This window comes from Pseudomonas sp. LBUM920 (assembly GCF_003852315.1).
In the GTDB taxonomy this organism is placed as follows: domain Bacteria; phylum Pseudomonadota; class Gammaproteobacteria; order Pseudomonadales; family Pseudomonadaceae; genus Aquipseudomonas.
The window spans coordinates 3,520,800-3,751,485 of the sequence record NZ_CP027762.1 but is presented as its reverse complement, the minus strand read 5'-3'; the positions used below and the strand labels follow the sequence as shown (position 1 = coordinate 3,751,485).

Below are 230,686 nucleotides of genomic sequence, written 5' to 3'. Positions count from 1 at the left end.
CGGCAGAACGGCGGCGGTTTTCTCACCGATCATTTCCCCAGCGCGCAAAAAGCCATCTGGGATTTCAAAGGCATGTTCACCCGTTCGCGGCACATTCCGGGGGTTAACTTTGCCGGCCTGATCCACCCCGGCCTGATCGGCTGCCTGCCCGACCCGGTGATGCTCGCCGACTGGAACCGCCGCGAGCAGGAACTGATCGACACCAACCCGACCCGCGTGCCGCCGCTGGCCAATGCGCCACTGGCCGCCACTGCACACATGGGCAAGCTCAAGGGCCAGGCCCGTGACGACGCGGCTGCGACCGGCGCACGCACGGTGCCGCCGCGTGAGCATGGCGGCAACTGCGATATCAAGGACCTGTCGCGCGGTTCGAAGATTTTCTTCCCGGTCTATGTCAACGGCGCAGGGCTGTCGGTGGGCGACCTGCACTTCAGCCAGGGCGACGGCGAAATCACCTTTTGCGGCGCCATCGAAATGGCCGGCTGGGTGCACATGAAAGTCGAGCTGATCAAGGGCGGCATGGCCAAGTACGGGATCAAGAACCCGGTGTTCAAGCCCAGCCCGATCACGCCCAACTACAAGAACTACCTGATCTTCGAAGGCATTTCGGTGGACGAACAAGGCCAGCAGCACTACCTGGACGTCAACGTCGCCTACCGCCAGGCCTGCCTGAATGCGATCAACTACCTGACCAAATTCGGCTACTCGCCGGCCCAGGGTTATGCCTTGCTCGGCTCGGCGCCGGTGCAGGGGCATATCAGCGGCGTGGTGGACATTCCGAATGCCTGCGCGACCTTGTGGCTGCCGACCGAAATCTTCGAGTTCGACATCAACCCCAACGCCAACGGCCCCACCAAGTTCCTCGACGGCAGCATCGACCTGCCCATTGCCCCGGACCTGTAGCCATGCCGACCTACGAATATGCCTGTGCCACCTGCGGCACGTTCACGATGTTGCGGCCCATCGCCCAACGCAATGAGCCCAGCCAATGCCCGTACTGCGAAGGGCCGGGCGGGCAGCTCAGGGTCTCGGCCCCGGCCTTGCAAACGCTGTCGGCCAACCAGCGCAAGGCGATCGCCGGTAACGAGCGCAGCGCCCATGCGCCGCAAACCGTCGGCGAATACCAGGAAGGCCGCAAACATCCGGCCGGTTGCAGTTGCTGCGGCACCCGCAAGAAAGTCGAGCCGAGCAAGGCCAACCCCTTGGGCCTCAAGACCAGGACCGGGCCTCGGCCGTGGATGATCAGTCACTAGACCAGGAGCGTTGTTATGCGTCATGGCGACATTTCCAGCAGCCCGGACACCGTCGGTGTCGCGGTGGTGAACTACAAGATGCCGCGCCTGCATTCCAAGGCCGAAGTCATCGACAACGCGAAGAAGATTGCCGAGATTATTCTCGGCATGAAGCAGGGCCTGCCCGGCATGGACCTGGTGGTGTTCCCCGAATACAGCACCATGGGCATCATGTACGAACACGACGAGATGATGGCCACGGCCGCGAGCATTCCCGGCGAAGAGACGGCGATCTTCTCGGCCGCGTGCCGTCAAGCCAACACCTGGGGCGTATTCTCCCTGACCGGCGAGCGCCACGAGGAGCACCCGCACAAGGCGCCGTACAACACGCTGGTGTTGATCAATAACCTTGGCGAAATCGTGCAGCGCTACCGCAAGTGCATTCCCTGGTGCCCGATCGAAGGCTGGTATCCGGGCGATCGCACCTATGTGTGCGACGGGCCCAAGGGCATGCAGATCAGCCTGATCATCTGCGATGACGGTAACTATCCGGAAATCTGGCGCGACTGCGCCATGAAGGGCGCCGAGTTGATCGTGCGCTGCCAGGGTTATATGTACCCGGCCAAGGAGCAGCAGGTGCAGATGTCCAAGAGCATGGCCTGGGCGAATAACTGCTATGTGGCGGTGGCGAATGCGGCGGGGTTCGACGGGGTGTATTCGTACTTCGGTCACTCGGCGATCATCGGCTTTGACGGACGCACCTTGGGCGAGTGCGGCGAGGAAGAGATGGGTATTCAGTACGCGCAACTGTCGGTGTCGCAGATTCGCGATGCGCGGGCCAACGACCAGTCGCAGAACCACCTGTTCAAGTTGCTGCACCGTGGCTATACCGGCATGCATGCCTCGGGCGATGGCGACAAGGGCGTGGCGGACTGCCCGTTCGAGTTCTACCGCACCTGGGTGCTGGACGCGCAAAAGGCTCAGGAAAATGTCGAGAAAATCACCCGCAGCACCGTGGGTGTCGCCGAATGCCCGGTGGGGCAACTGCCCCATGGCGGTAAAGAAAGAACAGCGGAGTAGGGCATGCGGTTTACCTTTGACCCGGCGCAGGTGATGGCGCTGTTGCGCAGCCGCATCGTTGGCCAGGACGCGGCGTTGGCGCAGGTGGAGCGGCTGCTCAAGGTGGTCAAGGCCGATATCGGCGAGCGCGATCGGCCATTGAGCGTCAACCTGTTCATGGGCCCGACGGGCGTGGGCAAAACCGAAATCGTGCGCCTGCTGGCCCAGGCGCTGCATGGCCGGGCCGACGGGTTTTGCCGCATCGACATGCACACCCTGGCCCAGGAGCATTACGCCGCCGCACTGACCGGCGCGCCGCCGGGGTACGTGGGCAGCAAGGAAGGCATCAGCCTGTTCAACAGCGAATTGATCCAGGGCAGCTACAGCCGCCCTGGCATCGTGTTGTTCGATGAGCTGGAAAAAGCCAGCCAGGAGGTGGTGCGCAGCCTGCTGGGCATTCTTGAAAACGGCCAACTGACCCTGGCGGGTGGCACGCGCACCTTGGATTTTCGTAACAGCCTGATTTTCATGACCAGCAACATCGGCGCGCACCAGGCGCGTCGTCATCGCCAACGCTTCACTCAGGGCTGGCGGCGGCTGCTACGGGTGTTTGTAAGAAGCGAAGCGGCGGTGTTGGAGGAGGCGTTGCATGGGCATTTCGAGCCGGAGTTTCTCAACCGCATCGATCGTATCCTGATGTTCGAACCTCTCGACAGGCGCTGGCTTGATGCGCTACTGGACGTGGAGCTGGAGAAGCTCAATCAGCGTCTGGCGGCGCACCAGCGCTCATTAAGCGTGGATGCGTCGGCGCGGGCATGGTTGTGTCGTCAGCACGACGCTCGGTTTGGCGCGCGTGCGCTGGGCCGCCGCGTGCGGGTGGAGCTGGAACCGGCGATTGCGGAGTGCTTGCTGCGCGATCCTGCTGTGCAAGGGATGCGGGTAACGGTGCGGGGTGAACAATTGGATGTTTCGAGACATTAGCCTTGCATGTCGACCCATTACGGCTAATATGATCCGGGTAAAACAAATAACATCCGGGTAATAAGCCATGCCAAAGCAACACACGCCTCTGTGCACTGCCTTCTTGCGTCACCAACGGGTGGCGGCCGGCGCCTATTCGGCGGTCGCCGAAACCCTGGCAGGGCTGGACCTGACCGCCGGCACCTTTCTGGTCTTTGATGACGCCACCGGCGCCCAAGTCGATTACCCATGGCCAGGCGGTTATGCGCCCGAGCAACCCGCAGACACGTCACTCGACGAAGAGCTTCGGGCAGCCCCTACGGTGGGCCGCCCGAAGCTGGGTGTGGTCGCGCGGGAAGTCACGCTGCTGCCGCGCCACTGGGAATGGCTGGGCCAACAACCCGGCGGCGCCTCGGCGGCCTTGCGCCGGTTGGTGGATGAAGCGCGAAATGCCAGTGCTGGCCGTGATCAGGCGCGCCAGGCCAAGGAAGCCAGCTATCGTTTCATGAGCGCCATCGGCGGCGACCTGCCTGGGTTTGAAGACGCCTCGCGGGCATTGTTCGCTGAAGATGCGGCGGCCTTCGCCAGCAAGATCGGGCACTGGCCAAAGGATGTGCAGACGTACCTGGCCTGGCTGTCGCGCAATGCTTTCCCCGTCTAACAATAATTCCGGGACTCGAACGACCATGGAAGTCACTCAGCAACGGCCGTTGTGGCAGATCTACCTGATTTTTTTGGCACCGATGGTGCTGTCCAATTTTCTGCAAAGCTTTTCCGGCACCCTCAATGGCATCTATGTCGGGCAAATGCTCGGCACCCAGGCACTGGCGGCGGTGTCGGGGATGTTTCCCATCGTGTTTTTCTTTATTGCCCTGGTGATCGGCCTGGGGGCGGGCGCTTCGGTGCTGATCGGCCAGGCCTGGGGCGCGCAGGAAACCGGGATGGTGAAGGTGATCACCGGTGCGACGCTGACCCTTGGCGCGCTGGTGGGCCTGATCGCGGCGGTGCTCGGCAGCCTGTTCGCGCGCCCGGCCTTGCAGGGGTTGGGCACCCCGGTGGATGTGCTCGACGATGCCGTGGGTTATGCCCAGGCGATGATGCTGATCATGCCGTTACTGTTGGTCTTCATCCTCTACACCCAGTTGCTGCGCGGCGTGAGTGACACGGTCTCGCCGCTGCTGGCGCTGATGGTCTCGACCCTGGTCGGCCTGTTGCTGACGCCGGCGCTGATTCGCGGCTGGATCGGCCTGCCGCCCATGGGCATCCAGAGCGCGGTGTACGCGGGCCTGGTCGGTAACGCCTTGGCGATGCTGTTCTTGATCTTGCGCCTGCGCCACAAAAACCATGTGATGGCGCCGGACCGTGAGTTGCTGGCTGCGTTGCGCCTGGACCGGGCGATCCTCGGCAAAGTGCTGCGCATCGGCTTGCCGACGGGCTTGCAGATGGTGGTGCTGTCGCTGTCCGAATTGGTCATCCTGGCGCTGGTCAACAGCCACGGCTCCCAGGCCACAGCGGCGTACGGCGCGGTGACGCAGATCGTCAATTACGTGCAGTTCCCGGCGCTGTCGATTGCAATTACGGCCTCGATCCTCGGTGCCCAGGCGATTGGTGCCGGGCGCCTGGAGCGAATCGGGCCGATCCTGCGCACCGGCCTGCTGATCAACACCTGCCTGACGGGTGGATTGATTGTGCTCGGTTACCTGTTGTCGCACTGGCTGTTGGGGTTGTTCATCACCGACGACGCGGCGCGGCTCAATGCCGAGCACCTGCTGCACATTATGCTCTGGAGCGTTTTGGTCTTTGGCTTCCAGGCGGTAGTGGGCGGGATCATGCGCGCCAGCGGCGTGGTGCTGATGCCGGTCGCCATCTCGATTTTCTGCGTACTGTGTGTTGAGCTGCCGATGGCGTATTTGCTCAATGCGCATTTCGGCCTGGAAGGTGTGTGGATGGCGTTTCCGGTGACCTACCTGGCGATGCTGGCGCTGCAGACTGCGTATTACCGGCTGGTGTGGCGGCACAAGCAGATCAAGCGGCTGGTGTAGCGCGGGCTTGTTGCTTCAACCCGCGCAGCAGTAATTCCAGACCTTGCAAACCTTGCTCCAAGCGATCGCCCGGGTGTTCATCGCGGGCGATCCACAGCGCGGTGTTGACCAGGCTGCCATTGATCAACTGCGCCAGTGCGACGCTGGGGCCTTGTTCGATGGCTCCGGCCTGCATCAAGTCCTCAAGCAACTGGCACAGCGACGCGACGCAGTGATGCTGCGACCCGGTATCGCCAAGCACGGCCGGCGCATCCTGCAATACGATGCGTTGGATTTCGTCGTCCTGGGCCATGCGCAAATACGTTCGGCAGCGTTCGCGAAACCCTTCCCACGGGTCCTGGGCCTGATCGGTGATGTGCTGCAGTCGCGCGTCCATTTCGCTGTCGAGTTGGGCGACCACGGCGGCCAACAGGCCTTTCTTGTCACCAAAGTGATGGTACAACGCACCACGGGTCAGGCCGGCGCGTGCAGTGAAGTCGTCCATCGACGTGTTGGCATAGCCCTGTGTGGCGAAGGCTTGGCGGGCGCTGGCGATCAGGCGGGCGCGGGTTTCTTCGATCATTTCGGCACGGGCTCGGCTCATGGGTAGGGCTCGCGAAAGTGTTTGAGTGATTGACATACGCTGCGTATGTTACGCATGATTTGCCACATACGCACCGTATGTATTTTGCCTTGATGACTGCCGATAGCAAGCTTCAAGGTCTTGAGGATGAGGACAAGCAGGATGGCAAATCCCTACGCCGAGTTGTTCCACGCTCCTGGCAGCAAGGCATTTGTGCTGGCCGGCATGCTTGCGCGCATGCCGATATCGATGACCGGTATCGGCCTGATCACCATGCTGTCGCAAGTGCACGGCGGCTTTGGTCTGGCGGGCGCGGTGGCGGCGGTGTTCGCCCTGGCCACGGCGTTTTGTGCGCCGCAGGTTTCGCGGTTAGTGGACCGCTACAGCCAGGGCAGGGTGCTGCCGATCGCGGCGCTGATTGGCGGTGGGGCGTTGTTGCTGTTGCTGCTGTGCACTGGGTTGCAGGCGCCAAGCTGGACGTTGTTTGTGTTCGCCGCCCTGGCCGGTTGCATGCCCAATATGTCGGCCATGGTGCGGGCGCGCTGGACCGAGTTGTACCGCGGCCAGCCCAGGTTGCAGACCGCATTTGCCCTTGAGTCGGTGCTCGACGAGGTGTGTTTCATCATCGGCCCGCCGATCTCGGTTGGCCTGAGTGTGGTGCTGTTTCCGCAAGCCGGGCCCTTGGTGGCAGCGCTGCTGCTGGCGGTGGGGGTGACCACCTTCGTGCTGCAACGCGCAACTGAGCCACCGGTACATGAACACGAGGACCATCACGGCGGTTGGCTGATCGCCTCACCGTCGGTACTGATCCTGATGATCCTGTTGCTGGCCATGGGCGTGATCGTCGGCGTGGTGGATGTAGTCAGCGTCGCATTCGCCCAGCATCAGGGCCAACCGGCGGCGGCGAGCATCGTGCTCTCGGTGTATGCCATCGGCTCCTGCCTGGCGGGGTTGGCGTTTGGCACGCTCAAGCTCAAGGCGCCGTTGCCCCGGCAGTTTCTGTTCTGCGGCGTGGCGACGGCGTTGACCACCTTGCCGTTGTTGCTGGTGACAAATATCCCCGGGCTGGCGGTGGCCATCTTCATCTCAGGCTTGTTCTTTGCCCCGACGCTGATCGTGTCCATGGCCCTGGTGGAGCAGATCGTCCCGCCGAGCCGCCTGACCGAAGGCATGACCTGGCTGATCACCGGCCTGAGCATCGGCGTGGCCATCGGCGCCGCCAGCTCCGGTTGGATGATCGACCACTTTGGCGCCCCCAGCGGGTTCTGGGTGGCGCTGGTGGCGGGGGCGGTGGTGCTGGGGGCAGCGCTGCTGGGCTATCGACGATTGGGCTGATCAGCCGACTGCCGGAAAAGGTTCTGCGCAATGATGTTGCAAAAACTCATTCAGCGCCTGGCGCGTCAGGTCATTGAGCGTCACTTTCTTACGGGCCGCTGCCAGGGCTGCAGCCAGATGCAGGTCATGGCCGACCCGCACGTTGAATGAACCCTTGCACGGCTTTTCCGGCGTTTGCCCCAGGCGCAGGCACGTAGCGAGATAGTCATCCACGGCTTCCCGAAAAGCGCTGTCCAGCTCCGCGACGGTTTTGCCTTCATAGCTGACCAGCGCCTTGATAAACAGCACTTTGCCGAACAGGCAGTTGTCTTCGAGGCTGGCTTCGATAGAGCCGATGTAGCCGTTGTGTTTCAGTTGGTTGTTCACTGAATCAGGTCTCCTGATTTCAATTGTTCGATGATCTGGCGCCGAATGTAGTGTTTCAGTTCGTTTCCGGGGTGAGGCCTGTGCAAGGTGATCATTGCACTGGGGTCGTCGATGTCGAATTTGACGCGGCTTCCAGCCCCTTCAATCTGTGTGTAGCCAAGACGCTTGAGCAGCGTTTCGAGCTCTTGCCAGGTAAAGGCCACGCGCTCGTTGAGCAGTTTGGCGAGCAGCTTTTCATTTTTGGACACGGCGTTCCCTGCGTGTAACTAAATGTAGTTGCAAAAAGTGGTGTTCGTCAATGCTAGCCCGGCTTTGTGTGTCTTGGCTGAGATTGATGTAACCCTTGATGACACCTCGCTCCAAGCCTCTCATCCCCCCGCTAATTTTTCCCCGCCCGGTTCGTTTTATAGGGACGACGTGCCTTTGTGCTTCCTGCCTATTGCTCCGGACTCCAAGAAATGAATGCTGAAGACTCCTTGAAACTTGCTCGCCGGTTTATCGGGTTGCCCCTGGAAAAACGCCAAGTATTCCTGCAGGCCTTGCAGAAAGAGGGCGTGGATTTTTCCCGGTTTCCGATCCCGGCAAGCGTGGAAGCAGAGGATCGCCAGGCGCTCTCGTACGCGCAGCAGCGTATGTGGTTTCTGTGGCAATTGGACCCGGCCAGTGGCGCCTACAATCTGCCCGGCGCCGTGCGACTCAAGGGTGCGCTCAGCCTGCGTGCGCTGGAGCAAGCCTTCGCCAGCCTGGTAGCGCGGCATGAAACCTTGCGCACAGTCTTCCAACGCCAGGCCGATGAACGTCTGACCCAGGTTTCGATAGAGCCCTCGCTTGTCGTCGAGCACCTGGACTTCAGCGCCATGGCCGCCGTTGAGCAGGAGCAGGCCGTCAACGACGCGGCGACGCGTCAATCGCTGCTGCCGTTCGATCTGGAACACGGCCCGTTGCTGCGCGTGCAATTGCTCAAGCTCGATACGCAGGAGCATGTGTTGCTGCTGACCCTGCACCACATCGTCTCCGACGGCTGGTCGATGAACGTGCTGATCGACGAGTTCATCCGCTGCTACGACGCCCACGAGCGCAATGAGGCGCCGCAATTGCCGGCATTGCCGATCCAGTACAGCGACTACGCCCTGTGGCAGCGCCGCTGGTTGGAAGCGGGAGAGCAGGCACGTCAGCTCGAGTACTGGCAGGCGCGCCTGGGCGACGAGCATCCAGTGCTGGAGCTGCCAACCGACCACCCGCGCCCGGCGATGCCGAGCTACCAGGGCACTCGCCATAATTTCGCGATCGACCCAGGCCTGGCTGCGCAACTGCGCGCCTGCGCGCAAAAACACAACGTCACGCTGTTCATGCTGTTGCTGGGTGCTTTCAATGTGCTGCTGCACCGTTACACCGGGCAGGCAGACATTCGCGTCGGCGTGCCGATCGCCAATCGCAACCGTACCGAAGTCGAAGGGCTGATCGGCTTTTTCGTCAACACTCAAGTCCTGCGCACCGAACTGACCGGGCAAACCCGCGTTGGCGAACTGCTGCAAGGCATCAAGGAGCACGCGCTGGGCGCCCAGGCTCATCAGGAATTGCCCTTTGAGCGCCTGGTGGAGGCCCTCAAGGTCGAGCGCAGCTTGAGCCATACGCCGCTGTTTCAGGTGATGTACAACCACCAGCCGGTGGTGGCCGACATTGCCAGCTTCAACACCGCTTCAGGCCTTGAGCTTTCGCTGGTGGAATGGCAAGGGCGCACCACCCAATTCGACCTGACCCTCGATACCTATGAGAAGTCCGGCACCCTGCATGCTGCGCTGACTTACGCCAATGACTTGTTCGAGGCACCTTCCATTGCGCGCATGGCCCAACACTGGATCAGCCTGCTACAGGCAATGGTGGCCGACGGCGAACAGCGCGTGGGTGAATTGCCGATGCTGGCTGACGATGAGCAGCACGTACTGGTCCATGCGTGGAACCAGACCGGCGAGGCGTATCCGACCGAGCGCGGCATCCACCCACTGATCGAAGACCAGGTGCAGCGCACACCGGACGCGCCAGCCTTAGTGTTTGGCGCAACCACCTTGACCTACGCCCAACTCAATGCCCGCGCCAACCAACTGGCCCATGCTTTGCGCGAGCAGGGCGTGGGCCCGGACGTGCTGGTGGGGCTGTGCGTCGAGCGCTCCGTCGAAATGGTGGTGGGCCTGCTGGCCATCCTCAAGGCCGGTGGCGCTTACGTGCCGCTGGACCCGGAATACCCGCAGGAACGTCTGACCTACATGATCGAAGACAGTGGCATCACGCTGCTGCTCAGCCAGCAAAGCCTGCTCGCCGCCTTGCCGGTCGAGCGTATTCAGGTGATTGCCCTCGACCAGTCGGCCAGTTGGCTGGAAGGCTACAGCAATGCATCGCCCGACAGCGGCGTCCACGCACTCAACCTGGCCTACGTGATTTACACCTCCGGTTCGACCGGCAAGCCCAAGGGCGCAGGCAACAGCCATCGCGCCTTGGTCAACCGCTTGTGCTGGATGCAGCAAGCCTACGAATTGACGGCCAGTGATGCGGTGCTGCAGAAAACCCCGTTCAGTTTTGACGTGTCGGTGTGGGAATTTTTCTGGCCGCTGATGACCGGCGCGCGCCTGGTGGTCGCAGCCCCTGGCGAACACCGCGAGCCGGCCCGGTTGATCGAAACCATTGACCGCCACGCCATCACCACTTTGCACTTCGTGCCGTCGATGTTGCAGGCGTTTATCCATGAGCCGGGCGTGCAAGGCTGTGCCAGCCTCAAGCGCATCGTCTGCAGCGGTGAAGCCTTGCCGCTGGATGCGCAACGTCAGGTCTTTGCCAAGCTGCCAGCAGCCGGGTTGTTCAACCTCTACGGCCCGACTGAAGCGGCCATCGACGTGACCCACTGGACCTGCATCGATGAAGGCGCCGACAGCGTGCCCATCGGCCGGCCCATCGCTAACCTCGCCACCTACGTGCTCGACGCTCAGCTCAACCCGGTGCCGGCCGGTGTGTCCGGCGAGCTGTACCTGGGCGGTATCGGCCTGGCGCGCAGTTATCACCGGCGCCCGGCGCTGACTGCCGAGCGTTTTGTGCCGAGCCCGTTCGTCAACGGCGAGCGCCTTTATCGCACCGGCGACCGCGTGCGCCAGCGCACTGACGGCGTGATCGAATACCTCGGCCGTCTTGACCATCAGGTAAAGTTGCGCGGCTTGCGCATTGAGCTGGGCGAAATCGAAACGCGCCTGCTCCAACACCCTTCGGTACGTGAGGCAGTGGTGCTGGTGCAGGGTGGCAAGCAGTTGGTCGCCTACCTGGTGCTCGACAGCGAGGAGCCAGCGGACCTCAAGGCCTGGCTGCTCAGCAGTTTGCCGGAATACATGGTGCCGACCCATTTCGTCGTGCTGACCCAGTTGCCGGTCACCGCCAACGGCAAGCTCGATCGCAAAGCCTTGCCACTGCCGGAGGCTGCGTCGCAACAGGCATTCATCGCGCCTTCGAGCGACCTGCAAAAAGCCCTCGCGGCGATCTGGAGTGATGTACTCGGCGTTCCACACGTGGGTGTGGACGACAACTTTTTCGAGCTGGGCGGCGATTCGATCATCTCCATCCAGGTGGTCAGCCGTGCCCGTCAGGCAGGCATTCGCCTGAGCCCGCGCGACGTGTTCCAGTACCAGAGCGTGCGCAGCCTGGCGCTGGTGGCGAGCTTCGAGCACGCAGTGGTTATCGATCAGGGGCCGGTCGCCGGTGAGGTGATTCTGACCCCGGTGCAGCAGGCCTTTTTCAGCCAGGCAATTGCTGCGCGCCACCACTGGAACCAGTCACTGTTGCTGACCCCGCGCGAAACGCTGGAACCGGCGTTGCTGGACGCCGCCCTCACACAGTTGATCAACCACCATGACGCCCTGCGCCTGAGATTCACCCGGCAGGCCGAAGGCTGGCAGCAAGCCCACGCCGCACCGGCCGCTGAATCTGTGCTGTGGCAATCGAGCGTCGACACCGAGGCTGAATTGGCCGCGTTGTGCGATGAGGCTCAGCGCAGCCTGAACCTGGAAGAAGGCCCGATGCTGCGCGCGGCGTTGGTCACCCTGGCTGATGGCGCCCAGCGACTGCTGTTGGTGGTCCATCACCTGGTGGTCGATGGTGTGTCGTGGCGCGTGCTGCTGGAGGATCTGCAGCAGGCTTACCGCCAAGCCGCATTGCCCGCCAAAACCAGCAGCTATCAACAGTGGGCGCAGCAGCTGCAGGCGCACGCGCATACGCTGGATGAGCAACTGCCTTTCTGGCTGGCGCAGTCCGGCGATGCCGAGCTGCCATGCGATAACCCGCAGGGCGGCCTGCACAATCGGCTGGGCGCCACGCTTGAAACCCGTCTTGACGCCGAACACACCCGGCAACTGCTGCAAGACGCGCCAGCGGCTTATCGCACCCAGGTCAACGACCTGCTGCTGACGGCGCTGGCGCGCGTGATCAGCCGCTGGAGCGGCCAGGCCGCCGCGCTGATCCAGCTGGAGGGCCATGGTCGCGAAGACCTGTTCGACAGCCTCGATCTGAGCCGTACGGTCGGCTGGTTCACCAGCTTGTTTCCGGTGCGTTTGCAGGCCGCAGGCACGCTGTCGGATGCAATCAAGTCGATCAAGGAGCAACTGCGCGCGGTTCCGCAAAAGGGCGTGGGCTACGGCCTGCTGCGCTATCTGGGCAAACCGCAATCGCGTGAAGCTCTGGCCGATTTGGCTGCGCCGCGTATCACCTTCAACTACCTGGGGCAGTTCGACCGCCAGTTCAATGAGTCAGCGCTTTTTGTCCCGGCCAGCGAAGGCAGCGGCCAGGCGCAGGACCCCGAAGCACCGTTGGCCAACTGGCTGACGGTGGAAGGGCAGGTGTATGGCGGTGAGCTGTCGCTGCAATGGGGTTTCAGTCGCGAGATGTTCAACGCTGCGACCATTCAGCGCCTGGCGGATGACTACGCCACGGAACTCAAGGCGTTGATCGAGCATTGCTGTGCGACGCCTGCCGGGCAGGTCACGCCGTCGGACTTCCCGCTGGCGCGTATTACGCAGCAGCAGCTGGATGCGCTGCCCGTGGCCGGGCCGGACATCGCCGAACTTTACCCGCTGTCGCCGATGCAGCAGGGCATGCTGTTCCACACCCTGTACGCGCCCGAGGGCCAGGCTTATATCAACCAATTGCGCCTGGACATTGAAGGCCTTGACCTGCTGACTTTCGGCCGCGCCTGGCAAGCGGCACTGGACCGGCACGACATCTTGCGCAGCAGCTTCCACTGGCTGGGCCTGGACATTGCCCATCAAGTAATCAGGCGTCAGGTCGACGTGCAGTTGCAGGTGGTCGAAGACGTGAATGCCGACCTCGATGCGCTGGCCGATGCCGAGCGCTCAAGCGGCTTTGAACTCAATGCCGCACCGCTGTTTCGCCTGATGCTGGTGCGCAGTACAGGGTCGGCCTGGCACTTGATCTTCACCAGTCACCACATCCTGATGGACGGCTGGAGTAACGCGCAGTTGCTCGGCGAAGTGCTAGCCCATTACGCAGGCCAGGCGGTGTCGGCGCCGCTGGGGCAGTTCCGCGATTACCTGGGCTGGCTGCAACAGCAGCCGTCGGGCGAGGCGTTCTGGAAAAATGCCCTGGCGCCTTTGCACGCGCCAACCTTGCTGGCTCAGGCACTGCGTGCGCCGGTTGGTGGCGTGGGCATGGCTGACCATCAAGTGCTGCTGGACGACGACTTTACCCAGGCCCTCAGCGAATTTGCCCGCCAACAAAAAGTCACGCTCAATACCGTGCTGCAAGGCGCCTGGAGCCTGTTGCTGCAACGCTACAGCGGCCAGGCTTGCGTGGTATTCGGCGCGACCGTCGCCGGACGTTCAGCGCCGCTGCCTGGGATTGAGCAGCAGTTGGGCTTGTTCATCAACACCTTGCCGCTGATCAGTGCCGCGTCGCCCGCCCAATCGGCCGGCGCCTGGCTCAATGAGCTGCAAGCCTTGAACCTCAGCTTGCGTGACCATGAACACGTGCCGCTTTACGACATCCAGGCGTGGGCCGGCCAGCAAGGTGCGGCGTTGTTCGACACCCTGCTGGTGTTCGAAAACTTTCCGGTGGCTGAAGCATTGAAGCAAGGCGCGCCGGCAGGCCTGACCCTCGGCCGGATGCATAACCACGAGCGCACCAACTACCCGCTGACCCTGGGCGTCGAGCTCGGTGCCGGCCTGCGCCTGGACTTCAGCTACGACCGCGCGCATTTCAGCGAGCAACAGGTCAAGCAGCTGGGCGCCAACTTGCATCACCTGCTGGCGCAACTGGTGACGGACGCCAGTGTGCCGCTGGGTAACCTGCAGTTGCTGGACGCCACGGCACAGCGCGACGTACTCACCCTCAGCCAATCTGCCGGTGCCGCCCAGCGTCCTCAGCGCGTACATGAGCGCATCGCTGCCCAGGCCCACGCCACTCCTGATGCGCTGGCAGTTCAGGCGGGCGATGAGCGCCTGTGCTACGCCCAGCTCAACGCGCGGGCCAACCGCTTGGCGCATCGCCTGTTGGCGCTCGGCGTGGGGCCGGGCCAGCGTGTTGGCCTGGCCAGTCGGCGTGGTCCGCAGCTGATCGTCAGCCTGCTGGCGGTGCTCAAAAGCGGCGCTGCCTATGTGCCCCTGGACCCGAAATACCCGGCCGAACGCTTGGCCTATATGCTGGCCGACAGCCGTTTGGACCTGCTGCTCAGCGAAACCGGGTTGCTTGCCGATTTGCCGTTGCCACAAGGCTTGACTCGTGTGGACTTCAGCGCATCCGGTGAAGAACTGCACACCTTCGCGGCGACCAATCCACCCAACCAAGCGGCGGCGGCCGACCTGGCCTATGTGATCTACACCTCCGGTTCCACCGGCTTGCCCAAAGGCGTGGCGATCGATCATGCCGCCCTCGGCCAGTTCTGCGACAGCGCGCAGGCCTACAGCCGGCTGAGTGCGCGAGACCGTGTACTGCAATTCGCGACCTTCAGCTTCGACGGTTTTGTCGAGCAGTGCTACCCACCGCTGTGCGTGGGCGCGGTCTTGATCATGCGCGGCGATGAGCTGTGGGACGCCGGCCAACTGGCCCGCGAGATCGTCGAGCAGGGCGTGACCCTGGCCGACTTGCCGGCCGCTTACTGGTATTTGCTGGCCAAGGAGTGTGCCGTCGACCAACGCACCTTGGGCAACCTGCGCCAAGTGCACGTGGGCGGCGAGGCCATGTCGGTAGAAGGCGTACGCGCCTGGCACGCCGCAGGACTGGGCGGCGTACGCCTGGTCAACACCTACGGGCCGACTGAGGCGACGGTGGTATCCAGCGTGCACGATTGCCAACTGGCGGATGCCAGTGAAGCGTTTGGCGTGCCGATCGGGCGGGCCATTGCCGGCCGGTCGCTGTATGTGCTCGACAGTGGTTTCGAACTGCTGGCCACTGACGGCGTCGGCGAGCTGTGCATTGGCGCCGAAGCAGGCCTGGCCCAGCGTTATTTCGACCGCCCGGCCTTGACCGCCGAACGCTTCCTGCCTGACCCGTTTTCCGCGGTGCCCGGTGCACGCCTCTACCGCAGTGGCGACCTGGCGCGTTACAACGAAGCCGGTGCGTTGGAGTACGTCGGGCGTATCGACCATCAGGTGAAAATTCGCGGCTACCGCATTGAAATGGGCGAAATCGAGGCTTGCCTGCAAGCCTTGCCGCAGGTGCGTGAAGCCGCGGTGATCGCCCAGCCGAGTGCGGTCGGCATGCAACTGGTCGCCTATGTGGTGCCTGCCCACGGTCAAACCCTGAACGGGCAAGCCCTGGCGGCCACCTTGCGCGAGTCTCTGCCGGATTACATGGTGCCGGGGCATTGGCTGGTACTTGACGCTTTGCCACTGAACAACAACGGCAAGCTTGACCGCCGTGCGCTGCCGGCGCCTGACCTGAACCTGCGTCAACAGGCGTATGTGGCGCCACAAAGCACGCTGCAAGTACAGCTGGCGGCGATCTGGCAAGCGGTGTTGCAGGTTGAACAGGTCGGCCTCACGGATCACTTCTTCGAGCTGGGCGGCCATTCATTGTTGGCCACCCAAGTGATTTCCCGCGTGCGCCATGACTTGAAACTGGAAGTGCCGCTGCGCGCACTGTTTGAGCAGCCGACGTTGCAAGCATTTGCTACGGCCTGCCTGGGGTTGCGTCAGCACAGCGCGCCACCGTTGCTGGCCCTGGGCCGTGGGCAGCCGATAGCGCTGTCTTTCGCCCAGGAACGCCAGTGGTTTTTGTGGCACCTGGACCCCGCCAGCGCCGCGTACCACGTTCCCACGGCGCTGCATCTGCGCGGTGAACTCGACATCGGCGCACTGGAGCGTGCTTTCCAGGCACTGGTGCTGCGCCATGAACCATTGCGCACTACGTTTGTTGAAGACGCTGAGCAGACCTGGCAGGTGATCCATCCCACCCTGGCGATACCGGTACAGCAGGCGAGGGCGCAGGCTGCGCAAATCCAGCAGTGTGTGGAGCAGGAAATCCAACGCCCGTTCGACCTGCGCAACGGCCCGTTGATGCGCGTCAAGCTGCTGGTGATTGCGCCCGAGCACCATGTGCTGGTGATCACCCAACACCACATCATCTCTGACGGCTGGTCGATGCACGTGATGGTGGATGAGTTGGTGGCGCTGTATCAGGGCCAAGCTCAGTTGTCGGCGTTGCCGATCCAATATGCCGACTACGCCGCGTGGCAGCGCAGCTGGATGGCGGCCGGTGAAAAACAGCGCCAGCTCGATTACTGGCAAAGGTGCCTGGGCGATGAACATCCAGTACTGGAGCTGCCTCTGGACCACCCGCGCCCTGCGGTGCAGAGCTTGCGTGGCGCGCGTCAACGGGTCCAGCTCGAGCCTGCGCTGTTGGCCGACCTGAAAACCTTGGCCCAGCGCCAGGACGTGACCCTGTTCATGCTCTTGCTGGCCTCGTTCCAGACCTTGCTGCATCGCTACTGCGGGCAAAACAGGCTGCGTGTCGGGGTGCCGATCGCCAACCGCAACCGCCTCGAAACCGAGCGGCTGATCGGTTTCTTCGTCAACACCCAAGTCATCCAGGTCGACCTTGACGGGCAGATGGCCTTCGAGCAATTGCTCGGTCAGGTCAAGCAGCGCGCCCTGGAGGCCCAGGCCCATCAGGACCTGCCGTTCGAACAGTTGGTAGAAGCGCTGCAGCCAGCGCGCAGCCTGAGCCACAACCCACTGTTCCAGGTGCTGTTCAATCACCAGGACAACCTGCGCTCCGCCCCGGTGCAACTGCCGGGCCTGGCGTTAGAGCCGCTGGATTGGGACGGCCACACCACGCAATTCGATTTGAGCCTGGAAACCGAAGAGTCTGCCGACGGCCTGTGGGCCTCGCTGACCTACGCCACCGACCTGTTCGAACCCGAGACGCTTGCGCGCCTGGCGCAACATTGGCAAAACCTGCTGCGCGCTGTGGTGAATGACGCGTCGCAGGCGCTGGATGAACTGCCGATGCTCAGCGAGCAGCAATGGCAACAGACGGTGCACAGCTGGAACGACAGCCACGCCGAGTACCCGCACACGCGGTGCGTGCATCAGTTGTTCGAAGCGCAAGTACTGGCAACACCGGACGCAAGCGCACTGCAATTCAATGGCGACACCCTGAGTTACTGCGAACTCAACCGCCGCGCCAACCGCTTGGCCCATCGCCTGATTGCGGCGGGCGTCGGCCCTGACGTGCTGGTGGCGGTGCATGTCGAGCGCTCGCTGGACATGGTCGTCGGCCTATTGGCGACCCTCAAGGCCGGCGGCGCCTATGTGCCGCTCGACCCGCAGTTCCCGGCGGATCGGCTGGCCTTCATGCTCCAAGACAGCCAAGCGCAGGTGTTGCTGACCCAGCCACACCTCAATGGTCGCCTGGCGCAGCCGCAGGGCCTGCACGTGTTGCTGGTCGATGAGGCGGGCGTGGACGAACACAACCCGCAGGTCCGTGTCACGCCGGAGCACCTGGCCTACGTGATTTACACCTCTGGTTCCACCGGCAAGCCCAAGGGCGTGATGGTGCGGCATCAGGCACTGTGCAGCTTTACCTGCGGGATGGCCGACACCCTGCAGATCGGCAGTGATGCGCGGGTTTTGTCGCTGACCACTTTCTCATTCGACATCTTCGCCCTCGAGCTATACGTGCCACTGACCGTGGGCGCCACGGTGCTGCTGAGCGGCCAGGAACTGGCGCTCGACCCGGAGGCGATTCTCGATCTGGTGCACAACCAGAGCGCCAATGTGCTGCAAGCTACGCCTTCGACCTGGCGGATGCTCCTGGAAAGCCCGCGCGCGTCGCTGCTGCAGGGCATCAAATGCCTGTGTGGCGGCGAAGCGCTGCCGGTCGACCTGGCCCAACGGCTGCTCGACCTGCAGGGTCCGGTGTGGAACCTTTATGGCCCGACGGAAACCACCATCTGGTCGGCTGCTCACCGCCTGGAGCAGGCGCAGCCTTTTGTTGGTCGCCCGATTGCCAACACGTCGCTGTTCATTCTCAACGCCGGGCTGATGCCATGCCCACAAGGGGCGGCCGGTGAATTGCTGATCGGCGGCGCTGGTCTGGCGCGCGGTTATCACGCGCGCCCGGCGCTGACCGCCGAACGTTTCGTGCCCAACCCATATGGCGCACCCGGTGAACGCCTGTACCGCACCGGCGATTTGGCGCGCTATCGCCCGGAGGGCGTAGTGGAGTACATCGGTCGCGTGGACCATCAAGTCAAGGTGCGCGGTTTCCGTATCGAGCTGGGTGAGATCGAAGCCTGCCTGCGTGAGAACGCGGCGGTGCGTGAAGCCGTGGTACTGGCCGACAACGACCGTTTGATCGCCTACCTGGTGACCTGTGCTCCCGAGCAACAGGCAAGCCTGCGTGAGCAGTACAAGGCTGATCTGCGCGCGCGTTTGCCGGATTACATGGTGCCTGCGCACCTGATATTCCTTGAAACCCTGCCGGTGACTCCCAACGGCAAGCTCGACCGCAAGGCGCTGCCCAAGGCGGATGCCGAGCTGTTGCTCAAAGCCCATGTGGCGCCCGTCAGCCCGCGCGAACAGCAGGTTGCGGCGATCTGGGCCGACGTGCTGGAGGTTCCGCAGGTGGGCCTCGATGACCACTTTTTCGAACTGGGCGGGCATTCGCTGCTGGCCACGCGCGTGGTGTCGCGAGTACGTCAGGTATTGGCGTTGGAAGTCGCGCTCAAGACCCTGTTCGAACAGCCTGTGCTCGGTGACTTTGTGCGTGCATTGGGTGAGGAGGGCGTCACCGCGCCTGCACTGCTTAAGGCCGACCGCGCGCAGCCGTTGCCACTGTCTTACGCCCAGGAGCGCCAGTGGTTCCTTTGGCAGCTCGACCCCAACAGCTCGGCGTACCACATCCCCAGCGCCTTGCGCTTGAAAGGCGCGTTGGACGTGGCCGCGCTGCAACGCAGTTTCGACACCATGCTGGCGCGCCATGAAAGCCTGCGCACGCATCTGCGCCAAGATGCGAGCGGCGCGGTGCAAGTGATTGAAGAGCTGGGCCTGATTGAAATCGAACGTTGCGATACCGATGAAGACGGGCTCAGGACGCAGGTGGCCGAGGCGGTCGCGCAGCCGTTTGACCTGCTGCGCGGGCCGTTGCTGCGCGTGAAATTGTTGCGCCTGGCCGCGGACGATCATGTGGTGGTGCTGGTGCAGCACCATATCGTCTCCGATGGCTGGTCGATGCAGCTGATGGTCGAGGAGTTGGTGAAACTCTACGCCGCCTTCAGCGACGGCCACACGCCGAATCTGCCGGCGTTGCCGATTCAATACGCCGACTACGCCCTGTGGCAACGCAACTGGATGGAGGCCGGCGAGAAAGCGCGCCAGTTGACGTATTGGCGTGAACAGTTGGGCGGTGAGCAGCCGGTACTGGAGTTGCCGTTTGACTACCAGCGCCCGGCGTTGCCGACCCATCGCGGTGCGCGCCTGGGCATTGAATTGACACCGCAGCTGTTGGCTGGCTTGCGGCGTGTGGCGAAACAGGCCGGGGTCACGTTGCCGATGGTGTTGCTGGCGGCCTATCAGGCCTTGCTGCACCGCTACAGCGGTCAGGAAGATGTGCGCGTTGGCGTGCCGATCGCCAACCGCAACCGCCTTGAAACGGAGGGCCTGATCGGCTTCTTCGTCAACACCCAAGTGCTCAAGGCTGACGTCAACGGCCAGATGAGCGTGGCGCAACTGTTGCATCAGGTGCGCCAACGCTCCCTCGAAGCCCAGGCCCATCAGGACCTGCCTTTCGAGCAACTGGTGGAGGCGCTGCAGCCCGAGCGCAGCATGAGCCTGAGCCCGTTGTTCCAAGTGCTGTTCAACCACCGCGTGACCTCGGCGGGCAGCCATTTGCAGCGTTTGCCGAGCCTGCAGGTCGAGGTGTTGAGTTGGGATGAGGGCGTGGCACAGTTCGACCTGGCGTTGGATGTGGAAGAGTCGCGCGAAGCACTGCATGCATCCCTGAGTTACGCCACTGATCTGTTTGCCCCCGCGACCATCGAACGCATGGCCGGGCATTGGCAGAACCTGTTGCAGGCCATGGTCGATGATCAGCAGCAGGCCATCGGGCAGTTGAACCTGCTGAACGCGGATGAGCAGCAGCACATTCTGCACCTGTGGGATTGCACCGGCTCGGGCTTCTCAATCGCACGCTTGGTGCACGAACTGATCGCCGACCGCGCGCGGGAAACCCCGGATGCCGTGGCGGTGAAATTCGACTCGCACACCCTGACTTACGGCGAGCTTGATGCACAGGCCAACCGCCTGGCGCATGCGCTGATCGCTCGTGGTGTGGGGCCGGAAGTGCGTGTGGCGATCGCCATGCCGCGCAGCGCCGAAATCATGGTGGCGTTCCTCGCCGTGCTCAAAGCCGGTGGTGTGTATGTGCCGCTGGACATTGAGTACCCGCGTGATCGTCTGCTCTACATGATGGACGACAGCCGCGCACGGTTGCTGTTGACGCACACCAGCGCCTTGCAGCAATTGCCGGTCCCGCAGGGGGTGAACACGCTGGCAATCGATCGCACCGAAGACTGGGCCCACTATAGCGATGCCGCACCGCAGGTCGCACTGGATGGCGACAACCTCGCCTATGTGATCTACACCTCCGGCTCCACCGGCATGCCCAAGGGCGTGGCGGTGTCCCACGGCCCGTTGGTGGCGCACATCATCGCCACCGGCGAGCGCTATGAAACCGGCCCGGCCGACTGCGAGCTGCACTTCATGTCGTTCGCTTTCGACGGCTCCCACGAAGGCTGGATGCACCCGCTGATCAACGGCGCCAGCGTGCTGATCCGCGACGACAGCCTGTGGCTGCCGGAGTACACCTATGCCCAAATGCACCGCCACAATGTGACGATGGCGGTGTTCCCACCGGTTTACCTCCAACAACTGGCCGAGCACGCCGAACGCGATGGCAACCCACCGGCAGTGCGCGTCTACTGCTTCGGTGGTGACGCGGTAGCCCAGGCGAGTTACGACCTGGCATGGCGCGCACTGAAACCCACCTACTTGTTCAATGGTTACGGCCCGACCGAAACCGTGGTAACGCCGCTGCTGTGGAAAGCCCGTAAGGGCGACCCGTGCGGCGCGGTGTATGCGCCCATCGGCACGTTGCTGGGCAACCGCAGCGGATACGTATTGGACGCGCAGTTGAACCTGCAACCCATCGGCGTCGCGGGTGAGTTGTACCTGGGCGGCGAGGGCGTCGCCCGAGGTTACCTGGAGCGCCCGGCACTGACCGCCGAGCGTTTCGTACCGGACCCGTTCGGCAAACCCGGCAGCCGTGTGTACCGCAGCGGCGACTTGACCCGTGGTCGCCCGGACGGCGTGGTGGATTACCTGGGCCGTGTCGACCATCAGGTGAAAATCCGGGGTTTCCGTATCGAATTGGGTGAAATCGAAGCGCGTCTGCGCGAGCAGGACAGTGTCGGTGAAACCGTGGTGGTGGCTCAAGAGGGCCCATCCGGCAAGCAACTGGTGGCGTATGTCGTACCCGCCGATCCGGCCCTGATCGACCAGGCCGAGTTCCGCGATGCCTTGCGCCGTGCGCTCAAGACCCGCCTGCCGGATTACATGGTGCCCACGCATTTCATGTGCCTGGCGCAGATGCCGCTGACCCCCAACGGCAAGCTCGATCGCAAAGGCTTGCCCGCGCCAGATGTGAGCCTGATGCAGCAACGCTACGTGGCCCCGCAAACCGAACTGGAACAGCAGATTGCGGCGATCTGGGCCGAGGTGTTGCGCCTGCCGCAAGTGGGTATGGACGACAACTTCTTCGAAGTCGGCGGCCATTCTTTGCTGGCGATCCAGATCACATCGCGGGTCCAGTCCGAGCTGGGCCTGGAAGTGCCCCTGGTTGAAGTGTTCCAGACCGAAACGCTGCGCGCCTATGTGCAGGCCGCCGCCACCTTCCGCGCCGGCAGCGCGGAAGATTTTGATGATCTTCGTGACTTTTTGAGCGAACTAGAGGCGATTTGAACCATGCTTTCCAACCCTAATATCGATCTGGTCTCGCGCTTTCTTCGCCTGCCGCTTGAACAACGTCAGCAGTTTTATCAGCGCCTGCAAGCGCGTGGCATGAGCTTCGCGCAACTGCCGATTGCCCCGACCCGCCACGAGGTCCAGGCACTGCCCTTGTCTTACGCTCAGGAACGCCAGTGGTTCCTCTGGCAGTTGGACCCTGACAGCGCCACCTATCACATCCCTGGCGCGCTGCGCCTGCAAGGCCAGTTGGACCTGCTGGCGCTGCAACACAGTTTCGACCGTTTGGTGGCGCGCCACGAAAGCCTGCGTACCCGCTTGGTGCAGGACGGTGAGCAGTTGTTGCAGGCCGTGATGCCTGAGGCTCGCGTTGAAATCGTGCAGGTGCGTACAGACGAACAGCACGTGATGGCGCAGGTGGAAGCTGAGGTCGCGCGTCCTTTCGATCTGCTCCAGGCACCGTTGTTGCGCGTGACGCTGCTGCAACTGGCCGACGATGAGCATGTGCTGGTGATGGTGCAGCACCACATCATTTCCGATGGCTGGTCGATGCAGGTCATGGTCGATGAGCTCGTGCAACTCTATGCCGCCTGCAGCCAGGGCCTAACCCTGAAATTGCCGGACCTGCCGATCCAGTATGCTGACTACGCCCTGTGGCAGCGCGGCTGGATGGAAGCGGGGGAGAAAGCCCGTCAATTGGCTTACTGGCAGGCACTGCTGGGCGGCGAGCAACCCGTGCTGGAATTGCCCCTCGACCACCCGCGACCGGCGCAACAAAGCCATCGCGGCGCCAGCTTGCAGGTAGATTTGCCACCGGCATTGGTCAGCGGTATCAAGCGCCTTGCGCAGCAAGAGGGCGCGACCCCGTTCATGTTGTTGCTGGCTGCGTTCCAGACCTTGCTCTACCGCTACAGCGGGCAGTCGGATATCCGCGTCGGCGTGCCGATTGCCAACCGCAATCGTGTCGAGACGGAGCGGTTGATCGGCTTTTTCGTCAACACCCAGGTGCTCAAAGCCGACCTTGACGGGCAGATGAGTTTCGTCGAACTGCTGCAGCAGACCAAGCGTCGCTCGCTGGAAGCCCAGGCACATCAGGACCTGCCTTTTGAACAACTGGTGGTGGCGTTGCAGCCCGAGCGCAGCCTGAGCCACAACCCATTGTTCCAGGTGATGTTCAACCACCAGACCGACGCCCAGGGCGGGCGCGAGGGGCAGCAATTGCCGGGCCTGCGCGTCTCGGAATTGGACTGGGACAGCCAGACCACGCACTTCGACCTGAGCCTGGACACCCATGAATCCGCTGAAGGCATTTGGGCGGCACTGACCTACGCCACCGACCTGTTCAACGCTGCAACGATAGAGCGTCTGGCTCAGCACTGGCAGAACCTGCTGAGCGCGGTGGTGAGTGCACCTCACAGCCGCCTCAGTGATATCGTGATGCTCGGCGCGGCCGAACACGCGGTGGTCCTTGAGGATTGGAACGCGCCGGCTACCGGTATCGAACTGCACGCGGTGCACCAGTTGTTTGAGGCGCAGGCCCAGCAGAACCCTGAGCGTCAGGCGTTGGCGCTGGATGAGCAGGCCATCACCTATGGCCAATTGAACCGTCAGGCCAACCGCCTGGCCCACTACTTGATCGCCCAGGGCGTCGGGCCGGACGTGCTGGTGGGCATTGCTGTGGAGCGCTCGTTTGCCATGGTGGTGAGCCTGCTGGCCGTGCTCAAGGCAGGCGGCGCCTACGTGCCTCTCGACCCTCAATACCCGCGTGAGCGCCTGGCACACATGCTCGAAGACAGCGGCGTACGCCTGGTGTTGACCCAGTCGTCACTGCGTGAACGCCTGCCAATGGCTGAGCAGCTGTTGGCCCTGGACATCGATTTGGCTGATGCGCAGCTGGCGCAGTGCGCCGAGTACAACCCGGGGCTCGACTTCGAGCCGCGCAGCCTGGCGTACGTTATTTACACCTCGGGCTCTACCGGTAAACCCAAGGGCGTGGCCATCGACCATGGCGCCTTGAGTGAGTTCGCGCGCATGGCCGCCGACTACTCGTGCCTGACCCCGGATGACCGGGTGTTGCAGTTCGCGACCCTGAACTTCGACGGTTTCGTCGAGCAGTTGTACCCGGCGCTGACCCTCGGAGCCACCGTGGTTTTGCGTGGCCCGCAGCTGTGGGACGGCGCCGAGCTGTACCGGCAGATTATCGCTCAGGGCATCACCCTGGCCGACTTGCCCACGGCCTACTGGAAACTGTTCTTGCAGGATTGCCTGGTGGCCGGCTCGCGCGCTTACGGCGCGTTGCGCCAGGTGCATATCGGCGGCGAAGCCATGCCGTTGGATGGCCCGGCGCTGTGGCGTCACGCGGGGCTTGGGCATGTACGCCTGCTCAATACCTACGGGCCTACCGAGGCGACCGTAGTGTCCAGCGTGTTGGACTGCAGCGACGCCACCACCGTGATCGGTGCCAGCGCCAGCCCTATCGGCCACGCGCTGGCGGGGCGTGGTCTGTATGTGCTCGATCGCGATTTGAACCTGCTGCCGGCCGGTGCCGTGGGTGAGCTGTATATCGCCAGTGAAAGCGGCCTGGCGCGTGCTTATCTGCAGCAGCCTGCGCTGACCGCAGAACGTTTTGTGGCCGACCCATTCGGTCGCTCGGGCCAGCGTCTGTACCGCACCGGTGACCTGGCACGCTGTCGCGCCGATGGGGTGATTGAGTACGTGGGGCGGGTTGACCATCAAGTAAAAATCCGTGGTTTCCGTATCGAGCTGGGTGAGATCGAGGCGTTGCTGCTGGCCCAGGCCGGCGTGCGCGAAACGCTGTTGCTGGCGGCTGACAATCAGCTGTTGGCCTATGTGGTGCCGACGCAACCGCTGGCCGAGCAAGAACAGTTGGCTGCCGGTGAGCAACTCAAGGCCAGCCTGCGCGAGCAATTGCCGGATTACATGGTGCCGGCGCACCTGATCTTCCTCGTGCGCATGCCGTTGAACCCCAATGGCAAGCTGGACCGCCAGGCCTTGCCCAAACCGGATGCCACGTCGGCGCAAGCCGATTGGCAAGCGCCGGTTACCGCCCTGCAACGGCAGGTTGCGGCGATCTGGGCAGACATCCTCGGCACCGAGCGGGTCGGGCTGACTCAGCACTTCTTCGAGCTGGGCGGGCATTCGTTACTGGCGATGCAGGTGGTCTCGCGCCTTCGGCAGGCGCTGAACCTGGAAGTGCCGCTCAAGGCTCTGTTCGAGCAGCCGCGCCTGGACGGTTTTGTCGCCGCTATTGAAGCCCATTCCCCGAACGCGCCAAAGGCGCCGGCGCTGGTGCCGGTGGGGCGTGATCAGCCGCTGCCTTTATCGTATGCCCAGGAGCGTCAGTGGTTCCTCTGGCAGCTGGAGCCGCAAAGCGCTGCGTATCACGTGCCCAGCGCTTTGCGCTTGAAAGGGCAGTTGGACACGGCGGCGCTGCAGCGCAGTTTCGACACGTTGCTGGCACGGCATGAAAGCCTGCGCACGCATGTGCGCCAGACCCACGACGGCGCAGTGCAGGTGATTGACCCGCTGGCGTCGGTGCAGATCGTATGCGGCGACGTCGAGGAAGCTCAACTCAAGGCGCGCGTAGAAGCTGAAATCGCCCAGCCGTTCGACCTGCAACAGGGGCCGTTGCTGCGCGTGACGCTGCTGCGTCTGGCTGCTGACGAACATGTGCTGGTGCTGGTTCTGCATCACATCGTGTCCGATGGTTGGTCGATGCAGCGGGTGGTGGAGGAACTGGTACAACTTTACGCCGCATACAGCCAAGGGCAGGGCGTGCAATTGCCGGCGTTGCCGATTCAGTACGCTGACTACGCCGTCTGGCAACGCAACTGGATGGACGCGGGGGAGAAAGCGCGCCAACTGGCGTACTGGCGCGAGGTACTGGGCGGTGAGCAGAGTGTGCTGGAGTTGCCCTTCGACCACCCACGCCCGGCCGTGCAGAGCCATCGTGGCGCACGCCTGCCTATCGAGCTGGCGCCGACACTGGCCCATGACCTCAAGGCATTGGCCCAGCAGCAAGGTGTGACGCTGTTCATGCTGTTGCTGGCGTCGTTCCAGACCTTGCTGCACCGCTACAGTGGCCAGGAAGAAATCCGCGTCGGCGTGCCGATTGCCAACCGCAATCGCAGCGAGACCGAGCGCCTGATTGGCTTCTTCGTTAACACGCAAGTGCTCAAGGCCGACCTGCATGGCCAGATGAGCGTCGAGCAGTTATTGCAGCACACGCGCCAGCGCGCGCTGGATGCCCAGGCACATCAGGACCTGCCGTTCGAGCAACTGGTCGAAGCCTTGCAACCGGAGCGCAGCCTGAGCCACAACCCGTTGTTCCAGGTGATGTTCAACCACCAGACCGATGTCGGCCAGGCCCAGGTCCAGCACCAACTGCCGCAGTTGCGGGTAGAAGGACTGGACTGGGAGAGCAAGACTGCGCACTTCGATCTGGACCTGGATATTCAGGAATCCAACGAGGGTATCTGGGCCACACTGGGGTATGCCCAGGATTTGTTTGAGGCCGGCACCGTGCAACGTATGGCTCGCCATTGGCAGAACCTGTTGCAGGGCATGGTCGCCAACCCGCAGCAAAGCCTCAGCCAATTGCCGCTGTTGGACAGTGCCGAGCAGCAACAGATTCTGCACCTGTGGAACTGCGCCGATTCGGACTTCTCGGCCAAACGCCTGGTACACGAATTGGTCGCCGACCGTGCGCGGGAAAACCCGAGTGCCGTGGCCGTGAAATTCGATTTGCAGACCCTGACGTATGGTGAACTCGATGGCCAGGCCAACCGCCTGGCGCATGCGTTGATCGCCCGAGGTGTGGGGCCGGAAGTGCGCGTGGCCATCGCCATGCCGCGCAGTGCCGAGATCATGGTGGCGTTTCTGGCGGTGATGAAATCCGGTGGCGTCTACGTACCGTTGGACGTGGAATACCCGCGCGATCGCCTGTTGTACATGATGCAAGACAGCCGCGCCAAACTGTTGCTGACGCATTCGGCGGTGCAGCTGCGATTGCCGATTCCCGAAGGCCTGGAAGCACTTGCCGTTGATCAGACCGAAGCCTGGGCCGACGCTGACGACAGCGCTCCACAGGTTGTACTGGACGGCGACAACCTGGCCTACGTGATTTATACCTCCGGTTCCACCGGCATGCCGAAGGGCGTGGCGGTGTCCCACGGCCCGTTGGTGGCGCATATCATTGCGACCGGCGAGCGCTACGAAACCAGCCCGGCGGATTGCGAACTGCACTTCATGTCGTTTGCCTTCGATGGCTCCCATGAAGGCTGGATGCACCCGCTGATCAACGGCGCCAGCGTACTGATTCGCGACGACAGCCTGTGGCTGCCGGAATACACCTACGCCCAAATGCATCGCCACAACGTGACGATGGCCGTGTTCCCGCCCGTTTATCTGCAGCAACTGGCCGAGCACGCCGAGCGCGACGGCAACCCACCCGCAGTGCGCGTCTATTGCTTTGGCGGTGACGCGGTGGCGCAGGCCAGCTATGACCTGGCCTGGCGTGCGCTGAAACCAACCTACTTGTTCAATGGCTACGGCCCGACCGAAACCGTGGTGACGCCGCTGCTGTGGAAGGCCCGCAGGGGTGACCCTTGCGGCGCCGTCTACGCACCGATTGGTACGTTGTTGGGCAACCGCAGCGGTTACGTATTGGATGCGCAGCTCAACCTGCAACCCATCGGCGTCGCGGGTGAGCTGTACCTCGGCGGCGAAGGCGTCGCCCGAGGTTACCTGGAGCGCCCGGCACTGACCGCCGAGCGTTTCGTACCGGACCCGTTCGGCAAACCCGGCAGCCGTGTGTACCGCAGCGGCGACTTGACCCGTGGTCGCCCGGATGGCGTGGTGGACTACCTGGGCCGTGTCGACCATCAGGTGAAGATCCGTGGTTTCCGTATCGAATTGGGTGAAATCGAAGCCCGTCTGCGCGAGCAGGACAGTGTCGGTGAAACCGTGGTGGTGGCTCAAGAGGGCCCATCCGGCAAGCAATTGGTCGCCTATGTGGTGCCGTTGGACCCGGCGCTGATCGACGACGCCGTGGCGCAATCGAACGGCCGCGAAGCGCTGCGCCGCGCCTTGAAAACCCGCCTGCCGGACTACATGGTGCCCACGCACCTGATGTTCCTGCCACGCATGCCGCTGACCCCCAACGGCAAGCTGGACCGCAAAGGCTTGCCGTTGCCGGACGTGAGCCAGATGCAGCAAGTGTATGTCGCGCCACAGAGTGACCTGGAGCAGAAAATCGCTGCGATCTGGTCCGACGTGCTGCGCCTGCCGCGCGTGGGCTTGCATGACAACTTCTTCGAACTGGGCGGCGACTCGATCATTTCGATCCAGGTGGTCAGCCGCGCCCGCCAAGCGGGTGTGCGCTTCACGCCCAAGGACCTGTTCCAGCACCAGACGGTGCAGAGCCTGGCGGCCGTCGCCCGGGAAGGTGAGGGCGCAGTGGTGCTGGATCAGTCGGCGCTGACCGGCGAGTTATTGTTGCTGCCGATCCAGCACGCGTTTTTTGCCGACGACATCCCGCAGCGCGAGCACTGGAACCAGTCGGTGGTGCTGCAGCCGCACCAACGGTTGGAGGTGCCTTTGCTGTTGGCAGCACTTGAGGCGTTGATCGTGCATCACGACGCCCTGCGCACCAGGTTTGTCCAAGGTGCAGACGGCTGGCATGCGGTGTATCGAACTGCACAGCAGCATCAGGCCGAACAGGTGCTGTGGCAGACCACGCTGAACACCGTCGAAGAGCTTGAGGCCCTGGGCGAAGAAGCCCAGCGCAGTCTCGACCTGAGCCAAGGCCCGTTGCTGCGCGCAGTGCTGGTGGGCATGGCCGACGGCTCGCAACGCTTATTGTTGGTGATCCATCACTTGGTGGTGGACGGTGTGTCCTGGCGCATCCTGTTGGAAGACCTGCAAACCGCTTACCGCCAACTGATCGAAGGCGTCAGCGTGGTGCTGCCGGCCAAGACCAGTTCCACCCGCGCCTGGGCCGAGCGTTTGCAAGCGTACGCCGGCACTGCGGCACTGGCCGAGGAGTTGGCGTGGTGGCAGACGCAGTTGCGGGGCAGCCGCACTGGTTTGCCGGGCGCTGACCCACAGGCCAGTGTCAGTAACCGGCATGCCCTGAGCGTGACGACGCACCTGGATCAAGGGTTTACCCGGCGCTTGTTGCAAGACGCTCCAAGTGCCTACCGGACCCAGATCAATGACGTGCTGCTGACCGCTTTGGCGCGCGTTATTGTGCGCTGGACCGGTGATGCGTCGATGCTGATCCGCCTGGAAGGCCACGGCCGTGAGGACCTGTTCGACGAGATCGACCTGACTCGCACCGTTGGGTGGTTTACCAGCCTTTATCCATTGCAATTGGCACCGACCGACTCCCTGGCGGGTTCGCTCAAACAGATCAAGGAACAGCTGCGCGCGGTACCGGACAAAGGCCTGGGCTTTGGCGCCTTGCGTTACCTGGGCAGTGCCGAGGCGCAACAGGCATTGGCGGGCTTGCCGCGCCCGCGTATCACGTTCAATTACCTGGGACAGTTCGACGCCAGCTTCGAGAGCGGCGAACAGGAGGGCTTGTTCGCGCCTTCCGGTGACGCCAGTGGCGCCGAACAAAGCCTTGATGCGCCGCTGGGCAACTGGTTGGAAATCAATGGCCAGGTGTACGGCGGCGAGCTGAAGTTGAACTGGAGTTTCAGCCAGGCCATGTTCGCCCAAGCAACCGTGCAACAGCTGGCTGATGAGTACGCGTTGGAACTCAAAGCCTTGATCGAACACTGCTGTGCTGCGGCCAATCAGGGCGTGACGCCGTCGGACTTCCCGCTGGCGCGCCTGTCGCAAGTTCAACTGGATGCGTTGCCGCTTGCCGTTTCTGAGGTTGAAGACCTATACCCGTTGTCGCCGATGCAGCAAGGTATGTTGTTCCAGTCGTTGTATGGCGAAGGGTCGGGCGATTACATCAACCAGATGCGCATCGATGTGGACGGTTTGGATGTACCGCGCTTCCGCCAGGCCTGGCAGGCGGCGGTTGACCGGCATGAAATCCTGCGCAGCGGCTTCCTCTGGCAGACGGATGTGGAGCAACCGTTGCAGGTGGTCTACAAGCAGCGACGAATGCCGCTTGAGGTGCTTGATTGGCAGGACCGCGCCGATTGCCCTACGGCCCTCGACAGCCTGGCCGAATCGGCACGCGCCCAGGGATTTGTAGTGGAGCAGGCGCCGCTGTTGAGCCTGTCGGTGATACGCACGGGTGCGTCGAGTTACCACTTGATCTACACCAATCACCACATCCTGATGGATGGCTGGAGTGGTTCGCAGCTGTTTGGTGAGGTGTTGCAACACTATGCTGGCGAGCCGCTGTCTGCACCGACAGGGCGTTACCGCGACTACATTGCCTGGTTGCAGGCGCAGGACAAGGCCGTCAGTGAAGCCTTCTGGAAAGCTCAACTGGTCAACCTGCAGGCGCCTACGCGTCTGGCACCTGGCCTGTGGAGCGATGAGCCTGCTGCAGTGGCGGCCAATGGCGAACATCGCCTGAGCTTTGGCGCCGCTCACACCGAACGGCTCAAAGCGTTCGCGCAAAGCAACAAGGTTACCCTCAATACCTTGGTGCAAGCTGCCTGGTTATTGCTGCTGCAACATCACACCGGGCAGGCCACCGTGGCCTTCGGCGCCACCGTGGCGGGTCGCCCGGCCGAACTGCGCGGTATCGAGCAGCAAGTCGGTTTGTTCATCAACACGCTGCCTGTGGTGGCCACACCTGAAGCGCAGCTGTCGGTCAGCCAGTGGCTGCAACAGATCCAGGCGCAGAACGTGCGCTTGCGCGAGCAGGAACACACGCCGCTGTTCGAGATCCAGCGCTGGGCCGGGTTGGGTGGCGAGGCGCTGTTCGACAGCATCCTGGTGTTCGAGAACTACCCGGTTTCCGAGGCGTTGGAGCAAGGCGCGCCGTCGGGCCTGCGCTTTGGTGCGGTGCACAGCCTGGAGCAGACGCACTATCCGTTGACCGTGCTGCTGGGCATGGGCGATAGCCTCGGGCTTGAGTTCAACTATGATCGGCAAGCTTTCAGCGCCGCACATATCCAGCGCTTGGCCGAGCACTTCCAGCAGTTATTGAATGCCTTGATCGTCGATGCCGACCAACGCCTGGCCGCACTGCCGTCCGTGACCCAGGCCGAGCGTGAGACGTTGCTGGCCTGGAACGCCACGGCTCAGACTTACCCGCTGCATCAGGGCGTGCATCAGTTGATTGAGGCCCAGGTGTGGCGTACGCCGGAGGCTCCGGCCTTGGCGTTTGCCGGGCAGCAGCTGAGTTACGCCGAGCTGAACCGTCGGGCCAACCGCCTGGCGCATCGCTTGATGGCGGCAGGTGTCGGGCCGGACGTGCTGGTCGGGCTGGCGGTGGAGCGGTCCATCGAGATGGTCGTCGGCCTGTTGGCCGTGCTCAAGGCCGGTGGCGCCTATGTGCCGCTGGACCCGGAATACCCGCGTGACCGACTCAGCTACATGCTGCAAGACAGCGGCGTGAATCTGCTGCTGACCCAGGCACATTTGTTGGCGCAACTGCCGCTCCCGACAGGCGTGCAAAGCCTGGTGCTGGAGACCGGCGAAGCATGGCTTGAAGGTTACAGCGAGCACAATCCTGATGTCGCAGTGGATGGCGAGAACCTGGCGTATGTGATCTACACCTCGGGCTCGACCGGGCAGCCCAAGGGCGCTGGCAATCGGCATTCGGCACTGACCAATCGACTCTGCTGGATGCAGCAGGCATACAGCCTGGATGGCGGCGATACGGTGCTGCAGAAAACCCCGTTCAGTTTTGACGTGTCGGTGTGGGAGTTCTTCTGGCCACTGATGACCGGCGCGCGCCTGGTGGTGGCGGCGCCGGGGGATCATCGCGATCCGGCCCGGTTGGTCAGCTTGATCAACGCCGAGCAGGTCACCACGCTGCACTTTGTGCCGTCCATGCTGCAAGCCTTCTTGCAGGACACGGCGGTCGGCTCTTGCCAGAGCCTGCAACGCATTGTGTGCAGCGGCGAAGCATTGCCGGTCGACGCGCAACAACAGGTTTTTGCCAAGCTGCCCGCTGCCCGGTTGTACAACCTGTACGGGCCGACGGAAGCCGCGATTGATGTGACCCACTGGACCTGTGTCGAGGAAGGCAGTGATGCCGTGCCGATTGGCCGGCCCATCGCCAACCTGGGCTGCTACGTGCTGGACGGCAACCTGGAGCCGGCGCCGGTGGGCGTGTTGGGCGAGTTGTACCTGGGCGGTATTGGCCTGGCGCGGGGTTATCACCGTCGGCCGGCGTTGACCGCTGAACGTTTTGTGACTGACCCCTTCGGCAGTGGAGAGCGGCTGTACCGCACTGGCGACCTGGCGCGCTATCGCGACGACGGTGTGATCGAGTACGCGGGCCGCATCGACCATCAGGTCAAACTGCGTGGGCTGCGCATCGAGTTGGGTGAAATCGAGGCGCGTCTGCTGGAGCATGAGTGCGTGCGTGAAGCGGCCGTGCTGGCCGTGGACGGCACGCATTTGGTGGGTTACGTGGTATTGCAGGCGCCGAGTGAGGGTTGGAAAACCGTGGTCGGCACGCACTTGTCTGCGCACTTGCCGGACTACATGGTACCCGCGCAGTGGGTCGTGCTTGAGCAGATGCCGCTGAGCCCGAATGGCAAACTGGATCGCAAGGCGCTGCCCAAGCCTGAAGCCAACGGCGCAGAGCAATACCAGGCGCCGCACAGCGAGATTGAGCAACAGGTAGCAGCGATCTGGAGCGAGGTGCTGGGTGTTGAGCGGGTGGGGTTGAATGACAACTTCTTCGAGTTGGGCGGCCACTCCTTGCGCGTGCTGTTGCTCAAGGAACGCATCCGGCAGGTCAGCGGGGTCAACCTGTCTGTCAGCCAATTGATGCTCAACCCAACCGTGCGCGGGCAGGTTAATTGCCTGCAGGGCGATGCGCGCAGCGAGTTGATCGTCAAGCTCAACAGCCAGACCCAGGGTACGCCGCTGTTCATGTTCCACCCAAGCTTTGGTTCGGTGCATTGCTACACCGCGATCGCCCTGGCGCTGCGCGAGCAACGCCCGGTGTACGGGGTGATCTGCCGTGCGCTGGTGGAAGAGGGCGCTTCGGTGCCTGAGTGGCAGGCGATGGTTGACGATTACGCCGCGCAATTATTGGCAGCACAGCCACAGGGTGCCTATCGCCTGGCCGGTTGGTCGCTGGGTGGCAACCTGGCGATGGAAGTCGCCTACGCGCTGGAGCAAGCAGGGCGTGAGGTAGAGTTTGTCGGCTGGATCGATTCGGCGCCGCCGCAGTGGCTCAAGCCGTATTGGGACGCGGTGTTCATCGAGGAGGGGCGCGAGGCATCCGCCAATGAACGCCGTGCGGCGTTGCTTGGAGTCATGTTCCCGGCGTTTGCCGAGCAGATTGAGGGTGCGTGGCAGGAGTGCCAGCGTCAGGCAGCGGATGAAGACGGGCAATGGCATGCGTTCGTGACTTGGGCAGAGCAACATTTGGGTGAAGGTTTTACCAGCATCAAGGAAGAGTTGCTGCGTGGCAACGAGGCGCAGATTTCCTGGGAGGTTGACCGTGCGTTGAGCGAACGCCTGGAAGCGGCGGACTTCAAGCCGATCCAGGCGCCGGTCAGTTGCTGGTGGGCCTCGTTGAGCCGCGCGGGGCGGTTCAAAAACCTGATCGAACAGAACATGGCGAAGGTGATTGGGCAGGGGCGCATCGAGCGTTCGGTGATGATCGACACCGATCATGACGGCATTATCGACAGCGCCGCGTTCATCAACAGCCTGGTGGCCGCCATGGAGTAAGGAGGGCAACGTACGAATCAGCCCGGATCATTGATCCGGGTTTTTTTGTGCTGGATTTCAGGTCGGGCAGGCATGCCTTTCTGTGGGAGCTGGCTTGCCTGCGATGCATGCACCTCGGAGTATCAGGCACCCAGTCGATGCCATCGCAGGCAAGCCAGCTCCCACAGTTGACCGGGCATGGCCTTAATACACAGGCATAAAAAAGCCCGATGAGAGCGGCGCTTTCATCGGGCGTTGGGTTGATCGCCTGGGGCGATCAGTGCATTTAATCAGAAGTCCCAGCGAGTGCTGAACATCACGTTACGCGGCTCGCCATAGGCTGCCGAGTTATAAAAGCCCACGTTAGTGTAGTAGGTGGTGTCGAAGATATTGTTGAGGTTGACGGTCGCCGAGAGGTTCTTGGTGACCTGGTAGCGGGTCATCAGGTCGACCACTGTATAGGACGACTGGGTGATGTCCTGGTTTTTATTGAGCGGCTGGTTCCAGATCTCATTCCAGGCCTTGGTTTGCCAGCGTACACCGCCACCGACGGTGAACTTGTCCAGAGCGCCCTTGAGTTTGTAGGTGGTGTTCAGGTTGACCTGATGCTCTGGCTCGAAGGTGGAGATTTTCTTGCCGTCTTCGTCGCGTACGATTTTGTGGGTGTAACCGCCCTGCAGTTGCCAGCCTGGGCTCAACTCACCGGAGATCTCTGCTTCGTAGCCTTTGGTGACGGCCTTGGAGCCCTTGAACGCATAGTTTTCCGGGGAAGGCGATTGGTTGTTGTAGGCATCGTCCGGAATAGCGCGATTGGTCTCATGCACCTCGAAATACGCAAGGCTGGTGTTCATGCGGCCTTCGAAGAACTCGCCTTTTAACCCTATCTCGTAGTTCTGCCCTTCGTCCGGCTCCAGCAGCGTTTTGTTGCGATCTTTATAGGTGCTTTCCTGAGGCTGGAAAATATCGGTATAGCTGGTGTACACCGAGAAATTGTCGTTCAGGTCATAGATCACACCCGCGTACGGGATGAACCGTCCGGTTTCCTTGTAGGACGGGTTGTTGCCGGTGACGTGGTAGTTGGCAACGCGGCCACCGAGGATCACGTTCAGGTCATCCATCACGTTCAAGCGGGTGGTCACGTAGTAGCCGGTTTGACGAATGGTGTCGTCGGTGTACTGTTGGACCGGGCCGTAGATTGGCTTGGCGATCTTGCCATTCCAGTTGTAGAAATCCACTTTGTTGCCGCCTGGCCAGTCCGGCGACCAATAGCCTTTGCCCTGCCAGCGCGAGGTGCCGATCGAGCCACCTACGACCAGTTCATGGTCACGACCGAACAGACTGAATGGCCCGGTGGCATACAGATCGGCCGAGGTGCTTTTGGTTTCTCCGGTGTATTTCTGCCCGTTGATCGACGCTGTGCCATCGGCTTGTGGTTCAACGAACTGGATCGAACCGAGGTCGGCATGGTAGCTGTTGATCTTATGATCGAGTTGGAACTTGGTGACCCAGCCGTCGCCCAGGTCATGCTCGAGCATGGCAAAGGCGGTGCGGGTGTTTTGCTCCCATGAGCTCCAGGTGGTGCCGTTGTTGTAGGAGCGCGGCATCTTGTTGATGCTGCCGTCGTATTTCACCAACGGGAAGGAACCCGACCAACTGGTGCCTTGTGGAATGCTGTCCTGATAGTCGAAGCCCACGGTCAGCATGGTGTCGGGGGACAGGTCGAATTCGGTGATGCCGTAGTAGGTTTCGGTCTTGCGTGAGTAGTGGTCCATGAAGGAATTCTTGTCCTGGTATGCCGCCACTGCGCGACCACGGACATTCCCGCTGTCGGTCAACGGACCGCTGACGTCCACTTCGCTGCGGTAGTTGTCCCAGGAACCTGCGCCCAGTTGCACGTGGCCTTTGAATTCCGAGGTCGGCTTCTTGCGAATCAGGTTGATGGTCGCGCCCAGGGAGCCGGCACCGTTGAGCAGGCCGGTGGCGCCCTTGAGAATTTCGACGCGGTCGTAGATCGCCATGTCGCTCAGGGTGTTACCTGCCGAATAGCCAACGTTGCGCACGGTGGACGGAATGCCGTCGTACTGGAAGCTGTTGACCGAAAAACCACGGGAATAGTAGTTGGTGCGGTCGCTGTCGTAGGCTGACACGGTGATGCCCGGCGTGTGACGCATCACGTCGTCGACGTTATTGAGGCCGAAGTCTTCGATGTGCTGGCGGGTGATCACCGTGATTGACTGCGGGGTTTGCCGTGGCGTCAGGGTCAAGCGGGTTGCCGTGGCAATGGTGCCCGGCGTGTAGGAACCGGAATCCTCGGTGATGTTGCCCAAGGTATTGCCGGTTACTTCGGTCGGGCTCAGTTCCAGCGTTGCGGATGTACCGGCAGCGGTCACGGTCAGCGAGTTGCCGTTGAAGCTGTGAGTGGTCTGAGTTCCGCCCAGCAACGTATCAATGGCCCGCTGCGGCTCCATCTTGCCCTTGACCGCACGGCTGCTTTTGCCCTGCACATCGCTTGGGCTGTACAGCACTTGCACATTGGTCTGGCGGCCAAATTCCTGCAAGGCGCTCCCCAGCGACTGTGCGGGAATATCCAGCTCGATCTCCTGTGCCTGCGCATAACCTGCAACCGGCAGCGATATCGCCAGGGCCAAGGCGCTCGGAAGAAGATTGATGTTCAGGGCCCGGCGCATGGATAGCGCTTTGCTCAGGGGGCTGAGACCGAGTCTTGCTGGCATGGATGCTTTCTCTTCTATGTTTAAGTGGGCAAGTTATAGGTATCTATTGAGTATTATTCTCATTACCACTAGTGAGACGTTCCTACTTGGAAAAACCGGAAAATAAATTTCAGGCCGGTTCCATTTCGTGCAGCACCTGGCCGGCGCGCAGGCGCACCAATTGGTCGGCGATGTCGAAATAGCGGTCGTCGTGGCTGATCACAATGATGGTTTTGCCCAGGCGCTTGAGGTCCGGCAGCAGCTCGGTGTAGAAAATCCGGCGGAAAGCCGGGTCCTGGTCGGCGGCCCATTCGTCGAACACCAGCACCGGGCGTTCTTCGAGCCAGGCGTTGACCAGTGCCAGACGCTTGCGCTGGCCGGTGGACAGATCGGTGGTGCTGAATACGCCGTCTTTCACGCTGACCTTGTGCGCGATTTCCAGGCGTTCCAGGTATTTGGCGGCGCTGTCCAGTGACTGGGTGGCGCTGCCCTGCACCAGGTCGTCGAACAGGTAGTAGTCGGAGAAGATCGTCGTGAAGAGTTGGCGATAGTCATCGCGCTCGGGGTCGGTGACGGCCTCGCCGTTTAGGCGAATCTCGCCGGCCTGGGGCGGATACAAGCCCAGCAGCAATTTGATCAGGGTGGTCTTGCCGCTGCCGTTCTCGCCGACGATAAACACGATATCGCCTTGCTTGATGCTCAGGTTGATCGGCCCCAGGTGGAACGGTTCGCTGCCTTCAATCGCCGGTGGGCTGTAGCTCACGCCGCGCAGTTCCAGGCTGTTGACTATCGGTTTTGGCGCTTCGCTGTCATCCATCAGCAGGTGCGGTTCGGGGGAGGAGAAGCGCTCCGACAGCTCGCTGATCCGGCCAAAGGCGATCTTGGCCTTGCCCACCACCGGCAAGTAGCCCAGCAGGTGTTCCAGCGGGCCCTTCATGTAGAGCAGCACCAGCACGAAGCCGGTGATCACGGTCGGGTCAGGGTTCGGATTGTAGGCCTGCATCGCCAGGGCCAGGCCGATTACCACGAAGAACAGCATCGAGCCGAACGTCTTGGCGAGGATATAAATGTTGACCGACCGCACTTGGATATCGCTGATGCGGTCGGCGGTTTCCTGGATGCGATGGGTATTCATGCGATAGCGCCGTGGGCGGTGCATGCGCAGTTCCTTGGCGCCGGAAGCGATCGCGTTGTAGTAGCGCTGCAATTCATCTTCATGGCTGCGCGCCAGGTCAAAGCCCTGGATGCCTTTGCCACCGGCAATGAATTGCACGGCGCTGCCGATGATGATCGCCACCACCATCATCAGGAACATCGGCACCGACAGGTAGGCTAGGTAGCCCAGGCAACCGAGGGTCACCGTGGCGGCGATGGCCAGTGGCGTGAAGGCGAAAGAAAAATCGCTGATGGTGTCGACGTCATGGGTCAGCACCGGGATCAGCCGGTGCGAGCGGTAGCGCTCGATCTGGCCGATGGGTGCCGACAGCACTTTCTCGCCCAGATCCTTGCGCAAGGCGGCGATGATGCGTTGCCCGACATAGTTGGTGCCGATGTCGGAAATGATCGAGCTGATCAGCGCCAGTACGCACAGCGCCGCAAAGGTCAGGACCACGCCTTGGGTCATGCCGTTGACCGAATGCAGCGCGTTATTGATGGTGGCCAGCAGCAAGGTAATGGCCAGGCCGCCCACCATGCCGAGTGCGACGGAGACCGTCACGATGGTACGAAAGGGCCTGAGCAAGGCGAGCAGACCCTTGAAGGCGCTGCGTTTGGGGTCGGTCATAAGTACTTCCCGGAGAGTGAAAAGAGGGGCTGGGCACACAGACCCTTACCCATGACAAACGAAGCGCCGGCGCGAGTATTTAGCTCGGCGTGCCCTTTGCGGGTGGCGCGGCATAAATTGCCGCGCAGCTGGTTCGTTCTTGTGCTGTAGGCGCACGTGCATCGACGCCGCGCGCAGTTATTCAGCGAGAGCGAAACAATGACGAAAAAGAACCTGGTGTATGTGTGGTCCCTGCGAAATGCCGCCGCCGACAAGGCCGGGCAGCCGGTGGCCTACAAGGATCACGAGCGCTATATGAAGTCGGTGCTGGAGTTTCTGGTGGGGTCGCTGAACGACACGCCGTTGGGCGAGGCTTATAACCTGGTTGGCGTGGTGTATGACGATGACGAGCAGAGCCCGCGCGACCAGCAATTGGTCAGCGATTACGGCTTTGCCTATAAACCAGGCCGCCAGTGGCTGTACCCGGCGGATCTGCAGGTGCAGGGACGGCTGGTCAACGACTTGTTATTGAGCGTGCCGTCCACCTACCGCCGTCTGCCACGCGGCAGTGCCGAGCACATTGCCGGCAAGCAGGATTTCGAGCGTCGCCTGCACGACACGCTGGTGGAATTGAAGGCCGATATCGTCGTGCTGGACGGTCTGCTGGTGATTCTGGATGAGCTGGTGCGCCCAGGTGCGCCGTTTGCACGGCGCATCATGAACATTCACCCAGGCATTACCCGAATCGAATCGCCTTACGAACGCCGCGGCGCATACGCCACCTGGAATGCCTTGTACGGTGCGCGTGGGCAAACCGTGGTGGATTGGGCGACCAAGGCCACCACGCCGTCCGAGCCGCTGTACCTCACCGGCGCTTCGTTCCACTACGTGGATAACGGCATCGATTCGGGTGAAGTGTTTCACGACGTGCTGAAAACCGAGATCTCGCCCGAGGACACCATCCTCGAACTGCGCTGGAACAACTTCAACAACAGCCTGTTCCCGGCGTTGCACGAAGGCTTGGAGTTGTTGGCCAAGCAGGCCTGAACACAGCCCTATTGGTACATACAGCACCAAAATGTGAGCAGGCTTGCCCGCGAAGGCGGTGGCCCTGTTGATACAGGGGTGACTGACACACCGCTATCGCAGGCAAGCCAGCTCCCACATTTGAGCGGTGGCGGTCTTGGTGTTTACGCACCACCCTAAGCCCAGCCGCGCCAATCATTGCCGCGAATTTTTACCTGATGGACGCAAGGCAAAATGTGGGAGCGGGCTTGCCCGCGAAGGCGGCGGCCCTGTTGATACAGGGGTGACTGACACACCGCTATCGCAGGCAAGCCAGCTCCCACATTTGAATGGTGGCGGTCTTGGTGTTTACGCACCACCCTAAGCCCAGCCGCCGCAACCATTGCCGCGAATTTTTACCTGATGGACGCAAGGCAAAATGTGGGAGCGGGCTTGCCCGCGAAGGCGGCGGCCCTGTTGATACAGGGGTGACTGACACACCGCTATCGCAGGCAAGCCAGCTCCCACATTTGAATGGTGGCGGTCTTGGTGTTTACGCACCACCCTAAGCCCAGCCGCCGCAACCATTGCCGCGAATTTTTACCTGATGGGCGCAAGGCAAAATGTGGGAGCGGGCTTGCCCGCGAAGGTGGCGGCCCTGTCGATACAGGGGTGACTGACACACCGCTATCGCAGGCAAGCCAGCTCCCACATTTGAACGGTGGCAGTCTTGGTGTTTACGCACCACCCTAAGCCCAGCCGACTCAACCATTGCCGCGAATTTTTACCTGATGTACACAAGGCAAAATGTGGGAGCGGGCTTGCCCGCGAAGGCGGCGGCCCTGTTGATACAGGGGTGACTGACAGACCGCTATCGCAGGCAAGACAGCTCCCACATTTGAATGGTGGCGGTCTTGGTGTTTACGCACCACCCTAAGCCCATCCGCTCTCAGCCATTCCGCGAACCGTTACCTGACATACACAGGCCAAAATGTGGGAGCGGGCTTGCCCGCGAAGGCGGCGGCCCTGTCGATACAGGGGGGACTGACACACCGCTATCGCAGGCAAGCCAGCTCCCACATTTGAGCGGTGCGGTCTTGGTGTTTACGCACCACCCTAAGCCCTGCCGCCGCAACCATTGCCGCGAATTTTTACCTGGTGTACGCGAGGCAAAATGTGGGAGCGGGCTTGCCCGCGAAGGCGGCGGCCCTGTTGATACAGGGGTGACTGACAGACCGCTATCGCAGGCAAGCCAGCTGCCACATCTGAACGGTGTCGCGCCTAAAGCTCGCGCACTACCCGAAAGCCAATCCAGTCGCCGCGCGTTTGCGGGTAGATGTTGTTGCGGTTGCCCGAGCGAGAAAACACGGGCGCTTCGCCCCAGTCGTTGCCGCGAATCTGGTAGCTCTCGCAGTTAGGTTCCACCCAGGCGCTGCCGTCGGTGGGGGCGCCGATGTAGTTGGGGTGCTCGCAGTCGGCGACCCGCTCATAGACATTGCCATGCATGTCGTACATGCCAAACGCATTCGGCGGGTAGCTGCCGACCGGCGAAGAGTAGCTGTAGCCATCCGCCGGGCCGTAGGTGTTGGCATGTTCGGCGATGCTGTAACCCTTGCCCTCATCGAAAGGAAACGGAAACGGTCCGGCGGTGCCGGCACGCGCCGCATATTCGCGCTGCGCTTCGCTGACCATCTGGTACGTCTGCCCGGTCTTTTTCGACAGCCAGGCCACGTAATGTTTGATGTCGTCCATGTCCATGCACACCGCCGGCTGGCGCGGGCCCTGCGGGTAGCGTGGCTTGCTGGCGATGCATTCGCGCCCAGGGCGGGTGTCGCCGTCGGCGATCTTGACGCCGGTCTGGCGGATATAGCTGTCCCATTCACCGGCGGTGATATGGAAACGGCTCATGGCGAAGGGTTTGGCGAAGGTCACCTCATGCATCGGGCCTTCGTCGGGCTCGCGGCCGACTTCGTCTTCCGGGGTGCCCATGGTAAAGGTGCCGGCCGGCAGCACGACCATTTCCGGGCAGTCCTTGCAGTCTTTGAATACTTTGCCCGGTTGCGCGGTGGCGGCCTGGGCCAGGCCTGGCAACAGCGCGCCGCACAGGGCGGTCAGCGCCAGGGCAGTGAGGGGCTTGAGTCGGGATGGAGTCATGTGGGCATCTCGTTCAAAGGAAAAAGGGGTCACAGCCGTTGGCTCAGCAAGCTCATGAAACGCTGGATTTCATCCGAGCTGTTGAGCAGGCCAGGGGAGGTGCGAATCACGGGGCCGACATCACGGTCCACCGCATCGATCACCACGCGGTTTTTCATCATGTGGGCGACCACGGCCTCGCTGTCCTGGCCCTTGACGCGGAAGAAGGTAAAACCGGCTGAGAGGGCAGGGCTGCGCGGCGTCACCAGCTCGATTTGCGGGTGTTCCAGCAAACGGCTCTTCAATTCGCTGTTGAGCGCGTGAATACGCGCCTGCACTTGGGGCTTGCCCAACTGCAAATGCAACTTGAAGGCTTCGTCCACCGCCCAGCGATGCTCAAAAGCGTGGAAACCGCCGGGCGTCATGGTGGTGGCGAAATTGGTGTCTTCGGAGAAGGTCGGCACCATCGGCGTCACGTATTTGTTTTCGGCGTCGCGGGCGCACACCAGGCCGGTACCGCGCGGGCCGAACATCCATTTATGCGTGCCGGCGATAAAGAAGTCGCAGTGCATGTCGGGGAAGTCGAGGTTTTCCACGCCGAAGCCGTGCACGCCGTCCACCACGTAGAGAATGCGGTCGTTTTCATCGCGGTTACGGTTGAGTGCGTCCACCAGCCTGCCGATCTCGCCAATCGGTAGTTTCACGCCGCTGCCCGACTGCACCCAGGTCATGCCCAGCACGCGGGTGTTGGGGCGAATACTGCGCTGGATATTGCTGAGGATTTCATCGGCAGACACGCGACTGGCGTCTTCGAACAGCGTGAACCTGCGCACCTGCGTGCCTTGCTTGAGCACGCGAAAATCCAGAGCGTACTGGGTGGCGTAGTGCTCGTGCACGGTGGTGAGAATTTCCTGGTCGGGCCGCAGCTTTATCCCGCCGTAGATCATCGCCAGCCCTTCGGAGGTGCTGCCGGTGAGGGCAATTTGCGCCGGCTTGGCGTTCAAGTAGCGACCGGCCCATTCCCGTACCTGGCCTTCGCGTTTCCAGGTTTCCTCAAGGCCCCAGTCCATCGCCAGCCCTGGGTTGCGGTCGATCTGCTGGCGGTAGCGGTCGATCGCCTCGCGCACCGGCTTGGGGTGCGAGGCCACCAGGAAATTGGAGAAGTGCAGGTAGTTCGGGTCCTGGTTGAACAGCTGTTTCAATCCCGTCCATGGGGCGTTCGCAGCGGGTGCCGGGCTGTCGGCCAGTGCTTGAGGCATCAGCGCAGCGCCCAGCGGCAGGCTGGCGGCGAAGACACCGGCCTGTTTGAGAAATGTACGGCGATCAGTCATGGACGTGCTTCTAGGCGGTTAGCGGTTGGCCAAGGGCTTGGCGGCTTTTTGTACCTGGTCCCATACGCGCAGGAAGTTGCCTCCCCACAGCTTGGCGATATCGGCTTCGGAGTAGCCACGCTGGATCAGCTCGGCGGTGACGTTGCGCACCTCGCCGACGTTCTCCCAGCCCTGGATGCCGCCACCGTCGTTGAAGTCCGACGAGATGCCGACGTGATCGATGCCGATCTTGCGCACGGTGTAGTCGATGGCGTCGCCCCAATCCTTGAGGGTGGCCTTGGGTTCTTCTTCGAGAATGCCGTACAGGCCTTGGGCGTACTGGCCGAACTTCTGCTCGGGCCAGGCGGCAATGATTGCGTCGCCGGGCATCAGGGCCATGGCCAGGTTGGGCAGCGGCGGCAAATCGAAACGCGCGCGCAGGGTGTTGAGCTTGTCCTGGGTCGGTTGGCTCAGCGGACGCAAATAGGCGGGAAAGCCCACCACTTGAACCACGCCGCCGCTGTTCTTGATCAGTTGCAGTTCTTTGTCGCTGAGGTTGCGCGGGATATCCACCGACGCCCGCGGCGCCGAGTGGGACGCCACCATCGGCGTGCGGCTCAGCTGTGCCACTTGCTCCAGCGCCTTGGTCGACATTTGCGACACATCGATGATCACGCCCAGGTCATTGAGGCGATGCACCGCCTGCTGACCGATGGGCGACAGCCCTTCGAGGGCGTCGGTCGAATCGTTGAAAAACGGCAGTGGGCGCGACGAGTCGGACCAGGCGTTGTTGCCGATATAGCTGAAGCCGAACATGCGCATGCCGCGCGTCGCCCACAGGTCCAGTTGGTTCAGGTCATCGCCCAGCGGGTAGGCGTTGAGCATGCTGATAAACACCGCAAATTTGCCCTCACCGTGCAGGCGGCGGAAATCGTCCGGGGTGTAGGCGATGCCGACCTGGTTGGGAAAGTCGCGCACCATGCCGGAGATGATCTTGTAGCGCACCTCTTGCTCGTGGCGGGCCTCCTCGACAAAACCAGCGGTGGGCTTATGCGGCGCGTTGGGGCCGTTCCAGATTTCCGGCCAGCCGAAAATCGTCAGGGCGGCGCCCGACAAGCGCCCGCGTGCCGCCTTGGCCAGGTCGAACTGGCCGCTGCCATCTTTGTCGGCCTCATTGCCGGCCGTGCCGAAATCCATCGGCACCGTGATGTGGCTGTCGAACGACAGCAAGCGGTCCTGCATTTCATTGGCTTGCTTGATCACCTCCAACGGGTAACCGGCATTGCCGCGAAACCAGTGGTCCCAGACCAGAAAGCCAGCCCCGGCGCCGATGGCCAATGCCAGCGGCAGGCCGATCAACAGCGCCTTTTTCGAACGTGGTTTTGTCATTGCCATCTCAGTCAGTTGAGGCCTTTGCTATCAGGGAAGAACGAGCCATGGCCGGGGAAATTTAGGCCCGCTTCGCGCGGCGGTAAATTTGCGAAGGCTGCAAACGTTCTAGCTCTGATTAAGCCGTTTCCTAAGGTAGACAATGACGATCTCTCGACGTGGGTTCATCGCAGGCCTGGCGCTGACGGGCGCTGCCGTGCCGGCAGCCTTTTATGCCCATCGCGAGCTGACGCGTGAAGAAGAATTCCCCATCACCCCGGGCGAGGCCACAGTGGATTTGGCCGACACCGATGGCCAGCACTTGGCGAACATCTTGCGCGGTGTGTGGAGCCTGCGCCTGGAAGGCCGCGACGCCGGGCTAAAGGGCTTGCCGCTGCAAGGCCTGGAACTGCTGCTGGACATCGCCCCGCGTGGCCGTGGCCTGCGCGGCTACCTGGACACTGCTGAAAACCTGCGCGCCGAAGGTGAACCGCGTTACCGCGTACTCGGTGATGTGCTGACAGGCGAGGGCGCCTTGCTTTACTGGCGCCTGATCGACCGCGAGGCGGCCGACGGCGCACCGGCCTATGAATTCAAGATGACACTCGATGAAGTCTGGGCCGACTTCGCTAACGCCGGCAGCAGCACCCTCAGCGGGCAGATCCTCAACCTCGACCGCCCCTTGGCATTGACCGAGCGTGACAACCGCTTTATCGCCCACAAACAGCTGTTTCCCGAAGCGCGCCAACGCATCGGCCTGAACCCGACGCTGCTGGCCTGGCTGATTTCGCCGGAGCACCGCCTGTTTCACCAACTCTGGCACGCCACCCGCGACCAGTGGCACAAGCTCTCGCAAGAAAAGCGTGACGCCTTGCGCGGCATCGGCTGGCAGCCCGGCCCGCGCGGCCAGGAACGCGACGCACGCGGCAAACGCAAAGATCGCAACGGCTCGGGCATCGACTTCTTTTTCATGCACCGGCATATGCTTGGCAATGCGCGTTCCATGCAAGATTTGCCGTCGTGGCCGCAATTCCCCGAGCCACAGCCGGCGCTGGAACGCGACCGTCTGGGCTTTGTGCGTTACTTCGATAACCACGACGGCTTCGCGCTGCCGCCCTGTTGGTCGGCGCCGGATGACAGCGAATACACCCAATGGGTCAGCGATATCAAGGCGGCCCAGACGTACCACAGCAACTTTCAGGTCTGGGAGTCCCAATACCGCGACCCACGTTACCTGGCCAAGCTGAGCCTTGGGCAATTGGGTTCCGAGATGGAGTTAGGCCTGCACGACTGGCTGCACATGCGCTGGGCCTCGGTGCCGCGTGATCCGTCCAACGGCGCGCCGGTGCCGTTCGCCCGCGACCCGTCGGACTTTGCCGCGCGTTGGTATGCGCCGGAGAACGACTTTCTCGGTGATCCGTTTTCATCCCATGTAAACCCGGTGTTCTGGCATTTCCACGGCTGGATTGATGACCGCATCGAAGATTGGTTTCGCGCCCACGAGCGCTTCAACCCCGGTGAGGTCAGCCGGCTGCAAGTCAATGGCGTGAACTGGTTCGCGCAGGGGCGTTGGGTGGAAGTCGGCGATCCGTGGCTGGGGCCGGACACCCACGGCTGCAGCACCACGCCGGGGTTGCAGATGGGCAGGTCGATGGAGATGGACCCGGAGACCATGAAGCTGGCGCTGCGTATTACCTTTGCCGCTGAGGACGAAGGCTTGCAGGCATTGTTCAAGCGTGTGCCGAGGCGGCCCTGGTACGCACGGCACTTGAAGGTCAAGTAACGCCAGGGACGTTGGGCCAGAGATCGGCCACCAGGAACAGGCGTTCGGCTTCTTCCCAATCCTCGCCATTGCGCACAAGGCGCACCAACAACTGCGCGGGTGCCATCGGGTCCAGCGCTGCCAGCCAGCCTTGCATCTGCTGCTCACTCCAGACCTCAGCCTGCGTGTAGTGCGCCGGTGCCAGCCAGGCATGCCTGGGCAGCGGTTGCCAGCGCCCCGGCGGGCTGGCACTGACCAGCGCCGGCCAATCGCGCTGATGCAGCCAGCGCCCCCGCAGATGCTGCGGATGGGCGCCGTGCGGTGGCTCGGCCTGGCCGGGCCACGGATAGAGCAAATACCCGCCAAGCCACAAATGCGCATCGAACTGCTGGATATCCAGCGCCGCCAGCGCCTCGCGGCTTTCCGCGCGTGCCGAAATCGGCAGTTGGTGCTGGGCCAGATGCGCCAGCTTGCGGTCCAGCCGGTCATGGCATCCCGGCCCCAGCCATTGCGCGGTATCCAGACCGTTGCCGTCCTGCGGCCCGAGATACAGTTTGATCGCCAGTTCCAGGTGGTGCACGCCATCGCGGTCGCGCAGCAGCATGTCCAACTCGCCCAAGGTATGCCCGGCGCGGCGGATCGGCAGGTTGGCGGCGAGCAATTCCACGCCCGGCGCATGCTGCACGGCAAATTGCCACAGGCGCTCGTAGTACAGGCCCAGGCGCCGCGTGCGGGCAAGGCTTAGCCAATGCTGCAAGGCGCTGCTGTCTTGATCAAGCGCGCGTAACCATTGCTCCAGCAGGTGGGGTGCCTGTACCCAGTCACTGCCGGCCAGCGGGTGGCGCTGCTGCCAGGGCGTTTGCGCGAGCATCGGCGGGGCAAGCATCACCCACGCCAGGTCGCGCACCTCGGGGTGCCGCAACTGGCGGGGCAGGTTGTGCAGATCCGGGAACACAGTCATGGTCCGAGCATAGCCGTTTAACGTCTGTTGGGGTGGCTGAGAACCATTGTCATCGAGGGTTCACGGCTACAAAGGATTTTGCCTGACGCGGCCTTTCGCCCATAATCGTTGTTTTTGCCACACCCCACATCCCGCAGGAGCCCCATGGAGCAATTTCGCAATATCGGCATTATCGGTCGCCTGGGCAGTACCCAGGTGCTGGACACCGTCCGCCGACTGAAAAAGTTTCTGCTCGAGCGCCACCTGCACGTGATCCTCGAAGACACCATCGCCGAAATCTTGCCGGGCCATGGCTTGCAAACCTCGTCGCGCAAAATGCTCGGTGAAGTCTGCGACATGGTGATTGTGGTCGGCGGCGACGGCAGCCTGCTCGGCGCAGCCCGGGCGTTGGCGCGGCATAATGTGCCGGTGCTGGGGATTAACCGCGGCAGCCTGGGCTTCCTGACCGATATCCGTCCCGATGACCTTGAAGTTGAAGTGGCCAAGGTGCTCGACGGCCATTACCTGGTCGAAAACCGCTTCCTGCTGCAGGCCGAAGTGCGCCGCCACGGCGAAGCCATCGGCCAGGGCGACGCGCTCAACGACGTGGTGCTGCACCCCGGCAAGTCGACGCGCATGATCGAGTTCGAGCTGTATATCGACGGCCAGTTCGTGTGCAGCCAGAAGGCCGACGGCCTGATTGTGGCCACGCCGACCGGTTCCACGGCGTACGCGCTGTCGGCCGGCGGGCCGATCATGCACCCCAAGCTGGATGCCATTGTGATCGTGCCGATGTACCCCCATATGTTGTCCAGCCGGCCAATTGTGGTCGATGGCAACAGTGAGCTGAAAATCGTGGTGTCCAAAGACATGCAGATCTACCCGCAAGTCTCCTGTGACGGGCAGAACCATTTCACGTGCGCCCCCGGTGACACCATCACCGTGAGCAAAAAGGCGCAGAAGTTGCGGTTGATCCACCCGCTGGACCACAACTACTACGAAGTGTGCCGCACCAAGTTGGGCTGGGGCAGCCGCTTGGGGGGTGGAGGCGACTGATGCTCGATCCCGCGCGTAGCTACGACCTGATTGGTGACGTGCACGGGTGCGCTCATACCCTTGAGCACTTGCTCGACCGGCTGGGCTACCACAAACAGGGCGGCACCTGGCGCCATCCGACGCGAATGGCGGTGTTCCTCGGCGATATCATCGACCGTGGCCCACGCATTCGCGAGGCGCTGCATATTGTCCACGACATGGCCGAGGCCGGTCAGGCGCTGTGCATCATGGGCAATCATGAATTCAACGCGCTGGGCTGGAGCACGCCCGCGCCGCCGGGCAGTGGCAAGCAGTTTGTGCGCGAGCACAACCCACGCCACGCGCGGTTGATCCACGAGACCCTGACCCAGTTCGAGCACCACCCGGCCGACTGGCACGACTTTCTCGGCTGGTTCTATGACATGCCGCTGTTTGTCGATGCCGGGCGTTTCCGTGTGGTGCACGCGTGTTGGGACGAGGGCTTTATCCAGCCGCTGCGCGCGACCTTTCCGGATGGCTGCATCGACCAGCACTTTTTGCAGGCCGCCGCCGTGCCGGGCAGTTTTGCCTGCAACGCCTTCGACCGCTTGCTGCGCGGCACCGACATGCGCCTGCCGGACGGCCTGACGCTGACCGGTGGCGATGGGCTGACGCGCTCGTTCTTTCGCACCAAATTCTGGGAAGACGACCCGAAAACCTACGGCGACATCGTGTTCCAGCCCGATGCGCTGCCGGAACCGGTGGCACGTACGCCGCTGTCGTCGACTGAAAAAAATTCCCTGCTGCGCTATGGCATCGACGAGCCGTTGCTGTTCGTCGGCCACTACTGGCGCAGCGGCAAACCCGCGCCGATCCGCCCGAACCTGGCTTGCCTGGATTACAGCGCCGTGCTGTACGGCAAGCTGGTGGCGTATCGGCTGGACCAGGAAACCCAGCTGGATCCGCGTAAATTTGTATGGGTCGACGTTGAGCGCCCTGAGGTTATTTCATGAGCACCGTAGCTGTTTTGCGCTTGCCGCTGAGTGTCGATCTGGCGGGTTTCGTCAAGTTGCTGCAACGCATGCAAGTTCCCCATCGTGTCAGCGAAGAGGCCGGCGAGCAGGTGTTGTGGGTGCCCGAAACCATCAGCGAAGACGTGCGCGTGTTGTACCAACGCTTTCCCGCCGGTGACCCGGACCAGCAACTGGACATCCCCGAGCGGGCGCCCGTTACGCGCCCCAGTTTTGTTCAGCAGGTGCGCCACAGCCCGGTGACAGCGCTGGTGCTGCTGGCGAGCATCATTGTCGGTGCGGTGACGTTGCTGGGTGAAAACCTGCAAACCATGAGCTGGCTGACGTTTTTGCCGTTCCATGTGACGGGCGAGTACCTTCAGTTCACGCCCTTTGCCGAGACCATGGCGTCGGGGCAATGGTGGCGGTTGGTTACGCCGATGCTGATCCACTTCGGCATCCTGCATTTGGCCATGAACGGCATGTGGTACTGGGAACTCGGCCGGCGCATTGAGGTGCGCCAGGGCAGTATCAACCTGCTGGGCCTGACCCTGTTGTTCAGCCTGGTGTCCAATTACGCGCAATACGCCTATGGCGGCCCGAGCCTGTTTGGCGGCCTGTCCGGCGTGTTGTATGGCTTGCTGGGGCATTGCTGGATTTTCCAGTTGCTGTCGCCCAACCCGGCTTATCGCCTGCCTCGCGGGGTGCTGGCGATGATGCTGATATGGCTGGTGCTCTGCATGTCGGGGCTGATCTCGATGATCGGTTTCGGCGAAATCGCCAACGCGGCTCATCTGAGCGGCTTGGTCATCGGTTGCCTGACGGGTTTGCTGGGTGGGTTGTACAACCGCCGCAAAGCCTCCATTTGATAAGGAAGAGCCTAATGTCCTCTTTTGCTGAAATGATCGAAAACATCACCCCGGACATCTACGAGAGCCTCAAGCTCGCCGTGGAAATCGGCAAGTGGTCCGACGGCCGCAAGCTCACCGCCGAGCAGCGCGAGCTGTCGCTGCAAGCGGTGATCGCCTGGGAAATCCAGAACCTGCCCGAAGAGCAGCGCACCGGCTACATGGGCCCGCAGGAATGCGCGTCGAAATCGGCACCGGTGCCGAACATTCTGTTCAAGTCGGATGCGATCCATTGATTGAAATTGGTCGCGGTGCAGTCAGCAAAATGTCGGCGCAACTCGGTGAGCCGACCGTTCAATACGCGTTTCGCCTTGGCGATACCGAGGTGCCGGTCAACCCGTTGATCGGCACGCACGTGCGCCTGGAATACCTCGGCGCCATTCATTGCAGCCATTGCGGGCGCAAGACCAAAACCAGTTTCAGCCAGGGTTACTGCTACCCATGCATGACCAAACTGGCCCAGTGTGACCTGTGCATCATGAGCCCCGAGCGTTGCCACTACGACGCCGGCACTTGCCGTGATCCGGGCTGGGGTGAGCAATTCTGCATGACCGACCACGTGGTCTACCTGGCCAATTCGTCTGGCATCAAGGTCGGCATCACCCGCGCCACCCAGCTGCCGACACGTTGGCTGGACCAGGGCGCCAGCCAGGCGCTGCCGATCATGCGCGTGGCGACCCGCCAGCAATCCGGCTTCGTCGAAGACCTGTTTCGCAGTCAGGTGGCCGACAAGACCAACTGGCGCGCACTGCTCAAGGGCGATGCGGTGGCGGTGAACCTGACCGAAGTGCGCGATGCGCTGTTTGCCTCGTGCGCCGAAGGCCTGCAGAGTTTGCAGGAACGCTTTGGCCTGCAGGCCATCCAAACGATTGCCGACATTGAACCGATCGAAATCCGCTACCCGGTCGAGCAGTATCCGACCAAGATCGTCAGCTTCAACCTGGACAAGAACCCGATTGCCGAAGGCACGCTGTTGGGGATCAAGGGCCAATACCTGATCTTCGACACCGGCGTTATCAACATTCGTAAGTACACGGCCTACCAGCTCGCCGTGCATCAGTAAAAGGATGCCACCCATGCGCACCGAACAACCGAAGATGATTTACCTGAAGGACTATCAGGCGCCGGACTACCTGATCGAAGAGACGCACCTGACCTTCGAGTTGTTCGAGGACCACAGCCTGGTCCACGCGCAGCTGGTGATGCGCCGCAACCCCGAGCGTGGTGCGGGCCTGCCGCCGCTGGTGCTCGATGGCCAGCAGCTTGAACTGCTGACCGTCAACCTGGGCGACCGTGAGCTGAGCGAAGCCGACTACCAGTTGACCGACAGCCACCTGACCCTGCACCCGACCCGCGAGACCTTCACGGTCGACACCAGCGTGCGCATCCACCCGGAAACCAACACCGCGCTGGAAGGCCTGTACAAATCCAGCGGCATGTTCTGCACCCAGTGCGAGGCCGAAGGTTTTCGCAAGATCACCTATTACCTCGACCGCCCGGACGTGATGAGCACCTTCACCACCACGGTGATCGCCGAGCAACACAGCTACCCGGTGCTGCTGTCCAACGGCAACCCGATTGCCAGCGGCCCGGGTGAAGACGGGCGCCACTGGGCGACCTGGGAAGACCCGTTCAAGAAACCGGCCTACCTGTTCGCGCTGGTGGCCGGCGATTTGTGGTGCGTCGAAGACACCTTCACCACCATGACCAGCCGTGAAGTGGCGCTGCGCATCTACGTCGAGCCGGAAAACATCGACAAATGCCAGCACGCCATGAATAGCCTGAAAAAATCCATGCGCTGGGACGAAGAGACCTACGGCCGCGAGTACGACCTCGACATCTTCATGATCGTGGCGGTCAACGACTTCAACATGGGCGCCATGGAGAACAAGGGCCTCAATATCTTCAACTCCAGCGCCGTGCTGGCGCGCGCAGAAACCGCCACTGACGCTGCGCACCAGCGCGTCGAGGCGATCGTCGCGCACGAATACTTCCACAACTGGTCGGGCAACCGCGTGACCTGCCGCGACTGGTTCCAGCTGTCACTGAAGGAAGGCTTCACGGTGTTCCGTGATTCCGGCTTCTCCGCCGACATGAACTCGGCCACGGTCAAGCGCATCCAGGACGTGGCGTACCTGCGTACTCACCAGTTCGCTGAAGACGCAGGCCCGATGGCGCACGCCGTGCGCCCGGACAGCTTCATCGAAATCTCCAACTTCTACACCCTGACCGTGTACGAAAAGGGCTCGGAAGTGGTCGGCATGATCCACACCTTGCTCGGCGCTGAAGGCTTCCGTAAGGGCAGTGATCTCTATTTCGAGCGCCATGACGGCCAGGCCGTGACGTGCGACGACTTCATCAAGGCCATGGAAGACGCCAACGGCGCGGACCTGACCCAGTTCAAACGCTGGTACAGCCAGGCCGGTACACCGCGTCTGGCGGTAAGCGAGTCCTACGACGCCGCTGCCAAGACCTACATCCTGACCTTCCGTCAAAGCTGCCCGCAAACCCCGGACAAAGTTGAAAAGCTGCCGTTCGTGATCCCGGTGGCGCTGGGCCTGCTGGACGCCAACGGCGCCGGGATTGCCTTGCGCCTGGCCGGTGAGGCCAGCGCTGGCGCCACGTCCCGAGTGATTTCGGTGACCGAAGCCGAGCAGACCTTCACGTTCGTCGATATCGCCGAACAACCGCTGCCGTCGTTGCTGCGCGGGTTCTCGGCGCCGGTGAAACTGAGCTTCCCGTACAACCGCGACCAACTGATGTTCCTGATGCAACACGACAGCGACGGGTTCAATCGCTGGGATGCCGGCCAGCAACTGTCGGTGCAAGTGTTGCAGGAGCTGATCGGACAGCATCAAGCGGGTCAGCCGTTGAAGCTGGATCAACGCCTGATCGACGCGCTGCGCACGGTGTTGAGCGATGAAAGCCTGGATCAGGCGATGGTCGCCGAGATGCTCTCGCTGCCAAGCGAGGCCTACCTGACTGAAATCAGTGAAGTGGCGGACGTCGAGGCCATCCACGCCGCCCGTGAGTATGCGCGCAAGCAGCTGGCCGACAACCTCTATGAATCGCTGTGGCTGCGCTACCAGGCGAACCGCGAGCTGTCCAAGCAGACACCTTACGTGGCGGCGGCCGAGCACTTTGCCCGTCGCGCCCTGCAGAACATTGCGCTGTCGTACCTGATGCTCAGCGGCAAGCAGGAAGTGCTGGCGGCAACGCTGGACCAGTTCGACACCAGCGACAACATGACGGAGCGCCTGACGGCGCTGGCCGTGTTGGTCAACTCGCCGTTCGAGGCGGAAAAGGCGCAGGCGTTGGCGGTGTTTGCCGAGAACTTCAAGGACAACCCGCTGGTCATGGACCAGTGGTTCAGCGTGCAGGCCGGCAGCACCTTGCCTGGCGGCTTGGCGCGCGTCAGGGCGTTGATGGAGCACCCGGCGTTCACCCTCAAGAACCCGAACAAGGTGCGGGCGCTGGTCGGCGCGTTTGCCGGGCAGAACCTGATCAACTTCCACGCCGCCGATGGCTCGGGCTATCGTTTCCTGGCCGACCTGGTGATCCAGTTGAACGGGTTCAACCCGCAGATCGCTTCGCGCCAGTTGGCGCCGTTGACCCGCTGGCGCAAATACGATGGCGCGCGCCAGGCGCTGATGAAGGCGGAGCTGGAGCGCATTCGTGCCTCCGGTGAACTGTCCAGTGATGTATTCGAGGTGGTCAGCAAGAGCCTTGCGTAAAGTCTGCGATTAAAAAAACGGCCTGTTCGGGCCGTTTTTTTTTGCCTTAGATAACCGGTGGGCGAGGGGTGTCCAAGCTGGTGTCGATTGGGAAACGCTCGGCAATGATGGTGTGCGGAACGCCCAGCGGCTGGGCACTGGCGCCATCCAGGCGGGTCACGTGTTCGGCCGACAATTGCACGTTCAGTGCACCCAGGGTTGCATCGAGCTGCGCGCGGGTGCGTGAGCCGAGGATCGGGATCAGCGCGGTGGTCGAGCGTCGGGCTTTTTCGCGCAGCCAGGCAATGGCGACGTGGGTTGGGCTGACGTCGAGTTCGCCGGCGACTGCCAGCAGGGTGTCGAGTACTGCGGTTTCGCGGGCGCTCTTTTCCGAGTGGATCAGCATGCCCAGTTTGTTGGCGCGGTTGTCGTCCTGCGTTTCACGGTATTTGCCGGTGAGGAAACCACCGCCCAACGGCGACCACAGCGTGGCACCCAGGCCCAATGCTTCGGCCATCGGCAGCAACTCGCGGTCGGCGCTGCGCTCGGCCAGGCTGTATTCCACCTGGACGCCGATGATCGGCGCGAAGCTGCGCACTTCCGCCAACAGATCCGCGCGGGCAATGCGCCAGGCGGGAAAGTTGGACAGGCCGGCGTAGTGAATTTTGCCGGCACGCACCAAATCATCGAAGCCGCGCAGGATCTCTTCCATCGGCGTGACGTTGTCGCTCATGTGCGCCCAGAGCAGGTCGATGCGGTCGGTGTTCAAGCGCTTGAGACTCTCTTCGACGGCTCGCACCATGTTTTTGCGGTTGTTACCGAGCTTGAGCGTGCCTTCATCGGAAGGCTGGGTGCGCAGGCTGTATTTGGTGGCGACCACCAGGTTGTCGCGCTCGGCGGCGATAAACTCCCCCAGCAGTTTTTCGGCCTGGCCGAACTGGTAACCGTTGGCGGTATCCAGGAAGTTGCCTCCTGCTTCGAGATAGCCATCGAAGATCTGCCTGGCTTCGTCGCGCTCGGCGCCATGGCCCCAGCCTGTGCCGAAATTACCGGTGCCCAGAGCCAGTTCCGATACCTGCAGGCCGCTGCGGCGACCAAAGACTTTATTGCGCATACAAAGACTCCTGTGGGGTGATTTTTTACATGTCTTGAAACATGTATTTAATATGATCCGCGTAATTTATTCGGTCAAGAGGCTTTTTTACTGCTGACGTTTTCTGACAGGGGGCTCTGTTAAGCTGCGGCACTTTTTTCCTTTCTCGGCGGGTTTGACGTGTCGCGTACCACACGGTTGCTGACGTTGTTGCAGGCCCTGCGGGGCAAGAAACGCCCGGTGACTGCCGCTGTATTGGCAGCGCAACTGGAGGTGTCCGAGCGCACGCTGTATCGCGATATCGCTGAATTGACAGCGCTGGGGGCACCGATTTTTGGCGAGGCCGGGGTAGGGTATGTGCTGCGTAGCGGGCTGTTTCTGCCGCCATTAATGCTGAACGCCGAGGAAACCGAAGCGATCGTGCTGGGCCTGCGTTATGTCGATCAACGTGGCGACGATGTGCTGAGCCGCGCCGCGGCCAATGCGTTGGCGAAAATCGCCGATGTGCTCGATCCCGCCGCCCAGGAAGCGTTGCGCAACCCCACGCTGTTACCCGGCCCTCCGGGATTCGGTTACCCGGAAAATCGCGTGCCGTTGAATGTGTTTCGCGAAGCGATCCGCAATCAGGCCAAGCTGCACATCGATTACGCCGACGCCAGCCAAACCCAGAGCCAGCGCCTGATCTGGCCGCTGGCCCTGGGGTTTCTCAATGAAGTGCGCGTGATTGTGGCGTGGTGCGAGTTGCGCGGCGCTTATCGCACCTTTCGCACCTTTCGCACTGACCGAGTGGCCGCGGCCGACGCTCAGGGTGATCGATACCCTGGCCGACGCAGCGACCTGTTGCGAGCCTGGCGCAAGCTGATGGAGCAGAACGAGTCCGGGCCGTTTACTCCTGACAAAAACTGACACAACCCTGGCTTAGCATGGCGTCATACATCATTAAAAAGGAGCTGCGCCATGTCCCTTCCTGAATTGGCACCCGCGATTGTGGCCTACATCGCCGCGACCAATACTCGCAACACTTCAACCATTGACCAGTGTTTTGCCGCCGATGCCAATGTATTTGATGAGGGTGAGCATCAAGTCGGCACCGCCGCGATTGTGCGCTGGATGGAGGACACCGGGCGTCGCTATCAGCCCCGGGTTGAAGTGCTGAACGTGCAGCATCGCACCGGCAAAGTGTTGGTGAGCAATGTGGTTTCCGGTAATTTCCCCGGCAGCCCGCTGGCGCTGCGCTATACCTTTCGACTGAACGAGCAGGGCAAGATTTCACGGCTGGATATCTCTGTGTAAGTCATACTGGCGCGCATGACGTTCGACTCGCCACTCGCCGCTTATCAACACGCCACCACCCAGCAAGGTTTCGTCCCAGACGAGGCCCAGTGCCGTGCGGTTGAAGCCCTGCAACTCTGTCACGAAGCCCTGCACCAGGGCCGTTCGGCAGTGACCGGTGTTTACCTGTGGGGGCCGGTGGGACGGGGCAAGACCTGGTTGATGGACCAGTTCTATCAAAGCCTGCGGGTGCCAGCACGCCGTCAGCATTTTCATCATTTCATGGGGTGGGTGCATCAGCGTCTGTTTCAACTCACGGGTATCCAGGACCCGCTGCAGGCATTGGCCCGCGAGCTGAGCCAGGAAGTCCGCGTGCTGTGTTTCGACGAATTGTTCGTCAATGACATTGGCGATGCGATCATTCTCGGCCGTTTGTTCCAGGTCATGTTTGATCAGGGCGTGGTGATGGTCAGCACGTCCAATCAACCGCCAGATCAGCTCTACGCCGACGGCTTCAACCGCGAGCGCTTTGTGCCAGGCATCGAGGCGATCAAACAGCATATGCAGGTGGTGGCGGTAGACGGTGGCGAAGATCATCGTTTGCATCCCGGCGTGGGGCTGCAGCGCTACTGGGTGAGCCAGCCAGATGCGCTCGCTACGTTGTTCAAGCAATTGAGCGCAGGGCAGGCGGTGCGCAGCGGGCCAGTCAGTGTCGGCTTGCGCTCGATTGTGGCGGTGCAATGGTGCGACACGGTGCTCTGGTGTCGTTACGCGCAGCTGTGCGAGCAACCGTTGGCCGCCATGGACTTCATGCTGCTGTGCGATCGCTTCACGGCCATCCTGTTGGGAGACGTCCCCTGCTTGAGCGCGCAACAACGTCCGGCAAGGATTGCCCGCGGCACCGAAGACGCGGCCCAACGCGTGGTGGCCGGTGACCGCGAGCTGCCGCAGCTGTCGGTGCACGATGACAGCGTGCGACGCTTTATCGCGCTGGTGGACGAGTGCTATGACCGCAAGGTGCCCTTATACATCGAGGCCCAGGTGCCGCTTGAAAGCCTCTACACCGAAGGCTACCTGGAGTTTCCGTTCCGCCGCACGCTCAGCCGCTTGCAGGAGATGCAACTGCAGCGCTTCGGCACCTAGGAGTTTTTTTGCGCAGGGCGCGTGTTGTTCCGGCATAGGGGCGCATCTCGTCCAGGAACAAAGCGCTTTGATAAATAAAAGTGCAAAAAAAGGCGCCATCGAATGGCGCCAAGTTGACCTTTGCCAACGGAGCGGGATGGCACAGGGTAATGCGGATTAACTAAGTATTAAATCAGCTGTTGGGTTGCGGTTCTTCACTGGATTGTTCAGCCGTGCGGGTCTTTACATTCTTGCCATCGGCAATCGCTGTTTGGTCAGTGGTGCCATGAGTCTTCTGTTGCATGAAGGTGAAGTTGTTATAGAACTCCTTCGAGCGCTCTGAACCGCCTTCTGCAAAGGCGGCTACGGAAGTCAGGGTCATCAGGCTGGCAAGCATCAAGGTCGAAAGTTTCATGTGAGGTGTCCCCATTAAGTGTGATCGGTATCCGCCTCGTCCGTGATCAGATTCATGGGGCGATTGTGGGGAGATCTTATTAAGTGGGAATTAACGGGTTGGCGCCCCAAAGTTAACGATTTTGTTAACTTCGGGACCGCGATTTAAAGCCTCCAGTCCAGCGCAAGTGTGAGGGAACGCGGGTCGCCCCAATACACGCCATTATAAAAGCCGACACGCTCGTAATACTTTTTATCAAATAGATTGTTGATGTTAAGCGACGCTGAAACATGTTCGTCGAATTGGTAGCGCGACATCACGTTGACCACCGTGTAGGCCTGTTGGGTGATTCTGGTGCTCTGGGTGTTCAGGTCGCCTTCCTCGTTGCGGCCGCCTGTCGGTCGGTTAGCGAAAGCGTAAAAATCGCTCTGCCAATTAACCGCACCGCCCACCGTTAACCCGCGCCACTCACCCGGCAGGCGATAGGCCGTCGAGATTTTCGCAGGTTGAGCGGCAGGTTGGTGTTGTTGCGCTGCTTGTCACCGTTCGCCGAGTGGGTATAGGTATAGCCCGCCGACAGATTCCAGTCCGGCATGACCTCACCCGAGACCTCGACTTCAAAGCCCTGCACCTTGTTGCCTTGGCCGCTGGCGGTGTAGAACTGCTCGCGACTGACCGGGTCCGGCGCGGCGTTGTTGTCCAGTTCGGCCACGTTATCCTGAGTGCTCCAGAAATACGCCGTCGCCAGATTCAGGCGTTCGTTCAACAGGCTGCCTTTGAGGCCTATTTCGTAGTTGCTGCCCACCACCGGTTCCAAGTACTTCTTGCTGGAATCACGCGCGGTTTGCGGGTTGAAAATATCGGTGTAGCTGGCGTACACGGTGTATTCGGGTGTGAGGTCGTAAAGCAGGCCAGCGTAAGGCGTCCACATGTCGTTGTGGGTCTGGCGGGTTTTAGGGGATTGGGTCAGTTGGTTATCGGTGTTGTATTCAGGTGAGACGCTTTCGATTTCCCAACTGCCATAGCGGCTGCCCAATACGGCATGCAGCTGGTCGGTCAGGCTCAGGCGTGTGGCGAGGTAACCCGCCTTCTGTTTTCGGCTGCTGTGTTCACCCTTGAGGCCAGTGGTGCGGTCCGGGAACTTGGCGATGCCACTCATGTGTCGCCAATCTTCGATGTCCGTGTAGCCCTCGGGAATATTGATGCGCTGAAAGGGCGCCGTATCGCGCTGTTCGGATTCGCCATACCCGACCATCAATTCATGCTCGCGCCCCAGCAGCGAATAAGAACCGGCGATATTCAAATCCACCACGTCCATTTTCGATGTGCCGACCATCTGGTTGGTCCAGGCCGTCATGCCGCTGCCATCCGGATTGGGAAAGCCGGCGCCGCCGTAATACACCTTGCCGTCCGTGTCGCTTTGGCGATGGGTGTAGGCAGCTTTAAGGCGCCAGTCTGCGGACAGTCTGTGATCGATGGAGGCAAAGGTGGTTGTGTCTTTGAGTGGCCAGGAGCTCCAGTCGGTGGCCAGGTTGGCGGAGCGGGACAGCCGAGCCTTGCTGCCATCGCTGTTCCAATAGGGCAGGGTGCCCCAGGAGCTGCCCTGCACATGCTTGTTCTGGTAGTCCACGCCCACGGCAACAACGGTGTTGTCCGTCAGATCGGCTTCGAGGATGCCGTAGCCCACTTCCCGCTGCATCGCATAGCTGTCGCGAAAGGATTGGCTGTCACGGTACGCCAGCACTGTGCGGCCACGCAGGCGTCCGTCAAACGCCAATGGGCCGCCTACATCGATGTAGCTGTAGTAATTGTCATGGCTGGCACCGCTGACGCCGGTCTTGGCTTGCCACTCTGTGGTGGGGCGCTTGCGGATCATGTTGACGGTGGCAGAAGGGTCGCCCGCCCCGGTCGTCAGGCCGGTGGCGCCGCGCACAACCTCGATGCGGTCGTAGATGATGGTGTCGGCGTCGGACTTCATGCGGCCAAAGGTATTGAGCATGCCGTCGATCTGGAAGTTACTGATCGAGTAGCCGCGGGAAGAGTAACTCGCCCGGTCCGAATCCAGGTGCTGCACCGTAACGCCGGTGGTCTGGCGTAAGGCATCGGTGAGGGTATTGAGATTGAAGTCATCCATCTGCTGGCGGCTGATCACCGAAATGGATTGCGGGGTTTCCTTGATGGACAGGTTCAGCTTGGTGGCGGTGCTCATCGATCCGGTCGTGTAAGCCCCGGTGTGCTCGGTGGTGGTGCCCAGGCCTTCGGCGGTGATGCTGGTCGCACCCAGTTCATAGGCTCTGATCGGCGGGTGTTCGGGGTCTGTTTCAGCCATCAGGTCCGGGCTGGCAACGGCGCCGAACAGGCCAAAGGTGAGGGTCATGGAACGGGTAAAAGGTGCGAACATCGCAGCGGACTCCTTGTCGTCTTTGATGCCACCCCGGAAGGGAAGGCATGGCTCAAAGACGAAAGGAGCGGGGGAACTTTAGGCTTAAACGAGAATGATTGTTATCTTTGTGTTGCAGCGCCGGTGATTATTTGACCACCACTTCGGCGGCATCGACCTTCTTCGGCTTGATCAAGCTGAAATCAATAAGGCCTTTTTTCTGGCCTATATACGGGTCGCCAATCATCCGTGGGCGCGCCTTGAAGCTGTCATTGACCAGGCTTTTGCTGCGGTCCCATTCATCAAAGCTCAGCCCGGCCATGTCCGCCCAGGTGTGAATCAGTTGCGAGCTGCTGTAAGGGCGTTGCAGGTCACTGGCGAAACTCCAGTCGTGGGTTTCGCGCCACTTGGGCGAGGCGTACGCCATGAACGGAATGGTGTACATCGGTGCCGTCGGCTTGCCTTCGTTGCGCCCCAGCGTGCCATGGCCGGCGGAGTCGAAGACATCTTCGCCGTGGTCCGACAGGTACAGCAGGAACCCGTTGGGGTCGGTCTTGGCGTAGTCCTTGATCAGGCTTGATACCACGAAGTCGTTGTAAAGCACCGCGTTGTCGTAGCTGTTGTAGGTCGGCAGCTGCTGGTCGCTGATGCCTGGCGGTACGCCCTGACGATCGGTGAATTTGTCAAAGGTCGGCGGATAACGGTACTGGTAGCTCATGTGGGTGCCCAGCAAGTGCACCACGATGAACTTGCGCTCGGTGGGGTCGGCCAGGGCCTTGGCGAACGGCGCCAGCACATCGCCGTCGTACTGACGGGCGTTCTGGTTGCGGTTGTTATTGAGGTACACCTGCTCGTCGGCCTGTTCGGAAAAGGTCGTGAGCATGGTGTTGCGCTTGGTCATCGTCTGCTGGTTGGTGATCCAGTAGGTTTTGTAGCCAGCCTGTTTCATCACGCTGACAATCGACGGTGTCTTGAGGTACAGGTCAGGGTTTTCTTCGTCGGCGAAGGTCAGCACCTGCTGCAGCGCTTCAATCGTGTAGGGGCGCGGGGTGATGACGTTATCGAACACCGCCAGTTGGTCGCGCAGCTTGTCCAGTTCCGGTGTGGTATTGCGCGGGTAGCCGTAGAGGCTCATGCGCTGGCGGTTGGTGGACTCACCGATTACCAGTACCAGGGTCGACGGCTGGCCGGCCATGCTGTCCTTAAGGTTCTTCAGGGGCGGGATCTGGCTGGCGCTCGTGAGCATGCCTTGCATGCTGTTCAACTGTTCGGTGTAGCGGCGGTAGGCGACAATCATCTGCCAAGGCACGGCAGGCTCTACCCGCGACTCGAAGCCATCGATGGCCAGTTCCATGGTGGGGTTGGTTGCAATCTGTTTCACCAACGGATAACCGACCACCGCCAGGACAATCGCCGTGGCCGCCAGGATCGACTGACCACGCGGCAGGTAAACCGGACGCAGGCGAGTCCACAGGAAAATCGCCAGGGCGGTGTGGGCAATGAACGCCAGCACGATCCACCAGGCAAAGTATTGAGTGGCGTATTCGCCAGCTTCAGAAATGTTCGACTCGAACATGATGAAGATGACGCTTTGGGAAAATTCCTGCTGGTAAATGAAGAAATAACCCAGGCTGGCCATGGAGCAGGCCCACAGCACAACGCCGATCAAGGCGGCGAGCAGGCGCGTACGGCGCGGGAACAGCAGCATCGGCGCAAGCCAGAACGCACTCAGGAAAAAGGCTTGGCGAAATCCGCTGAAGCCGGAAGTGCCGGTCAGCTGGATCAGTAGTTGGGTAATGCCCGAGAAATACCAGAAAAACAGAAACAACCAGCCGAGGCCGGCCCAATCAAAGCCTTTCGCAGACTTCGTGCTGCGTTTAAACATCGCCATCCAGCGCTCCAACCCGATAATTGCCAGTTGCCGCGCAGGAATACGCGCAGCAGAGGGCTACCGCATGTGGGTGGCCCTATTCGGCGGGAGTATCGGGAGGAGGATGTGAAAACTTCGTGAGTTATTCCTGAACGGTTCGTTCAGCCCACGTTCAGCAAAGTGCGGGCTGGGGCCCGGACGTTTGGTTGATTTGCGCTTGAAGGTGTGAGCGCAGGCGCAGGACTTCCTGCTGCAGCTGATCGCGCTCGTCTTTCAACTGGCGCAGTTCGTCGCGACGGACGGTGACATAGAGGGTCTGTGGCGGGCGGATCGTCTGTGCTGTGCTCATTGCTTACCTCGCAAATAGCCGGTAGATCGCGGTGCCGGAACGCTTAATCGAGGTCCTCGGCAACAGTCGCAGCGATTCTGAATTCTTTTTTGAATCAATGGAACTTTTTTATTTTTGATGGTCGTTGTGACTTTTGCGGCCGTGATGCTGAAACGATGGCCATTTTTTTGTCATGAAACTACAAGGATCCGCTCTGGACTAACCCTCATTAGCCTCATTGCGCTATAAACTATGTCACACATTTATTTGGCAGTTAGGAGCATCAGCACATGCAACTGGGGATTATCGGACTAGGCCGCATGGGCGGTAATATTGCGCGGCGCCTGATGCTCAATGGGCATACCACCGTTGTATACGACCGTAACGAAGCCTTCGTCAAAGGCTTGAGCGAGGAGGGCGCCACAGGCGTTGCCGACTTGAAGGCCTTGGTCGCTGGGCTGCAAAAGCCTCGCGCCATCTGGGTCATGCTGCCTGCAGGCGACCCGACCGAAACCACCATCAATGAACTCAGTGAGCTGCTTGAAGACGGTGACGTGATCATCGACGGCGGCAACACCAACTATAAAGACGACGTACGTCGTGCTAAAGCACTGTCGGAAAAAGGCCTGCACTACGTCGACGTCGGCACCTCCGGCGGCGTCTGGGGCCTGGAGCGTGGCTACTGCATGATGATCGGTGGCGACGCCGAGACCGTGCAGCGCCTCGACCCGATCTTCGCCAGCCTGGCCCCGGGACTGGGTAATATACCTCGCACCAAGGACCGTTCCGCCTCGGCTGACAGCCGCGCCGAGCATGGCTATATCCATGCGGGTCCGGCGGGCTCCGGGCACTTTGTGAAGATGATTCACAACGGCATCGAGTACGGGATGATGCAGGCCTTTGCCGAAGGCTTCGACATCCTCAAGACTAAAAACTCGGAAAACCTGCCGGAAGATCAGCGCTTTGATCTCAACGTTGCTGACATCGCCGAAGTCTGGCGCCGTGGCAGCGTGGTCTCGTCTTGGTTGCTGGACCTGACCGCCGACGCGCTGGCCACCGATCCCAAGCTTGACGGCTACTCAGGTTCCGTGGCCGACAGTGGCGAAGGCCGTTGGACCATCGAAGCGGCCATGGAGCAAGCGGTGCCGGTACCTGTGTTGTCCACCTCGTTGTTCGCTCGCTTCCGTTCCCGTCAGCAGAGCACCTACGGTGACAAAATGCTGTCTGCCATGCGCTTCGGCTTTGGCGGCCATGTGGAGACTTCCAAAAAATGACCGCTAACGGCAAGAAACCCAAGGCCGAACCCGCTCCGCCCACCACGCTGTTTCTGTTTGGCGCCCATGGCGACCTGGTCAAGCGCCTGCTCATGCCGGCGCTGTACAACCTGAGTCGTGACGGGCTGCTGGGCGAAGGCCTGCGCATTGTGGGCGTTGATCACAACGCCATCAGCGATGCCGACTTCGCCAAGAAACTCGAGGACTTCATCCGCACCGAGGCCGCAAGCAAGGTCAAGGGCAATGGCGAAAACGCCCTCGACCCAGAGTTGTGGGCTAAGTTGGCCAAGGGCATCAGCTACGTCGAGGGCGATTTCCTCGACGACAGCACCTACGCTGACATCGGCAAGAAGATCGCCGACAGCGGCACCGGTAATGCAGTGTTCTACCTGGCGACTGCGCCGCGCTTCTTCAGTGAAGTGGTGCAGCGCCTGGGCAGCGCCGGCTTGCTCAATGAAACCGACGATGGCTTCCGTCGTGTGGTGATCGAGAAACCGTTTGGTTCCGACCTCGCCACCGCCGAAGCGCTGAACGCATGCCTGCTCAAGGTGATGAGCGAGAAGCAGATCTACCGCATCGACCATTACCTGGGTAAGGAAACGGTGCAGAACATTCTGATCAGCCGTTTCTCCAACGTGCTCTTTGAAGCGTTCTGGAACAATCATTACATCGACCACGTGCAAATCACCGCGGCCGAGACCGTCGGCGTGGAAACCCGCGGAAACTTCTTTGAAAAAACCGGCACCCTGCGCGACATGGTGCCCAATCACCTGTTCCAGTTGCTCGCAATGGTAGCCATGGAGCCGCCGGCAGCGTTTGGTGCCGATGCGGTGCGTGGTGAAAAGGCGAAGGTCGTCGGCGCCATCCGGCCGTGGTCGTTGGAAGATGCGCGGGCCAACTCGGTACGCGGCCAGTACACCGCAGGCGAGATCGCCGGCAAGGCGCTTCCCGGCTACCGCGAAGAAGCCAACGTCGCGCCCGACAGCAGCACCGAGACGTTCGTCGCCCTCAAGGTGATGATCGACAACTGGCGCTGGGTCGGGGTGCCGTTTTACTTGCGCACCGGCAAGCGCATGAGCATTCGCGACACCGAAATCGTGATCTGCTTCAAGCACGCGCCGTACGCGCAGTTCCGCGATACCGAAGTGGATGAGCTCAAGCCCACCTACCTTAAAATCCAGATCCAGCCCAATGAAGGCATGTGGTTCGACCTGCTGGCCAAAAAGCCTGGGCCCACCCTGGAGATGGCCAATATCGAATTGGGTTTTGACTACAAGGACTTTTTCGAGATGCAACCGTCGACGGGTTACGAAACCCTGATCTACGACTGCATGACCGGTGACCAGACCCTGTTCCAGCGCGCTGACAACATCGAAAACGGCTGGCGTGCGGTGCAGCCGTTCCTTGACGCCTGGAAAGAGGACGGTGGCATCCAGGCCTATAAGGCCGGTGAAGATGGCCCGGCAGCGGCCGATGCCTTGCTGGCCCGCGATGGCCGTACCTGGCATAGCCTGGGATGAATGATGCCGCGATCCATCCCATCCGATTTGTCCTGAGCGATATGGACGGGACGCTGCTGCGTCCCGACCACACGCCCAGTCAGCGCACCATTGATACGGTGCGCGCCATGCGCGACGCCGGCGTGTTCTTCAGCCTGGCCAGCGGGCGGCCGCCCAAGGCCATGATGCAGATGATCGAAACGTTCGGCATCGACGTGCCGGTGGCAGGCTTTAACGGCGGCACGTTGATCAATCCCGATGGCAGCGTGCTGCTGGCCCATCACCTGCCGGCGGAGGCGGCGCTGGTCACATTGGCGCTGTTCTCCGGGCAACCGGGCGTGGAAGTCTGGCTGTTTGCCGACGGCGAATGGCTGCGGCGTGACCCGCCTGGGCCCATGGTGGCGGTTGAAGCTGCTGGCCTGGGGTATGGGCCACTGGTCGTGGAGAGTTTTGAGCCGTACCTGGACCGGGTCGACAAAATTGTCGCGGCCAGTCGCAACGCTGAGTTGCTGGTCGAGCTTGAAGCGCAGTTGCAGCCCAAGGTTCAGGGGCTGGCCCATGTGTCGCGTTCGCAACCGATTTACCTGGACGTGACGGCGATGCAGGCCAACAAGGGTGATGCCTTGAAAGCGCTGGCTGCGCACCTGGGTGTACCGCTGGAGCAGACGGCCGCCATTGGCGACGGCGGCAACGACCCGGCGATGTTTCACGTGGCCGGTTTGTCGATTGCCATGGGCCAGGCAGAAGAGGCCGTCAAACGTCAGGCCAGCGTCGTCACCGGCAGCAATGTCGAGGATGGTGCTGCACAAGCGTTAGAACGGTTTATTCTGGCGGCGCAATAAGCGCCGTCACGCGCAATGCGTATGCACTGAACTTCCGATCATTGTTTTTACACCAGGGTAATGATCGGAAGTTGCTGTGTTGTCTTACTTGGGCATTGCCCAGGACTGCAACTTATAGCCATCTTTGTCGAGTTCGGCGCGGGCCTGCAACAACAGATCTTCCAACTGAGCCGGGTCGGTGTAGGCACTCGAGGACAGTTGTTTGCTGCCAATACGCGTGTTGGTGCGGTCGATGACGCTCAGGCTGAGGGCGCCATTGCCATCGTGCCAGGCCACGCACTGGAAGGGTTGGAAAGCACGGTCTGCGATCAAAAGAGCTTCGTTGATGCGGAGCGGGGCGTTCATGTGGGTCTTCTCTCTAATGCCCATTCAAGTGAGTACCGTCGGTTGGGCGAGCCAGACGGCGAGTTACTTGTACTGATGCTCGATGGCGGGGTACGGGTCACATGCTAGAGCAAGAAATTTCAACTTTCCGTGATCAACGTCATGTAAGCGGCTGTTTTGAAAGCTGAATAACCGTTGCGGTGCACGGCACTCTTTTACCCGCAAACTTTCAGCGCTGGCTTTGTGCCAACACTTATAGCGAAATGGTACAAGGCGCGCGTCAATACCTTGCTAGTGTTAGCGCCAGACCTCACAAACCGTTGTTTCTAAATAACTTTAATAATATTGGCGCCAAGGAATAGTCATGGTTGTTACACCTGTCCAGCGTCGTCTGCTTGTGGTCGATCCGTGTGATGACTGTCACGGACTGCTGCCCGGTTTGCGCACCGCCGGATGGGAAGTCGACAGCTGTGCCCTTGGCACCGTCGGCGATCGGTCCTGCGATGTTGGCCTGCTGCGCTTGCAGCCCTATCACCTTGAGCGCCCGGAAGCGGTCAAGGAGTTGATCAGCCGCAGTGGCACCGAGTGGATCGCGGTGCTCAGCCAGGACGTTTTGCGCCTGCAAAATGTCGGAGATTTCGTCTGCGAGTGGTTTTTCGACTTCCACACCTTGCCGTTTGACGTGGCGCGCGTGCAGGTCACGCTGGGGCGTGCGTTCGGCATGGCCCGTTTGCGTGGCAAAGGCCATACGCTGATCGATGAGCCCGAGCATGAATTGCTGGGTGACAGCCGGCCGATTCGTGAACTGCGCAAGCTTTTGGCCAAGTTGGCACCGACGGAATCGCCCGTGTTGATTCGCGGTGACAGCGGCACCGGTAAAGAGCTGGTGGCCAAGACCCTGCACCGCAAGTCCCAGCGCCACGCCAAGCCATTTGTGGCCATCAACTGCGGTGCAATTCCCGAACACCTGATTCAGTCCGAACTGTTCGGCCATGAAAAAGGTGCGTTTACCGGCGCACACCAGCGCAAGGTCGGACGCATCGAGGCGGCTCACGGAGGCACGCTGTTTCTGGATGAAATCGGTGATTTGCCGATGGAGCTGCAAGCCAACCTCTTGCGCTTTTTGCAAGAGAAGCAAATCGAACGTGTCGGCGGCAGCCAACCCATCCCTGTGGATGTGCGGGTATTGGCGGCAACCCACGTCGACCTGGAAACCGCGGTTGAGAAGGGCACCTTTCGTGAAGACCTGTATTACCGCCTGAATGTGCTGCAGGTGGTCACCGCGCCCTTGCGTGAGCGCCACGGCGATGTAGCGATGCTGGCCAACCACTTTTCACGCTTCTACAGTCAGGAAACCGGGCGCCGCCCGCGCAGCTTCAGCGAGGATGCACTGGTAGCCATGGGGCAGCACCCTTGGCCGGGCAACGTGCGCGAGTTGGCCAATCGCGTCCGCCGCGGCCTGGTGCTGGCCGAAGGGCGGCAGATCGAAGCGGCGGACCTGGGTTTGCTGGGCGAGCAGGCAATTGCGCCACCGATGGCTACACTGGAAGATTACAAGCACCGTGCCGAACGCCAGGCGCTGTGCGATGTGCTCAATCGGCACAGCGACAACCTGAGTGTCGCAGCCCGTGTGCTGGGGGTTTCCCGGCCGACGTTCTACCGATTGCTGCACAAACACCAGATCCGCTAGGGCGGGTAAAACGAAAGCCCCGCAACGACCCTCATCGTTGCGGGGCTTTTCCTTGCGCGGCTTAAAAGTAGTACGGGAATTTCAGGCTGAACGTAAAGTCCGGCGCATCGTCCGTCATGCCGATCGACAGGTTCGGCACGATGGTCAGGTTTTCCGACGCGGCAATGGTCATGCCCACGTTGAAGTAACCGGCGTTGGCATCGCTGGACACCACCGACTGCCAGTCCTGGCCGTTTTGCTTGATCTTGCTTTTGCGCTGCACCAGGTCCGACACGGAAAACGACATGCTCATTTTTTCGTTAAGGGCAAAGGCGACCCCCAGGCCAAGTTGGAAGCTGTCGCCCAGGCTGATTTTGCCGGGGACTTTCTGGTTGACGTTAGGGCTGATATCGCCGAATGACTCCTCGAAGTTATGTGTATACGACAGCGAGCCGAACAGCACCGCCGGATCGAAGGTCTTCACCAGGGAGATGCCTGGCGTCACCGACCACACACCGTTACCCGTCGGCAGGCTTTCCGGCACGGCCAGGTTATTGTTATTGACTTGCTCGATCAGCTTGATGCCGTAGGGCTCCTGGCCGGTCGGGGCCTTGACGCGCACTGACACCACGGCATCTGGCAGGTTGGCGCTTTCATCCAGAAACTTGTAAGCAATGCCGAAGTTGACATCGCCGATGGTTGGGTCTCGGGTCACCGACGCTTCGGACGTGGCGTTGGAGTCGCCGTTGGCGCCGCCCGACTGATAGGTCGACTCGCGGTACACCACCGGCACGTTCAAGTCGAACTGCCAGCGGTTGTCCAGGTTGTAGCGCCCGGTCAGGTCCAGGGTCCAACTGTCGGATTTGATTCGGTCCAGGTTAATGTTGCCGAGGAAGATTGAGTCCAGGGCCAAAAAGCCGTTGAGGGAAAGCTGGCGGGCATCGTAGCGGGCATAGGTAAGGCCGGTTTCGAAGCTGAACTTGCCATTACCGAAGAAGCCGCTGGCTTCGTTGTACAGGTTGCTCACGCTTTGTGCCGGGGCCGAGTCGTCCTTGAGGCTTTGCCCGTAGGAACTGCCACCGCCGGCGCCACCCGAGGCAGCCGCCGCACCTGTCCCAGGCGTATGACCGGCCACGGTGGTGCCGCCTTTCTGGAAGTCGGCGGGGGATTTGGCCAAGCGTTTGGGGGCGGGAGTTGCGGGTTGGTCTTCTACTTGTCGTACGCGTTGTTCCAGTACGGCCAGTGCTTTTTGCTGCACTTCATAGCGTTGTTTGAGTTCCAGCAGTTCCTGTTTCAAGCCCTCAATGTCGGCATCGGGTGCGGCGTATAGCATTGATGCGGGCAAGAGCGTACTCAAGCAAACCACGGCACGTAACGATAGCGATCGATGCATGAAATAAGCCGTCCCTTTCTAATGCGTAAGTGTCGTGGCTCAGCGTAGTTCAATAACCGGAGGGGCGTAGGCCTTTGAGTTGATCAAGATTGAGGTTCTGCGTGAGGTTGTTCAGACCGTTATTGCCCAGCACCACATTCAGTTGGGTCATGTTGTTTACAAAGTTGCTGTTGCCTTGAATGACCGTGCCCTGCAGGACGTTGCCGCCACCAATTTGCTGCACCACATTGCCCTGATTGTTACTGGCCTGAAGCGCCATTTGCAGCCCGCCGTTATTGGCCGTGACCGTCACCTGGCCAGCAGCGGTGCCGCCGGTGATCGGCTGGCCAGCCATCAGCGCTTGCCCTGATTGCACGTAGTTGGCAGGCGCCAAGCCGTTTCGGCTGACGTTGATGTCCACGCCGTTGCTGGCGGTGTTGCCGTCGCCCGCTGCGCGCACGCTTTGCGTCACGCCCTGGCCCGTGCCCAGGCCTGCGCCGCCGATGACCGTGCCGGTGCCTTGGGGTTGCTTGGCGATGCCGGTGCCATCATTGCCGGTCACCTGCACATAAAACTGAGGGGTCACGGTGGCTGAGCTGACCTGCATATTGGCCGTGCCAGTGACGGTTGCACCGGCGGCATTGGTCCAGGTGCTGCTCATGACGATCCCGAAGCTGATAATCCGCCCCGGCATGACATAACGGCCACGCAGCTCGGCCATTTCCGAGTCCTTGAGTTCGATCGGCTTGAACGTCGAGGAAGCATAAGCAGGTACTGAGGCTGCCAGGCACATGACCGTCAGCCAGCGTCGAGTGTTCATCGTGTGCTCCTGGAGCGTCCTGCTCCTTATTGCGCTTCTAGAAGAAGTCGCTCTGGATAAAACCGAAGTCCATCAATTCACTGTCACGTACGGGGCTGAATTCGTTCAGCTGGCTCTTGGCGGTCAGTGGGTTGGGCGGCGTGAGCAGGGCGTTGGCCTTGTCGTAGCCCTCGCCGATAACCGCGAACACAATGCCGTTCCAGCCTTTGACGAAATCGTCTTTGGCATAACGCTTGTTACCCAGCACGGGGTCGCCGATATACACCCAGTCCTTGTCGGCCCGCTGCAACACCACGAAGTGCTTGTAGCCACGAATATCCAGCAACACCACCACCGGCACTTTTACGGTGATCAGTACTTGCGGGGTGATCCGGTAGCCCTTGGCGCGCATGTGGATGCTTTCCAGGTAGCGCTTCATGTCCAGCATCGAGAAGCCCTGGGTGCGTACGAGGTTCTGGTCGGCGTTGACCAGCATGCCCTTGATGACGTGGTCTTCATCCACGTCCATCCAATAGGCTTGGCGCAGGATGGTCGCCAGTGCGGCCGCGCCGCAGCTGAAATCGGTTTTCTGTTCCACCAGGTTGGCGAACTTGCGCTCGCGGATGCTCTCGACCTTCTTGTAGACCACCGCGCCGTTAGGCATGACCACTGCCATTTGCGCCGCCCAGGTCGGGCCGGTGAGTGCCAGCAGCAGAAGGAGGGCTCCGAAGCGCATGATCGTAGGACCTGTTGGACACTGGAAATAAAAAGGGCCTTGTTGCCAAGGCCCTGTCTGCATCAGAAGCGAGTGATTGCGACGTTGTTCTGACCCTGGTTGTTGCTGCCCGACAGAACGTTGGAGTTCGACACCCCGGAGCTGAAGTTCATCGAGTTGTTCACGCTGGCGTTGTTGACCACCGGTTTGCTGCTCCAGCCGTGGCCGCTGCTCAGGTTCTGCGTCAGGTTACCCGACACGTCCTGCACGCCGGCGACGGTTGCGGCGCCGCTGTCGCCATTACCCGAGGCGATTGCCACACTGCTGCTGCCCTGGTTGGAGGCACCCGATGCGGCGTTCAATTGAATCACGCCCGAAGCGTGGTTACCGCTGTCGTTGAGGGACGCGTTGTTTTTGGTGCCGCTGTTGACCACCAGGTTGCCGGTGTTCGACTGTGCGGTGCCGGTGCTGGCGAATACGAAGTCGGCGTCGCCGGATACGATGGCGACATCGTTTTTGCCTTGGTTGTTGTCGCCGCTCAGCACGTTGCCGTTGGCCACGCCGCTGATGTTGTTGTACGAGTCATTCGCCGAAGCGTTGTTCTTGGTTTTGTCATTGAGCACCACGTTGCCGTGGTTGCTTTGACCGTCTTGGGTGGTCGCCGCTGCGGTCGTTGGCGCAGGCTGTGGATGATGGTTGGGTTGACCCGCTTGAGCAGCAACAGCCATGAGCGCAGCGAGAGCGAAAGCCAGTGGTTTGAGGGCCATTGTAGTTTTCATGGTGTATCTCCTTGCTTCTATTAGTTGGTTAAGTGTTGGTACGTTCCAGCTACCGACTCAGCTCCATCAGTTGAGTCGTAAGTTCAGGGTGTTAGCCACTCGGTTCCCCACCCCGGCGCTCTGGTTGACCTGTACCACTCCACGGCTGCCGGTGAAGGCCTGGTCGCTGGTCACGACCTGGCGGCTGCCAGTGGTAGAGGTCAATCCTGAGTCGGTTGCAAGCGCAACGTTCTGTTGCGACATGACGCTGTCGTCGATGCTCTGCGGGCCAGCGCTTACGCTGATTCGCACGGCATTGATCATCTGGTTCTGGGCCCCGGCCGACTGATTGACACTCAGTGCGCCGTTGCCATTGCTGAAAGCGTTGCCCTGGATCATCGTCCTGGCGTTCAGCGCGCGGTCGGCCGCGGCGCCGCTGATTTTTTGCGTGACGGTCACCGTTGCCTGGGCGTTGTGGCCTACAGCGATCGCGACGTTGTTGCTCAACTGTTGCTGATCGCCGGCGGCCTGGTTGATCGAGACCACGCCGTTGTACTGCGTGCCCGAGTTATCAATGCTGGCGTTGTTGTTGCTGTCGGCCATCGCCGCGGTGCAACCGAGCGCCGCCAGTAGCATCCAGATGCGACTCATTTCATCGCCCCCCCGACCATGCCGCCGATGTTGTTCAGCGGTGCGAGGCCGCTGGATATCGCGCCGTTGACCGTGCCCGAAATGCCGCCGCCACTGTGGCCGGCCGCGCTGCTGGCGCCCAGGCCTGGACCGTTGCCGATCGTGTTCAAGCCAGTGATGTCGCCATTGGGCATGATGCTGCGAGTAATGCTTGAGCCGCTGCTGATGCGCCCAATGTCGTTGTCGCTGAGTTCATTGGTGGAGGCGCGCAGGACTTGTGCCGACGGGTTGGCATTGACGGTGTTGGGGTAGGGGTCGACGCCGCGTGAGCGACCGATCACATACGGTTGAACCTGGCGCTCAATCACGATCACGCCATCACCTGCCGCGAGCACTGGAAGGCTTGCGCCGGCACTCAGAACGCAGCTGATCAGCAGGAGGCTCAGTGAGCCTGGATTGTGTGTGTCCACGGCAGTGTTCCTTATTCTTCGCGCTGACCCTAAACAGCGCTGTAAGGAAGAGAGCAGAACGCGTGCCGCTTTTTATTTGTTTTTCAAATTCAGGGGGTTGGGGTTAAAGCCGGGCGAAGTGATGGCCGTGCTGTATCAGCGTTGAGACAGTGGCCCTGTGGCCGTGCATGTACGGCCCCGCCTCAAGGTTGTCTCATGGCTGTAACAGTCGGTGTGACCGAACGGTGAATCCGCTCAGCACGGGCGGTTCAGGGCAGGGAAGTGTTTCAAAAATGGACACTCAGGGCGCAAGCGAGCCCGTTCGTGCAAAGAACATCAGCCTTTGGGGGCTTTACGGGGAATCGAATTGAGCACGGGGTTGCCGTCCTGGTTTTGGGTCAGGTAGACCGGCAAAACCCTGGGCAGGGAGGGGACGAGGTTGTTGACCTCGCTGATGTTGTAAATGCCGCCGATGCGAATGGTCCCGGTGGTGGTGTCTGCCAGCATCACGGGCTTATTCAGGTAGCGGTTGATCAGCGGCAATGCATCGGCCAGCGCCAGGTTGTCGAGCACCAGTTTGCCCTGGCGCCAGGCAAGCGCGGAGTCATTGACGCTGATCGCGGCGATTTGCGGCGTGGCATCGCCTGTGTGGTAGCTCGCCTGCATGCCCGGAGTCAGCGGCACGCTGCCATGCACGGCGTCGCTGGCGATCTGTACCGAGCCTTCAAGCAACGTTACCCGCACCAGGTCTTCGTATTTCCAGACGTTGAATTGCGTGCCCGTGACCCGCACCTGGCCGTCGCCAGCGCGCACGATGAAGGGATGATGGCTGTCGTGAGCGACCTTGAAAAACGCCTCGCCCTTTTTCAAGGTGGCCCGGCGTTCGTCCTTGTAATGGCTGTAGACCAGCTCGGTGCCCAGGTTCAGCTCCACCTGGCTGCCATCGCCGAGGGTGACCTTGCGCAAGCCCTGGGTGGCTTCGAAGTGTTCATACGAGCTGGGCAACCAGCCCGCTTCCCAGCCCGTGAGGGCGGCCAGCGGCAAGGCCGCCAGGCACACGGCGGCCGCAACGGCGTAGGCGCGCAGCCGTCTGCGCGGCTTGAACGCCAGCACCGCTGGCGCAGGCTCGCTGCGTGGCAGGTGATCGGCCACATCCCAGATTTCCAGCATGGCTGCGTATTCGAAGGCGTGCAGGGGATGGGCGTCGTGCCAATCTGCAAAAGCCTGACGCTCGCCTGCCGTGCAGTCATCGGCATGCAAGCGCATGCACCAATGCGCGGCGGCGTCGGTGATGGCGTCATATTCGGCTTCTGAAAGGGACTTTTCGCTCATTAACTCATCCTGATTTCGCACATTCTAACCTCCCGAGGCGGATGGCGAGAACAGCCATCATGGCGATTGCACATCAATTGGAACTTGTTCTCGTTTGGGAACATCAGAAAAACAGAGGACATGAGTCCGTCATTCCCCCCAATGGAGTACGAAAATGCTGAAGAAAACCTTAGTCGCCCTGTGTGCAACCACCGCGCTGCTCAGCGCCGGCGCAGCCCTGGCTGATAAACCGGGTGCGGGCTGGATCACCATCGAGAAAGCCATTGAAACCGCCAAGGCCAAGGCCGGGTATGTCGAAGTCTACAGCGCCGAAGCCGATGACAAAGGCTACTGGGAAGTCAAAGGGCGCAAGTCCGATGGCGTCGTCTATGAAGCGCGCATTGATGGCGCTTCGGGCAATATCCTGCGTGACCAGAAAGACTGACGTCCCGCCGGGAGCCTGCTCAGGCTCCCGCATCCAGCGCTCGGCCCAATTGGCAGATCAAGTAAGTCACCGAGTCGGCATTGGCCAGAATGGTATCGATGCGTTTGTCCGGGTCGCTCATGAAGATCGCCCTGGCATCGTTGAGCGTGCGCGCACCGGTGGTGTTCAACACTTTATTCTTTAAAGCTCGGGTCCAGGGACGGTCACCGAAATCCTCCCATTGCTCGCTGAACACATCCCAGGTCTTGAACAGCATCGTCGCCGGCGTCAAGGTTGACAGTGCTGTGTCGCGCAGGTGAGCAAGGTCCATCAACATCACCGGCGCGCCGCTGATCTGTACATTGATCAGGTCTGTGAACGGTCGCATGGTGTCCAGGTAGGCCAGATCTTCGGTCGCGGAGATCAGGTGCGTTATCTCGTGAATCAACGTCGTCGCGCGTGCGTGCGCCGAAATGTCGAACGGCGCGATCAAGCGGTTTTGATAGATGTCCATGCGCGGGTCGAAGAACCGGTCCAGCAGGTAGATCTTCTTGTCGGCATCGTTGGGCAAGACGAACGCGAAGGTGTCGTGCGCGCTGTACCGGTGGATACCGCTGACAAAGCGCGTCGAATCGGGGGCGGTCAGGGTGGGGTTGACCAGTTCACCGAGCACTTCGTCGACTCGCCGTTCAACCCTGTGCACCTGTTCAGCGGTCAGTGTGATGACGCCGAACAACTCACTTAAAAAACGTCCGACCCGACTGTTCGGGGCTCTTTGCACAGCAAAGTTGACGATGTTGCGCTTGCAGGTGACCGCATAGTAGGTCGCGACGTTGAGTGCTTCATCGATACAGCGCGCCTTCCAGCTGGACAGCGCGGCGATTTCCCGCAACCCCACGGCCTCGATATTGATGGCTTCCCGCTCGGCTGCACGGGTGGAAAGCCTGCCTGCGTAGCGGCTCAAGGTTTTACCAAAGCGTGGGTGATGCCGGTCGAGGTCCAGCACCCACTCGCCCAGCGCGTTGCGCTGCAAATATGGGCCGTGCTGTACACCGTTGCTGATGCGCCAGCGCTCACCGGCTTTTTTCACCGGGTAGACTTTGCCGGCCAGCGGCACCAGGCTGAGAGCGCCGAGGTCATCGTGGTACACGTGGCTGTAGGCGCTTTTTGTCAGGTCGGCCAGGGCCATGTCGTGGTATTCGAAGGTTTGCAGTTGCGTACGCAGCGGCGCTGTCAGGTCTTGCTCCGCCAGGCTGGTCGCGGTGGGGGCAGGGGCCTTGAGCCAATGCTCCAGCGTCGGTTGCTCCGCGGGTGTTGGCTCATCGAGCAAAACCCTGTCCAGGCTTGTGCGCAAGGTGGCCATTTCGGCCACGCCTAATGCAAAGGTTTTCAGGGCGTGCGCCCAGCGCTGTTGCTGCAAGTCTTCGGCCGACAGTTTGAACAGTTTGTAGCTGCGCCACACCACCAGCGGGTACGTGAGTTTGCCCGCCATCAGTTGCAGGGTCTGGGGGATTTCGCTGGTCAGCAGGCTGATGATCGCCTCCCACTGTGTTTTGCCCGAGGGCGTGAACTGGCAGCTCAGCATTCGGTTCAGCATCTCGCTGTTGTCCGCAAACAGACGGTTGAGCAGGTGACCGCGGATGGGCGATGAGCCCAGGCGAATCTCCGCGTTCTGCTGACGCCCTTGCGGCTGCAGCAGATGGCGGTAAGTCGCCTGATGGGCCGTTTCCAGCTGACCCACGATCCACTCCTGCAAGGCGCCGGGCGTACTGAACTCAGTGAGCAGGGCGGCTTCGTTCGCGTATTCCCTCAATACATGGTGGGAGCTGTAGGGCGCGTACAGCACCACAGGGCCGGAAGCTTTGCCGTGCGGGCCGATCAGGTAGCAACCCAAAGCCTTGACCAGGGCTGCACCCTCGGTGGCCATCAGTTCCAGCGGGCGAATGGTTGCCGTCACACCGCGCACGGTGGCGCGAGCCACGGCGTCGGGCATATCCAACACTTGGCGGATAAAGCTCCAGGCCGAGCCGGACAGCCGCCCATCGAGTTTTTGTTCATGGGCGTATTGCAGCAGTTGCCAGGGCAACTGCTGACAGAACAGGTGACGGCGCTGGCGCGTGTCTTCGGTTTGACCGCCCAGGTGAATGGTCAGCAATGGCTGGTAGAGGCTTTTCAAGTCCAGCTGCCGAACCAGTTGCGCCACGGCATGACCATCCAGCGTGGACGGCAGCGGGGTGGCAGTGCGTGAGGTCGGGCGGATCTGCTCAGCGCGCAACGCGGGCAGGTGCCGCAGGGCGAAATCCGTCAGCGTTTGAATGTTGCCTTCGCGTTCGATACGCGCAGGAATCAGGATGTTGTCCGGGTTGACCACCTGCCCGGGAAAGCGCGCATTGAGCAGGGTTGAAAGCGTGCTCATGACCTGTTCGCGCAGTGGCGTGATGCTGTGCAGATAGTCACGCTCGTCCGGCGCACTGAGGCGATATTGTTCCAGCAGTTCGGCGTGCAGGATCTGCTCTGACGGCTGCGCCATGCCCAGCCATACCGGCAGCGCCTGCTGGTTGACCAGGGCGCGGGTAAGCGTGACAGCCCTTTCCAGGTTGGACGGCGGCGCCCGCCGAATCAGCGCGTCCATGCAGTCCTGAAAGCGTTGTACGCCCACTGTCATCGACAGCAGGTGATCAACCTCGCCCGACAGGAACTGGCTGTAGGACTGTTGACGGTTGTTGAGCAAATGATCGTCGATGCGTTGCATCGGGCCCAATTGAAGGCGTTGATGAGGCACACGCCTGGAGGCCGGCAAGTTTTCGACAAGGGGCAGGCGCGCCCGCTCATCCTGCAGGCGTTGCCCCACTGCGTCGCGCAAGGCCTTGATCGAATCAAACGCCTCATAGCCGCGACTCACCGTCCAGAGCAACGCCGCACCGGAATGAAGAACGTCCAGGCCGCCGCGTTCCGACAGCACAAAACAATTGGCCAGGGGCTGCAGCGTGTTCTGCGTGCCGACCTTCAAGGTCAAGCCATAGGCATCCGGTATAAAGCCGTTCAGGCCGTGGCGCGTCAGCCTGTCCATGCTGTCGGCATTGAGCACGCTGCCCAGCAGCCCGAGATGAGCCTGCGGCAAGGTCTTGGACAAGCGCCTCAGCTCAGCTTCGCCACTGAGGCCTTGAAACATCGCCTGGCTAAGATGCGTAGGGTGAGTGTCCAGCAGCAGGTGAGGCAGCGCGCGCAAGCCTTGCGTAAACGTGCTCAACACCCGCTCGATGACCGCGTTGAACGTGGCCACGGTCAAACTGGGCACTTGGTGGGCGACACCTTTGCGCCGCTGGTAAAACCCGCTCCGGCTGGAGCCGGTCAAGGCACTGGCCTGCCGGGCGAGGCGCGCGATGAAGTGTTCAACCATGTTCAACGAGGCCTGCGGTGGCCGCTCTTCGCGCTCCAGTGCCGTGGTGGCGTAGGTGTTGATCTCAATAGCGTCGCCACTCAGCGGCAGGTGCCTGCTGGCCAACTCTGCCTCCAGGGCGTGGGCTGCCAGCGCGCGAAGGGGCCTGTATTGACTGCGCTCAAGCACCAGCGCGGCATCGACCGCCTGCAGCCGCTGCAAGTGCGCCCTGGCCTTTTCCGCGATGACCGTGCTGGGCTGTCCACTGCCCGTGGTGATGGGGTGGACGCTCCAGCGGCCGTCGGTTTCCTGCTCCATCAGCCGGCTGTCGAGCAGGGTGCGTACGTCCAGCGCACTGTCGAGCAGAGCGGCCAGGTCGATACTGCCCGCGCCTTGCCGATAGAGGCCCAGCGCATGCTCCAGGTTGTTGAACTGTTTGGCCGCGATGTCCTCGATCATCTCCTCGAAGACGTTGCCGACCACGCGATGGCCCGTGACGTGCAACGGGTCCAGACCGACAAACAGATTGCGCTCATCCAGGGAGACGACGTTAAGCAGCTCATCTTCATGCCCGGCGGTCCTGAGCATGACCCGCAGCGTGTCGTTAAGGTCATTCAAGTCCTTGAGCACCTGCAGACCGCGCGACTGGGTGTAGAGATAGGCGTGGGTATAGCTGATCAGCAAGGTGCTGGCCAGTTCCACCGTCTGATGATAGGGCGCTTGAATACGCACTTTTTCCACGCTCAGGGTGCTGGCGTAGGCGGTGCGGGCGGCCCTGTCCGAGAGAAACAGGGCGCGCAGCGCCTGGCTTTCTTCAGTGCTCAGGATCGTATTCTGGTGTTTGAACAACAGGTCGGCGCGAAACTTGTCACTCATCACCCGGGCAAAAAACCGCAGGCGTGATTGCCCACCGTCGAAGTCTTCGTTCCAGTAGGTCTGGAGCAGGCTGTGCAACAGCTTTGAAAGGAGGCCGCTGGTTTGTTCGACGAGGCTGTCCCAGCGTTGTTGGTCTTCGGCCAATTGCGCCTCGGAAAACGCGCGGGTGTCATGGCCGATGTTGAAGAACGTGTGTGTCTGCCCCGAGGGCCAGGCTTGCTTGACGTAAAACTGCAGCAGCGCATCGCGCAGTGGCATCGAGGCGACCCAGCGACGGTCCGCTGCCGCCGAGGCCTGGCTGAAAAAATTAACCCGCGTATCGCTCTGCGTGAGGCCGGGAAAGCAGGAGCGGGCCATGATGGCGAGCAATGTGTCGAGCATCCAACCCAAGCTGGGGAGCTTGCGTAACTGGTCGAGCATCGCGGTCACATTTTTTTGTTGGCCGGCCAGGATGGCCTGCTCCTGGTCTTCCATGACCGCGCCCGGGATGACGGCGGTGCTCACCGTCAGGTGCAGATTGACCGGCAGTGCATCACGCTCGCCGATGGATACAAACTGCATCAGCTCTTCGCGCTTGGCCGGATGCGCCAGACGTTCCTGCACCTCAATGAGCAGGTCTGCGCGGCTGTCGAACAGTTCAAGGCCGCCATAGGGGCTGTAGAGCACGGCCTTACGGGCATCGGGTGTGGGGCTCATCATAAACGCCCCGGCCAGCACAACGGCGGGCTTGCCCCCAGCGTTGGCCAGCAGCCTTTCCACCTTCATCGGGTAGCCGTGCACCACCTCATTCTGGCGCGCTGCATCGGTGGCGTAATAGAGCGTGTGCAGCCAATCAAGGTCCTTGACCGAAAACCCCAGCGCGCGCTCTCGCGCTGACGGGGTTTTGCGTTTGACGGTCTGTAGGAACTCATCGAAAAAGTACGGTGGTGTCACTTGCGTCATGGGGCGCTCTCCTTTCACGCGGCGGTCATCAAGCGCCAAAGTAGGAGGTCGCGCAGCACGCTGGGCGGTAGATAACGCAAGCGCCCGTTGACAGCAGGCACAGGAGGCGTTGTTTAATCGGCGGTCTGGATTCTTGTTGTCTCTTCCAATTATAAAATCGGAGCTACAGATGTCTGCCCAGTCCCCGCTCGTTGACAGTCCTGCAGCATTCATCGGTTTCGATGACCTGGTGGGATTGCTGCACGCGATATTCGTCAAGCACGGCACCTCACCGCAGGTTGCCTCGATCCTGGCGCACAATTGCGCCAGCGCCGAGCGCGACGGTGCGCACAGCCACGGCATTTTCCGTATCCCCGGTTACCTCAGCACGCTGGCCAGCGGGTGGGTCGACGGCAAGGCCACGCCCGTGGTCACGGATGTGGCGTCGGGCTTCGTGCGGGTGGATGCCGGCAACGGGTTCGCCCAGCCGGCCCTTGAAGCGGCGCGCGCGTTGTTGGTAGACAAAGCTCGCAGCGCCGGCATCGCACTGCTGGCGATTCACAACTCTCATCACTTTGCCGCGCTGTGGCCGGATGTCGAGCCCTTCGCCGAAGAAGGGCTGGTGGCGTTGAGCGTGGTCAACAGCATGACTTGCGTGGTGCCGCATGGCGCCGACCGGCCATTGTTCGGCACCAACCCCATCGCCTTCGCCGCACCGCGTGCCGACGGCTCGCCCATTGTCTTCGACCTGGCCACCAGCGCCATCGCCCACGGCGACGTGCAGATTGCCGCGCGCAAGGGCGAGCGCTTGCCGCCGGGCATGGGCGTTGACAGCCTCGGCCAGCCGACCCAGGACCCCAAAGCCGTGCTCGAAGGCGGCGCGCTGTTGCCCTTTGGCGGGCACAAGGGCTCGGCCTTGTCGATGATGGTCGAATTGCTGGCGGCGGCGTTGACGGGAGGCAATTTCTCGTTTGAATTCAACTGGGCCGATCATCCGGGCGCGCGTACACCCTGGACCGGGCAATTGCTGATCGTCATCGACCCGAGCAAGACGGCCGGGCAAAACTTCGCCGAACGCAGCCAGGAACTGGTGCGGCAGATGCATGCGGCGGGGTTGCGGCGGTTACCGGGGGATCGACGTCACCGCACACGGGCGAAGTCGCAGCAACAAGGTATTGAGCTGGACGCGCGCGAGCTGGCGCGCTTGCAGGCCTTGCTGGAGACGTAAAAAAGGGGCTGCGCCAACGGCGCAGCCCCCATGCATCAAGTACGGTGGATCAGTTACGGCGACCCAGCAACAACCCCACCACCAGGCCAAAACCTGCAGAGATGGCCACGGTCTGCCATGGATGGCCGCCGATGTAGGTTTCGGTCGCGTCGACCACCGGCTTGCTGCGCTCGCGCACGTTGGACACCGACTCCAGCGCTTGCTTGAGTTTGATGGCAACCTGTTCGCGCAGGGTTTCGCCTTCTTCGCCTACCAGGGAGGCGCTGCTCTTGAGCAGTTTGTCCGACTCTTCGATCAACGCCGTCAGTTCACTGAAAGCTTGATCCTTGATTTGATCTTCGACAGCTTGGGCAGCAGATTTGCGGGCCATTGTGTGACTCCTTGCAGGTGAATGTGACAGTGAACAATGGAGTGTCAGGCGGCGGCAAAAGTTGCAGTTTTTTTGCCGGGGCCTGTTTTTGGGCAAAATCCGAATCAGGATATTTCGACCTACAGTGTAAGATGTCGTCTATTTGTGCAGCAGGTAATTCCACATGAGCTTCAATCTCGCCAACAAAACCCTCGCCGAACGCGCCGAGCTGGAAGATGAAAAGTCACGCCTCTACGACCTGTGGCAGACCAACCTGGGCAAGGCCAAGGGCGAAGCGGCGCGCTTGTTCGGCGAGCGCGCCAAGCGCAAGGGCAAGTGGGCTGAATGGGTGCGCGCAGAACTCGACGGCATGTCGCCGCCGGAGTTTTCCAATATGGTGCGCAGCGAAGTCAACAAGCTGATGGCCGCGGCAAAATAAAGCACGCCACAATCGCCTCGCGCACCTTGAGCAACAGCGGATCAAGCTGCGCCTGGGTGCGCCAGCCGAGTTCTACCGGGTAAACCGGCAGCGCCAACGGGCAGGGCAGTACACGCAAGCCGGTCATGCGCGCGATGGCCTGGGCCGCATGGCCGGGAATCGTCGCCACGGCCGTGCTGCCTTTGAGCAGATACGGCAGCGCGGCAAAGTGGCTGGTGGACGCGCACACCTGGCGGCTCAGCCCTTGCGCCGCCAACCCTTCATCAGTGATCCCGATAAAACCGCCCGACGACACCAGCACGTGCTCGCGCGCGACGAACTCATCCAGGCTGATAGCGTGCTGGCTGGGCGCCAGGCTGTCCGGGTCGACCAGGCAGCGGTAATCCCCTTCGCCCACTACCTGTCGACTCAGCCTGCGTTCGGCAAACCCGCCCGCGGTGATCGCCAGGTCCAGGCTACGGTCAAGCAGGGCCGCGGCGACGATCTGGCTGTGGGTCTGGCGGAAGATCACCCGCAGCTTGGGCGCACAATCGGCGATGGCTTCCATCAACCGACGGGCGTAAGCAATTTCGAAGTCATCGGATAAACCCAGGACCACTGAACGCCCTTGGTAGTCGAGATTGTCCGGATGGACCATGGCCAGGCTTTGTCGGCAGCGGTCCAGCGCTTCGCTGATCACCGGTTTGAGCTGATTGGCGCGCAACGTCGGTGCCAGGCCGCGGCCGGTGCGCACAAATAATGGGTCGCCATACACGTCGCGCAAACGTCGCAGGCCTGCGCTGATCGCCGACTGAGTAACGCCCAGGCGCAACGCGGCGCGGCTGGCACTGGACTCGTCGTGCAGGGCTTCGAAGGTTTTCAGCAGGTTCAGGTCAACCTGGGCGATATTCATTTGGCTCATATCATTCAGCATTGAAGTGGGCTTTATTCATGATCACGGCTGATCGGAGAATGGGCAACCCCCCTTATTTGGAGTGATCGTGATGCCCCTTTCTACCGTGGCTGCCTTGCAAATCGGTGCCTTGCCAGAAGGCAAAGCGCAAACCATGGCGCAAATCCTGAGCTATGAGCACGAGATTCTGCGCAGCGGTGCGCAATTGGTGGTGATGCCTGAAGCCTTGCTGGGCGGCTATCCCAAGGGCGAAAGCTTCGGCACGCAGCTGGGTTATCGCTTGCCGGAGGGGCGCGAAGCCTTTGCCCGTTATTTTGCCAACGCCATCGACGTGCCGGGCGTCGAGACGCAAGCGCTGGCCGGGTTGTCTGCCCGCACCGGTGCCAGCCTGGTAATCGGCGTGATCGAGCGCAGTGCCAGCACGTTGTATTGCACGGTGCTGTATTTCGAGCCGAACGGCGGGCTGGTTGCCAAGCACCGCAAACTGATGCCCACCGGCACCGAACGGCTGATCTGGGGCACGGGCGATGGTTCGACCTTGCCGGTGATCGACACCGCTGTAGGCCGGATCGGTGGGGCGGTGTGCTGGGAAAACATGATGCCGCTGCTGCGCACCGCGATGTACGCCAAGGGCGTGGACGTGTGGTGCGCGCCGACCGTGGACGAACGCGAAATGTGGCAGGTGAGCATGCGCCATGTCGCCCATGAAGGGCGCTGCTTTGTGGTCAGCGCCTGCCAGGTGCAGGCCTCGCCTGCGGCGCTCGGCGTGCAAGTGGCCAATTGGCCGTCAGACCGTGCGTTGATCGCGGGCGGCAGTGTGATTATCGGGCCGATGGGCGATGTTCTGGCCGGGCCGTTGGTGGGAGAGGCCGGGTTATTGACCGCGCAGATCAATACCGAGGACCTCGTCCGGGCACGTTATGACTATGACGTGGTGGGGCATTACGCGCGGCCGGATGTGTTTGAGCTGGTCGTGGATGAGCGCGCCAAACCCGGCGTGCGCACCCTCACCGAGTGAAGCCGGTCAAGCCGCAGGCGCCGGCAAGCCTGGCGCCTACGGCGTGGCAGGTAGCGTGTTGAGCCACTCTTCGCGGGTTATTTCCCAAATGTCGCGCGCGAAGGTGCCTTCCACAAACCGACCTTCCTGCGACCTGATCAAGCGCATGCCGGTGCGCTCGGATATCCGCCGTGAGCCAATATTGGGCGCCGCCTTGGGCACACGCAGCACGGGGCGTTTGAGTACCTCGAACCAGTACTCGGTCACCGCCGCACTGGCTTCGGTCATCAAGCCCTGGCCTTGCCATTGCGGGCCCAGCCAGAAGCCGCGGTTATCGTCCGGTTCGTCCATCAGGCTGATAGTGCCGATCAACTGCTCCGGTGCAGTTTTGAGGCGGATCGACCAATGCCGCTGCTCGCCCCGTGCCATGGCCGGCAAGGCGACCTGTTCCAGGTAGCAACGCGCGCCATCGGCCGGGTAGGGCCAAGGCACTGCGGCGTTGAGGTAGCGCACCACGTCCCAATGCGCAAACTGCCGCTGGATGGCCTCGGCATCCGCAAGCACCAGCGGACGCAGGATCAGTCGTGGGGTCAACAGTACCGGTTGGCGGGCCATCACCAGGTCGCCGTGTTCGGCAGGTCCAGCGTGCCGCGCTCGACAAAACGCTGGGTGCCAAACAGGCCACCCGCCAGTTTGCCGCGCAGCACATAGGGCAGGTTGTTCAAGCTTTGGGTCTGGCTCAGGCCCAGGGTCTGGCGCAATACGGAAAACGCCGAAACGCTCACCGGCACACTCAGCACGGTTTCAGAAAACCGTGGGATCGAGCCGGACTGGTCACTGACCCCGGACGCCAACGGCCGGCCATTGACGTCCAGATCCAGGGCTACGCCGCTGTAGTCGATCGCCGTTTCATTCGGGTTTTGCACCCGCAGTTTCACCGCAAATCGTACTTCCAGGTCCTGGCTTTGCAGCGGCTCGATGCCGACCACGCTGATGTTGACCGGGTCGCGATTGGGGAACAGCGCACAGGCGCTCAAGGTCAGCAGCAGTAACGATAGAACCATGAGCTTGCGCATTTAAAGGTGCTCCTATTTCGTGACGTCCGGGTCCTGCATGACCTTGAGGGTAGAGGACTCCGGATCAAATTCATCTTCTTCCAGCTCTATGAACTCTTCGGGCAGGAAAATGTTCAGCAGGATTGCACAGAACGCGCCCACCGTGATCGGCGACTCGAAGATGTTGTGCAGCGCCTTGGGCAGGTCGCGCAGCACTTCCGGCACGGCGGCCACACCCAGGCCCATGCCCAGGGAAATCGCCACGATCAGCACATTGCGCCGGTGCAGTCCGGCCTCGGCAAGAATCTTGATCCCGGCCACGGCCACGGTGCCGAACATGATCAGGGTGGCGCCGCCGAGCACCGGCTTGGGCATCAATTGCAGCACCGCGCCGATCATCGGGAACAGCCCCAGCAGCACCAGCAGGCCGGCGATGAAATACGCCACGTAGCGGCTGGCCACGCCGGTCAACTGGATCACTCCGTTATTCTGCGCGAAGGTCACCATCGGCAGGCTATTGAAGGTGGCGGCCATGGCCGAGTTGAGGCCGTCCGCCAGCAGGCCCGACTTGATGCGTTTGATATACAGCGGGCCCTTGACCGGTTGTTGCGAAATCATCGAGTTGGCAGTCAAGTCGCCAGCGGCTTCCAAAGGCGAAATCAGGAAGATCACCGCCACCGGGATAAACGCCACCCAATCAAACGAGAAACCGTACTTGAACGGCACCGGCACGCTGATCAGCGGCACTTGAGGCAGGGCTGCCAGATCGACCCGGCCCATCCACCAGGCCACCACAAAACCCAGCGTCAGGCCGATCACGATCGAACCCAGGCGCAGGAACGGGTTGCTGAACCGGTTGAGGACCACAATAGTCAGCAGCACCAGCGCCGCCAGGCCCATGTTGCCGGCCGCGCCCAAATCGCTGGAGCCGTAACCGCCGGCCATGTCGGTGACCGCCACTTTGATCAGCGACAAGCCCATCAACGTAATGATGGTGCCGGTCACCACCGGGGTGATCAGCTTGCGCAACTTGCCGATGAACTGGCTCAGCACCACTTCGATAAAGGCTGCGAAAAAGCAGATACCAAAGAGCGTCGAGAGAATTTCATCGGTGCCGCCGCCTCGGGCCTTGACCATAAAGCCGGCGCTGAGAATCACGCTGATAAACGAAAAGCTGGTGCCCTGCAGGCACAACAGGCCCGAACCGATCGGGCCGAACGTGCGCGCCTGCACAAACGTGCCGAGCCCGGACACGAACAGCGCCATGCTCACCAGGTACGGCACTTCGCTTTCAAGGCCCAGCACGCCGCCGACGATCAAGGTGGGGGTAATGATGCCGACGAAACTGGCGAGCACATGTTGCAGTGCGGCAAAAATCGCCGCAGTAAAGTGCGGGCGATCTTCCAGGCCGTAGATCAGGTCGGATTTATAGCGGGGGCGAGGGGTTTGAGTGTCAGACAAAATACAGGCCCGTTAGGGAAAGGGGCGCGCAGGATGCCAGAAAGTGCCGGCCGTCAGAAGTGTGTAAAAATATTTCGAAACATCCTGCATTAAATCCCGGCACCTGCCGATACCCTGTTCAAGCCCACCCAACTCTTATAACAGTGGTGCCCAAAGATCAGAGCGGTGCGTTGGCGCCGACTGATCGTGTCGCGGCAGGGACGCTCGCCCACTATCTCTCGAGAGCAGCCTATGTCCCTTCGTAATCTGAATATTGCCCCGCGCGCGTTCCTCGGTTTTGCGTTCATTGCGTTGCTGGTCGTGATCCTTGGCGTATTTGCCGTCAACCGCATGACACAGATTCGCCAGTCTTCCCTGGACATGGGGACCAACCAGTTACCCAGCGTGAAATTTCTCGGCAACATGACGGAAAATGTCCTGCGCTTGCGTATCTTGTCGTTCCGGATATTGATCAACCGTGAGCCCGCCGCCCTCGAGGAAGCCAAGACCCGCGTAGCGGTGTTGGTCGACAAGGTCAAGCAGGCCCAGAGTGCTTACGCGGTCATGCCGGCAGGCCCGGAAGAGGCGGCGCTTTACAAAACCTTCGCCGCCACCCTCGACAATTACTTCGCGGCGCAGGCCGAGATGATGTCGCTGTCGCAGCAGAACAAAGTCGACGAAATGCGCAGCCTCATCAATACGCGGATCAAGGACGGTACGGATCTGATGGGCGAGCAGCTGAACAAACTGATCGCGATCAACAGCGCCGATGCCGACCAGGCCGGGCGGGATGCTGAAGGCAGCTACCAACAGGCCGTCAGCGGCATCATCATCGTTTCGGTGGTGGCGGCGTTGATGACGGTGTTACTCGCCTGGCTGCTGACCCGCAGCATCGTTGCGCCGCTGCGCAAAGCGGTGCAAGTGGCCGAAACCATCGCCAGCGGTAACCTGACCACGCTCGTCGAAGATGATGGCAAGGATGAACCGGCCCGTCTGCTTGGCGCTTTGTCTGCGATGCAGACCAACCTGCGCCAGACCATCCAGCACATCGCCGGTTCGGCCACGCAACTGGCCTCTGCTGCCGAAGAATTGAGCGCGGTCACCGAGGAAGCCTCCAGAGGCCTGCAACAACAGAACAACGAAATCGACCAGGCCGCCACCGCCGTCAACGAAATGACCGCCGCCGTGGAAGAGGTGGCGCGCAATGCGGTATCCACCTCCGAAGCGTCCAGCCAGTCCAACCAGGCCGCGCGTGAAGGCCGTGATCGGGTAGTGGAAACGGTCGGTGCGATTCAAACCATGACCCAGGACGTGCAAACCACCTCGGTGATGATCGAAGGCCTGGCCACGCAGGGCCGTGACATCGGCAAGGTGCTGGACGTGATCCGCGCGATTGCCGAACAGACCAACCTGCTGGCGCTCAACGCAGCCATTGAGGCAGCCCGCGCCGGTGAAGCCGGGCGTGGCTTTGCGGTGGTGGCCGATGAAGTGCGGGCGCTGGCGCATCGCACCGCGCAGTCGACCCAGGAAATCGAGAAAATGGTCGCCGGCATTCAGACGGGCACCGGCGAAGCGGTGCAGTCGATGCAACAAAGCAATCAGCGCACCCAGACCACCCTGGAAATGGCCCGTGCCGCCGGTGTGGCGCTGGAGCAGATTACGCAGTCGATCAGTTTGATCAACGAGCGCAACCTGGTCATCGCCAGTGCTTCTGAAGAGCAGGCCCAAGTGTCGCGTGAGGTGGACCGCAACCTGGTCAACATCCGCGACCTGGCGACTCAGTCGGCAGCCGGCGCCAACCAGACCAGCGCCGCCAGCCACGAGCTGTCGCGCCTGGCGGTGGATTTGAACGCGATGGTGGCGCGGTTCGTGATCTGATGATCGAAGAGCGTTGGGTGTGTGTTGCGCCCTGTTTTCGCTCAGATTTCGCAACCACCCAGGCACCGACCTGAGGGGCGCAAGCACAAGCAGAGCGGCTTTACTGTGGGAGCGGGCTTGCTCGCGAAGGCAGTAGTTCAGTCAGCTCATGTGTCACTGACATACCGCTTTCGCGAGCAAGCCCGCTCCCACAAGGTGACCGCGTTCAACTGCCAGTAGCGCAGTGCTTGGCTTTTCTGTGGGAGCTGGCTTGCCTGCGATGCAGGCACCTCGGTGTATCAGGTACACCACGCTGATGCTATCGCAGGCAAGCCAGCTCCCACCTTTGATTGAGTACAACGAGCAGCACCCATCTACGTGATGCACTGCGATCCAACTGTGGGAGCGGGCTTGCTCGCGAATGCGGTGTTTCAGTCAGCTCATGTATCACTGGCACACTGCTTTCGCGAGCAAGCCCGCTCCCACAAGGTGACCGCGTTCAACTGCCAGTAGCGCAGTGCTTGGCTTTTTTGTGGGAGCTGGCTTGCCTGCGATGCAGGCACCTCGGTGTATCAGTGACACACAGTTGATGCCATCGCAGGCAAGCCAGCTCCCACCTTTGACCGAGTACAATCGAGCAGCACCTATCTACCTGATGCACTGCGATCCAACTGTGGGAGCGGGCTTGCTCGCGAAGGCGGTGGTTCAGTCAGCTCATGTGTCACTGACATACCGCTTTCGCGAGCAAGCCCGCTCCCACAAGTTGTCCGAGTTCAACTGCCAGCACCGCAGTGCTTGGTTTTTTTGTGGGAGCTGGCTTGCCTGCGATGCAGGCACCTCGGTGTATCAGGTACACCGGGTTGATGCTATCGCAGGCAAGCCAGCTCTCACCTTTGATTGTGTTCAGCCTTCAAGGTCAGGTCGGCTGTCAGGCCGCCTCGGCTGTGCTTTTGCTTCTACCACTCAGGTCGGCTACTAGGCCGCCGTGCTTTGCTTTTGATTTTGATCTCAGGCGCCCCGTTAAACCACGCTGGCCGAACGCAGGCTTGAATCCGTGGGTAATCCGGCAGGACGCCGGGTTAGCCGTGTTGGGCCATGGATGGCCCGTCACGGCGGCCCACGGATTCAAGCCGGAGTGAGGGCACACCGAGCCTAAGCGAGGTGCCGAGTGGTGGGGCAAGAGCCCTTTGGTTACTTTGGGGCTTTTCCAAAGTGACCCGCCGTGAGGGCGGAACCCAAAGCGGCCATCCCCCAAACAACGGATAATCACCCGGCCAAACCCAGCCCCCGCGCTCACACCTCACCCACCACAACCCAACGCGCTTCACGGGCAGCCACACGAATCGCCGTTGCCAACTGCTCAACCGCCCATGCCCCCTCAAAGTCAGTGCCCCCCGCGCCTTGCCCCGCCAGCGCCATGATCAATTCGTGCACCTCCAGCGTTTTCAACTCGTTGTACCCCAGTTGATGCCCGGCCGCCGGGCTGAACGCGGCATAGCCGGGCAGGGCAGGGCCGGCCAGCAGCCGTTGGAAACCGTCCTGGCCGAGCCGACACACCCGCAGTTCATTCAAGCGCTCCTGATCGAACGCCAGCGTGCCTCGCGTGCCGCTGATTTCAAAACTCAGGTGGTTCTTGTAGCCGTGCTTGAGCCAGCTGCTGCTCACCGTGCCGCGCGCGCCGTTGGCAAAGCGCAAGAGTGCGTGCACCTGGTCATCCACCGCGATGGGTTTACGGTCGCTGCTGCCGTAGACGACCGGGCGTTGGGCGTGGACGGTCTGGGTGTCGGCGCACACGCTGTGCACCTCACCGACCAAGTAGCGCGCCATCGACAGCAAATGACTGCCCAAATCCGCCAAGGCGCCGCCGGCATGTGCCACGTCACAGCGCCACGACCACGGTGAGGCCGGGTCGGCCATGAAGTCTTCGCTGAACTCGCCCTGGAAACTGATGATTTCGCCCAGTTCGCCGTCGGCAATCATCTGCCGCGCCAGGCTGATCATCGGGTTGTGCTGATAGTTGTAGCCCACCCGCGTGACCACGCCGGCCGCACTTGCGGCGCGGCGCATGGCTTCGGCCTGCTGCAGGCTGACCGCCAGCGGTTTTTCGCAATACACCGCCTTGCCCGCTGCAATCGCCGCCATGGCCATGGGGTAATGCAAGTGATTGGGCGTGGTGATGGCCACGACATCAACGGTGGGGTCATCTATCAGCGCCTGCCAGTCGCCGTGGGCCTGGGCAAACCCCCAGGCGGTAGCGCAACGCTGTGCGCGTTCGGTGTCGGCATCGGCCAAGGTGGCCAGGTTGAGGTGTACCGGCAGTTCGAATACCGCGCGGGCATTGTTGAACGCCAAGGCATGGGCGCGCCCCATGAAGCCCGTGCCGATCAGGCCGATTCCGAGTTCACGCATAGCGGTGGTCCTTTGGATTATTGTTTTCAGGACGCGTATTAATGGAATAAATATTCTCTAAATTCAAGAGATGGAATAAATATTCATTAATCAGCCTGGGTAATGCACTCATATTCAGGCCATCGTCATAGCCCGCCAGTTAACAAAAGATAACGTAGCGCCGATTGTCAGACGATTCGAAAGCCCGATAGGATGGCCCCTGCTTCCTTCAGGCGCTCTAGATTGCAGGTTTCAGAGGCCGGCAAGGCAAGATGACCTAACAATAATAAATCGGGAGAAAGGTCTATGAGTGAGCCTGTCATGGGTTGGGTTGTTTGCCGCCCGCGCGCCGCACGCAAGGTTGCGATGCTGGCTACAGCGCTCTCGCTGCTGGGGGTGTTGTCGACACCCGTGCTGGCAGCCGATGAAACCGGCGCACCGCCGGCATTTGCGATTCAATCCCCCAAGGCCGCCAGAGGCCTGATGATCGACGTAGTGCACGCCGGCTCCCGTCTGGTGGCGGTCGGTGATCGCGGGCACATCCTCTATTCCGATGACCAGGGCAGCACCTGGACCCAGGCCAAAGTGCCGACTCGGCAACTGCTGACGGCGGTGTTTTTCGTCGATGAAAAACACGGCTGGGCTGTCGGCCACGACGCACAGATTCTTGCAAGCGCCGATGGCGGCGCCACCTGGACCCAGCAATACCAAGACCTCAAACGCGAAGCCCCCTTGCTCGACATCTGGTTCAAGGATGCCGAGCACGGCCTGGCCGTGGGCGCCTACGGTGCGTTGATCGAAACCACCGACGGCGGCAAAACCTGGGCAGACGTCAGCGACCGCCTCGACAACGAAGACCAGTTCCACCTCAACGCCATCGCCTCTATCAAGGACGCCGGGCTGTTTATCGTCGGTGAGCAGGGCAGCATGTTCCGCTCCAGTGACGACGGCCAGACCTGGGAAAAGCTCGAAGGCCCGTACCAGGGCTCGCTGTTTGGCGTGATCAGTACCGCTCAACCCCACACCCTGTTGGCCTATGGCCTGCGCGGCAATCTCTACCGTTCCACGGACTTTGGCAGCACCTGGGAACAGGTTGAGCTGAACGCGGCGCGAGGTGCCCTGGAATTCGGCTTGTCCGGCGCCACGTTGCTCGACGACGGTTCGCTGGTGGTGGTCGGCAACGGCGGCAGCGTGGTGGTCAGCCATGACGACGGGCAGACCTTCAGCGTGTTCAACCGCCCAGACCGCATTTCACTCTCGGCGGTCACCGCGGCGGGCAACGGCAACTTGATTCTGGTCGGGCAGGGTGGCGTGCGTGTGGCCTCCGCCGCCGGTGCAGAGCTCTCAAAATAATAAGAAGGCGGGGTTTCAATGAGCAGTCATCACAACGATAAAGCGACCTTTCTTGAGCGCCTGATTTTCAACAACCGCCCGGCAGTGATCGTTATCTGCCTGCTGGTGAGCATTTTTCTGTTCTGGCAGGCGACGTTGATTCGCCCGTCCACCAGTTTTGAAAAGATGATCCCGCTCAAGCACCCCTTCATCGAAAAGATGATGGAGCATCGCAATGACCTGGCCAACCTGGGCAACACGGTGCGCATCTCCGTGGAAGCCAAGGACGGTGACATCTTCACCAAGGAATACATGGAGACCCTGCGCCAGATCAACGACGAGGTGTTCTACATCTCCGGCGTCGACCGCTCGGGCCTCAAGTCGCTGTGGAGCCCCAGCGTGCGCTGGACCGAGGTCACCGAGGAAGGCTTTGCCGGCGGCGAAGTGATCCCGCAGAGCTACAACGGCTCGCCGGAAAGCCTCGACCAGTTGCGCAACAACGTGCTCAAGTCCGGCCAGGTGGGGCGCCTGGTGGCCAACGACTTCAAGTCGAGCATTGTCGACATCCCGCTGCTGGAGTCCTACCCGGACCCACAGGACCAGGGCAAGTTGCTGGCCCTGGACTACCGCAAGTTTTCCCACGAACTTGAAGACAAGATCCGCGACAAGTTCGAAGCACAAAACCCCAACGTCAAGATTCACATCGTCGGGTTTGCCAAGAAGGTCGGCGACCTGATCGACGGCCTGGTGATGGTGGTGATGTTCTTCGGCATCGCATTTGTCATCACCCTGATTCTGCTGCTGTGGTTCACCAACTGCCTGCGCAGCACCGTCGCGGTATTGAGCACCACGCTGGTGGCAGTGGTCTGGCAGCTCGGCCTGATGCACTTTTTCGGCTTCGGCCTCGACCCGTATTCGATGCTGGTGCCGTTCCTGATCTTTGCCATCGGTATTTCCCACGGCGTGCAGAAGATCAACGGCATTGCGCTGCAATCCAGTGAGGCGGACAACGCGCTGACCGCCGCCCGACGCACATTCCGGCAATTGTTTTTGCCGGGGATGATCGCGATTCTCGCCGACGCGGTGGGCTTTATCACATTGCTGATCATCGACATCGGCGTGATCCGCGAGCTGGCCATCGGCGCCTCCATCGGCGTGGCGGTGATTGTGTTCACCAACCTGATCCTGCTGCCGGTGGCGATCTCCTACGTAGGCATCAGTAAACGCGCCATCGCCAAAAGCAAGAAAGATGCGCACCGCGAACACCCGTTCTGGCGCCTGCTGTCCAAATTCGCCAGCGCCAAGGTCGCGCCGGTGTCCATCCTGCTGGCACTGATCGCCTTCGGTGGCGGTCTCTGGTACAGCCAGAACCTGAAGATCGGCGACCTCGACCAGGGCGCGCCGGAACTGCGCCCGGACTCGCGCTACAACAAGGACAACAACTTCATCATCAACAACTACTCCACCAGCTCCGACGTGCTGGTGGTAATGGTCAAGACCCGTGCCGAAGGCTGCTCGCGCTACGAAGCCATGGCGCCTATCGACCAGTTGATGTGGAAGATGCAGAACACCGAAGGCGTGCAGTCGGCAATCTCGTTGGTGACCGTGTCCAAGCAGATGATCAAGGGCATGAACGAGGGCAACCTGAAATGGGAAACCCTGTCGCGCAACCCCGACGTGCTGAACAACTCCATTGCCCGCGCCGACGGCCTGTACAACAACAATTGCTCGCTCGCGCCGGTGCTGGTGTTCCTCAACGACCACAAGGCCGAAACCCTCGACCGCGCAGTGCATGCGGTGCAGGATTTTGCCAAGGAAAACAACAGGGACGGCCTGGAATTCATCCTTGCCGCCGGCAACGCCGGGATCGAAGCGGCGACCAATGAGGTGATCAAAGAGTCGGAACTGACCATCCTCATCCTGGTGTACCTGTGCGTGGCGACCATGTGCATGATCACCTTCCGCTCGTGGGCCGCCACCCTGTGCATCGTGCTGCCGCTGGTGCTGACCTCGGTGCTGGGCAACGCGTTGATGGCGTTCATGGGCATCGGCGTCAAGGTCGCGACCCTGCCGGTGGTGGCGCTGGGCGTGGGGATTGGCGTGGACTACGGCATTTACATCTACAGCCGTCTGGAAAGCTTCCTGCGCGCCGGCCTGCCACTGCAAGAGGCCTACTACCAGACGCTCAAGTCGACCGGCAAAGCCGTGCTGTTCACCGGCTTGTGCCTGGCCATCGGCGTGTGCACCTGGATCTTCTCGGCCATCAAGTTCCAGGCCGACATGGGCCTGATGCTGACCTTCATGCTGCTGTGGAACATGTTCGGCGCGCTGTGGCTGCTGCCGGCGCTGGCACGGTTCCTGATCAAGCCTGAAAAACTCGCGGGGCAGAAGGGCAACTCGCTGTTTGCACACTAAGCCCGACACCGTCGCGCAGTGCCGCGTGGCAAGGGCGCAATGCCCTTGCCACACGGCCTGTCAGGTTAGGAAGTGGCCCAGCGCAAAGCACAGGGCCCGGCGTCAGCGCGGTGCCCGTGGCACTGGCGCGATGGCCAGGAACAACTGATCCACGGGCGGCGTAATCAGCACATACAGAATGTGGGTCAACAGTTCGCCGCCGGGTTCCGTGCGGGTATGAAGGTCGGCCTGGACATGCTGCTTGAGCAGGTCCTTCTGCGTGTACTTGCGCTGTTCCGGCAGCTTCAGGTGGGCACGTGTGTAGTGGGCGGGCAGGGCGTCGGCATGGGCGTAATGAAAGTGCGCATACCACAACACCACCGGCGGTTTCTTGGCCTTGTCGTACACCGCGTACTCGGTGAAGAAGTCGCCGCTGAGGGTCGGGCGCTGCGGGTCGGCCAGGCTGGTCAGGTTGATGTCGATCTGTTTTTGTTCCCACAGGTAATTGAGGCTCTCCTGGGTCGGCCATTGTCGTTTGTACGCCGCACTGCACACGCGCTGCGCCAGACGGCTGATGTCCCTGGCGTGTGCCCGGTATTCATCGATCAGGCGTTGCACCGCGGTTTTCTGCGCCAGATGGTCGCGTGCCAACTCATCGGCCAAGGCCGTGAGTTTTCCGGCGTGGGCCATGAGCAATTCATTCCAGTCACCCGGGTCGACGTGTTGACGGGTCAACGGCGAGTCGAGTTTTTGCTGCTCGGCCGTGATCAGTTGTTCAATGCCTTTGCGTTGTTCGATCAGCGCCTGGGCCAGGCCTTTGAGGGTGGCCAGTGAGCGAACCTGGGCTGTGCCGGCCGGGGCCGCCGGGTCCTTCGCGGTCGTGGCCCAACCGTCTGCGTGTTGGCTGAACGAGGCAATGGTTTCACCGGTCAAGGCGTCGGTGAGGGTCAGTTGCTCCTGGCTGTGCTGTGCATCGGCAGGCTTGAGCTCACCGATGAGGTAGGCTTTTTTGCGGGTTTTAAATACCCGTTTGGCCGGGTTTTTGGGACGCAGGGTTTTCGACAAGGGCAGCACGACGTCCAGCTCTTCCTGTTTGCGTACCACCGCTTCAAGTTCGCTTTGCGCAAGCGCCTGGGCAAATTCAAGGCCTGTCAGCAGGCGTTCGGCCTCCGGGCGCAGGCGCCCGGGGTTGAGCGCCTTGAGGGCACGAATCGCATCCTCATGACGGCGGTACCGGTCAAGGACCGTCTCATACACATTACGTTGCTCGGCCAGCGGGTATTCGGCACCGCTGCGCACTTCGACGTGAGACTGCAGGGCTTGGGCCAGGTCGCTTTGTTCAAGCCGGTTGAGGTAAAAGTCCTCCTGGGGTGGCAATCGTCGGTCGGCCGTCGCCACGCTGGCGGCGGCGAGGTAATTGAGCGCATTGAGCCTCAGGTTGTTGGCGAAAAAATTCTGCGGGTATTGGATCTGCGTCAGGCATTCCTGGCGGATCACACGGCCCGCCACCGAGTCCTGTTCCAGTTGTTCGAGCGTATGCTCCATGACCGCCGCGACCTCGGCCATGTGCTCGCGGATATTGGCCGATTCAACCGTGTTGCGGATGTATTCGTCGTAGACGGTGGTGTCTCCCAGCAGGTTGTCGACAAACATCCTGCGTGCCATCTGCGCCATGGGCTCGCCCGCGCTGGAAAAACGCATGGCGTTCAACCGGTCCAACAACAACGTCTGGATGGCCGACTGCTGGTTCCATAGGGTCCCCAGGATTTTTGCCCGGTCATGCACGTGCACGCCGGCGCCGCCGACCCTTTCCAGCTCCTGGCCCACCTTGACCATTTCCAGGCGTGGGGGCAGGGACTGGGCAAATTGGTCTTCGAGGTTCTGCAGCAGAATCTGAAACTCGGTGCGTCGCTGCTGGTGGTTCAGGGTCTCCTGCTGGTGCCGCGCCGTCAGGGCCGGCTGTTGCTCCGGCGTCGCTTTTTGCAGAAGATTCCAGACCAGTTGCACGGTTTTGCGTTGGTTTTTCAAGGCGGTGGCGGCAGATAACATCTGCTCCATGGAGGCCAGAAAGGGCGCCATCAAATGGGTTATTTGCGTATTGAGTGCCTGCCCGCGTGCGAGCAGCGCGTTTTTTCTACGCTGGTTCTCCTCGCGCAAGGCCGCCATCCGCTTGGGGCCACCGCCCACCAGCTTGAGGCCGCGGTCCAATGTCCAATGGCCTTTTCCATCGGTGCGAAGCTTGATGCCGGGGTGGTCGGTTTTTTCGGGGTGCACGATATACACGTCGCCAAAACCCGGAACGATGCTGGCCCTGAACAGCAAACCACCGATCGAGGCATGCCAGACCCCATTGAGGTTATACAAACCCAGGTGACGCCCGGCGCTAACCTGCGCAGGTAGGGGCTGTGGCCAGGCCAGGCTGAATGCCCGCAGTTTTTCCAGCAGCGCTGCCGATGCTGCGTCGCTGGCCAGCGAATGATCGAAATCCACCAGCGTGCGGCCACCGCCGGGCGGTTCGCAAGGCAGGCCGACCGTGCCACGTTCAATGATCGCCGGCTGGCTGGTTGCCGCGCCCAACGCTGCACGCCGCAACGCCGGGAACATGGGCAAGGCTTCGTCCCGTACAGGGTGCACCGGCGCCGCCGTGAGCGAGCCGTGATGCACCAGCAGCAAAGCGATGTTTTGCAGCAGATCGACCCACGCCAGCGCCTGCGTCTGAGGGTCGTCACTTTCCAGCGCCGGCACATCGTGCGTCAGGCCCTGCACCAGTTGCATCAGCCAGCCGATTGCCGCCAGTGGCCCGCGCACGGCCATCAGCAGGGTATTGAAGCCCAGCTGCATACCTTCCAGGATCAACGCCCAGCGGCTCTCGCTATTGGACGTGGACTCGCGCTCAGCCTGCGCCAGCAGTTGCCGAGTCTCGCAGCCGAACAGGTACTCCATGAGGCTGCAATTGTTCAGGGCCTGGAGGATTTCGTCGCTGCTCTGGTCGCCAGCGGCGGCCAACTGCGCAGGTTCAGGCACGCGCGGCAGCGGGTCGAATTCCGAGCCCAGGCCGACCCGCACGTAGTGAGGCTGGGTAAACCCACCGTTGCTGTAGATGGCTCTGGCCGATTCCGGCAACCAGGTCAAAACGCTGTCCTGCAACGCGCCGGGCCGTACGAGGGCGGCCAGCAGGCTGTCGCGACTGGCAAACTCCAGCAGCGAGTCGCGATAGGCCGGCCGATACAGCAGGTGCGGGCCTCGTTGCGTATCGAGGGGCTCGATGATGAACATGTTTTGCACCACGTCCGCCGTGGCGCCGGGCTTGCGCACCAAGGCCAGCACCCGCATGACGATGCTTTCGCCGTCGACCTGGCGCCCCGTGGAGGCCGGGTTCAGCACGGCATTCACCCACAGGATGCCGCGCGGTGTCAGGCCAGCTTCGCCTTTGAGCCTGTGCTCCAGCGCTTGAGTTTTCAGCTGCACCGGCCGTTGCTGTTCGAACAGGCGCTTGCGTTTTTGCGCGGCCTCGGTATCGCCGAGCAGCTCCTGGCGCAGGTAAAGAGGGTAATTTTTGCCGATGTCGACACGCTGGACCAGTTGGCGAATGGCGTCGGCTGTCAGCCAGGCTTCGATTGCCCGACCGGTGCGGTGGCTGAGTGTCATGCGGCCATTGGGCGCGCCCGAGAGGTTTTTAAGGGCCAGATCCACCAGGCTCAGGGTCACCGGTTCGACATAACCGCCGGCCAGGGTGCCCACCGCCACGTGAAAGGTCAGTTGCAGATCGTCGGCGTGGTAGCCACTCGATCGAGCGGCAGCGTCGCAGGCGCGTTGGCCACCCAGGGCGACGCTGCGATCCAGGCACAGTTGGTGGTTCAAATGTTCGGTTGCATAGCTGCGCAAGGTTTCCAGGCTGTCGAAATCCGAATCGCCAAGGGTCAAGCGGCGGATGCCGGCCTGTTCAAGCAGGCACTCACGGTAAGCAAGGCGCTCGGCCGCGCTGGCGTGCTGCAGCCAGGCGGGCAGGGCTGCGCGGATCGAATTCAGGGTTGCCAGCGGTGTGGTGGTCGAGGGGCTGAAGACTTGCGCCGGGTTTGTAGCGGCAGCAAACCGCAGTTCCAAGGTCTGCACGCTGGACCCGGCCGGGAGCTCAATGGCCGCGAGAGCCTCCAGTTGTCCCTCAAGTATGAGCGCGGCTTGCGCCTCGAAAATATTGCCGTCGGGCTCGTACTGCTTCCAGGTGATGCGCTGCGCGCGAAAACGCTGCTGCAGGTGCATTCCCCAGGCCTGGCCGAAGGCCTCGAGGTCGGCGTACGCCTCGATCTGCCCCGATACGCGGCACAGCAACACCTGCGTCGGGGCGACCACCAACACATCGCTGGCTTGCAGGGTGAGTCGGCTGCCTGCCTGCTCCAGAACGGTTTCCAGGGTATAGGCACGCACGGCCTTCTGCGGCCAGGGGCGTTGGGCGCGCGTACTGCGCTCGGGGTAACGGGCCAGTGTGAGGAGCGTATCGAGCTGTCGTGCCAGGCTCCCTGGCTGGCGAATGGCCGAGTCGAGCAGCGCGCCGTGCAGCACGCGGGCCAGCCACTGCCAGCGGCTGCCGCCGGCCTCCGTGTCCTGGCTCCAGTAGGCTGCCAAGGCGTCTTGAAAGGCGATGCTCAGAATCAGCGGCAGTTCTCTGATAACGGTTTCGATGACTGCCAGGTCATAGCCGTGCGGGCCATTGGCCTCAAAGCTCAGTCGGGTTCCCGTGGCGTCGCCCAGGTAGCAGTCCAGGCCGTAGCGCATGGACACATCGGGAAAGCTGCCATCGGCCAGGTGACTGAGCGCCACCTCCAGCAGCGGGAGCAAGCTGCGTCCGCCGCCGTCACGGGGTATGGCCAGGCGCAGGTCAGCGAGCGCAGAGCGCAGCGGCGGGTATTTTTCCTTCAAGTGGTCGGCCAGCAACTGCGCAGTGACTGAGCGCAGCGTCGGGCGAGTGAGAAACCGGGCTTCAACCGCTTGTCGGGCCGGGTGTGCAGCAGGGACGGTGTTCGGGTCTGTCATGGGTATTCCTTTACAGGGGAGCAAAACGCGCCCCAGCAAAGTAATGCGCTGCGTCGCCCGGAGGCGGTAGCCCGTTATGGCCTTAGGTGCAGGCAGCAAACTGGCCTATCATTAGCGCTTTGAACCTGATGAAAGACTGTGATGACTGATAATTTGCCTGCCGTCCTGAAGACTTCCGACATGCTTGAAATCGATGGCCTGCATGCCTTTGATTTCACCTTTGATGAACAGGCCTTGCTGATCACTGCCATGGACGGCCGTGCTGAAAAACGCTGGCGTTTCAGCCTGGAGCAGGTGCAGGCCGCCACCTTCGATGACACCTTGCAAAGCTGGACCCTTACCGGTGATTCGGGCGAGCACCGCCTGATCTGCATGAGCGCTTTCACCGGCAACAATAACGACGAGGATGAAGCGGATGATGATGCGTAAATTCTGGCCCCTGCTGATGGCGGGCAGTGTCGGTGCCATGTCTGTGCAAGCCGCCCAGGCAGACACCTACGAACTGCTGGTGGGCAGCTACACCGCCGGTACCAGCGAGGGTATCTACCGCCTGCAGTTTGACAGCCGTACCGGTCAATTCAGCGGCAAGCCGGTACTGGCCGCGAAGGCGGCCAACCCGTCGTGGCTGACGATCTCCAAAGACCAGAAGTATTTGTTCGTGGTCAACGAGAACGGCCCGGGCCAGAAAGACCCGGTCGGCCGCGTCAGCAGCTACAGCATTGACCCGCAGAACCATCAATTGACCCTGATCAACCAGGTGCAGAGCCTGGGCAATGAACCCACCCATTCCAGCCTTGCCGCTGATGGGCGTTACCTGTTCGTTGCCAACTATTCGGTACTCGAAGATCCGGGTGGCAGCCTCGCAGTCCTGCCGGTTGACGCCGCTGGCAAGCTGTCGGCGCCGGTGCAACTGAGCGGGCATCCGTCCAGCCGGGTAAACCCGGAGCGCCAGGCCTCCAACCATGTGCATTCGGTGGTGTCATCGCCGGACGGCAACTACGTGTTTGTTCAGGACCTGGGCGCCGACAAGGTGTTTGCCTACCACTACGACCCCAAGGCCAACCCTGAACTGCCGCTGACCCCGGCCAACCCTGCCGCCGTGCCAATGCCACCGGGCAGCGGCCCGCGTCACTTGCTGTTCAGCGCGGATGGCAAGCATGCCTGGCTGACCACCGAGATGAGCGCTCAGGTCGCCGTGTTCGATTACAACGACGGCAAGCTCAGCCAGACCCAACTGGTCGATTTTGCTGCCGGGCAGCCGGTGGCCGACAAGGCCGGTGCGGCGCTGCACGCCTCCAGCGACGGCAAATTCCTGTACGTGAGCAACCGCGGCACCGCGAACCAGATGCTGGTGTTCAGCATCGACCCGGCCACCGCGCACCTCAAGGAACTGCAGCGCCGCTCCGTGGAAGGTGACCACCCGCGCGAGTTCAGCCTGGACCCGAGCGGCAAGTTTTTGCTGATCGCCAACCAGAAAAGCAACGAAATCGTGGTAGTCGAACGCGACCCCAAGACCGGCCTGCTGGGTAAAACCGTGCAGAAATTGCCGATCGATGCCCCCAGTGACCTGAAGTTTCTGGTGCGTCAATAAGCCACAGGCCCCGCCATGCGGGGCCTGACTCGGTGTATTAATTCTATTAATAGCGGCTACTGTTTCAAAGCATTACCAAGGTTCAGCCCTCGGGCGTAAGTTGGGTTCCAAGGCCTTCCCCGGCCACCTAAACCAACGAACACAAGGGTTACCGACATGAACTTGAACCTCTTCTCCATCATCGCCGCTTCCGCTGTTTCCGCCACCGTGGCATTGCCTGCCGCCGCCAGCGTGGAAGTGTCCGGCAAAAAATCCAACACCACGGCCTACACCCAGAAATACCTGCAACAGAGCGCCAACTTCTACGCCGCACTGGATCACAAGACCCAGCACTGAGCGTGAGCTGAGCGACGGTCACATGTGGGAGCTGGCTTGCCTGCGATGAAAGCAACTCGGTGTATCCGTTGGAACGAGTTGTCGGCATCGCAGGCAAGCCTGCTCCCACATTTGATTGTGTTGGGCTCAGGCTTTTGCCATTACCGCGACAAACAGCGCTGATTCCAGAAAACGCTGCAGCCAGGCCTGCAAACGAGGATACGGCGCGCTGGCGAACCACTCGCGGTCCACGTGCGCAAACTGACGCACAAACGGCGCCAGTGCCACATCGGCCAGGCTCAAATGCTCGGCCAGCAAAAACGCCCGATCCGCCAACAAAGCCTCCAGTGCACGCAAAAACACCTCGCCCTCGGCCCGATAATGTTCCATCGGTAGCTCCGGGTAGCGCTCGGCATACTTGTATCGATTCAAGTGATGTTTGAAGGCCTGATCGTTCTCGGCGATCAGTTGCAGCACCCGTGGGTCGCCCTTGAGCAACCAGTCATCAGGGTCGTGCTGCGCCAGGGCCCAGAGCATGATCTCCAGGCTTTCCTCAATGACCCGACCGTCCACACTCAATACCGGCACCGTGCCCTTGGGCGACAGCGCAAGCATGTCGGCCGGCTTGGCTTTCAGGCTCACCTCGACGATCTGCACGGGCACGCCCGCGTAGCGCAACGCCATTCGCGCGCGCATCGCATACGGGCAGCGTCGGAACGAATACAGCAGCGCCTCGCTCACTTGACCTCCAGCGTGCTCAAGCCATTGCCCTGACGCTTGACCTGGATCTGCACCGGAATGCGCTCGTGCATCTCCTGTACGTGGGAAATCACCGCCACCTTGCGGCCCTGGGCCTGCAGACCGTCCAGGGCGTCCATCGCCAATTGCAGCGACTCCGGATCAAGGCTGCCGAAACCTTCGTCGATAAACAGTGACTCGATCTTCAACGTGCTGGACGCCATTGACGCCAGTCCCAACGCCAGCGCCAGCGACACCAGGAAGGTTTCGCCCCCGGACAACGAGTGCACCGAGCGCAGCTCATCGCCCATTTCCGTGTCCATCACCAACAGCCCGAGCATGCTGCCGCCGCGTTTGAGGCGGTAGCGGCGCACCAGTTGGCGCAATTGCACGTTGGCGTGGTGCACGAGCAAGTCCAGGTTGTAGGCCTGGGCGATCTTGCGGAACGTGTCGCCGGTGGCCGAACCGATGAGCGCATTCAGGCGCGCCCAGCGTTGCCATTCTTCATAGGCCTGGGTGATCTGTTCGGCCAGCGCGTGGTTGGCGTCCTGTCGGCGCTGGTCTTCGGCCTGGCGCGCGCGCAGCTCGGCGCAGTGTTTTTCGCCCTCGGCCAATTGTTGGTTGAGCGTGGCCAGGCTGTCATCGAGTTGATCGGCGTCCAGGTTGCCGTTGTGCAAGGCCTGATGCTCGGCGAGGCGTTGCTCGCGTTCGTGCAGCAGCACCTTGGCTTGTTCGACGGCTTTTTCGCTGTGTTGCACCTGCTGGCGCAGCGCGCTGATCTGGCTGTCATCAAAGGCGAGCAAGCGCATAAGCCCCTCGTCATCCAGCTCGGGGTGCAGCGCCCGCCATTCGCCCAGGCGTTCGTCGAGGCTGTGCTGCTCAGCAGTCAGTGCCTGTTGGCGTTCCTGCTGCGCCTTGAGGTCGGCAGCCAGTTGAACAAGGGCATTACGCAGGTCTTGCAGCTGTTGATTGGCGTCGGTTTCGCGCTGACGTGCCTGCGCCACCGCCTGGTCCAGTTGCTGCTGCCACTGCTCAGCGCTGGCGTGATCGCCCAGCAGTGCCGTGAGTTGTGCCTGCGCGGCCTGTCGCTGCGCGGACAACTCGGTGACGTGCTGATGCAAGGCATCCAGTTGCTGCTGGCGATGCTGCTGATGGGTCTGTTCTTTCTCGATGGCCTGTTGACGTTCCTGCTGCTCGGCCAATTCATCGCGCTGATGGCCCAGCTGTTCCAGGCGCTGGCTGACCTGCTGGTCGAGCTGCACAAAGGTCGCGGCCGGTTCGCGGCGCAAGCCTTCGAGGGTTTCGGCGGGCAGCAGGCTGGCGAAGGCATGCAGCTCTTCGTCGAGGCGTTCGCGGTCGTTGGACAGCTCGCGTTGCTGGTCCACCAGCAACTGCCGGGCTTGCTGGCTCGCATCCTGAGCGGCTTGCAACTGCTGCTGCAAACGCCCGGCATTTTGTTGCAGGTTGAGCAGGGCGCCCTGGCGCTGTTCGTCCTGGGTGATGCTTTGCGTCAGTTGCGCCAATTGCTGGGCCAGCCAAGTGCTGCGCTTGGCGGCGTCCTGATTGAACAATGAGCCGCTGAGCGCGTGCGCTTGCAAATTCGACGCCGAGGCATTTTGCGACGTCACCAGTACTTCTTGCTGGCTCAGAAATTCCTTTATCTGCGCATTCACCCCGCCTAGTTCACCGCGCAACTCGATCAGTTTTTGATTGAGGGAATCGACGGCCTTTTGTGCGGTTTGCTCTTCACTTTCGTCATGGCGTCCGAGGCTTTGCAGCAACGCTTCAGGTTGGTGAAAGGGGTGTTCCTGGCTGCCACATACCGGGCAGGGCTGGTCGTCTTGGAGTTTCGCGCGCAATTCTTCAACGCTTTCACTGCGTAGCGTGCGTTGACGCTCCAGCAACTGCTTGGTGACGGTCAGCGCATGTTCGGCTGTAGACAGTTCAACCCGTGCTTGCTGGCCAGATTGGATCAGGCTTTCACGTTGCTGGTGGGCGTCTGCGAGCTTTTGCGTAAGGACGGTGACTTGCTGATCAAGCTGCTGCTGGTTGTCCCACAGGCGCGTCAGGTCTTCAAAGGCGCGTTGCTGCTTGCGGTTGTCCTGCAGCAGGCTCGCCAGTAGCTGGATCTGCTCGGCGACCGCGTGCGGCTCGGCGCCGGCTTCCTGATACAACAGGTCCAGCGCGTCACGTTGCTGAGCGAATTTCTCGGCGGCGGTGGTGGCGCGTTGTTCCAGCTGCGGCAGTTCGCTCTGGCCTTTGTTCAAGCGATTGCCGATCAGCATCAACTGTTGCAGACGGTCGCGGTAAGCACCCCAGGCATCGCTCAGCGGCGCCAGGGTGGCGCTGCGCTCCAGCTCGGCAGCCAGGCGTTGCAGGCGTTCGGCAACGTGGGTGTGTTTGTCCTGCAACCCCTTCAACAAGGTCTGGCCTTGGGTGCAGGCGACTTCGTGTTGCTGCTGGTCTTCGGTGCGTTTGGCCAGGTCCTTGGTCAGGTGGGCGAGGGTGCTTTGTGCTTCAACGGCCTGGCGCAACAAGGGCACGGCGTCGGCCTGGTGCTTCAGCGCCTCAGCCAGTGCCGCCTGGGCCGCCACTTGCTGGGCTTGCGCCTGCTCCTGACGCGTGTGCAGCGCGGTTTGCTGCTCGCGGTGCTGATGAATCTGCGCGGCGAGCGGCGTCAGCAACGTGCCGAGTTCAACCTGTCGAGCAAATTGATGGCGCTGTGGCGCCAAGTGCTCCAGGCGGCTCAAATCCTCGCGCTGCTGGCCCTGGCCATCCCAATCGGCCTGGGCGCGTTGCAGTTGCTCAGTCGCGCTTTGTTGGCGCTCCTGCCATTCGCGCAACTCCTTGAGCCAGGTGTGCTGCAACTCCAACTGCTTGAGCTGGGCCTGCCGGGTCTTGAGCTGCTGCTGCGCCGTGGCCAACTGTTGATCCAGTTCGGCACGGGCCTCGGCGGCCAATGGCACCACGCCGGTGGCCTGGTCCTGCAGTTGTTTGTGCGCGTCCTTGGCATCCTTGGCCTTGTCGAAGGCGCGGCGGCCAAGCTGGGTGTAGAGCGCGGTGTCGGTGAGCTTTTCCAGCAGTTCGCTGCGCTCATTGTCGTTGGCCTTGAGGAACGCGCTGAATTCACTTTGCGCCAGCAACACCGCGCGGGTGAACTGCTCGAAATTCAGGCCCAGGGCCAGTTCCAGCTGGGTCTTGTATTCGGTCTTCTGGCTGGCCAGCAGTTGGTCGCTGTCCAGGTCGATCAGGCTTTGCCGGCTGTTCTGCAACTTGCCGCTGGCCTTGTCGCGGGCGCGGTTGGCCTCCCAGCGCGCACGGTAGCGACGGCCGTTGACGCCGACAAAGTCCACCTCGGCATAACCACCGCCGGTGCCGCGGCGCAGCAGGGTGCGTGGGTCGCCGATGGAAATGTCGCTGTCGGCATCCGGCATCTTGGCCTGGCCGGTATCGCCCAGGCGTGGCACCGCGCCAAACAGCGCCAGGCACAAGGCATCGAGCAAGGTACTTTTGCCCGCGCCGGTCGGCCCGGTGATGGCAAACAACCCGGCGCTGGCCAGGGGCTCGGCGGTAAAGTCGATTTCAAACGGGCCGGCCAGTGAGGCAAGGTTTTTCAGGCGGATGGCAAGAATCTTCATGGCTGTTCACCCGCCTGTTGCACTTCCTGGAGCAGCACGGCGAAATCCTTCAAGGTCTGTTCATCCACTTCACTGCCGTAGTTGTCCTGCCAGGCGCGGCTGAACAGCTCCTGGGGCGTGAGCTGGTCGAGTTCGACCAGGCGCTCGTCGTCGGTGGCGTCGCTGCCGCGCTTGCCGGCATATTCAGCGGCGATGCGCACCAGGCGCACGGCCTTGCCTTGCAGGGCGGTTTCGATTTGCTGGCGCAGGTCCGGTTGCGGCTCGTCCAGGCGCACCCGCACTTCCAGCCACGGGTGGCGTTGGGTCTCGGCGAGCAGGTCGATGTCGGGCAGATCCGCCAGTTGCTTGAGGATATCCGCCAGCGGCGCAGCGTCCAGGCGCTGCAGGTTGACCGAACGCGGGATCAGGCGCGGCTCGACGCCCACCAGGCGTTGGCCCTGGAAGGTCACGTCGAGAATCTGGTGCTTGTAGCCGATTTCGGAAAACGACAGGGGAATCGGCGAGCCGCTGTAGCGAATGCGTTCTTCGCCGTTCACCTTTTGCGGCTTGTGCAAATGGCCCAGGGCCACGTAGCTCACGCTGGCATCGAACAGGCTGGCGGGCAGTGCCTCGGCATTGCCGATGATCAGGCTGCGCTCGGAGTCTTCCGACACCGAACCACCGGCCATATGCGCATGGCTGATGGCAATCAGCGCCTGGCCTTTTTTGCGTTTGGCATTGGCGGCGGCGATCAGCCATTCATGCACCTGGCCGATGCCGCGCAGGTAGTCGTCGCCCAAGTGCGCACCGGTGACTTCCGCCGGGCGCAGAAACGGCAGCGCCAAGCACCAGGCGGCGATCTTGCCTTTGGCGTCAGGCAGCGGGATCAGCAGGCGCTCGGCATCCAGTTGGCCGTCATCCAGCCACAGCACGCGGCCCAGGGCATGCGTGCGCAGGCGGCGCATCAACGGCGCGGGCAATTCGATGCGCGAGCCGGAGTCGTGGTTGCCGGCGATCATCACAATCGTGAGTTTCGGGTTGTGTTCGTGGGCGCTGATGATGAAGTCGTACAGCCGCTCCTGGGCCTTGAGCGGCGGGTTGACCGTGTCGAAGATATCGCCGGCGATCAGCAGCACATCGGGCTGCTCGGCTTTTAATTGGCCCAGCAGCCACTCGAGGAAACAGGCGTGTTCGAAGTCGCGTTCCTGGCCATGCAGGTTTTGGCCGAGGTGCCAGTCGGAGGTGTGGAACAGACGCAAGGCGAACTCCGGGGAGAAGATGAAAAGGAGGGGAGTTTACCTGTAAAAGCCTGCACCGTGCCCGCGGACGAGCCAGATCGGCTGTGGGGGTTGGCGTGCCGACAGAGCGAGGTGGCTGTGTTGCAGGCACGCCAGCGTCCACAGGGGTTATGCGGCGTGCAGGCAGTTCAGCGCGCGGTCGGCCAAGGTTTTGGCGTTGTTGATCAGGTGTTCGGTGGTGCTCGCCATGTCGCGTTCATGGCCGAGCAGCGTTTGCGTGGTGCTGGCCGCGGTGGCGGCGGCTCAGCGCAGCAGGTCGCAGATTTGGGCCAGGGCGTCTTCGAAGCTGAGGTCGTGATGCGCGACGAAGGACGGCAGTGAGTCGGGTTGCAAGTAGTGGCGCAGGGCACGTTCAAAAATTTCGCGGGGTGGGTCGGGGACGATTTTGTTCATGAATGAAACTCCTGGAAGATTGGGAGCCATTCTTTTGCAGATCTCACTCGACAAAAGGTGGCAGCTATGTGCGGGGTGAGATAACCGGTAGGAGCACCCGGCCAGACCGAAGTCTGCCCGCACACAGCCGCCATAGAGCATATTGCTCGCGGTTGTGACACTTGGCGCCTACACAGGATCTCACCCCTGATCGCTGATATGCAGCGACGGAGCGAAGGCTAGCCAGTGAGGTGGGCAGGCGCAAGGCCGAAGGATTGTCTAGGAAACTTCCCGCGAATTAAAGGGATGTGGATTGCTGGCCTTTAACAATGCGTGTCGATCAGGTGGCACTGATCTACCGTGGGGGCGGGGGTGGTTGAGTACATATCCGTTGCTGCGGTCACGGCCACTTAGGGTTCCGCTCTTACAGCGGGTCACTTTTGGCAAACGCCCCAAAAGTAACCAAAAGGTCTTTGCCCCACCACTCGGTGCCTCGCTTAGGCTCGGCATGCCCTCACTCCGGCTTGAATCCGTGGGCCGCCGTGACGGGCCATCCATGGCCCAACACGGCTAACCCGGCGTCCTGCCGGGTTACCCACGGATTCAAGCCTGCGTTCGGCCAGCGTGGTTGACGGGGCCTGTCAGATCAAAGTCAAAAGCAAGATCAAAAGCAGAGCACGGCGGCCTGGTAGCCGACCTGAGTGGTTGAAGCAAAAGCAGATCAAGAGCACAGCAACACACTTCTATCTGATGCACAGAGATCCGAATGTGGGAGCGGGCTTGCTCGCGAAGGCGGTGGGTCAGTTAGCTCATGTGTAGCTGACACACCGCCTTCGCGAGCAAGCCCGCTCCCACAAGTTGACCGAGTGCAGCCGCCAGCACTGCACCGCTCTGCTTTGCTTCTCTGTGGGAGCTGGCTTGCCTGCGATGCAGACAACTCGGTGTATCAGTAACACCCAGTCGATGCCATCGCAGGCAAGCCAGCTCCCACCTTTGATTGAGTTGAGCCTTCAAGATCAGGTCGGCTGTCAGGCCGCCTCGCGTTCGCTTTTGATCTAACCACTCAGGTCGGCTACTAGGCCGCCGTGCTCTGCTTTTGATCTTGATCTGCTTTTGACGTTGATCTTAGGCGCCCCGTTAAACCACGCTGGCCGAACGCAGGCTTGAATCCGTGGGTAACCCGGCAGGACGCCGGGTTAGCCGTGTTGGGCCATGGATGGCCCGTCACGGCGGCCCACGGATTCAAGCCGGAGTGAGGGCACACCGAGCCTAGGCGAGGTGCCGAGTGGTGGGGCAAGAGCCCTTTGGTTACTTTGGGGCTTTTCCAAAGTGACCCGCTGTAAGAGCGGAACCGATATCAGCCATCACCCAAATAACGGATATACACCCAGCAACCCCGCGCCAACCACCGTCCAGACAGTATGGGTAAATACACCGCCCACCCAGGGCCTACTTGGGATACAACGGCGGCAAGCTGGTGGTATCCGTCGCCGGGTCTTGCTCTCGCTCGGCAACCGGGATGGCCTTGACCGCACGCCAAAGGTCTTCACCCAACCAGAAATGACCACTTTCGCTGTAGAGCGCACCATTCAACCCGTCCAGCGCATCGGACAACGGCACAAACCGCGCCGCCATGTCGGCCAACGTCTCCGGTTGTTGCCGTGCCCAGGCATCCAGCGCCTGGCGCGTGGCCTGCGGGTCGTTGGCCTGGGTTGCGCGCTTGAGGTCGTCGAGCAGTGAGCGCGGGCTCGGGCCCGTCTGAGCGGCCCGTTGCACGGCCGGTTGCCGACGCGCACGCCACCACAGGCCGAAGCCCAGCAGCGTGGTGCAGGCGAAAATCAATGTGCTGAGCTGCCACAGCCACAGGCGGTCATCGTCTGGCGCGGTGATCACGGTCGGCGTGGCGGGGGTGTCGACCACCAGGCTCGGGTTGGTCGCCACTTGCAGCGTGCGGGCAGGCAGGCTGGTGCGCTCGAGGTGGTCTTCGTGGGTGTTCCACCACACCACCTCGACGGCAGGCAGTTCGATGGCGCCGGCGCGGGTCGGCACCAGGGCTTCGCGGTCTTCGCGGCTGGCGGTCAGGCCGTGGTCGTTGTTCTGGTTGCCCAGCACCGGCTGGTCGGGGTAGCGGCGCAGGCCATTGATGTCGGTGCTGGGCAGGGCCGGCAGTTGCGCGCTGGACAACCCTTCGGCCTTGACCGTGAGGCTGCGGGTCAGCGAGTCGCCGACTTGCACGTGCTCAGGCTCGGGGTTCCAGGCTTGCGTCAGGCTGAGGCTGCGGGCCGGTATCCACGGCGCGTCGGCCGGGTACAGCGCCGGCTTGGGTTTGACCGTCAGCGCAATTTCGGCTGAGCTGACGTGAATCAGCTTGCCCGGCTTGGTGCCCTGCAGCGTGTTTTCCTGCGGCGGGCGCGATTCCACCAGCGTGGCGCTGAAGGTCTGCGCCGGAATCACCAAGGCGCCGCTGTGCTGCGGGTAGATCGCATAGCGGGTTTCGATCACGCCATGGCGAATGCTGTTGATGACTTTTTCATAGGTGCGCGACTCGCCCAATTGCTCGATGCGCGCATCGGGAATCTGCAACGGCGTGAGGCTGCTGTCGTCGTACAGCGACACCGAGTGGTACACGCGCACGGTCAGCAGCGCCTCGGCCTGGACGTACACGCTGCTCTGGTCGAGGTTGGCTTCGATGAACACCGGAGCCAGCTCGGCGCTGGTGTTCTGGCTTGCGGTTTCGACCACTTGCAGGCTGATCGGCTGGGTCTTGAGCTCGCCCACTTGCAGCGGCGGAATCACCACGGTGCCGTTTTCCTTGGGCAGCAGGGTGATGATCCAGCGCGTGGTGGCGTGATTGTCGCCGCCCAGGGTGGTCAGTTGGTTGATCTGGCGAGTGCCGCTGACTTCAAACTGCGCATCCAGCGGCGCCAGGTCCGGCTTGCCGAATTGGGTGACGTCGCTGGACTCGACTGTCAGCTCCACCGTTTCCCCGGAATTGAGGCGGCTGCGGTCGACGCTGGCGACCAGGTTCGCCGCCTGGGCGTGGCCGGCCGTTAACGCGAGCAGAAGCAGAAGGGTGGTGCGGCGGCTCATCGAGTCTTGTCCTGATGTTGTTGCTGTTCGTACCAGAATTTGCGCCGCAGCAGTTCGCCGGGGTTGTCCGGGATCTCCCGCAGCCATTGCTCCAGGGCCTGGCGATGCTCGCCGTCGATGCTGGCATCGGCGGGGCGCAGCGGCGGGGTGGTGGTGTGTTCGTCGCCCAGTTCGCTGCCCGGTACGTCGTTGCCGCCAGCTTTGGGCGTGCCACCGGTCTGGGTATCGCCGGTGCCGGCCTCGCCCTGACCTTGGGGCGACTGTTCTCCACTCGTGGCACTTTGCCCGCTCGTGCCCGGTTGCGCAGTTTGGCCGGGTTGGGTGGTTTCGTCATCTTCCTTTTTTTGCGGCTTGGCGGGCTCGGGCTGGGCCTTTTCCTGGATCAGCGCTTCGACCAGCGCTTTGTTTTTCAGCGCCGGTTGCAGGTCGGGTTGGGCTTCCAGCGCCTGTTCGTAGGCGTCAATCGCGGCTTCCAGTTCGCCGGACTTGGCCAGGGCATTGCCGCGGTTGTAGTGGGAATAGGCGTCATTGCTCAGCGCAAACCGCTTGATCGCCTCGGCATAATTACCCGCCTCGTACAGGGCAACGCCCTGCCATTGCGGGTTTTCGAAGTGTTCGGCGGCTTCGGCCGGGCGTTTTTTCTTCAGCAGGTATTGGCCCTGTTGGTCGGGACGCAGCCACAGGTCCTGAAAATCGAAGGCATAGCTGGGCTGCGGCGCGCCCATTAACAGCAACGGCAGGCAGAACAGCCAGCCGCGGCGCCCGGCGCAGGCGGCGAGCAACAACAGTGGCAGCAGCAGCCAGTAACCCTGATCGGCCCACGTGTCGAGGTGCAATAACTGGCCGTCGTTGCGCAGGGTCTGCGGGCCGTCGAGCAAGTTGAGTTGGCGCAGGTCCTTGTCGTCCAGGCGCGCGGCGCGGTAGCGACCGCCCATTTCGCTGGCAAACGCCTTGAGGGTCGGGCTGTCGAGGCGCGGCACCAGAATCGCGCCCTGGTCGTCCTTGAGGAATTCGCCGCTTTCCTGGGTCACTGGCGTGCCTTCGCGGCTGCCGATGCCAAGGATCGACAACGTCGGCGCCTGCGCCCCTTGCAGCTGCAGCCGAATGCCCTGGCGTTCCTGCTTGGACAGCGATGAGCCCACCAACAACAGGCGCCCTTGGCCGAGGCCGCCCTGCTTGAGCAAACCCAGGGCTTTCTCCACGGCGAGGTCGGCGCGATGGCCGGGCTCGGGCATGATCGAGGGGCGCAGGGCTTCGAGCAGGTTGCGGCTGGTGCCCAAGTCATCCGACAGCGGCACCAGCGTGTGGGCGCTGCCGGCATACACGACGATGGCGGTCGGTGCATCGGCGCGTGCTTGCAGCAAGTCATAGAGCTTGCGCCGGGCTTGTTCGAGGCGATTGGGCGGGCTGTCGGTGGCGAGCATTTCCGGGGTCAATTCCAGCAACACCACCAGCGGGTCGGCGGGTTTCTGGCTGGATTGTTCAACCCGTTGCCAACTGGGGCCAAGCAACGCCAACACGGCCAGCAGCCAGGCGATGCCCAGCACCACCCACGGCGATTTGCTCTCGCGGCCATTGCCGCCACTGAGCAGTACCGCATGAAATGCCGGCGGCAAAATTATCTGCCAGCGCCCGGCGCGCTTTTGCCGATGCCACAGCTGCCACAGCAGCCAGCCGAGCAACGGCAACAGCAACACCCACCAAGGGCGGAACCAGTGCGGCCAGAGGTCGATCATCGACGCCTCCGCAAACGCAGGCGTTTGAGGCGCTGGCGCCATTCAGGGTGCTGTTGCAGGAAATTGCCCTTGGTCGAGAGTTTATGCAAGGCGCGTTGCAGCGCGTTGTTGGGCCAGCGTTCCTGGATCACCAGCAACATGCTCAGAACCAGCGCAAGGGCCAATGGCGCGCTGTACAGCGCCTGGGCAGGACGCGCCTGGGTCGGTTGCTGGGCAACGGGCTCAAGCTGGTCGAGGGTTTGCTTGATCTTGAGCAACTCGTCGCCGTCGCGGGCGCGGAAATAGCGGCCACCGGTGGCGTCGGCGATGGCCTTCAACGCGGGCTCGTCGAGGTCCAGGCTCGGGTTGACGCCCAGAATGCCCAGGGAACCGGTTTGCGCCGGATCGGCGCCAATGCCGATCGGGTAAATCTTCACGCCTTCTTCAGCGGCCAGGCGCGCGGCGGTCAGCGGGTCGATCTGGCCGGCGTTATTGGCGCCGTCGGTGACCAGAATCAGCACGCGGCTTTGCGCCGGGCGCTGGCGCAGGCGTTTCAGGGCCAGGCCGATCGCGTCGCCGATGGCGGTGTTTTTGCCGGCGATACCGATGCGCGCTTCGTCGAGCCAGGTGCGCACGGTGCGCCGGTCAAAGGTTAGCGGTGCCTGCAGGTAGGCCTGGCTGCCAAACAGGATCAGGCCGACGCGGTCGCCTTCACGGCTTTCAAGGAAGTCGCCGAGCAAGTGTTGCACCAGGCTCAAGCGGCTGACGTCCTCGTCCTGCCAGTGCATGTCGGGGAAGTCCATCGAACCGGACACGTCCACCGCCACCAGCAGGTCGCGGCCGCTGGCGGCAATCGGCAGCGGCTCGCCGAGCCATTCCGGGCGCGCGGCGGCGGTCAACAGCAGCAACCACATCACCACAAACGGCGCCTGCTGGCGCCAGCCGGGCAGGTTGACGCGTGCGCGACGGCGGGCCAGGCCTTCGAGGTCGGCGAGGTAGCTGACTTTTAACGCCGGCTCACCGCTGTCGGCCACCGGCAAGACAAGCCGCATCAACCAGGGCAATGGCAACAGGGCGAAGATCCACGGCCAGGCGAACTCAAACATGTTTGCGAATCCAGGTGTCGACGGCTTGGGTCAGGCCGGCGATGGCCTTGTCGTCGAGTTTGCATTCGGGTTTGTAAGCGCCTTCTACCAGGACCATCCAGCGCGTGAGGCCGGCAGCCGGGCAGCGGTTGTCGAGGAACGCCAGCCATTTGCGGCCATTGAGGGTGTGGCTCTGGCTGTAGGGGTAGTCGTTGCGGCACAGGCGCTTGAGCAGGCCGTTGAGTTGCTGCAGCCAGGCACCGGCGGGCGCGCCGTCGTAGGGTTTGGGCATCAACGCCAGCTCGGCGAGGGCGGCGATGCGTAGTGGGTCCAGCGGCTGTTCGGCGCGGGCCACCGGGCGGCGCTTGGGCAGGAAACGGCGCAGCGACCACAGCCCCCAGCCAAGCAGCGGAATCACCAGCAGTAACAGCCACCACCCTGGCGCAGGCGGCCAGAATCCGATTGCCGGCGGGGCGATCAAAGGTTGCAGTTGGTCGAGGCTGCTCATTGCTTTTTAACCGGGCGTTGCGGGTTGAGGTATTCGCGCAGTTGCTCGACCATTTCGCTTTGCGTGCTCAATGGCATCAGCAGGATTCGCAGCTTTTGCGCCAGCAGCTCCCAACGCGCGATGCGGGCTTCGGCCTGGGCTTTGTAGGCCTGGCGCAAGTCGAAGTTCAGCGTGTCGAGTTCCAGTTGTGCGCCTCGCTCGGCAAAACGTAACAGCCCGGCGGCGGGCAGGGCGTGGTCCAGCGGGTCTGAAATCGGCAACAGCAGCAGGTCGCAGTGCCGAGACAGCAGGCTGAGCTGTTGCTCTGCGCCTTCGGTCAGCGCGCGCTCGTCGCAGATCACAATCACCAGGCTGCCTGGGCGCAGCACTTCGCGGCCACGGCGCAGCGCCATGCCCAACGCGTCGGCTTCGGGGCGGCTCTCGGTGTTGAGGCTCTGGTTGACGCGCACCAGGCGGTTGAGCAGTTGCAACAAGCTTTGTTTGCTGCGCCGGGGTTTGATTTCGTAGTGTTCGTTGTCGCCAAACACCAGCCCGCCGACGCGGTCGTTATGGCCCAGCGCTGCCCAGCCAATCAGGCTGGCGGCTTGCGCGGCGAGCACTGACTTGAACATTTGGCCAGAGCCGAAAAACAGCCGGCAACTTTGCTCAACCATGATGAAAATCGGGCGTTCGCGCTCTTCGTGGAACAGTTTGGTGTGCGGCTCCTGGGTGCGCGCCGTGACGCGCCAGTCGATGGTGCGCACGTCGTCGCCGGCCTGGTACACGCGCACCTGGTCGAAGTCGACGCCACGCCCACGCAGCTTGGAATGGTGCAGGCCGATCAGCGGGCTGCGCTGGCTCGGTGTGGAAAACAGCTGCACTTCGCGCACGCGGTGGCGCATCTCAATCAATTCGCTGAGTGTGACGCGGATGCCATCGCCTGCGTTCATGGGGTTCAAGCGACGGCAACGACGTCGAGAATGCGTTGCACCACACGGTCCTGGTCGATGCCGGCCGCTTCCGCTTCGAACGACAGGATAATGCGATGGCGCAGCACGTCGAACAGCACCGCCTGGATGTCTTCCGGGCTCACAAAGTCGCGCCCGGCCAGCCAGGCGTGGGCACGCGCGCAACGGTCGAGGGCGATGGACCCACGTGGGCTGGCGCCGTAGGCGATCCACTCGGCCATCTCCGGGTCGAACTTGGCCGGGGTGCGGGTGGCCATGACCAGTTGCACCAGGTATTCCTCCACCGCGTCGGCCATGTACAGGCCGAGGATTTCCTTGCGCGCCGCGAAGATCGCCTGCTGGCTGACGCGGCGCTCGGGTTTGGTTTCACCGTTGAGGGCTTCGCCGCGGGCTTGTTGCAGGATGCGCCGTTCGACGGCGGCGTCCGGGAAGCCGATCTTGACGTGCATCAGGAAACGGTCGAGCTGGGCTTCGGGCAGTGGGTAGGTGCCTTCCTGCTCGATGGGGTTTTGCGTGGCCATCACCAGAAACAGCGGCGACAGGTCGTACGTGCTGCGGCCCACGCTGACCTGGCGCTCGGCCATGGCCTCGAGCAATGCAGACTGCACCTTGGCCGGTGCGCGGTTGATTTCGTCCGCCAGCACCAGGTTGTGAAAGATCGGCCCCTGCTGGAACACGAAACTGCCGGTTTCCGGGCGATAGATCTCGGTGCCCGTGATGTCGGCGGGCAGCAGGTCGGGGGTGAACTGGATACGATGGAACTGCGCTTCGATGCCTTCAGCCAACTCTTTGATGGCCTTGGTCTTGGCCAGGCCCGGTGCGCCTTCGACGAGCATGTGGCCGTCGGCCAGCAGGGCGATCAGCAAGCGATCAATGAGTTTTTCCTGGCCGAGAATCTGCGTAGAAAGAAAAGTTCGCAGCGCGAGCAGCGCTTCACGATGTTCCATCGATGACGGTTCCTGGAGAGATGAGGCCGGGCGTTGATAAAAACGCCGGGCCTGGGGCGCTTACTTTAATGCATCGAGGGGGGTGGCGACTAACGGCGTGACGGGTATTTTTGGCAAATCTTGTAGGAAATTTGTATGGGAACGGCGCCAATGTAGGAGGGGGCTTGCCCCCGATAGCGGTGCATCAGTTTATACATCTATAACTGATCGACTGCTATCGGGGGCAAGCCCCCTCCCATATTTGATCGTTGGTGCAGCTTAGATTCGCGTGAACGTACCAGTGCCCTTAAGAATGTTCTGCAAGGTTTCCTCAACTTCAGCCAAATCCGACGCGGCGGTGCTGTGGAGAATTTCCAGATGATCCTTGCCCCCCAGCGCATCGGCATCGCCCGCAGCCAACTCCACCCGCAACGTCGTGCTGCTCAGCGTGACTTTCAGGCCATCCAGGGTCGACGGCTCGTAATCCCAGGTCAGTTCTACTTCCTCTTCATCCGGGTAACGGGTGAGCATGAACATCTCGCCGTTTTTGCCGTGGCAGCAGAGCATGGCCATGTTGTCTTCTTCTTCGTCGCACGGGGTGGCCATCAGTGCGTCAGTGTTCAGTTGCAGCATGGGAAATCCTGTCTGGGGGAGGGCGCAGCGCGCCAATTGTGCCATCGCCGCGAATTTTGTGCTGCATCGTGTGTCAAACCCAGTGCATGACCTGATGGGCAATACCAGTCATTTTCGGTACTCGCGGGCTTGAAAACAGGCGGTTTTTCTTCGCAAAAATCCGGGTTGCTCAAGTCGCAACCCCAAGCCTGCGTACCGATGACCGAATATGTCGCAGCGTCGCAAGCAGCTGTCTTCCTACACTCGTTAAGCTGCGCAACGGATGTGCCCTGTGCCGGGAGTCTGACCTGCCCGTCGTACCGTCGCCCTGCACGATGTACATCTTATGGAAGTTGTATGTGACCTCATTGTCTTGTCCAGCTTCACCCACCTGTCACTCTGAATTCGTTACTGTAGACCGCGAACAGAGCTGACGGTCTCCCCGCAAGGGGATAACACGCGACGCTTCCATCAATAACAAGCCCAAGCGGAGTACCACAGATGGCGTTCTTCACCGCAGCCAGCAAGGCCGACTTCCAGCATCAACTGCAAGCGGCACTGGCGCAGCACATCAGTGAACAGGCACTGCCACAAGTGGCGCTGTTTGCTGAACAATTTTTCGGCATCATTTCCCTGGACGAACTGACCCAACGTCGCCTTTCCGACCTGGCCGGTTGCACCTTGTCTGCCTGGCGCCTGCTTGAGCGCTTTGATCACACCCAACCGCAGGTGCGGGTCTACAACCCCGATTACGAACGTCATGGCTGGCAATCGACGCACACCGCGGTCGAAGTGCTGCACCATGACTTGCCCTTCCTGGTCGACTCGGTGCGTACCGAGCTGAACCGTCGTGGCTACAGCATTCACACCCTGCAAACCACCGTGCTCAGCGTGCGCCGTGGCAACAAGGGCGAGTTGCTGGAAATCCTGCCTAAAGGCACCCAGGGCAAAGGCATTCAGCAAGAATCGCTGATGTACCTGGAAATCGACCGCTGCGCCAATGCCGCCGAACTCAACGTGCTGAGCAAAGAGCTTGAGCAGGTGCTGGGCGAAGTGCGCGTGGCCGTGGCTGATTTCGAACCGATGAAAGCCAAGGTCCAGGACCTGCTGGCCGGTATCGACGCCAGCCAGTTCAGCATCGACGGCGAAGAAAAAGCCGAGATCAAGAACTTCCTCGAATGGCTGGTGGGCAACCACTTCACCTTCCTGGGCTATGAAGAGTTCGTGGTACGTGACGAGGCGGACGGCGGTCATATCGAATATGACGCCAATTCCTTCCTCGGTCTGACCAAGCTGCTGCGTGCCGGCCTCACCGCCGAAGACCTGCGCATCGAAGACTACGCCGTGGCCTACCTGCGTGAACCGACCGTGCTGTCGTTCGCCAAGGCCGCGCACCCAAGCCGCGTGCATCGCCCGGCGTACCCGGACTACGTGTCGATCCGCGAGATCGACGCTGATGGCAAGGTCATCAAGGAACACCGCTTCATGGGCCTCTACACCTCCTCGGTGTACGGCGAAAGCGTGCGAGTGATTCCGTACATCCGTCGCAAGGTCGCGGAAATCGAACGCCGTTCGGGTTTCCAACCCAAGGCTCACCTGGGCAAAGAGCTTGCTCAAGTGGTTGAAGTGCTGCCGCGTGACGACCTGTTCCAGACCCCGGTCGACGAACTGTTCAGCACCGTGATGTCGATCGTGCAGATCCAGGAACGCAACAAGATCCGCGTGTTCCTGCGCAAAGACCCGTACGGTCGTTTCTGCTACTGCCTGGCCTACGTGCCGCGCGACATCTATTCCACCGAAGTGCGCCAGAAGATCCAGCAAGTGCTGATGGATCGCCTGAAAGCCTCGGACTGCGAATTCTGGACCTTCTTCTCCGAGTCCGTGCTGGCACGCGTACAGCTGATTCTGCGGGTTGACCCCAAGAACCGCCTGGACATCGACCCGCTGCAACTGGAAAAAGAAGTGGTGCAAGCCTGCCGCAGCTGGCAGGACGACTACTCCAGCCTTGTGGTCGAAAGCTTCGGCGAAGCCCAGGGCACCAACGTGCTGGCGGACTTCCCGAAAGGCTTCCCGGCCGGCTACCGCGAGCGTTTTGCCGCGCATTCGGCCGTGGTCGACATGCAGCACCTGAACAGCCTGACCGAAGCCAACCCGCTGGTGATGAGCTTCTACCAGCCGCTGGGCCAGGTCTCCGGCCAGCGCGAGCTGCATTGCAAGCTCTACCACGCTGACACGCCGCTGGCACTGTCCGACGTGTTGCCGATCCTGGAAAACCTTGGCCTGCGCGTGCTGGGTGAATTCCCGTACCGCCTGCGCCATGCCAATGGCCGCGAGTTCTGGATTCACGATTTCGCCTTTATCGCTGCCGAAGGCGTGAACCTGGATATTCAGCAGCTCAATGACACCCTGCAGGACGCGTTCGTGCACATCGTGCACGGCGATGCCGAAAACGATGCGTTCAACCGATTGGTTCTGACTGCTGGCCTGCCGTGGCGCGACGTGGCACTGCTGCGTGCCTACGCGCGTTACCTCAAGCAGATCCGCCTGGGCTTCGACCTCGGTTACATCGCCAGCACCCTGAATAACCACACCGACATCGCCCGCGAGTTGACCCGGTTGTTCAAGACGCGCTTCTACCTGGCGCGCAAGCTCACCGCCGATGACCTGGAAGACAAGCAGCAACGCCTGGAACAAGCGATTCTGACTGCCCTGGACGACGTTCAGGTGCTCAACGAAGACCGCATCCTGCGTCGCTACCTGGACCTGATCAAGGCCACCCTGCGGACCAACTTCTACCAGACCGACGCCAACGGCCAGAACAAGTCGTACTTCAGCTTCAAGTTCGACCCACGCGCGATTCCTGAGCTGCCCAAGCCGGTGCCGAAGTTTGAAATCTTCGTGTACTCGCCGCGTGTTGAAGGCGTGCACCTGCGCTTTGGCAACGTGGCACGTGGCGGCCTGCGCTGGTCCGACCGTGAAGAAGACTTCCGTACCGAAGTGCTCGGCCTGGTAAAAGCCCAGCAAGTGAAAAACTCGGTGATCGTGCCCGTGGGCGCGAAGGGCGGCTTCCTGCCGCGTCGCCTGCCATTGGGCGGCACCCGCGACGAAATCGCGGCCGAGGGCATCGCCTGCTACCGCATCTTCATCTCGGGCCTGTTGGACATCACCGACAACCTGAAAGACGGCGCCCTGGTGCCGCCGGCCAACGTCGTGCGTCATGACGACGATGACCCGTACCTGGTCGTGGCAGCGGACAAGGGCACTGCGACCTTCTCCGACATCGCCAACGGCATCGCCATCGACTACGGCTTCTGGCTGGGCGACGCGTTTGCTTCCGGTGGTTCGGCCGGTTACGACCACAAGAAAATGGGCATCACCGCCAAGGGCGCGTGGGTGGGTGTGCAGCGTCACTTCCGTGAGCGCGGCATCAACGTGCAGGAAGACAGCATCACGGTGGTCGGCGTCGGCGACATGGCCGGTGACGTGTTCGGTAACGGCTTGCTCATGTCCGACAAGCTGCAACTGGTCGCGGCCTTCAACCACCTGCACATCTTCATCGATCCAAACCCGAACCCGGCGACCAGCTTCGTCGAGCGCAAGCGTTTGTTCGAGCTGCCGCGTTCGGCCTGGATCGACTACGACACCAGCATCATGTCCGAAGGCGGCGGTATCTTCTCGCGCAGCGCGAAAAGCATTGCCATCTCGCCACAGATGAAAGAACGCTTCGACATCCAGGCCGACAAGCTGACCCCGACCGAGCTGCTGAACGCCTTGCTCAAGGCGCCGGTAGACCTGTTGTGGAACGGCGGCATCGGCACTTACGTCAAGGCCAGCACCGAAAGCCATGCCGACGTGGGCGACAAGGCCAACGACGCCTTGCGTGTCAACGGCAACGAGCTGCGCTGCAAAGTAGTGGGCGAGGGCGGTAACCTCGGCATGACCCAACTGGGCCGTGTGGAATTCGGCCTCAATGGCGGCGGTTCCAACACCGACTTCATCGACAACGCCGGTGGCGTGGACTGCTCCGACCACGAAGTGAACATCAAGATCCTGCTCAACGAAGTGGTGCAGGCCGGTGACATGACCGACAAGCAGCGCAACCAGCTGCTGGCGAGCATGACCGACGAAGTCGGCAACCTGGTGTTGGGCAACAACTACAAGCAGACCCAGGCCCTGTCCCTGGCTGCGCGCCGTGCCTACGAGCGTGCTGCCGAGTACAAGCGTCTGATGAGCGACCTGGAAGGCCGTGGCAAGCTGGACCGCGCCATCGAGTACCTGCCGACCGAGGAGCAGCTCACCGAGCGCGCCTCCAACGGCAAGGGCTTGACCCGTCCGGAGCTGTCGGTGTTGATCTCCTACAGCAAGATCGACCTCAAGGAAGCCCTGCTCAAGTCGCTGGTGCCGGATGACGATTACCTGACCCGTGACATGGAGACCGCGTTCCCGCCGAGCCTGGTCGCCAAGTTCGGCGAAGCCATGCGTCGCCACCGCCTCAAGCGCGAGATCGTCAGCACCCAGATCGCCAACGATCTGGTCAACCACATGGGCATCACCTTCGTGCAGCGGCTCAAAGAGTCGACCGGCATGAGCCCGGCGAACGTGGCCGGTGCCTACGTGATCGTGCGTGACATCTTCCACCTCCCGCACTGGTTCCGTCAGATCGAAGCCCTGGACCACCAGGTTTCCGCTGACGTGCAACTGGAGTTGATGGACGAGCTGATGCGTCTGGGCCGCCGTGCCACGCGCTGGTTCCTGCGCAGCCGTCGCAACGAGCAGGATGCTGGCCGTGACACCGCGCACTTTGGTCCGCACCTGGCCGCGTTGGGCCTCAAGCTCGACGAACTGCTGGAAGGCCCGACCCGTGAAGGCTGGCAGAACCGCTACCAGGCCTACACCGAAGCGGGTGTGCCAGAGTTGTTGGCGCGCATGGTTGCAGGCACGACTCACCTGTACACCCTGCTGCCAATCATCGAAGCCGCCGACGTGACCGGGCATGACGCCGCCGAAGTGGCCAAGGCCTACTTCGCCGTCGGCAGCGCCCTGGACTTGCCATGGTACTTGCAGCAGATCAGCGATCTGCCGGTGGCCAACAACTGGCAGGCCGCGGCCCGCGAAGCCTTCCGCGATGACGTGGACTGGCAGCAACGCGCGATCACCATCGCTGTTCTGCAAATGGCCGACGCGCCACACGACATGGAAGCCCGTGTGGCCCTGTGGCTTGAGCAGCATCAGGACATGGCTGATCGCTGGCGCGCCATGATGGTGGAAATTCGTGCTGCGGTCGGCACGGACTACGCCATGTATGCAGTCGCCAACCGTGAACTGCTGGACCTGGCGTTGAGCGGTCAGTCGGTGCTGCAACCGGCTTGATCCTGCGGTAAAACAAAAGCCCCCGTCTCGTGAGAGACGGGGGCTTTTTGTTTCGCCACGATTGACCAAACACCCTTGGCCACACGTGGGGGCGGCTTGCCTGCGATGGCGGTCTTTCAGTGAAAGATGTGCAAACTGACCCACCGCTATCGCAGGCAAGCCAGCTCCTACAATGGATCTTTGTGCGATCGATCTACGCTGTACTGCTTAAGGTGGCCGGTAACGCTGATTCTGCTCGTGGGATGTGGCGTGGTTAAATGAGCGCTGTGCTCAACACAATCAGATCAAGTGAGGGTGTATGCGACTTTGTATTTTCTCGGGTTCAAGCCCGGGCCGATTGCCGGTGTATGCGCAAATGGCGGCTCAGTTGGGTGAGGCGCTGGCCAAGGCGGGTATCGGCCTGGTCTACGGTGGCGCCTCGGTCGGCTTGATGGGGGCGGTGGCTGACGCCGCGCTGGCCAATGGCGGTGAAGTGATCGGGGTCATGCCAGCGTTTCTGGCCGAGAAGGAACTGGCGCACACCGGCCTCAAAGACTTGCGGATCGTCAGCTCCATGCACGAGCGCAAAGCGCTGATGGCCGAGCTTTCCGACGGCTTTATCGCGTTGCCCGGCGGCATCGGCACGTTTGAAGAGTTGTTTGAGGTCTGGACCTGGGCGCAACTTGGCCAGCACGCAAAACCGTGCGCTCTGCTGAACATCAACGGCTTTTACGACGGCCTGGCCACGTTTCTCGACTCGGTTGTCAGTGAGGCGTTTCTAAAACCCGTGCACCGCAACATGCTGATCGTGGAACCGAACGTGGAGCGTTTGCTGGCCGCCGTGTTGAGTTACCAGGCGCCCAAGGTGCCCAAGTGGATCACGCGAGAAGACACCTGATGCCGCAGGCAACCGACGCGGTGGCGAGCGTCAGTCGAGTGTGAGCAATTTTGCCTCCAGATGATCCAGGTGCTGGGTCATCAGGCCGATTGCGCGGTTCACATCGCGTTGTTCCAGCGCATCCACAATCGCCACATGCTCCTGCCACGCGCAGTACGTGCAGGCGTGTGCCTCGTATTGGGCAATGATCAATGAGGTCAACGGCACCAGGCTATTGAGGAACTGCGCCAGGGGCGCGTTGTGTGCCATTGCGGCCAATTGCAGGTGGAACTCCCCGGACAGTCGAATCGCCGTTGCGCGCTGGTCGCGGTCGATGCAATCACGTTCACGGGCGATCAACTCACGTAGCTGCCGAATGTGCGCGGGCGTGGCCTGGTCGCAGGCCAGCTGCACCACGGTCACTTCCGTCATTCGCCGCGCTTCCAGAATCTGCCGCGTCTGCTGGGCGTCCGGCGCGGCCACTTGGGCGCGCTGGTTGGGACGCAGGATGATCACTTGCTGATGGGACAGCTTGGCCAGTACGCGCCGAATCACGCTGCGGCTCACACCAAAGGTTTCGCCCAGGCCTTCTTCGGTAAACCGGCTGGCGGGGGCGATGCGCTGTTCGAGGATGGCATCAAACAAGCGCGGGTAGATGTCGTCCACCGAGGGCTTTTTACCGGCCACAAGGCGCAGGGCCGGGAGAATGGGATCGCGTTGCAGCGCGTGGGCGGTCATGGCCGGTCTCCAAAAAATCAGCTGCCCAGATGGTCGTCCGGGATGTTCAAGCGGATGCCCATGCGCAGGCCCTCCTGGAGGATGTGCCGACGCATCTCGGCACTTGCCAGGGCGCTGTTTTTGTTGCGGATGGCGCGCACCACGGCTTCGTTTTCCTGCAGGCGTTCGGCCAAATGTTCGGGCGAGTTGCGCAGCACCTGGGCACTTTGCTTGAGGGCGTTGCTGGTCTGTTGCACCACGTTTTGAAAGATCGGGTTGGAGGTGAGGGCGAACAGTTCTTCGTGAAAGCCGATGTAGGCATTCATGCCGGCTTCGGCGTCACCGGCATCCAGGGCTTCACGCATGTCCATCAAGGTGAGCCGCAGTTGCCCGACTTCTTTGCTGCTGATGGACTGGGCGACCAGGCCGACGATGAAGGGCTCGAGGGTGTAGCGCAGTTGCAGGATATCTTCGAGGCTGGCGTCGGCCACGGCGTCGCTGGCGTGCGGCTCGCTGACGCTGGTTTCCAATACCACCACGCCCTTGCCGGGCATCGAGCGCACCAGGCCGAGGGTTTCCAGCACGATTACCGCTTCGCGCAGGCTCGGGCGGCTGATGCCCATCTGCTCGGCCAGTTCACGCTGGCCGGGCAGCATTTCGCCACGCCGCCACTGGCCACGCTTGAGTGCGGCGCGCAGTTTTTCTACGACTGAATTGACGACGGTTGAGGTGCTGATCACGTCTACGTCTCCTTGATGGTGCGAATACAATGGCCAAACTGGCGACGGTCAAAAGGTGGGAGCGGGCTGGCTCGCGAATGCGCAATGTCAGTCACCCCATGTGCAAGCTGAACCTGCACCTTCGCGAGCCAGCCCGCTCCCACAGCTGAGCTGTGTCGCTCATAGAATGGGTCAGAACTCCTGATGCGCCGGCAGCACCGGCTTCTTGGCCTGGAAGGCATAGCCTTGCTGGCCGTTGAGCACCTTGTTGGCGCGTTGGATATCGATGTCTTTTTCCCAGCGAGCAATGGCCACCGTGGCGACGCAGTTGCCGATCAGGTTAGTCAATGCGCGCCCAATACCCATGAACCAGTCGACCGCCAACACCAGCACCAGCCCTACGACGGGAATCGCCGGGATAGCGGTGAGGGTCGCCGCCAGAATTACCAGTGCCGAGCCGGGAATCCCATGGGCGCCCTTGGAGGTAATCAACGACACCAGCAGGATGGTCAGCAAGTCGGTCATCGACAGCGGCGTGCCGGTGGCATTGGCGATAAACACGATGGCCAGGGTCAGGTAAATCGAAAAGCCGTCGAGGTTGAACGAGTAGCCCGTCGGAATCACCAGGCCTACGGTCGAGCTGCCAATGCCCAGGTGTTCAAGTTTGCGCATGATCTGTGGCAGTACCGCATCGGAGGAGGCGGTGCCCATCACGATCAGCAGTTCTTCGCGCAGGTACTTGAGCAACGGCAGCATGCGCAGGCCGGACACGCGCATCACCAGGCCAAGCACCACCGCGACAAAGACAAAGCAGGTCAGGTAGAACAAACCCACCAGGCTGCCCAGGTGTTGCAGCGAGTCCAGGCCATAGGTGCTGGTGGTGAACGCAATGGCGCCGAACACGCCGATCGGCGCCAGGCGCACGATCATGCCCATGATGCGGAATATCACGTGGCTCAGCTCGTTGATCAACCGCGAAATGCCCGAGGCGGCTTCGCCCACCAGGTTCAGCGCGCTGCCGAACAGCACCGAGAACAGCAACACTTGCAGCACGTTGTTGTCGGCGAAGGCGCCGATCACCGAGTTGGGGATCAGGTCCATCAGGAACTGGCTGGTGCCGCGGATGTGTTGGCCTTTGTCGGCCAGTTCATTCAACCCGGCGGACGAAAGCTGTTCCAGATGAATATTCGCGCCTTGGCCGATACCGGTGCTGAACGCCATGATCAGGCCGATCACCAGTGCGACGGTGGTCAGCACTTCAAAGTAGATCACTGACTTGAGGCCGATGCGCCCGACTTTCTTCAAGTCGCCGGCGCCGGAAATACCGCTGACCACCACGCAGAATACGATCAGGCCAATCAGCATTTTGATCAGCTTGATAAAGCCGTCACCCAGGGGTTTGAGTTGCGAGGAGAATTCGGGAAGGGCCAGGCCGCAGATAATGCCCAGCATCAGGCCTATCACGACTTGCAGGAAAATCGAACGCGAGCACCATCTGAGCATGGGAGGGATCTCTATTCGGTGCCCTGGTGGTTCCAGGGCTTAATTGTTGTGGTCTTACCGGTAAGTCCAGTGCGCGGCCAGTCTACGCCGGGTTTTTTTGAAATCACAAGTAAATAATCGGCGGTTGACAGGTCGCGGTCTGACCAGTTGGTCGGCAAGCGTGGCGCTTGAGCGGTTGGCGGGCTGGAAAAAAATTCGCTTATCATCCGCGGCTTGAATCGCGAGGTGATTGATGGATGCATCAGGACTGACCACGGACGCCACAGGGCAGACCCACTGCACCTGGCGCACGGCGGCGCCGGAGTACCCGCGCTATCACGACCACGAGTGGGGCGTGCCGGTGGCGGATGATAGTCAACTGTACGAGAAGATTTGCCTGGAAGGCTTTCAGGCCGGCATGGCGTGGATCACCATCCTGCGCAAGCGCGAGCAGTTTCGGGCTGCCTTCGAGGGCTTTGATTTTCGCCGCGTCGCTCAGTATGGCGAGGCGGATATCGCCCGCCTGATGAATGACCCCGGCATCGTGCGCAATCGGGCCAAGATCGTCTCCACCATCAACAACGCGCGCAGGGCGTGCGAACTGGTGGATGAAACCGGCTCGCTGGCCCATTGGATATGGGCGTTCGAGCCAACCGAGGAGGAGCGCCCGGCCCTGGTGGACATGGCTTACTGGACCGGCAACCCAACGTCACCGGCTTCGGTGCGCTTATCCAAAGCCTTGAAAAAACGCGGCTGGACCTTTGTCGGCCCGACCACGATGTATGCGTTGATGCAGGCGATGGGCATGGTCAATGATCACTTGGAAGGCTGTGCCTGCCGACCGCGGATCGAGCACCTGCGCCGCCAGTTCAAACGTCCCTGAGCCTCTGGCCCAAGCCAATCCAAAGTGTGGGAGCGGGCTTGCCCGCGAAGGCGCTGTGTCAGTCTCCAGCTGTGGGGGCTGAACCGCCTTCTTCGCGAGCAAGCCCGCTCCCACAACGGTTTTGTGGCGTAGCTGATTACTGTGGCAGCGGCGTCAGCACCTCAGCCTTGTCATCCAGCACCATCACCACCAGCAGCTTGGCCGGCTGGGTCTGGCTGGCGTTGCTTGATTCAAAGTGCCGCGAGCCGGCCGCTTCATAGAACGACTCACCGACCTTGTAGGTAATCGCCTTTTCATCGTTGACCCGCGAGGTGATCTCACCCTCCAGCACATACGCCACGGCAGTGCCGGTGTGGCTGTGCGGCACGGTGGCCTGGCCGGGGGCGTAATCGACGGTGAGCATGATGGTTTTCTTGCCGGGCACATTGGTCAAGGCGTGTTCCTGCAGCACCTTGATGGATTCCTGGTTGTAAACCGGCTCGTGGGCGAGGGCGCTGAGCGAGGCGAGCATCAGGGTGGCAGCGAGCAGTCGTTTCATGATGAGGTTTCCGAGAAGTTCGAGACCTCTTCACCCTACGCCGCCGAGCGCACCGGACCAATGACCAATGCGCGGGAAAACCCGCTAGCCAATCTGCTGCAGAATATCGCGCAGCCGGTCCAGCGCCGGGTCGATGTCGAGCAGCTCGATGGCGCCGAAGCCGATGATCAAACCCTGGCGCACGGGGGTGTCATGGAAGAACACATCCACCGGGTACACGCCCACTTCCACGCGCCGCGCCAGTTCCATCAGCAACGGGATATTCACCGGCACCTTGCACAGCGCCGCCATGTGAAACCCCGCCACGCTGGGTACCGCTTCAAACCAGGGCGCCAAGTCACCTGCCAGGCGCTGCAGGATGCGTTCGCGGCGCCCGGCGTACACCGTGTGGCAGCGGCGAATGTGCTTGAGCAAGTAGCCTTCGCTGATGAACTTGGCCAGTGCCCATTGCGGCAGGGTGGAACTGTGCTGATCGGTCAGTTGCTTGGCCTTGAGCACCGCGCCGTAAATGGCCGGCGGCAGCACCGCATAGCCCAGGCGTAACTCCGGCAGCAGGGTTTTCGAGAAGGTCCCGACGTACGTGACCACGCCACGGCTGTCCATGCTTTGCAGGGAATCGGTGGGGCGGCCTTCGTAGCGAAATTCGCTGTCGTAGTCGTCTTCAATGATGATCGCGCCCAGCTCGAACGCGCGCGCCAGCAAAGCTTCGCGGCGCGCCAGGCTCATGGGCATGCCCAGGGGAAACTGGTGGGACGGGGTCACGTAGATCAGCCGTGTGCCGTCCGGGATCAGGTCGACCTGAATGCCTTGCGCGTCGACCGGCACGCCGGCAACGTGGGCGCCCATGGCCATGAACAGCTGGCGCGCCGGGCTGTAGCCGGGGTCTTCCATGGCGACCGTGGTGCCCGGTTCGAGCACCACGCGGGCGATCAGGTCCAGTGCCTGCTGCGCGCCATTGGTCACCACGATGTCGTCGGCGCGGCATCTCACCCCGCGTGAAAATGCGACGTGCCCGGCGATGGCCTCGCGCAGCGCGGGCAAACCTTCGGGTTGACTGTAAAAGCCGCTGTCCCGGGCGATACGCCGCAACGCATCCTGGGTACAGCGCCGCCATTCATCCTGGGGGAACTGATTGCGGGTGGTGGCGCCTCCGATAAATTCATAGCGCAGTGTGCTGTCGCGCGTGGGATGGCGCATGGGCGAGGGCAGCGCCGCCCATTTGCCCAGGTTGGCGGCACAGGCCAGGTCGGCGGCGGTTTGCACGCGCTCAGTCTGCACTGGATGGGCATTGACGAAAGTGCCGCGGCCGGTCTTGCCCACCAGCAGGCCTTCGTACGTCAGGGTGGCATAGGTGTCAGACACGGTCTTGCGCGACACGCCGATTTGTTCGGCCAACAGGCGGCTGGGCGGCAGTTGCGCGCCGACAGCCAGGCGTCCGGACGCAATGGCTTCACGCAACTGCCGGTACAGCTGTTCGGCCAGGTCTTTGCGGCCGTTGATCACCACGTGCAGTTCCATGTTTCATCCCAAGGCAGTCACTCTGGGCCAAGACTACTCGCTCGCGCAGCGCGCTCAAAATGGTCTGCGCATAAACCGCTCGATTGGCTATAGGGCTTATGGGGCGCGGGCTCTAGGCTAGCGCACAATGACTTGCCCGCCCGAGAGCCGCCCATGGAACGCCGTCTGGATTACTACACCGCCTCACCGCAAGCGCTTAAAGGCATGTTGATGCTGGAGGCGGCGACCTTTGAGCTGTCCATCGAAAAGCCGCTGCTGGAGTTGATCAAGATCCGCGTCTCGCAGCTCAACCACTGCGGGTTTTGCACCGACATGCATTCGATGGCAGCGCGTCAGCGTGGCGAGAGCGAGCGACGCCTGTTTGCACTGTGCGTATGGCGTGATTCGCCGTTTTTCAGCGCGCGGGAGAAGGCCGCGTTGGCCTGGAGCGAGTCGGTGGCGACACTGCCGACGTCAAGTGTCTCGGATGAACTCTACACGGCAGTGCGCGTGGAGTTCAGCGAACAGGAATTGGTGGACCTGACCATGGCGGTGTCCAGCATCAGTGGCTGGAACCGCCTGGCGGTGAGCTTTCGCCAGCAACCGCCGAATGCATGATCAGGACAGGAAGCCGCCGTCCACATTCAGCGACACGCCGGTGGTGTAGCTGGAGGCGTCGCTGGCCAGAAACAGCACCGCGCCGGCCATTTCGCTCGGGTCGGCCACGCGCTTGAGCGGGATCTGCGCCAGCGCCATTTTCAGGATCGAATCATTCTTCACCAGCGCCGAGGCGAACTTGGTGTCGGTCAGGCCCGGCAGCAGGGCGTTGCAACGAATGCCGAACGCTGCGCATTCCTTGGCGAATACCTTGGTCATGTTGATCACGGCGGCCTTGGTCACCGAGTAGATGCCCTGGAACACGCCAGGGGAAATGCCGTTGATCGACGCCACGTTGATGATGCTGCCGCCCCCGTTGTCGCGCATCAGCTTGCCGGCTTCCACCGACATGAAGAAGTAGCCGCGAATGTTCACGTCCACAGTCTTCTGGAAGGCGCCGAGGTCGGTGTCCAGCACGTTGCAGAACTGCGGGTTGGTGGCGGCGTTGTTGACGAGGATATCCAGGCGGCCGAACTGTTCACGGATACCGGCAAACACTTGGGTGATCTGCTCCATTTCACCGATGTGGCAGGCCACGGCCGTGGCCTTGCCGCCGGCGGCGATGATTGCATCCGCCACGTGCTGGCAGCCTTCCAGTTTGCGGCTGGAGACGATCACATGGGCGCCTTGCTGGGCCAGCAGCTTGGCGATGGCTTCACCGATACCGCGGCTGGCGCCGGACACAAAAGCAATCTTGCCGTCGAGGTCGAACAGGTGGGTCTTGGACATGAAGGGTTCCTTGTTCTTGCAGTCAGAGGGCTGATTTGGCGATGACGTTCAGGCTCATTTGCTCCAGCAGCTTGTTCATGTGGATGAACTGCGCAAAGCGTTTGTCCTGGGTCTGGCCGTGGAAGAAGCGGTAGTAGATCTGTTGCACGATGCCGGCCAGGCGGAACAGGCCATAGGTGTAGTAGAAGTCGAAATTGTCGATCTGAATGCCCGAGCGCTCGGCGTAATAATCGACGAACTGGCGGCGGGTCAGCATGCCGGGGGCGTTGCTTGGCTGGCGACGCATCAGTTGCACCGGTGCCGGGTCGGCGGCTTCGATCCAGTAGGCGAGGGTGTTGCCCAAGTCCATCAGCGGGTCGCCCAACGTAGTGAGTTCCCAGTCCAGCACACCAATGATCTGCATCGGGTTTTGCGGGTCGAGGATCACGTTGTCGAAGCGGTAGTCGTTGTGCACGATGCTGGAGGTCGGATGGTCGGCCGGCATCTTGTCGTTGAGCCAGGCGCGCACTTTCTCCCAGCTTGGGGCATCTGGGGTCAGGGCTTTCTCGTAGCGATCACTCCAGCCGCGAATCTGACGCGCTACATACCCTTCGGGCTTGCCCAGGTCGGCCAGGCCGCAGGCGGCGTAATCCACCTGGTGCAGTTCGACGAACTTGTCGATAAAGCTTTTGCACAGCGCCTCGGTCTTGGTGGCGTCCAGGCCCAGTTCGGCGGGCAAGTCGGAGCGCAGGATGATGCCGTTGACGCGCTCCATCACGTAGAACTCGGCGCCGATCACCGACTCATCGGTGCAATGCACGTAGGCCTTGGGGCAATACGGGAAGCCATCTTTCAACTGGTTGAGAATGCGGTATTCGCGGCCCATGTCGTGGGCGGACTTGGCCTTGTGGCCAAAGGGCGGGCGGCGCAGCACGAATTCCCGGTCCGGGTATTCCAGCAAGTAAGTCAGGTTGGACGCGCCACCGGGGAACTGGCTGATTTTGACCGCGCCGTGCAGGCCCGCAATATGCGCCTTGAGGTAGGGATTGATGAGGCTGGCATCAAGTTCTTCGCCTGGGCGAATCTGGGTCGATTGGTCGTTAAGCGCCATGCTTATCCCTTCTGCTTATTCTAAAGGCCTTGGACTATTGGCTAATCTAATGCGCACCGCCGTCCAGCGACAAGGTCGGGGCGGCTTAATAGGTTAGCGTGTTGGATGATGATCAGCGGGCCTGATGCGCTCAAATGACCAGCATCGCCCGGCCAGCGGGGTTGCAGGACAGGTTGGCACCGATTTCGACTTTTGCCAGGTCAATGCCCAGGCCGACGAGCAGGTTATTGACGATGGGGTCGAGAAGCGGCCCGAGTACCCCGCCAATCACGCCCCCAAGCATTGACAGCAAGCCATTGAGCAGGCCCGTGACCAGGCCCAGCACGGCGCCCAACAGGCTGGCGATTTTCGGTGGATGGTTGATCAGTTGGATGCCTGTGAGCGTTTCTTTGAGGCTGCTGACGACGTTCGAGGCAGCGAATTGATAATACGTCGGGGGCAGATTGACCGCCGGCGGGTTGGTGTAGGTGTGCGCGCGTTCGGTCCGGGCCACATCGCTGTCGACGCGCACGCCCAGCCCGCCTGCCGCGAAGGCTTGCCGGTCGCCACAGACGCCGGTGCCGCGCTTGCAGGTCTTGGTACCGATATCCACCACCGGGTACTCGTCGACGTGCAGCGTTCGGGTGGATGAAAACAGGTTTTTCGGATCAACCTGGCCAATCATCACGTGCAGGGCCGAGGTTTCGCCGAGCACCGACAATGATTTTTTGCCGCTGTCGCACCTGTAATCCGTGACCTTGGCGCTGCCACCGGCGGCCTCCAGGGCAATGTCGAGTGTGTCGCCGATCTCAAGGCTGGTGACCAGGCAACAATTGGGGTCAAGCAGCCCCAACAAGCCGCTCAGTACCTCATTCAACGCCTGCACCACGCCCCCCAGCGCGTTATTGACCAGCGTGACGATCGGCAGCCTGACCGAAATCAATGTGCGCACTTGCGCGGTTCGCACATAAATAGGCTGTGTGGCGATGTTCTTCGGGTCGCCGATGCTTGAGAGTTGCCCAGGCTCGATCACTTTGGTCGAGACAGTGACGCCCAGCAGCCCCAGCACATCCACCGGCAGCTCAACGGCAACGGCGCTGGCCTTGTTCGACAACTGCACAAAGCCCTGGATCAGGTTGAACAGTTGCAGGTTCACATCCAGCGCACTTTTGTCCGTGCCGTTCTGGATATTGATCAGGTCGCCCAAGTGCAGGATTTGCGTACCCGGCGCAATCAGCTTGATGGCTTCGAGGTTGTTGATGACGAGGGTGACCGCATCTCCACCGAGCTTGAGCACGTCGATGGCGGCCTGGATCAGTTGGCCGACGGTGGCGTCGGTCTTGAGCAACTGATCGTAATTGCCGGCGCTGACGTTCAGGCGGATGGCCAAGGCATCCAGGTACTTGAGCAGACTGATATTGGTATTGATCAAACCGTTCCAGCCCACCGCGTCGAGCTGCAATTTGCCGCCCAGCAAGCCGCCGATCAAGGCGTTGAGGGCCACGGATTTGGTGCTGTCGACGGTCAACAAGGTGCTGCGCACGGTGAGTGACGCTACTGTCGGAGCTGGCGCGGCAGCGACCGCCGTGGCGCTCAAGAGCGTCATCATGTTGAGGGGTCGAGCCGAGAACAGCGTGAGTAAGCCATGGGCGAGGCTGGTGTGCACACGGTGGGTGGCGATGACCCGGATAGCATCGGTTTTGGCCGGGTCGGCGCTGAAGGTGCGCATGAAGTCAGCACCCGTGGCCAGGGTGCCGCAGGCAACTGCCAGGGTGCGATTGTCGTCAATGTTGAAGTGGTTGCGCGCGGCGCTTTGAGTCGCAAACAGGGCCGCATTGTTATTGGGCGCCGCGCACGTGCCGCTGCGGCTGACCGCTTCGAGCGCTGCTGTGTCGACCACACGCTGTAACTTGCGCTTCTCCAGGTACAAGCGACCGCTGTCGACCACCAGCAATAGAAACAACAGCGCAACCCCAAGGGTCACCGCGCCGATCAAGCCGATGGCGCCGCGCTGGCGGGCCGGGCCGAGTCCGTGGCCAAACATTCTGCGTTCCTTCGCCGGTCATGCACCGACGTCCTGAGCATCCCCGCAAAGCAGTGTAGTCAGGTTTCACGTCGGCGCTGGCTATTCGCTACTAGTTGCGCGGCGGCAGCGTCACCGGGGTAAGCACCGGGCGGCCGGCAAAGTACTCCACCAGGTTATCGGCCACGCGCTGCACCGTATCGTGGGCGGCTTCGGGAGATAGGCCGGCCACGTGGGAGGTGAGTACGGTATTGCTCAGGCGCTTGAGGGCGTCCGGCACTTTGGGTTCTTCGTCGAACACATCCAGTGCCGCGCCGCCGATTCGCCGTTGCTCGAGGGCCGCCACCAGGTCCGCCGTGACTACCACGCTGCCGCGCCCGATGTTCACCAGGTAGCCGTTCGGCCCCAGCGCATCCAGGGCGTGGCGATCAATCAGGTGACGGGTGCTTGCACCGCCGGGGGTGGCCAGGATCAGGAAGTCCGAGGTGCGCGCCAGTTCCACGGCGGTGGCGCAATAGGTGTAGTCCACGTCATCGCGGGGCTGGCGGTTGTGATAGCTCACCTCCATGCCGAAGCCGAGTGCCGCGCGCTTGGCGATTTCCATGCCCACTGCGCCGAGCCCGAGGATGCCCAGCTGCTTGCCACCCAGGGACGGGCGCATCACCTTTGGCCATTCGCCGCGTCGCACTGCCGCGTCGGTCTGGGGGACGCCGCGCACCAGCGACAGCAGCAATGCCATGGCATGGTCGGCCACCGACGGCGCATTCACCCCGGCGCCGTTAGTGACGACGATCCCGCGGTTGCTGGCCGCCTGCAGGTCCACATGCTCGTAACCGGCACCGATCACGCAGATGATCTCGAGCAAGGGCAATGCGGCGATTTCCTCGGCATACAGCCCCAGCGGGCCACGGGTCAGCACGGCCTTGATCTGCCCGCCATGCGCCTTGATCGCCTGGGCGCGTTCGGCCGGCGTCGGCGCCAGAATCACGTGAAAGTCGTTGCTCTCGATGATTTGCAGGTATTCGTTGATGGTTTCAACCAGGACCAGAACAGTGGTGGACATCGGAAGGCTCTTCCTGAAGGGTTTGAGAGGTGAGTATGCGGGATTTGTAAGACAGAACGTTTTGTTCGGCCAGAAAAATCCCACATAGACGCCGTTAGAACGCGATGCTGTGCGCTTTCACCCGTTTCACAAACGCCCCGGCCAGGGTCGCATTGTGATGCTCGATGATCGCCTCGGCCGACAACGCCGGGGTGTCCATGCAGGTGTGGCTGTCTTCCGGCAAGATCACCGAAAACCCGAGTTCCACGGCGACTCGGCAGGTGGTGTCGATGCAGAACTGGGTTTTCATCCCCACGATCACCAGTTCATTTACCTGCGCCGCCGCCAGTTGCCGGGCGAGGTCAGTGCCCAAAAAGCAGCTGGGGCGGGTTTTATTGAACAGGTGGTCGCGGGCTTCGTCGACAGCCAGGCCGGGCCACAGCTGCCAGAGCGGGCTGCCGGCTTCAATCGGCGAGCCCGCCGGGCCGGTGTGGCGGGCGACGAAGATCGGCGCGTTGACTGCGCGGGCGCGCTGAATCAGCTGGTTGATGTTCTCCAGTACCCGTTCGCGCTGGAAAGGTTTGTCCGGGCCATCGTATAAACCGGTTTGCATATCGATGATCAGCAGGGCGTTTGCCATGGTCTTGCTCCTTGCAGTGGCCAGAGGGCGGGGCAATAAAAAGGCCCCGTCCATTGCTGGCGGGGCCTTGGGTTGAATCCGGGTGTTTTAGCTCAAGCACCCACAGCAACCGCACGACCCGCCATAAGCGGTCGTGGTGGTGGTGCAGGTGAGGTGCAGCTGAATAGGCTTCATGGCCCGATCATGCTGGGACGGGCGCAGGGCTGTCAACGGGCGCGGTCGATTTCGCCTCGGGTAGCAGCGTATTTCGTGCAGCCTCCAGAAATTCGTCCGACAAGCTACTGCCGCGCGTCGCACGAGCGAGCGTGACGGCGCCGATCATCATCGCGTAGTTGGCCAGCATGGCCTGGCGGTCTTGGGCCTGAAACTGCGCAAAGATCTCCAGCGACCGTTCAACACCGGCGATGAAGGTGCGCTGTAATTGCGTGTTGGCGGGCTCATGGCACATGTCCGGGGTAAAGGCCGATATCGGGCAGCCATCACCGGGATTGTCGCGGTGGGTGGCCGAAAAATAGTGGCGCAAGATGGCCTCGCATGCCGATTGCGGGTCTTCACTGCGCTCGACCTTGTCCTGCCAGCCTTGGTTCGAATGCTCAAAGGCCTTCTGGCAGGCTTCGTTGGCCAAGGCTTCCTTGGAGGCGAAATGCCCGTAGAAACCACCGTGGGTCAGCCCGGCGGCGGCCATCACGTCCGCCAGGCTGATGCCGTGCAGGCCGCGCTCGCGAAACAGGTGCGTGGCGGCCTCCACGATGATTTCACGGTTGAGTTCGGCTTGTTTGCGGGACACGCGGGGCATGACAGGGCTCTCAGAATAAAGGCGGGCGTTGCCTGAAAAGTACAGCAAAGCCCGCGACTCTAAAATAGATTTGTTTGGGCATGTATTATCTCGACGGCGCTGCAGCCCTCTGGAACCGCTGCCTGCAGCGACCCCGACTGATCTGTCCAAGGCCACCGTTCCTCAGCTAAGTCTTTGCTTATTCAGGAGAATCCCGGACAATCGCGCGCTTGTTATGGTCGGGGCGCTGCCTGTCAGGTTTTTCTGACTCGTCCCGGCTGTGGAAATGCGGAGATCCGACCGGATGAATGATCAGGCCAATAGCGTCGACGAACGCTATGCAACGACACCTGCAACCCTTACGCGCTGGAGCCGCCAGGACACCACCTGGATGCTTGGCCTGTTCGGCACCGCCATCGGCGCCGGTACTTTGTTTTTGCCTATCAACGCGGGCCTCGGGGGCTTCTGGCCGCTGGTGATCCTGGCGCTGCTGGCATTCCCGATGACGTTCTTTGCCCACCGTGGCCTGACCCGTTTCGTCCTGTCCGGCCGTGAAGGTTCGGACATTACCGACGTGGTCGAAGAGCATTTCGGTCTCAAGGCCGGCGCACTGATCACCTTGCTGTACTTTTTCGCGATCTTCCCGATCCTGCTGATCTACAGCGTGGCCCTGACCAACACCGTCAGCAGCTTCATGGAGCACCAGCTGCACATCATGCCGCCGCCGCGCGCGATCCTGGCGTTTGTGCTGATCCTTGGCCTGTTGGCCGTAGTGCGGTGCGGCGAGCAAGTGATCGTCAAGGCCATGAGCCTGATGGTGTATCCGTTTATCGTCGCGTTGCTGTTTCTGGCCGTGTACCTGATCCCGCACTGGACCGGCGGCATTCTCAGCACCGCCAGTGAAGTACCGGCGCCGTCTGCGTTGCTCAACACACTGTGGCTGGCGATTCCGGTGATGGTGTTCTCGTTCAACCATTCGCCGATCATCTCGGCCTTTGCGGTGGACCAGAAGCGCCAGTACGGTGCCAACGCGGATGGGCGCAGCTCGCAGATCCTTTGCCGCGCACACCTGTTGATGGTGGTGATGGTGCTGTTCTTCGTGTTCAGCTGTGTACTGACCCTGACGCCGGCGCAACTGGCCGAAGCGAAAGCACAGAATCTGTCGATCCTGTCGTACCTGGCCAACCACTTCGACAACCCGACCATCGCCTTCGCCGCGCCGTTGATTGCGTTCGTGGCGATTGCCAAGTCGTTCCTGGGCCACTACATCGGTGCCAGTGAAGGCCTCAAGGGCCTGGTGCTCAAGACCGGTCGCCGCCCGGCGGCCAAGTCCCTGGACCGCATGACCGCCGCCTTCATGCTGGTGGTGTGCTGGATCGTCGCCACGCTGAACCCGAGCATCCTCGGCATGATCGAGACGCTGGGCGGGCCGATCATTGCGTCGATCCTGTTCCTGATGCCGATGTATGCGATCCGCAAAGTGCCCGCCATGGCCAAGTACCGCGGGCAGGCGTCCAATGTGTTTGTCACTGCTGTTGGTCTGGTCGCGATTACCGCGCTGGTCTACTCGCTGCTGTCCTGACACCGAGCTGCGCTGCCCAAGGCCGATTCGCGCACTCCGCGAATCGGTCTTTTTTTGGCCTTGGAAAACCTGTCGAGTCTCGACCCCGGGCAGGCAATGAGGACTAAGCTGTCGGCATAGTCATTTCCTGTGGAGAGATTCATGGCACGGCCGCGCCCGCAACTGATTACCTGCAAACTGGAAAAACTGCATCCGACGCAATTGACCGTCGGCATGGCTGAAGTCGCTACCAAGCGCGAAGCCTGGACCAGGCTCAAACGCAAGGAGCGCGCCGCCGCGCTCGACAAGCACTGGTTTCCTTGCGTGCTGGGGCCGGACGAGCGTTATTACATCACCGATCACCACCATTTCGGCCTGGCGCTGCTGCTGGAAGAGGTCAAGAGTGTTTCGTTGCTGATGCTCAAGGACTTGTCGTTTGTGGAGCGCAGCACCTTCTGGAATGTCATGGCGTTCAATCAGTGGGTGCATCCCTACGACGCGCGTGGCTTGCGTCGAACCTACGAAGCTATTCCGCGCAAGATTACCGACCTGCAGGACGATCCCTACCGCAGCCTGGCGGGACTGTTGCGCATGGCGGGTGGCTATGCCAAGGACGCGACGCCGTTCAGCGAATTTCTGTGGGCCGACTTCTTTCGCAGCCGCATCGGCAGCGACGTGGTCAGCCAGCCGAACGCCAAGCTGTTGAGCAAGGCCATGGGCCTGGCGCGCAGCCAGGAAGCACGTTATTTGCCGGGATGGGTCGGGCCGATTGAAAACTGAAACAGCTGACCCCGTTGCCACGCCACCCAATCGCACCCAGGACCTGCTCGCCGGGTTATCCATTGCCGGTTTGCTGCTGCCGGAGGCCGTGGCTTATTCCAGTATCGCCGCGCTGCCGCCGCAGGCCGGGGTGATTGCGCTGTTTGCCGGGCTGGTGTGCTACGGCCTGTTCGGCACCAGCCGGTTTGCGATTGTCTCGGCCACATCGTCCTCGGCAGCCGTACTCGCGGCCGCCACCGCCAGTCTGGCGGGTGGTGATCCGGCGCTGAGGCTGGCCCTGGCATTCGGGCTGGTGTTGATCACTGGCGTGCTGTTCCTGTTGGCCGGGCTGTTCAAGCTCGGCGGCGTGACTTCGTTTATCGCTAAGCCGGTGTTGCGCGGGTTTGCTTTCGGCCTGGCGCTGACCATCATTCTCAAGCAGTTGGCCAGCGTCGTCGGCGTGCACCTGACCGATAACAACCTGATCCGCTTCCTGCCGCAACTGATAGAGCAACTGCCTGGATGGAACTGGCCGGCAGCGATGGTCGCGGCGGTTGCGTTGATGGTGTTGTGGTTGTGCGCGCGTATTCCGCGTCTGCCGGGTGGGCTGCTGGTGGTGATTCTGGGAATCGTCGCCGGGCAGTACCTGGATTTGCAGGCCCATGGCGTGGCGCTGATCGGCCTGATCGACCTGCGTCTTGAGTTGGGGCATTTGCCGGTGCTGCCGTTTGCCGACTGGCTGCGCCTGGGGGAGCTGGCGTTTGCTTTGGTGATGATCCTGTATGCGGAGTCCTACGGCTCTATCAGCTCGTTCGCGCTTAAACACGGTGATCGCGTGTCGTCCAACCGCGACTTGCTCGCGCTGGGTGCGGCCAACCTGATCTCTGGGTTGTTTCACGGCATGCCGGCCGGTGCCGGCTATTCCGCGACGTCGGCCAATGAGGCCGCCGGTGCCGGTTCACGCCTGGCCGGAATCGTCGCCGCGCTGGTGGTGCTGGTGATTGTGTTGACAGTGTTGCCGTATGTCGCGCTGACCCCGGAGCCGGTGCTTGCCGCCATCGTCATCTACGCGCTGGGCCGTGGTTTGAGCCTGCAGCCGCTGGGGCGTTATTTTCTCTGGCGGCGCGATCGTCTGCTGGTGATCTGTGCCGTGGCGGCAGTGCTGGTGCTGGGCGTGCTGGATGGCTTGCTGGTGTCGGTAGCGATCAGCGTGGTGCTGATGCTGCGGCAGATGTCGGCGGCTGATATCCAGGTGCTGGGGCGCTTGGGTGACAGTCATGACTTTGTTGATCGTGAGCACCACGCCGATGCCGTGCAAGTGCCAGGTCTACTGATCGTACGGCCCAGCGAGGCGCTGTTTTTCGCGAATGCCGAGCGCATCCTGGGTGCGGCGTTGCGCCTGATGCGCCAGTCGCCGGTGGAGGCGGTGGAGGCGGTGGTGCTGAGCCTGGAAGAATCTCCGGATTTGGATGGCACCAGTGTCGAAGCGCTGGCGGCGTTTTTCGCGCAGGTGCGCGGGGAGGGCAAGCGTTTGGTGCTGGCGCGTGTGCGGCATGAGGCGTTGGAAGTGCTGCAAGCCTTGCCGGAGGCGCTTGCGCCACAGGTGCTGCTCAGTGGCTTGAGCGTTGATGGCGCTGTGCAATTGGCGCTGCGGCACCCGTCCTGAGTGTGCAAAGCGTCAAGTGTGGGAGCCGGCAAGCCAGCTCCCACAGGTGTTTTGTTGGGGTGTGAAGGCTGTATGCCCGGCATAAAAAACGCCGCGTACCTTGCGATACGCGGCGCTGATTTACCCGGTGTAGCTAGATCAACACACCTTAGGCTTGAATCACCGGGATGTTGGCGCTTGCTGCGATTTTGCGGAACTCGGCGATCTGGTCGAAGTTCAGGTAGCGGTAGACGTCACTGGCCATGGTGTCCAGTTTGGCCGCGTAGCCCATGTACTCTTCGACGGTCGGCAGGCGACCCAGCGTGGAAGCCACTGCCGCCAGCTCAGCCGAGGCCAGGTAGACGTTGGCACCATCACCCAGACGGTTCGGGAAGTTACGGGTCGAGGTCGACACAACGGTCGAGTTCGGTTCTACGCGTGCCTGGTTACCCATGCACAGCGAGCAGCCCGGCATTTCCATGCGCGCGCCAGCCTTGCCGTAGATGCCGTAGTAGCCTTCTTCGGTCAGTTGGTGAGCGTCCATCTTGGTCGGCGGCGACAGCCACAGACGGGTTGGCAGCTGACCCTTGACCTGTTCCAGCAACTTACCGGCAGCGCGGAAGTGACCGATGTTGGTCATGCACGAACCGATGAACACTTCGTCGATCTTCTCGCCGGCAACGCTGGACAACAGACGGGCATCGTCCGGGTCGTTAGGTGCGCAGAGGATCGGCTCGTTGATTTCAGCCAGGTCGATTTCGATGATTTCGGCGTATTCCGCGTCGGCATCGGCTTCCATCAACTCAGGGTTGGCAACCCAGGCTTCCATCGCTTGAGCACGACGTTCCAGGGTACGTGCATCGCCGTAGCCTTCGCCGATCATCCAGCGCAGCAGGGTGATGTTGGAGTTCAGGTACTCGGTGACCGAGTCTTTCGACAGCTTGATGGTGCAACCGGCAGCCGAACGTTCGGCCGAGGCGTCGGACAGCTCGAAAGCCTGTTCCAGCGTCAGGTCGTTCAGGCCTTCGATCTCCAGGATGCGACCGGAGAAGGCGTTCTTCTTGCCTTTCTTCTCTACGGTCAGCAGGCCAGCCTGGATCGCGTAGTAAGGAATGGCGTGAACCAGGTCACGCAGGGTGATGCCCGGTTGCATTTTGCCTTTGAAGCGCACCAGGATCGATTCCGGCATGTCCAGTGGCATGACGCCAGTGGCTGCGGCGAACGCGACCAGGCCGGAACCGGCCGGGAACGAGATGCCCATCGGGAAACGGGTGTGGGAGTCGCCACCGGTGCCGACGGTGTCCGGCAGCAGCATGCGGTTCAGCCAGCTGTGGATGATGCCGTCGCCTGGACGCAGCGATACACCGCCACGGGTCATGATGAAGTCAGGCAGGGTGTGGTGGGTGGTCACGTCGATCGGCTTAGGGTAAGCCGCGGTGTGGCAGAACGACTGCATCACCAGATCGGTCGAGAAGCCCAGGCACGCCAGGTCTTTGAGTTCGTCACGGGTCATCGGACCGGTGGTGTCCTGGGAACCCACGGTGGTCATCTTCGGTTCGCAGTAGGTGCCAGGACGAACGCCTTTGCCTTCTGCCAGACCGCAGGCGCGACCCACCATTTTTTGCGCCAGGGTGAAGCCCTTGTCGCTTTCAGCCGGTGCTTCCGGCAGCTTGAACAGCGTCGAAGGCGGCAGGCCGAGCTCGGCACGTGCCTTCTCGGTCAGGCCACGGCCGATGATCAACGGGATACGGCCGCCAGCGCGAACTTCGTCCAACAGCACCGGGGTCTTCATTTCGAAGGTGGTCAGGACTTCATCGGTGCCGTGTTTGCAGACTTTGCCAGCATGCGGGTACAGGTCGATCACGTCGCCCATGTTCATGTTGGTGACGTCGAATTCGATTGGCAGTGCGCCGGCATCTTCCATGGTGTTGTAGAAGATGGGAGCGATCTTGCTGCCGAAGCAGAAGCCGCCAGCGCGCTTGTTCGGCACGTAAGGAACGTCGTCGCCGAAGAACCACAGTACGGAGTTGGTCGCCGATTTACGCGACGAACCGGTACCGACCACGTCACCGACGTAGGCGATCGGGAAGCCTTGGCCACGCATTTCTTCGATCTGCTTCATCGGGCCGGTCTTGCCTTGCTCGTCCGGCACGATGCCTTCGCGAGCCATTTTCAGCATGGCCAGGGCGTGCAGCGGGATGTCAGGGCGGGACCAGGCGTCCGGGGCAGGGGACAGGTCGTCGGTGTTGGTTTCGCCGGTGACCTTGAACACGCGCAGGCTGATCTTGTCGGCCAGGGTAGGGCGGTTCTTGAACCACTCGCCATCAGCCCAGGATTGCAGCACGGCTTTGGCGTGCTCGTTGCCGTTCTTGGCTTTTTCAGCCACGTCGTGGAACGCATCGAACATCAGCAGGGTGTGCTTGAGTTGGGCGGCAGCGACAGGCGCCAACTCGGCGTCGTCCAGCAGCTCGACCAACGTCACGATGTTGTAGCCGCCTTGCATGGTGCCAAGCAGTTCAACAGCGCGCTTTTTGTCGATCAGGGGGGAAGTGGCTTCGCCCTTGGCCAGGGCAGACAGGAAACCGGCCTTGACGTAGGCAGCTTCGTCAACGCCTGGTGGAATGCGGTTGGTGATCAGGTCAACGAGGAATTCTTCTTCGCCAGCCGGGGGATTTTTCAGCAGCTCGACCAGGCCTGCGGTTTGTTCGGCGTTAAGCGGCTGGGGAACGATACCCAGTGCTGCACGCTCTTCGATATGTTTGCGGTAGGCTTCAAGCACAGTTATTACCCTCATCAGTGGTCCCACGGGACGCTCATCCAGAAATGAACGGCACGCATGCGCTCGGGGGCTTTTTGGGCCGCAAAGCCAGCGCTGCCGGCATTCCTCACAGAAGCTGCTTTCAAAGTTTTACGCCTGCAGAACGGAGCTGATGAGGGTTGGCGCTGGCAATTACCTACCGGGTAATAACCATCGCCAACACCGTTCTGAAGGAACGACTGTGCTCGTGACGCTTTGAAAACAGCTTCCAGCGGATTATTGGCGCCTTACAAGGCCGGATGATTCTACGGCAAAAAAAATCTAAAGGTAAGTTGCCTAACCAAGTTTGCTGGGTGATCAACCTTAGACAAAGGGCTAACATGCGGCATTGTTTCGCGGATTTGTGTGTCGTTGCCTATGCCCAACCAAACCATCAAGACCCCCTGCGTCGGCCTGTGCTCCACGGTTTACGGCGATCTCGTGTGCCGTGGCTGCAAGCGCTTCCACCACGAAGTGATCCTGTGGAATGGCTATAACGAGGAAGAAAAGCGCGCGGTATGGCTGCGGCTCGAGCAACTGCTGGTGCAGGTGATGGCCGGTAAACTCGAAGTGTTCGACCCCAAGAGGCTGCGCGGGCAGTTGGAGCAGCGCAAGATTCGCTTTGTGCCGCACCAGTCCGAGTACTGCTGGGCCTACCAATTGATCGCCCGGGGCGCACGGGTGATTTCCAACCTGGAAGCCTATGGCATGGTGCTGCTGCCAGAGTTTCGCGACTGGGCGCTGCCGGAGCTGCGCGATGCGATTGATCGGGAGTTTTTTATCCTCTCGGAGGCGCACTACCAGCGCTATATAGCCCCGGGGTTCCTCAACGATGCATTTGCTGGCTGACACCGCACAGCAAAAATGTGGGAGCGGGCTTGCTCGCGAATAGGAAGTGTCAGCAATCAATTAATTGACTGATCCGCCGCTTTCGCGAGCAAGCCCGCTCCTACAAGGGATTTTCAGTGGGTCACGCCTTGGTCGCCAGCGCTTCCAGATGATCCATCAGTTCCTGCGGCTTGAGCACCAGCACATCGCTCTGCACCTCGTCGAGCACCACCTCCGCCGTATTCCCGATCAATGCTCCGGAAATCCCGGTGCGCGCCACGGTGCCGATAATCGTCACCGCCGCCTGCCACTTATGCGCCGCATGGGGAATCAATACATCTGCCGGGCCTTCTTCGATGTGCAAATGGGTGTCGTCGATATCGAACTCGGCCTGGAACGTCTTGCACTGCTCGCGATAGCGCGCCTCGATGGTTTCCTTGAGCTGAAACGTCGGGTCACTGGCCGACAGCATGGGCGAGGGATGGGCGCTGATCACGTGCAATTGCGCCTTGGCCAGGCTCGCAATTTCGAAGCCGTGATCAATGATGGTGTTGTGGAGCGCCTGATGTTCACTGTCGTTGTTGCCCACATCGATTGCCGCCAGCACCACCTTGTCGGCCCAGGGCGTCGAGGTTTTCACCAGCAGCACAGGCGTTGGGCAATAGCGCAGCAGCTTCCAGTCGGCCGGCGTCAACAAGGCCTTTTTCAGCGGGCTGTCGGCGAAATGCTGCTTGATCACCAACCCACAGCCCTCGGCTTGCTGCACATCAATGATGGTTTCATGCAGGCTCTCATTCCACGCCTGCTCGGTGGTCACGCTGTAGCCGTCTTCATGCAGGCCGGACTTGAGCAGGCTCAGCAGCGCCGAATGCTCGTGTTTTTTGTCGCAGACCAGCAAATGCAGGTGCGCGCCGGTGACCCCGGCGATCAGCTTGGCGCGCTTGAGCGCCAGGCTTTCCGAGTGCTCGGGCTCGATGACCACCAGGATGCTGCGGATAGCTTGCATGGACGGATCTCCAGAGACGCAATAAAAGGGGCCTTGCACAACTATAGTTGCTGCCCGCCAGACGTCATGTTGATGCACATCAAAGCCAGTGGCTGGTGGTCTGCGGTGGGGTCGGTATAATCGGCGCCCTTTTGTGATCTATTTGCCCGTGAGCCCGATGAACCTGCCCGAAATCCACGAATTCCTCGGCTGCCGCACCCCCGACGCCTGGGTCCAGGCTGCCTTGGCCGATCAGGCAACCCTGCTGATCGACCACAAGAACTGCGAATTCAAAGCCGCCAGCACCGCCTTGAGCCTGATTGCCAAGTACCACGCGCATGTTGACCTGATCAACATGATGTCGCGCCTGGCGCGCGAGGAGCTGGTGCACCACGAGCAAGTCATGCGCCTGATCAAAAAGCGCAAAGTCGAGCTGCGTCAACTGCACGCTGGCCGTTATGCCTCGGGTTTGCGCAAAGTGGTGCGCAGCCATGAGCCGGTCAAACTGGTGGACACCCTGGTGGTCGGCGCCTTCATTGAAGCGCGCAGTTGCGAGCGTTTCGAAGCGCTGGTGCCGCATTTGGACGAAGAACTCGGCAAGTTTTATTTCGGTCTGCTCAAAAGCGAGGCGCGGCACTTCCAGGGGTACTTGAAACTGGCCTACCAGTACGGCGACGCCAAAGACATCGCCCAGGTGATCGAGCGGGTCAGGGCGACCGAGCAGGAACTGATCGAATCACCCGACATCGAGTTCCGCTTTCACAGTGGCGTGCCAGCCTGAGGCGACGGCCACGCCCAGCAGTGTGGTGATCCCGGTCAGCAGCAGGATTACCGTTTGTGTGCCCAGCGGCGCCGCCAGCACGCCAATCAGCAAACCCGCCAATGGCTGCGACAGGTTGTTGAGCAGCGTGATCACGCCCACGGTTTTGCCAAAATCCTGTACCGGAATCACGCGCTGACGGGTGCTGCGCAGGTACACGTTAAACATCTTGTCGAAGCCGGTGATCAACAGGAACCCGAGGGTATAGGCCCACACGCCGGGGCTGATGGCCGTGATCAGCGCGCCCACGCCGATCATCGAATACGACAGGCCGCCCAGTACCTTCAACGGCAAGGTTGCGCGCGCCAGGTAAAACAGAATCCCGATCGTCACCACGGCGCCCGCGGCTTGCAGCAGGGCGTAGGTGTCCTTTCCGGCGCCATAGTGGCCGGTGACCATCGCCGCCGACGTGGCCAGCGTCACACCAATAATCAGATTCACGCCCACCGCCAGGGTGATGATCCGTTTCAAATCGGCGAGCGTGCGGATATGCCCGAAGGCAATGCGCAGCGGTTGCAGCCAGATGTCCCGGTGCTGCTCAAAGGTTGGCAGGCTCACCGCGCTGGTGCGCTGCCACAGCAGCATGGCCAGGTCCGCCAGCACAAACAGCCCGGCAACCCCCAGCACCACCCAATGCCAGGCCCAGACTTCAAGCATCAGCGCCGCCAGCAGTGGGCCGAGCACCAGGCCACTCTGGTCGGCGATTTGTGAATAGGAAAGGGTCTTGGCGTAGGTGTACTGCTTGAAAATATGCGGCATCAACACTTCGCGCGCCATGATGCCCTGGGTGGTCAGCACGCCGCACAGCGCCGAGAGCATGACGATCCAGTAAATGCCGTCGAACACGCCGTACAAGGCCACGGCCACCACGCAGGCCAGCGCCCGGTAGACCTGGCTGATATGCAGAATGCGCACCGGTGAGAGTTTGTCGCACACCGCGCCGCACACCGGGAAGGCCAGGTAACGCGGCAGTGACTCGACAAAAAACGCCAGGCCCGCCCAGGACACACTCCGAGTGGTCTGGAACACGATCAGAGGCACGATAAACAGCAGAATCTGGTCCGCCAGCCGCGACAGAAACAGCGAAACAAAGAACGCCAGGTAATCCTTGCGCATACAACTCCCTGTGAATGGCGTTAAAGATTGCAGGCTATTTGTTAAAAACTCTTAAAAGCATGAAGCTTGGTCGGTCACTGATGGCCAGCGGCTTCTGTTGAGCAGCTTGCCACCTATAATGCCTGCACTTCAATCCGCGCAGCCACACTGAGAATTTATGGAAAACCTGGGTCTGGGCAAGGTCCTGCTCGTTGAGGACGATGAAAAGCTGGCAGGGCTGATCGCGCACTTTCTGTCGCAACACGGTTTCGAGGTGCGGGTGGTGCACCGCGGTGACGAAGCCCTGGCCGCATTTCTCGACTTCAAGCCGAAAATCGTCGTGCTCGACCTGATGCTGCCCGGCCAGAGCGGCCTGCACGTGTGTCGCGGGATTCGTAACCTGTCAGACACCCCCATCGTGATCCTGACCGCCAAGGAAGACGACCTGGACCATATCCTCGGCCTTGAGTCCGGTGCCGACGACTACGTCATCAAACCCATAAAACCTCCGGTGCTGCTGGCGCGATTGCGTGCGCTGCAACGTCGCCAGGTGCCCGAACCCACCGTGCGCGGCTCGCTGGAGTTTGGCCGGCTGGCGATTGACCGCAGTTGCCGGGTGGTCAGCCTGGGCGGTGACAAGATCGACCTCACCACCATGGAATTTGAACTGCTCTGGCTGCTGGCCAGCAGCGCGGGCAAGATCCTCTCGCGCGATGACATTCTTAACCGCATGCGCGGCATTGCCTTCGATGGCCTGAACCGCAGCGTCGACGTGTACATCAGCAAACTGCGCAGCAAACTCAATGACAACCCGCGTGAGCCGGTGTGCATCAAGACCATCTGGGGCAAGGGCTATCTGTTCAATCCATTTGCGTGGGAGGTTTAGATGCTGCGGCTGTTTCTGCGCCTGTACGTGATCCTGGCGCTGGGGTTGGCGGGCGCAATCTGGCTGGTCAACTACACCTTCGACGAGTTACTGCCCGAGGCCAACGAAACCTATAACCGTGAGGCGCTGCGCGGTCCGGCCTATGGCCTGGTGGAGCAGTTGCGACCCTTGCACGGCGAGGCCCGGCAGGCGCGCCTGGACGAACTGCAGCCCCATTATGGTTTGCGCCTCAAGCTGGTGCAGAGCGACACCCAGGCGCTGACCGAGCGCGAACAGCAGTTGCTGGCCGACGGCTTGCTGGTGGTGCGCGGGGATTTCATGGAATTCCTGACCAATATCGACGGCGGGCCGCAACTGCTGGAGATCAAACTGCCGGAAGAGCCCAAGTGGCTGTACCTGTGGGCCTATGGTTTTCTCGGCTTGTGCCTGGCCATCGTCCTGTATTTCTGGGTACGCCCGCACTGGCGCGACCTGGAGCATATCCGGCTGGCCGCGCAACGCTTTGGCGACAACGACCTGGCGTCGCGCATCCTGCTGCCGCGCCGTTCCACCGTGCGCGAGCTGGCGGGGCACTTCAACCAGATGGCCGAGCGCATCGAAAGCCTGATCGCCAACCAGCGCGAACTGACCAACGCCGTTTCCCACGAACTGCGCACACCGATTGCGCGCTTGTCGTTCGAGCTTGATCAACTCAGGCAGCAGGCCGACCCGCGACAGAGCCGTGAGTTGATCGCCGACATGTACGCCGACCTGGGCGAACTGGAGGAAATGGTTTCCGAACTGTTGACCTACGCCAGCCTGGAACGCGGCGCCACCCAGGTTACCCGCGAAAACATCGAGGCCCACAGTTGGCTCGACAGCGTGATCGGCAGCGTGGCCCTGGAGGCTGAGGCGGCGGGTGTGCAGCTGTCATTGCGTACCTGTGAGGTCGACTTTATCCAAATCGAACCACGCTTTATGGCGCGTGCCGTGATCAATCTGCTGCGCAACGCCATTCGCTACGCCGAGCGCCGTGTTGAAGTGTCGTTGATCAGTTTTGGCAGCGGTTACGAAGTGCGCGTCAATGACGACGGCCCTGGTGTGCCGATGGACGGGCGGGCAAAGATCTTCGAACCCTTCCTGCGCCTCGACGCCAGCCGCGACCGCCGCACCGGCGGTTTCGGCCTGGGCCTGGCATTGGTAAAACGGGTCAGCCAGTGGCATGGCGGACAAGTGGAAGTGCTGGATTCGGAGTGGGGCGGAGCGTCGTTTCGAATGACCTGGGCGTATGCCGAGTAAGACTTGGCGTGGAATCAGCGATGCACAGGAGGGGGAGCGGGCTCAGCTGCCAGCACCGCGCTGCTTGGCTTTTCTGTGGGAGCTGGCTTGCCTGCGATGCAGGCACCTCGGTGTGTCAGGTACACCGGGTTGATGCTATCGCAGGCAAGCCAGCTCCCACTTTTGACCGAGTACAAACGAGCAGCACCCATCTACCTGATGCACTGCGATCCAACTGTGGGAGCGGGCTTGCTCGCGAAGGCGGTGGTCAGTCAGCTCATGTGTCACTGACATACCGCTTTCGCGAGCAAGCCCGCTCCCACAAGTTGACCGAGTTCAACGGCAAGCACCGCACTGCTTGGCTTTTCTGTGGGAGCTGGCTTGCCTGCGATGCAGGCACCTCGGTGTATCAGGCACACCCAGTTGATGCCATCGCAGGCAAGCCCGCTCCCACAAGTTGACCGCGTTCAGCTGCTAGCACAGCAGTGCTTTGCTTTTCTGTGGGAGCTGGCTTGCCTGCGATGCAGGCACCTCGGTGTATCAGGTACACCGGGTTGATGCTATCGCAGGCAAGCCAGTTCCCACCTTTGGTTGAGTTCAGCCTTCAAGGTCAGGTCGGCTGTCAGGCCGCCTCGCCTTTGCTTTTGCTTCTACCACTCAGGTCGGCTACTAGGCCGCCGTGCTTTGCTTTTGATTTTGATCTCAGGCGCCCCGTTAAACCACGCTGGCCGAACGCAGGCTTGAATCCGTGGGTAACCCGGCAGGACGCCGGGTTAGCCGTGTTGGGCCATGGATGGCCCGTCGCGGCGGCCCACGGATTCAAGCCTTCGTTCGGGCACACCGAAGCGTGAGCGAGGTGCCGAGTGGTGGGGCAAGAGCCCTTTGGTTACTTTGGGGCTTTTCCAAAGTGACCCGCCGTAAGGGCGGAACCATAAGCCGCCATCTCCCAAACACCGGATATGCCCCCCAACACAGACGCATCACCGACACCCGCCGCCCCCCAACCATCCATTACCCCATCAAAACGCGTACTCGACCATCCCCACCACCGACGCCTGCAACCGCCGCTCCACAATCGGGCTCTTGCCCGCTTCATCCGCCAAATACTGCACATCCAGCAAAGTCGAGAACTGCGTGTGCTCGCTGATCGGCACGCTCCACACCAGGTTCATGCCATTACTGATATTGCCCGCGTCCGCCTTGTAGGCCTTGAACCGGCTCTGCGCCGCCTGCCCGGTAGTCACGCCGTACCAGGTCTGCAAGTACGCTCGATCACCAAAGTGACTGCTCAAGCTGGCCTCGACCGAACCGTAACGGCCTTCATACAGGTTGGTGCCCAGGCTCAGCTCCAGGTGGGTGTAAGCCCTGCCGTTGTCCGTGTGGTCGTCTTCCTTGAGCGCATGTTCCAGGGTCGCGCCAACAATCACGCCACCCAGGTTATAGCTGGCGCTCACCCCCAGTTGCGGACGCGCCTTGATCTCGCCCATGCCTTTGAGGCGCTTGGAGCCGGCATGCAAGCTCTGGTTTTTGTCCCTGCGCGCGCCGCTGGCGCCCACATACGCGCTCACGCTCAGGGCGTGGCCTTCGTAACCCCAGCCAAGCCCCTTGTCAGTGTCGAGAAAGACACCCCACGGGCTGACGATGGCGCCGCCCAGCAGCGGCGCGGTCATGCGTTCGTCGCTGCCGCTGTAGCGTGGCGCATTGGCCACGCCGGCCTTGAGGCTGTATTGCCAGTCTTCGGCAAACGCGGTGTCGGCAGCGGCGAGCAGGCACAGCGAGGTGAACGACAGGCAGAAATGTTTTGAGCGCATCAGAGGGTTCGTCCGTGTCAGAAATTCAAGCGGTTGTGGGGAGAATTCGTGCGTTTGAAGGCGTAGCCCGACGCGCTGAGGCCATTGACCTGGCGGCTCACGGTGTCGCCCAGGCCATAGCCGTTGCCGGCCAGCACCGCGTGGGCGTTGTCGACGGGGAGCAGGATGTAGTCGGTCAGCGGCTCGTCGCGCAACTGGCCGCGAATCACCAGAAATCCTTGTTCCAGGCGCACGCTGATGCCGCTCAACGGTGCATCGGGCTCGTGGGTGTTGAGCACTTGATACGTGCCGATGGTGTCGGCCCAGGCCAGGGGCAGCGGCGTCGGGTCGATGCGCTCGCCGATGGCGATGCGTTGGCCGTGAGTGCGCGCAGTGAGCATCTGGCGCCCCTGCACCTTCACCACATCAAGCTGCACGCGGCCCAGGTCGCCGAGGTCCTTGAGCCAGAAACCGAAGATTTTTTTCTGCGCGCGCAGCCAGCCCTGATCGTCGCGTAACAACTCGAAGCTCAAACCGGCCAACTCGCCCGACAGCTGATGAGGCTCATCCTTGATCCGGAACACGCCCCAGGCCGTGGCATAAAAGCCGGCCAGGCGCTTGCGGTCGATGGCAGCCGGCACGTGACGCAATTTGAGCCCGTGACTGGGTGCCTGGCAGTCGTCGGCGCAGACCGCTTGGCCGGTCTGCGCTTGCAGCATCAAGCGCAGGGCGTCGGTGGCAAGGCTGGCCACCAGGTCTTCGGCGTTACTGTCATTGGCCATGATGATCACGGCCATTTGCTGATCGGGCAGCACGCTCAGTTGCGCGGCAAAATCGTCGCCACCCCCGCTGTGCTGATACGTGCGTATCCCCGGGGCAACCGGTTCATCGCCACAGGGTGCCAGGAACCAGCCAAGGCCCACCTGGCAATCGAAGTCCAGCGCATTGCCGGTGTTTTGCTGGGTGAACATCTCATCGATCGACGCGCTGCCGATGACCCGGTTGCCTTTGTAGAGCCCATGCGCAAACAGCATCTGCACGTAGCGGCTGAGGTCTTTCGGGCTTGCCCACAAACCGCCGGCAGCGAGGTCGCGCACTTGCGCATCGGCACTGGCGACGCCGTCTTCGTAGCCCAGCGCGCGGTAACTCATCTGCGCACCGGTACCGACAAAACTCGACTGGTTCATCTCCAGTGGCTTGAGCAGGCTGCCTTGCAACTGCGCTTCAAAAGCTTTGCCGCTGCTGCGTTCGATGGCGGCGCCGACCAACGAATAACCCAGGTTGGAGTAGGCCACCTGGGCACCCGGTGGGCTGCTCAGCCACACACCGGATACACGCATCGGCATCTGGCCCATGGCGAAGGTGCTGCGCAGGTCGCGCAAGTGTTCGCTGGGCAAGCCGGACTGGTGACTGAGCAAGCGGCGCAAGGTGATCGCGCGGTCCGCTGCCGCCGGGTCGTCGTGAAAGCGCGAGCGGACATGGAACTCGCGCAGGCTCTGCTGGATCGGCGCATCCAGCGACAGACGCTGTTGCTCGACCAACTGCAAGGCCGCCGTGGCCGTGAGCAGTTTGGAGATGCCGCCAGCGCGAAACGCCGTATTGGCTGTCACCGGCACGCCCTGGGCTTTGTCGGCCATGCCGAAGCCGCGCGCCCAGATCAGCTCCTGGCCATTGACCAGCGCAATGGACAGGCCCGGCACATTTTCCCGGCCCATTTCACGCGGAATACGCGCTTGCAGGTAACGGATGATCGCGCCGTAATCGCCCTTGGGAATCGGCGGCGGGGCAGGCGATTGCCCGTGGCAACCGAGCGTACCCAGCAGGCAACCCAACAGCGGAATACCGCGCAATGTGCAAAACATGAAGAGCACCCGAATGGTGAGTTGGATGCTCGAATGCTAGGGCTGCGCGGGCCAACAATCTTTGGGAGCTTTGTCGGGAAACTGTCAAAGACTGTTAACGGGTCAACCCGAGGCGCTCATGCCATTGGGCGATGGATTCTTCGGGGTATTCGTCGAACTGCAGGTCGCCTTTGCGCACGCTGACTTCCACCCACGGCGCCTTGGAGCCGAGCATCAGGTGCGTGTGCTCCGGCGGCACCGGCAACGGCGTGTCGATGGCCGAGGCAAACGGGTGGATCAGCTCCGGCCACTCCGGGCTAAACAGCCACAAGGCGCTGCCGCACTGCGAGCAAAAATGCCGTTCGGCAGTGCTCGCGTGCGCACGTCTGGCGCCCTCGGGCTTGAGCCTGGCGTGGTAGATCGAGATGTGCTTGCGCCCTTGCACCTTCAGGCTTTGCGTATCGCCGGCAAGGTTGATCGCATAACCGCCGCCGCCTTGGGTTTTGCGGCAGATCGAGCAGTAGCAACGCTGATAGGGGTACGGGTGCTGGCTGCTCAGGCTGAATGTTACGGTGCCGCAATGGCAGGATCCTTCGAGTTGCATGGCAATCTCCTCTGGCAAAGTGACTGTTGAGCTTAGGCGCTTTGCGGCATCAAGGTGGCGATCAGCGCCCGAATGGTGCCGGGCAGGGCTTCCAGTTCGCGCACCAGAATACTGCGCTCGCGAATCGCCCAGGGCTCATCGAGTTTCACCGCCACCAACTGCATGGTCCGGCTGTGCCGCACCGCGGCCGACTCGGGGATGATGCCGATGCCCACGCCGGCCTCGACCATCCGGCAGATCGCCTCGAAGCTCGACACTTGGATACGCAACGACAAATGTTTGCCGAGACGCTCCACGTGTTCACGCAAAAAGCTCAACAGCGTGCTGCCTTCGTGCAGGCCGATATGTTGGTAGGCGAGGGTTTGTTCCAGCGTCACTGAAGGCTGGTCGGCCAACGGATGCCCCACGGGCACCATCAGCACCAGTTCGTCGGTGCTGAAGTGCAGCACCTGCAAACCTGCCGCCTCAACCGGCCCGGCAATGATGCCCATGTCGCTGGTGCCATCGAGCACGCCGCGCACGATATCGCGCGACAGGCGCTCCTGCAGGTCGACGGTGACGCCGGGGCGCTGGGACAAAAAGCCCGCCAGCACCTCCGGCAAAAACTCGGTGACCGCCGTGGTGTTGGCGAATATGCGGATATGCCCGGCCGAATCCACGCCGTACTGGGTGAACTCGCTCTTGAGGTAATCCACCTGACGCATGATCAGCCGCGCATGGTGCAGCAAACGTTCGCCCGCCGGGGTGATTTCCACGCCCCGACTGTCGCGGTACAGCAGGCGCGTGTCGAGTTGGCCTTCCAGCGCCTTGATCCGCGCACTGGCGGCGGCGGGCGAGAGGAACGCACGCTTGGCGCCTTGGGTCAGGCTGGGGGATTCGGCGATATGGATAAACAGGCGCAGGTCAGCGAGATCGAAGTGCATGCAGAACACCTATTCGGCAACGGTGAAGATCAACTGTGGGAGCTGGCTTGCCTGCGATAGCGGTGGAGCAGGCAATGCATGTGCTAGCTGACACACCGCCATCGCAGGCAAGCCAGCTCCCACAGGGATATAGGGTGTGCATCGATGAGTCGGCGTTCAGCATAACCGAACGCTGGTTTATTGAAATGCAAATTCTCAGAACGGGCAGGCGCTTGCATGATCCGGGGCAGACAACCACTGCCAGAGGATTTGTACCCGATGAGCGCCACCGATTGGATCGGCCGAAGTGAAACCGCCCACGAGCATCTGAGCCACAACCTGCTCAAGCGTATTGCCGCAACCTTCGGCGAAGCGGTGCCCCAAGAGGGCGATGCCGTCCCACCGTTGTGGCAATGGTGCTTCTTTCAAGACCCACTGCCGGAATCGGCGCTGGGCACCGACGGCCACCCGGCGCGTGGCGGCTTCCTGCCGCCGGCGGATAACCGCAATCGCATGTGGGCCGGTGGGCGCATCGAGTTTCTGCAGGCCTTGCGCGCCGGTGAGGCGGCCACCCGGGAATCGACCATCACCCACGTCGAAGAAAAGACCGGCCGCACCGGCTCGCTGCTGTTTGTCACCGTGCGCCATGACTATTCCCAGGGCGGTCGCCTGGCGATTCGCGAAGAACAGGACATTGTCTACCGCGAACCCTCGCCACCCAAGCAGGGCAGCGGCGAGGCACTGGCCCAGGGTCAATGGCAGGAGACGGTCGACCCCACGCCAACCCTGCTGTTTCGCTACAGCGCCGTGACCTTCAACGGCCACCGCATCCATTACGACTACCCCTACGTCACCGGCACCGAAGGCTATTCGGGCCTGGTGGTGCACGGGCCGTTGATCGCCACCTTGAGCCTGCGCGCGTTTTGCCGTGCTCATCCCGAAGCCACCCTGCGCCGGTTTGCCTATCGCGGCGTACGCCCTTTGATCGCGCCGCAGCCGTTTGCACTGGGCGGGCGCGTGACGGCACCCGGTGTGGCGCAGTTGTGGGCCGGCAATGCCGAGGGCGTGGCGCAAACAGCCGAACTGCATTTCGAATAAAACCAGAACAACAGGCGGAGAGCCGTTAATGAACCCCAATGACAACGAAGAACTCAATGCCATCCGCGAAGGCGTGCGCGCCCTGTGCGCCGAATTCGATGCCGCTTACTGGCGCAAGGTCGACGAACAAAAAGGCTTCCCCGAAGCCTTCGTCAAAGCGCTGACCGACGCCGGCTGGCTGTCGGCGATGATCCCGGAAGAATACGGCGGCTCCGGCCTGGGCCTGGCCGAAGCCTCGGTGATTCTTGAAGAAGTGAACCGCTGCGGCGGCAATTCCGGCACGGTTCACGGCCAGATGTACAACATGTTCACCTTGCTGCGCCATGGCAGCGACGCACAGAAAAGCTTCTACCTGCCCAAGCTCGCCAGCGGCGAACTGCGTCTGCAATCGATGGGTGTCACCGAGCCCACCACCGGCACCGACACCACCAAGATCAAGACCACCGCGATTCAACGCGGCGACAAATACGTGATCAACGGCCAGAAAGTCTGGATCTCGCGGGTGCAGCATTCCGACCTGATGATCCTGCTGGCGCGCACCACGCCACTGGCCGAGGTGAAGAAAAAGTCCGAGGGCATGTCGATCTTCCTGGTGGACCTGCGCGAAGCCATCGGCAACGGCCTGACCGTGCAGCCCATCGCCAACATGGTCAACCACGAAACCAACGAGCTGTTCTTCGACAACCTGGAGCTGCCGCTCGACAGCCTGATCGGCGAGGAGGGCAAGGGCTTCAAATACATCCTCGACGGCCTGAATGCCGAGCGCACGCTGATTGCCGCCGAATGCATCGGCGACGGCCGTTGGTTTATCGAAAAGGCCAGCGCTTATGCCCGCGACCGCGTGGTATTTGGCCGACCTATCGGGCAGAACCAGGGCGTGCAGTTCCCGATTGCCGAAGCGCACATCGAGATTGAGGCAGCGGACCTGATGCGCTGGCGCGCGTGCGAGGAGTACGACAGCGGCCAGAATGCCGGGGCCAGCGCCAACATGGCCAAGTACCTGGCAGCCAAGGCGTCGTGGGAAGCGGCCAACGCCTGTCTGCAAACCCACGGCGGTTTCGGGTTTGCCTGCGAGTACGACGTGGAGCGCAAATTCCGCGAAACCCGCCTGTACCAAGTGGCGCCGATTTCCACCAACCTGATCCTGTCTTACGTGGCCGAGCATTTGCTCGAACTGCCACGCAGTTTCTGAGGGCCCGACCATGAGCCATACCCAAGCCCTGTGTCGGTTCCTCGCCGAGTTGAACTACGAACAGTTGCCCGAAAACGTGCTGGCGCGCACCGAAGACCTGTACCTGGATTGGCTCGCCTGCGCATTGGCGAGCAAGGGCGCGCACCCGATTCCTTTGTTCGAGCGCTATGCGCACAAGATGGGCCCGAGCAGCGGCCCGGCGCAGATTATCGTCAGTGGCGCCAGCAGCAGCGCGTATTTCGCCGCGCTGGTAAACGGCGCTTCGTCCCATCTGGTGGAGCAGGATGACCTGCACAACAGCTCGGTGCTGCACCCGGCCACCGTGGTGTTTCCAGCAGCCTTGGCCGCCGCGCAAGACCTCGGCAAATCCGGTCGCGAGTTGCTGCTGGCGTCGGTGGCCGGTTATGAGGCCGGGATTCGCATCGGCGAATTCATGGGGCGTTCTCACTACCGCATCTTCCACACCACGGCGACTGTCGGCACCCTGGCGGCGGCCGTTGCGGTGGGCAAGCTGCTGGATTTCAACGAAGAACAATTCATCAATCTGCTCGGCAGCGCCGGCACACAGGCCGCTGGGCTGTGGGAGTTCCTGCGCGACGCTGCCGACTCCAAGCAACTGCACACCGCCAAGGCTGCCGCCGATGGTTTGCTCGCCGCGTACCTGACCGCGGACGGCCTGACCGGCGCGCGCAATATTCTTGAAGGCGACCAAGGGTTGGCCGCGGGCATGTCCAGTGATGCGCAGCCGAGCCAATTGTCGGCCGGCCTGGGCACGCGCTGGGCGCTGCTGGAAACCTCGTTCAAGTTTCACGCCTCGTGCCGCCACACCCATCCTGCCGCCGATGCGCTGTTGGATTTGATGCAGCGCGAAGGGCTGGGCGCCGATCACATTGCGCGCGTGGAAACCCGTGTGCATCAGGGCGCCATTGATGTACTGGGCCGCGTGGCAGTACCCACGACCGTGCACCAGGCCAAGTTCTCCATGGGCACGGTGCTCGGCCTGATCGCCGTGCATGGCAAGGCCGGGCTCACCGAGTTTCACCACCTGGCGCTGACCGATCCCGCCGTTGCGAGCTTTCGCGACAAGGTCAGCATGACGCTGGACCCAGAAGTGGACGGCGCCTACCCGCAACGCTGGCTGGGCCGTGTCAGCGTCACCACCACCAACGGGCGCACGCTGCACGGCGCCATCGATGAGCCCAAGGGCGACCCGGGCAACACCTTGAACCGTGAGGCGCTGGCGGACAAATTCCAGCGCCTGACCCACTTCAGCGGCGCCCGCACGCCGGCCCAGGCGGATGCATTGATCGATAAGGTCTGGAACCTGCGTAACGCCGCGTCCATGGCCCACTGGCTTTGAGGAATTGTGATGACTCATCAACGACCGCTGGACGGCATCACTGTCGTCAGCCTGGAACACGCGATTGCTGCGCCATTCTGCACGCGGCAACTGGCCGATTTGGGCGCCCGCGTCATCAAGATCGAACGCCCTGGCGCCGGTGATTTTGCCCGCGGCTACGACGAGCGCGTGCGCGGCCTGGCCTCGCATTTTGTGTGGACCAACCGCTCCAAGGAAAGCCTGACCCTGGACCTCAAGCAGGACGAGGCGGGCGCCATCCTCGACACCCTGCTGGCCGACGCCGACGTACTGGTGCAGAACCTCGCACCCGGCGCGGCCGCGCGCATGGGCTTGTCGTTTGAGGCGCTGCACGCGCGTTTCCCGCGGCTGATCGTCTGCGATATTTCCGGCTATGGCGAGGGCGGGCCTTACGAGAAGAAGAAGGCCTATGACTTGCTGATCCAGAGCGAGGGCGGCTTCCTGTCGGTGACCGGCGGCCCCGGTGACGACCAGATGGCCAAGGCCGGTTGTTCCATCGCCGATATCTCTGCGGGCATGTACGCCTACAGCGGCATCCTCTCGGCGCTGCTGCTGCGCGGCAAAACGGGCAAGGGCAGCCGCATCGACGTGAGCATGCTGGAAAGCCTGGTGGAGTGGATGGGCTACCCGATGTACTACGCGTTCGACGGCGCGCCGCAACCCCCGCGCGCCGGGGCGGCGCATTCGACGATTTACCCGTATGGGCCGTTTCCCACCGGCGACGGCGGCACGGTGATGCTCGGTTTGCAGAACGAGCGCGAATGGGCGGCGTTCTGCGACAAGGTGCTGCTCACGCCTGAATTGGCCACCGATGCGCGTTTCTCGGCCAACTTCAAGCGTTCGGCCAACCGTGAGGTGCTGCGCCAGATCATCGTCGACAGCTTCGCGCAGCTGGACGCCGAGGCGGTGATCCAGCGTTTGGAAGACGCGCAGATTGCCAGTGCGCGCGTCAACGACATGCAGGGCGTGTGGGACCACCCGCAGCTCAAGGCGCGAGGCAGCTGGCGCGAAGTCCAGAGCCCGGCCGGGCCATTGCCGTCGCTGCTGCCACCGGCGCGCAATGCCGCGTTTAGCCCGCGAATGGATGCCGTACCGGCGCTGGGGCAGCACAGCCAGGGCATCCTCGAACAGCTCGGCTACTCGGGTGAAGCCATCGATACTTTGCGTGCGCGCGGCGTTATCTAATAAGGAATTCAAGTGATGCCAAAGCCTTTGGTTCGTTCGGCCTTGTTTGTGCCCGGCAGTCGCCCGGAGCGGTTTGCCAAAGCGTTGGCCAGTGGCGCCGATGCGGTGATTGTCGATTTTGAAGACGCGGTCGAAGAACCGCTCAAACGCCAGGCGCGGGATAACCTCGGGGCGTTTCTGCAAGGCCATCTTCAGGCCCAGGTGTGGGTGCGTATCAACGCGCCGGAGCATGCCGAGCATGTTGCGGACGTGGCGTTCTGCAAAGCCCATGCAAATGTGGCAGGCGTGCTGCTGCCCAAGGTCGAGAGCGCGGCGCAGGTCGCCGTGGTCGCGGCCACCGGCAAACTGATCTGGCCGATTATCGAAAGTGCGCGGGGGTTGTTGGCGGTGGCTGAAATCGCTCGTGCGCCGCAGGTGGAGCGCCTGTCGTTTGGGGGCCTGGACCTGGCGCTGGACTTGAACCTGAGCAGCCATTCCGCGGCCGCACAGTTCGCCCTCGACCAGGCACGCCTGGCGTTGATCGTGCATTCGCGTGCGGCAGGCCTGGTTGCGCCGCTGGATGGCGTGCACCCGGCTATCGATGACCCGGAAGGTTTACGGCGTTCGATCCGGCACGCCTACGAGATGGGCTTTGCCGGCGCGTTGTGTATTCACCCCAAGCAGGTGGCGGTGATCCACGCGGCCCTGGCGCCGAGTGCTGAAGACCTGGCGTGGGCCAAACGCGTAGTGGATGCCGGCGCGCACGGGGCAGGGGCCTATCAGATTGATGGGCAGATGGTGGATGCGCCGGTGCTGCTGCGCGCACAGAGGTTGCTGGCGGCCCGACGCTGACTGACGAAACCGAATCAAAATGTGGGAGCGGGCTTGCCTGCGATTGCGGTGGCTCAGCTAACAAATCTACTGCCTGACACACCGCTATCGCAGGCAAGCCAGCTCCCACACTTGATCTTCACTGTTCTGAACATCGGCGTTCGTCCTAGCCGAACGCAGGTATCTAAAATTCGAAATTCACTACACACGTGACATCAGGCACCTTGCCCTACAACACAACAATAAGAAGGTGATTGTCCATGCTCAAGCTTTCTCGGGCGCTGCTGTGCGCCGCCACTTTGTTTGCCGCGGGCCTGGCCCAGGCGGCGGACCCGATTGTGATCAAGTTCGCCCACGTGGTCGCCGAAAACACCCCCAAAGGCCAGGGCGCGCTGCTGTTCAAGAAGCTCGCCGAAGAGCGCCTGCCGGGCCGCGTCAAGGTTGAGGTGTACCCCAACTCGTCGCTGTTCGGCGATGGCAAGGAGATGGAAGCGCTGTTGCTGGGCGACGTGCAGATGCTGGCGCCGTCCCTGGCCAAGTTCGAGCAGTACACCAAGCAAGTGCAGATTTACGACCTGCCGTTTTTGTTCAACGACCTGGCCGCCGTCGACCGCTTCCAGGCCGCCCAGGGCAAGGATCTGCTGACCTCGATGCAGGACAAGAACATCCTCGGCCTGGCGTATTGGCACAACGGCCTCAAGCAACTGTCCTCAAACAAAGCCCTGCACGAACCCAAGGACGCCCGTGGCCTGAAGTTCCGCGTGCAGGCTTCCAGCGTGCTTGAGGAGCAGTTCAAGGCGATCCGCGCCAACCCGCGCAAGATGAGCTTTGCCGAGGTCTACCAAGGCCTGCAGACCGGCACCGTCAATGGCACCGAGAACACCTGGTCGAACTATGAAAGCCAGAAGGTCAACGAGGTGCAGAAGTACTTCACCGAGTCCAACCACGGCCTGATCGATTACATGGTGATCACCAACGCCACGTTCTGGAACGGCCTGCCGCCGGACATCCGCGCCACCCTGGACCAGATCATGCTTGAGGTCACTGTGGAGGTGAACAAGCAGGCCGAGGCGCTGAACCAGTCGGCCAAGCAGAAGATCATCGACGCCAAGACCAGCGAAATCATCGAACTGACCCCCGAGCAACGCCAGCTCTGGCGCGAAGCCATGCGCCCGGTGTGGCAGAAGTTTGAGGGTGAGATTGGCGCTGACCTGATCAAGGCGGCGGACGCGTCCAACCAGTAGTTGGGCGAACACCCCAACCTACTGTGGAAACGGCTTTATGTGGGCGCTGGCTTACCTGCGATGCAGGCGACTCGGTGTATCTGTGGAACCGGGTTGATCCCATCGCGGGCAAGCCCGGCTCCCACAGTGGTTCGCTCACACCTGTTGATCCGGTTTCCACCCCGACATCATTCCCGCTTCGCGAGGTTTTGCCATGCAAACGCTAAGGCGCGTCTGGGAGCACCTGGAGGAAGGTTTTATCGCCTTCCTGCTGGCCGCCATGACCCTGGTGACATTTATCTACGTCATGCTCAACAACATCTACACGCTGTTCTTTTCCCTGGCGGACAAGTGGGCGTGGAGCAGCAATTTCTTCAATGCCCTGGGCGATCACACCATGACCTGGGCCCAGGACATGACCTGGAGCGTGGCGCTGACCAAGGCCATGTTCGGCTGGTTGATTTTCTTCGGCATCTCCTACGGTGTGCGCACTGCCGGCCACCTTGGCGTGGACGCGCTGGTCAAGCTGACCAGGCGCCCGGTGCAACGCTTGCTCGGCATGCTCGCGTGCCTGTGCTGCCTGGCCTACGCCGGGCTGTTCATGGTCGCCAGCTACAAGTGGGTGAGCGCGGTGATGAGCGCCCATATTGGCGCCGAAGACCTGGACCAATACGGCGTGGACGTCGGCGATATAGTGATCATCGTGCCGATTGGTTTTGCCCTGGTGTTCATCCGCTACCTGGAAATTTTCTACCGCATTTTCACCCACCGTCAGGTCGGGTTGGGCCTTGCCGACGAGGCCGGCGAGGCCAGCAAGTTGGCCGGCAGCCATGAGGAGCGTCACTGATGGCCGTGCTCTGTCTGTTTTTGCTGTTGTTTGTGTTCATGTTCCTGGGCGTGCCGATTGCGATTTCCCTCGGGCTGTCCGGCGCGGTGTCGATTTTGATGTTCAGCCAGGACTCGGTGAGTTCGCTGGCGATCAAGCTGTTTGAAACCTCCGACGCCTACACCTTTCTGGCGATTCCGTTCTTCCTGCTGTCCGGTGCGTTCATGACCACCGGCGGCGTGGCGCAGCGCTTGATCGACTTTGCCAACGCCTGTGTCGGCCACATCCGTGGCGGCCTGGCGATTGCGGCGGTGTTGGCGTGCATGCTGTTTGCCGCGCTGTCGGGCTCATCGCCGGCGACGGTGGCAGCGGTGGGTTCGATTGCCGTGGCGGGCATGGTGCGCTCCGGTTACCCGAAGGAATTCGGCGCGGGGATCATCTGCAATGCCGGCACCCTGGGCATTCTGATTCCGCCCTCGATAGTGATGGTGGTGTACTCGGCGGCCACCGAAACCTCGGTGGGCAAGCTGTTTATGGCCGGTGTCATTCCAGGCTTGCTGCTGGGCTTGATGTTGATGGTCGCGATCTACATCGTCGCGCGCATCAAGAAGCTGCCGGCTCAACCGCGTGCCACCTTTCGTGAATGGCTGACCTGTGCGCGTCGCGCCTTCTGGGGCTTGCTGTTGCTGGTGATCATCCTCGGCGGCATTTACAGCGGCATGTTCACCCCGACCGAAGCCGCAGCGGTGGCGGCGGTGTACTCGGCGTTCGTGGCCTTGTTCATCTACAAGGACATGAAGTTGCGTGACTGCCCCAAGGTGTTGCTGGAGTCCGGGCGCCTGGCGATCATGCTGATGTTTATCATCGCCAACGCCATGCTGTTCGCCCACGTGCTGACCACTGAACAGATCCCACAGGAAATCACGGCCTGGGTGATCTCTGAAGGCCTCACGCCGATCGGCTTTCTGATCATGGTCAATATCGTGTTGCTGGTGGCGGGCAGCTTTATGGAGCCGTCGGCCATTGTGTTGATCCTGGCGCCGATCTTCTTCCCGATTGCCATGAAGTTGGGCATCGACCCGATTCACCTGGGGATTGTGATGGTGGTGAATATGGAAATCGGCCTGGTGCACCCGCCCGTGGGGTTGAACCTGTTCGTGACCTCGGCGGTGACTGGCCTGACCTTGGGGCAGACCATCCGCGCGGCATTGCCGTGGCTGATGATCTTGCTGGTGTTCCTGATCATGGTGACTTACTTGCCGTTTATCTCGCTGGCGCTGCCGCACTGGTTGGGGATGTAGCACGGTCAAAAATGTGGACGCGGGCTTGCTCGCGAAAGCGGTGTGTCAGGCAACATTTTCACCGACTGACACTGCGCCTTCGCGAGCAAGCCCGCTCCCACAGTTGATGTTCGAGGCCTTAGTGATCTATCGCACTCAAGATCGCGTGTGCCACTTTGACTCGTTCAGCGTTGGGGTAATTCTTGTTCGCCAGCATCACCACGCCCATGTCCTTGCTCGGCACGTACACCACGTACGCCCCGAAACCGCCGGTCGAGCCGGTTTTGTTGTACAGCACGTTGGCCGGTTGCGGCTGTGCGGGCGTCAGCCAGTTGACCGTGTGGGGCTCCATCGCCATAGGCGTGGAGTTGCCCTCCAGCAAGGCTTGCAGCGTGACCGGGTAAGGGTAGCGCTCCCAGCCCAGGCCCTGGGTCATGCCGTTCACGGTGTAATAGCCCGCGTGGGTGGTGGCAATCGCCTGTTGCAGGGGTTTTTCCAGGGTTTGCGGGTGCATGTTCACCATCATGTAGTGAGCCAGGTCCTGGGCGCTGGTCTTGATGCCGTAGGCTTCGCTGTCCAGCGCGCCGGGGCTGACGCGTATGGGCTTCAGGTTCTTGTCATAACCTTGGGCGTACAGGCTGGATTTGTCGGCGGGCACGCTTATGTGGGTGTTGGTCAAGCCCAGCTTGGGCAGCAGGGTTTTTTCCATGGCCACGTTGAACGGCTGGCCCAGGCTTTGCGCCGCCAGATAGCCGAACAGCCCGATGCTTGGGTTGGAATACAGGCGTTGTGCGCCCGGTGCGTAAGTGGGCTTCCAGTGCTGAAAGTAGCCGAGCATGGCCTCGGCGCTGTCGGCAGCGTCGGGAAATTGCAGGGGCAGGCCGCCGGGGGTGTAGGTTGCCAGTTGCAGCAGGCTGATCTTGTCGAAGGCGCTGCCGGCCAATGCCGGCAGGTGCTGGCTGGCGGTGTCCGAGAGCTTGAGCTTGCCGGTCGCCTGGGCGTAGCCGCCGAGGGTGGCGGTGAAGGTTTTACTCACCGAGCCGACTTCAAACAGGGTGTTTTCGCTGACCGGCTGCTTGGATTCCTTTGATGCAGTGCCGTAGTTAAAGTATTGCACCTTGCCGTCCTGGACCACGGCGACCGCCAGGCCCGGAATGGCCTGTTGTTGCATCAACGGCTTTACGTTGGCATCTACCAAGGCCTGCAGGTCGGTGGCGGCGAGGCAGTTGCCGGCCGCCGCCAAGACGGCCAGCGCGGTTAAATTACGCACTCCAAACAGAAACAGTTGGGGCATGATGTGGCTTCCATGAGAATGATCGATTGAATAGATAGCCTGCGCAGGCGCCGCAAATGTAGGCAGTTTGCCCACTGCGAACAACCGATGATATCTCGCACCAGCCATTAGAAAATCTGGGGTCAAGCATGCTGCGTTCCCATCTGCCGCTCAATGCCTTGCGCGCCTTCGAGGCGTCGGCCCGCCATTTGAGTTTTACTCGCGCGGCCATTGAGCTGTGCGTGACCCAGGCGGCGGTCAGTCACCAAGTCAAAAGCCTGGAGGTCCAACTCAATGTAGTCTTGTTCAAGCGCCTGCCACGCGGCTTGATGCTGACCCGTGAAGGCGAAACGTTGCTGCCGGTGGTGCGTGAGTCGTTTGATCGTATTGCCCAGACCCTCAGCCAGTTCGAAGGCGGACATTACCGCGAAGTGCTCACGGTGGGGGCCGTCGGCACCTTTACCGTGGGCTGGTTGCTGCCACGCTTGCCGGACTTCCACGCGCGCTACCCGTTTATCGACCTGCGCCTGTCCACCCACAATAACCGCGTCGACGTGGCCGCCGAAGGCCTGGATTACGCGGTCCGCTTTGGTGCCGGCGCCTGGCACGGCACCGACGCCTGCGAGCTGCTGGCGGCGCCGTTGACCGTGCTGTGTACGCCAAGCATTGCCGAGCAGTTGCGCACGCCCGTCGATTTGTTGAAACACACCTTGCTGCGCTCCTACCGCGCCGATGAATGGAGCCTGTGGCTCCAGGCCGCCGGTTTGCCCGCCGATACCCTGATACCGCGCAGCATTGTGTTCGACTCTTCACTGGCAATGATGGAGGCGGCGCTGCAAGGCATCGGCGTTGCGCTGGCGCCGGCGATGATGTTTTCGCGGCAACTGGAAAGCGATGTGATCCGCCAGCCGTTCGACATCGGCATCACCACCGGCAGTTATTGGCTGACGCGCTTGCAGTCGCGGGCCGAAACCTCGGCGATGCTGGCGTTCAAGGCGTGGCTGCAGGACGTGTGTGCACAGCCGGGAAAACTGTCTTAATGCCACTATCTTGAAACAAAATGAAACATCTCTTGGCGGCGAAGCTCTACTGTATCTCCCGCACTGAGTTCATCCATGAAGACCCCGCGCCCCGCCGACCGCATGCCCCACCTCACGCAACTGCGCAATTTGAAAATGGCGCGCTCTGCCCACGCCTATGTGCGCGGCAGCACGGTGCAGTTTTATGAATGGCTGCACAGCCAGCCCGGTCGTCGCTTGCCGCATGGTCCGGCGATTTGGATTTGCGGCGACTGCCACGCAGGCAATCTGGGCCCGACCGGCGATATCAAGGGCCGTATCGACATGCACATCCGCGACCTTGACCAGACCGTGATCGGCAATCCGGCGCACGACCTGGTGCGCCTGGCCTTGTCGTTGGCCACCGCCGCCCGCGGCTCGGACCTGCCGGGGGTGACCACCGCGCGCATGCTCGAAGAGATGATCGGCGGCTACGAACAAGCCTTCAAAGACAAGCCCGACGAAGCACCGCCACGCCCCTCCCAGGTCAAGGCCGGCATGCGCAGCGCGGTGGAGCGCACCTGGAAAAACCTGGCGCGTGAACGTATTGAAAACGTGCGGCCGACGATTCCACTGGGCAAGCACTTCTGGGCTTTGTCGCGGGCCGAAAAGGGCGCCCTGCAAACCCTCTGCGCCTCGGATGAAATCCACCAGTTGGTCACCTCGCTCAAAGGCCGGCCCAAAGACGCCAAGGTCGAACTGCTGGACTCAGCCTATTGGGTCAAGGGCTGCAGTTCCCTCGGCTTGCTGCGCTATGCAGCACTGCTGGGCGTTGGTGACAAGGATGATCAGGAATATTGCCTGATCGATATCAAGGAGGCGGTTGGCGCGGCTGCACCGCGTACACCGCGCGCGAAGATGCCCCGCGACAATGGGCGGCGGGTGGTGGAGGGCGCGCGTCAGCTGTCACCGGGCCTCGGAGAACGCATGCTGGCGACGCGTTTTCTCGATCATGGGTTTTTTATCCGTGAGTTGCTGCCCCAGGACATGAAGCTGGAACTGGATGAACTCAGCGAAACCGACGCCATGCACGCCGCCGGTTACCTGGCCCGCGTGGTCGGCATCGCCCATGCCCGGCAGATGGACCGTGACACGCGCAAGCAGTGGATGGCGGTGCTGCAGGAAAACCGCTCCAAACAGTTGGATGCGCCGTCATGGTTATGGACCAGTGTGGTGCAGTTGGTGGGGAGTCATGAGCAGGGTTATCTCAACCATTGCCGGCGGTATGCCCTCGAGCACTGATCTGGAAAACAGCGACTACTCCATGTGGGAGCGGGCTTGCTCGCGAAGGCTGTGTGCCAGCCGGCTGATTCGGCGCTGACCCACCGCCTTCGCGGGCAAGCCCGCTCCCACATGGGTTCTGTGTCGTGACAGGAGAAGCGGGGTTATTTCCAAGCTGAGCACAGAGGCGGGGTCAGGCCCCGGTTCTAGCATTAACCGTGGTCTGACCCTTATTTCCCTGTTGGTGGGGAGTCATGAGCAGGGTTATCTCAACCATTGCCGGCGGTATGCCCTCGAACACTGATCTGGAAAACAGCGACTACTCGATGTGGGAGCGGGCTTGCCCGCGAAGGCGGTGTGCCAGCCGGCTGATTAGGCGCTGACCCACCGCGCAGAGGCGGGGTCAGACCCCGGTTCTAGCAAGACCCCGGTTCTCGCATTAACCGTGGTCTGACCCTTATTTCTTCATCTGGAAGACAGCGACTACTCGATGTGGGAGCGGGCTTGCTCGCGAAGGCTGTGTGCCAGCCGACTGATTGGGCGCTGACCCACCGCATTCGCGGGCAAGCCCGCTCCCACATGGGTTCTGTGTCGTGACAGGAGAAGCGGGATTATTTCCAAGCTGGGCGCTGGCTAGTTATGGCGAGCGGGCTTGCCCCGCGTTGGGCTGCGCAGCAGCCCCAGAACAGTCACCGCGCTTCTCCAGACAAATTGAGTCGTCAGGTTTCAGGGCCGCTTCGCGCCCCAACGCGGGCAAGCCCGATCGCTACTATTAACCGCAGGTTTCGCAGAGGCGGGGTCAGACCCCGGTTCTAGCATTAACCGTGGTCTGACCCTTATTTCTTCCAACCATTGCCGGCGGTATGCCCTCGAACACTGATCTGGAAAACAGCGACTACCCCATGTGGGAGCGGGCTTGCCCGCGAATGCGGTGGGTCAGCGCCCAATCAGCCGGCTGGCACACCGCCTTCGCGAGCAAGCCCGCTCCCACATGGGTTCTGTGTCGTGACAGGAGAAGCGGGGATTATTTCCAAGCTGAGCGCAGAGGCGGGGTCAGACCCCGGTTCTAGTATTAACCGTGGTCTGACCCTTATTTCCCTTTGTGGCGAGCGGGCTTGCCCCGCGTTGGGCTGCGCAGCAGCCCCAGAACAGTCACCGCGCTTCTCCAGACAAATTGAGTCGTCAGGTTTTGGGGCCGCTTCGCGCCCCAACGCAGCGCAGAGGCGGGGTCAGACCCCGGTTCTAGCATTAACCGTGGTCTGACCCTTATTTCCTTCGCTCCCACATGGGTTCTGTGTCGTGACAGGAGAAGCGGGGGTTATTTCCAAGCTGAGCGCTGACTTGTTGTGGCGAGCCAGCTTCCACATTTCAGATCGGGGCTAGGCCAGGTATTTGTGGAACCAGACTAGGGTTCTTTCCCACGCCAGATTCGCCGCCGCCTCGTCATACCGGGGCGTTGAGTCATTGTGAAACCCGTGGTTGGCGCCCTTGTAGATGTACGCCTCGTACGTCGTGCCCGCCGCCTTCAACGCCTTTTCATACGCCGGCCAACCTTCGTTGATGCGCGTATCCAGCTCGCCGTAGTGCAGCATGATCGGCGCCTTGATGCGCGGCACATCTTTGGCCTCCGGCTGTTTGCCGTAGAACGACACCGCCGCGCCCAACTCCGGATAGGCTACCGCCGCCGCATTGGTCACGCCGCCGCCATAGCAAAAGCCGGTAATCCCGACTTTGCCGGTGCTGTTGTCGTGGTGCATCAGCCATTCGATGGCGGCGAAGAAGTCGTTCATGAGTTTTTCGGGGTCGACTTTCTGTTGCAGTTCCACGCCTTTTTCATCGTTGCCGGGGTAGCCGCCCATCGAGGTCAGGCCGTCCGGCGCCAGGGCGATGAAGCCGGCTTTGGCCAGGCGGCGGGCGACGTCTTCGATGTAGGGGTTCAGGCCACGGTTTTCGTGAACCACCACCACCGCCGGCACCTTGCCGCTGGCCTTGGCCGGGCGTACCAGGTAGCCGCGCACCGTGCCGTTGCCTTTGGGCGAGGGGTAGGTGATGTAGTCGGCGATGATCTCCGGGTCGGTAAACTTGACCTGTTCGGCCAGCGCGTAGTTGGGGCTCAGGGCCGCCAGCAGCGCAGAGGCGGTGAGGCCGCCAAAGGTGAACAGTGCGGCGCGGTCGAGAAATTCGCGGCGGTTGAGCTTGCCATGGGCGTAGCCGTCGTAGAGTTCCAGCAGTTCGGGGGCAAAGTCTTTCGCGGTGAGACGAGTCATCGGTGCATTCCTCGATTAGCGGTGGCAATCAATGTAGACCAGGATCAGCCCGCGCGACCATGGGCGGCAGCCGCCAGTTGGCCGGTATCGACGCGCACGAACACCGAGTCACCGATGGCGGTGAGCACCTCACCGGCGTACACCTCGCAGACCACGCGGCTCTTGCGCCCCACCTCGCCCTCAACCCGCGCGCGCAGGCTCAGCGTGACGCCCATGGGCGTGGGCTTGATGAATTTGATGCCGAGGTTGCCGGTGACGCAATCGATGCGCGGCGAGCTGCCGGGTTCACGTTGCTCGGCGCGGTAGTGATAAGCCATGGCCGTCCAGTTGGAATGGCAGTCCACCAGCATGGCGATCAGGCCGCCGTAGACCAGATCGGGCCAGCCGCTGTATTTGGCCTCGGGCTGATGCTCGGCGATGACGTGGATGCCATCGGCGTCCCAACGGCTTTTGATGTGCAGGCCATGCGGGTTGCTGCCGCCGCAGCCGTAGCAGATGCCTTCGGGGGCGGTGGTGTCCTGCAGAGAAGGGGTGGGCATGAAAAGTCCTTATTGTTTTTCGCGACTACTCTGTTTAGCAGGACGCGCGCCCGATGGGAATAAATCCATGCCATGGCGTGTTAGCTCAGCACGTGTGTCCTTTTCTCTCGCGGAGCGTTTCATGAAGCGTCGAATGTCCAAGGTGTTCTTGCTGGCCCTCGTCTTCGGTTGGTTTTCCAGCGCGCAGGCTGTGGAATACAAAGACGTCAACCGCACCGCCAGCCAGATCAGCTTTACCTTCCAGCAGTTCGGGCAGCGAGTGTATGGCACCTTCAGCGACTTTGAAGGCACCCTGACGTTCGATACGCAAAAGCCCGAGGCGGCGCATGCGTTGCTCAAGATCCAGCTCGCCAGCATCGACGCAGGCAGCCCGGACGCCAATACCCAACTGCAACAGCCCGCGTGGTTCGACACCACGGCCTATCCGGTCGGCGTGTATGAATCCAACGGCGCCACCGCACTGGGCGACAACCGCTACACGATCGCCGGCAACCTGACGATCAAGGGCATCACGCGGCCGGTGGACATCACTGTGCTGCTCAAGGAGCAAAGCGGCATCGGCGTGTTCGACGGTGAGTTCGTGCTCAAGCGCGACGACTTCAAGATTGGCGAAGGTGAGTGGGCGGGCAACAGCGTGGTGTCCAACGACATCACCATCAAGTTCAAGATGGTCGCGCCGCAGCGTTAACGTGCAAACCGTTTCGCGCCGGCCACGCAGCCGATCACCGCAACCGTTACCAGCACCATGCCCAGGCTGACCTGCTCATGCAGCAGGCCCGCCGCCAGCGCCAGGCCGAAGAAGGGTTGCAGCAACTGCAGCTGGCCGACGGCGGCGATGCCACCCTGAGCCAGGCCGCGGTACCAGAACACAAAGCCGATGAGCATGCTGAACAACGCCACATAGCCCAGGCTCAGCCAAGCCGGCAGGCTGATGCCGCTGAAGGTTGCGGGGGCGAGGATCAGACTCAGCGGCGCCACCACCGGCAGCGACACCACCAGCGCCCAGCAGATCACCTGCCACCCGCCCAGGGTGCGTGACAATTTGGCGCCCTCGGCATAGCCCAAACCGCATGCCAGCACCGCCAACAGCATCAGCACGTCACCCACGGGCGCGGCGCTCAAGCCTTGGGCGACGGCGTAGCCCATCACCAACAGGCTGCCGAGTATCGAAAACAGCCAGAACACCGGGCGCGGCCGCTCGCCGCCACGCAGCACGCCGAACACCGCCGTGGCCAGTGGCAGCAGGCCGATGAAGACGATGGAGTGCGCCGAGGTGACGTATTGCAACGCCAGTGCCGTGAGCAGCGGAAAGCCAATCACCACGCCGAGCGCGACGATTGCCAGCGGCATCCCTTGCGCGCGCGATGGGCGTTTCTCCTTGAACAGTCTCAGCAGGCACAGCCCCAGCGCGGCGGCGAGGGTGGCGCGGATCATGGTCAGGAATACCGGGTTGAACTCCATCACCGCCAGGCGCGTGGCCGGCAGTGAGCCGCTGAAAATGAGCACGCCGATAAAACCGTTGATCCAACCTTGAGTGCTGCTGTCGAGCCTGTTGAGGCCAAAGGTGCGTTCCATGAGGGCGTGCCTGAAAAGGATAAGTTGCGTTCGGCCATCCTAGGGTCGAAGATTAAGACAATCAAAAAATTGTCATGGATACATCGCTTATGCCACGTGCTCGCTACAAGTCGCTGGTCGATGCGTTTGCCGGGGATATCCGCAGCGGTGCGCTGCCACCCGGCACGCGTCTGCCCACCCACCGCCAATTGGCCGCCGACCATGGCCTGGCGCTGGTCACGGCCAGCCGTGTGTACAGCGAGCTTGAGGCGATGGGCCTGGTCAGTGGCGAAACCGGGCGCGGCACTTTCGTGCGCGAAATCTCGTTGCCGCCGGGGCAGGGCAGTGGGCAGATGACGGTAGCGACGGGCATGCTCGACCTCAATTTCAACTACCCGTCGCTGCCGGGCCAGGCCGATTTGCTGCGTACGGCGTTGCGCCAATTGGCGCTGTCGGGCGACCTGGAGGCGCTTCTGCGCTACCAGCCCCATGCCGGCCGCCTGCACGAGCGGGCAGCGGTGGCGCGGCATCTGTTGAGCCGAGGGCTGGTGGTGGAGGCCGAGCAAGTGCTGGTGGTCAGCGGTGCCCAGCACGGCTTGGCGGTGACGATGATGGCATTGCTCAAGCCGGGGGATGTGATTGCCGTCGATGCCCTGACGTATTCAGGCTTTAAGGTGCTGGCCGAAACCCTGCACCTTGAAATCGTCGCGATCCCGGTCACCGCCAGTGGCCCGGACCTGGACGCCCTGCAACGCCTGTGCAGCAAACGGCCGGTGCGCGCGGTGTACAGCATTCCGACCTTGCATAACCCGTTGGGTTGGGTGATGAGCCTGGAACAGCGCGAGGGATTAGTCGGCATTGCCCGACAACACAATCTGATGATCATCGAGGACGCGGCCTACGCGTTTCTGGCGCAGGAGGCGCCGCCCCCATTGGCAACCCTGGCGCCTGAGCGCACGGTGTACGTCGGCGGGTTTTCCAAGAGCGTCGCGACCGGGTTGCGGGTCGGCTTTATTGTCGCGCCCCCGGCCTGGGTAAAGAAACTGGAACGCACCATCATGGCCACCACCTGGAACGTACCCGGCGTCATGAGTGCGATGGCCGTGGCCTGGATCGAGGACGGCACGGTCGATCAGTTGGAAGCGCAAAAGCGCCAGGATGCCAAAGCGCGACAGGCTTTGGCGGCGCACGTGCTCAAGGGCGTGCATTACATCAGCCACCCGTCATCGTATTTTCTGTGGTTGCCGCTGGGTGAAGAGGCCAGGGCCGATCAAATCGCCATGGCCTTGCAGCGCGAAGGCATTTCGGTGTCCACCGCCGAGCCGTTTGCGGTTTCGGCAACCGTGCCCCACGCGCTGCGTTTGGCGTTGGGCTCGGTGAGCATGTCGGCGCTGCGCGAGGCGCTGGTGAAGGTCCGCGAGGTGGTGCAATGGTGAGCTGACCCGCGCCAGCTCACCACCGGTCATCAGTATTTGTAAGCCTGGCGCCCGATCAGCAGCCACTTGCCTTTTTGCTTCTGCCAGACCTGGAAGTTGTCGATGTCGGTCGGCGTGTCTACGCCACTGTTCACCGCCAGTGCGTGAAAGTGGTTACGCACCAGGGCCGTGTCGCCGTCGAGGGTAATGGTCTGGTTCTGCATTTCGAGGGTCTTGAACGCGCTGGTGTGGGTTTCCAGATCAGCAATGAATTGCGCTTTGTTCTGCACCTTGCCGCTGGAGTGGCCGTAGGTGAGTTTGTCGGAGGTCAGCGCATGAAGCTGCTTGAGGTCCAGGTGCAACATGGCTTGGGTCAGTTGGTCGACCGCTTGGGCCACATCCTTTTCGGCGGGGGCAGGCGCTGCTGCGACGTAGCCGGTGAACAGGCACAGAAAACCGATCAGCACTTTGACGTTTTGCATGGGTGTTTCCTTATTGTTGTTGGGGTCGGGCACGATTATTTAAGTCGTCGTACAACCATGCAATATTTCTGATGGGGAAGGAAAGTGAAATTTTGAAATATGTTGAAAAGGTTAGGCGATGACGCGTTATAAGCGCTTTATAGTCTTGTACGACATCTCAACACATCGTGTAGGGGTGTGAGTTTTACCGTGCCGCTTCCTGCTCAAGTAGCACATCGCTATGCTACTGCCGACACAACAAGAACCCCCGAGGGAAAAGTGGATTTTAACTGGCACAGCGACGTTATTACCCGCGCCACCCCCGTCACCCCACACTACAAAAATACCCAGAACGTTCGCCGTTTCATGCTTGAACACTGCGGGCCGGGGTTCAAGTTCGACCGGCCCTTCATGGCCTGGATTCGCAGCGACATCCCCAAGACCCTGAGCGATGTGGTGGATGAGTGGCAACGTCGCAACGAGGTTTGACGAGCATGACAGCAGACGAAAAATACCAGGCAGCCCAGCAGCGCCTCGGCTATCAACTGGACGAGTTCAAAATCGGTGGCAACTACACACCCTTGGTGCGCGATGGTCACCACCTGTACATCAGCGGCCAGATCCCCCGGGTCGGCGACACGATCGTGCTGCCCGGCAGAGTCGGCGAAAGCCTGACCCTGGCCCAGGCGCAAATCGCCGCCGGCATCAGCGCGCTGCGTTGCCTGGGCTTGCTCAAGCAGGCATTGGGCTCGCTGGATCAAGTCAAGGCCATCGCACGTATCACCGTGTACGTGCGCAGCGCCGAAGACTTTGATCAGCAAAGCGAGGTGGCCAACGGTGCGTCGGACCTGCTGCATGAAATTCTCGGCAGCGCCGGCACGCACACCCGCACGTCGGTGGGGGTGATGCAGTTGCCGAAATCGGCAGCGGTCGAGATCGACATGATTGCTGTCGCCCACGGTTGAGGCCGGCATGATCACCCAAGGCATGGGCGTACTGACCAACTACGGCGTTCACCTGGCGCCGGGGCTGGTGCTGTTTGGGCTGTGGTTTGCGCTGACGCCCAGGGCGATGCTGGCGATGCGCATCCTGATCCTGCTGACGGCATTTGTGTTGATGCGTGACGCGATGACGCCGCTCGGGATGTGGTCGCTCAGCAGCGAGGTGCAGATCGCGTTCAGCGCGAATGCCTTTGTATTGGCGGCGCTGGGTGGGATGTCAGTGCTGCTGATTATGGTGCTTGCACGCACGGCGCCGGAGTTATGGCGGCTGATGCGCTGGACCATCGGCAATCCTGCGCTGGGTTTGGCCGTGGGGCTTGTGGTGGGCTGTTTGCTCGGTGTGCCGCTGCGGGTTTACCAGGGCATCGAGGCGTTCGAGATTCACGGCTACTGGGTCTGGCTGCCGGGGATGGTGGTGCTGGCCTATGGCGCGAATGCGTTGGAGGAGGTGCTGTTTCGCGGGTTTTTGCAGGGCTACCTCGAACAGCAGGTGACGCCATTGCGCGCGGCATTGATCAGCGGCGTAGCCTTTGCGGCCTGCCACGCGTTTCTGGCCTTGAGTGTCACCCAGTTGGGCTGGCCGGTATTGCTGTTCACCCTGATCGAAGGCCTGGCCTGCGCGCTGGTGCGCATGCGCTATGGCGTGTTGCCGGCAACCGTGGCCCATGGCACGGCCATCCTGTTGATTGCCGTGCCCTACCTGACTTGATGTGAAATGCAGTAAAACTTGTGGGAGCGGGCTTAGCCAGCTGCTGATCGGCGTGGCCTGAAATGCAGTCAACACTGTGGGAGCGGGCTTGCCCGCGAAGGCGGTCTGTCAGTGAAAAACAGGTTGGCTGATCCACCGCTATCGCAGGCAAGCCAGCTCCCACATTTGGAGCGGGCTTAGCCAGCTGCTGATCGGCGTGGCCTGAAATGCAGTCAACGCTGTGGGAGCGGGCTTGCCCGCGAAGGCGGTCTGTCAGTGAAAAAAAGGTTGGCTGATCCACCGCTATCGCAGGCAAGCCAGCTCCCACATTTACAGCATGTTTAGCCAACTGCTGACCGGCCCGGCCTGAAATGCAGTCAACACTGTGGGAGCGGGCTTGCTCGCGAAGGCGGTCTTTCAGTGAAAAACAGGTTGGCTGACCCACCGCTATCGCAGGCAAGCCAGCTCCCACATTTACAGCATGTTTAGCCAGCTGCTGACCGGCCCGGCCTGAAATGCAGTCAACACTGTGGGAGCGGGCTTGCTCGCGAAGGCGGTCTTTCAGTGAAAAACAGGTTGGCTGACCCACCGCTATCGCAGGCAAGCCCGCTCCCACATTTGCAGCGTGATTAGCCAGCTGCTGACCGGCCCCGCCTGAAATGCAGTCAACACTGTGGGAGCGGGCTTGCTCGCGAAGGCGGTCTGTCAGTGAAAAACAGGTTGGCTGACCCACCGCTATCGCAGGCAAGCCAGCTCCCACATTTGCAGCATGTTTAGCCAGCTGCTGACCGGCCCGGCCTGAAATGCAGTCAACACTGTGGGAGCGGGCTTGCTCGCGAAGGCGGTCTGTCAGTGAAAAACAGGCTGGCTGACCCACCGCTATCGCAGGCAAGCCAGCTCCCATATTTGGAGCGTGTTTAGCCAGCTGCTAATCGGCGTGGCCTGAAATGCAGTCAACACTGTGGGAGCGGGCTTGCTCGCGAAGGCGGTCTTTCAGTGAAAAAAGAGCTGACTGATGCACCGCTATCGCAGGCAAGCCAGCTCCCACATTTGGAGAGTGTTTAGTTAGCTGCTGATCGGCGTGGGCTGAAATGCATTCAAAACTGTGGGAGCGGGCTTGCTCGCGAAGGCGGTCTTTCAGTGAAAAAAGAGCTGACTGATGCACCGCTATCGCAGGCAAGCCAGCTCCCACATTTGCAGCATGTTTAGCCAGCTGTTGATCGGCGTGGCCTGAAATGCAGTCAACACTGTGGGAGCGGGCTTGCTCGCGAAGGCGGTCTGTCAGTGCAAAATAGGCTGACTGATCGACCGCTATCGCAGGCAAGCCAGCTCCCATAATTGAACCGTGTTTAGCCTGCTGCCAGTGGTGGTGTACGCGGCGGGATCAGGCGTTTGCTGCCGGTGGCTTCATACGCGGAAGCAAAACGCAGCAGCGCCGAATCGTCATAGGCACGCCCGGCGAAGGTCAACCCTACGGGCATGCCGATGTCCGCCATCACGCCCATCGGCACGGTGACGGTCGGCACGCCCAGGTGGCGGATCGCGAGGTTGCCGTTAGCCACCCAGACGCCGTTGCTCCAGGCGATATCCGCCGAGGCTTCGTTCACGTCGGCATCGGCCGGGCCGACATCGGCCACGGTCGGGAACAACACCGCGTCCAGCCCCCGTGCGTCCATCCAGTCTTCCAGGTCGATGCGCCGAGTCTGTTCCAGCCCGCGCAGGCCATCCGGCACGGTGCTGATTTCGTTCCACGGTGTGATGCCGCGCTCGGCCATGCGCACGTATTCGTCCATGCCGGCGGCCAGGTCGTCTTCACGGTTGGGCAGGGTGCCGGGGTCGTGCGGGAAGATTTTCAGCCCGTCGACATCCGCCAGGCGGTTCAGCGCCGGGTCGTCGTTGGCGCGCAGGAAGTCATCGAACGCCCAGGCCGACAGCTCCCACAATTCGTCGTGCAAAAATTCCTTGGAGACCAGGCCACGGGTAAACACCGTCGGCGCGCCAGGACGGTCGCCTTCGCAGTTGGAGACCAGTGGGAAGTCGACTTCAATCACTTCGGCGCCGGCCGCTTCCAACGCCTGGCGCGCGGCGTGCCACAGGTCGATCACGCTGGCACGGGTATTGATCTTTTGCCCGGTTGGCCCGCCGATCCCGGGTTTCTCGCTGGTGCCGGCCTCGGGGTCGGCATTGATGTACATGCGCGGCACGCCGAAACGCTTGCCGGCCAGGGATTCGCTGCCCACAGCCAGCTCAGCGTAGGAGGCCGGGCGCACCGACGCCACGCTCGGAATCGGCACCCACGGTTGCAGGCGCCAGAGGTCGCCGCGCGTGTCGGTGTCTTCGGCGACCACGACGTCGAGTACTTCGAGCAGGTCGGCCATGGTTCGTGCGTACGGCACTACGACGTCCATGGTTGGCGTCAGCGGCCAATTGCCGCGTACGGAAATGATTCCGCGCGATGGCGTGTAGGCACACAGGCCATTGTTGGACGCCGGGCCGCGGCCGCTCGACCAGGTTTCCTCGGCCAAACCGAAGGCGGCGAAGCTGGCAGCCGTTGCGGTGCCCGCGCCGTTGGACGAGCCGGAGGCAAACGGTGCCGTCAGGTAGTCAGCGTTGTACGGGCTTTCTGCACGGCCATAAACGCCGCGCTGCATCCCGCCATTGGCCATCGGCGGCATGTTGGTCTTGCCCAGGCAGATAGCGCCGCCGGCGCGCAGGCGCTCGATGGTGAAGGCGTCGCGCTGCGCCACCAGCGAGGCGAAGGCCGGGCTGCCAGAGGCCGCCGTCAGGCCTTTGACCAGGTAGCTGTCCTTGGCGGTATAGGGAATGCCGTCCAATGGCCCCAAGGTTTCGCCCTTGGCCCGGCGCGCATCGGCGGCCTTGGCTTCTTCAAGTGCTTGCGGGTTGCGCACCACCACGGCGTTCAATTTGGTCGCGGTCTGCGGGCCGTCATAGGCCTCGATCCGCGCCAGGTAAGCCTGGACCAGTTCAACGGCAGTGGTCTGGCCGCTTTCAAGCGCCGCGCGCAATTGGGCAATGGAGACTTCGGTAACTTGCATCACGTTTTTTTCGCCGCCTTCAAGTGGGAGGTATGGCGGCAGTCTACGTACAGATATTTCACAAAACCAGCGCCGCATACTCCGCGTAAGCGGCGCGCATCACCTGCCACGTGGGCGCGTCAGCCGGAATCAGATGTTCGATGCGCAGTGACGTGAGGGTGATGTCCTGGGGCATGCCGAAGGTGGTGAAGGTCGACAGGAAATTCAGTTCACCGCGATGTGAGCGGATGCGGGTGAGCAACAGCGGCGGCATTTCATTGGGCAACTGCGTGCTGCTCGGCACCGGCAAACGGGCCAGTAACCCGGCCAGTGCAGGATTACCCAGCGCTTCGCGGGTTGCGCGTTGCCAGGCGACGGTGCGGATTTCTTCGGCGTTGATCAGGTGATCGCCCAGGCCGCCGGTTTGCAACAGCGTGGTCAGCAGGTTCAGCCCTTGGGCGGCATTCGGCTCAATCCCGACCAGCTCAAACAACAGGCCGGTGCTGGCGTTGGCGGCGAGCACTTGCCATTCGCTGTCCAGCAGAATCGCCGGGGCGGGATTGTTGGCGTGCAGCACATGGCTGACGGCGTCACGGACGGCGGCCATGGCCGGGGCGGCGAGTGGAGTGGCGGTGTAACGCGGCGCGTATCCGGCGGCGAGGAATACCTGGTTGCAGTGCTCCAGCGGGGCCTGCAGCGCCGTCAGCAGAGTATGCAAAGTGCCCGGGCCTGGCTTGGCCCGGCCGGTTTCGATGCAACTGAGATGGCGCTGGGAGACACCCGTGATCAAGGCCAGGTCCAGCTGGCTGAGCTTGGCGTGTCGACGCAATTGGCGCAGGTGCTGGCCGGCAGTTGAAGGGGTGTCCATGGCCTGATCATGACCTCCGAGGTCATTGCGAGAGGCGCAACCTTATCACTATGTTGAGCCTCGATCATTTCAAGGAAGGCACCATGCGCAGACCTTATTTAGCCCTGGCCGGTTTGCTCGGGTTTTCGTTGTACACCTTGGCTACGATGCTCACGGCCGAGCACTCACTGTTGGAATTTGGGCGGGAATTGATGTCGCGGCCGGACACCGCGCAGGTAGTGATTGACCTGTACCTGATGGCGGTACTTGCGTGCGTGTGGATGTATCGGGATGCGCGCGGGCGAGGGCGGTCGATGGCGTCGCTGGTGCCGTATTTTTTGCTGACGGCGGTGTTTGTGTCGGTGGGACCGTTGCTTTACATCGTCGTGAATGGGTTCTCACGCCAAGCGCCGAGCACTCGCGCGCCCGCCTGAGAGGCTCAAACCTGGGGCAATAAGCAAGCCCGCACTGGCAACCGGGCTAGCGGTGGTGAGCGGGTTTGCAGTGGCGAGCGGGCTGGCAGTGGTAAGCGGGCTGCCAGTGGCGAGCGGGCTTGCCCCGCGTTGGGTTGCGCAGCAACCCCAAAAAACTGCCGACGCGGTGTCCCTGGAACAACTTGGCGTCCTTTATGGGGCTGCTGCGCAGCCCAACGCGGGGCAAGCCCGCTCGCCACAACAAGCCTGCTCGCCACAGGAAGCCATTAACCGTACGAACCGGTTCCCGTTCGGTCCACCAGCCGAATGCTGTCACGCCCGCCGCGTTTGCTTTCGTAGAGTGTGGTGTCGCCTTGTTCGATCAGCGCCGTCAGGCTCGGCGGTGGGTGGTCGAACAGGTTGGCGCCGATGCTCAGGGTTACCGGTACCGGGGTGGTGAAGGTGTGTGCGGCCAACTGCTGGAACTGCTCACGCAAGCGGCTGCCCAGTTCGACGATCTGGGCGGTCGAGGCCTTGGTCAACAGGATCACAAACTCATCCCCGCCCAAGCGGGCCGCCAGCGCGCCTTCGGGCACCACCGTGCGGATCATCTCGCTCAGGGCAATCAGCAAACGGTCGCCAGCGATATGCCCGTAGAGGTCGTTGACCAGTTTGAAGTTGTCGATATCGATCAACAGCAAAGCGCCCGGCTGTTGCGGCGATACCTGGGCCAACAGCTGCGGCGCACGCACATCCAGGGCGCGGCGGTTGTACAGCGCCGTCAGCGGGTCACGGGCCGCCAGCCGGGCGATCTGCTGTTCACGCCGGTAGCGCTCGGAGCCGGTCATCGACAACGCGATCAACATGATCGCCATTGCGCCCTCCACCAAGGAAACCTGGATGATTTCGCCCTTGAACGCGGCAAGATCGATCAGCGTGCCGGGGATGATTACCGACAGCGCCTTGGCCATATAAAAGGCGCCGTGAAGCAGCAATACATAGCGCAGTTGCACCGCGCCGATGCTCAGGGATCTGCCATGGGGGCGCAGCAGGAAACTGGCGCGCAAGGTCGGCAACGCGACCAGCAATGAGTTGACCATCAGCATGGCCTTGGACCACGCCAGGTCGCTGGGCAACAGCAGCACGCCGAGCCAGGCGACCAGCATCAGCAGCCACGCACGCGACAAGCGCACCTGGGTAAAACGTGCCACGCCGAGCAAAAACAGCCAGTGCGCGGCCACCAGCAAGCCGTTGGCAAACCAGATACCGATCATCAACAGGCCGTTGCTGCGCAGCAGGGCCAGGGTGGAGCCGACGCTGATGATCGCGAAACCTGCCGCCCAGAACAGCAGCGAAGGCTCGCGCACACTGCGCCATTCCACCGCCAGATACAGGGCAGCAGCGGCAGCCAGCGCGATGGTCAATATCAGAATCGTAGGAGGGTCGAGCGTCATGTCGTGCCGGGTCTGCCTGGGTGTGCGCTTGAAAATCGGGATTGTAAGCGCACACGCAGGTTTTTCAGAGCATTCCGCGTGATAGCACACGGCCAGCCGATGATTGGCCGGTCAGACGCCTTTGGTCGAGGGCAGCAAGATCGTCAGGATGCCCGCCAGTGGCAGGAACGAACAGATTTTGTAGACGTACTCGATGCCGTGGTTGTCGGCAAGCAAGCCCAGCAGCGCGGCACCAATCCCGCTGAAGCCAAACATCAGGCCGAAGAAGATCCCGGCGATCATCCCGACATTGCCCGGCACCAGTTCCTGGGCGAAGACCACGATGGCCGAGAAGGCCGAAGCGATGATGAAGCCGATCACTACGCTGAGCACGGCGGTCCAGAACAGGTCGACGTAGGGCAGGGCCAGGGTGAAGGGCGCGGCGCCGAGAATCGAGAACCAGATGACTTTCTTGCGGCCGATCTTGTCGCCAATCGGGCCACCGGCAAAGGTGCCGACAGCCACCGCGCCGAGGAACAGGAACAGGTACATCTGCGAGCTGGCCACCGACAGGTGGAATTTCTCGATCAGGTAAAAGGTGAAGTAGCTGGTCAGGCTGGTCATGTAGAAGTACTTGGAGAACACCAGCAACGCCAGTACCACCAGGGCAAATGTCACGCGGCCTTTGGACAAACCGTGGGTGGCCTTGCCGCCTTGCTTGAGCTTGAACAGGTTGAGGTGGTGGCGGTACCAGCGGCTCAAGCCATACAGCACCATGATCGCGAACACGGCGAAGAGCCCGAACCAGGCGATATGGGTTTGGCCGTAGGGAATGATGATCGCCGCCGCCAGCAACGGGCCGAACGCGCTGCCGGTGTTGCCGCCGACCTGGAAGGTCGATTGTGCCAGGCCATAGCGCCCGCCCGAGGCCAGGCGTGCCACACGTGAGGTTTCCGGGTGGAAGGTCGACGACCCGACCCCGACCAGCGCCGCCGCCAACAGGATCAACGGGAAGGTGCCGACAAACGCCAGCAGCAGGATGCCGATCAGCGTGCACACCATGCCCGCCGGCAGCAGCCAGGGCTTGGGATAGCGGTCGGTGTGGTAGCCGATCCAGGGTTGCAGCAAGGACGCGGTCAACTGGAAGGTAAGGGTGATCAGGCCGACCTGGGTAAAGCTCAGCCCGTAGTTGGCCTTGAGCATCGGGTAGATCGACGGCAGCACGGCCTGGATCAGGTCGTTGATCATGTGCGCCAGGGCGCAGGCGCCCAGGACACGCATGACCAAGGGGCTTATTTGCGGCGTAGCGGTTGCAGTGGCGGGTGGCGCGGTCAGGCTCGACATGCAGGCATTCCATACAAGGCAGCGAACAGGGGCAGTGCGTACTTTAGCGCGCTGCCCGTTTCTAAATGTTGCGGCGTTTATGCTAGATTCGCTGAAAATGCCTGTCTCGCGTAATTCGGGCGCCAACCATCGCAAAAAGGGCGAAATCATCAAACCACTGGATGTATTTCTGCGGGAGATCGACGAGGGCGACTGGGCTGTCATCAGTTCCGCGACCGATTACCCCGAAAACTGGGTGATCCCCGACCACAGTCACGAAAAGCATCAACTGTTGTACGCCGTCGAAGGCGTGATGGTGGTGTATTCGGCGTTGAACCAATGGACGGTGCCGCCCAATCGCGGGTTCTGGATGCCCAGCGGGCAGGTGCATTCGCTGCGTTGCGTGGGCACATTGAAGATGCGCAGCGTGTTTGTGCGCCCGGACCGTTTCCCCAATCTGCCGAGCGAGCCCAAGACCGTCAGTGTGTCGCCGTTGCTGAGTGAGCTGATCAAAGCCTCGGTGAGTTTGAAGCCGCCGTATGCCGAGGACTCGCGCGAGGCGAGGATCATGCACTTGATCCTCGACGAACTCGCGATCCTGCCGGCCTTGCCGTTGTCACTGCCCCAGCCGGCCGACCTGCGCATCAACCGTATCTGCCAGGCGCTGCAGCAGGAACCGGGTGATGCCTCGACAGTCGCCGATTGGAGTGATCGCCTGGACCTGGACCAGAAAACCATCCAGCGCCTGTTCCGCAAGGAAACCGGCCTGACCTTCGGCCAATGGCGCCAGCAGGCGCGGTTGCTGCTGGCGCTGGAACGCATCGCGGTGGGGGAGAAGATCATCGATGTGGCCATCGAACTGGGCTATGAGAGCCCGAGCGCGTTCACCAGCATGTTCAAGAAACAGTTTGGCAAAACCCCGAGTCAGTTTTTCAGGTAGCGCGGCGGCTCACGTAGGTCGCTGTGGCACGCCGCGAGGTCAGGTAGGCCAACAGGCTGGCGATACGCAGGGTGGCGCCCGAATCGATTGCCGATTGGAAAGCCAAATCCACCAGCCTACTTGCGCTGTGGGCTATGAAAGCCCTTTACAGTTCGTGAGTACAGCCGATTGTTTGGCGTGCCGCGGAAGCGCGATATTGCTGCACTGCGGGGCAGGGCGGCGGTTACTGATCAGGCGTTGTCAGGTTAGCGAAGAAAATACAGCCAATCAGCCGTGCAAACAGGCTAAGGGTTTCCGGCAGGTTGGGGTCGTCAAACAGCATCGCCCGCGAGTCCAGTGCACACAGCGCGCCGAACAGGCGGCCATCGGGCAGAAAGATCGGCGCGCCGGCGTAACTTTCGATGGCGTACTGCTTGACCACCGGGCGGGTGGCAAAGCGGCCATTCTGGCTGATCTGCGGAACGAACAGGGCCTGCGGGTCGACGCAGAACTCACTGCACAGGGTGGTTTCCAGGTCGAGTATGTCGTCGACATGAATCCCCATGTGCAGCGGGTCATGGACCGAGCACACCACCCATTCAAGGTCGGTGAATTTGGCAATGCCGGCAAAGCGCATGCCGGTCAGGCGGGTTACCAGTTGCAGAATGCTGGTGGTGGCTTCGATTTCGGCGATGGCGGCGCGTTCGTCCGCGCTGAGTAACGAGTGGGCTGCGGTGACGCTTGGAACCATGTTTGGGCACTCCAAAGGCGTGGCGGCGGGGCCGCCACGCACGGTCAGGTATCAGTTGATTCGCGGATGCTGCTGCACCAGGTTCTGGCGCTTGGCTTCCAGAGCGGCAATTTCGGCGTCGATGTCTTCGATCTTCTGCTCGATATTGTCATGGTGCTCTTGCAATATTTCCTTGGCTTCTGCCATATCGGACGCTGCCGGCGCCGCGCCGCGCAACGGCTTGTTCGCGGTTTCCTTCATGGTCAGGCCGGTAATCAGCCCTACCACCGCAAACACCATCAGGTAGTAGGCGGGCATGTACAGGTCGTTGGTGCTTTCCACCAGCCACGCCACCGCGGTGGGGGTGAGGCCGGCGATCAGTACCGAGACGTTGAACGCGCTGGCCAGCGCACTATAGCGAATGTGGGTAGGGAACATAGCCGGCAGCGTGGAGGCCATCACGCCGATAAAGAAGTTCAGCACCACGGCCAGAATCAGCAGACCGGCGAAAATCAGGCCGATTTTGCCGCTGGTTATCAACATAAACGCCGGGATAGACAGGAACAGCAGCCCGACGCTGCCGGCGATGATGAAGGGTTTACGGCCAATCTTGTCGCTGACAAAACCGATGAACGGCTGCACGAACAGCATGCCGACCATGATCGCGATGATGATCAGCACGCCGCTGTTTTCTTTGTAATGCAGGTTATGCGACAGGTAGCTCGGCATATAGGTGAGCAACATGTAGTACGTCACGTTGGTGGCGGCAACGATACCGATGCAGGTCAGCAGGCTGCGCCAGTGCTGGGTAGCCACCTCTTTGAACGACACCTTGGGACCGTGGGTCAGGCCTTGGCGGTCGCCTTGTTCAAGCTTGTCCATGTGCTGTTGGAAGGCCGGAGTTTCTTCCAGCGCGTGACGCAGGTACAAGCCGATAATGCCCAAAGGCAGGGCGAGGAAGAACGGCAGGCGCCAGCCCCACGCTTCGAAATCGGCTTCACCGAGGATCGTCGAAATCAGCACCACCACACCGGCGCCGAGCACGAAACCGGCAATCGAGCCAAAATCCAGCCAGCTGCCGAGAAACCCGCGTTTACGGTCCGGGGCGTACTCGGCGACGAAGATCGAAGCGCCGGTGTACTCACCGCCTACCGAGAACCCTTGGGCCATTTTGCACAGCAACAGCAGGATCGGTGCCCAGATGCCAATCGAGGCATACCCGGGAATCAGGCCGATGGCAAAGGTGCTCAAGGACATGATGACGATGGTTGCGGCGAGGACTTTCTGCCGTCCGTATTTGTCACCCAGCGCACCGAAGAACAGGCCACCCAGCGGGCGAATCAGGAAGGGCACCGAGAAGGTGGCCAAGGCGGCAATCATTTGCACGCTCGGCGAGGCGTCCGGGAAGAACACCTTGCCCAGCACATAGGCGACGAAACCGTAGACACCAAAGTCGAACCACTCCATGGCGTTACCCAGGGCGGCGGCGGTAATCGCCTTGCGCACCTTGGTATCGTCGACGATGGTGATGTCTTTCAATCCGATGGGTTTGACGCTTTTCTTACGTAATTTCATGCGGGCCACTCTAAAACAGAACAGGGGAGGTGCCATCGTTGCGATGGCACCGCTCTGTCAGTTCAGATACAAGCGGACATGAAATAATTCACCGCTATTTACCTTTTTTTGCAGATGAATTGAACTTCACGACCTGACCAGGGAATTATCAGAATGCCTGCCACCGCCTCCCGCCTGATCTATCGCAAGCCCGAGCCCAGCGATGTGCACCGATTGTTCGCGATCTTCGGCGACCCGCAGACAAACCTGTTTAACCCGAGTGGCCCAATGGCCAGCCTCGACGACGCGCAACGCCTGCTCAGCCACTGGCTCGAACAATGGGCCAGCCAGGGCTATGGCTGGTGGGCCATTGCCCGCCGCGAGGCGCCCGATCACCTCATCGGCTTTGGCGGCGTGGCGCCGCTCAATTACCTGACCGAGCGGCGCAACAACCTGGGCTATCGCTTTGCGGTCGATGCCTGGGGGCAGGGCTATGCCACCGAGCTTGGCCGCGATGCGCTGACGATGGCGTTTCAAACGCTGGGTTTGCCTCAGGTATTCGGGTTGGTGCGGCCGGATCATGCCGCGTCGATTCGTGTGCTGGAAAAGCTCGGTATGCAGCCCTTCGGCCTGCTTGATGATGTGCCCGGCAAAGCACCCAGCCGGGTATTCAGGATTTGTCATCCTACAACTGCACGTAGTTAAGTACTTTCAGATCTGCGTAATCCCTCGTTAAAAGGCAATCTTCGAGATTGACACCGGGTAGGCGGCCCGATATAAAAGTCACAGTTGTACGACGACATATGACGTTACGTATGTCCTACCTAACAAAAATAAAAAGTGATGCCATGAATTTGAATGAGCCCATCAACGCCCATCGCGTCGGCACGGCCGTCGGCAACTATCGCTGGACCATCTGCGCGATGTTGTTCTTTGCCACTACCGTCAACTACCTCGACCGCCAGGTCCTCAGCCTTCTCGCGCCACAGCTGTCGACGCAGTTTGGCTGGAGCAACACGGACTACGCCAACATCGCGGCGGTGTTCCAGTTTGTCTACGCGATTTCCATGCTGTTTGCCGGACGCTTCGTCGACAAGATCGGCACCAAGGCCGCCTACGTGGTGGCGATTGGCATTTGGTCCACCGGCGCGATCATGCATGCGTTTTCGGTGCCGATGGGTGAGGGCATCGCTGCGGTCAGCGGCGCTATCGGCCTGGCGGTAATCCCGGTGTCGATTGCCGGTTTCATGCTGTCACGCGCCGTGCTGGCGATTGGCGAGGCGGGCAATTTCCCCATCGCGATCAAGGCCACCGCCGAATACTTCCCGAAAAAAGAACGCTCGCTGGCCACCGGTATCTTCAATTCCGGGGCTAACGTGGGGGCGATCCTGGCGCCGATTTGCGTGCCCTTGATTGCCGGCATATGGGGCTGGGAAGCGGCCTTTATGGTCATTGGCATGCTGGGCTTCATCTGGGTGGCGGTGTGGGCTGCGGTGTACGAAAAACCGGAGCAGCAAAAACGCCTGTCGGCCGAAGAGCTGGCTTACATTCGTAGCGACCAGACGGTGCAGCCGTTCACGCCAGAGCCTGCGGGTGCTGCCGCGAAAAAAGTTTCGTGGTTCAAACTGCTGACCTATCGCCAGACCTGGGCTTTTGCCTTTGGCAAGTTCATGACTGACGGCGTGTGGTGGTTCTTCCTGTTCTGGCTGCCCACTTACCTGTCGGCGCAATACGGCATGAAAGGCGCGGACATCGTGATGCCGCTGGCGGTGCTGTATAGCATGACCATGGTCGGCAGTATCGGCGGCGGCTGGTTCCCCAGCTACTTCATGGCCCGTGGCGATGCACCCTACGACGGGCGCATGAAAGCCATGCTGGTGATCGCGCTGTTCCCGCTGGTGGTGTTGCTGGCGCAGCCCTTTGGCTACCTGAGTTTCTGGGTGCCGGTGCTGCTGATCGGTGTGGGCGCCTCGGCGCACCAAGCGTGGTCGTGCAACATCTTCACTACCGTGTCCGATATGTTCCCGCAAAAAACCGTCGCCTCGGTGGTTGGCATCGGCGGCATGGCCGGGGGCTTGGGTGGTGTGGTGATGACCAAGATCGGTGGCTGGGTGTTCGACTACTACAAGTCCATCAACGACATCCACACCGGCTACATGATCATGTTTGCGATCTGTGCCCTGGCCTACCTGGTGGCGTGGAGCGTGATGAAGGCGCTGGTGCCGCGCCATAAAGAAATCACTGACCTCTAACCGCGCAAACGCCCGCGCTGGCGACAGCGCGGGAACGCCTTACAGCTCGCGGGCCCAGGTTTCACTGATCAACGATTTGCCAAAGCTCACCGTCGCTTCTTCGTCTACCAGGCGGAAGCCGGCTTTCTGATACAGCTTGCGCGCATCGGTCAGCGCGTCGACCGTCCACAACAGCATGCTTTTGTAACCGGCATTGCGCGCAAAACGCAGGCATTCCTCCACCAGTCGCTGACCGATGCCCATGCCCCGTGCACTGGCGTCCACGTAGAGCATGCGCAGCTTGGCGGTGGTTTCGTCATGGCGCACCACGAAGATTGAACCCACCACTTCACCGTCCTTCTCTGCGATCCAGCAACGCTCGGCGCTCGGGTCGAATTCGCGCAAATACTTGGCGACAATCTCCGCTACCAACGCTTCAAACTCCCAATTCCAGTGGTACTCACGCGCATACAGCGCCGATTGCTGTTGCACCACCAGGCCCATATCGCCGGGCTGCGGGTCGCGCAGCAGGTAACTAGGCGTGCCGCCTTGCAACAGTGTCTGGATACGCTGCATCGACGCCGTGAGTTGCTGCTGTTGCTGCTCGGGCAAGGCCTGGAGCAAGGCGATGACTTCCTGTTGGGTCTGGTTTTCCAGCGGCGCCAGCACTGATCGACCGAGGTCGCTGAGGTGCAGTTGCACCGCACGCGCATCGGTGACGGAGCGGACTTTCTGGATCAGCCCTTTCTTTTCGAAGCCGCTGATCAGCCGGCTCAGGTAGCCCGCATCAAGGCCGAGCATCTGGCACAGGTCGGCGCTGGTCAGGTCGCCACGGGAGGAGAGTTCGTACATCACGCGGATTTCGGTCAGCGAGAAATCGCTTTGCAGCAAGTGTTCCTGCAGCACGCCGATCTGGTGGGTGTAGAAACGGTTGAAACCGCGAATGATCGCGGCGCGTTCGACAAGGGTCGTGGTCATGGCAGTGCTCGGTTGGTTGCCTCAAGCAAATATATAGTTGCCTAAGGCAATCAAGTCAACCGTTTTAACGCCCGACGATCGCTCTTCGCTGCTTTCACCAGATAGCCAGGCCGTGACACTCAAAGGTCTCGGTGGGTGCAAGTGAGCCGATGCTGTGGGTCATCCTCGGCGCTCCCGTCAGTGTCGGGCGTTGCGGCAGGCTTTGTGCCGGTCAGGATAATACCCACCGCCATGACCACGCCGATCAGCACCGCCGCGAGGCCGGTGGCTTCCATCCACGAAGGGCCGCGACCGTGAAACCACAGGCCGAGCAGGGTCGCGAAGAGTGATTCGAGGGCAATCAATTGGCCGCTGAGCACCATCGGCAGTCGTCGGATGGCAGCATTCCAGGCCCAAGCACCGACCACCGTGGACATCAGCGCGATGATCAGGCTCCAGGCATACAGCGCACCCGCCTGGGCGAAGCCAAATCCCAGGGTTGGCAGGCGCAGCAGGTTGAATACACAGAGCAACGGCAGCAGGCAAAGGGCAGTGCCGCCGGCCCCCACCAGCATCAACGCGGTCCAGAGGCCGGTGGCGGTTGCCGGAAGGGTTGTCAGGTGTTTTTGATTGATCACGCTGAATCCCAGCCACAAGGCAACGGCGCTGAACGAAAAAAACACACCGGCCAGCCACGAAACGGTACTCAACGCCGGCTGGTGCAGGCTGCTGATGTTCGACAGCAAAAGCCCCAGCGTCAGGCACGCTAAAGGCGCCGCCAGCCGGCCCCACGCCACGGTCTTGTTCCGGGCATTGCCAACCAGGGCCAGTAGCACCGGCACCATGCCGACACACGCGGGCGTCAATACCGGGCCGCCCAACATCACGCCTGCGCCGATGCACACGCCGTACGCCAGGCAACCTGCCGCGCCGAGCGCTGCGGCCAGCCAGCATTGCCTTGGGCTGAGCCATTTCAGTTGGGCCCGGCACAGGATCACTCCGCCCACGCCCAGCACGCCGACACCCAGAAAACGCACCGCCATCAGGTCATAGAGGCTGTAGTCACCAGTGACATAAGGGGCGATGAAGTTCAGCGCCCAGCCCAATGTGGCGACACACGCGAGCAGCACGCCAACAAAAAAAGAGGTTCGTAGTGAGGTCATCCGAGGCATCCGTGAAGTCATGGATGAATGGTGCACACCCGCCGGGCTGTGCTACAAACGAGTTCTCGGCCCCGGATGCATAACCTCAGATTATGAATACGCTTGGTAAAAACCTGCCGCCGCTCGCCAGCCTGCTACCGTTTGAAGCGGCAGCCCGCCTGGAGAGTTTCTCCAGGGCGGCGGATGAGCTGCACATCACTCAGGCGGCGGTCAGCCGGCAAATTCGTGGGCTGGAAGACAACCTCGGGGTGAAGCTGTTTTATCGACGTAATCGTGCGGTTTTCCTGACCCAGGAAGGGCGTGAATTGGGCCAGGTGGTCAGCCAGGCGCTGCACAGTATCAGTGACGGCGCTGCGGGTTTGCGCGCGTCCACGGCCCAGCGTCGTGTGGTGCTGCTCTGCCAGCTCTGCGAGGCGTTTTATTGGCTGATGCCACGTCTGTCGACGTTTCACCAGCAATACCCGCACATCGAAATCCAGGTGGTGACCTCGACCCGGCCCCTCACGGAGTTCAAGGACCACTTCGACGTGGCCCTGCAAAGTACCCGACGCCCCAGTGGCGCCCACCCGTTGATGCTCACCGCCTCTGACGAGGTATTTCCGGTCTGCAGTCCTGCGTACCTGAACGCTGAACACCCCTTGCCACTCACCGAATTGCACGCCCATACGTTTTTGCACCACAGCGCCGCGCCACCGCATTTGATGGAGTGGGACGAGTGGTTGCAGGCATTTGGTCAGGTATTGGCCGCGGATGCGCGTGGCGCCACCTTCGATAGCTACCCGTTGATGTTGCAGGCCGCCGTGGAAGGGCACGGTATCGCCATGGGCTGGCGTCGCACCGCCAGCCGTTTGATTGAAAGTGGGGCGCTGGTAAGACCCTGCGCCGAGAGTGTGCAGCTACCCGAGGCGATTTCGGTCTACAGGCAGCAAGGCGCAGGCCCGCGCAGCGAAGTTGCGGCGCTGCTGGCCTGGCTTGAAATGCAATTGCACGGTGAGGGCTGACAGGGGCGAATCGCCCCTGTCATGCACGGGCTAGCGATTACGTGTTACGCGCCAAATGGTATTGGCCAGGTCGTCGGCGATGATCAGCGCACCTTTGGGGTCCACCGTCACACCCACTGGGCGCCCACGTGTCTTGCCGTCATCGCCACGAAAGCCGGTGGCAAAATCAATCGGTTCACCCGCCGGCTTGCCATTGCTGAAGGGCACGAAGATCACCTTGTAGCCCACCGGGTTATCGCGGTTCCAGCTGCCGTGCTCGCCGACAAACGCACCGTCGGCGAATTTCTCACCCATCGCAGGGCTGGAAAAGTCCACACCCAACGCTGCAACGTGGGAGCCCAGGCTGTAATCAGGCTTGATGGCGGCGGCGACTTTCGCCGGGTTCTGCGGTTGCGCGCGCGGGTCGACGTTCTGGCCCCAGTAGCTGTAGGGCCAGCCATAGAAGGCGCCTTCACGCACCGAGGTCAGGTAGTCGGGCACCAAGTCCGGGCCGAGTTCATCGCGCTCGTTGGCCACCGCCCACAATTGCCCGGAGCCGGGTTGAATCGTGAGCGCGGTCGGGTTGCGAATGCCGGTGGCGTAGGGTTTGTGCGCGCCGGTGGCGGCATCGATTTGCCAGACCATCGCCCGGTCGATTTCGACTTCCATGCCGCGCTCGGTGATGTTGCTGTTGGAGCCGATGCCCACGTACAGCTGGCGCCCGTCCTCACTCACCGCCAGGGACTTGGTCCAGTGATGGTTGATCTGCGCCGGCAGGTCGGTGATTGTGGTCGGCGGGCCACTGGCTTTGGTCTGGCCGTCGGCGTAGTCAAAACGCACCAGCGCGTCCTGGTTGGCGACGTAGAGTTTGCCGTCTGCGTAGGCCAGGCCATAAGGCGCGTTGAGGTTTTCGGCAAATACCGTTTTCAATTCATAGGTGCCGTCACCGTCGGCGTCGCGCAGCAGCGTCAGGCGGTTGCCGCCCTTGACCTTGGTGTTGCCCTCGGCCTTGATCACACTGGCGATCACGTCCTTGGGCTTGAGCTTGGCCGCGCTGCCGCCACGGCCTTCGGCGACGAGGATGTCGCCGTTGGGCAGCACCAGGGTCTGGCGCGGGATAGCCAGGTCGGTGGCAATGGCGGTAACGCTGTAGCCCTCGGGCACCTTGGGTTTCTGCTCGCCCCAGGGCGCGGGCTCGGCAATTTTCATGCTCGGCAACAGACTGCTTTGTTGCTCGGGCAATTTCGGGTCGGGGCCGCGGGCCTGGGTTTTGTCGCCTTCGCCACCACAGGCGGTCAGCAACAGGGCGGCGCTCAATACGCTCAGGGTGTGGAATGGTTTCATTGGGCAACTCCCGAGCGCAGGTTAGTCAGGCCGATCCACGTTGCGGCGATGGCCAGCACCGTGACGATCACCGACAGGATCAGGCCGCCGGGCATCATCGCGTAGGCGTCCTTGGCGTGCTGAAAGGCGTTGACCAGCCCCAGCACCCACGTCGCCAACAGCAGCAGGAAATAAGCCGCGGGGCGCCCGGCCTTGCGTTCGGCGCGCAGCAGGTTGACCAGCGCAAACAACAGCGCAAAGCCACTGAACACCAGCGCGCCGGCGATCAGCCAGGACGCAAAGTTGGCCCACTGGATCTGGTAGGTCTGGCCGTAGGCAATGTCACTGAGCAAGGCACCCAAAAACAATGGCACGGCGCCGGCCAGCAAGATCGAGTGCAGCGGGCCAGGTCTGACGGTGGGATAGGCGGGGAGGGTAGTCATGCGGTGGCGGCTCCTTATCGTTCAGCACCCTGGGATCAGGGCACGGTGACTTCGCATAGGAAAGGAGCCTGGCATTTGTAAGAAAGTTCAGTGGGGCTTCGTGTCGAGATGTTTTTCAAACCACGCCGCATACGGCGTATTGGCCACCCGGTAACGGTTGTAGTCCGGGCTGCCATCACGCCACCACACCGGGCCACGCTCACCGAGTGCGACCTTGGCCTGCTGCACCTGCTGGCGAGCCGCGCGCAATTGGCCGGCGTCGCCGTTGGCCTTGGCCGACTTGACGGCGCGGCGCGCGTCCATCAAAGCGTTGACCCAGCGCTGTCGCGTGGCTTCATCCAGCTCGGGGTTGGTGCAGCGCCACAGCTGACCCTTGATCACAAAGTAGCGCCCGTCGGGAGTGCTAAGCATGGTGCCAGCGCAGGACGCGCAACAGGCCCCACGTCATGGAAAACACAATTGCCATCCAGCCGGCAAACAGGCTGCAGAGTGTCATTGCAAGGTTCATCATCACCTCCATTGCGTTATCGTTCCTTATAGGTGACCGCCAGGCGAAACCGGGATTCAACTTGATTCACGCAGGACGCGGGTTGAATGAACCCCTGGCGGTGCCATGCGCCTAACATTCTGTTGTCCTCACGCTCACTCATTACCTGGCCTTTCCATGACCCATCCTCGCATCGGCTTTGCCTGCCAGTACAAGCACCCTGAACGCCTGCCGTCAGCCAGTGCGCTCAAGTTAATCGAAGGCCCCTACAACCCGCGTACCACCACTTTGCGCTGGATGGAGAGCGTCGAACCTCAGGTCGCCCGCAGCAAATTGGTCGAGGTGGTGACCCACAACCTCGCAGCGCAATTGCGCCTGCTGGCGTACGTCGCCGAGTTGCCTGCGACGCTGCGCATGCTGCGCTTGAGCAGTGACCTGCTGCCGTTCTACAGCCATCCGAAAGTGGCGGATGTCTACAAAGACCCGGCCCTTGTGCGTCAGTTGAGCGAGGGGTTCGCCGCCATCGGCGACCTGGCTCGCGCCTCGGATATCCGGTTGTCCTTTCACCCTGGGCAATATTGCGTGCTGGGCTCGGACAACCCCGGCGTGGTGGAAAACAGCGTGGCCGAGTTCGAATACCACGCCGACATGATCCGCATGATGGGCTACGGCCGCCGCTTTCAGGACCTCAAGTGCAACGTCCACATCGCCGGCCGCTTGGGCGTTGAAGGCACCCGCGCGGTGTGGTCACGCTTGTCCGAGGTGGCGCGTAACTGCATCACCTTTGAAAACGACGAAAAAACCTACGGCCTGGACCACTGTCTGCAAGTCGCCGACCTGGCACCGGTGGTGCTGGACATTCATCACTGCTGGATCAACGAAGACGAATACATCGACCCCGATTCACCGCGGGTTGCCCGCGTCATCGAGAGCTGGCGCGGCGTACGCCCGACGATGCATTACTCCCAGCCCCAGGAAAGCCTGCAAGCGCTGGGGTTTGACGCCGAGCACAAGCTGGAAATGGGCGCGCTGCTGAAGGTGGTCGCCAAACGCGATCTTTACGCCCACAGCGCGCAAATGTGGAACCGCTGGACCAATGACTACGCGCTGCAGTTTCTCGAGCGCTTCGACATCATGCTGGAAGCCAAAGACAAGAACGTCGCGGCGCTGGCATTTTATGAGTATTGGCAGCGTCGTTCGGCGTGAAAAAATGGCATGCTGGGTGGCCCGACATAAGGAACCGTTCCATGCCAACCCTGCATCTGTTGTGCGGCAAGATTGCCTCCGGCAAATCCACCCTGGCTCAAGCCCTGGCCGCCGAACACGCGGCCTTTGTGCTCAGCGAAGACCAGTGGCTGGCGCAGCTCTATCCGGGTGAGATTGTGTCGATTGCCGATTACCTGCGCTGCGCCCAGCGTGTTCGCGCGGTGGTGGGGCCGTTGGTGATCAATCTGCTGCAATCAGGCATCAATGTGGTGCTCGATTTTCCGGCGAACACGCTGGCCAACCGTGAATGGTTGCTGGGCCTGGCACACGCGGCTCAAGCGCCGCACCGCCTGCATTACCTGGAACTGGATGACGCCACCTGCCGCGCTCGCTTGCATGCGCGCAATGCTCAGGGTGAGCATGATTTTGCCGCCACGGATGCCGAGTTCGACCTGATCACGCGCCATTTCTGTGTGCCCAGTGAGTCGGAAGGCCTGGTGATTGAGGTGCATCGCCCATGAGCGCGCCTCAAGGTGTCGATGCCAATGGTTGTGTGCTGATCATTGCCGATGCGCCCATTCAAGCTCAATTCCAACCGCTGCTGGCCGATGTGCGCGAGTCTCTGGCAGGCGCAGGGCTGGGTTTGCACAGCCTTTACCTCTACGGCAGTGTGGCGAGGGGCGATGCCAGCCCAGGCGAGTCCGACCTTGATGTGACGCTGGTGCTGACTGATCCGCCGGATGCGCACGTGCTTGAGGCGCTGGAACAGCTGCGCCAGGCCCTGGAGCAACGCCACGAGGTGGTGAGCAAGATCGACTTCGACATCGGCCACCGCGCCGAGGTGCTGGCGCCCGAGAACCGCAACCGCTGGGGCTTCTGGCTCAAGCACCATTGTCGTTGCGTGTGGGGCGATGATCTGTCGCTGCGCTTCGAGCCGTTTCGGCCCTCACGTGACATCGCCATGGCGCTCAATGCTGACTTCGAGCCGGTGTTGAGCGGTTACCTCACACGCATTGAACACGCCAGCTCGCCACCCGAGCGGCTTTGCCTGCAACGCGAAGCGGCGCGCAAGTTGATTCGGTCGACGCACATTCTGCGCGCGGCAGATGCGTCGGGCTGGCCGCAAACCCTTGAAGAGCACGTGGCGTTGTTCGTGCAGTATTACCCGTCGATGCGTGTCCAGATCGCCTACTTCCTGTTTGAAGCGCGCAACCCGAGTGCCGAATGCGCGGCGTTTTCCGCGCGCCTGCAGGCCTTTGTCAGCTGGATGGTTTCAGAGCAGGTTTAGATAGGTATATTGGCGCTCAACTTCACTTTGCATACGCCGAGCCTATGATCAACTTTCGCCTGATTCGCCACCTCTGGCTGTTCCTCGCCGTTGCCGAAGAACAGAATTTCGGCCGTGCCGCCAAGCGCCTGGGCATGTCGCAACCGCCGTTGAGCGAGCAGATCCAGGTGCTGGAACAGGCGCTCAAGGTCACCTTGTTCGAACGCTCGCGGCGCGGCGCCAAACTCACGCCGGTGGGCGCGGCGATCCTGCCGGCGGTGCGCAAGTTCGCCGAGCAGTTGGAACGCCTGGAGCTGGCGGTCGAGGAGGCGGTGGCGGGGCAGTCTGGCCTGCTCACCATTGGCGCGATTTCCACGGCGATGTTTGATGTGTTGCCGGGGTTGATCAACCAACTCAAACAGCACTACCCGCACCTCACCGTGTCGGTGCGCGAGATTGACAGTGTCGAGGCCGTGCCCGCTCTGGAGGCGGGGGATATCGACCTGGCCTTTGCGCGGCTCGACGGCGACCTGGGCCCCGCGATCCAGTCGCTGCCATTGCTCGAGGATCGCCTGATGGTGGCCTTGCCCAGCGACCACCCGCTGGCAGCGCGCACTCGCATCAGTCTGTCGAGCCTGGCCAGCGAGCCACTGGTGATGTTCTCGCGCAGGGTCAGCCCGGTGTATTTCGACAACCTGATCGCCACGTGTCGCGCCAGCGGGTTTTCGCCGCGCGTGCTGCATGAGGTGCGTTCCGTGGCATCGCAAATCGCGTTCGTCAGCTGTGGCCAGGGCATCGCCCTGGTGCCGGCGTCCCTGAAGAAACTTGCACCGGCCAATGTGGTGCTGCGCGCGTTGACACAAAAGCTCAACGTGGTGACGACGGCGGTGGCGTGGAATAGCGAACGGCCCAATCCATTGGTCACGAAGGTGATCGCGCACTTGCAGGCTCATACGATTGGCGTATGAGTCTGTTCTGTTATCCGTCATTTACATAAGGCCGGGAAAGCCTTGAAATGCGCCGCCTGTCTGTTCAAGGAGTGCCCACCATGTCGTTTGTCCACACCGCTGTGCCGCTGACGGTAGACGGCGTTGCGTTGAGCATCGCTGCGCTGTATCGCAGTGGCACGCGCGCGCCCATTGTGTTTTTGCATGGGTTTGGTTCGACCAAGGAAGACTACGCCGATATCGTCCTGCAGCCAGCGTTCGACGGGCATGCCGTTGTCGCTTTTGACGCGCCCGGTTGCGGTGAAAGCGAGTGCGCCGATCTGTCGAAGATTTGCATTCCCTTCCTGCTGGAGACGGCTTTGCAGGTGCTGGAGCATTTCAATGTCGAGCGCTTCCATCTGGTGGGCCACTCGATGGGCGGTTTGACCGCATTGCTGCTTGCGCATCGTTTTCCGGAGCGGGTACTGAGCTTCACCGACATCGAAGGCAATATCGCCCCCGAGGATTGTTTCCTCAGCCGGCAAATCGTCGATTTCCCGGCCGATGATCCCGATGCGTTTTTCAGCGCTTTCATCGACCGCACGCGCCAGGCACCGGCGTATGCCAGCGCGCTGTATTCGGCGAGCCTGCGCCATAAAGTCCGAGCCGGCGCAGTGCGCGGGATCTTCGCGTCGATGGTCGAGCTGTCTGACCACGCCGACCTGATGGACAAGTTCCTCGGGCTGCCGTGCCCGACGATGTTCATGTACGGCGAGCAGAACGCCACGCTGTCCTACTTGCCGCACATCCAGGCCAATGGCGTGCGCCTGGCGCCGATTGCCCAGTGCGGGCACTTTCCGATGTATTCCAATCCGGCGGCGATGTGGCAGCAGATTGCAGACTTCCAAAGTCGCAGGCTTTAGGACTTGAAGCGTCCCACCAAGGCGTTCAGCTCATCCGACAAACCTGCCAATCGCCCCGAATCGTCCTGGGCTGAATGGGCCAGGCTTTCGACCAGTCGCGCCTCGTCATAGATCTGCTGGATGTGCCGGTTGATCTCTTCGGCGACGCTGTGTTGCTCCTCGGCGGCGGCGGAAATCTGCAGGTGCTTGTTTCGGCTCGGAGGTGGTAAATCTTTAGCAGTATTTTGTGTACAACAAAAATAGTGTTTGTTCTGGGGGTGCGAGCGGCAGAACATGCTCATTCGATTGATGACGTGGCAGCACTTGCCCCATGACGGTCGGGATATTGAAGGCGCGCCAAGCGCGATGTTTCACTGCCGGCCTGTCAGCCAAGTGTGAAGGAACGTTGTCATGAGCCACAAAACCTGTTTGATCCTCGGCGCTTCACGTGGGCTCGGCCTGGCCCTCGCCGAAGAATATTGCGCACGCGGTCACCACGTCATTGCTACGTACCGCAGCGATTGCGCGCCGTTGGAGAACCTGAAGATTTGTTACCCCAAGCAATTGACCCTTGAGCACGTCGACATCGCCGACCTGGCGTCGGTGCGTGCGCTGCAGGGCCGGTTGGCGGCCTATCGCCTGAACACGCTGTTTATCAATGCGGGCATCTGCAAAGCCAATGAGTTGAACACGCTGCAGGTCGACGAACAGGACTTTGTCGACATGCTGCTCACCAATGCGTTGAGCCCGATGCGCGCGGTCGAGCTGTTTCATGGCAATGTCGAGCGCAACGGCGTCGTGGCAGTGATGTCATCGGAACTCGGCAGCGTTGCAGGCAACCGCGGCCAATGGGAGTTGTACAGCGCCAGCAAGGCCGCCTTGAATATGTTGATGAAGACCTTTTATAGCCGCCATCAGGGCGACTCCCTGGCCTATCTGCTGGTCGCGCCCGGCTGGGTGCGCACGCAAATGGGCGGCCCCGGTGCGCTGCTCGAGATCGGCGAAAGCATCCCGCGGGTGGTGGACACCGTGGAAGGGCACGCCGGTGTGCCCGGCCTGACGTTCACGGATCGGCACGGCGTGACGTTACCCTGGTGACCCTTGCCCGAGGGTTGTCAGCGTAGACCTTTGGTTGCCCGTATCGAATCGTCCTTGATGTCCTCGGCGAATTTGCGCATCAGGCGTACCAGGTTTTCGAAATCGCCTTCCTCCCAGGTCGAGAAGATCGACACACCCATGCGCTCGCGGGCGTCATCCACGCGGTCGGTCATCGCCTTGCCCTTTTCGGTGATGACTGACTCGCGTACACGCCGGTCCACGGCACTTTCCTGGCGCAGGATCAGGCCAAGGCTTTCCAGTTTTGCCACTTGGCGGCTCACGGTGGTGTAGTCGCGGCCCACGCGGTCGGCCAGTTCGACCACGCCAATCGGGCCCAGCCGCTCAACCAGCACCAGCAGCGGAAACAACGCGCGGTCCAGGGAAATCCCGGCCTCGCGCACCATGGCTTCGTCACGCTGCGGGCGGTTCATCACCCCAACGATCTCCACGAGCGAGCCGTGCAAGTCACGCAGTTGTGCGCTCATATGTGCGTTTTGCACGCTTTTTGTTGACACTGTGTCTCTCCGTCTTAATATGTGCGTATTGCACATATAGGTGATCCGTATGAACGAGCGATGCGCTGTCGATGTAGTGATTTGCGGTGCCGGCGCGGCCGGTCTGACCCTGGCGATCGACTTGGCGCGACGGGGTATCACGTTCCGCCTGGTCGAGAAAAACGCCGAGCCTTTTCACGGCTCGCGTGGCAAGGGCATCCAGCCGCGGTCACAGGAAGTTTTCGAAGACCTCGGGATTCTGGATCGCCTGTTCGCCGTGGGTGGAGTCTATCCGACTGAGCGGCGCTACCGCGACGATGGCAGCTACACCGAGGCCGATTCCATCGAGCGCAACGCCTCGACGGCGGCCGAGCCGTATCAACAACCGTTGATGGTGCCGCAATTTCTGACCGAACGCGTGATGCGCGAACGCTTGCTCGAGCTCGGTCATCGGCCGGAGTTTGGCTGCGAGCTGGTGGCATTCGAACAGGATGACGAGGGCGTCAGCGTACAACTGGCCAGCGCGGCAGGCACGCAATCAGTGCGTGCGCGCTGGTTGGTGGGCGCCGACGGCGGCCGCAGTTTTGTGCGTCACGCCCTTGAAATCGGGTTTGCGGGTAAGACGCTGGGCGTGCGTGCGCTGGTCGCCGATGTGCAGTTGTCGGGGCTTACGCGGGACTGCTGGCACCGCTTCGGTGAAGGCGACCTGCTACGGCAGGTCGCCGTGTGCCCTCTGGCCGGCACCGAGCTGTTCCAGATTCAGGCGCCAATTGCGCTCGAGGCTCAGGTCGACCTCAGCGCCCAGGGGCTGACGGCATTCATCGCAAAACGCACCGGGCGCGATGACATCCAGGTGCACGCCGTGTCCTGGGCGTCGGCCTACAGCATGAATGCCCGCTTGGCCGATCACTACCGCGTCGGCCAGGTATTTTTGGTCGGCGACGCTGCGCACATTCATCCACCCACCGGCGGTCAAGGGCTCAACACCAGCGTGCAGGATGCCTACAACCTGGGCTGGAAACTGGCGGCGGTGGCCAACGGTGCACCTGAAACGCTGCTCGACACTTACGAACAAGAGCGGCGCCCGATAGCTGCTTCGGTGCTGGGCTTGTCGACCCAGTTGCTCCAGGGCATGCAACGCGGCGACATGCGCCGGGGCAGGGACGTGCATCAACTCGACCTCGGTTACCCGCAATCGTCACTCGCGCTGGGGCACGCCGAACGCGTCGGCAACCGTGCGCCGGATGCGCGACTGCGTGGTGCCGGCGGGCAATCACTGCGCCTGTTTGATCTGTTCAAGGGCGCGCATTGGACGCTGTTGGGATACGGCGTTGCACCCGGTTTGGTGTCGCCTCGGGCGGGGCTGCATATCCACCTCATCGATGCACACGGTGAGGTAATCGATGAGCAAGGGCAGTTTCAAGACGCTTACGAACTGGCGCCTGGCGAGTGGGTGCTGGTGCGTCCCGATGGCTATGTCGGCGCGATTGTTTCGTCGAGCAGCATCCAATCGCTGGAGGCTTACTTGTTGCAGGTCGGGCTATCGCCGGTGCTGCCGGAAAAGGCCTGCTAACTGCCGCCCGTCATCGACCCTTGAGGAGGATTTGCAGGGCGGCACTCAGGCCTGCCGTCGGGCTGGTGAGGGGCGGCGGCCCTGCGGTTACCCGCGCGGCGGCGCCACTCATGGAGGCTTGGGCCAGTGCAACGGTGGACGCGCCGTTCGTATAGGCGCGATTGGCCGCGTCCGCGATGACGGCCAGGTAGCCGTCCAGATCGCCTGCCTTAAACAGCGCCCACGCGCCTGGCACCCATTGCACATCCACCGACGCGCGGGTGAGTTGCGCGGCCTGCCGGAACAGGCGAGCGGTGGGTTCCAGTGTCGTTTCCACGGCGCACAGGACGGCGATGTTGCCGCCTGCCTGAACCGCCGCGAAGGCCAGTGCCTGGTCAGTACGTAAAATGGCTGTGCCTGGTGAAAGCCCGTCGACCACCGGGCCCAAGGTCGAGCAGGTGAGCACCACGGCGTCGGCCTCAAGCGCGAGCAGGCGCAGTGCCGAGGCGGTTGCGTTGGCAATGTCCACGGTCAGGCCACCGGCCTGTTCGGCGGCGGCGAGCAGGTCTGCGCGCACTTCATGATGCAGAACGTTGGGCGCGATCCCCAGCTTGTCTGCGGCGGCATCGAAGACCTTGATATTGCTGGAAGCGGTATGCAGACAGGTCATTCGCATCGGGCTATTCCACGTTGGCTGCGCTGCAATGTTTATCGGAGTCACTCGTCAGTCGGCAGGGCGTGCACCCGTTCGGTTGCTGGGCTAACAGCGTCAGCCCGGCCTATGTTTGCATGGATGCGCCCGATTCACATAGCCTGTCACTTTCTTGCCTGCGTCATTAAGGACAATGCATGCCGCTGATTTCACACCGCGTAGAACTGGCCCGCAAGGGTGCCAACGACAAGGTTATCTGCCGCATGGCCTCGGGTTGGGCGGTCATGGGCGACGTACAGTTTTTGCCCGGTTACTGCCTGCTGCTGCCCGATCCCGTGGTCGCCAGCCTCAATGACCTGGACGCCAACGCCCGCGCTGCCTACCTGCTCGACATGGCGCGCATGGGCGATGCCCTGTTGGCCGCCACCGGTGCGTTGCGCATTAATTACGAGATTCTGGGAAACTCGGAGCCGCAGTTGCACAGCCATATTTTCCCTCGCTACGCCACCGAGCCGGACGACAAGCGCACGATGCCCGCATGGTTCTACGACTGGAAAACGGCACCGCCTTACGCTGAAGAGCAGCACGGTGACCTGCGCAAGAAGCTCGCGCAATTGCTGACCTCCACACTGGACGCAGGATGATGATGCAAAGAAATAAGCTGGTCCCGGAATTGATGGTCACTGACCTGAATGCCAGCCTCGAATTCTGGGTGTCATGGGTTGGCTTCACGGTGGCTTACCAGCGTTTGGAAGAAGGCTTTGCCTACCTTGACCTCAACGGCGCGCAGGTGATGCTCGAGCAAATCGACCCGCGCGCCAATCAGTGGCAAACGGCGGCATTGGACCTGCCGCTGGGGCGCGGCATGAATCTGCAGATTCATGTGGCGGCGGTTGGTCCGCTCATTGAGCGGCTCGATGCTGTGGCGTATCCCGTGTTCAAACCCTGCGAGGATGTCTGGTACAGGGCCGGTGAGGTCGAGGTCGGGCAGCGTGAGTTTCTCGTGCAGGACCCGGACGGTTATTTGGTCAGGCTGGTCGAAAGACTTGGCGAAAGGGCACGCCGGCTCGATGACGGGATGCCCACATAGCGGGTGGTTCAGTGTGCGATGGCATTCAGCTCAGCGACAGTCTCATCGGTCAATACCAGTTCGCCCACCGCCAGGTTTTCATGCAAGTGCGCCACCGACGAGGTGCCGGGAATCAGCAAAATGTTCGGTGAGCGATGCAGCAGCCACGCCAGCGCCAGCTGCTTGGGCGTCACGCCCAGCCGCTGTGCAACACGCGTCAGTGTCGATGACTGCACCGGTGTGAAACCGCCCAGCGGGAAGAACGGCACGTAGGCAATGCCTTGCTGTGCCAGCTCGTCGATCAGGGCGTTATCGTGCTGATGCGCGATGTTGTACAGGTTCTGCACGCACACGAACTTGACGATGTTGCGCGCCTCGGCCACCTGCGTCGGCGTCACGTTGCTGATGCCGATATGGCGCACCAGGCCTTGCTGTTGCAGTTCTGCCAGCGCAGTCAATGGCGCTTCGTTCGAGCCTTCGCCGGGGCCCATCAGGTTGTGGGACGCGCGGAAATTGACCACGTCCAGTACATCCAGGCCCAGGTTGCGCAGGTTGTCATGCACGGCCTGTATCAGCGCTTCCCTCGAAGGCGCGGCATGCCAGCCACCTTCGCTGTCACGGCGGGCACCGATCTTGGTGACGAGGGTGAGGTCATCGCGGTAAGGGTGCAGCGCCTCGCGAATCAGCTGATTGGTGATATGCGGCCCGTAGAAGTCGCTGGTGTCGATGTGGTTCACGCCGGCTTCGACGGCCTCGCGCAGTACGGCCAGCGCGGCCGCTCGATCCTTGGGCGGGCCGAATACGCCGGGGCCTGCCAATTGCATCGCGCCGTAACCGATGCGGTTTACCTGGCGGTCGCCCAATGTGAAGGTGCCGCTGTTTGCCAAGCCCGTCATAGCCATCACCCTTGCTTCATCTGAGTAAGGCTCTAATATGAAGGATCCTTCAGATTTTGGAATTCGCATTCCATGAGCACCGTCAAAGCCACCTTAAAGCCAAGAAAATCAGCGGTTCAGGCGCGCTCAGTCGCCACCGTCGAGGCACTGCACACCGCAACGCTTCAGGTTTTGACCCAGCAGGGCTTGATCCGCTGCACCACCACCCGAGTGGCTGAGCGCGCTGGCATGTCGGTGGGCAGTCTCTACCAGTACTACCCCAACCGCGACGCGCTGCTTGCCGCCGTACTGCAAAAACACCTCGAGTGGGTGGCCGAAGCGGTTGAGTTGGCGTGCGACCGGCACCAAGGCAGGCCGGTGGCGGAAATGGCGTGCGGCCTGGTCAGCGCGTTGGTCACCGCCAAGTTGCGCGACCAGGGCGTTTCCAAGGCGTTGTATGCCATTGCGGGCGAGCGGGGCGGTACCGAATTGGTCGCGCGCATCAACACGCGCATGGTGGCGGTGATCGCCGCCATGCTGGAGACGGCGCCGGATGCGCATTTTGAAGACCCGATCCTGACCGCCGGGATTTCCCTGAGCGCTATCGTCGGCCCGGTACGGACCCTGCTCGAAGGCAATGCATCGCCCGCGTTCGAAGCAGGACTTGAGCAGCAGACCACACTGCTGTTACGGGCCTATCTGCAAGCCCATCAGCACCCGATTTCAAGCAAGGAATAAAGCGAATGCGCGAGCGTAAGGCGTCACGATTGTTGGTTATAAACCCGGCGGATGAAGTGCTGCTGTTCAGGTTTGTGCATAAAGGCGGCGCCCTGGCCGGTAGGGATTACTGGGCCACGCCCGGCGGCGGCGTCGAGGAGGGCGAAACCTTCCACGCGGCAGCTCTGCGCGAACTGCGCGAAGAGACAGGCATTGTGCTCAGCACTGTTGAAGCGCCTGTGGCACAAAGCAGCTTCGAATTGATGCTGCCCAGCGGTGAAACGGTATTGGCGATTGAGCACTACTTTATCGTTCACGTCGCGAGCGAGGCGCTTTCCAGGGCAGAGTGGACGCCGCAAGAGACGCAGGTGATGGCGGACCATCGCTGGTGGTCCGCTCAGGCGTTGCGATCGACCGAGGACACGGTATGGCCCCAGGGACTGATTGAAATGCTGGTCAACGCGGGCATTTTTGCCGCTTAAGCCGCGGCAAGGATATCGAGTGTGTCCATGACCCGGGCGTAGTCCATCGCCAGGTTACTCAGCGACAGCGCATGCACATCCTCGGCAGGCCAGAGCCGCCCCGACAGGTCGGTTTGATCAAACGTATAGCAAGCGTCTGCCGCCACGATCACGTCAAAACCCAGGTTGCCGGCGGACCGCGCCGTAGACTCGACGGAGTTGTTGGTGATCACGCCGACGATCACCAACTGCCTGATCGCGCGTATCTGCAGCCAGCGCTCCAGGCCGGTGACCGCGAACGCATCCGGCACGTTTTTCTCCAGCACCTGCTCATGCGTGAGCGGCGCCAGCGCTTCCTGGAATTCACAGCCCGGCTGGCCTGGCCAAAACACCGAGCCAGGCGTGCGCGACATATGCCGGACATGCACGACCGGGCGTTGCGACTGCCGCCAGGCGCCCAGAAGCTGCTGCATGTGCAACTCAGCCTCTGGATTGTTGCGGCGCCCAAGCTTGGGATGGTTCATGCCCTGTTGCATGTCGATGATTACCAATGCTGCGTTTGTCGCTAACGGTTCCATGGCACATCCTTTTGCTGATCTGGAGCGAACATACCAGCGATTGCAGGCACGCCAACAGGGATTTGTTCGAACCCGTCGCTGTTTGCCTTTACACTGCGGCCCCCCATTTCAGCAAGGATGCTCTGGATGCGCGCGCTACGTTGCGGTGTGATCCTTTCCATGACCCTCGCGTTGCCGGTCATGGCCGAACCACGCTCGTTCTCGGTCAACGACCCCAGCGGTAACTACCTGGTCGAAGTGCTATTCCCCGAAGTGCCCGAAGCGCTGGGTCAACCGGCACCGGCACTGATCACCGTGCGCGACAAAAACACCCTCGAAGTCCTCCAGCAGTTGCAGACCCCGGCCGGAAACGTACCGCTGCGCAACGGCAAAACCGACCCGGATCATTTGGTTGGGCAGTACGGCTTGCTGTACTTCGCCGACATCAACGCTGATGGCCGCCAGGACCTGGCGATCCGCAATGGCAACGGCGCCGATGAAGGTTTCCAGTACAACTACGATGTGTACCTGCAAGACCCGCAGAAAACCCAATGGGTGCTGAATGAGCCGCTGACCGAGTTGGCTAATGCAACCTCCGGCGGGATGTTTTCGGTCAACGCGCAGGACGGCGTTATCCATTCGCAAACAGATCGTGGTTGCTGCTGGACGCGCTCGGCGCAGTGGCAAATGCGCGACGGTCAGTTGGTGCAGCTGAGTTCGTATACACAGGAAGAGGTCCCGCCCACCGAATTTGGCCAGAACTCCAGCATGCCCCGCGGCTATATGCTGCGTACCACTGGCGAATGGAAGGCCGGCCAATGGCTGAAACCCCGAGGCTGGAAGGCCCCGTCAACGAAGATGCACGCCGGTTGGTCGGCACGCTCAACGGCAAGATCCCGGTCGAAATCTGGTACCAGGACCAGGGCGCGGTGGTGATTGGTGAGTTGCGATACAGCAAGAGTGGCAGCGGTGCGCCGATCAAATTGATTGGTTCGAGAGCAGACTATGACGGTGAGCCTTTTCTCAACCTGCATGAATACACCGACGACGGCCATCAAACCGGCATCTGGCGGATCTCCACAGACTATGGCGGCACCTGGGTCAGCGGCGCCAGGGGCGACAACCGCGAATTGGCGATCCAATTGCACGATGAGTACCAGGAACCGGACTACACCAAACTCGACGAAGTCGCGCGTGACCAGCGCAGCGGCCACTACCAGATGCGCAGTGACTTCCTGGACCGCGACGGCGACCTCGACCTGAAAATCCTGCCCGAGCGCGATGCCCAGGGCAGGGAACTGGCAGAAATCACCCTCACCCTGAAAGACACCGCGAGCGCCAAGGCGATCGCGACGGCGCACTATACGGTGCCGATGGAAACCGAAAACCTGATCATCGTGCGCGAGCCGCTGGCCTCGCAGCGCGTTGGCCCGTACCACATCCAACTGGTGAAAAACTTCGCGGTGATCGAGCATAACTCGGCGCCGGACAGCCCGGACTACTTCACGGGCATGTACCGCAAACAGCCCTGATTCACCTGCCAGCCACGGACCTGAGAACTCATGCCTGTACACATTCGCCCGGCGCTTGCCGATGACGCGCCGCTATTGCCCAGCGTTGAGCTGAGCGCCGCTCACGTATTCCGTCATATCGATGGCTTGAGCTGGCTGGCAGACACCCCCACGATGAGCGTTGAACGCCATCGCCAACTGATCGGACTATCGACCTGTTGGGTGGTCGTCGATGCTGACGCCCAGCCACAGGGTTTCCTCAGCGCAGAACGCCAGGGCGATGCTTTGCATATTCATGAAGTGTCCGTCGCGCAATCCATACAAGGCCAGGGATGGGGGCGCAAACTGGTGGAAACGGCGATGGACTGTGCGCGTTCCTATCCACTGCGTGCGGTGACACTGACGACGTTCAAGCATGTGCCGTGGAACGCGCCGTTTTACAGCCGCCTGGGTTTCCAGCCGGAAGGGGACAAGCGCCTGGCAGATCTCCTGGCCGACGAGTACGCCCACGGCTTTGAAGCCGGTAGCCGGTGTGCAATGACGTGGTGGGTATCGCCCAGTAAGGGCGCCTGAAACGGCCCCTAGTTGCACTCGCCGGCCGCCAATGTGCCGGTGGACCAACATGGCAAGACCGACAATTGGCTGCTTGGGCCGTTCAGCCTGCTGTATTTCGCCGACTTCGACCAGGACGGCCGCCAGGACCTGGCGATTCGCAATGGCAACGATCCCACCCAGCGCTACAAACCGATGTTCGATGTTTACCTGCAAGACCCGCAAACCCAGCGTTGGGTAATCAACGCGCCCTTGACCAAGCTGGCCTGGGAGACCAGCAGCGGCATGTTCTCGCTCAGTCCCTCAGAGGGCATTTTGCTCTCCCAAGTGGACCGCGATTGTTGCTGGACCCGTTCTACCCGCTGGAAAATGCGCAACGGCGAGCGGGTACGGCTGAGCGCCTACACCCAGGAAGAAGTCCCGCCCACCGAGTTCGGCGGAAACTCCAGCATGCCGCGCGGCTACACGGGGCCAATGGAAACCGAGAACCTGATCATCGTGCGTGAGCCGTTGGCACCCCCTTCAAACGGCCCGTACCACATTCAACTGGTGAAAAATTTCGCGGTGATCGAGCACAACTCGGCGCCAGACAATGCCACGTTCTTCACCGGCATGTACCGCAAGCAACCCGCTCAACCCTGAGTGGGTCAGCGCAGCTTCTCGAGCATCTGGTAGTACCACATGCCCACCGCCAGCATCGGGTTGCCGAACACATTGCCCAGCGGCACCTTGATGTGTTTGCAGCCGGCAAACGTGTCGTACTTTTCCAGCGTGCCGGTCAGCGCTTCGGCCATGATCTCGCCCATGATGTGGCTGGTGGCGATGCCATGCCCCGAGTAGCCCTGGCAGTACCAGACATGCTCTGAGAGCTTGCCCAACTGCGGGATGCGATTGATCACAATGCCCATCGCACAACTCCACTGGAACTCGATGTCTACCCCCCTCAGCGCGGGAAACGTTTGCTCGATGCATGGGCGCAGCTCTGCGGCAATGTCGCGTGAGTCGCGCCCGGAATAGTTTGCGCCGCCACCGAACAGCAAGCGCCCATCGCCCGTCAGGCGGTAGTAGTCGAGCACGAACCGGCAGTCGTACACCGCCAGGTCCTGTGGGTTGATCTGCTGCGCCAGCGCGCCCAGCGGCGCGGTCGTGACAATGCCGCCCATGGCCGGGAAGATTTTACCCTTGAGCTGTTTGGGTTCGAGCCTGTGGTACACGTCGCCGGCCAGCAGCACCTGGCGCGCGTCGATGCGGCCAAGGGCGGTGATCACGGCAGGCCGGTCGCCATGCACGATTTCCAGCACCGCGGAATTCTCATAAATCAACGCGCCCAGGCTGTGCGCCGCGCGGGCTTCGCCCAGGCACAGGTTCAGTGGATGCACGTGCAGGTTGCGCGTGTTTTTCAGCGCACCGAGGTACAACGGGCTGTCCAGATGCTCACGCATAGCGGCCTGATCGAGCAGACTGACCTGATCGCCCATGCCGCGCCGTTGTGCCTGGTCGTGGAAAGCACGCAGTTCGCTCAGGTGCGAGGGCTTCATCGCCGCGTGCAAGTGGCCGTGCTTGAGGTCGCAGTCAATGGCGTACGTATTCACGCGTTGCTCGATGATCTCGTGACCACGCCAGCGCAGGTGCCAGATGAAGTCGTCCACCTGCGTGCCCAGGCGGTTGCGCATTTGCTCGCGCATGGCCTCATCGCCCGACAGGCTGCCGGTGACTTGCCCACCATTGCGCCCGCTGGCGCCCCAGCCGATCCGGTTGGCTTCGACAATCGCGACCTTGAGCCCGCGTTCAGCCAGCTCGACGGCACTGGCAACGCCGGTGAAGCCGCCGCCGATAATCACCACGTCAACGCTGACCTGGCCTTGCAGGGTCGGGTACTGGGTAGCGTCGTTGAGGCTGGCGGTGTAATACGAAGCGCTGCGCTGGGCAGCACCGATGACAGGGCGCATGGCTGCGGTCATGGAATGATCCTTCTGAAAAATGAATGCCGGCGAGGCGTTTCGACTTGATCAGAGGCGTGCGTCGGGCGGACGCGCATGACGGCAATGCCACAGCGCCCAGAAGGCCAGGATGATATTGAACAGCGGGTTTTCGCAGGGACGCGCACGTGCCTTCGGAAAGCAAGGGTGCAGGTGGCGAGGGAACACACGCATTAGCGAAATCATGGTTGCCGATGCTCCCACCACGCGCAGGTGCCTTAAATCGCCGTTTGTGTACCTTCAGTTATGGCTTCGTTAAACAATCGTCGCGGCGGCGCAACGCCCCCTCATACCACGCTTTGGCGATACAAGGTGCTGGTATGCCCTACGCCGGCGGCGTTCATACGCGCCACCAGGTCCTCTCGAGCCGCACGCCCACCTGCACGCACATACTCAAGCTCCGACGCGGTAATCAACACCACCGGCACCAGTCGCACCGGCGATAGCGGCATGTCTTCAAGGCGGGTAGGGAAGTCTGGTTCCGGCCCACCGAGCAGCACGCCGGCGGCGTCGTCTTCGGGGACGAACAGCGTGGGCACTTGATCGCTCATCTGATGTGACAGGCTGAACCCTGGCAGTTCCAAAGACAGTACGCCGTGATTGTCCAACTGGTGGGTAATGCCGCCCGCGTTAGCCACGGTCTTGGCGACGTGTTCGAGCAGCTCGAACGCCCAACTGCGACGCAAAGGGTCGACATCACCCGGCTCGCCACGGGCGTCGTCGGGGATATCCGGTGTTTCCAGGAACAATTCCATCTCAAACCCATTGCCCAGCCCTTCTGCATCGTCGAAGGGGTCGGACAGGCCTTCGGTGGCAAGGACGATGGATTCATCACGGCGCACCACGCGGTACGCCTGGCGGGTGGAGGGCCAATGAGGACCGCCGATAAAGCTTGGGCTGATCATGTACGTCAGCACGTCCTGTTCCACGCGACCCACGGTCTGCCAGTGACGGTCCAGGCATTCGCCGCTGGCAAGGCGCGCGGCGATATTGGCTGCATCTGCTGCTGTTTCAACCGGCTCAACAGGTTCAGTCGGCGCGGACAGGGCCGCTTCGGCGTCAGGTTTTTTGGCAATACCGAACAACTTCTTGAAGAAGTCCATGGGCATTCCTTTGCTGGAGATAAGTGCTTTACAGCAGATTCAGTGCGTTTACATAGGCGCGAAACATGTCAGCCATTCCATCGGCGTAAACAGCTATTTCCGCCGCCGTACGTGGGCTGCCGGAAAAATCCTTACCCACCGAGCTGAGCGTGGTCAGGATCAAATCGCAGGCCAGTGCTCGGCGTTCAGCAGGCACATCGGGTAGCAATTCAAGCATGAACGTCTCAAAGGCGCGCTGACCTGCCGCGCGCACTTCCACGGCTTCGGGCGCATCGCGATACAGCGGCGCGGCGTCGTTCAGCGCTACGCGCATCTGCGCTTCCTCGCATTCGGAATGAATAAACGCATGCACCAGGGTGCGCAGGCGCTCAAGCGGCGCAACGTCGGTTTTATCCAGAATGTCGCGCAGCATCTGCGTGGTCTGCTGCCACTCATCGCTCTGCAGTCGGAACAGGATGGCCGCCTTGTTGGGGAAGTACTGGTACACCGAACCGACACTCACGCCGGCTTTTTCCGCCACGCGTGCGGTGGTGAAACGCGTGGCGCCTTCCTTGGCCAAAACCTGAATAGCTGCTTGCAGGATCGCCGCCACCAGCTCGGTGGAACGCGCCTGTTGTGGCTGTTTGCGTGAGGAAATACGGGCGGTCTGGCGGGTTGTCATCAAGGGCTCCAGCGGCGGGGCTAACGCGAATAGCGAATGCGACGAATCACTCGCATACTTTTAATGCGACGAATTAGTCGCATCTTAGTCCCAACCTCACGGAAATCAATCATGTCGACCCTGACCTCCGCGCCAATGGCGCCCTTGATCGAACGCCTGTACGCACAAGCCAATGCGGCCACCAGCCCTCTCATCAACAGCGTTACGCGTGAAGAACGCGACCGTCTGATGCACAGCAAAACCGACTACCTCGCGCTCTACACGATGCTCAAAGACCTGTGGCTGCCGGTCTCTCGCGACACTGGCACCTTGTTGTACCTGTTGGCGCGCAGCACTAAGGCGCGGGCCATCGTGGAGTTTGGGACGTCGTTTGGCCTTTCTACCTTGTTCCTGGCCGCCGCGTTGCGCGACAACGGTGGCGGCGTGCTGATTGGCAGTGAATTCGAGCCCTCGAAGATCGCCCTGGCACGCGAGCATTTCATTCAGGGCGGCGTCAGCGACCTGATCGAAATCCGTGAGGGCGACGCCTTGGTGACGTTGGCCACAGACCTGCCGGAAGCGGTCGATCTGCTGCTGCTCGATGGCGCCAAGAGCCTGTATGGCGACGTGCTGCACCGGGTGCAAAAACACCTGCGGCCCGGCGCGCTGGTGATAGCCGACAATACCGACTATTGCCCGCATTACCTGGCGCACGTGCGCGAGCCTGCGAACGGCTACCTGTCCGTGCCCTTTGCCGACGACATCGAACTCTCGATCCGCTTGCGCTAACAGGAGTCACCTCATGCATGTATTTGTCACGGGAGCCACCGGCTGGGTTGGCTGCGAAGTGGTCAAGGATCTGATCGGCGCCGGCTACCGGGTCACCGGTTTGGCCCGCAGCGATGAAAAGGCCCAGGCACTGGCGGCCACCGGCGCGAAAGTGCTGCGCGGCTGCCTGGATGACCTGGATGTTTTGCGCCGTGCGGCCTGGAGCGCAGATGCGGTCATCCATACCGCGTTCAATCATGACTTCACACGGTTCATCGAAAACTGCGCACAGGACCGTCGCGTGATCGAGGCGCTGGAAAGTGTGCTCAAAGGCTCGGATACGCCGCTGATCGTGACCTCGGGTTTGTCTGGCCTGGCGCGCGGCGCGCTCGAGAGTGACGTGCCGAACGCTGGCGCCCCGCGCCAATCCGAACCCGCCGCGCGCCTGTTGGCCGAGCGTGGCATACGGGCGGCAACCGTGCGACTGGCGCCGTCGGTGCACGGGGTAGGCGACCATGGTTTTCTGCCGATTTTGATTCGCCTGGCACGGCAGACGGGCGTGTCGGCCTATATCGGCGACGGCGAGAATTGCTGGTCGGGCGTGTACCGCACCGATGCGGCGCGGGTCTACCGCCTGGCGCTGGAGGAGGGCGTCAGCCAAGCCGTGTACCACGCGGTTGCGGACGAGGCCGTGCCGTTCAAAGCCATCGCCGAGGTCATCGGGCGCCGCCTGGGTGTGCCGGTGCAATCCCGGCCGCGTGAGCATTTTGGTTGGTTCGCGACGATGGCCGGGGCCGACATGGCCGTTTCCAGCGCGCGCACCCGCGACCTGCTGGGCTGGGCGCCCAGCGGCCCGGACTTGCTCACAGACCTTGATCAAGCCGACTACCTCACCCTGTGACGGAAGGTTTTCATGACTCAACCTGTCTTGCTGAAAATGCTGCCGATCACCCTGGCGGTGTTCGTCGGCTTCCTGATCATCGGCCTGCAGTTGCCGGTGCTGGCGCTGCACCTGAACCACACCTTGGGCATGAGCACCCTGGTGGTCGGCGTGGTGGTGGGCGCGCAATTCGTGGCCGCGTTGCTGTCACGGGCCTGGGCCGGCAATTTTGCCGACATGCGTGGGCCCAAGCGCGCGATGTTGATTGGCATGCTGGTGGCGGCCAGTTCCGGTGTGCTGTACCTGGCGTCGCTGGCGTTTGTCGACACACCGGCGCTGTCGGTGTGGGTTCTGCTCGCCGGGCGCGTGGTGCTGGCCGTGGGTGAAAGCCTGATCATCACCGGCTCGATGGGCTGGGGCATGGGCCTGGTCGGGCCGCAAAACGCCGGCAAGGTCATGGCGTGGATCGGCATTGCGATCTATGCCGCATTTGCGCTGGGTGCACCGTTGGGCGTGGCACTCAACAGCCAGTGGGGGTTCAGTGGAATCAGCATCGCGTCCCTGCTGTTGCCGCTGTGCGCGCTGGCCATCGTCGCGGGGGCCAAGGGTGTTGCGCCCACCAGCCAGCGGCGCACCTCGTTTTACAAAGTACTGGGCACAGTGTGGTTGCCGGGCCTGGGGCTGGCGTTTTCCAGCATCGGTTTTGGGCTGATCACAGCGTTTATCGCGCTGCTGTTTGCGTCCAAGGACTGGGGCAACGCGTCGTTCGCCTTCACCGCGTTTGGCCTTGCATTTATTGGCGCGCGAATCTTCTTCGGGCACCTGCCGGACAAGCTCGGTGGCGCAGTCGTCGCCTTGGTCTGTGTACTGATCGAAGCGGCGGGGCAGTTGTTGATCTGGGGCGCAGGCTCACCGCTGACGGCGTACGTGGGCGCAGCGCTGACCGGCTTCGGTTATTCGTTGGCGTTCCCGGGGTTTGGTGTCGAGGCGATCAAGCGTGCGCCCCCGCAAACGCGCGGGCTGGCCATGGGCGCCTATGTGGCCTTCCTCGATATTGCGTTAGGGATCAGCACCCCGCTGGCCGGCGCCTTGGCCGGTGCTACCGACGTAGCGTCGGTGTACCTGGCAGGCGCCGTGGCGGTGACGATGTCGGTGGTGGTGGCGTGGCTGTTGTTGGCTAAACAGCCTGCACTCAGCGCTTGCTGAACGCCAGGCGCGCGGCAAATACAACAAAGATCAGGCCCGTGGTGCGGTCCATCCACTGAATGACCTTTTCTCGGCGCAGGAAGCCGGACAGTGGCCGGGTGGCGCCAATCAACGCCAACGACCACGCCAGCCCCAACACCACGTGAATGCTCACCAGGCCGAACGTCCAGGCAATCAACGAATGGCCTTGGGGAATGAACTGCGGAAGGAACGACACGTAAAAAATCCCCACCTTAGGGTTCAGCACATTGCCCAGCATGCCCTTGAAAAACCAGTTGCCGCCGGGCCTGGCGTCAGCGTTGGCCGACGACAGTGAACCGCGCGGGCGCAGCAGCATGTTCACGCCCAACCAGGCCAGGTAAGCGGCGCCGCAGTACTTGAGCAGGTTGAACGCCACCTCCGACACTGCAATCAACGCGCCCAGCCCAAAAGCCACGGCCGCGCCCCACACCAGGCAACCGGCGTTGATGCCAAGGACAGCGTGCAGCGCCTGACGCTTGCCTTCTACCGTAGCGGTGCGCAGCACCAAGGCGGTGTCGAGCCCGGGCGTGAGCGTCAGCACAGTGGCGGCGAAGGTGAAGGCGAGGAGGTTGTCGGTGAGGGTCATGGGCTTTTCCGTTCAAGTAAGGCGTCAGATCCAATCCAGCCAGGTAGTCAAGGAGGCTAACGCTGGCCTCGATTACTGCGTTGCAAAACTCTTTACTGCCGCGCCAGCGTAATGTGGGTCGGGGTCCAGCATAGCGTCGAATCAGCGCCCATACCGGATTTGACCAAGGCGTTGGCGCAGGACTGCGCTTTGTGAACAAAGGCGCAAGACTTGAGCGTGACGTAAGTGGTCAGCCTTCAACGCCGGGTTGAGCTCGGCCAGTGGCGTGCATCGGCGTGGTACAGGCCAGTTGGCCAAGGAAGATCACTGGTGATGAGGTGGATGGCATAATGCCTTATCCTCGGTGCCCAGGCACCTTGGACTTTTTATCTCAACACCTGTGGTGATTAGTCATCCGCGTGTCGAAACGCTACTCTCGGCTCCTATTACCCATCCACCGACCGTCACAGTGAGTGACGGCCTTCATGAATCAGGACGATGAACGACTATTCTTCCAAGCTCGCAAATTACTGGCGTAATTCACTGGCCGATGCCGAAAACGGCAATGGGGCCTTATCGCCGAGCCAAGTCAAAACCTACACTGTTTTGCCCATTGCCGCGTTAGCCAAGGGCTGTGTACCCGATGAGCAGGTCAGCCTGCTGTTTGCGGGCGAACCGGCCCAATTGCTGCACGTTGAAGTCACCTTGCGCCCCTTTGTGTACAAGTCGCGCCTGGAACACCGTAAGGCGCGCAATGGTCTGCCCGCGTGGATCACGCCGGTTTTATGCCGTGTATCAGTGACCCGCGATGGGCGCATTTATCCGACTGCACAGTCGCTGGTGCCTCGCGACATCCTTGATCCATTGGATCGCGATAATTTCACCATCGGTTCTCAGTTCGACCTGGACTCGTTTCTGTCAGCAGAACATGCGCCACAGCTGGATCTGCCTGCGGCCGGCAGCGAGCTTGGTGCCGATCAATATCAAGAAAAGTGGATCAGCTATCTACGGTTCTGCAAGAAGATGTTCCATACGGTTTGCGACGGTTGGAATGGGGTCGATGATGGTTTTGATCCGGTCAATTATTGCTTTATTTTCAAGGAACAAAAGGCAGAAGGTTTTAGCCGCAATATCGTCGCGCTTTATGATTATCTGCGAGAGGCAAAACCCACGGCGCCCTTGTTCGATCGTTTCGCTCAACGTGAACCCACACCAGACGAACCTTGTTTATCCCCCAATAGCCTGTTCGCCAGGCGGCTAGGGCATGCCGGTGACGAATACGCGTTAGCACCTGCCCAACGCGATAGCCTGGCGCACCTGCTTTGCGGCGAGACGGGTGACGTGTTGGCCGTTAACGGGCCTCCAGGAACCGGTAAAACCACGTTGCTCTTGTCCGTTGTTGCCTCGCTCTGGGCCAAGGCTGCAGTAGACGGTGATGAGCCGCCAGTGATTGTCGCCAGTTCCACGAACAACCAGGCTGTCACCAACATCATCAAGGCCTTCGGTAAAGATTTCTCAGAGGGCACCGGCCCTTTTGCGGGACGCTGGCTACCCGACGTCAAGAGCTTCGGGGCTTACTTCCCCAAGTCCTCGGCAGAAGCGGAAATGGCCCGCACTTACCAAACCAAAAGCTTTTTCCAGGAACTTGAGTCGCAGGCCTATCTTGATAAAGCGCAGCAAGCTTATCTTGGCAAAGCCGCCATCGCATTTGCACGTGAGCCGGTTCCTACCGTCAAGAATACAGTGAGTAAGCTTCAGGCAGAGATACGGACGCGTCAGCACCAGCTCGCCGAGATCGAGAAAGGGTGGGCAACATTGGTGGCTGCCCGCAACGCTGTTCAACGGCTGCTGGGCGATGATCCACAGGCGGGGATCGCACGTCTTGAAGCCCAACTCACGAACCACGCCGAACAGCTTGCCAAAGCGCAAGCCCGCCTCAAAGATTTCAAGCATTACCTGGCTCATGAGCCCTTGATCTACTCGCTGTTTAGCTGGTTCGGGCCAGTCGCGGCTAAACGTCTTCGACTGGCGAAGTTGCGAGTTGATGAGGCTGATACCGCGCTGCAGGCCGCCGCCGATGTCAGTTCGATCGAACGTCAGTTGACCGGCGTTGTTGCTGAGGCCGCCCAGGCGTTGAAACCACTTGAAACGCAACGGGCGCAGGTCCGCGAGTTGATGCAGAGCGAGCAACGCCAGGTGTTGAATTGGCAGAGTGTCATCTCGGTATTACCGAAGGCTGCCGGCAAAGCGGCCGCACAGGTGACACTTGATGATTGCGACAGTTGGGCGGATACCTCCTTGCGTTTCGAGATCTTCCTGCTGACCACGCATTACTGGGAAGGTCGTTGGTTGATGGAAGTCGCTGACGAGTTGCCACACATTCTTAAAAGCCGTGGCAAAAAGGGTCGCAAGACCTTGGAGAAGAATTGGCGGCGCTGGATGAAGCTGACACCGTGCGTCGTGGCTACGTTTTTCAGGCTGCCAGCAGAACTGCACTGCAAGCGCCACGATGGCAACGGCTTTGTCGATGATTACGCATTGAATTTTGTCGATTTGCTGATCGTCGACGAGGCTGGTCAGGTCCTGCCCGAGGTCGCAGCGCCATCATTCGCATTGGCCAGGCAGGCGCTGATCATTGGCGATACTCAGCAAATTGAACCTATTTGGTCGATTCCCGCTGCTGTCGACATCGGCAACCTGATCAGCGCGGGCTTGTTGTCTCGGGACAGGGTGGATGATGACTACGCTGCCTTCTGCGACAGCGGACGCAGCGCCGCCAACGGCAGTGTCATGGCTATTGCGCAGTCGACCAGCCGTTACCATTACGATCGCGACCTCGCCCGCGGTATGTACTTGTATGAACACCGTCGTTGCTATGACTCGATCATCGATTACTGCAATGCCCTTTGCTACAAGGGCAAGTTAGAACCGCGCCGGGGTGCAAAACCGCACGGTGGCTTGCCTGGGCTCGGCTATCTGCACATTGATGGCAGATGCCAGCAGAAACAGGGCGGTAGCCGTCACAACCTGCTCGAAGCGCAGACGATTGCCGCGTGGATCAAGGCTAACGAACAGGAACTCACACAGCGCTACAAGAAGGAACTGTGGGAGATTCTGGGTGTGATAACCCCCTTCGGCGCACAGACTCAGTCGATCATCGAGGCGTGCTCAGCGTTGGGTATCCGTACCGGCAAAGGCGACGGTGAAGTCACCGTTGGCACTGTTCACTCCTTTCAGGGGGCAGAGCGGCCAGTGGTGATTTTTTCGGCGGTTTACTCCAAACATGCCGATGGTCCTTTTATAGACCGCAGGGACAGCATGCTCAACGTTGCAGTTTCGCGGGCCAAGGACAGCTTCCTGGTGTTCGGTGACATGGACTTGTTCACCCAGGTACCCGCCAGTAAACCGCGCGGACGCCTGGCCCTCTACCTGCTCAGTGATGCGGCGAATGAACTGAAGTTTGATTTACAGCCTCGGGTTGACTTGCTCACCACACGTACCGGATTGAGCCATTTGCACGAGTTTGCCGAACATGATCGGTTCCTGTTGCGGACCTTGGAGATGGCCCGCCAGCAGGTCCAGATAGTGACGCCGTGGGTTAAGTTACACAGGATGCATGAAAGCGGTGCTTTGGACGTTATGGGTGGGACGGTGCAGCGTGGTGTTGAAGTAACGGTGTATACCGACTTGCGTTTCAATACGGATATCAAGCGCGGTAAGCCCGATGGTGATACAGGCAAAGTAGCGGAATTCAAGGAAGCCATAGCTGCTCTGAAATCCCTCGATGTGCAGGTTCGTGTGGTCAACAAGGTTCATAGCAAGATTGTCATGGCCGACGAAGAATTGCTGTGTGTCGGGTCGTTCAATTGGCTGAGCGCGGATCGTTCGGGTGATTACATACACCATGAGACGTCCATGGTTTATCGGGGACCCGATGTGCGAGACGAACTTATCGTTAATCGAACGAGCCTTGCGCAGCGCTTGAGTCCGCGAGCGTTGTAACCTGATGCATCGCTACGTCAGCTGAGGGCTGCAAGCAGCTGGCGCCGCGTTGCAAAGAGGCACCGATCGGCAGCCAATTCGGAAAACCCTGAGACTTCCCGGCGAAAATCTTCATAATGGCGGCCAATTTGTTTAGCTCGTTCTGGTGTGCCCGCATGGAAATTAAGGTCAACTTTCTCGACAACCTTCGGCTTGAAGCCAAGTTCGATGACTTCACGGTGATTGCCGACCAACCCATTCGCTATAAAGGCGATGGTTCGGCCCCGGGTCCGTTCGATTACTTCCTGGCTTCGTCGGCGTTGTGTGCGGCGTACTTTGTGAAGCTGTACTGCGAAACGCGCAATATCCCCACCGAAAATATTCGCCTGTCGCAAAACAACATCGTTGACCCGGAAAACCGCTACAACCAGATCTTCAAGATCCAGGTCGAGTTGCCGGCGGATATCTCCGACAAGGACCGCCAGGGCATTTTGCGCTCCATCGACCGTTGCACCGTCAAGAAAGTCGTGCAGGCGGGGCCCCAGTTTGTGATTGAAGAGGTGGACAACCTCGACGCCGATGCCCAGGCGTTGCTGATGCCTAATGCTGCCTCTGAAACGGGCACCTACATCGCTGGCAAGGACCTGCCGCTGGAGCAGACCATCGCCAACATGTCCGGCATCCTCGCGGGGCTGGGCATGAAGATTGAAATCGCCTCGTGGCGCAATATCGTGCCCAACGTCTGGTCGCTGCATATCCGCGATGCTCAGTCGCCGATGTGCTTCACCAACGGCAAGGGCGCGACCAAAGAGGGCGCACTGGCGTCGGCGTTGGGCGAGTTCATCGAGCGGCTCAACTGCAACTTCTTCTACAACGACCAGTTCTGGGGTGAGGAACTGGCCAACGCGCCGTTCGTGCACTACCCGGATGAGCGCTGGTTCCAGCCGGGCAGCAAAGACGAGCTGCCGCCTGAAATCCTCGACGCCTACTGCCTGAAAATCTACAACCGCGATGGCGAACTGCGCGGCTCGCACCTGTATGACACCAACTCGGGCAATGAAGAACGCGGCATTGTTTCGCTGCCGTTCGTGCGCCAGTCCGATGGCGAGGTGGTGTACTTCCCGTCCAACCTGATCGAAAACCTCTACCTCAGCAACGGCATGAGCGCGGGCAATACCCTGGCCGAAGCCCAGGTGCAGTGCCTGTCGGAGATTTTCGAGCGCGCGGTCAAGCGCGAAATCATCGAAGGCGAATTCGCCCTGCCGGACGTACCGGCTGAAGTGCTCGCCAAATACCCGGGAATTCTTGCCGGTATTCAAGGCCTGGAAGCCCAGGGCTTCCCGGTGCTGGTCAAGGACGCGTCCCTGGGCGGTGAATTCCCGGTGATGTGCGTGACCTTGATGAACCCACGCACCGGCGGCGTATTCGCCTCGTTCGGCGCCCACCCAAGCCTGGAAGTGGCGCTGGAACGCAGCCTCACCGAATTGCTTCAGGGCCGCAGCTTCGAAGGCTTGAACGACCTGCCGCAGCCGACCTTTGAAGGCCACGCGGTGACCGAACCGAACAACTTCGTCGAGCATTTTATCGACTCCAGCGGCGTGGTCTCGTGGCGCTTCTTCAGTGCCCAGTCAGACTACGAGTTCGTTGAGTGGGATTTCTCCGGCCAGGGCGAAGACTCCAACGTCCAGGAAGCCGCGACCCTGTTTGGCATCCTCGAAGGCATGGGCAAAGAGTCCTACATGGCGGTGTACGAACACCTCGGCGCAACCGCCTGCCGCATCCTGGTGCCGGACTACTCGGAAATTTACCCGGTGGATGACCTGATCTGGGACAACACCAACAAGGCGCTGTTTTTCCGGGCCGACATCCTCAACCTGCACAGCCTCAGCGATGACGAGCTCAAAGCGCTGGCTGAGCGTCTGGTGGAAAGCGAGCTGGACGATTACACCGACATCACCACCTTGATCGGCATCGAGTTCGACGACAACACCGCGTGGGGCCAACTGACCATTCTGGAGTTGAAGCTGCTGATCTACCTCGCCTTGCAGCAATATGAGGACGCGAAAGAGTGCGTGGAGATGTTCCTGCAGTACAACGACAACACTGCTGATCGCGGCCTGTTCTATCAGGCGGTGAACGCGGTGTTGGAGATGCACCTGGACGAGGACCTGGAACTCGCGGATTACGAGGCCAACTTCCGCCGCATGTTCGGCAATGAGCGCATGGACGCGGTGATCGGCTCGGTCAACGGCACGCTGAGTTTCTATGGCTTGACGCCGACCAGCATGAAGCTGGAAGGGCTGGATCGGCATTTGCGCTTGATCGACAGCTACAAAAAGCTGCACGCGGCGCGTGCGAATATCACCTCAGCCTGACGCGTAAACCCCTGTGGGAGCGGGCTTGCCCGCGATGCAGACACCTCGGTGTTTCAGGTGTACCGAGCTGATGCTTTCGCAGGCAAGCCAGCTCCCACCTTTGAGTGTGGGGCAATCAACATCATTTCAGCCCGACGCTAACCCTGTGGGAGCGGGCTTGCCCGCGATGCAGACACCTCGGTGTTTCAGGTGTACCGAGGTGATGCTTTCGCAGGCAAGCCAGCTCCCACCTTTGAGTGCGGGGACAATCAACATCATTCAGCCCGACGCTAAACCCCTGTGGGAGCGGGCTTGCCCGCGATGCAGACACCTCGGTGTTTCAGGTGTACCGAGGTGATGCTGTCGCAGGCAAGCCAGCTCCCACCTTTGAGTGTGGGGACAATCAACATCATTCAGCCCGACGCTAAACCCCTGTGGGAGCGGGCTTGCCCGCGATGCAGACACCTCGGTGTTTCAGGTGTACCGAGCTGATGCTTTCGCAGGCAAGCCAGCTCCCACCTTTGATTGTGGGGCAATCAACATCATTTCAGCCCGACGCTGAACCCCTGTGGGAGCGGGCTTGCCCGCGATGCAGACACCTCTGTGTTTCAGGTGTACCGAGGTGATGCTTTCGCAGGCAAGCCAGCTCCCATCTTTGAGTGTGGGGACAATCAACATCATTTGAGCCCGACGCTAACCCTGTGGGAGCGGGCTTGCCCGCGATGCAGACACCTCGGTGTTTCAGGTGTACCGAGGTGATGCTTTCGCAGGCAAGCCAGCTCCCACCTTTGAGTGTGGGGACAATCAACATCATTTCAGCCCGACGCTGAACCCCTGTGGGAGCGGGCTTGCCCGCGATGCAGACACCTCGGTGTTTCAGGTGTACCGAGGTGATGCTTTCGCAGGCAAGCCAGCTCCCACCTTTGAGTGTGGGGACAATCAACATCATTTCAGCCCGACGCTGAACCCCTGTGGGAGCGGGCTTGCCCGCGAATGCGGCGTATCAGTCACTGGATAGACAGACTGACCCACCGCCCTCGCGAGCAAGCCCGCTCCCACAGGTAAGGCTTAATTGTTTGGGCGATTGGGTTAGATCAGGGCCAATGCCTGCGCCAGGTCGGCCCGCAGGTCCTCGACGTCTTCAACACCCACCGACAAACGCACCAAACCGTCGCCAATGCCCAGTTGCGCCCGCGTTGCTGCCGGGATGCTGGCGTGGGTCATGATCGCCGGGTGTTCGATCAGGCTTTCGACACCACCCAGGCTTTCGGCCAAGGCAAAGATCTTCACGTTTTCCAAAAAGCGTGTGGCGCCGGCCAGGTCACTGTTCAAGTCCACCGAAATCATCCCGCCAAACCCACGCATCTGCTTGCGTGCCAGTTCGTGCTGGGGATGCGAGGCCAGGCCTGGGTAATAAACCCGTGAGACTTGCGGCTGTTTTTCCAGCCAGGTGGCCAACTCCAGGGCATTGCTGCAATGGCGCTCCATGCGCAAAGCCAGGGTTTTCACGCCGCGCAGCGTCAGGAATGCATCGAACGGGCCGGCAATCGCGCCGACTGAGTTCTGCAGGAAGCCCAGGCGTTCGGCGAGCTCCGGGTTATGGCCGACAATGGCGATGCCGCCGATCACGTCGGAGTGGCCGTTGAGGTATTTGGTGGTGGAGTGCACCACGATGTCGAACCCCAGCTCCAGCGGGCGCTGGATCCATGGGCTGGCAAAGGTGTTGTCGGCTACGCAGATGATGCCGCGGTCGCGGCAGATTTGCGCGATGGCACTCAGGTCAGTAAGGCTGAGCAGCGGATTGCTCGGGGTCTCGACCCAGACCATGCGAGTGTCGTCCTGCAACGACGCCTCGAAAGCCTGCAAGTCGCTCAAGTCGACAAAGCTGAAACGGTGGCCGGCGCTGCGCTGGCGCACCTTGTCGAACAGGCGGAAGGTGCCGCCGTACAGGTCGTTGCCGGAGACGATGTGAGCGCCGGCATCGAGCAGTTCCAGCACGGTGGAAATCGCCGCCAGCCCGGAGGCAAAGGCAAACGCCTGGCTGCCGCCTTCAAGGTCGGCCACGCAGCGCTCCAGGGCAAAGCGCGTGGGGTTGTGAGAACGACCATAGTCAAAGCCCTTGTGCACGCCGGGGCTGTCTTGCAGATACGTGGAGTTGGCATAGATCGGCGGCATCAGCGCTCCCGTGGTCGGGTCGGGTGATTGCCCGGCGTGGATCACGCGGGTGGCAAAGGCGCTTTTATCGGGCTGACTCATGCAAGGGATCTCCGTAGGTGATTAAGCAGGTCGACGCGGGTGATCAGGCCATAAAAACCTGAAGCGTCAGCAATGATGGCAACCAGGCCGCGATCAAGTTCCGCCTGCAGTTCGGCCAGGCTGGCACTCGGGGCCAGGGTTTGCAAGGTGTCGGTCATGGCGCTGGCAACGATCATGGAAAAGTCGGCGGCGTCATGGTGCAACCCCAGCAGGATGTCGGACTCGTCGATCACGCCAACCAGTTCGCGGCCTTCGACCAGCACCGGCAGTTGCGAGACATCGGCCAGGCGCATGCGCTGGAAGGCCGTGAGCAGGGTATCGTCGGGGCTCACGCTGATCACGCGGCCGTCTTCGAAGCGGCGGGCGATCAGGTCGCGCAGGTCGCCGTAGTGTTTGTACTGGAGCAGGCCCGCGTCGTTCATCCATTGGTCGTTGTAAACCTTGGACAGGTACCGCGTGCCGGTGTCGCAGACGAAGGTGACCACGCGTTTGGGTTCGGTCTGCTCGCGGCAATAACGCAACGCAGCAGCGAGCAGGGTGCCGGTTGACGAGCCGCCGAGAATGCCTTCGGCCTTGAGCAGTTGGCGGGCGTGGTCGAAGCTTTCTTCATCGCTGATGGAATAGGCGTGGCGCACGCTGGAGAGGTCGGCGATAGAGGGGATGAAGTCTTCGCCGATGCCTTCCACGGCCCATGACCCCGGCGTTTCCATCCTGCCGCTGCGGCTGTATTCAGCCATCACCGAACCCACCGGATCCGCCAGCACCATGGCCAATTCCGGCTGTACGCGTTTGAAGAAACGCGTCAGGCCGGTGAGGGTGCCGGCCGAGCCGACGCCCACCACGATCGCATCCACGTCGTGCTGGGTTTGCGCCCAGATTTCCGGCGCGGTGCTGGTTTCGTGAGCCAGCGGGTTGGCCGGGTTGTTGAACTGATCGGCAAAAAATGAACCGGGAATGTCCTTGGCCAGGCGCGCAGCCACGTCCTGGTAATACTCGGGATGGCCCTTGCCGACGTCGGAGCGGGTGATATGCACCTCGGCGCCCATGGCCTTCAAGTGCAGGACTTTTTCGGTGGACATCTTGTCGGGCACCACCAGCACCACGCGGTAGCCCTTGGCCCGGCCGACCAGCGCAAGCCCCAGGCCGGTGTTGCCGGCGGTGGCTTCGATGATGGTGCCGCCGGGGCGCAGGCGGCCGTCGCGTTCGGCGGCGTCAATCATGGCCAGGCCGATGCGGTCTTTGATGGAACCACCGGGGTTTTGGCATTCAAGTTTGAGGAACAGCGTGCACAGGCCGGTATCAAATCGGCTGACCTTGACCAGCGGCGTGTTGCCGATCAATTCGAGTACGGCGGGGCGGGAAAGCGTGGGCATGTCGTCACCTGGTACGGAAGAGGCGTAGGGGAGGGACAGCAAAAATGCAAAGCATGGCTTGGAACATAGGCCGGGATCGCGCCGGTCGCAACCGGGCGGTCCGTTGGATGTCTTTTTTTGGCGCATGAGCGCGTGTTGACGCTTAAACGCCGCGCATCGAAACCTGCTGCAACCGCTCTATAACGCCAGTGCTGGCTGTTTGCATCGGCGCGCGCAGCTCACTGGCGATCAAGCCTTGCATCGCCAGCGCCGCCTTTACCGGCGCGGGGTTGGGCTCCATGAACAGGGTGTTGATCAGGGGCATCAACCTGAAAAAAGTCGCCCTGGCCTCGCTGAGCTGGTTGTCGCGTACCTGCTGGTACAGCGCCACAAAGTCCTCGGTGTGTACATGGGCCGAGGCTGCAATCGCACCACTGGCGCCCAGGCACAGCGCGTTGAAGATTTGAAGATCCTCGCCACACAACACCTCCACGTCGCCGCTGGCGAGCAGCGCCAAGGTAGTCGCCAGGTTGCCGCCGCAGTCTTTGATCGCGACGATTCGTGTGTGCTTGACGATGTTCAGCAAAGTGGCCTGTTCGAAGGTCACGCCGGTACGGTAGGGAATGTCATAGAGAATGACCGGCACACTGGAGGCGTCGGCCACCGTGCGGAAAAACGCTTCGAGGCCGGCCTGGGAGGGGCGGATATAGCTGGGCGCCGGCACCAGCAAGCCGGCCACCGCGCGTTTGAGGATTTCGCTCTGGAACTGCAGCAGTTCACGCTGGTTGTTGCCTGCCAGGCCCATCACCACGCGCTGCGCCGGCATGAGTTGCAGCACCGCATCCAGCACGGCCAGTTGCTCCTCGCGGCTCAGTGACGTGGCTTCTCCGGTGGTGGTGCAGACCATGATGCCGGCGACGTGCTTTTCCAGCAGGTGGCTGACCAACCGGCGCAGGCCGATGAGGTCGATGGCGCCGTCGTGAAACGGCGTGACCACGGGAACCCAGATACCTTGAAACGATGACATGCACTTTCTCCTGATGATTGACCGCTGGAGTCACCGTCAGAAGGGCAGAGGGGGATTGTGCAAAGGGAGGGAGGTCCGTCGCGCTCAATGTCCTGTCAGCTCATCTGACGGGACAGCGCGCCCCGGTCACATGAGCGACTGTTTCTTCGATTTGAGGGCGTGCGCCACGCAACCTTGCGCCTTGGCAATCAAGCCAATGGCACAAAGGTTAACGAAAGACGATGCAGACATGCGCTGACACACCCTGAATAAGGCTTCCATCTTCAGCGGATGTGACGGAATGTGTCAACCCCGCTTTAACTGCTCACGGACAAATTCTGCGACCTCGTTGGCCAGCTCCGCGTCTTCCGGCGCGCCCATGAAACCGCCGTGCGGCATGGCTTCGAACACATGCAACTGCGCCGTTACCCGCGCCTGGCGCAAGGCGCGGTGCAGGCGCACGGTGTTGGACAGAAACAGATCACGGGTGCCGCTTTGCAGAAAAGTTGGCGGGAAACCCTGGGTGAAATCGCCAAACAGCGGTGACAGGTACGGGTGAGACAAGTCCGCACCGTTGGCATACAACAGATTGACGTTCATCAACGGGTTGGGCAGCACCACGTCGACGGTGCGGTTGACCTGGAAGCTGTCGCCGGACTCGGTGAGGTCGACTTCCGGCGACAGCAACACCAGCGCAGCGGGCAATGGCAAACCTTCGTCACGCGCACGCAACACCATGGCCGCCGCAAGGTTGCCGCCCGCTGAGCGGCCACCGATCACGATCTGTTGCGGCGCGTGATGCTTGAGAACGTGCCGATAGACAGCCAGGCAGTCGTCCAGCGCTGCGGGGTAGGGATGGTCGGGTGGCATGCGGTAGTCCACGCCATAACAGATCACGTCGTGCAGATCGGCTTGTCTGCCGGCCGCGAGGCGGCAGTTTTCGCCGCCGCCGAACACCAGCGCGCCGCCGTGCAGGTCGATGTAGGCAAAGGGCGTGGCAGACGCCGGTGTGGCGACATGCACGCTGGCGTTTTCAACCCTGAGGGTGTGCAGGCTGGCCCGCAGCGACGCCGCTTGCCCCGCGTTGGCGCTGGCGTAGTTCTGAGCCACGGCGGCCTGCAGACGGCGCCAGCCGTCATGGTCCTCGGGCGCGGGCATCGCGTGCAGCGCGTTGAGGGGCACACCGTCAGCCCCGACCAGGCGTTGCAGTGTGGCCTGGGCTTGAGGGCTGATTGATTGCGGCACTGGGATCGTGCGAGGGTCAAGTTTGACGCCGTGGTTCATGGGCTTGCAGCTCGCATTCGACGACTTTGGGGGGGCAGGATGCCAGAACGTGGGCCGGTGTGGCGAGCGGGCTTGCCCCGCGTTGGGCGGCGCAGCAGGCCCAGAACCTGCTGATGGGATCTGTCAGTTATACCGGGGCGTTTGAATTGGGAGCGCTTCGCACTCCAACGCGGGGCAAGCCCGCTCGCCACAATAAGCCCGCTCGCCAGGACAAGCCCGTTTGCTACACGAGTCAGCGCCCGGCCACTGCAGCCTCAATGGCGGCCACATCGATTTTGGTCATGGTCATCATCGCGTCAAAGGCGCGCTTGGCGATCACCGGGTCGGGATGGGTCACTGCGTCGGTCAACACGCGCGGAGATATCTGCCACGACAGCCCCCACTTGTCCTTGCACCAGCCGCATGCGCTGGCCTGGCCACCGTTATCGATGATTGCGTGCCAATAACGGTCGGTTTCGGCTTGATCGTCCGTCGCCACCTGGAAGGAGAACGCCTCTGTGTGTGGGAATGCCGGGCCGCCATTCAGCCCCAGGCATGGAATGCCCAGGACGGTGAACTCGACGGTCAACACGTCGCCTTGCTTGCCTGCCGGGTAGTCGCCTGGGGCGTGATGCACGGCCTTGACGGCGCTGTCCGGAAAGAGCGAGGCATAGAAGGTCGCGGCTTCCAGGGCGGTGCCGTTGTACCAGAGGCACAGGGTATTTTTGTGGGTCATTTCAGGGCTCCACGTATCAAGGGTACGTGGAGTTTAGATGAGGGCTGAAGCGAGCCCGGCAGAACTGCCGGGCGGTGCTGTTACAGAATGCTGTAGTCCCTGACCACGCCATTGTTGAGGTGGATGTTCAGGCGGCGGCTCTGTTGCTGCGGTGCAAGGTTGTCGATGGCTGTGCGCCGGGTGTCGAGGGCGTTGTCGTAGGTATTGCCGGGGATACGGTTGGAGACCAGCCCGAGCAAGTGGCGCATGGACGCGTTCTGGGTGGTGGAGGGCGCGTAGTTCCAGGTTTCGGTGCCGTCGGATGAAATCGACTGATCCTGCGGTTCACCATACAGGGCTTTGAGCTGTTGGGAGGTGGTCTTGCCAGAAATGATGTGCGTCCTGACATACGTGGTGTCGAACAGCGAAATATCCGGCCCGGCTTTGCCCTGGATACCCGGCAATGACAGGTTGTTCAAGCTGCTGAGGCCGTTGACGCCATTGGCGCAACCCGTCAGCAAGAGGGCGGTGGCAAGCGTTGCGATAACAGTACGACGGGCCATGATTTTCTCCGTTTAGTCAGGGCTCTAGAACGTCGGCCAATGATAAAACGGTGAAAAACACGCGGAGAAAATCTTCCTGTCCCCGCGTCTCAATGACTTGCCTGGGTGTCTCAGACCGCGTTCATCTGCCCCAGGATGTTGCGTAACGAGAACCCGGTGTGGCGGCTCACGCGCTCCGGCGCCTGGGCCGCGACGCTCAACTCCCGGGCCTCGCGCGGCGAATAGCCAAAGGCTTGCTTGAAGGTGCGGCTGAAGTGCGCATCACTCTTGAACCCGAACTGGAAGGCCAGCCCCGACACCCGCTGCCGCGCGCCGGAATCACTCTGGATAATCACCCGCGCGCGGTTCAACCGGCGCTGCTGGATATACGCCGCCACGCCGGACTCCTGGCTGAACACTCGATACAGTTGCGCCCGCGAAATACCCAGGTGTTTGCACAGGAAAGCCGGGGACAATTCCGGGCTGCGCAGGTGCTGTTCAATCAAGCGACGGGCGCGGTTGAGCAGGGTGTGGTCGATCGCTTGCTCGGCGGTTTGCAGGTTGGCCACTGTCGGCGCCAGGGCTGCCGATATCATGGCCAGCGTCGCCTGTTGGGCGTGCGGGATTTCCTCGGGTGTCAGGCGCGGCAGGCGCTGTTGCAACGCGCGCATATGGTCTGCGAGCAGCTCGCTCAAGCCGCCCTGCAGCACTTGGCCATGCACGTCTTTGTAGCCGAGGCTTTGCGCCAGCAAGTCGCGAGGAATGGTGAGGATCACGGTATCGCCAGCCGTGATCAGGCAATCGAGTTCACGGGCCAGGTCCAGGATGTAGATCTGCGAGTTACCCGCCGCCAGCGTGGTGCGGCCTGCCGTGCCATTAATCGTGTGAGACAGGCCGAGGCAGAGGTAATAGTGGTCGAGGCTGTCGCGGCGAATCATGTGTGTGGAACGCTTGACCCGATACGGCACCGGCTCCCCGGCACCGTCCCAGGCACCGCAGCCCATCAATAACGAACCCAGGTAACCGGTGGCCAGGCGGTAATTGAAGGCTGCGGATTCAGGCTCGCTGATGGTGATATCGAAGATCGCATTCACTTCCTCACGCCACACTTCAAAGCGTTGGCGCGGCGGGTAGGGTTGAGTGGTAAAGGTGAAAAGCGGGTTCTCCACAAGCGGCTCCATCCATTAAAGCTGTTGTTTGATCGCCGCCTTATCGATCACGGACCAGACGTGCGCGATCTTCCCGTCGACGAATTCGTAGAATACGTTCTCATCGAAGGTCACCGTCTTGCCGTTGATCGGCAAGCCGAAAAATTCACCTGTGGGCGTGACGTGGAAGTTCAACCGGCTGGCGACGGTGGGCGGGTCCGCGACCAGCAGTTGGATGCGGAACACCAGGTCGGGGATCTCGCGAAAGTCCCGCTCCAGCATCGCGCGGTAGCCGGCAAGGCCGACGGGGGTGGCGTTGTAGGTCACCTGCGGGTGCACGAAATCGCCGAGGCGCTCCCAGCCCTGGCGGTTGAGGCAGTCGATATACCCTCGGTAAAGGTCGGCGAGCTGGTTTCGGGTCATGGCGTGTTCTCCTTTTTGAAAAGCACTCATCGACTTTGCCCTTGTGTGAGTCTACGGCGCGCTGGTTATATCACCCCGCAATTGCCCAAGCCCTTGCGGGGTTGAATAGAGGGCTTCCAGCGCCGCGACGTCGGCCAGTTGCTCTGCGGACAAGGCTTTTTCCTCATGCTCAAGCTGGCCGCGTATATCGTCCTCGTACTCGGACAGCTTTTGATTCAGCGCCACGCGCACGAGACCGCATGCCTTGAGCTTGTTAGGTTCAAAGCCCTTTCCCGTATCCACATGCTCGGCGAGGGTCGCTGTTGCGTAAGCGTACCCTTGTGTCGCGGCCTTGAGCAGCCATCGGTTCGCCGTTGGATAGTCTGCCGGCACTGCACCGCTGCTGCTGTACAGATAGCCAAGCATGTACTGCGCTTTGGCCCGGCCCGCGTCACCAGCGCGGGTATACCACCCAATGGCGGCGGGTACGTCTTTGGGGGTGCCGATGCCATTCAGGTTGGCCATCCCAAGCCATTCGTATGCCTCGCTATTGCCTGACTGGGCGGCCTGGGTCAGCAACTGGATGCCTTGCTGAGGGTTTTTCGGCGTGCCTACGCCCGTGAAATAAAAGGTCGCCAACAGCGTTTGGCCCTCAGCATCGCCTCGCGCACTGGCTTTGCGCGCCCAGTAGAATGCCTTGCGGTCGCTTTGCTCAACGCCAATGCCTCTGAAATAGGCGTCGGCAAGCCGTTGCTGGGCGCGGGCATGACCTTGCTGCGCAGCCTTGCGATACCACACCGCGGCTTGAGCGCTATCGCGCGGCATTTCCACGCCGCCATAGTTTGCATCCCCCAAAAAAAACTGGGCTTCAGAGTTGCCTTCCTCGGCTGATAGCGTGATCCACTCCAGGCCCTTGCGGTGATCAACGGCTACACCGCGCCCGAAAAAATAAAAAAAGCCGGTTTTGAACTGTGCGAAGGTCTCGCCTTTTTCCGCCGCGCGCAAATACCACTCTGCGGCCTTGACCGGGTTTTTATCGACGATGATGCCTTCGTCGTAGAAGGCGCCAATCAACAGTGTGGGGCTGTGGGGGCTGCGCCACAGACTGATCGCCAAGGCGACCAAGCAATAGGCCAGCAGGCCAAAGCAAAGTAAAGCGAGGGGTAGGGCAAAGCGGCGCAATGTCGAATCCATTCGTGAGGTGCAGGTGGGCAGTGTAGCGGCGCTTGCGAGCGATGGCATCACTCGCTGTTTTGCAGCGACCTCAAGCGCGACGCGCCATCAACAGCACCGTCGCCGCTGCCGACAACAACCCCGCGCAGCATCGATTGAAAATCCGTTTACCGCACGGCTCGGCAAACCAGCGACGCATGTGCAGGCCCATGTAGGCATAGGCGCTGATGGCGATCCATTCCAGCACCAGGAACATCGCGCCCAGCAGCGCAAATTGTGGCGTGATCGGCTGGCCTGGCACCACGAACTGCGGCAGGAAGGCCGTGAAGATCAAGATAGCCTTCGGGTTGCCCGCTGCCACCAGAAACTCCTGACGCGCCAACGCCCACAAACCCACCTTGGCCGTCGCCGATTCAGGCTCTGCCTGCGGATTAGCTCGCCACAACTGAAACGCCAGATAAAAAAGATACGCCGCGCCCAGAATCTTGATCGCGTAAAACAACAACTCCGAGGTTTGCAGCACCACCGCCAGGCCCGCCGAGGCGAGGGCGATCATGCCGGCGAAGGCCAGCAAGCGGCCAACACCGGCGAGGCAAGACGTGCGATAGCCGTAGCGGGTGGCGTTGCTGACCGACAGCAAGTTGTTCGGGCCTGGCGCCATGTTCAGGGCGAAGCAGGCGGGGAGGAAGAGGGCGAGCGTGGCAAGGTCCATGGCGGCTCCGGGTTGGGCGGGGAGCGTTGAGGATAAGGGCAGTTGAGCTGGCTGGACAATCTGCGCGTTGCAGCGCACGGCGCAAGCGGGCCGACCTATACCAGTAACCAGCATTCCATTCCGGCATGAATGTTAGTCCCGGTTGCCGTCTACAGGGGGCTCATTGCCTCCTTCAATCTTCCCGCTGTGGCGCCAGCCTGGCGCCTCGCCGAGTCGTTCCCACATGGGCGGGCGGCGCAATGCAAGCCAGATTGAAGGTACGCCACATGAGCAAAAAACTTGAAGGCAAGGTCGCGGTTGTCACGGGTGCCAGCGCCGGAATCGGCCTCGGTATCGCCAAGGCGTTTGCCAATGAAGGCGCTCGCGTGTTCATCACGGGCCGGCGTCAACCTGAGCTCGACCGCGCGGTCGCTGAGATTGGCCACGGTGCGGTGGGCATTCAAGGCGATGCGGGCAAGCTTGCCGACCTGGACGCGCTGTACGCGCGCATCAAGGAAAAAGCCGGGCGCATTGATGTACTGGCGTTGAACGCCGGGTTCTATGAGTTCATGAAGCTCGGCGAGATCACCGAGGAGCATTTCGACAAGACCTACAATGCGAACGTCAAGGGCCTGCTGTTCGGCCTGCAGAAAGCGCTGCCGCTTCTGGGAACAGGCGCATCGGTAATATTCACCGGTTCAATCGCCGCTTCGATCGGCATCCCCAGTATGTCCGTCTATTCATCGACCAAGGCGGCCGTCCGCAACCTGGCGCGCGGTTTCATACTGGACACCAAGGAACTGGGCATCCGCATCAACGTATTGAGCCCCGGCCATACGCTTACCCCAGGACTGCAGTCATTGATTCCCGAGGCTGCGCGTGCCGGCCTTGTTGGCAGCATTCCGCTGTCCCGCTTGGGCAGCCCGGAAGACTTGGGCAAGGCGGCCGTATTTCTCGCCTCTGATGACAGTGCCTACGTTACCGGCATCGAGCTTGATGTCGATGGCGGTGTCTCGCAGTACTGAACTGAAAACTTGAGCACCGAGTGGGGACGGCCGCGTTATCTGATTGGCGCGGCGAACCCATGCGCACAGCCAACTTCGCCAAAGGATGTATCGATGCAAAGAGTATTGCGCAAGATCATCATGTTCTCAGCATTATCCTTGTTCGCCGGCGTTGTAATTGCGCAATCTGGCGACGACGTCAAAACACCCCCCGACGACGTCACCCTGGTCGATATCCCGACCAGTGCCGCTCACAAAATTACCGTCGAGCGACGTGGCAAGATTGTACTGATTGGTATCAACCGACCCGATATCCAGAACAGGCTTGATCCGCAAGCGTACCTGGCCCTCGCCAAGGCGTATTACGACTACGACCATGATCCTTCACTGCGTGCCGCTGTGTTGTTCGGGCACGGCGACAATTTCTCGCAGGGCCTTGACGTTGAGGGCTTCAAGGCGGTTGCCAGCTCGGGCGGACCTACGCTCGGTGCGGGGCTGATCGACCCGCTCGGCAAGAAAATGCCCTATCTCACCAAGCCTCTGATCGTGGCGGTTCACGGCGACACTTGGAACATGGCGCATGAGCTGTTTCTTGTCGGCGACATACGGGTTGCGGCGAACAACACTGACTTCGGACAGGATGAAAACACCCATGGTCGTTTCCCGGGCGGTGGATCGACAGTACGATTCGTGCGCGAAGCCGGCTGGGCCAATGCCATGCGCTACATTCTGACGGGCGATCATTGGACCGCCCGTGAAGCCTATCGCATGGGCACGGTACAGGAGATCCCTGACCCGCAGTCAGCCCTCGACAAAGCGATCGAGTTGGCAAACCGGATCGCCGCCAATGGCCCCTTAGGGATCAAGGCGTCGCTGGCCTATGCGCATCGCGTCATCGACCCGGTGCAGGCCGGCGCTCTGTCGGAATTGGATGCGCAACGCGCAACGCTGTATAAGTCAAACGACTTCCAGGAGGGGCGCAAGGCAGAGGCTGAAGGGCGATTACCTGTCTATCACGGCAATTAAAACCGTCGCCTAGGGCGCGACCTGCTGAGCGGGTCGCGCCATTACCGGCGGCGGTGCAACTCGATCAAGGGTGCCGGGCTAATCATTCGCGAATGGGTGCTGACGCTGCAGTCAACGATAAGGTTTGAACGAATGATGCGCATGATTGACGATTTAAAGATCAGGTACCCCAAAGCCAGTGCATGGGCATTTGGGGATACTCCAGAGATGGCAGATGAGCTGGCTGAACGTGTAGCTAAAGGCATTA

179 protein-coding genes and 4 pseudogenes (2 of these 183 only partly in view) are annotated in these 230,686 nt (G+C 61.6%); 89 read left to right on the top strand and 94 right to left on the bottom strand.

Annotated features, from left to right (window positions below; all coding sequences use genetic code 11):
• The 6 genes from fmdA to C4J83_RS17345 form a co-directional block, all read left to right on the top strand.
• Positions 1–903, top strand: partial view of a formamidase gene (fmdA, locus tag C4J83_RS17370; protein WP_106579713.1) — the 3' portion only. Its footprint begins 327 nt before the window's first position; only the last 903 of its 1,230 coding nucleotides appear in the window; the start codon falls outside the window, past its left edge; its stop codon occupies positions 901–903.
• Between the two features lie 2 nt (positions 904–905).
• Complete coding sequence (locus C4J83_RS17365) at positions 906–1,253, top strand: FmdB family zinc ribbon protein (protein ID WP_106579714.1); 348 nt, start codon at positions 906–908, stop codon at positions 1,251–1,253.
• A gap of 15 nt (positions 1,254–1,268) precedes the next feature.
• The gene (locus C4J83_RS17360) at positions 1,269–2,312 is read left to right on the top strand and encodes an aliphatic amidase (RefSeq protein WP_124417740.1); all 1,044 of its coding nucleotides are present in this window, start codon (positions 1,269–1,271) and stop codon (positions 2,310–2,312) included.
• A gap of 3 nt (positions 2,313–2,315) precedes the next feature.
• On the top strand, positions 2,316–3,272 hold the full coding sequence (locus C4J83_RS17355; protein ID WP_124417739.1) for an AAA family ATPase: 957 nt from the start codon (positions 2,316–2,318) through the stop codon (positions 3,270–3,272).
• Positions 3,273–3,339: 67 nt separating this feature from the next.
• Positions 3,340–3,912, top strand: coding sequence for a DUF2239 family protein (locus C4J83_RS17350; RefSeq protein ID WP_124417738.1), 573 nt, complete (start codon positions 3,340–3,342; stop codon positions 3,910–3,912).
• Between the two features lie 25 nt (positions 3,913–3,937).
• Positions 3,938–5,293: an MATE family efflux transporter gene (locus tag C4J83_RS17345; RefSeq protein WP_106579718.1), complete on the top strand. Its 1,356-nt coding sequence runs from the start codon at positions 3,938–3,940 to the stop codon at positions 5,291–5,293.
• Here the strand turns inward: C4J83_RS17345 and C4J83_RS17340 are convergent.
• On the bottom strand, positions 5,277–5,876 hold the full coding sequence (locus C4J83_RS17340) for a TetR/AcrR family transcriptional regulator (protein WP_124417737.1): 600 nt from the start codon (positions 5,874–5,876) through the stop codon (positions 5,277–5,279). The genes C4J83_RS17345 and C4J83_RS17340 overlap by 17 nt on opposite strands.
• A 141-nt stretch (positions 5,877–6,017) precedes the next feature.
• On the opposite strand from C4J83_RS17340, the gene C4J83_RS17335 reads away from it, so the two are divergent.
• Complete coding sequence (locus C4J83_RS17335; RefSeq protein ID WP_124417736.1) at positions 6,018–7,190, top strand: MFS transporter; 1,173 nt, start codon at positions 6,018–6,020, stop codon at positions 7,188–7,190.
• Here the strand turns inward: C4J83_RS17335 and C4J83_RS17330 are convergent, their stop codons facing one another.
• The gene (locus tag C4J83_RS17330; RefSeq protein ID WP_124417735.1) at positions 7,191–7,556 is read right to left on the bottom strand and encodes a type II toxin-antitoxin system HicB family antitoxin; all 366 of its coding nucleotides are present in this window, start codon (positions 7,554–7,556) and stop codon (positions 7,191–7,193) included.
• Entirely contained in the window at positions 7,553–7,804 is a 252-nt protein-coding gene (locus C4J83_RS17325) for a type II toxin-antitoxin system HicA family toxin (RefSeq protein ID WP_124417734.1), read from the bottom strand. The genes C4J83_RS17330 and C4J83_RS17325 overlap by 4 nt, the downstream gene beginning before the upstream one ends.
• Positions 7,805–8,014: 210 nt before the next feature.
• Here C4J83_RS17325 and C4J83_RS17320 point away from each other — a divergent pair, with 210 nt between their 5' ends.
• Together C4J83_RS17320 and C4J83_RS17315 are read left to right on the top strand one after the other, a co-directional pair.
• Positions 8,015–22,063, top strand: coding sequence for a non-ribosomal peptide synthase/polyketide synthase (locus tag C4J83_RS17320; protein WP_124417733.1), 14,049 nt, complete (start codon positions 8,015–8,017; stop codon positions 22,061–22,063).
• A gap of 3 nt (positions 22,064–22,066) precedes the next feature.
• Positions 22,067–33,919 carry a non-ribosomal peptide synthase/polyketide synthase gene (locus tag C4J83_RS17315; protein ID WP_124417732.1) on the top strand — a complete coding sequence of 3,951 codons (11,853 nt, stop codon included), beginning with the start codon at positions 22,067–22,069 and terminating at the stop codon, positions 33,917–33,919.
• Between the two features lie 269 nt (positions 33,920–34,188).
• Here the strand turns inward: C4J83_RS17315 and C4J83_RS17310 are convergent, their stop codons facing one another.
• Entirely contained in the window at positions 34,189–36,630 is a 2,442-nt protein-coding gene (locus tag C4J83_RS17310; protein ID WP_124417731.1) for a TonB-dependent siderophore receptor, read from the bottom strand.
• Between the two features lie 109 nt (positions 36,631–36,739).
• Complete coding sequence (locus C4J83_RS17305) at positions 36,740–38,392, bottom strand: cyclic peptide export ABC transporter (protein ID WP_124417730.1); 1,653 nt, start codon at positions 38,390–38,392, stop codon at positions 36,740–36,742.
• A gap of 198 nt (positions 38,393–38,590) precedes the next feature.
• Between C4J83_RS17305 and C4J83_RS17300 the strand changes: the two genes are divergently transcribed.
• A complete protein-coding gene (locus C4J83_RS17300; RefSeq protein ID WP_124417729.1) occupies positions 38,591–39,418 on the top strand; it encodes a formyl transferase in 828 nt (275 codons plus the stop codon).
• A gap of 1,239 nt (positions 39,419–40,657) precedes the next feature.
• On the opposite strand, the gene pvdO is transcribed toward C4J83_RS17300, so the two are convergent.
• Genes pvdO through pvdM form a run of 3 tightly spaced genes read right to left on the bottom strand, consistent with a single transcriptional unit; the run spans position 40,658 to position 44,208 of the window.
• Positions 40,658–41,530 (bottom strand): dihydropyoverdine dehydrogenase, encoded by an 873-nt coding sequence (gene pvdO / locus C4J83_RS17295; RefSeq protein ID WP_119735959.1) that lies wholly within the window; start codon positions 41,528–41,530, stop codon positions 40,658–40,660.
• Positions 41,531–41,559: 29 nt separating this feature from the next.
• Entirely contained in the window at positions 41,560–42,840 is a 1,281-nt protein-coding gene (pvdN, locus tag C4J83_RS17290) for a pyoverdine-tailoring periplasmic protein PvdN (RefSeq protein ID WP_124417728.1), read from the bottom strand.
• A gap of 18 nt (positions 42,841–42,858) precedes the next feature.
• The gene (gene pvdM / locus C4J83_RS17285) at positions 42,859–44,208 is read right to left on the bottom strand and encodes a pyoverdine-tailoring dipeptidase-like protein PvdM (RefSeq protein WP_124417727.1); all 1,350 of its coding nucleotides are present in this window, start codon (positions 44,206–44,208) and stop codon (positions 42,859–42,861) included.
• 142 nt (positions 44,209–44,350) lie between these two features.
• Between pvdM and pvdP the strand changes: the two genes are divergently transcribed.
• Complete coding sequence (pvdP, locus tag C4J83_RS17280) at positions 44,351–45,970, top strand: pyoverdine maturation tyrosinase PvdP (protein ID WP_124417726.1); 1,620 nt, start codon at positions 44,351–44,353, stop codon at positions 45,968–45,970.
• On the opposite strand, the gene C4J83_RS17275 is transcribed toward pvdP, so the two are convergent.
• Complete coding sequence (locus tag C4J83_RS17275; protein ID WP_124417725.1) at positions 45,963–46,910, bottom strand: DUF1853 family protein; 948 nt, start codon at positions 46,908–46,910, stop codon at positions 45,963–45,965. The genes pvdP and C4J83_RS17275 overlap by 8 nt on opposite strands.
• A 144-nt stretch (positions 46,911–47,054) precedes the next feature.
• On the opposite strand from C4J83_RS17275, the gene C4J83_RS17270 reads away from it, so the two are divergent.
• The 6 genes from C4J83_RS17270 to pepN are packed head-to-tail and all read left to right on the top strand — an operon-like array spanning position 47,055 to position 53,555.
• Complete coding sequence (locus C4J83_RS17270; protein WP_010210870.1) at positions 47,055–47,945, top strand: NAD(+) kinase; 891 nt, start codon at positions 47,055–47,057, stop codon at positions 47,943–47,945.
• Complete coding sequence (locus C4J83_RS17265; protein WP_164487985.1) at positions 47,942–48,916, top strand: metallophosphoesterase; 975 nt, start codon at positions 47,942–47,944, stop codon at positions 48,914–48,916. The genes C4J83_RS17270 and C4J83_RS17265 overlap by 4 nt, the downstream gene beginning before the upstream one ends.
• Positions 48,913–49,782 (top strand): rhomboid family intramembrane serine protease, encoded by an 870-nt coding sequence (locus C4J83_RS17260; protein ID WP_124417724.1) that lies wholly within the window; start codon positions 48,913–48,915, stop codon positions 49,780–49,782. Before C4J83_RS17265 ends, C4J83_RS17260 begins: the two co-directional genes overlap by 4 nt.
• A 14-nt stretch (positions 49,783–49,796) precedes the next feature.
• Positions 49,797–50,057 (top strand): YeaC family protein, encoded by a 261-nt coding sequence (locus tag C4J83_RS17255; RefSeq protein WP_017138108.1) that lies wholly within the window; start codon positions 49,797–49,799, stop codon positions 50,055–50,057.
• Positions 50,054–50,884: a DUF2797 domain-containing protein gene (locus C4J83_RS17250; protein WP_124417723.1), complete on the top strand. Its 831-nt coding sequence runs from the start codon at positions 50,054–50,056 to the stop codon at positions 50,882–50,884. Before C4J83_RS17255 ends, C4J83_RS17250 begins: the two co-directional genes overlap by 4 nt.
• 13 nt (positions 50,885–50,897) lie before the next feature.
• Complete coding sequence (gene pepN / locus C4J83_RS17245) at positions 50,898–53,555, top strand: aminopeptidase N (RefSeq protein WP_124417722.1); 2,658 nt, start codon at positions 50,898–50,900, stop codon at positions 53,553–53,555.
• 46 nt (positions 53,556–53,601) lie between these two features.
• On the opposite strand, the gene C4J83_RS17240 is transcribed toward pepN, so the two are convergent.
• Positions 53,602–54,648, bottom strand: a complete 1,047-nt coding sequence (locus C4J83_RS17240) for an aldo/keto reductase (RefSeq protein WP_124417721.1) — start codon at positions 54,646–54,648, stop codon at positions 53,602–53,604.
• A gap of 159 nt (positions 54,649–54,807) precedes the next feature.
• On the opposite strand from C4J83_RS17240, the gene C4J83_RS17235 reads away from it, so the two are divergent.
• Genes C4J83_RS17235 through zapE form a run of 3 tightly spaced genes read left to right on the top strand, consistent with a single transcriptional unit; the run spans position 54,808 to position 57,042 of the window.
• On the top strand, positions 54,808–55,533 hold the full coding sequence (locus C4J83_RS17235) for a helix-turn-helix transcriptional regulator (protein ID WP_124417720.1): 726 nt from the start codon (positions 54,808–54,810) through the stop codon (positions 55,531–55,533).
• Positions 55,534–55,584: 51 nt separating this feature from the next.
• A complete protein-coding gene (locus C4J83_RS17230; RefSeq protein WP_119735936.1) occupies positions 55,585–55,920 on the top strand; it encodes a nuclear transport factor 2 family protein in 336 nt (111 codons plus the stop codon).
• Between the two features lie 15 nt (positions 55,921–55,935).
• On the top strand, positions 55,936–57,042 hold the full coding sequence (zapE, locus tag C4J83_RS17225) for a cell division protein ZapE (protein ID WP_124417719.1): 1,107 nt from the start codon (positions 55,936–55,938) through the stop codon (positions 57,040–57,042).
• Between the two features lie 172 nt (positions 57,043–57,214).
• On the opposite strand, the gene C4J83_RS17220 is transcribed toward zapE, so the two are convergent.
• The 4 genes and pseudogenes from C4J83_RS17220 to C4J83_RS30525 all read right to left on the bottom strand — a co-directional run bounded on the left by C4J83_RS17220 (position 57,215) and on the right by C4J83_RS30525 (position 62,014).
• A complete protein-coding gene (locus C4J83_RS17220; protein ID WP_106579740.1) occupies positions 57,215–57,436 on the bottom strand; it encodes a hypothetical protein in 222 nt (73 codons plus the stop codon).
• A gap of 143 nt (positions 57,437–57,579) precedes the next feature.
• Positions 57,580–59,816 (bottom strand): annotated as a pseudogene (locus C4J83_RS17215) (TonB-dependent siderophore receptor).
• 127 nt (positions 59,817–59,943) lie between these two features.
• Positions 59,944–61,686, bottom strand: a complete 1,743-nt coding sequence (locus tag C4J83_RS17210; RefSeq protein WP_124417718.1) for a phosphoethanolamine transferase CptA — start codon at positions 61,684–61,686, stop codon at positions 59,944–59,946.
• 151 nt (positions 61,687–61,837) lie between these two features.
• Positions 61,838–62,014: a DUF6026 family protein gene (locus C4J83_RS30525; protein ID WP_164487944.1), complete on the bottom strand. Its 177-nt coding sequence runs from the start codon at positions 62,012–62,014 to the stop codon at positions 61,838–61,840.
• Between the two features lie 269 nt (positions 62,015–62,283).
• On the opposite strand from C4J83_RS30525, the gene gnd reads away from it, so the two are divergent.
• From gnd to C4J83_RS17195, 3 genes are read left to right on the top strand one after another with little or no spacing between them, the layout of a single operon-like run.
• Positions 62,284–63,267, top strand: a complete 984-nt coding sequence (gene gnd, locus C4J83_RS17205) for a phosphogluconate dehydrogenase (NAD(+)-dependent, decarboxylating) (protein ID WP_124417717.1) — start codon at positions 62,284–62,286, stop codon at positions 63,265–63,267.
• Positions 63,264–64,787 (top strand): glucose-6-phosphate dehydrogenase, encoded by a 1,524-nt coding sequence (gene zwf, locus C4J83_RS17200; RefSeq protein ID WP_124417716.1) that lies wholly within the window; start codon positions 63,264–63,266, stop codon positions 64,785–64,787. The genes gnd and zwf overlap by 4 nt, the downstream gene beginning before the upstream one ends.
• On the top strand, positions 64,784–65,608 hold the full coding sequence (locus C4J83_RS17195) for an HAD family hydrolase (protein WP_119735925.1): 825 nt from the start codon (positions 64,784–64,786) through the stop codon (positions 65,606–65,608). The genes zwf and C4J83_RS17195 overlap by 4 nt, the downstream gene beginning before the upstream one ends.
• Before the next feature lie 84 nt (positions 65,609–65,692).
• Here the strand turns inward: C4J83_RS17195 and C4J83_RS17190 are convergent, their stop codons facing one another.
• Positions 65,693–65,953, bottom strand: coding sequence for a hypothetical protein (locus C4J83_RS17190; RefSeq protein WP_106579746.1), 261 nt, complete (start codon positions 65,951–65,953; stop codon positions 65,693–65,695).
• Positions 65,954–66,296: 343 nt separating this feature from the next.
• Here C4J83_RS17190 and C4J83_RS17185 point away from each other — a divergent pair, with 343 nt between their 5' ends.
• Positions 66,297–67,622 (top strand): sigma-54 dependent transcriptional regulator, encoded by a 1,326-nt coding sequence (locus C4J83_RS17185; RefSeq protein WP_106579747.1) that lies wholly within the window; start codon positions 66,297–66,299, stop codon positions 67,620–67,622.
• 61 nt (positions 67,623–67,683) lie between these two features.
• Here the strand turns inward: C4J83_RS17185 and fapF are convergent, their stop codons facing one another.
• From fapF to C4J83_RS17150, 7 genes are all read right to left on the bottom strand, one after another.
• The gene (gene fapF / locus C4J83_RS17180; RefSeq protein WP_124417715.1) at positions 67,684–68,994 is read right to left on the bottom strand and encodes a fibril amyloid transporter FapF; all 1,311 of its coding nucleotides are present in this window, start codon (positions 68,992–68,994) and stop codon (positions 67,684–67,686) included.
• A gap of 49 nt (positions 68,995–69,043) precedes the next feature.
• Positions 69,044–69,793, bottom strand: a complete 750-nt coding sequence (gene fapE / locus C4J83_RS17175) for a fibril amyloid subunit FapE (protein WP_124417714.1) — start codon at positions 69,791–69,793, stop codon at positions 69,044–69,046.
• Positions 69,794–69,830: 37 nt separating this feature from the next.
• Positions 69,831–70,508 (bottom strand): fibril amyloid maturation endopeptidase FapD, encoded by a 678-nt coding sequence (fapD, locus tag C4J83_RS17170; RefSeq protein WP_106579750.1) that lies wholly within the window; start codon positions 70,506–70,508, stop codon positions 69,831–69,833.
• A gap of 62 nt (positions 70,509–70,570) precedes the next feature.
• On the bottom strand, positions 70,571–71,266 hold the full coding sequence (gene fapC / locus C4J83_RS17165; RefSeq protein ID WP_106579751.1) for an amyloid-like fimbrin subunit FapC: 696 nt from the start codon (positions 71,264–71,266) through the stop codon (positions 70,571–70,573).
• Between the two features lie 66 nt (positions 71,267–71,332).
• Positions 71,333–71,896 (bottom strand): fibril amyloid subunit FapB, encoded by a 564-nt coding sequence (gene fapB / locus C4J83_RS17160; protein ID WP_124417713.1) that lies wholly within the window; start codon positions 71,894–71,896, stop codon positions 71,333–71,335.
• Positions 71,893–72,345 (bottom strand): fibril amyloid chaperone protein FapA, encoded by a 453-nt coding sequence (gene fapA, locus C4J83_RS17155; RefSeq protein ID WP_119735917.1) that lies wholly within the window; start codon positions 72,343–72,345, stop codon positions 71,893–71,895. Before fapA ends, fapB begins: the two co-directional genes overlap by 4 nt.
• Before the next feature lie 315 nt (positions 72,346–72,660).
• Positions 72,661–73,656 carry a FecR family protein gene (locus C4J83_RS17150; RefSeq protein ID WP_119735915.1) on the bottom strand — a complete coding sequence of 332 codons (996 nt, stop codon included), beginning with the start codon at positions 73,654–73,656 and terminating at the stop codon, positions 72,661–72,663.
• Positions 73,657–73,810: 154 nt separating this feature from the next.
• On the opposite strand from C4J83_RS17150, the gene C4J83_RS17145 reads away from it, so the two are divergent.
• Positions 73,811–74,080 carry a PepSY domain-containing protein gene (locus C4J83_RS17145; RefSeq protein WP_106579755.1) on the top strand — a complete coding sequence of 90 codons (270 nt, stop codon included), beginning with the start codon at positions 73,811–73,813 and terminating at the stop codon, positions 74,078–74,080.
• Positions 74,081–74,099: 19 nt separating this feature from the next.
• Here the strand turns inward: C4J83_RS17145 and C4J83_RS17140 are convergent, their stop codons facing one another.
• On the bottom strand, positions 74,100–79,256 hold the full coding sequence (locus C4J83_RS17140) for a dermonecrotic toxin domain-containing protein (protein ID WP_124417712.1): 5,157 nt from the start codon (positions 79,254–79,256) through the stop codon (positions 74,100–74,102).
• Between the two features lie 169 nt (positions 79,257–79,425).
• On the opposite strand from C4J83_RS17140, the gene C4J83_RS17135 reads away from it, so the two are divergent.
• Complete coding sequence (locus C4J83_RS17135; RefSeq protein WP_119735911.1) at positions 79,426–80,463, top strand: Ldh family oxidoreductase; 1,038 nt, start codon at positions 79,426–79,428, stop codon at positions 80,461–80,463.
• Between the two features lie 49 nt (positions 80,464–80,512).
• Here C4J83_RS17135 and C4J83_RS17130 read toward each other — a convergent pair whose 3' ends face one another.
• Positions 80,513–80,833 carry an ElaB/YgaM/YqjD family protein gene (locus C4J83_RS17130; RefSeq protein ID WP_106579758.1) on the bottom strand — a complete coding sequence of 107 codons (321 nt, stop codon included), beginning with the start codon at positions 80,831–80,833 and terminating at the stop codon, positions 80,513–80,515.
• A gap of 163 nt (positions 80,834–80,996) precedes the next feature.
• Between C4J83_RS17130 and C4J83_RS17125 the strand changes: the two genes are divergently transcribed.
• A complete protein-coding gene (locus C4J83_RS17125; RefSeq protein WP_003190904.1) occupies positions 80,997–81,251 on the top strand; it encodes a hypothetical protein in 255 nt (84 codons plus the stop codon).
• Here C4J83_RS17125 and C4J83_RS17120 read toward each other — a convergent pair.
• Positions 81,223–82,143 carry a LysR family transcriptional regulator gene (locus tag C4J83_RS17120; RefSeq protein ID WP_124417711.1) on the bottom strand — a complete coding sequence of 307 codons (921 nt, stop codon included), beginning with the start codon at positions 82,141–82,143 and terminating at the stop codon, positions 81,223–81,225. The two genes, C4J83_RS17125 and C4J83_RS17120, sit on opposite strands and share 29 nt — an antisense overlap.
• Positions 82,144–82,234: 91 nt before the next feature.
• On the opposite strand from C4J83_RS17120, the gene C4J83_RS17115 reads away from it, so the two are divergent.
• A complete protein-coding gene (locus C4J83_RS17115) occupies positions 82,235–83,161 on the top strand; it encodes a carbon-nitrogen hydrolase family protein (protein ID WP_124417710.1) in 927 nt (308 codons plus the stop codon).
• A 36-nt stretch (positions 83,162–83,197) separates the two neighbouring features.
• Here C4J83_RS17115 and C4J83_RS17110 read toward each other — a convergent pair whose 3' ends face one another.
• Genes C4J83_RS17110 through C4J83_RS17100 form a run of 3 tightly spaced genes read right to left on the bottom strand, consistent with a single transcriptional unit; the run spans position 83,198 to position 85,656 of the window.
• A complete protein-coding gene (locus tag C4J83_RS17110; protein ID WP_124417709.1) occupies positions 83,198–83,755 on the bottom strand; it encodes a GNAT family N-acetyltransferase in 558 nt (185 codons plus the stop codon).
• Positions 83,755–84,216, bottom strand: a complete 462-nt coding sequence (locus C4J83_RS17105) for an LEA/WHy family protein (RefSeq protein ID WP_119735904.1) — start codon at positions 84,214–84,216, stop codon at positions 83,755–83,757. The genes C4J83_RS17110 and C4J83_RS17105 overlap by 1 nt, the downstream gene beginning before the upstream one ends.
• Before the next feature lie 12 nt (positions 84,217–84,228).
• On the bottom strand, positions 84,229–85,656 hold the full coding sequence (locus C4J83_RS17100) for a nucleobase:cation symporter-2 family protein (protein ID WP_119735902.1): 1,428 nt from the start codon (positions 85,654–85,656) through the stop codon (positions 84,229–84,231).
• 231 nt (positions 85,657–85,887) lie between these two features.
• On the opposite strand from C4J83_RS17100, the gene C4J83_RS17095 reads away from it, so the two are divergent.
• On the top strand, positions 85,888–87,513 hold the full coding sequence (locus tag C4J83_RS17095; RefSeq protein WP_124417708.1) for a methyl-accepting chemotaxis protein: 1,626 nt from the start codon (positions 85,888–85,890) through the stop codon (positions 87,511–87,513).
• Between the two features lie 1,272 nt (positions 87,514–88,785).
• On the opposite strand, the gene C4J83_RS17090 is transcribed toward C4J83_RS17095, so the two are convergent.
• A complete protein-coding gene (locus tag C4J83_RS17090; protein ID WP_124417707.1) occupies positions 88,786–89,901 on the bottom strand; it encodes a Gfo/Idh/MocA family protein in 1,116 nt (371 codons plus the stop codon).
• 300 nt (positions 89,902–90,201) lie between these two features.
• Between C4J83_RS17090 and C4J83_RS17085 the strand changes: the two genes are divergently transcribed.
• Both C4J83_RS17085 and C4J83_RS17080 read left to right on the top strand, forming a co-directional pair.
• Positions 90,202–91,233: a WD40/YVTN/BNR-like repeat-containing protein gene (locus tag C4J83_RS17085; protein ID WP_177416174.1), complete on the top strand. Its 1,032-nt coding sequence runs from the start codon at positions 90,202–90,204 to the stop codon at positions 91,231–91,233.
• An 18-nt stretch (positions 91,234–91,251) separates the two neighbouring features.
• A complete protein-coding gene (locus C4J83_RS17080) occupies positions 91,252–93,627 on the top strand; it encodes an efflux RND transporter permease subunit (protein ID WP_124417705.1) in 2,376 nt (791 codons plus the stop codon).
• Between the two features lie 102 nt (positions 93,628–93,729).
• On the opposite strand, the gene C4J83_RS17075 is transcribed toward C4J83_RS17080, so the two are convergent.
• The gene (locus C4J83_RS17075) at positions 93,730–98,637 is read right to left on the bottom strand and encodes a hypothetical protein (RefSeq protein WP_124417704.1); all 4,908 of its coding nucleotides are present in this window, start codon (positions 98,635–98,637) and stop codon (positions 93,730–93,732) included.
• Between the two features lie 141 nt (positions 98,638–98,778).
• Between C4J83_RS17075 and C4J83_RS17070 the strand changes: the two genes are divergently transcribed.
• From C4J83_RS17070 to C4J83_RS17060, 3 genes are all read left to right on the top strand, one after another.
• Positions 98,779–99,066: a DUF5629 family protein gene (locus C4J83_RS17070; protein ID WP_119735885.1), complete on the top strand. Its 288-nt coding sequence runs from the start codon at positions 98,779–98,781 to the stop codon at positions 99,064–99,066.
• Positions 99,053–100,228: a lactonase family protein gene (locus C4J83_RS17065; RefSeq protein ID WP_124417703.1), complete on the top strand. Its 1,176-nt coding sequence runs from the start codon at positions 99,053–99,055 to the stop codon at positions 100,226–100,228. Before C4J83_RS17070 ends, C4J83_RS17065 begins: the two co-directional genes overlap by 14 nt.
• A gap of 156 nt (positions 100,229–100,384) precedes the next feature.
• Positions 100,385–100,564 (top strand): hypothetical protein, encoded by a 180-nt coding sequence (locus tag C4J83_RS17060; protein WP_106580498.1) that lies wholly within the window; start codon positions 100,385–100,387, stop codon positions 100,562–100,564.
• Between the two features lie 126 nt (positions 100,565–100,690).
• On the opposite strand, the gene C4J83_RS17055 is transcribed toward C4J83_RS17060, so the two are convergent.
• The 11 genes and pseudogenes from C4J83_RS17055 to C4J83_RS17000 form a co-directional block, all read right to left on the bottom strand.
• The gene (locus tag C4J83_RS17055) at positions 100,691–101,284 is read right to left on the bottom strand and encodes a glutathione S-transferase (protein ID WP_124417702.1); all 594 of its coding nucleotides are present in this window, start codon (positions 101,282–101,284) and stop codon (positions 100,691–100,693) included.
• Complete coding sequence (locus C4J83_RS17050) at positions 101,281–104,919, bottom strand: AAA family ATPase (protein ID WP_124417701.1); 3,639 nt, start codon at positions 104,917–104,919, stop codon at positions 101,281–101,283. The genes C4J83_RS17055 and C4J83_RS17050 overlap by 4 nt, the downstream gene beginning before the upstream one ends.
• Positions 104,916–106,157, bottom strand: a complete 1,242-nt coding sequence (locus C4J83_RS17045) for an exonuclease SbcCD subunit D C-terminal domain-containing protein (protein WP_106580495.1) — start codon at positions 106,155–106,157, stop codon at positions 104,916–104,918. The genes C4J83_RS17050 and C4J83_RS17045 overlap by 4 nt, the downstream gene beginning before the upstream one ends.
• A 147-nt stretch (positions 106,158–106,304) precedes the next feature.
• Positions 106,305–106,589: pseudogene (locus C4J83_RS17040) on the bottom strand (DUF6124 family protein).
• 1,428 nt (positions 106,590–108,017) lie between these two features.
• Positions 108,018–109,658 carry a BatD family protein gene (locus tag C4J83_RS17030; protein WP_124417699.1) on the bottom strand — a complete coding sequence of 547 codons (1,641 nt, stop codon included), beginning with the start codon at positions 109,656–109,658 and terminating at the stop codon, positions 108,018–108,020.
• On the bottom strand, positions 109,655–111,394 hold the full coding sequence (locus C4J83_RS17025; protein WP_124417698.1) for a tetratricopeptide repeat protein: 1,740 nt from the start codon (positions 111,392–111,394) through the stop codon (positions 109,655–109,657). The genes C4J83_RS17030 and C4J83_RS17025 overlap by 4 nt, the downstream gene beginning before the upstream one ends.
• Entirely contained in the window at positions 111,391–112,479 is a 1,089-nt protein-coding gene (locus C4J83_RS17020) for a vWA domain-containing protein (protein WP_106580491.1), read from the bottom strand. The genes C4J83_RS17025 and C4J83_RS17020 overlap by 4 nt, the downstream gene beginning before the upstream one ends.
• Positions 112,472–112,966: a DUF4381 domain-containing protein gene (locus C4J83_RS17015; RefSeq protein ID WP_119739933.1), complete on the bottom strand. Its 495-nt coding sequence runs from the start codon at positions 112,964–112,966 to the stop codon at positions 112,472–112,474. The genes C4J83_RS17020 and C4J83_RS17015 overlap by 8 nt, the downstream gene beginning before the upstream one ends.
• Positions 112,963–113,895 carry a DUF58 domain-containing protein gene (locus C4J83_RS17010; RefSeq protein ID WP_106580489.1) on the bottom strand — a complete coding sequence of 311 codons (933 nt, stop codon included), beginning with the start codon at positions 113,893–113,895 and terminating at the stop codon, positions 112,963–112,965. The genes C4J83_RS17015 and C4J83_RS17010 overlap by 4 nt, the downstream gene beginning before the upstream one ends.
• 5 nt (positions 113,896–113,900) lie before the next feature.
• A complete protein-coding gene (locus C4J83_RS17005) occupies positions 113,901–114,860 on the bottom strand; it encodes an AAA family ATPase (RefSeq protein WP_003174327.1) in 960 nt (319 codons plus the stop codon).
• A gap of 258 nt (positions 114,861–115,118) precedes the next feature.
• Entirely contained in the window at positions 115,119–115,472 is a 354-nt protein-coding gene (locus C4J83_RS17000) for a hypothetical protein (RefSeq protein WP_124417697.1), read from the bottom strand.
• Positions 115,473–115,952: 480 nt separating this feature from the next.
• On the opposite strand from C4J83_RS17000, the gene C4J83_RS16995 reads away from it, so the two are divergent.
• Positions 115,953–120,821 carry an NAD-glutamate dehydrogenase gene (locus C4J83_RS16995; RefSeq protein WP_124417696.1) on the top strand — a complete coding sequence of 1,623 codons (4,869 nt, stop codon included), beginning with the start codon at positions 115,953–115,955 and terminating at the stop codon, positions 120,819–120,821.
• 298 nt (positions 120,822–121,119) lie between these two features.
• Entirely contained in the window at positions 121,120–121,698 is a 579-nt protein-coding gene (locus C4J83_RS16990; RefSeq protein ID WP_124417695.1) for an LOG family protein, read from the top strand.
• Between the two features lie 30 nt (positions 121,699–121,728).
• On the opposite strand, the gene C4J83_RS16985 is transcribed toward C4J83_RS16990, so the two are convergent.
• The 3 genes from C4J83_RS16985 to C4J83_RS16975 all read right to left on the bottom strand — a co-directional run bounded on the left by C4J83_RS16985 (position 121,729) and on the right by C4J83_RS16975 (position 124,631).
• A complete protein-coding gene (locus C4J83_RS16985; RefSeq protein WP_124417694.1) occupies positions 121,729–122,415 on the bottom strand; it encodes a GntR family transcriptional regulator in 687 nt (228 codons plus the stop codon).
• 17 nt (positions 122,416–122,432) lie between these two features.
• The gene (locus C4J83_RS16980) at positions 122,433–123,134 is read right to left on the bottom strand and encodes a FadR/GntR family transcriptional regulator (protein WP_106580484.1); all 702 of its coding nucleotides are present in this window, start codon (positions 123,132–123,134) and stop codon (positions 122,433–122,435) included.
• A 171-nt stretch (positions 123,135–123,305) separates the two neighbouring features.
• Complete coding sequence (locus C4J83_RS16975) at positions 123,306–124,631, bottom strand: C4-dicarboxylate transporter DctA (protein WP_177410144.1); 1,326 nt, start codon at positions 124,629–124,631, stop codon at positions 123,306–123,308.
• 217 nt (positions 124,632–124,848) lie between these two features.
• On the opposite strand from C4J83_RS16975, the gene C4J83_RS16970 reads away from it, so the two are divergent.
• Positions 124,849–125,478: a DNA-3-methyladenine glycosylase I gene (locus tag C4J83_RS16970; RefSeq protein ID WP_124417693.1), complete on the top strand. Its 630-nt coding sequence runs from the start codon at positions 124,849–124,851 to the stop codon at positions 125,476–125,478.
• A 136-nt stretch (positions 125,479–125,614) separates the two neighbouring features.
• Here C4J83_RS16970 and C4J83_RS16960 read toward each other — a convergent pair whose 3' ends face one another.
• Both C4J83_RS16960 and pdxR read right to left on the bottom strand, forming a co-directional pair.
• Positions 125,615–126,016 carry a cupin domain-containing protein gene (locus C4J83_RS16960; RefSeq protein WP_106580481.1) on the bottom strand — a complete coding sequence of 134 codons (402 nt, stop codon included), beginning with the start codon at positions 126,014–126,016 and terminating at the stop codon, positions 125,615–125,617.
• A gap of 84 nt (positions 126,017–126,100) precedes the next feature.
• Entirely contained in the window at positions 126,101–127,534 is a 1,434-nt protein-coding gene (gene pdxR, locus C4J83_RS16955) for a MocR-like pyridoxine biosynthesis transcription factor PdxR (protein ID WP_124417692.1), read from the bottom strand.
• 153 nt (positions 127,535–127,687) lie between these two features.
• Here pdxR and C4J83_RS16950 point away from each other — a divergent pair, with 153 nt between their 5' ends.
• Complete coding sequence (locus tag C4J83_RS16950; RefSeq protein WP_124417691.1) at positions 127,688–128,131, top strand: carboxymuconolactone decarboxylase family protein; 444 nt, start codon at positions 127,688–127,690, stop codon at positions 128,129–128,131.
• Here the strand turns inward: C4J83_RS16950 and C4J83_RS16945 are convergent, their stop codons facing one another.
• The 6 genes from C4J83_RS16945 to C4J83_RS16920 all read right to left on the bottom strand — a co-directional run bounded on the left by C4J83_RS16945 (position 128,132) and on the right by C4J83_RS16920 (position 134,469).
• On the bottom strand, positions 128,132–128,899 hold the full coding sequence (locus C4J83_RS16945) for an SDR family oxidoreductase (protein ID WP_056860254.1): 768 nt from the start codon (positions 128,897–128,899) through the stop codon (positions 128,132–128,134). It lies immediately after the preceding gene.
• Positions 128,900–128,921: 22 nt separating this feature from the next.
• Positions 128,922–129,989: a phosphotransferase family protein gene (locus C4J83_RS16940; RefSeq protein ID WP_124417690.1), complete on the bottom strand. Its 1,068-nt coding sequence runs from the start codon at positions 129,987–129,989 to the stop codon at positions 128,922–128,924.
• 130 nt (positions 129,990–130,119) lie between these two features.
• Positions 130,120–132,012, bottom strand: coding sequence for a pilus assembly protein TadG-related protein (locus tag C4J83_RS16935; protein ID WP_124417689.1), 1,893 nt, complete (start codon positions 132,010–132,012; stop codon positions 130,120–130,122).
• 91 nt (positions 132,013–132,103) lie between these two features.
• Positions 132,104–133,054 carry a 2-hydroxyacid dehydrogenase gene (locus C4J83_RS16930; protein WP_124417688.1) on the bottom strand — a complete coding sequence of 317 codons (951 nt, stop codon included), beginning with the start codon at positions 133,052–133,054 and terminating at the stop codon, positions 132,104–132,106.
• Positions 133,055–133,148: 94 nt separating this feature from the next.
• Positions 133,149–133,673 (bottom strand): cysteine hydrolase family protein, encoded by a 525-nt coding sequence (locus C4J83_RS16925; protein WP_124417687.1) that lies wholly within the window; start codon positions 133,671–133,673, stop codon positions 133,149–133,151.
• Between the two features lie 181 nt (positions 133,674–133,854).
• The gene (locus C4J83_RS16920) at positions 133,855–134,469 is read right to left on the bottom strand and encodes a TetR/AcrR family transcriptional regulator (RefSeq protein WP_119739959.1); all 615 of its coding nucleotides are present in this window, start codon (positions 134,467–134,469) and stop codon (positions 133,855–133,857) included.
• 283 nt (positions 134,470–134,752) lie between these two features.
• Here C4J83_RS16920 and C4J83_RS16915 point away from each other — a divergent pair, with 283 nt between their 5' ends.
• The 3 genes from C4J83_RS16915 to C4J83_RS16905 all read left to right on the top strand — a co-directional run bounded on the left by C4J83_RS16915 (position 134,753) and on the right by C4J83_RS16905 (position 138,434).
• A complete protein-coding gene (locus tag C4J83_RS16915; protein ID WP_124417686.1) occupies positions 134,753–136,030 on the top strand; it encodes a serine/threonine transporter in 1,278 nt (425 codons plus the stop codon).
• A gap of 141 nt (positions 136,031–136,171) precedes the next feature.
• Positions 136,172–136,789 carry a ParB-like protein gene (locus C4J83_RS16910; RefSeq protein ID WP_106580472.1) on the top strand — a complete coding sequence of 206 codons (618 nt, stop codon included), beginning with the start codon at positions 136,172–136,174 and terminating at the stop codon, positions 136,787–136,789.
• Positions 136,779–138,434, top strand: a complete 1,656-nt coding sequence (locus tag C4J83_RS16905; protein ID WP_124417685.1) for a SulP family inorganic anion transporter — start codon at positions 136,779–136,781, stop codon at positions 138,432–138,434. The genes C4J83_RS16910 and C4J83_RS16905 overlap by 11 nt, the downstream gene beginning before the upstream one ends.
• A gap of 148 nt (positions 138,435–138,582) precedes the next feature.
• On the opposite strand, the gene acnB is transcribed toward C4J83_RS16905, so the two are convergent.
• Positions 138,583–141,192, bottom strand: coding sequence for a bifunctional aconitate hydratase 2/2-methylisocitrate dehydratase (acnB, locus tag C4J83_RS16900; RefSeq protein WP_106580470.1), 2,610 nt, complete (start codon positions 141,190–141,192; stop codon positions 138,583–138,585).
• Between the two features lie 396 nt (positions 141,193–141,588).
• On the opposite strand from acnB, the gene C4J83_RS16895 reads away from it, so the two are divergent.
• Positions 141,589–142,059, top strand: coding sequence for a DUF1289 domain-containing protein (locus C4J83_RS16895; RefSeq protein WP_106580469.1), 471 nt, complete (start codon positions 141,589–141,591; stop codon positions 142,057–142,059).
• Between the two features lie 121 nt (positions 142,060–142,180).
• On the opposite strand, the gene C4J83_RS16890 is transcribed toward C4J83_RS16895, so the two are convergent.
• Positions 142,181–143,044 (bottom strand): universal stress protein, encoded by an 864-nt coding sequence (locus C4J83_RS16890; protein WP_106580468.1) that lies wholly within the window; start codon positions 143,042–143,044, stop codon positions 142,181–142,183.
• 157 nt (positions 143,045–143,201) lie between these two features.
• Here C4J83_RS16890 and C4J83_RS16880 point away from each other — a divergent pair, with 157 nt between their 5' ends.
• Entirely contained in the window at positions 143,202–143,804 is a 603-nt protein-coding gene (locus C4J83_RS16880; RefSeq protein ID WP_106580467.1) for a MiaE family protein, read from the top strand.
• On the opposite strand, the gene C4J83_RS16875 is transcribed toward C4J83_RS16880, so the two are convergent.
• On the bottom strand, positions 143,760–144,959 hold the full coding sequence (locus tag C4J83_RS16875) for an MFS transporter (protein WP_124417683.1): 1,200 nt from the start codon (positions 144,957–144,959) through the stop codon (positions 143,760–143,762). The genes C4J83_RS16880 and C4J83_RS16875 overlap by 45 nt on opposite strands.
• A gap of 157 nt (positions 144,960–145,116) precedes the next feature.
• Between C4J83_RS16875 and C4J83_RS16870 the strand changes: the two genes are divergently transcribed.
• Together C4J83_RS16870 and C4J83_RS16865 are read left to right on the top strand one after the other, a co-directional pair.
• The gene (locus tag C4J83_RS16870) at positions 145,117–145,824 is read left to right on the top strand and encodes a winged helix-turn-helix domain-containing protein (RefSeq protein WP_106580465.1); all 708 of its coding nucleotides are present in this window, start codon (positions 145,117–145,119) and stop codon (positions 145,822–145,824) included.
• Entirely contained in the window at positions 145,825–147,102 is a 1,278-nt protein-coding gene (locus tag C4J83_RS16865) for an ATP-binding protein (RefSeq protein ID WP_106580464.1), read from the top strand.
• 998 nt (positions 147,103–148,100) lie between these two features.
• Here the strand turns inward: C4J83_RS16865 and C4J83_RS16850 are convergent.
• From C4J83_RS16850 to C4J83_RS16835, 4 genes are all read right to left on the bottom strand, one after another.
• Positions 148,101–148,892, bottom strand: coding sequence for a MipA/OmpV family protein (locus C4J83_RS16850; protein WP_124417681.1), 792 nt, complete (start codon positions 148,890–148,892; stop codon positions 148,101–148,103).
• Between the two features lie 17 nt (positions 148,893–148,909).
• A complete protein-coding gene (locus C4J83_RS16845; protein ID WP_124417680.1) occupies positions 148,910–150,733 on the bottom strand; it encodes a serine hydrolase domain-containing protein in 1,824 nt (607 codons plus the stop codon).
• Between the two features lie 94 nt (positions 150,734–150,827).
• Positions 150,828–151,316, bottom strand: coding sequence for a GFA family protein (locus C4J83_RS16840; RefSeq protein WP_124417679.1), 489 nt, complete (start codon positions 151,314–151,316; stop codon positions 150,828–150,830).
• 32 nt (positions 151,317–151,348) lie between these two features.
• Positions 151,349–152,239, bottom strand: a complete 891-nt coding sequence (locus C4J83_RS16835; protein WP_028616378.1) for a LysR family transcriptional regulator — start codon at positions 152,237–152,239, stop codon at positions 151,349–151,351.
• 258 nt (positions 152,240–152,497) lie between these two features.
• Here C4J83_RS16835 and C4J83_RS16825 point away from each other — a divergent pair, with 258 nt between their 5' ends.
• The 8 genes from C4J83_RS16825 (at position 152,498) to dctM (ending at position 161,231) form a co-directional block, all read left to right on the top strand.
• Positions 152,498–153,316, top strand: a complete 819-nt coding sequence (locus C4J83_RS16825) for an HTD2 family dehydratase (protein ID WP_124417677.1) — start codon at positions 152,498–152,500, stop codon at positions 153,314–153,316.
• 28 nt (positions 153,317–153,344) lie between these two features.
• Positions 153,345–154,508: an acyl-CoA dehydrogenase family protein gene (locus C4J83_RS16820; RefSeq protein WP_124417676.1), complete on the top strand. Its 1,164-nt coding sequence runs from the start codon at positions 153,345–153,347 to the stop codon at positions 154,506–154,508.
• Between the two features lie 10 nt (positions 154,509–154,518).
• Complete coding sequence (locus C4J83_RS16815) at positions 154,519–155,868, top strand: MmgE/PrpD family protein (RefSeq protein WP_124417675.1); 1,350 nt, start codon at positions 154,519–154,521, stop codon at positions 155,866–155,868.
• A gap of 9 nt (positions 155,869–155,877) precedes the next feature.
• Positions 155,878–157,071: a CaiB/BaiF CoA transferase family protein gene (locus C4J83_RS16810; RefSeq protein WP_106578977.1), complete on the top strand. Its 1,194-nt coding sequence runs from the start codon at positions 155,878–155,880 to the stop codon at positions 157,069–157,071.
• Positions 157,072–157,086: 15 nt separating this feature from the next.
• On the top strand, positions 157,087–157,902 hold the full coding sequence (locus C4J83_RS16805) for an HpcH/HpaI aldolase/citrate lyase family protein (protein ID WP_119739996.1): 816 nt from the start codon (positions 157,087–157,089) through the stop codon (positions 157,900–157,902).
• 239 nt (positions 157,903–158,141) lie between these two features.
• Entirely contained in the window at positions 158,142–159,125 is a 984-nt protein-coding gene (locus C4J83_RS16800; RefSeq protein WP_119739998.1) for a TRAP transporter substrate-binding protein, read from the top strand.
• A gap of 193 nt (positions 159,126–159,318) precedes the next feature.
• Complete coding sequence (locus C4J83_RS16795; RefSeq protein ID WP_119740000.1) at positions 159,319–159,951, top strand: TRAP transporter small permease; 633 nt, start codon at positions 159,319–159,321, stop codon at positions 159,949–159,951.
• The gene (dctM, locus tag C4J83_RS16790) at positions 159,951–161,231 is read left to right on the top strand and encodes a C4-dicarboxylate TRAP transporter large permease protein DctM (RefSeq protein WP_106578981.1); all 1,281 of its coding nucleotides are present in this window, start codon (positions 159,951–159,953) and stop codon (positions 161,229–161,231) included. The genes C4J83_RS16795 and dctM overlap by 1 nt, the downstream gene beginning before the upstream one ends.
• Before the next feature lie 118 nt (positions 161,232–161,349).
• Here the strand turns inward: dctM and ampC are convergent, their stop codons facing one another.
• A complete protein-coding gene (gene ampC, locus C4J83_RS16780; RefSeq protein ID WP_124417673.1) occupies positions 161,350–162,504 on the bottom strand; it encodes a class C beta-lactamase in 1,155 nt (384 codons plus the stop codon).
• Positions 162,505–162,632: 128 nt separating this feature from the next.
• Between ampC and C4J83_RS16775 the strand changes: the two genes are divergently transcribed.
• Both C4J83_RS16775 and C4J83_RS16770 read left to right on the top strand, forming a co-directional pair.
• Positions 162,633–163,523 carry a LysR family transcriptional regulator gene (locus C4J83_RS16775; RefSeq protein ID WP_124417672.1) on the top strand — a complete coding sequence of 297 codons (891 nt, stop codon included), beginning with the start codon at positions 162,633–162,635 and terminating at the stop codon, positions 163,521–163,523.
• Positions 163,524–163,598: 75 nt separating this feature from the next.
• Positions 163,599–164,783, top strand: a complete 1,185-nt coding sequence (locus tag C4J83_RS16770; protein WP_106578984.1) for a DUF2252 domain-containing protein — start codon at positions 163,599–163,601, stop codon at positions 164,781–164,783.
• 1,358 nt (positions 164,784–166,141) lie between these two features.
• On the opposite strand, the gene yghX is transcribed toward C4J83_RS16770, so the two are convergent.
• Both yghX and C4J83_RS16760 read right to left on the bottom strand, forming a co-directional pair.
• The gene (yghX, locus tag C4J83_RS16765; protein WP_124417671.1) at positions 166,142–167,029 is read right to left on the bottom strand and encodes a YghX family hydrolase; all 888 of its coding nucleotides are present in this window, start codon (positions 167,027–167,029) and stop codon (positions 166,142–166,144) included.
• A 44-nt stretch (positions 167,030–167,073) separates the two neighbouring features.
• Complete coding sequence (locus tag C4J83_RS16760; protein WP_124417670.1) at positions 167,074–167,568, bottom strand: PaaI family thioesterase; 495 nt, start codon at positions 167,566–167,568, stop codon at positions 167,074–167,076.
• Between the two features lie 121 nt (positions 167,569–167,689).
• Between C4J83_RS16760 and C4J83_RS16755 the strand changes: the two genes are divergently transcribed.
• Positions 167,690–168,256 carry a YceI family protein gene (locus C4J83_RS16755; RefSeq protein WP_164487943.1) on the top strand — a complete coding sequence of 189 codons (567 nt, stop codon included), beginning with the start codon at positions 167,690–167,692 and terminating at the stop codon, positions 168,254–168,256.
• Here C4J83_RS16755 and C4J83_RS16750 read toward each other — a convergent pair.
• Positions 168,253–169,143 carry a DMT family transporter gene (locus C4J83_RS16750; RefSeq protein ID WP_124417669.1) on the bottom strand — a complete coding sequence of 297 codons (891 nt, stop codon included), beginning with the start codon at positions 169,141–169,143 and terminating at the stop codon, positions 168,253–168,255. The two genes, C4J83_RS16755 and C4J83_RS16750, sit on opposite strands and share 4 nt — an antisense overlap.
• Before the next feature lie 89 nt (positions 169,144–169,232).
• Here C4J83_RS16750 and C4J83_RS16745 point away from each other — a divergent pair, with 89 nt between their 5' ends.
• Entirely contained in the window at positions 169,233–170,558 is a 1,326-nt protein-coding gene (locus C4J83_RS16745; RefSeq protein ID WP_124417668.1) for an aminotransferase-like domain-containing protein, read from the top strand.
• A 29-nt stretch (positions 170,559–170,587) separates the two neighbouring features.
• On the opposite strand, the gene C4J83_RS16740 is transcribed toward C4J83_RS16745, so the two are convergent.
• Positions 170,588–171,019 (bottom strand): nuclear transport factor 2 family protein, encoded by a 432-nt coding sequence (locus tag C4J83_RS16740; RefSeq protein WP_106578990.1) that lies wholly within the window; start codon positions 171,017–171,019, stop codon positions 170,588–170,590.
• 258 nt (positions 171,020–171,277) lie between these two features.
• On the opposite strand from C4J83_RS16740, the gene C4J83_RS16735 reads away from it, so the two are divergent.
• The 3 genes from C4J83_RS16735 to C4J83_RS16725 are packed head-to-tail and all read left to right on the top strand — an operon-like array spanning position 171,278 to position 172,708.
• A complete protein-coding gene (locus C4J83_RS16735) occupies positions 171,278–171,487 on the top strand; it encodes a DUF6434 domain-containing protein (protein ID WP_124417667.1) in 210 nt (69 codons plus the stop codon).
• 5 nt (positions 171,488–171,492) lie between these two features.
• Positions 171,493–171,963 (top strand): RidA family protein, encoded by a 471-nt coding sequence (locus C4J83_RS16730; protein WP_124417666.1) that lies wholly within the window; start codon positions 171,493–171,495, stop codon positions 171,961–171,963.
• Between the two features lie 7 nt (positions 171,964–171,970).
• On the top strand, positions 171,971–172,708 hold the full coding sequence (locus C4J83_RS16725; protein WP_106578993.1) for a CPBP family intramembrane glutamic endopeptidase: 738 nt from the start codon (positions 171,971–171,973) through the stop codon (positions 172,706–172,708).
• 1,328 nt (positions 172,709–174,036) lie between these two features.
• On the opposite strand, the gene C4J83_RS16720 is transcribed toward C4J83_RS16725, so the two are convergent.
• Positions 174,037–175,746 (bottom strand): amidase, encoded by a 1,710-nt coding sequence (locus C4J83_RS16720; RefSeq protein WP_124417665.1) that lies wholly within the window; start codon positions 175,744–175,746, stop codon positions 174,037–174,039.
• Positions 175,747–175,801: 55 nt separating this feature from the next.
• Positions 175,802–176,590 (bottom strand): helix-turn-helix domain-containing protein, encoded by a 789-nt coding sequence (locus C4J83_RS16715; RefSeq protein ID WP_124417664.1) that lies wholly within the window; start codon positions 176,588–176,590, stop codon positions 175,802–175,804.
• 83 nt (positions 176,591–176,673) lie between these two features.
• Here C4J83_RS16715 and C4J83_RS16710 point away from each other — a divergent pair, with 83 nt between their 5' ends.
• Complete coding sequence (locus C4J83_RS16710; RefSeq protein ID WP_124417663.1) at positions 176,674–177,003, top strand: DUF2834 domain-containing protein; 330 nt, start codon at positions 176,674–176,676, stop codon at positions 177,001–177,003.
• 266 nt (positions 177,004–177,269) lie between these two features.
• Here the strand turns inward: C4J83_RS16710 and C4J83_RS16705 are convergent, their stop codons facing one another.
• Positions 177,270–178,436, bottom strand: a complete 1,167-nt coding sequence (locus tag C4J83_RS16705) for a GGDEF domain-containing protein (protein WP_124417662.1) — start codon at positions 178,434–178,436, stop codon at positions 177,270–177,272.
• Positions 178,437–178,547: 111 nt separating this feature from the next.
• The gene (locus tag C4J83_RS16700; RefSeq protein WP_119740027.1) at positions 178,548–179,759 is read right to left on the bottom strand and encodes an MFS transporter; all 1,212 of its coding nucleotides are present in this window, start codon (positions 179,757–179,759) and stop codon (positions 178,548–178,550) included.
• A 97-nt stretch (positions 179,760–179,856) separates the two neighbouring features.
• On the opposite strand from C4J83_RS16700, the gene C4J83_RS16695 reads away from it, so the two are divergent.
• Both C4J83_RS16695 and C4J83_RS30790 read left to right on the top strand, forming a co-directional pair.
• On the top strand, positions 179,857–180,678 hold the full coding sequence (locus tag C4J83_RS16695; RefSeq protein ID WP_106578999.1) for an AraC family transcriptional regulator: 822 nt from the start codon (positions 179,857–179,859) through the stop codon (positions 180,676–180,678).
• Between the two features lie 127 nt (positions 180,679–180,805).
• Positions 180,806–180,927: pseudogene (locus tag C4J83_RS30790) on the top strand (AraC family transcriptional regulator); the annotation flags it as partial.
• Here C4J83_RS30790 and C4J83_RS16685 read toward each other — a convergent pair.
• On the bottom strand, positions 180,902–181,408 hold the full coding sequence (locus C4J83_RS16685) for a GAF domain-containing protein (protein WP_124417661.1): 507 nt from the start codon (positions 181,406–181,408) through the stop codon (positions 180,902–180,904). The pseudogene C4J83_RS30790 and the gene C4J83_RS16685 overlap by 26 nt on opposite strands.
• A gap of 51 nt (positions 181,409–181,459) precedes the next feature.
• Entirely contained in the window at positions 181,460–182,962 is a 1,503-nt protein-coding gene (gene proP, locus C4J83_RS16680) for a glycine betaine/L-proline transporter ProP (protein ID WP_106579001.1), read from the bottom strand.
• 153 nt (positions 182,963–183,115) lie between these two features.
• Between proP and C4J83_RS16675 the strand changes: the two genes are divergently transcribed.
• Positions 183,116–183,646 (top strand): GNAT family N-acetyltransferase, encoded by a 531-nt coding sequence (locus C4J83_RS16675; protein ID WP_124417660.1) that lies wholly within the window; start codon positions 183,116–183,118, stop codon positions 183,644–183,646.
• A gap of 143 nt (positions 183,647–183,789) precedes the next feature.
• A complete protein-coding gene (locus C4J83_RS16670) occupies positions 183,790–185,193 on the top strand; it encodes an MFS transporter (RefSeq protein ID WP_119740034.1) in 1,404 nt (467 codons plus the stop codon).
• A gap of 39 nt (positions 185,194–185,232) precedes the next feature.
• On the opposite strand, the gene C4J83_RS16665 is transcribed toward C4J83_RS16670, so the two are convergent.
• Entirely contained in the window at positions 185,233–186,150 is a 918-nt protein-coding gene (locus tag C4J83_RS16665; RefSeq protein ID WP_124417659.1) for a bifunctional helix-turn-helix transcriptional regulator/GNAT family N-acetyltransferase, read from the bottom strand.
• Positions 186,151–186,269: 119 nt separating this feature from the next.
• On the bottom strand, positions 186,270–187,292 hold the full coding sequence (locus tag C4J83_RS16660; protein ID WP_124417658.1) for a DMT family transporter: 1,023 nt from the start codon (positions 187,290–187,292) through the stop codon (positions 186,270–186,272).
• 92 nt (positions 187,293–187,384) lie between these two features.
• On the opposite strand from C4J83_RS16660, the gene C4J83_RS16655 reads away from it, so the two are divergent.
• On the top strand, positions 187,385–188,293 hold the full coding sequence (locus tag C4J83_RS16655; RefSeq protein WP_124417657.1) for a LysR substrate-binding domain-containing protein: 909 nt from the start codon (positions 187,385–187,387) through the stop codon (positions 188,291–188,293).
• A 30-nt stretch (positions 188,294–188,323) separates the two neighbouring features.
• Here C4J83_RS16655 and C4J83_RS16650 read toward each other — a convergent pair whose 3' ends face one another.
• The 3 genes from C4J83_RS16650 to C4J83_RS16640 all read right to left on the bottom strand — a co-directional run bounded on the left by C4J83_RS16650 (position 188,324) and on the right by C4J83_RS16640 (position 190,449).
• Positions 188,324–189,616 (bottom strand): PQQ-dependent sugar dehydrogenase, encoded by a 1,293-nt coding sequence (locus C4J83_RS16650; protein ID WP_124417656.1) that lies wholly within the window; start codon positions 189,614–189,616, stop codon positions 188,324–188,326.
• Positions 189,613–190,038, bottom strand: coding sequence for a DUF2231 domain-containing protein (locus tag C4J83_RS16645; RefSeq protein WP_106579007.1), 426 nt, complete (start codon positions 190,036–190,038; stop codon positions 189,613–189,615). Before C4J83_RS16645 ends, C4J83_RS16650 begins: the two co-directional genes overlap by 4 nt.
• 87 nt (positions 190,039–190,125) lie before the next feature.
• Positions 190,126–190,449 carry a hypothetical protein gene (locus C4J83_RS16640; RefSeq protein ID WP_124417655.1) on the bottom strand — a complete coding sequence of 108 codons (324 nt, stop codon included), beginning with the start codon at positions 190,447–190,449 and terminating at the stop codon, positions 190,126–190,128.
• A 253-nt stretch (positions 190,450–190,702) separates the two neighbouring features.
• Between C4J83_RS16640 and uvsE the strand changes: the two genes are divergently transcribed.
• The 5 genes from uvsE to C4J83_RS16615 all read left to right on the top strand — a co-directional run bounded on the left by uvsE (position 190,703) and on the right by C4J83_RS16615 (position 194,847).
• On the top strand, positions 190,703–191,731 hold the full coding sequence (uvsE, locus tag C4J83_RS16635; protein ID WP_119740044.1) for a UV DNA damage repair endonuclease UvsE: 1,029 nt from the start codon (positions 190,703–190,705) through the stop codon (positions 191,729–191,731).
• Between the two features lie 41 nt (positions 191,732–191,772).
• Positions 191,773–192,252: a P-loop nucleotide/nucleoside kinase family protein gene (locus C4J83_RS16630; RefSeq protein WP_119740046.1), complete on the top strand. Its 480-nt coding sequence runs from the start codon at positions 191,773–191,775 to the stop codon at positions 192,250–192,252.
• A complete protein-coding gene (locus C4J83_RS16625) occupies positions 192,249–193,019 on the top strand; it encodes a nucleotidyltransferase domain-containing protein (RefSeq protein WP_124417654.1) in 771 nt (256 codons plus the stop codon). Before C4J83_RS16630 ends, C4J83_RS16625 begins: the two co-directional genes overlap by 4 nt.
• Before the next feature lie 44 nt (positions 193,020–193,063).
• Positions 193,064–193,966, top strand: coding sequence for a LysR family transcriptional regulator (locus C4J83_RS16620; protein ID WP_124417653.1), 903 nt, complete (start codon positions 193,064–193,066; stop codon positions 193,964–193,966).
• Between the two features lie 80 nt (positions 193,967–194,046).
• Positions 194,047–194,847 carry an alpha/beta fold hydrolase gene (locus tag C4J83_RS16615; protein ID WP_124417652.1) on the top strand — a complete coding sequence of 267 codons (801 nt, stop codon included), beginning with the start codon at positions 194,047–194,049 and terminating at the stop codon, positions 194,845–194,847.
• Here the strand turns inward: C4J83_RS16615 and C4J83_RS16610 are convergent.
• Positions 194,844–195,041: pseudogene (locus C4J83_RS16610) on the bottom strand (methyl-accepting chemotaxis protein); the annotation flags it as partial. The gene C4J83_RS16615 and the pseudogene C4J83_RS16610 overlap by 4 nt on opposite strands.
• A 196-nt stretch (positions 195,042–195,237) precedes the next feature.
• Between C4J83_RS16610 and C4J83_RS16605 the strand changes: the two are divergent.
• Positions 195,238–195,924, top strand: a complete 687-nt coding sequence (locus C4J83_RS16605) for an SDR family NAD(P)-dependent oxidoreductase (protein WP_124417651.1) — start codon at positions 195,238–195,240, stop codon at positions 195,922–195,924.
• A gap of 17 nt (positions 195,925–195,941) precedes the next feature.
• On the opposite strand, the gene C4J83_RS16600 is transcribed toward C4J83_RS16605, so the two are convergent.
• Positions 195,942–196,409: a MarR family winged helix-turn-helix transcriptional regulator gene (locus tag C4J83_RS16600; protein WP_145161118.1), complete on the bottom strand. Its 468-nt coding sequence runs from the start codon at positions 196,407–196,409 to the stop codon at positions 195,942–195,944.
• A 79-nt stretch (positions 196,410–196,488) separates the two neighbouring features.
• Here C4J83_RS16600 and C4J83_RS16595 point away from each other — a divergent pair, with 79 nt between their 5' ends.
• Complete coding sequence (locus C4J83_RS16595) at positions 196,489–197,991, top strand: FAD-dependent oxidoreductase (RefSeq protein WP_124417650.1); 1,503 nt, start codon at positions 196,489–196,491, stop codon at positions 197,989–197,991.
• A 10-nt stretch (positions 197,992–198,001) separates the two neighbouring features.
• Here C4J83_RS16595 and C4J83_RS16590 read toward each other — a convergent pair whose 3' ends face one another.
• A complete protein-coding gene (locus C4J83_RS16590; RefSeq protein ID WP_106579017.1) occupies positions 198,002–198,646 on the bottom strand; it encodes an aspartate/glutamate racemase family protein in 645 nt (214 codons plus the stop codon).
• Positions 198,647–198,819: 173 nt separating this feature from the next.
• Between C4J83_RS16590 and C4J83_RS16585 the strand changes: the two genes are divergently transcribed.
• Both C4J83_RS16585 and C4J83_RS16580 read left to right on the top strand, forming a co-directional pair.
• Entirely contained in the window at positions 198,820–199,266 is a 447-nt protein-coding gene (locus C4J83_RS16585; protein ID WP_124417649.1) for an HIT family protein, read from the top strand.
• Positions 199,266–199,712 (top strand): bleomycin resistance protein, encoded by a 447-nt coding sequence (locus C4J83_RS16580; RefSeq protein ID WP_124418883.1) that lies wholly within the window; start codon positions 199,266–199,268, stop codon positions 199,710–199,712. The genes C4J83_RS16585 and C4J83_RS16580 overlap by 1 nt, the downstream gene beginning before the upstream one ends.
• Before the next feature lie 8 nt (positions 199,713–199,720).
• On the opposite strand, the gene C4J83_RS16575 is transcribed toward C4J83_RS16580, so the two are convergent.
• Positions 199,721–200,587, bottom strand: coding sequence for an aldo/keto reductase family oxidoreductase (locus C4J83_RS16575; protein WP_124417648.1), 867 nt, complete (start codon positions 200,585–200,587; stop codon positions 199,721–199,723).
• 72 nt (positions 200,588–200,659) lie between these two features.
• Between C4J83_RS16575 and C4J83_RS16570 the strand changes: the two genes are divergently transcribed.
• Entirely contained in the window at positions 200,660–201,304 is a 645-nt protein-coding gene (locus C4J83_RS16570; protein WP_124417647.1) for a TetR/AcrR family transcriptional regulator, read from the top strand.
• A 5-nt stretch (positions 201,305–201,309) separates the two neighbouring features.
• Positions 201,310–201,765, top strand: a complete 456-nt coding sequence (locus C4J83_RS16565; RefSeq protein ID WP_124417646.1) for an NUDIX hydrolase — start codon at positions 201,310–201,312, stop codon at positions 201,763–201,765.
• On the opposite strand, the gene C4J83_RS16560 is transcribed toward C4J83_RS16565, so the two are convergent.
• On the bottom strand, positions 201,762–202,322 hold the full coding sequence (locus C4J83_RS16560) for a cysteine hydrolase family protein (protein WP_119740063.1): 561 nt from the start codon (positions 202,320–202,322) through the stop codon (positions 201,762–201,764). The two genes, C4J83_RS16565 and C4J83_RS16560, sit on opposite strands and share 4 nt — an antisense overlap.
• 126 nt (positions 202,323–202,448) lie before the next feature.
• On the opposite strand from C4J83_RS16560, the gene C4J83_RS30785 reads away from it, so the two are divergent.
• Genes C4J83_RS30785 through C4J83_RS16545 form a run of 4 tightly spaced genes read left to right on the top strand, consistent with a single transcriptional unit; the run spans position 202,449 to position 205,006 of the window.
• On the top strand, positions 202,449–203,237 hold the full coding sequence (locus C4J83_RS30785) for an XAC2610-related protein (protein WP_256660605.1): 789 nt from the start codon (positions 202,449–202,451) through the stop codon (positions 203,235–203,237).
• The gene (locus tag C4J83_RS30780) at positions 203,120–203,833 is read left to right on the top strand and encodes a hypothetical protein (RefSeq protein ID WP_256660604.1); all 714 of its coding nucleotides are present in this window, start codon (positions 203,120–203,122) and stop codon (positions 203,831–203,833) included. Before C4J83_RS30785 ends, C4J83_RS30780 begins: the two co-directional genes overlap by 118 nt.
• Before the next feature lie 30 nt (positions 203,834–203,863).
• Entirely contained in the window at positions 203,864–204,385 is a 522-nt protein-coding gene (locus C4J83_RS16550; RefSeq protein WP_124417645.1) for a GNAT family N-acetyltransferase, read from the top strand.
• A gap of 12 nt (positions 204,386–204,397) precedes the next feature.
• Positions 204,398–205,006, top strand: a complete 609-nt coding sequence (locus C4J83_RS16545) for an XAC2610-related protein (RefSeq protein ID WP_124417644.1) — start codon at positions 204,398–204,400, stop codon at positions 205,004–205,006.
• 5 nt (positions 205,007–205,011) lie between these two features.
• On the opposite strand, the gene C4J83_RS16540 is transcribed toward C4J83_RS16545, so the two are convergent.
• The 3 genes from C4J83_RS16540 to C4J83_RS16530 form a co-directional block, all read right to left on the bottom strand.
• Positions 205,012–206,325: an NAD(P)/FAD-dependent oxidoreductase gene (locus tag C4J83_RS16540; protein WP_124417643.1), complete on the bottom strand. Its 1,314-nt coding sequence runs from the start codon at positions 206,323–206,325 to the stop codon at positions 205,012–205,014.
• 305 nt (positions 206,326–206,630) lie between these two features.
• On the bottom strand, positions 206,631–207,446 hold the full coding sequence (locus C4J83_RS16535; RefSeq protein WP_124417642.1) for a suppressor of fused domain protein: 816 nt from the start codon (positions 207,444–207,446) through the stop codon (positions 206,631–206,633).
• Between the two features lie 28 nt (positions 207,447–207,474).
• Positions 207,475–208,107, bottom strand: coding sequence for a TetR/AcrR family transcriptional regulator (locus C4J83_RS16530; RefSeq protein ID WP_124417641.1), 633 nt, complete (start codon positions 208,105–208,107; stop codon positions 207,475–207,477).
• A gap of 111 nt (positions 208,108–208,218) precedes the next feature.
• Between C4J83_RS16530 and C4J83_RS16525 the strand changes: the two genes are divergently transcribed.
• From C4J83_RS16525 to C4J83_RS16515, 3 genes are read left to right on the top strand one after another with little or no spacing between them, the layout of a single operon-like run.
• On the top strand, positions 208,219–208,875 hold the full coding sequence (locus tag C4J83_RS16525; protein ID WP_119740077.1) for an O-methyltransferase: 657 nt from the start codon (positions 208,219–208,221) through the stop codon (positions 208,873–208,875).
• A gap of 13 nt (positions 208,876–208,888) precedes the next feature.
• On the top strand, positions 208,889–209,755 hold the full coding sequence (locus C4J83_RS16520; RefSeq protein ID WP_124417640.1) for an SDR family oxidoreductase: 867 nt from the start codon (positions 208,889–208,891) through the stop codon (positions 209,753–209,755).
• A 12-nt stretch (positions 209,756–209,767) separates the two neighbouring features.
• Complete coding sequence (locus tag C4J83_RS16515; RefSeq protein ID WP_124417639.1) at positions 209,768–210,940, top strand: arabinose transporter; 1,173 nt, start codon at positions 209,768–209,770, stop codon at positions 210,938–210,940.
• On the opposite strand, the gene C4J83_RS16510 is transcribed toward C4J83_RS16515, so the two are convergent.
• The gene (locus C4J83_RS16510; protein ID WP_124417638.1) at positions 210,927–211,547 is read right to left on the bottom strand and encodes a LysE family translocator; all 621 of its coding nucleotides are present in this window, start codon (positions 211,545–211,547) and stop codon (positions 210,927–210,929) included. The two genes, C4J83_RS16515 and C4J83_RS16510, sit on opposite strands and share 14 nt — an antisense overlap.
• 477 nt (positions 211,548–212,024) lie before the next feature.
• Here C4J83_RS16510 and C4J83_RS16505 point away from each other — a divergent pair, with 477 nt between their 5' ends.
• Both C4J83_RS16505 and C4J83_RS16500 read left to right on the top strand, forming a co-directional pair.
• Positions 212,025–215,528 carry an AAA domain-containing protein gene (locus tag C4J83_RS16505; protein WP_124417637.1) on the top strand — a complete coding sequence of 1,168 codons (3,504 nt, stop codon included), beginning with the start codon at positions 212,025–212,027 and terminating at the stop codon, positions 215,526–215,528.
• A 155-nt stretch (positions 215,529–215,683) separates the two neighbouring features.
• Positions 215,684–217,882, top strand: coding sequence for an OsmC domain/YcaO domain-containing protein (locus tag C4J83_RS16500; protein ID WP_124417636.1), 2,199 nt, complete (start codon positions 215,684–215,686; stop codon positions 217,880–217,882).
• Between the two features lie 1,068 nt (positions 217,883–218,950).
• Here C4J83_RS16500 and C4J83_RS16475 read toward each other — a convergent pair.
• The 10 genes from C4J83_RS16475 to C4J83_RS16430 form a co-directional block, all read right to left on the bottom strand.
• Positions 218,951–220,117: a cystathionine gamma-synthase gene (locus C4J83_RS16475; protein WP_124417635.1), complete on the bottom strand. Its 1,167-nt coding sequence runs from the start codon at positions 220,115–220,117 to the stop codon at positions 218,951–218,953.
• Entirely contained in the window at positions 220,114–221,490 is a 1,377-nt protein-coding gene (locus tag C4J83_RS16470) for a pyridoxal-phosphate dependent enzyme (RefSeq protein WP_119740089.1), read from the bottom strand. Before C4J83_RS16470 ends, C4J83_RS16475 begins: the two co-directional genes overlap by 4 nt.
• 142 nt (positions 221,491–221,632) lie before the next feature.
• Entirely contained in the window at positions 221,633–222,496 is an 864-nt protein-coding gene (dapA, locus tag C4J83_RS16465; RefSeq protein WP_124417634.1) for a 4-hydroxy-tetrahydrodipicolinate synthase, read from the bottom strand.
• Between the two features lie 285 nt (positions 222,497–222,781).
• Entirely contained in the window at positions 222,782–223,759 is a 978-nt protein-coding gene (locus C4J83_RS16460) for an alpha/beta hydrolase (RefSeq protein ID WP_124417633.1), read from the bottom strand.
• Positions 223,760–223,991: 232 nt separating this feature from the next.
• Positions 223,992–224,474, bottom strand: a complete 483-nt coding sequence (locus C4J83_RS16455) for a VOC family protein (protein WP_119740095.1) — start codon at positions 224,472–224,474, stop codon at positions 223,992–223,994.
• 80 nt (positions 224,475–224,554) lie between these two features.
• Entirely contained in the window at positions 224,555–225,016 is a 462-nt protein-coding gene (locus C4J83_RS16450; protein ID WP_106579039.1) for a hypothetical protein, read from the bottom strand.
• 110 nt (positions 225,017–225,126) lie between these two features.
• Entirely contained in the window at positions 225,127–226,164 is a 1,038-nt protein-coding gene (locus tag C4J83_RS16445) for a helix-turn-helix domain-containing protein (protein ID WP_256660603.1), read from the bottom strand.
• 15 nt (positions 226,165–226,179) lie between these two features.
• Positions 226,180–226,566 carry an ester cyclase gene (locus C4J83_RS16440; protein ID WP_106579041.1) on the bottom strand — a complete coding sequence of 129 codons (387 nt, stop codon included), beginning with the start codon at positions 226,564–226,566 and terminating at the stop codon, positions 226,180–226,182.
• Between the two features lie 51 nt (positions 226,567–226,617).
• The gene (locus C4J83_RS16435; protein ID WP_124417631.1) at positions 226,618–227,739 is read right to left on the bottom strand and encodes an SEL1-like repeat protein; all 1,122 of its coding nucleotides are present in this window, start codon (positions 227,737–227,739) and stop codon (positions 226,618–226,620) included.
• Positions 227,740–227,809: 70 nt separating this feature from the next.
• A complete protein-coding gene (locus tag C4J83_RS16430; RefSeq protein ID WP_124417630.1) occupies positions 227,810–228,430 on the bottom strand; it encodes a LysE family translocator in 621 nt (206 codons plus the stop codon).
• A gap of 266 nt (positions 228,431–228,696) precedes the next feature.
• On the opposite strand from C4J83_RS16430, the gene C4J83_RS16425 reads away from it, so the two are divergent.
• From C4J83_RS16425 to C4J83_RS16415, 3 genes are all read left to right on the top strand, one after another.
• Positions 228,697–229,434, top strand: coding sequence for an SDR family NAD(P)-dependent oxidoreductase (locus C4J83_RS16425; RefSeq protein WP_106579044.1), 738 nt, complete (start codon positions 228,697–228,699; stop codon positions 229,432–229,434).
• Between the two features lie 93 nt (positions 229,435–229,527).
• Positions 229,528–230,439, top strand: a complete 912-nt coding sequence (locus C4J83_RS16420) for an enoyl-CoA hydratase-related protein (protein WP_124417629.1) — start codon at positions 229,528–229,530, stop codon at positions 230,437–230,439.
• Between the two features lie 141 nt (positions 230,440–230,580).
• Positions 230,581–230,686, top strand: partial view of an ASCH domain-containing protein gene (locus tag C4J83_RS16415; RefSeq protein WP_218568297.1) — the beginning only. Its footprint extends 299 nt past the window's final position; the window shows 106 of its 405 coding nt (coding positions 1–106); the start codon lies at positions 230,581–230,583; its stop codon lies beyond the right edge, outside the window.

What these genes read in the sequence shown, in the direction of transcription:
- C4J83_RS17365 (WP_106579714.1), top strand. Translation starts at nt 906, where the DNA reads ATGCCGACCTACGAATATGCCTGTGCCACCTGCGGCACGTTCACGATG.
- C4J83_RS17360 (WP_124417740.1), top strand. Translation starts at nt 1,269, where the DNA reads ATGCGTCATGGCGACATTTCCAGCAGCCCGGACACCGTCGGTGTCGCG.
- C4J83_RS17355 (WP_124417739.1), top strand. Translation starts at nt 2,316, where the DNA reads ATGCGGTTTACCTTTGACCCGGCGCAGGTGATGGCGCTGTTGCGCAGC.
- C4J83_RS17350 (WP_124417738.1), top strand. Translation starts at nt 3,340, where the DNA reads ATGCCAAAGCAACACACGCCTCTGTGCACTGCCTTCTTGCGTCACCAA.
- C4J83_RS17345 (WP_106579718.1), top strand. Translation starts at nt 3,938, where the DNA reads ATGGAAGTCACTCAGCAACGGCCGTTGTGGCAGATCTACCTGATTTTT.
- C4J83_RS17340 (WP_124417737.1), bottom strand. Translation starts at nt 5,876, where the DNA reads ATGAGCCGAGCCCGTGCCGAAATGATCGAAGAAACCCGCGCCCGCCTG.
- C4J83_RS17335 (WP_124417736.1), top strand. Translation starts at nt 6,018, where the DNA reads ATGGCAAATCCCTACGCCGAGTTGTTCCACGCTCCTGGCAGCAAGGCA.
- C4J83_RS17320 (WP_124417733.1), top strand. Translation starts at nt 8,015, where the DNA reads ATGAATGCTGAAGACTCCTTGAAACTTGCTCGCCGGTTTATCGGGTTG.
- C4J83_RS17315 (WP_124417732.1), top strand. Translation starts at nt 22,067, where the DNA reads ATGCTTTCCAACCCTAATATCGATCTGGTCTCGCGCTTTCTTCGCCTG.
- C4J83_RS17310 (WP_124417731.1), bottom strand. Translation starts at nt 36,630, where the DNA reads ATGCCAGCAAGACTCGGTCTCAGCCCCCTGAGCAAAGCGCTATCCATG.
- C4J83_RS17305 (WP_124417730.1), bottom strand. Translation starts at nt 38,392, where the DNA reads ATGACCGACCCCAAACGCAGCGCCTTCAAGGGTCTGCTCGCCTTGCTC.
- C4J83_RS17300 (WP_124417729.1), top strand. Translation starts at nt 38,591, where the DNA reads ATGACGAAAAAGAACCTGGTGTATGTGTGGTCCCTGCGAAATGCCGCC.
- pvdO (WP_119735959.1), bottom strand. Translation starts at nt 41,530, where the DNA reads ATGACTCCATCCCGACTCAAGCCCCTCACTGCCCTGGCGCTGACCGCC.
- pvdN (WP_124417728.1), bottom strand. Translation starts at nt 42,840, where the DNA reads ATGACTGATCGCCGTACATTTCTCAAACAGGCCGGTGTCTTCGCCGCC.
- pvdM (WP_124417727.1), bottom strand. Translation starts at nt 44,208, where the DNA reads ATGACAAAACCACGTTCGAAAAAGGCGCTGTTGATCGGCCTGCCGCTG.
- pvdP (WP_124417726.1), top strand. Translation starts at nt 44,351, where the DNA reads ATGACGATCTCTCGACGTGGGTTCATCGCAGGCCTGGCGCTGACGGGC.
- C4J83_RS17275 (WP_124417725.1), bottom strand. Translation starts at nt 46,910, where the DNA reads ATGACTGTGTTCCCGGATCTGCACAACCTGCCCCGCCAGTTGCGGCAC.
- C4J83_RS17270 (WP_010210870.1), top strand. Translation starts at nt 47,055, where the DNA reads ATGGAGCAATTTCGCAATATCGGCATTATCGGTCGCCTGGGCAGTACC.
- C4J83_RS17260 (WP_124417724.1), top strand. Translation starts at nt 48,913, where the DNA reads ATGAGCACCGTAGCTGTTTTGCGCTTGCCGCTGAGTGTCGATCTGGCG.
- C4J83_RS17255 (WP_017138108.1), top strand. Translation starts at nt 49,797, where the DNA reads ATGTCCTCTTTTGCTGAAATGATCGAAAACATCACCCCGGACATCTAC.
- pepN (WP_124417722.1), top strand. Translation starts at nt 50,898, where the DNA reads ATGCGCACCGAACAACCGAAGATGATTTACCTGAAGGACTATCAGGCG.
- C4J83_RS17240 (WP_124417721.1), bottom strand. Translation starts at nt 54,648, where the DNA reads ATGCGCAATAAAGTCTTTGGTCGCCGCAGCGGCCTGCAGGTATCGGAA.
- C4J83_RS17230 (WP_119735936.1), top strand. Translation starts at nt 55,585, where the DNA reads ATGTCCCTTCCTGAATTGGCACCCGCGATTGTGGCCTACATCGCCGCG.
- zapE (WP_124417719.1), top strand. Translation starts at nt 55,936, where the DNA reads ATGACGTTCGACTCGCCACTCGCCGCTTATCAACACGCCACCACCCAG.
- C4J83_RS17220 (WP_106579740.1), bottom strand. Translation starts at nt 57,436, where the DNA reads ATGAAACTTTCGACCTTGATGCTTGCCAGCCTGATGACCCTGACTTCC.
- C4J83_RS17210 (WP_124417718.1), bottom strand. Translation starts at nt 61,686, where the DNA reads ATGGCGATGTTTAAACGCAGCACGAAGTCTGCGAAAGGCTTTGATTGG.
- C4J83_RS30525 (WP_164487944.1), bottom strand. Translation starts at nt 62,014, where the DNA reads ATGAGCACAGCACAGACGATCCGCCCGCCACAGACCCTCTATGTCACC.
- gnd (WP_124417717.1), top strand. Translation starts at nt 62,284, where the DNA reads ATGCAACTGGGGATTATCGGACTAGGCCGCATGGGCGGTAATATTGCG.
- zwf (WP_124417716.1), top strand. Translation starts at nt 63,264, where the DNA reads ATGACCGCTAACGGCAAGAAACCCAAGGCCGAACCCGCTCCGCCCACC.
- C4J83_RS17195 (WP_119735925.1), top strand. Translation starts at nt 64,784, where the DNA reads ATGAATGATGCCGCGATCCATCCCATCCGATTTGTCCTGAGCGATATG.
- C4J83_RS17190 (WP_106579746.1), bottom strand. Translation starts at nt 65,953, where the DNA reads ATGAACGCCCCGCTCCGCATCAACGAAGCTCTTTTGATCGCAGACCGT.
- C4J83_RS17185 (WP_106579747.1), top strand. Translation starts at nt 66,297, where the DNA reads ATGGTTGTTACACCTGTCCAGCGTCGTCTGCTTGTGGTCGATCCGTGT.
- fapF (WP_124417715.1), bottom strand. Translation starts at nt 68,994, where the DNA reads ATGCATCGATCGCTATCGTTACGTGCCGTGGTTTGCTTGAGTACGCTC.
- fapE (WP_124417714.1), bottom strand. Translation starts at nt 69,793, where the DNA reads ATGAACACTCGACGCTGGCTGACGGTCATGTGCCTGGCAGCCTCAGTA.
- fapD (WP_106579750.1), bottom strand. Translation starts at nt 70,508, where the DNA reads ATGCGCTTCGGAGCCCTCCTTCTGCTGCTGGCACTCACCGGCCCGACC.
- fapC (WP_106579751.1), bottom strand. Translation starts at nt 71,266, where the DNA reads ATGAAAACTACAATGGCCCTCAAACCACTGGCTTTCGCTCTCGCTGCG.
- fapB (WP_124417713.1), bottom strand. Translation starts at nt 71,896, where the DNA reads ATGAGTCGCATCTGGATGCTACTGGCGGCGCTCGGTTGCACCGCGGCG.
- C4J83_RS17150 (WP_119735915.1), bottom strand. Translation starts at nt 73,656, where the DNA reads ATGAGCGAAAAGTCCCTTTCAGAAGCCGAATATGACGCCATCACCGAC.
- C4J83_RS17145 (WP_106579755.1), top strand. Translation starts at nt 73,811, where the DNA reads ATGCTGAAGAAAACCTTAGTCGCCCTGTGTGCAACCACCGCGCTGCTC.
- C4J83_RS17140 (WP_124417712.1), bottom strand. Translation starts at nt 79,256, where the DNA reads ATGACGCAAGTGACACCACCGTACTTTTTCGATGAGTTCCTACAGACC.
- C4J83_RS17135 (WP_119735911.1), top strand. Translation starts at nt 79,426, where the DNA reads ATGTCTGCCCAGTCCCCGCTCGTTGACAGTCCTGCAGCATTCATCGGT.
- C4J83_RS17130 (WP_106579758.1), bottom strand. Translation starts at nt 80,833, where the DNA reads ATGGCCCGCAAATCTGCTGCCCAAGCTGTCGAAGATCAAATCAAGGAT.
- C4J83_RS17125 (WP_003190904.1), top strand. Translation starts at nt 80,997, where the DNA reads ATGAGCTTCAATCTCGCCAACAAAACCCTCGCCGAACGCGCCGAGCTG.
- C4J83_RS17120 (WP_124417711.1), bottom strand. Translation starts at nt 82,143, where the DNA reads ATGAATATCGCCCAGGTTGACCTGAACCTGCTGAAAACCTTCGAAGCC.
- C4J83_RS17115 (WP_124417710.1), top strand. Translation starts at nt 82,235, where the DNA reads ATGCCCCTTTCTACCGTGGCTGCCTTGCAAATCGGTGCCTTGCCAGAA.
- C4J83_RS17110 (WP_124417709.1), bottom strand. Translation starts at nt 83,755, where the DNA reads ATGGCCCGCCAACCGGTACTGTTGACCCCACGACTGATCCTGCGTCCG.
- C4J83_RS17105 (WP_119735904.1), bottom strand. Translation starts at nt 84,216, where the DNA reads ATGCGCAAGCTCATGGTTCTATCGTTACTGCTGCTGACCTTGAGCGCC.
- C4J83_RS17095 (WP_124417708.1), top strand. Translation starts at nt 85,888, where the DNA reads ATGTCCCTTCGTAATCTGAATATTGCCCCGCGCGCGTTCCTCGGTTTT.
- C4J83_RS17090 (WP_124417707.1), bottom strand. Translation starts at nt 89,901, where the DNA reads ATGCGTGAACTCGGAATCGGCCTGATCGGCACGGGCTTCATGGGGCGC.
- C4J83_RS17085 (WP_177416174.1), top strand. Translation starts at nt 90,202, where the DNA reads ATGGGTTGGGTTGTTTGCCGCCCGCGCGCCGCACGCAAGGTTGCGATG.
- C4J83_RS17080 (WP_124417705.1), top strand. Translation starts at nt 91,252, where the DNA reads ATGAGCAGTCATCACAACGATAAAGCGACCTTTCTTGAGCGCCTGATT.
- C4J83_RS17075 (WP_124417704.1), bottom strand. Translation starts at nt 98,637, where the DNA reads ATGACAGACCCGAACACCGTCCCTGCTGCACACCCGGCCCGACAAGCG.
- C4J83_RS17070 (WP_119735885.1), top strand. Translation starts at nt 98,779, where the DNA reads ATGACTGATAATTTGCCTGCCGTCCTGAAGACTTCCGACATGCTTGAA.
- C4J83_RS17065 (WP_124417703.1), top strand. Translation starts at nt 99,053, where the DNA reads ATGATGATGCGTAAATTCTGGCCCCTGCTGATGGCGGGCAGTGTCGGT.
- C4J83_RS17060 (WP_106580498.1), top strand. Translation starts at nt 100,385, where the DNA reads ATGAACTTGAACCTCTTCTCCATCATCGCCGCTTCCGCTGTTTCCGCC.
- C4J83_RS17050 (WP_124417701.1), bottom strand. Translation starts at nt 104,919, where the DNA reads ATGAAGATTCTTGCCATCCGCCTGAAAAACCTTGCCTCACTGGCCGGC.
- C4J83_RS17030 (WP_124417699.1), bottom strand. Translation starts at nt 109,658, where the DNA reads ATGAGCCGCCGCACCACCCTTCTGCTTCTGCTCGCGTTAACGGCCGGC.
- C4J83_RS17025 (WP_124417698.1), bottom strand. Translation starts at nt 111,394, where the DNA reads ATGATCGACCTCTGGCCGCACTGGTTCCGCCCTTGGTGGGTGTTGCTG.
- C4J83_RS17020 (WP_106580491.1), bottom strand. Translation starts at nt 112,479, where the DNA reads ATGTTTGAGTTCGCCTGGCCGTGGATCTTCGCCCTGTTGCCATTGCCC.
- C4J83_RS17015 (WP_119739933.1), bottom strand. Translation starts at nt 112,966, where the DNA reads ATGAGCAGCCTCGACCAACTGCAACCTTTGATCGCCCCGCCGGCAATC.
- C4J83_RS17010 (WP_106580489.1), bottom strand. Translation starts at nt 113,895, where the DNA reads ATGAACGCAGGCGATGGCATCCGCGTCACACTCAGCGAATTGATTGAG.
- C4J83_RS17005 (WP_003174327.1), bottom strand. Translation starts at nt 114,860, where the DNA reads ATGGAACATCGTGAAGCGCTGCTCGCGCTGCGAACTTTTCTTTCTACG.
- C4J83_RS17000 (WP_124417697.1), bottom strand. Translation starts at nt 115,472, where the DNA reads ATGCTGCAACTGAACACTGACGCACTGATGGCCACCCCGTGCGACGAA.
- C4J83_RS16995 (WP_124417696.1), top strand. Translation starts at nt 115,953, where the DNA reads ATGGCGTTCTTCACCGCAGCCAGCAAGGCCGACTTCCAGCATCAACTG.
- C4J83_RS16990 (WP_124417695.1), top strand. Translation starts at nt 121,120, where the DNA reads ATGCGACTTTGTATTTTCTCGGGTTCAAGCCCGGGCCGATTGCCGGTG.
- C4J83_RS16985 (WP_124417694.1), bottom strand. Translation starts at nt 122,415, where the DNA reads ATGACCGCCCACGCGCTGCAACGCGATCCCATTCTCCCGGCCCTGCGC.
- C4J83_RS16970 (WP_124417693.1), top strand. Translation starts at nt 124,849, where the DNA reads ATGGATGCATCAGGACTGACCACGGACGCCACAGGGCAGACCCACTGC.
- C4J83_RS16960 (WP_106580481.1), bottom strand. Translation starts at nt 126,016, where the DNA reads ATGAAACGACTGCTCGCTGCCACCCTGATGCTCGCCTCGCTCAGCGCC.
- pdxR (WP_124417692.1), bottom strand. Translation starts at nt 127,534, where the DNA reads ATGGAACTGCACGTGGTGATCAACGGCCGCAAAGACCTGGCCGAACAG.
- C4J83_RS16950 (WP_124417691.1), top strand. Translation starts at nt 127,688, where the DNA reads ATGGAACGCCGTCTGGATTACTACACCGCCTCACCGCAAGCGCTTAAA.
- C4J83_RS16945 (WP_056860254.1), bottom strand. Translation starts at nt 128,899, where the DNA reads ATGTCCAAGACCCACCTGTTCGACCTCGACGGCAAGATTGCTTTTGTG.
- C4J83_RS16940 (WP_124417690.1), bottom strand. Translation starts at nt 129,989, where the DNA reads ATGGCGCTTAACGACCAATCGACCCAGATTCGCCCAGGCGAAGAACTT.
- C4J83_RS16935 (WP_124417689.1), bottom strand. Translation starts at nt 132,012, where the DNA reads ATGTTTGGCCACGGACTCGGCCCGGCCCGCCAGCGCGGCGCCATCGGC.
- C4J83_RS16930 (WP_124417688.1), bottom strand. Translation starts at nt 133,054, where the DNA reads ATGTCCACCACTGTTCTGGTCCTGGTTGAAACCATCAACGAATACCTG.
- C4J83_RS16925 (WP_124417687.1), bottom strand. Translation starts at nt 133,673, where the DNA reads ATGGCAAACGCCCTGCTGATCATCGATATGCAAACCGGTTTATACGAT.
- C4J83_RS16920 (WP_119739959.1), bottom strand. Translation starts at nt 134,469, where the DNA reads ATGCCCCGCGTGTCCCGCAAACAAGCCGAACTCAACCGTGAAATCATC.
- C4J83_RS16915 (WP_124417686.1), top strand. Translation starts at nt 134,753, where the DNA reads ATGAATGATCAGGCCAATAGCGTCGACGAACGCTATGCAACGACACCT.
- C4J83_RS16910 (WP_106580472.1), top strand. Translation starts at nt 136,172, where the DNA reads ATGGCACGGCCGCGCCCGCAACTGATTACCTGCAAACTGGAAAAACTG.
- C4J83_RS16895 (WP_106580469.1), top strand. Translation starts at nt 141,589, where the DNA reads ATGCCCAACCAAACCATCAAGACCCCCTGCGTCGGCCTGTGCTCCACG.
- C4J83_RS16890 (WP_106580468.1), bottom strand. Translation starts at nt 143,044, where the DNA reads ATGCAAGCTATCCGCAGCATCCTGGTGGTCATCGAGCCCGAGCACTCG.
- C4J83_RS16880 (WP_106580467.1), top strand. Translation starts at nt 143,202, where the DNA reads ATGAACCTGCCCGAAATCCACGAATTCCTCGGCTGCCGCACCCCCGAC.
- C4J83_RS16875 (WP_124417683.1), bottom strand. Translation starts at nt 144,959, where the DNA reads ATGCGCAAGGATTACCTGGCGTTCTTTGTTTCGCTGTTTCTGTCGCGG.
- C4J83_RS16870 (WP_106580465.1), top strand. Translation starts at nt 145,117, where the DNA reads ATGGAAAACCTGGGTCTGGGCAAGGTCCTGCTCGTTGAGGACGATGAA.
- C4J83_RS16865 (WP_106580464.1), top strand. Translation starts at nt 145,825, where the DNA reads ATGCTGCGGCTGTTTCTGCGCCTGTACGTGATCCTGGCGCTGGGGTTG.
- C4J83_RS16850 (WP_124417681.1), bottom strand. Translation starts at nt 148,892, where the DNA reads ATGCGCTCAAAACATTTCTGCCTGTCGTTCACCTCGCTGTGCCTGCTC.
- C4J83_RS16845 (WP_124417680.1), bottom strand. Translation starts at nt 150,733, where the DNA reads ATGTTTTGCACATTGCGCGGTATTCCGCTGTTGGGTTGCCTGCTGGGT.
- C4J83_RS16840 (WP_124417679.1), bottom strand. Translation starts at nt 151,316, where the DNA reads ATGCAACTCGAAGGATCCTGCCATTGCGGCACCGTAACATTCAGCCTG.
- C4J83_RS16835 (WP_028616378.1), bottom strand. Translation starts at nt 152,239, where the DNA reads ATGCACTTCGATCTCGCTGACCTGCGCCTGTTTATCCATATCGCCGAA.
- C4J83_RS16825 (WP_124417677.1), top strand. Translation starts at nt 152,498, where the DNA reads ATGAGCGCCACCGATTGGATCGGCCGAAGTGAAACCGCCCACGAGCAT.
- C4J83_RS16820 (WP_124417676.1), top strand. Translation starts at nt 153,345, where the DNA reads ATGAACCCCAATGACAACGAAGAACTCAATGCCATCCGCGAAGGCGTG.
- C4J83_RS16815 (WP_124417675.1), top strand. Translation starts at nt 154,519, where the DNA reads ATGAGCCATACCCAAGCCCTGTGTCGGTTCCTCGCCGAGTTGAACTAC.
- C4J83_RS16810 (WP_106578977.1), top strand. Translation starts at nt 155,878, where the DNA reads ATGACTCATCAACGACCGCTGGACGGCATCACTGTCGTCAGCCTGGAA.
- C4J83_RS16805 (WP_119739996.1), top strand. Translation starts at nt 157,087, where the DNA reads ATGCCAAAGCCTTTGGTTCGTTCGGCCTTGTTTGTGCCCGGCAGTCGC.
- C4J83_RS16800 (WP_119739998.1), top strand. Translation starts at nt 158,142, where the DNA reads ATGCTCAAGCTTTCTCGGGCGCTGCTGTGCGCCGCCACTTTGTTTGCC.
- C4J83_RS16795 (WP_119740000.1), top strand. Translation starts at nt 159,319, where the DNA reads ATGCAAACGCTAAGGCGCGTCTGGGAGCACCTGGAGGAAGGTTTTATC.
- dctM (WP_106578981.1), top strand. Translation starts at nt 159,951, where the DNA reads ATGGCCGTGCTCTGTCTGTTTTTGCTGTTGTTTGTGTTCATGTTCCTG.
- ampC (WP_124417673.1), bottom strand. Translation starts at nt 162,504, where the DNA reads ATGCCCCAACTGTTTCTGTTTGGAGTGCGTAATTTAACCGCGCTGGCC.
- C4J83_RS16775 (WP_124417672.1), top strand. Translation starts at nt 162,633, where the DNA reads ATGCTGCGTTCCCATCTGCCGCTCAATGCCTTGCGCGCCTTCGAGGCG.
- C4J83_RS16770 (WP_106578984.1), top strand. Translation starts at nt 163,599, where the DNA reads ATGAAGACCCCGCGCCCCGCCGACCGCATGCCCCACCTCACGCAACTG.
- yghX (WP_124417671.1), bottom strand. Translation starts at nt 167,029, where the DNA reads ATGACTCGTCTCACCGCGAAAGACTTTGCCCCCGAACTGCTGGAACTC.
- C4J83_RS16760 (WP_124417670.1), bottom strand. Translation starts at nt 167,568, where the DNA reads ATGCCCACCCCTTCTCTGCAGGACACCACCGCCCCCGAAGGCATCTGC.
- C4J83_RS16755 (WP_164487943.1), top strand. Translation starts at nt 167,690, where the DNA reads ATGAAGCGTCGAATGTCCAAGGTGTTCTTGCTGGCCCTCGTCTTCGGT.
- C4J83_RS16750 (WP_124417669.1), bottom strand. Translation starts at nt 169,143, where the DNA reads ATGGAACGCACCTTTGGCCTCAACAGGCTCGACAGCAGCACTCAAGGT.
- C4J83_RS16745 (WP_124417668.1), top strand. Translation starts at nt 169,233, where the DNA reads ATGCCACGTGCTCGCTACAAGTCGCTGGTCGATGCGTTTGCCGGGGAT.
- C4J83_RS16740 (WP_106578990.1), bottom strand. Translation starts at nt 171,019, where the DNA reads ATGCAAAACGTCAAAGTGCTGATCGGTTTTCTGTGCCTGTTCACCGGC.
- C4J83_RS16730 (WP_124417666.1), top strand. Translation starts at nt 171,493, where the DNA reads ATGACAGCAGACGAAAAATACCAGGCAGCCCAGCAGCGCCTCGGCTAT.
- C4J83_RS16725 (WP_106578993.1), top strand. Translation starts at nt 171,971, where the DNA reads ATGATCACCCAAGGCATGGGCGTACTGACCAACTACGGCGTTCACCTG.
- C4J83_RS16715 (WP_124417664.1), bottom strand. Translation starts at nt 176,590, where the DNA reads ATGGACACCCCTTCAACTGCCGGCCAGCACCTGCGCCAATTGCGTCGA.
- C4J83_RS16710 (WP_124417663.1), top strand. Translation starts at nt 176,674, where the DNA reads ATGCGCAGACCTTATTTAGCCCTGGCCGGTTTGCTCGGGTTTTCGTTG.
- C4J83_RS16705 (WP_124417662.1), bottom strand. Translation starts at nt 178,436, where the DNA reads ATGACGCTCGACCCTCCTACGATTCTGATATTGACCATCGCGCTGGCT.
- C4J83_RS16700 (WP_119740027.1), bottom strand. Translation starts at nt 179,759, where the DNA reads ATGTCGAGCCTGACCGCGCCACCCGCCACTGCAACCGCTACGCCGCAA.
- C4J83_RS16695 (WP_106578999.1), top strand. Translation starts at nt 179,857, where the DNA reads ATGCCTGTCTCGCGTAATTCGGGCGCCAACCATCGCAAAAAGGGCGAA.
- C4J83_RS16685 (WP_124417661.1), bottom strand. Translation starts at nt 181,408, where the DNA reads ATGGTTCCAAGCGTCACCGCAGCCCACTCGTTACTCAGCGCGGACGAA.
- proP (WP_106579001.1), bottom strand. Translation starts at nt 182,962, where the DNA reads ATGAAATTACGTAAGAAAAGCGTCAAACCCATCGGATTGAAAGACATC.
- C4J83_RS16675 (WP_124417660.1), top strand. Translation starts at nt 183,116, where the DNA reads ATGCCTGCCACCGCCTCCCGCCTGATCTATCGCAAGCCCGAGCCCAGC.
- C4J83_RS16670 (WP_119740034.1), top strand. Translation starts at nt 183,790, where the DNA reads ATGAATTTGAATGAGCCCATCAACGCCCATCGCGTCGGCACGGCCGTC.
- C4J83_RS16665 (WP_124417659.1), bottom strand. Translation starts at nt 186,150, where the DNA reads ATGACCACGACCCTTGTCGAACGCGCCGCGATCATTCGCGGTTTCAAC.
- C4J83_RS16660 (WP_124417658.1), bottom strand. Translation starts at nt 187,292, where the DNA reads ATGACCTCACTACGAACCTCTTTTTTTGTTGGCGTGCTGCTCGCGTGT.
- C4J83_RS16655 (WP_124417657.1), top strand. Translation starts at nt 187,385, where the DNA reads ATGAATACGCTTGGTAAAAACCTGCCGCCGCTCGCCAGCCTGCTACCG.
- C4J83_RS16650 (WP_124417656.1), bottom strand. Translation starts at nt 189,616, where the DNA reads ATGAAACCATTCCACACCCTGAGCGTATTGAGCGCCGCCCTGTTGCTG.
- C4J83_RS16645 (WP_106579007.1), bottom strand. Translation starts at nt 190,038, where the DNA reads ATGACTACCCTCCCCGCCTATCCCACCGTCAGACCTGGCCCGCTGCAC.
- C4J83_RS16640 (WP_124417655.1), bottom strand. Translation starts at nt 190,449, where the DNA reads ATGCTTAGCACTCCCGACGGGCGCTACTTTGTGATCAAGGGTCAGCTG.
- uvsE (WP_119740044.1), top strand. Translation starts at nt 190,703, where the DNA reads ATGACCCATCCTCGCATCGGCTTTGCCTGCCAGTACAAGCACCCTGAA.
- C4J83_RS16630 (WP_119740046.1), top strand. Translation starts at nt 191,773, where the DNA reads ATGCCAACCCTGCATCTGTTGTGCGGCAAGATTGCCTCCGGCAAATCC.
- C4J83_RS16625 (WP_124417654.1), top strand. Translation starts at nt 192,249, where the DNA reads ATGAGCGCGCCTCAAGGTGTCGATGCCAATGGTTGTGTGCTGATCATT.
- C4J83_RS16620 (WP_124417653.1), top strand. Translation starts at nt 193,064, where the DNA reads ATGATCAACTTTCGCCTGATTCGCCACCTCTGGCTGTTCCTCGCCGTT.
- C4J83_RS16615 (WP_124417652.1), top strand. Translation starts at nt 194,047, where the DNA reads ATGTCGTTTGTCCACACCGCTGTGCCGCTGACGGTAGACGGCGTTGCG.
- C4J83_RS16605 (WP_124417651.1), top strand. Translation starts at nt 195,238, where the DNA reads ATGAGCCACAAAACCTGTTTGATCCTCGGCGCTTCACGTGGGCTCGGC.
- C4J83_RS16600 (WP_145161118.1), bottom strand. Translation starts at nt 196,409, where the DNA reads ATGAGCGCACAACTGCGTGACTTGCACGGCTCGCTCGTGGAGATCGTT.
- C4J83_RS16595 (WP_124417650.1), top strand. Translation starts at nt 196,489, where the DNA reads ATGAACGAGCGATGCGCTGTCGATGTAGTGATTTGCGGTGCCGGCGCG.
- C4J83_RS16590 (WP_106579017.1), bottom strand. Translation starts at nt 198,646, where the DNA reads ATGCGAATGACCTGTCTGCATACCGCTTCCAGCAATATCAAGGTCTTC.
- C4J83_RS16585 (WP_124417649.1), top strand. Translation starts at nt 198,820, where the DNA reads ATGCCGCTGATTTCACACCGCGTAGAACTGGCCCGCAAGGGTGCCAAC.
- C4J83_RS16580 (WP_124418883.1), top strand. Translation starts at nt 199,266, where the DNA reads ATGATGCAAAGAAATAAGCTGGTCCCGGAATTGATGGTCACTGACCTG.
- C4J83_RS16575 (WP_124417648.1), bottom strand. Translation starts at nt 200,587, where the DNA reads ATGACGGGCTTGGCAAACAGCGGCACCTTCACATTGGGCGACCGCCAG.
- C4J83_RS16570 (WP_124417647.1), top strand. Translation starts at nt 200,660, where the DNA reads ATGAGCACCGTCAAAGCCACCTTAAAGCCAAGAAAATCAGCGGTTCAG.
- C4J83_RS16565 (WP_124417646.1), top strand. Translation starts at nt 201,310, where the DNA reads ATGCGCGAGCGTAAGGCGTCACGATTGTTGGTTATAAACCCGGCGGAT.
- C4J83_RS16560 (WP_119740063.1), bottom strand. Translation starts at nt 202,322, where the DNA reads ATGGAACCGTTAGCGACAAACGCAGCATTGGTAATCATCGACATGCAA.
- C4J83_RS30785 (WP_256660605.1), top strand. Translation starts at nt 202,449, where the DNA reads ATGCGCGCGCTACGTTGCGGTGTGATCCTTTCCATGACCCTCGCGTTG.
- C4J83_RS30780 (WP_256660604.1), top strand. Translation starts at nt 203,120, where the DNA reads ATGGCTGAAACCCCGAGGCTGGAAGGCCCCGTCAACGAAGATGCACGC.
- C4J83_RS16550 (WP_124417645.1), top strand. Translation starts at nt 203,864, where the DNA reads ATGCCTGTACACATTCGCCCGGCGCTTGCCGATGACGCGCCGCTATTG.
- C4J83_RS16540 (WP_124417643.1), bottom strand. Translation starts at nt 206,325, where the DNA reads ATGACCGCAGCCATGCGCCCTGTCATCGGTGCTGCCCAGCGCAGCGCT.
- C4J83_RS16535 (WP_124417642.1), bottom strand. Translation starts at nt 207,446, where the DNA reads ATGGACTTCTTCAAGAAGTTGTTCGGTATTGCCAAAAAACCTGACGCC.
- C4J83_RS16530 (WP_124417641.1), bottom strand. Translation starts at nt 208,107, where the DNA reads ATGACAACCCGCCAGACCGCCCGTATTTCCTCACGCAAACAGCCACAA.
- C4J83_RS16525 (WP_119740077.1), top strand. Translation starts at nt 208,219, where the DNA reads ATGTCGACCCTGACCTCCGCGCCAATGGCGCCCTTGATCGAACGCCTG.
- C4J83_RS16520 (WP_124417640.1), top strand. Translation starts at nt 208,889, where the DNA reads ATGCATGTATTTGTCACGGGAGCCACCGGCTGGGTTGGCTGCGAAGTG.
- C4J83_RS16515 (WP_124417639.1), top strand. Translation starts at nt 209,768, where the DNA reads ATGACTCAACCTGTCTTGCTGAAAATGCTGCCGATCACCCTGGCGGTG.
- C4J83_RS16510 (WP_124417638.1), bottom strand. Translation starts at nt 211,547, where the DNA reads ATGACCCTCACCGACAACCTCCTCGCCTTCACCTTCGCCGCCACTGTG.
- C4J83_RS16505 (WP_124417637.1), top strand. Translation starts at nt 212,025, where the DNA reads ATGAACGACTATTCTTCCAAGCTCGCAAATTACTGGCGTAATTCACTG.
- C4J83_RS16500 (WP_124417636.1), top strand. Translation starts at nt 215,684, where the DNA reads ATGGAAATTAAGGTCAACTTTCTCGACAACCTTCGGCTTGAAGCCAAG.
- C4J83_RS16475 (WP_124417635.1), bottom strand. Translation starts at nt 220,117, where the DNA reads ATGAGTCAGCCCGATAAAAGCGCCTTTGCCACCCGCGTGATCCACGCC.
- C4J83_RS16470 (WP_119740089.1), bottom strand. Translation starts at nt 221,490, where the DNA reads ATGCCCACGCTTTCCCGCCCCGCCGTACTCGAATTGATCGGCAACACG.
- dapA (WP_124417634.1), bottom strand. Translation starts at nt 222,496, where the DNA reads ATGTCATCGTTTCAAGGTATCTGGGTTCCCGTGGTCACGCCGTTTCAC.
- C4J83_RS16460 (WP_124417633.1), bottom strand. Translation starts at nt 223,759, where the DNA reads ATGAACCACGGCGTCAAACTTGACCCTCGCACGATCCCAGTGCCGCAA.
- C4J83_RS16455 (WP_119740095.1), bottom strand. Translation starts at nt 224,474, where the DNA reads ATGACCCACAAAAATACCCTGTGCCTCTGGTACAACGGCACCGCCCTG.
- C4J83_RS16450 (WP_106579039.1), bottom strand. Translation starts at nt 225,016, where the DNA reads ATGGCCCGTCGTACTGTTATCGCAACGCTTGCCACCGCCCTCTTGCTG.
- C4J83_RS16440 (WP_106579041.1), bottom strand. Translation starts at nt 226,566, where the DNA reads ATGACCCGAAACCAGCTCGCCGACCTTTACCGAGGGTATATCGACTGC.
- C4J83_RS16435 (WP_124417631.1), bottom strand. Translation starts at nt 227,739, where the DNA reads ATGGATTCGACATTGCGCCGCTTTGCCCTACCCCTCGCTTTACTTTGC.
- C4J83_RS16430 (WP_124417630.1), bottom strand. Translation starts at nt 228,430, where the DNA reads ATGGACCTTGCCACGCTCGCCCTCTTCCTCCCCGCCTGCTTCGCCCTG.
- C4J83_RS16425 (WP_106579044.1), top strand. Translation starts at nt 228,697, where the DNA reads ATGAGCAAAAAACTTGAAGGCAAGGTCGCGGTTGTCACGGGTGCCAGC.
- C4J83_RS16420 (WP_124417629.1), top strand. Translation starts at nt 229,528, where the DNA reads ATGCAAAGAGTATTGCGCAAGATCATCATGTTCTCAGCATTATCCTTG.